This window comes from Vibrio orientalis CIP 102891 = ATCC 33934, from assembly GCF_000176235.1.
GTDB lineage: Bacteria > Pseudomonadota > Gammaproteobacteria > Enterobacterales > Vibrionaceae > Vibrio > Vibrio orientalis.
Genome location: NZ_ACZV01000005.1, coordinates 346,028 through 576,713, shown reverse-complemented (window position 1 = coordinate 576,713; position 230,686 = coordinate 346,028). Strand labels below are relative to the sequence as shown.

At 44.9% G+C, this 230,686-nt stretch carries 214 protein-coding genes, 1 tRNA gene, 1 pseudogene and 1 riboswitch (2 of these 217 cut by a window edge); of the genes and pseudogenes, 77 read left to right on the top strand and 139 right to left on the bottom strand.

Annotated elements, in window-relative coordinates:
- Positions 1–784, top strand: the 3' portion of a protein-coding gene (purB, locus tag VIA_RS13165) for an adenylosuccinate lyase (protein WP_004413509.1). 587 nt of this gene lie to the left of the window's left edge; 784 of the gene's 1,371 nt are visible here — the last part of the coding sequence; its start codon lies off the left edge, out of view; the stop codon is at positions 782–784.
- A 223-nt stretch (positions 785–1,007) separates the two neighbouring features.
- Here the strand turns inward: purB and VIA_RS13160 are convergent, their stop codons facing one another.
- The 9 genes from VIA_RS13160 to htpX all read right to left on the bottom strand — a co-directional run bounded on the left by VIA_RS13160 (position 1,008) and on the right by htpX (position 8,048).
- Positions 1,008–1,529, bottom strand: coding sequence for a DUF3833 domain-containing protein (locus tag VIA_RS13160; RefSeq protein ID WP_004413508.1), 522 nt, complete (start codon positions 1,527–1,529; stop codon positions 1,008–1,010).
- Positions 1,529–2,071 carry a chalcone isomerase family protein gene (locus VIA_RS13155; RefSeq protein WP_038210801.1) on the bottom strand — a complete coding sequence of 181 codons (543 nt, stop codon included), beginning with the start codon at positions 2,069–2,071 and terminating at the stop codon, positions 1,529–1,531. Before VIA_RS13155 ends, VIA_RS13160 begins: the two co-directional genes overlap by 1 nt.
- Positions 2,028–2,546: a DUF2878 domain-containing protein gene (locus VIA_RS13150; RefSeq protein ID WP_038210820.1), complete on the bottom strand. Its 519-nt coding sequence runs from the start codon at positions 2,544–2,546 to the stop codon at positions 2,028–2,030. Before VIA_RS13150 ends, VIA_RS13155 begins: the two co-directional genes overlap by 44 nt.
- 26 nt (positions 2,547–2,572) lie before the next feature.
- The gene (locus tag VIA_RS13145) at positions 2,573–3,820 is read right to left on the bottom strand and encodes an SAM-dependent methyltransferase (protein ID WP_004413506.1); all 1,248 of its coding nucleotides are present in this window, start codon (positions 3,818–3,820) and stop codon (positions 2,573–2,575) included.
- A 15-nt stretch (positions 3,821–3,835) separates the two neighbouring features.
- A complete protein-coding gene (locus VIA_RS13140) occupies positions 3,836–4,597 on the bottom strand; it encodes a DUF1365 domain-containing protein (RefSeq protein WP_004413505.1) in 762 nt (253 codons plus the stop codon).
- Positions 4,597–5,877 (bottom strand): NAD(P)/FAD-dependent oxidoreductase, encoded by a 1,281-nt coding sequence (locus tag VIA_RS13135; RefSeq protein ID WP_004413504.1) that lies wholly within the window; start codon positions 5,875–5,877, stop codon positions 4,597–4,599. The genes VIA_RS13140 and VIA_RS13135 overlap by 1 nt, the downstream gene beginning before the upstream one ends.
- 10 nt (positions 5,878–5,887) lie before the next feature.
- Positions 5,888–6,616, bottom strand: a complete 729-nt coding sequence (locus tag VIA_RS13130; protein ID WP_004413503.1) for an SDR family NAD(P)-dependent oxidoreductase — start codon at positions 6,614–6,616, stop codon at positions 5,888–5,890.
- The gene (locus VIA_RS13125) at positions 6,613–7,032 is read right to left on the bottom strand and encodes a nuclear transport factor 2 family protein (protein ID WP_004413502.1); all 420 of its coding nucleotides are present in this window, start codon (positions 7,030–7,032) and stop codon (positions 6,613–6,615) included. The genes VIA_RS13130 and VIA_RS13125 overlap by 4 nt, the downstream gene beginning before the upstream one ends.
- A gap of 152 nt (positions 7,033–7,184) precedes the next feature.
- Positions 7,185–8,048, bottom strand: a complete 864-nt coding sequence (gene htpX, locus VIA_RS13120) for a protease HtpX (RefSeq protein WP_004413501.1) — start codon at positions 8,046–8,048, stop codon at positions 7,185–7,187.
- A gap of 306 nt (positions 8,049–8,354) precedes the next feature.
- On the opposite strand from htpX, the gene VIA_RS22375 reads away from it, so the two are divergent.
- Complete coding sequence (locus VIA_RS22375; RefSeq protein ID WP_004413500.1) at positions 8,355–8,522, top strand: hypothetical protein; 168 nt, start codon at positions 8,355–8,357, stop codon at positions 8,520–8,522.
- Positions 8,523–8,580: 58 nt separating this feature from the next.
- Here VIA_RS22375 and bioD read toward each other — a convergent pair whose 3' ends face one another.
- The 4 genes from bioD to bioB are packed head-to-tail and all read right to left on the bottom strand — an operon-like array spanning position 8,581 to position 12,244.
- Positions 8,581–9,261, bottom strand: a complete 681-nt coding sequence (bioD, locus tag VIA_RS13115; RefSeq protein ID WP_004413499.1) for a dethiobiotin synthase — start codon at positions 9,259–9,261, stop codon at positions 8,581–8,583.
- On the bottom strand, positions 9,258–10,061 hold the full coding sequence (bioC, locus tag VIA_RS13110; RefSeq protein ID WP_004413498.1) for a malonyl-ACP O-methyltransferase BioC: 804 nt from the start codon (positions 10,059–10,061) through the stop codon (positions 9,258–9,260). The genes bioD and bioC overlap by 4 nt, the downstream gene beginning before the upstream one ends.
- 4 nt (positions 10,062–10,065) lie before the next feature.
- Positions 10,066–11,205: an 8-amino-7-oxononanoate synthase gene (gene bioF, locus VIA_RS13105; RefSeq protein ID WP_004413496.1), complete on the bottom strand. Its 1,140-nt coding sequence runs from the start codon at positions 11,203–11,205 to the stop codon at positions 10,066–10,068.
- A complete protein-coding gene (bioB, locus tag VIA_RS13100; RefSeq protein ID WP_004413495.1) occupies positions 11,192–12,244 on the bottom strand; it encodes a biotin synthase BioB in 1,053 nt (350 codons plus the stop codon). The genes bioF and bioB overlap by 14 nt, the downstream gene beginning before the upstream one ends.
- Positions 12,245–12,377: 133 nt before the next feature.
- Here bioB and bioA point away from each other — a divergent pair, with 133 nt between their 5' ends.
- Entirely contained in the window at positions 12,378–13,655 is a 1,278-nt protein-coding gene (gene bioA, locus VIA_RS13095) for an adenosylmethionine--8-amino-7-oxononanoate transaminase (protein ID WP_004413494.1), read from the top strand.
- A gap of 30 nt (positions 13,656–13,685) precedes the next feature.
- Here the strand turns inward: bioA and VIA_RS13090 are convergent, their stop codons facing one another.
- Positions 13,686–14,288 carry a DUF2057 family protein gene (locus VIA_RS13090; protein ID WP_004413493.1) on the bottom strand — a complete coding sequence of 201 codons (603 nt, stop codon included), beginning with the start codon at positions 14,286–14,288 and terminating at the stop codon, positions 13,686–13,688.
- Between the two features lie 74 nt (positions 14,289–14,362).
- Positions 14,363–15,367 (bottom strand): porin, encoded by a 1,005-nt coding sequence (locus VIA_RS13085; RefSeq protein WP_004413492.1) that lies wholly within the window; start codon positions 15,365–15,367, stop codon positions 14,363–14,365.
- A gap of 516 nt (positions 15,368–15,883) precedes the next feature.
- Here VIA_RS13085 and dinG point away from each other — a divergent pair.
- The 5 genes from dinG to VIA_RS13060 are packed head-to-tail and all read left to right on the top strand — an operon-like array spanning position 15,884 to position 20,617.
- Positions 15,884–17,956: an ATP-dependent DNA helicase DinG gene (dinG, locus tag VIA_RS13080; protein ID WP_004413491.1), complete on the top strand. Its 2,073-nt coding sequence runs from the start codon at positions 15,884–15,886 to the stop codon at positions 17,954–17,956.
- A 31-nt stretch (positions 17,957–17,987) separates the two neighbouring features.
- Entirely contained in the window at positions 17,988–18,767 is a 780-nt protein-coding gene (locus VIA_RS13075; protein ID WP_004413490.1) for a sulfite exporter TauE/SafE family protein, read from the top strand.
- Between the two features lie 10 nt (positions 18,768–18,777).
- Entirely contained in the window at positions 18,778–19,326 is a 549-nt protein-coding gene (locus VIA_RS13070; protein ID WP_004413489.1) for a primosomal replication protein, read from the top strand.
- Positions 19,326–19,496: a pleiotropic regulatory protein RsmS gene (gene rsmS / locus VIA_RS13065; protein ID WP_004413488.1), complete on the top strand. Its 171-nt coding sequence runs from the start codon at positions 19,326–19,328 to the stop codon at positions 19,494–19,496. Before VIA_RS13070 ends, rsmS begins: the two co-directional genes overlap by 1 nt.
- The gene (locus VIA_RS13060; RefSeq protein ID WP_004413487.1) at positions 19,484–20,617 is read left to right on the top strand and encodes a ribosomal protein uL16 3-hydroxylase; all 1,134 of its coding nucleotides are present in this window, start codon (positions 19,484–19,486) and stop codon (positions 20,615–20,617) included. The genes rsmS and VIA_RS13060 overlap by 13 nt, the downstream gene beginning before the upstream one ends.
- Before the next feature lie 75 nt (positions 20,618–20,692).
- Here the strand turns inward: VIA_RS13060 and VIA_RS13055 are convergent, their stop codons facing one another.
- Complete coding sequence (locus VIA_RS13055; RefSeq protein ID WP_004413486.1) at positions 20,693–22,810, bottom strand: methyl-accepting chemotaxis protein; 2,118 nt, start codon at positions 22,808–22,810, stop codon at positions 20,693–20,695.
- 206 nt (positions 22,811–23,016) lie between these two features.
- On the opposite strand from VIA_RS13055, the gene xthA reads away from it, so the two are divergent.
- Both xthA and VIA_RS13045 read left to right on the top strand, forming a co-directional pair.
- A complete protein-coding gene (gene xthA / locus VIA_RS13050; RefSeq protein WP_004413485.1) occupies positions 23,017–23,823 on the top strand; it encodes an exodeoxyribonuclease III in 807 nt (268 codons plus the stop codon).
- Between the two features lie 271 nt (positions 23,824–24,094).
- Positions 24,095–24,655: a YajG family lipoprotein gene (locus VIA_RS13045; RefSeq protein WP_004413484.1), complete on the top strand. Its 561-nt coding sequence runs from the start codon at positions 24,095–24,097 to the stop codon at positions 24,653–24,655.
- 64 nt (positions 24,656–24,719) lie between these two features.
- Here VIA_RS13045 and fabV read toward each other — a convergent pair whose 3' ends face one another.
- The 6 genes from fabV to VIA_RS13015 form a co-directional block, all read right to left on the bottom strand.
- Positions 24,720–25,922 (bottom strand): enoyl-ACP reductase FabV, encoded by a 1,203-nt coding sequence (gene fabV / locus VIA_RS13040; protein WP_004413483.1) that lies wholly within the window; start codon positions 25,920–25,922, stop codon positions 24,720–24,722.
- A 204-nt stretch (positions 25,923–26,126) separates the two neighbouring features.
- Positions 26,127–28,418 (bottom strand): acyl-CoA dehydrogenase, encoded by a 2,292-nt coding sequence (locus tag VIA_RS13035; RefSeq protein WP_004413482.1) that lies wholly within the window; start codon positions 28,416–28,418, stop codon positions 26,127–26,129.
- 68 nt (positions 28,419–28,486) lie between these two features.
- On the bottom strand, positions 28,487–29,113 hold the full coding sequence (psrA, locus tag VIA_RS13030) for a TetR family transcriptional repressor PsrA (protein ID WP_004413481.1): 627 nt from the start codon (positions 29,111–29,113) through the stop codon (positions 28,487–28,489).
- Positions 29,114–29,462: 349 nt separating this feature from the next.
- Positions 29,463–29,852, bottom strand: a complete 390-nt coding sequence (locus tag VIA_RS13025) for a GtrA family protein (protein ID WP_004413480.1) — start codon at positions 29,850–29,852, stop codon at positions 29,463–29,465.
- Entirely contained in the window at positions 29,852–31,270 is a 1,419-nt protein-coding gene (locus VIA_RS13020; RefSeq protein ID WP_004413479.1) for an ArnT family glycosyltransferase, read from the bottom strand. Before VIA_RS13020 ends, VIA_RS13025 begins: the two co-directional genes overlap by 1 nt.
- Positions 31,267–32,271 (bottom strand): glycosyltransferase family 2 protein, encoded by a 1,005-nt coding sequence (locus tag VIA_RS13015; RefSeq protein WP_004413478.1) that lies wholly within the window; start codon positions 32,269–32,271, stop codon positions 31,267–31,269. The genes VIA_RS13020 and VIA_RS13015 overlap by 4 nt, the downstream gene beginning before the upstream one ends.
- A 167-nt stretch (positions 32,272–32,438) precedes the next feature.
- Between VIA_RS13015 and VIA_RS13010 the strand changes: the two genes are divergently transcribed.
- From VIA_RS13010 to VIA_RS12990, 5 genes are read left to right on the top strand one after another with little or no spacing between them, the layout of a single operon-like run.
- Positions 32,439–33,113: a response regulator transcription factor gene (locus VIA_RS13010; RefSeq protein ID WP_004413477.1), complete on the top strand. Its 675-nt coding sequence runs from the start codon at positions 32,439–32,441 to the stop codon at positions 33,111–33,113.
- On the top strand, positions 33,110–34,384 hold the full coding sequence (locus tag VIA_RS13005; protein WP_206536158.1) for a sensor histidine kinase: 1,275 nt from the start codon (positions 33,110–33,112) through the stop codon (positions 34,382–34,384). The genes VIA_RS13010 and VIA_RS13005 overlap by 4 nt, the downstream gene beginning before the upstream one ends.
- A 56-nt stretch (positions 34,385–34,440) precedes the next feature.
- Positions 34,441–35,337 (top strand): pyridoxal-phosphate dependent enzyme, encoded by an 897-nt coding sequence (locus tag VIA_RS13000; RefSeq protein WP_004413475.1) that lies wholly within the window; start codon positions 34,441–34,443, stop codon positions 35,335–35,337.
- 10 nt (positions 35,338–35,347) lie between these two features.
- Positions 35,348–35,662 carry a DUF1496 domain-containing protein gene (locus tag VIA_RS12995; protein ID WP_004413474.1) on the top strand — a complete coding sequence of 105 codons (315 nt, stop codon included), beginning with the start codon at positions 35,348–35,350 and terminating at the stop codon, positions 35,660–35,662.
- Positions 35,663–35,678: 16 nt separating this feature from the next.
- On the top strand, positions 35,679–36,086 hold the full coding sequence (locus VIA_RS12990; protein WP_004413473.1) for a PPC domain-containing DNA-binding protein: 408 nt from the start codon (positions 35,679–35,681) through the stop codon (positions 36,084–36,086).
- Positions 36,087–36,113: 27 nt separating this feature from the next.
- Here the strand turns inward: VIA_RS12990 and VIA_RS12985 are convergent, their stop codons facing one another.
- The 5 genes from VIA_RS12985 to VIA_RS12965 all read right to left on the bottom strand — a co-directional run bounded on the left by VIA_RS12985 (position 36,114) and on the right by VIA_RS12965 (position 45,206).
- Positions 36,114–37,529 (bottom strand): sensor domain-containing diguanylate cyclase, encoded by a 1,416-nt coding sequence (locus VIA_RS12985; protein ID WP_004413471.1) that lies wholly within the window; start codon positions 37,527–37,529, stop codon positions 36,114–36,116.
- Positions 37,526–38,128: a response regulator transcription factor gene (locus tag VIA_RS12980; RefSeq protein ID WP_004416294.1), complete on the bottom strand. Its 603-nt coding sequence runs from the start codon at positions 38,126–38,128 to the stop codon at positions 37,526–37,528. Before VIA_RS12980 ends, VIA_RS12985 begins: the two co-directional genes overlap by 4 nt.
- Positions 38,115–39,287 carry an EAL domain-containing response regulator gene (locus VIA_RS12975; RefSeq protein WP_004413469.1) on the bottom strand — a complete coding sequence of 391 codons (1,173 nt, stop codon included), beginning with the start codon at positions 39,285–39,287 and terminating at the stop codon, positions 38,115–38,117. The genes VIA_RS12980 and VIA_RS12975 overlap by 14 nt, the downstream gene beginning before the upstream one ends.
- Positions 39,277–42,906: an ATP-binding protein gene (locus tag VIA_RS12970; protein WP_004416297.1), complete on the bottom strand. Its 3,630-nt coding sequence runs from the start codon at positions 42,904–42,906 to the stop codon at positions 39,277–39,279. The genes VIA_RS12975 and VIA_RS12970 overlap by 11 nt, the downstream gene beginning before the upstream one ends.
- Before the next feature lie 434 nt (positions 42,907–43,340).
- Entirely contained in the window at positions 43,341–45,206 is a 1,866-nt protein-coding gene (locus tag VIA_RS12965; protein ID WP_004413467.1) for a fructose-specific PTS transporter subunit EIIC, read from the bottom strand.
- A gap of 202 nt (positions 45,207–45,408) precedes the next feature.
- Between VIA_RS12965 and VIA_RS12960 the strand changes: the two genes are divergently transcribed.
- Both VIA_RS12960 and VIA_RS12955 read left to right on the top strand, forming a co-directional pair.
- Positions 45,409–45,708 carry a PTS fructose transporter subunit IIB gene (locus VIA_RS12960; RefSeq protein ID WP_004416301.1) on the top strand — a complete coding sequence of 100 codons (300 nt, stop codon included), beginning with the start codon at positions 45,409–45,411 and terminating at the stop codon, positions 45,706–45,708.
- A gap of 23 nt (positions 45,709–45,731) precedes the next feature.
- Positions 45,732–46,511 (top strand): PTS sugar transporter subunit IIA, encoded by a 780-nt coding sequence (locus tag VIA_RS12955; RefSeq protein WP_004413465.1) that lies wholly within the window; start codon positions 45,732–45,734, stop codon positions 46,509–46,511.
- 21 nt (positions 46,512–46,532) lie between these two features.
- On the opposite strand, the gene VIA_RS12950 is transcribed toward VIA_RS12955, so the two are convergent.
- Positions 46,533–47,372 carry a helix-turn-helix transcriptional regulator gene (locus VIA_RS12950; protein ID WP_004413464.1) on the bottom strand — a complete coding sequence of 280 codons (840 nt, stop codon included), beginning with the start codon at positions 47,370–47,372 and terminating at the stop codon, positions 46,533–46,535.
- A gap of 392 nt (positions 47,373–47,764) precedes the next feature.
- Here VIA_RS12950 and VIA_RS12945 point away from each other — a divergent pair, with 392 nt between their 5' ends.
- From VIA_RS12945 to VIA_RS12930, 4 genes are all read left to right on the top strand, one after another.
- Positions 47,765–49,669 carry a PTS fructose transporter subunit IIABC gene (locus VIA_RS12945; protein ID WP_004413463.1) on the top strand — a complete coding sequence of 635 codons (1,905 nt, stop codon included), beginning with the start codon at positions 47,765–47,767 and terminating at the stop codon, positions 49,667–49,669.
- Positions 49,670–49,734: 65 nt separating this feature from the next.
- Positions 49,735–50,952 carry a mannose-6-phosphate isomerase, class I gene (gene manA, locus VIA_RS12940; RefSeq protein ID WP_004413462.1) on the top strand — a complete coding sequence of 406 codons (1,218 nt, stop codon included), beginning with the start codon at positions 49,735–49,737 and terminating at the stop codon, positions 50,950–50,952.
- Positions 50,953–51,203: 251 nt separating this feature from the next.
- A complete protein-coding gene (locus VIA_RS12935; protein ID WP_004413461.1) occupies positions 51,204–51,644 on the top strand; it encodes a PTS sugar transporter subunit IIA in 441 nt (146 codons plus the stop codon).
- Positions 51,645–51,656: 12 nt separating this feature from the next.
- Positions 51,657–53,054 carry a PTS fructose transporter subunit IIBC gene (locus tag VIA_RS12930; RefSeq protein WP_004416306.1) on the top strand — a complete coding sequence of 466 codons (1,398 nt, stop codon included), beginning with the start codon at positions 51,657–51,659 and terminating at the stop codon, positions 53,052–53,054.
- A gap of 80 nt (positions 53,055–53,134) precedes the next feature.
- Here the strand turns inward: VIA_RS12930 and VIA_RS12925 are convergent, their stop codons facing one another.
- On the bottom strand, positions 53,135–54,871 hold the full coding sequence (locus VIA_RS12925; RefSeq protein ID WP_004413459.1) for a methyl-accepting chemotaxis protein: 1,737 nt from the start codon (positions 54,869–54,871) through the stop codon (positions 53,135–53,137).
- 307 nt (positions 54,872–55,178) lie between these two features.
- On the opposite strand from VIA_RS12925, the gene VIA_RS12920 reads away from it, so the two are divergent.
- Positions 55,179–55,592: a VF530 family protein gene (locus VIA_RS12920; protein WP_004413458.1), complete on the top strand. Its 414-nt coding sequence runs from the start codon at positions 55,179–55,181 to the stop codon at positions 55,590–55,592.
- Positions 55,593–55,666: 74 nt separating this feature from the next.
- On the opposite strand, the gene VIA_RS12915 is transcribed toward VIA_RS12920, so the two are convergent.
- Both VIA_RS12915 and VIA_RS12910 read right to left on the bottom strand, forming a co-directional pair.
- Positions 55,667–56,794, bottom strand: a complete 1,128-nt coding sequence (locus tag VIA_RS12915; protein WP_004413457.1) for an HNH endonuclease — start codon at positions 56,792–56,794, stop codon at positions 55,667–55,669.
- Between the two features lie 3 nt (positions 56,795–56,797).
- The gene (locus VIA_RS12910; RefSeq protein ID WP_004413456.1) at positions 56,798–57,415 is read right to left on the bottom strand and encodes a class I SAM-dependent methyltransferase; all 618 of its coding nucleotides are present in this window, start codon (positions 57,413–57,415) and stop codon (positions 56,798–56,800) included.
- A gap of 316 nt (positions 57,416–57,731) precedes the next feature.
- Between VIA_RS12910 and VIA_RS12905 the strand changes: the two genes are divergently transcribed.
- Positions 57,732–59,579, top strand: coding sequence for a 3'-5' exonuclease (locus VIA_RS12905; RefSeq protein ID WP_004413454.1), 1,848 nt, complete (start codon positions 57,732–57,734; stop codon positions 59,577–59,579).
- A 70-nt stretch (positions 59,580–59,649) separates the two neighbouring features.
- Here VIA_RS12905 and VIA_RS12900 read toward each other — a convergent pair.
- Both VIA_RS12900 and VIA_RS12895 read right to left on the bottom strand, forming a co-directional pair.
- Positions 59,650–59,737 (bottom strand) — tRNA-Ser (locus VIA_RS12900).
- Positions 59,738–59,909: 172 nt separating this feature from the next.
- The gene (locus VIA_RS12895; protein WP_004413453.1) at positions 59,910–60,827 is read right to left on the bottom strand and encodes a LysR family transcriptional regulator; all 918 of its coding nucleotides are present in this window, start codon (positions 60,825–60,827) and stop codon (positions 59,910–59,912) included.
- A 121-nt stretch (positions 60,828–60,948) separates the two neighbouring features.
- On the opposite strand from VIA_RS12895, the gene VIA_RS12890 reads away from it, so the two are divergent.
- From VIA_RS12890 to VIA_RS12875, 4 genes and pseudogenes are all read left to right on the top strand, one after another.
- A complete protein-coding gene (locus tag VIA_RS12890) occupies positions 60,949–61,617 on the top strand; it encodes an SDR family oxidoreductase (RefSeq protein ID WP_004413452.1) in 669 nt (222 codons plus the stop codon).
- A gap of 80 nt (positions 61,618–61,697) precedes the next feature.
- Entirely contained in the window at positions 61,698–62,885 is a 1,188-nt protein-coding gene (locus VIA_RS12885; RefSeq protein ID WP_004413451.1) for an MFS transporter, read from the top strand.
- A gap of 78 nt (positions 62,886–62,963) precedes the next feature.
- Entirely contained in the window at positions 62,964–63,593 is a 630-nt protein-coding gene (locus VIA_RS12880; protein WP_004413450.1) for a GrxB family glutaredoxin, read from the top strand.
- Between the two features lie 10 nt (positions 63,594–63,603).
- A pseudogene (locus VIA_RS12875) lies at positions 63,604–64,705 on the top strand (alkene reductase).
- Between the two features lie 112 nt (positions 64,706–64,817).
- Here VIA_RS12875 and VIA_RS12870 read toward each other — a convergent pair.
- Complete coding sequence (locus VIA_RS12870) at positions 64,818–65,267, bottom strand: L-alanine exporter AlaE (RefSeq protein WP_004416316.1); 450 nt, start codon at positions 65,265–65,267, stop codon at positions 64,818–64,820.
- Between the two features lie 223 nt (positions 65,268–65,490).
- Positions 65,491–67,923, bottom strand: coding sequence for a hybrid sensor histidine kinase/response regulator (locus tag VIA_RS12865; RefSeq protein ID WP_004413448.1), 2,433 nt, complete (start codon positions 67,921–67,923; stop codon positions 65,491–65,493).
- Between the two features lie 127 nt (positions 67,924–68,050).
- Between VIA_RS12865 and VIA_RS12860 the strand changes: the two genes are divergently transcribed.
- Positions 68,051–68,620 (top strand): UPF0149 family protein, encoded by a 570-nt coding sequence (locus VIA_RS12860; RefSeq protein WP_004413447.1) that lies wholly within the window; start codon positions 68,051–68,053, stop codon positions 68,618–68,620.
- A 66-nt stretch (positions 68,621–68,686) separates the two neighbouring features.
- Here VIA_RS12860 and VIA_RS12855 read toward each other — a convergent pair whose 3' ends face one another.
- The 18 genes from VIA_RS12855 to VIA_RS12775 all read right to left on the bottom strand — a co-directional run bounded on the left by VIA_RS12855 (position 68,687) and on the right by VIA_RS12775 (position 84,332).
- Positions 68,687–69,724: a potassium channel family protein gene (locus VIA_RS12855; RefSeq protein WP_004413446.1), complete on the bottom strand. Its 1,038-nt coding sequence runs from the start codon at positions 69,722–69,724 to the stop codon at positions 68,687–68,689.
- 102 nt (positions 69,725–69,826) lie between these two features.
- Positions 69,827–70,888: a quinolinate synthase NadA gene (nadA, locus tag VIA_RS12850; protein ID WP_004413445.1), complete on the bottom strand. Its 1,062-nt coding sequence runs from the start codon at positions 70,886–70,888 to the stop codon at positions 69,827–69,829.
- 139 nt (positions 70,889–71,027) lie between these two features.
- A complete protein-coding gene (gene ybgF / locus VIA_RS12845) occupies positions 71,028–71,798 on the bottom strand; it encodes a tol-pal system protein YbgF (RefSeq protein ID WP_004413444.1) in 771 nt (256 codons plus the stop codon).
- Positions 71,799–71,813: 15 nt separating this feature from the next.
- Positions 71,814–72,344: a peptidoglycan-associated lipoprotein Pal gene (pal, locus tag VIA_RS12840; RefSeq protein ID WP_004413443.1), complete on the bottom strand. Its 531-nt coding sequence runs from the start codon at positions 72,342–72,344 to the stop codon at positions 71,814–71,816.
- A gap of 35 nt (positions 72,345–72,379) precedes the next feature.
- The gene (tolB, locus tag VIA_RS12835; RefSeq protein ID WP_004416320.1) at positions 72,380–73,693 is read right to left on the bottom strand and encodes a Tol-Pal system beta propeller repeat protein TolB; all 1,314 of its coding nucleotides are present in this window, start codon (positions 73,691–73,693) and stop codon (positions 72,380–72,382) included.
- 49 nt (positions 73,694–73,742) lie between these two features.
- A complete protein-coding gene (tolA, locus tag VIA_RS12830) occupies positions 73,743–74,813 on the bottom strand; it encodes a cell envelope integrity protein TolA (protein WP_004413441.1) in 1,071 nt (356 codons plus the stop codon).
- Positions 74,814–74,825: 12 nt separating this feature from the next.
- Positions 74,826–75,269 (bottom strand): protein TolR, encoded by a 444-nt coding sequence (gene tolR, locus VIA_RS12825; RefSeq protein ID WP_004413440.1) that lies wholly within the window; start codon positions 75,267–75,269, stop codon positions 74,826–74,828.
- A 5-nt stretch (positions 75,270–75,274) separates the two neighbouring features.
- On the bottom strand, positions 75,275–75,973 hold the full coding sequence (gene tolQ, locus VIA_RS12820) for a protein TolQ (RefSeq protein ID WP_004413439.1): 699 nt from the start codon (positions 75,971–75,973) through the stop codon (positions 75,275–75,277).
- On the bottom strand, positions 75,963–76,382 hold the full coding sequence (ybgC, locus tag VIA_RS12815) for a tol-pal system-associated acyl-CoA thioesterase (protein ID WP_004413438.1): 420 nt from the start codon (positions 76,380–76,382) through the stop codon (positions 75,963–75,965). Before ybgC ends, tolQ begins: the two co-directional genes overlap by 11 nt.
- 163 nt (positions 76,383–76,545) lie before the next feature.
- A complete protein-coding gene (gene ybgE / locus VIA_RS12810) occupies positions 76,546–76,848 on the bottom strand; it encodes a cyd operon protein YbgE (protein ID WP_004413437.1) in 303 nt (100 codons plus the stop codon).
- Entirely contained in the window at positions 76,841–76,948 is a 108-nt protein-coding gene (cydX, locus tag VIA_RS21735; protein WP_000270284.1) for a cytochrome bd-I oxidase subunit CydX, read from the bottom strand. The genes ybgE and cydX overlap by 8 nt, the downstream gene beginning before the upstream one ends.
- A 12-nt stretch (positions 76,949–76,960) precedes the next feature.
- The gene (gene cydB, locus VIA_RS12800) at positions 76,961–78,097 is read right to left on the bottom strand and encodes a cytochrome d ubiquinol oxidase subunit II (protein ID WP_004413436.1); all 1,137 of its coding nucleotides are present in this window, start codon (positions 78,095–78,097) and stop codon (positions 76,961–76,963) included.
- Positions 78,098–78,110: 13 nt separating this feature from the next.
- Positions 78,111–79,697, bottom strand: a complete 1,587-nt coding sequence (gene cydA / locus VIA_RS12795; RefSeq protein WP_004413435.1) for a cytochrome ubiquinol oxidase subunit I — start codon at positions 79,695–79,697, stop codon at positions 78,111–78,113.
- Positions 79,698–80,157: 460 nt separating this feature from the next.
- On the bottom strand, positions 80,158–81,162 hold the full coding sequence (gene ruvB / locus VIA_RS12790; RefSeq protein WP_004413434.1) for a Holliday junction branch migration DNA helicase RuvB: 1,005 nt from the start codon (positions 81,160–81,162) through the stop codon (positions 80,158–80,160).
- A 12-nt stretch (positions 81,163–81,174) separates the two neighbouring features.
- Complete coding sequence (gene ruvA / locus VIA_RS12785) at positions 81,175–81,792, bottom strand: Holliday junction branch migration protein RuvA (RefSeq protein WP_004413433.1); 618 nt, start codon at positions 81,790–81,792, stop codon at positions 81,175–81,177.
- 72 nt (positions 81,793–81,864) lie between these two features.
- The gene (locus tag VIA_RS22370; RefSeq protein WP_004413432.1) at positions 81,865–82,017 is read right to left on the bottom strand and encodes a hypothetical protein; all 153 of its coding nucleotides are present in this window, start codon (positions 82,015–82,017) and stop codon (positions 81,865–81,867) included.
- Positions 82,018–82,019: 2 nt separating this feature from the next.
- Positions 82,020–82,541: a crossover junction endodeoxyribonuclease RuvC gene (ruvC, locus tag VIA_RS12780; protein WP_004413431.1), complete on the bottom strand. Its 522-nt coding sequence runs from the start codon at positions 82,539–82,541 to the stop codon at positions 82,020–82,022.
- Positions 82,542–82,595: 54 nt separating this feature from the next.
- Positions 82,596–84,332, bottom strand: a complete 1,737-nt coding sequence (locus tag VIA_RS12775) for a glycoside hydrolase family 36 protein (RefSeq protein ID WP_004417929.1) — start codon at positions 84,330–84,332, stop codon at positions 82,596–82,598.
- A 225-nt stretch (positions 84,333–84,557) separates the two neighbouring features.
- Between VIA_RS12775 and VIA_RS12765 the strand changes: the two genes are divergently transcribed.
- Positions 84,558–85,448, top strand: a complete 891-nt coding sequence (locus VIA_RS12765) for a sulfotransferase (protein WP_004413428.1) — start codon at positions 84,558–84,560, stop codon at positions 85,446–85,448.
- Positions 85,449–85,568: 120 nt separating this feature from the next.
- Here the strand turns inward: VIA_RS12765 and VIA_RS12760 are convergent, their stop codons facing one another.
- Complete coding sequence (locus tag VIA_RS12760; protein WP_004413427.1) at positions 85,569–86,561, bottom strand: porin; 993 nt, start codon at positions 86,559–86,561, stop codon at positions 85,569–85,571.
- Between the two features lie 373 nt (positions 86,562–86,934).
- Between VIA_RS12760 and VIA_RS12755 the strand changes: the two genes are divergently transcribed.
- Positions 86,935–87,678: a substrate-binding periplasmic protein gene (locus VIA_RS12755; RefSeq protein WP_004413426.1), complete on the top strand. Its 744-nt coding sequence runs from the start codon at positions 86,935–86,937 to the stop codon at positions 87,676–87,678.
- 51 nt (positions 87,679–87,729) lie between these two features.
- On the opposite strand, the gene torA is transcribed toward VIA_RS12755, so the two are convergent.
- From torA to torE, 3 genes are read right to left on the bottom strand one after another with little or no spacing between them, the layout of a single operon-like run.
- On the bottom strand, positions 87,730–90,192 hold the full coding sequence (gene torA, locus VIA_RS12750) for a trimethylamine-N-oxide reductase TorA (protein ID WP_004413425.1): 2,463 nt from the start codon (positions 90,190–90,192) through the stop codon (positions 87,730–87,732).
- A gap of 25 nt (positions 90,193–90,217) precedes the next feature.
- Complete coding sequence (torC, locus tag VIA_RS12745) at positions 90,218–91,402, bottom strand: pentaheme c-type cytochrome TorC (protein ID WP_004413424.1); 1,185 nt, start codon at positions 91,400–91,402, stop codon at positions 90,218–90,220.
- A gap of 49 nt (positions 91,403–91,451) precedes the next feature.
- A complete protein-coding gene (torE, locus tag VIA_RS12740; protein ID WP_004413423.1) occupies positions 91,452–91,631 on the bottom strand; it encodes a trimethylamine N-oxide reductase system protein TorE in 180 nt (59 codons plus the stop codon).
- A 439-nt stretch (positions 91,632–92,070) separates the two neighbouring features.
- Here torE and VIA_RS12735 point away from each other — a divergent pair, with 439 nt between their 5' ends.
- On the top strand, positions 92,071–92,856 hold the full coding sequence (locus tag VIA_RS12735; RefSeq protein WP_004413422.1) for an ABC transporter permease: 786 nt from the start codon (positions 92,071–92,073) through the stop codon (positions 92,854–92,856).
- 407 nt (positions 92,857–93,263) lie between these two features.
- Here VIA_RS12735 and focA read toward each other — a convergent pair whose 3' ends face one another.
- Positions 93,264–94,106 (bottom strand): formate transporter FocA, encoded by an 843-nt coding sequence (gene focA, locus VIA_RS12730; protein WP_038211362.1) that lies wholly within the window; start codon positions 94,104–94,106, stop codon positions 93,264–93,266.
- A 499-nt stretch (positions 94,107–94,605) separates the two neighbouring features.
- On the opposite strand from focA, the gene VIA_RS12725 reads away from it, so the two are divergent.
- Positions 94,606–94,839 carry a TIGR02647 family protein gene (locus VIA_RS12725; protein ID WP_004413418.1) on the top strand — a complete coding sequence of 78 codons (234 nt, stop codon included), beginning with the start codon at positions 94,606–94,608 and terminating at the stop codon, positions 94,837–94,839.
- A gap of 88 nt (positions 94,840–94,927) precedes the next feature.
- Here VIA_RS12725 and VIA_RS12720 read toward each other — a convergent pair whose 3' ends face one another.
- Positions 94,928–95,356, bottom strand: a complete 429-nt coding sequence (locus VIA_RS12720) for a PACE efflux transporter (protein ID WP_004413417.1) — start codon at positions 95,354–95,356, stop codon at positions 94,928–94,930.
- A gap of 90 nt (positions 95,357–95,446) precedes the next feature.
- Here VIA_RS12720 and VIA_RS12715 point away from each other — a divergent pair, with 90 nt between their 5' ends.
- The 3 genes from VIA_RS12715 to VIA_RS12705 are packed head-to-tail and all read left to right on the top strand — an operon-like array spanning position 95,447 to position 97,801.
- Positions 95,447–96,334: a LysR family transcriptional regulator gene (locus VIA_RS12715; RefSeq protein ID WP_004413416.1), complete on the top strand. Its 888-nt coding sequence runs from the start codon at positions 95,447–95,449 to the stop codon at positions 96,332–96,334.
- Positions 96,331–97,152 (top strand): NAD(P)H-binding protein, encoded by an 822-nt coding sequence (locus VIA_RS12710; RefSeq protein WP_004413414.1) that lies wholly within the window; start codon positions 96,331–96,333, stop codon positions 97,150–97,152. Before VIA_RS12715 ends, VIA_RS12710 begins: the two co-directional genes overlap by 4 nt.
- A 13-nt stretch (positions 97,153–97,165) precedes the next feature.
- A complete protein-coding gene (locus VIA_RS12705) occupies positions 97,166–97,801 on the top strand; it encodes a YdcF family protein (RefSeq protein ID WP_004413413.1) in 636 nt (211 codons plus the stop codon).
- Between the two features lie 62 nt (positions 97,802–97,863).
- On the opposite strand, the gene clpA is transcribed toward VIA_RS12705, so the two are convergent.
- Together clpA and clpS are read right to left on the bottom strand one after the other, a co-directional pair.
- A complete protein-coding gene (clpA, locus tag VIA_RS12700; protein ID WP_004413412.1) occupies positions 97,864–100,134 on the bottom strand; it encodes an ATP-dependent Clp protease ATP-binding subunit ClpA in 2,271 nt (756 codons plus the stop codon).
- A 42-nt stretch (positions 100,135–100,176) separates the two neighbouring features.
- A complete protein-coding gene (gene clpS / locus VIA_RS12695; RefSeq protein ID WP_004413411.1) occupies positions 100,177–100,497 on the bottom strand; it encodes an ATP-dependent Clp protease adapter ClpS in 321 nt (106 codons plus the stop codon).
- Between the two features lie 462 nt (positions 100,498–100,959).
- Here clpS and cspD point away from each other — a divergent pair, with 462 nt between their 5' ends.
- Complete coding sequence (gene cspD / locus VIA_RS12690) at positions 100,960–101,181, top strand: cold shock domain-containing protein CspD (protein ID WP_004413410.1); 222 nt, start codon at positions 100,960–100,962, stop codon at positions 101,179–101,181.
- Between the two features lie 163 nt (positions 101,182–101,344).
- On the opposite strand, the gene VIA_RS12685 is transcribed toward cspD, so the two are convergent.
- Entirely contained in the window at positions 101,345–103,570 is a 2,226-nt protein-coding gene (locus VIA_RS12685) for an NADP-dependent isocitrate dehydrogenase (protein ID WP_004413409.1), read from the bottom strand.
- Positions 103,571–103,859: 289 nt separating this feature from the next.
- Here VIA_RS12685 and VIA_RS12680 point away from each other — a divergent pair, with 289 nt between their 5' ends.
- Entirely contained in the window at positions 103,860–104,552 is a 693-nt protein-coding gene (locus VIA_RS12680) for a pseudouridine synthase (protein WP_004413408.1), read from the top strand.
- Between the two features lie 1,072 nt (positions 104,553–105,624).
- On the opposite strand, the gene aspS is transcribed toward VIA_RS12680, so the two are convergent.
- On the bottom strand, positions 105,625–107,403 hold the full coding sequence (gene aspS / locus VIA_RS12675) for an aspartate--tRNA ligase (RefSeq protein ID WP_004413407.1): 1,779 nt from the start codon (positions 107,401–107,403) through the stop codon (positions 105,625–105,627).
- A 274-nt stretch (positions 107,404–107,677) separates the two neighbouring features.
- On the opposite strand from aspS, the gene VIA_RS12670 reads away from it, so the two are divergent.
- The 6 genes from VIA_RS12670 to VIA_RS12645 all read left to right on the top strand — a co-directional run bounded on the left by VIA_RS12670 (position 107,678) and on the right by VIA_RS12645 (position 113,964).
- Positions 107,678–108,559, top strand: coding sequence for a DUF72 domain-containing protein (locus VIA_RS12670; protein ID WP_004417840.1), 882 nt, complete (start codon positions 107,678–107,680; stop codon positions 108,557–108,559).
- A 113-nt stretch (positions 108,560–108,672) separates the two neighbouring features.
- Complete coding sequence (gene cmoA / locus VIA_RS12665) at positions 108,673–109,410, top strand: carboxy-S-adenosyl-L-methionine synthase CmoA (protein ID WP_004413405.1); 738 nt, start codon at positions 108,673–108,675, stop codon at positions 109,408–109,410.
- Between the two features lie 92 nt (positions 109,411–109,502).
- On the top strand, positions 109,503–110,474 hold the full coding sequence (gene cmoB / locus VIA_RS12660) for a tRNA 5-methoxyuridine(34)/uridine 5-oxyacetic acid(34) synthase CmoB (RefSeq protein ID WP_004413404.1): 972 nt from the start codon (positions 109,503–109,505) through the stop codon (positions 110,472–110,474).
- 240 nt (positions 110,475–110,714) lie between these two features.
- Positions 110,715–111,458 (top strand): ATP-dependent zinc protease family protein, encoded by a 744-nt coding sequence (locus VIA_RS12655; protein WP_004417837.1) that lies wholly within the window; start codon positions 110,715–110,717, stop codon positions 111,456–111,458.
- 17 nt (positions 111,459–111,475) lie between these two features.
- Positions 111,476–112,981 carry an inactive transglutaminase family protein gene (locus VIA_RS12650; RefSeq protein ID WP_004417833.1) on the top strand — a complete coding sequence of 502 codons (1,506 nt, stop codon included), beginning with the start codon at positions 111,476–111,478 and terminating at the stop codon, positions 112,979–112,981.
- A gap of 2 nt (positions 112,982–112,983) precedes the next feature.
- On the top strand, positions 112,984–113,964 hold the full coding sequence (locus VIA_RS12645) for an alpha-L-glutamate ligase-like protein (RefSeq protein ID WP_004413401.1): 981 nt from the start codon (positions 112,984–112,986) through the stop codon (positions 113,962–113,964).
- 160 nt (positions 113,965–114,124) lie between these two features.
- On the opposite strand, the gene mukB is transcribed toward VIA_RS12645, so the two are convergent.
- Genes mukB through cmoM form a run of 4 tightly spaced genes read right to left on the bottom strand, consistent with a single transcriptional unit; the run spans position 114,125 to position 121,416 of the window.
- Positions 114,125–118,582 carry a chromosome partition protein MukB gene (gene mukB / locus VIA_RS12640; RefSeq protein ID WP_004413400.1) on the bottom strand — a complete coding sequence of 1,486 codons (4,458 nt, stop codon included), beginning with the start codon at positions 118,580–118,582 and terminating at the stop codon, positions 114,125–114,127.
- Positions 118,579–119,304 carry a chromosome partition protein MukE gene (gene mukE, locus VIA_RS12635; protein ID WP_004413399.1) on the bottom strand — a complete coding sequence of 242 codons (726 nt, stop codon included), beginning with the start codon at positions 119,302–119,304 and terminating at the stop codon, positions 118,579–118,581. The genes mukB and mukE overlap by 4 nt, the downstream gene beginning before the upstream one ends.
- Positions 119,285–120,622 (bottom strand): chromosome partition protein MukF, encoded by a 1,338-nt coding sequence (mukF, locus tag VIA_RS12630; protein WP_004417831.1) that lies wholly within the window; start codon positions 120,620–120,622, stop codon positions 119,285–119,287. The genes mukE and mukF overlap by 20 nt, the downstream gene beginning before the upstream one ends.
- A gap of 2 nt (positions 120,623–120,624) precedes the next feature.
- The gene (gene cmoM, locus VIA_RS12625; RefSeq protein ID WP_004417829.1) at positions 120,625–121,416 is read right to left on the bottom strand and encodes a tRNA uridine 5-oxyacetic acid(34) methyltransferase CmoM; all 792 of its coding nucleotides are present in this window, start codon (positions 121,414–121,416) and stop codon (positions 120,625–120,627) included.
- A gap of 114 nt (positions 121,417–121,530) precedes the next feature.
- Here cmoM and elyC point away from each other — a divergent pair, with 114 nt between their 5' ends.
- Positions 121,531–122,334 (top strand): envelope biogenesis factor ElyC, encoded by an 804-nt coding sequence (gene elyC / locus VIA_RS12620; RefSeq protein WP_004413396.1) that lies wholly within the window; start codon positions 121,531–121,533, stop codon positions 122,332–122,334.
- 52 nt (positions 122,335–122,386) lie between these two features.
- Here elyC and torR read toward each other — a convergent pair whose 3' ends face one another.
- A complete protein-coding gene (gene torR, locus VIA_RS12615) occupies positions 122,387–123,100 on the bottom strand; it encodes a two-component system response regulator TorR (RefSeq protein ID WP_004413395.1) in 714 nt (237 codons plus the stop codon).
- A 236-nt stretch (positions 123,101–123,336) separates the two neighbouring features.
- Here torR and torD point away from each other — a divergent pair, with 236 nt between their 5' ends.
- The 5 genes from torD (at position 123,337) to VIA_RS12590 (ending at position 127,302) form a co-directional block, all read left to right on the top strand.
- A complete protein-coding gene (gene torD, locus VIA_RS12610; protein WP_004413394.1) occupies positions 123,337–123,984 on the top strand; it encodes a molecular chaperone TorD in 648 nt (215 codons plus the stop codon).
- Between the two features lie 210 nt (positions 123,985–124,194).
- Positions 124,195–125,202: an HTH-type transcriptional repressor PurR gene (purR, locus tag VIA_RS12605; protein ID WP_004413393.1), complete on the top strand. Its 1,008-nt coding sequence runs from the start codon at positions 124,195–124,197 to the stop codon at positions 125,200–125,202.
- Positions 125,203–125,346: 144 nt separating this feature from the next.
- Positions 125,347–125,434, top strand: a riboswitch (cyclic di-GMP riboswitch).
- Positions 125,435–125,567: 133 nt separating this feature from the next.
- The gene (locus tag VIA_RS12600; RefSeq protein ID WP_004413392.1) at positions 125,568–126,161 is read left to right on the top strand and encodes a TfoX/Sxy family DNA transformation protein; all 594 of its coding nucleotides are present in this window, start codon (positions 125,568–125,570) and stop codon (positions 126,159–126,161) included.
- Positions 126,162–126,304: 143 nt separating this feature from the next.
- On the top strand, positions 126,305–126,997 hold the full coding sequence (locus VIA_RS12595; RefSeq protein WP_004413391.1) for a TVP38/TMEM64 family protein: 693 nt from the start codon (positions 126,305–126,307) through the stop codon (positions 126,995–126,997).
- Positions 126,997–127,302 carry a putative signal transducing protein gene (locus VIA_RS12590; RefSeq protein ID WP_004413390.1) on the top strand — a complete coding sequence of 102 codons (306 nt, stop codon included), beginning with the start codon at positions 126,997–126,999 and terminating at the stop codon, positions 127,300–127,302. Before VIA_RS12595 ends, VIA_RS12590 begins: the two co-directional genes overlap by 1 nt.
- Before the next feature lie 9 nt (positions 127,303–127,311).
- Here VIA_RS12590 and VIA_RS12585 read toward each other — a convergent pair whose 3' ends face one another.
- The 5 genes from VIA_RS12585 to topA form a co-directional block, all read right to left on the bottom strand.
- Positions 127,312–128,115 carry an alpha/beta fold hydrolase gene (locus tag VIA_RS12585; RefSeq protein ID WP_004413389.1) on the bottom strand — a complete coding sequence of 268 codons (804 nt, stop codon included), beginning with the start codon at positions 128,113–128,115 and terminating at the stop codon, positions 127,312–127,314.
- A 151-nt stretch (positions 128,116–128,266) separates the two neighbouring features.
- Complete coding sequence (gene glgA / locus VIA_RS12580; protein ID WP_004413388.1) at positions 128,267–129,727, bottom strand: glycogen synthase GlgA; 1,461 nt, start codon at positions 129,725–129,727, stop codon at positions 128,267–128,269.
- Positions 129,717–130,934, bottom strand: coding sequence for a glucose-1-phosphate adenylyltransferase (gene glgC, locus VIA_RS12575; protein ID WP_004413387.1), 1,218 nt, complete (start codon positions 130,932–130,934; stop codon positions 129,717–129,719). Before glgC ends, glgA begins: the two co-directional genes overlap by 11 nt.
- 364 nt (positions 130,935–131,298) lie before the next feature.
- Positions 131,299–132,993 (bottom strand): GGDEF domain-containing protein, encoded by a 1,695-nt coding sequence (locus tag VIA_RS12570; RefSeq protein ID WP_004413386.1) that lies wholly within the window; start codon positions 132,991–132,993, stop codon positions 131,299–131,301.
- A 195-nt stretch (positions 132,994–133,188) separates the two neighbouring features.
- Entirely contained in the window at positions 133,189–135,825 is a 2,637-nt protein-coding gene (gene topA / locus VIA_RS12565; protein WP_004413385.1) for a type I DNA topoisomerase, read from the bottom strand.
- Positions 135,826–136,234: 409 nt separating this feature from the next.
- On the opposite strand from topA, the gene VIA_RS12560 reads away from it, so the two are divergent.
- On the top strand, positions 136,235–136,483 hold the full coding sequence (locus VIA_RS12560) for a YciN family protein (RefSeq protein ID WP_004413384.1): 249 nt from the start codon (positions 136,235–136,237) through the stop codon (positions 136,481–136,483).
- A gap of 201 nt (positions 136,484–136,684) precedes the next feature.
- Here VIA_RS12560 and aroA read toward each other — a convergent pair whose 3' ends face one another.
- Together aroA and VIA_RS12550 are read right to left on the bottom strand one after the other, a co-directional pair.
- Positions 136,685–137,965, bottom strand: coding sequence for a 3-phosphoshikimate 1-carboxyvinyltransferase (gene aroA, locus VIA_RS12555; RefSeq protein WP_004413383.1), 1,281 nt, complete (start codon positions 137,963–137,965; stop codon positions 136,685–136,687).
- Positions 137,966–138,111: 146 nt separating this feature from the next.
- Positions 138,112–138,567, bottom strand: a complete 456-nt coding sequence (locus VIA_RS12550; protein WP_004413382.1) for an outer membrane lipoprotein — start codon at positions 138,565–138,567, stop codon at positions 138,112–138,114.
- 20 nt (positions 138,568–138,587) lie between these two features.
- On the opposite strand from VIA_RS12550, the gene aat reads away from it, so the two are divergent.
- The 3 genes from aat (at position 138,588) to infA (ending at position 140,304) form a co-directional block, all read left to right on the top strand.
- Positions 138,588–139,316: a leucyl/phenylalanyl-tRNA--protein transferase gene (gene aat, locus VIA_RS12545; protein ID WP_004413381.1), complete on the top strand. Its 729-nt coding sequence runs from the start codon at positions 138,588–138,590 to the stop codon at positions 139,314–139,316.
- Complete coding sequence (locus VIA_RS12540; RefSeq protein ID WP_004413380.1) at positions 139,306–140,004, top strand: arginyltransferase; 699 nt, start codon at positions 139,306–139,308, stop codon at positions 140,002–140,004. The genes aat and VIA_RS12540 overlap by 11 nt, the downstream gene beginning before the upstream one ends.
- Before the next feature lie 81 nt (positions 140,005–140,085).
- Entirely contained in the window at positions 140,086–140,304 is a 219-nt protein-coding gene (infA, locus tag VIA_RS12535) for a translation initiation factor IF-1 (protein ID WP_001040192.1), read from the top strand.
- Positions 140,305–140,398: 94 nt separating this feature from the next.
- On the opposite strand, the gene VIA_RS22105 is transcribed toward infA, so the two are convergent.
- The 3 genes from VIA_RS22105 to cysS form a co-directional block, all read right to left on the bottom strand.
- The gene (locus VIA_RS22105; RefSeq protein WP_004417164.1) at positions 140,399–140,584 is read right to left on the bottom strand and encodes a hypothetical protein; all 186 of its coding nucleotides are present in this window, start codon (positions 140,582–140,584) and stop codon (positions 140,399–140,401) included.
- Between the two features lie 81 nt (positions 140,585–140,665).
- Complete coding sequence (locus tag VIA_RS12530; RefSeq protein ID WP_004417162.1) at positions 140,666–141,244, bottom strand: thymidine kinase; 579 nt, start codon at positions 141,242–141,244, stop codon at positions 140,666–140,668.
- A gap of 83 nt (positions 141,245–141,327) precedes the next feature.
- On the bottom strand, positions 141,328–142,710 hold the full coding sequence (gene cysS / locus VIA_RS12525; protein ID WP_004417160.1) for a cysteine--tRNA ligase: 1,383 nt from the start codon (positions 142,708–142,710) through the stop codon (positions 141,328–141,330).
- 202 nt (positions 142,711–142,912) lie between these two features.
- Between cysS and VIA_RS12520 the strand changes: the two genes are divergently transcribed.
- The 4 genes from VIA_RS12520 (at position 142,913) to VIA_RS12505 (ending at position 145,989) form a co-directional block, all read left to right on the top strand.
- Positions 142,913–143,407: a peptidylprolyl isomerase gene (locus tag VIA_RS12520; RefSeq protein WP_004413377.1), complete on the top strand. Its 495-nt coding sequence runs from the start codon at positions 142,913–142,915 to the stop codon at positions 143,405–143,407.
- Positions 143,408–143,455: 48 nt separating this feature from the next.
- Positions 143,456–144,184, top strand: a complete 729-nt coding sequence (gene lpxH, locus VIA_RS12515; RefSeq protein WP_004413376.1) for a UDP-2,3-diacylglucosamine diphosphatase — start codon at positions 143,456–143,458, stop codon at positions 144,182–144,184.
- A gap of 79 nt (positions 144,185–144,263) precedes the next feature.
- The gene (locus VIA_RS12510) at positions 144,264–145,481 is read left to right on the top strand and encodes an EAL and HDOD domain-containing protein (RefSeq protein ID WP_004413375.1); all 1,218 of its coding nucleotides are present in this window, start codon (positions 144,264–144,266) and stop codon (positions 145,479–145,481) included.
- A gap of 10 nt (positions 145,482–145,491) precedes the next feature.
- A complete protein-coding gene (locus VIA_RS12505; protein WP_004413374.1) occupies positions 145,492–145,989 on the top strand; it encodes a YchJ family protein in 498 nt (165 codons plus the stop codon).
- 34 nt (positions 145,990–146,023) lie between these two features.
- Here VIA_RS12505 and VIA_RS12500 read toward each other — a convergent pair whose 3' ends face one another.
- Entirely contained in the window at positions 146,024–146,308 is a 285-nt protein-coding gene (locus VIA_RS12500; protein ID WP_004413373.1) for a YeaC family protein, read from the bottom strand.
- 106 nt (positions 146,309–146,414) lie between these two features.
- Here VIA_RS12500 and VIA_RS12495 point away from each other — a divergent pair, with 106 nt between their 5' ends.
- Positions 146,415–147,233 (top strand): DUF2989 domain-containing protein, encoded by an 819-nt coding sequence (locus VIA_RS12495; protein WP_004413372.1) that lies wholly within the window; start codon positions 146,415–146,417, stop codon positions 147,231–147,233.
- Between the two features lie 39 nt (positions 147,234–147,272).
- On the opposite strand, the gene msrB is transcribed toward VIA_RS12495, so the two are convergent.
- Positions 147,273–147,668 carry a peptide-methionine (R)-S-oxide reductase MsrB gene (gene msrB / locus VIA_RS12490; protein WP_004413371.1) on the bottom strand — a complete coding sequence of 132 codons (396 nt, stop codon included), beginning with the start codon at positions 147,666–147,668 and terminating at the stop codon, positions 147,273–147,275.
- Positions 147,669–148,028: 360 nt separating this feature from the next.
- Here msrB and gap point away from each other — a divergent pair, with 360 nt between their 5' ends.
- The 10 genes from gap (at position 148,029) to VIA_RS12440 (ending at position 157,554) form a co-directional block, all read left to right on the top strand.
- Positions 148,029–149,024 carry a type I glyceraldehyde-3-phosphate dehydrogenase gene (gap, locus tag VIA_RS12485; protein WP_004413370.1) on the top strand — a complete coding sequence of 332 codons (996 nt, stop codon included), beginning with the start codon at positions 148,029–148,031 and terminating at the stop codon, positions 149,022–149,024.
- 160 nt (positions 149,025–149,184) lie between these two features.
- Positions 149,185–150,069 (top strand): D-hexose-6-phosphate mutarotase, encoded by an 885-nt coding sequence (locus VIA_RS12480; protein ID WP_004413369.1) that lies wholly within the window; start codon positions 149,185–149,187, stop codon positions 150,067–150,069.
- Positions 150,070–150,185: 116 nt separating this feature from the next.
- Positions 150,186–151,007 carry a 23S rRNA (guanine(745)-N(1))-methyltransferase gene (rlmA, locus tag VIA_RS12475; protein ID WP_004413368.1) on the top strand — a complete coding sequence of 274 codons (822 nt, stop codon included), beginning with the start codon at positions 150,186–150,188 and terminating at the stop codon, positions 151,005–151,007.
- A gap of 77 nt (positions 151,008–151,084) precedes the next feature.
- Positions 151,085–152,026: a ChaN family lipoprotein gene (locus tag VIA_RS12470; protein WP_004413367.1), complete on the top strand. Its 942-nt coding sequence runs from the start codon at positions 151,085–151,087 to the stop codon at positions 152,024–152,026.
- Positions 152,027–152,222: 196 nt separating this feature from the next.
- Complete coding sequence (locus tag VIA_RS12465; protein WP_004413366.1) at positions 152,223–152,576, top strand: hypothetical protein; 354 nt, start codon at positions 152,223–152,225, stop codon at positions 152,574–152,576.
- A 104-nt stretch (positions 152,577–152,680) separates the two neighbouring features.
- Positions 152,681–154,570, top strand: coding sequence for a BCCT family transporter (locus tag VIA_RS12460; RefSeq protein WP_004413365.1), 1,890 nt, complete (start codon positions 152,681–152,683; stop codon positions 154,568–154,570).
- A gap of 181 nt (positions 154,571–154,751) precedes the next feature.
- Positions 154,752–156,329, top strand: coding sequence for an alkaline phosphatase (locus VIA_RS12455; protein ID WP_004413364.1), 1,578 nt, complete (start codon positions 154,752–154,754; stop codon positions 156,327–156,329).
- A 128-nt stretch (positions 156,330–156,457) separates the two neighbouring features.
- A complete protein-coding gene (locus VIA_RS12450; protein ID WP_004413363.1) occupies positions 156,458–156,763 on the top strand; it encodes a ribbon-helix-helix domain-containing protein in 306 nt (101 codons plus the stop codon).
- Between the two features lie 81 nt (positions 156,764–156,844).
- Complete coding sequence (locus tag VIA_RS12445) at positions 156,845–157,240, top strand: VOC family protein (RefSeq protein WP_004413362.1); 396 nt, start codon at positions 156,845–156,847, stop codon at positions 157,238–157,240.
- Between the two features lie 23 nt (positions 157,241–157,263).
- A complete protein-coding gene (locus VIA_RS12440; protein ID WP_004413361.1) occupies positions 157,264–157,554 on the top strand; it encodes a putative quinol monooxygenase in 291 nt (96 codons plus the stop codon).
- Positions 157,555–157,580: 26 nt separating this feature from the next.
- On the opposite strand, the gene VIA_RS12435 is transcribed toward VIA_RS12440, so the two are convergent.
- The 20 genes from VIA_RS12435 to VIA_RS12340 all read right to left on the bottom strand — a co-directional run bounded on the left by VIA_RS12435 (position 157,581) and on the right by VIA_RS12340 (position 182,696).
- Positions 157,581–159,260 (bottom strand): mechanosensitive ion channel family protein, encoded by a 1,680-nt coding sequence (locus VIA_RS12435; RefSeq protein WP_004413360.1) that lies wholly within the window; start codon positions 159,258–159,260, stop codon positions 157,581–157,583.
- A gap of 158 nt (positions 159,261–159,418) precedes the next feature.
- Entirely contained in the window at positions 159,419–159,937 is a 519-nt protein-coding gene (locus VIA_RS12430; protein ID WP_004413359.1) for a glycine zipper 2TM domain-containing protein, read from the bottom strand.
- Positions 159,938–160,153: 216 nt separating this feature from the next.
- On the bottom strand, positions 160,154–160,591 hold the full coding sequence (locus VIA_RS12425; protein ID WP_004413358.1) for a YcgN family cysteine cluster protein: 438 nt from the start codon (positions 160,589–160,591) through the stop codon (positions 160,154–160,156).
- Between the two features lie 113 nt (positions 160,592–160,704).
- On the bottom strand, positions 160,705–161,964 hold the full coding sequence (locus VIA_RS12420) for a type VI secretion system ImpA family N-terminal domain-containing protein (protein ID WP_004413357.1): 1,260 nt from the start codon (positions 161,962–161,964) through the stop codon (positions 160,705–160,707).
- Positions 161,965–162,018: 54 nt separating this feature from the next.
- Positions 162,019–165,561: a type VI secretion system membrane subunit TssM gene (gene tssM / locus VIA_RS12415; protein WP_004413356.1), complete on the bottom strand. Its 3,543-nt coding sequence runs from the start codon at positions 165,559–165,561 to the stop codon at positions 162,019–162,021.
- A 15-nt stretch (positions 165,562–165,576) separates the two neighbouring features.
- Positions 165,577–166,983 (bottom strand): type VI secretion system protein TssA, encoded by a 1,407-nt coding sequence (gene tssA, locus VIA_RS12410; protein ID WP_004413355.1) that lies wholly within the window; start codon positions 166,981–166,983, stop codon positions 165,577–165,579.
- Positions 166,984–166,985: 2 nt separating this feature from the next.
- Positions 166,986–167,618 carry a type VI secretion system-associated protein VasI gene (gene vasI, locus VIA_RS12405; RefSeq protein ID WP_071816337.1) on the bottom strand — a complete coding sequence of 211 codons (633 nt, stop codon included), beginning with the start codon at positions 167,616–167,618 and terminating at the stop codon, positions 166,986–166,988.
- Positions 167,619–167,623: 5 nt separating this feature from the next.
- A complete protein-coding gene (locus VIA_RS12400) occupies positions 167,624–169,213 on the bottom strand; it encodes a sigma-54 interaction domain-containing protein (RefSeq protein WP_004413353.1) in 1,590 nt (529 codons plus the stop codon).
- 2 nt (positions 169,214–169,215) lie between these two features.
- On the bottom strand, positions 169,216–171,810 hold the full coding sequence (tssH, locus tag VIA_RS12395; protein ID WP_004413352.1) for a type VI secretion system ATPase TssH: 2,595 nt from the start codon (positions 171,808–171,810) through the stop codon (positions 169,216–169,218).
- A 25-nt stretch (positions 171,811–171,835) separates the two neighbouring features.
- Positions 171,836–172,603 (bottom strand): type IVB secretion system protein IcmH/DotU, encoded by a 768-nt coding sequence (gene icmH, locus VIA_RS12390; protein ID WP_004413351.1) that lies wholly within the window; start codon positions 172,601–172,603, stop codon positions 171,836–171,838.
- A 2-nt stretch (positions 172,604–172,605) separates the two neighbouring features.
- Positions 172,606–173,940, bottom strand: a complete 1,335-nt coding sequence (gene tssK, locus VIA_RS12385; protein ID WP_038211088.1) for a type VI secretion system baseplate subunit TssK — start codon at positions 173,938–173,940, stop codon at positions 172,606–172,608.
- A gap of 5 nt (positions 173,941–173,945) precedes the next feature.
- Positions 173,946–174,419 (bottom strand): type VI secretion system lipoprotein TssJ, encoded by a 474-nt coding sequence (tssJ, locus tag VIA_RS12380; RefSeq protein WP_004417153.1) that lies wholly within the window; start codon positions 174,417–174,419, stop codon positions 173,946–173,948.
- Positions 174,420–174,421: 2 nt separating this feature from the next.
- Positions 174,422–175,897 (bottom strand): type VI secretion system-associated FHA domain protein TagH, encoded by a 1,476-nt coding sequence (gene tagH, locus VIA_RS12375; protein WP_004413348.1) that lies wholly within the window; start codon positions 175,895–175,897, stop codon positions 174,422–174,424.
- Positions 175,898–175,899: 2 nt separating this feature from the next.
- The gene (gene tssG / locus VIA_RS12370) at positions 175,900–176,916 is read right to left on the bottom strand and encodes a type VI secretion system baseplate subunit TssG (RefSeq protein WP_004413347.1); all 1,017 of its coding nucleotides are present in this window, start codon (positions 176,914–176,916) and stop codon (positions 175,900–175,902) included.
- Complete coding sequence (gene tssF / locus VIA_RS12365) at positions 176,880–178,649, bottom strand: type VI secretion system baseplate subunit TssF (RefSeq protein ID WP_004413346.1); 1,770 nt, start codon at positions 178,647–178,649, stop codon at positions 176,880–176,882. The genes tssG and tssF overlap by 37 nt, the downstream gene beginning before the upstream one ends.
- Positions 178,650–178,654: 5 nt before the next feature.
- Entirely contained in the window at positions 178,655–179,092 is a 438-nt protein-coding gene (tssE, locus tag VIA_RS12360; protein ID WP_004413345.1) for a type VI secretion system baseplate subunit TssE, read from the bottom strand.
- A 5-nt stretch (positions 179,093–179,097) separates the two neighbouring features.
- On the bottom strand, positions 179,098–180,570 hold the full coding sequence (gene tssC / locus VIA_RS12355) for a type VI secretion system contractile sheath large subunit (RefSeq protein ID WP_004413344.1): 1,473 nt from the start codon (positions 180,568–180,570) through the stop codon (positions 179,098–179,100).
- A 51-nt stretch (positions 180,571–180,621) separates the two neighbouring features.
- Positions 180,622–181,119: a type VI secretion system contractile sheath small subunit gene (gene tssB, locus VIA_RS12350; protein WP_004413343.1), complete on the bottom strand. Its 498-nt coding sequence runs from the start codon at positions 181,117–181,119 to the stop codon at positions 180,622–180,624.
- 268 nt (positions 181,120–181,387) lie between these two features.
- A complete protein-coding gene (locus tag VIA_RS12345) occupies positions 181,388–182,428 on the bottom strand; it encodes a hypothetical protein (protein WP_004413342.1) in 1,041 nt (346 codons plus the stop codon).
- Positions 182,412–182,696, bottom strand: coding sequence for a type VI secretion system PAAR protein (locus VIA_RS12340; RefSeq protein WP_004417146.1), 285 nt, complete (start codon positions 182,694–182,696; stop codon positions 182,412–182,414). The genes VIA_RS12345 and VIA_RS12340 overlap by 17 nt, the downstream gene beginning before the upstream one ends.
- A 445-nt stretch (positions 182,697–183,141) precedes the next feature.
- On the opposite strand from VIA_RS12340, the gene VIA_RS21730 reads away from it, so the two are divergent.
- Positions 183,142–183,390 (top strand): YkgJ family cysteine cluster protein, encoded by a 249-nt coding sequence (locus VIA_RS21730; protein WP_004417145.1) that lies wholly within the window; start codon positions 183,142–183,144, stop codon positions 183,388–183,390.
- Between the two features lie 71 nt (positions 183,391–183,461).
- Here VIA_RS21730 and recR read toward each other — a convergent pair whose 3' ends face one another.
- The 7 genes from recR to VIA_RS12310 all read right to left on the bottom strand — a co-directional run bounded on the left by recR (position 183,462) and on the right by VIA_RS12310 (position 189,168).
- Positions 183,462–184,064 (bottom strand): recombination mediator RecR, encoded by a 603-nt coding sequence (gene recR / locus VIA_RS12335; RefSeq protein WP_004413340.1) that lies wholly within the window; start codon positions 184,062–184,064, stop codon positions 183,462–183,464.
- Positions 184,065–184,078: 14 nt separating this feature from the next.
- Complete coding sequence (locus VIA_RS12330; RefSeq protein WP_004413339.1) at positions 184,079–184,408, bottom strand: YbaB/EbfC family nucleoid-associated protein; 330 nt, start codon at positions 184,406–184,408, stop codon at positions 184,079–184,081.
- Between the two features lie 73 nt (positions 184,409–184,481).
- Positions 184,482–186,602, bottom strand: a complete 2,121-nt coding sequence (gene dnaX / locus VIA_RS12325; RefSeq protein ID WP_004413338.1) for a DNA polymerase III subunit gamma/tau — start codon at positions 186,600–186,602, stop codon at positions 184,482–184,484.
- Between the two features lie 29 nt (positions 186,603–186,631).
- On the bottom strand, positions 186,632–187,177 hold the full coding sequence (gene apt, locus VIA_RS12320; RefSeq protein WP_004413337.1) for an adenine phosphoribosyltransferase: 546 nt from the start codon (positions 187,175–187,177) through the stop codon (positions 186,632–186,634).
- 184 nt (positions 187,178–187,361) lie between these two features.
- Positions 187,362–187,754, bottom strand: coding sequence for a YbaN family protein (locus VIA_RS12315; RefSeq protein ID WP_038211086.1), 393 nt, complete (start codon positions 187,752–187,754; stop codon positions 187,362–187,364).
- A 21-nt stretch (positions 187,755–187,775) separates the two neighbouring features.
- The gene (locus tag VIA_RS22590; RefSeq protein ID WP_004413335.1) at positions 187,776–187,907 is read right to left on the bottom strand and encodes a hypothetical protein; all 132 of its coding nucleotides are present in this window, start codon (positions 187,905–187,907) and stop codon (positions 187,776–187,778) included.
- Between the two features lie 160 nt (positions 187,908–188,067).
- Positions 188,068–189,168, bottom strand: coding sequence for a response regulator (locus VIA_RS12310; protein WP_004413334.1), 1,101 nt, complete (start codon positions 189,166–189,168; stop codon positions 188,068–188,070).
- A 245-nt stretch (positions 189,169–189,413) separates the two neighbouring features.
- Here VIA_RS12310 and VIA_RS12305 point away from each other — a divergent pair, with 245 nt between their 5' ends.
- Complete coding sequence (locus tag VIA_RS12305; protein WP_004413333.1) at positions 189,414–190,289, top strand: LysR family transcriptional regulator; 876 nt, start codon at positions 189,414–189,416, stop codon at positions 190,287–190,289.
- Between the two features lie 40 nt (positions 190,290–190,329).
- Here the strand turns inward: VIA_RS12305 and VIA_RS12300 are convergent, their stop codons facing one another.
- The 3 genes from VIA_RS12300 to fadI all read right to left on the bottom strand — a co-directional run bounded on the left by VIA_RS12300 (position 190,330) and on the right by fadI (position 194,405).
- The gene (locus tag VIA_RS12300) at positions 190,330–190,878 is read right to left on the bottom strand and encodes an NAD(P)H nitroreductase (RefSeq protein ID WP_004413332.1); all 549 of its coding nucleotides are present in this window, start codon (positions 190,876–190,878) and stop codon (positions 190,330–190,332) included.
- 96 nt (positions 190,879–190,974) lie between these two features.
- On the bottom strand, positions 190,975–193,098 hold the full coding sequence (fadJ, locus tag VIA_RS12295) for a fatty acid oxidation complex subunit alpha FadJ (RefSeq protein WP_004413331.1): 2,124 nt from the start codon (positions 193,096–193,098) through the stop codon (positions 190,975–190,977).
- A complete protein-coding gene (gene fadI, locus VIA_RS12290; RefSeq protein WP_004413330.1) occupies positions 193,098–194,405 on the bottom strand; it encodes an acetyl-CoA C-acyltransferase FadI in 1,308 nt (435 codons plus the stop codon). Before fadI ends, fadJ begins: the two co-directional genes overlap by 1 nt.
- Before the next feature lie 667 nt (positions 194,406–195,072).
- Here fadI and VIA_RS12285 point away from each other — a divergent pair.
- The 4 genes from VIA_RS12285 (at position 195,073) to VIA_RS12270 (ending at position 199,466) form a co-directional block, all read left to right on the top strand.
- Positions 195,073–195,579 (top strand): sigma-70 family RNA polymerase sigma factor, encoded by a 507-nt coding sequence (locus VIA_RS12285; RefSeq protein ID WP_412774851.1) that lies wholly within the window; start codon positions 195,073–195,075, stop codon positions 195,577–195,579.
- On the top strand, positions 195,572–196,300 hold the full coding sequence (locus VIA_RS12280; protein WP_004413328.1) for a DUF3379 domain-containing protein: 729 nt from the start codon (positions 195,572–195,574) through the stop codon (positions 196,298–196,300). Before VIA_RS12285 ends, VIA_RS12280 begins: the two co-directional genes overlap by 8 nt.
- Before the next feature lie 266 nt (positions 196,301–196,566).
- Entirely contained in the window at positions 196,567–197,874 is a 1,308-nt protein-coding gene (locus tag VIA_RS12275; protein ID WP_004413327.1) for an outer membrane protein transport protein, read from the top strand.
- Positions 197,875–198,194: 320 nt separating this feature from the next.
- Positions 198,195–199,466 (top strand): outer membrane protein transport protein, encoded by a 1,272-nt coding sequence (locus VIA_RS12270; protein ID WP_004413326.1) that lies wholly within the window; start codon positions 198,195–198,197, stop codon positions 199,464–199,466.
- Between the two features lie 76 nt (positions 199,467–199,542).
- Here the strand turns inward: VIA_RS12270 and VIA_RS12265 are convergent, their stop codons facing one another.
- The 23 genes from VIA_RS12265 to sixA all read right to left on the bottom strand — a co-directional run bounded on the left by VIA_RS12265 (position 199,543) and on the right by sixA (position 220,805).
- Positions 199,543–200,301 (bottom strand): MlaA family lipoprotein, encoded by a 759-nt coding sequence (locus tag VIA_RS12265; RefSeq protein WP_004413325.1) that lies wholly within the window; start codon positions 200,299–200,301, stop codon positions 199,543–199,545.
- A 66-nt stretch (positions 200,302–200,367) separates the two neighbouring features.
- Positions 200,368–201,585, bottom strand: coding sequence for a c-type cytochrome biogenesis protein CcmI (gene ccmI / locus VIA_RS12260; RefSeq protein ID WP_004413324.1), 1,218 nt, complete (start codon positions 201,583–201,585; stop codon positions 200,368–200,370).
- Entirely contained in the window at positions 201,585–202,070 is a 486-nt protein-coding gene (locus VIA_RS12255; protein WP_004417140.1) for a cytochrome c-type biogenesis protein, read from the bottom strand. Before VIA_RS12255 ends, ccmI begins: the two co-directional genes overlap by 1 nt.
- Positions 202,067–202,621: a DsbE family thiol:disulfide interchange protein gene (locus VIA_RS12250; protein ID WP_004413322.1), complete on the bottom strand. Its 555-nt coding sequence runs from the start codon at positions 202,619–202,621 to the stop codon at positions 202,067–202,069. Before VIA_RS12250 ends, VIA_RS12255 begins: the two co-directional genes overlap by 4 nt.
- Positions 202,621–204,579 carry a heme lyase CcmF/NrfE family subunit gene (locus VIA_RS12245; protein ID WP_004413321.1) on the bottom strand — a complete coding sequence of 653 codons (1,959 nt, stop codon included), beginning with the start codon at positions 204,577–204,579 and terminating at the stop codon, positions 202,621–202,623. The genes VIA_RS12250 and VIA_RS12245 overlap by 1 nt, the downstream gene beginning before the upstream one ends.
- Positions 204,576–205,061: a cytochrome c maturation protein CcmE gene (gene ccmE, locus VIA_RS12240; RefSeq protein ID WP_004413320.1), complete on the bottom strand. Its 486-nt coding sequence runs from the start codon at positions 205,059–205,061 to the stop codon at positions 204,576–204,578. The genes VIA_RS12245 and ccmE overlap by 4 nt, the downstream gene beginning before the upstream one ends.
- Positions 205,058–205,264, bottom strand: coding sequence for a heme exporter protein CcmD (ccmD, locus tag VIA_RS12235; protein ID WP_004413319.1), 207 nt, complete (start codon positions 205,262–205,264; stop codon positions 205,058–205,060). The genes ccmE and ccmD overlap by 4 nt, the downstream gene beginning before the upstream one ends.
- 6 nt (positions 205,265–205,270) lie before the next feature.
- A complete protein-coding gene (locus VIA_RS12230; protein ID WP_004413318.1) occupies positions 205,271–206,020 on the bottom strand; it encodes a heme ABC transporter permease in 750 nt (249 codons plus the stop codon).
- A 102-nt stretch (positions 206,021–206,122) separates the two neighbouring features.
- Positions 206,123–206,791 carry a heme exporter protein CcmB gene (gene ccmB, locus VIA_RS12225; protein ID WP_004413317.1) on the bottom strand — a complete coding sequence of 223 codons (669 nt, stop codon included), beginning with the start codon at positions 206,789–206,791 and terminating at the stop codon, positions 206,123–206,125.
- A gap of 2 nt (positions 206,792–206,793) precedes the next feature.
- Positions 206,794–207,414 carry a cytochrome c biogenesis heme-transporting ATPase CcmA gene (gene ccmA / locus VIA_RS12220; protein ID WP_004413316.1) on the bottom strand — a complete coding sequence of 207 codons (621 nt, stop codon included), beginning with the start codon at positions 207,412–207,414 and terminating at the stop codon, positions 206,794–206,796.
- A 188-nt stretch (positions 207,415–207,602) separates the two neighbouring features.
- On the bottom strand, positions 207,603–208,100 hold the full coding sequence (locus VIA_RS12215; RefSeq protein WP_038211084.1) for a DUF2802 domain-containing protein: 498 nt from the start codon (positions 208,098–208,100) through the stop codon (positions 207,603–207,605).
- Positions 208,100–208,594 carry a chemotaxis protein CheW gene (locus VIA_RS12210; protein ID WP_004413313.1) on the bottom strand — a complete coding sequence of 165 codons (495 nt, stop codon included), beginning with the start codon at positions 208,592–208,594 and terminating at the stop codon, positions 208,100–208,102. The genes VIA_RS12215 and VIA_RS12210 overlap by 1 nt, the downstream gene beginning before the upstream one ends.
- 37 nt (positions 208,595–208,631) lie before the next feature.
- Positions 208,632–209,630, bottom strand: a complete 999-nt coding sequence (locus tag VIA_RS12205; RefSeq protein ID WP_004413311.1) for a chemotaxis protein CheW — start codon at positions 209,628–209,630, stop codon at positions 208,632–208,634.
- Positions 209,623–210,399, bottom strand: a complete 777-nt coding sequence (locus VIA_RS12200; protein ID WP_004417136.1) for a ParA family protein — start codon at positions 210,397–210,399, stop codon at positions 209,623–209,625. The genes VIA_RS12205 and VIA_RS12200 overlap by 8 nt, the downstream gene beginning before the upstream one ends.
- Before the next feature lie 8 nt (positions 210,400–210,407).
- The gene (locus VIA_RS12195) at positions 210,408–211,535 is read right to left on the bottom strand and encodes a protein-glutamate methylesterase/protein-glutamine glutaminase (protein WP_004413309.1); all 1,128 of its coding nucleotides are present in this window, start codon (positions 211,533–211,535) and stop codon (positions 210,408–210,410) included.
- A gap of 23 nt (positions 211,536–211,558) precedes the next feature.
- Positions 211,559–213,742 (bottom strand): chemotaxis protein CheA, encoded by a 2,184-nt coding sequence (locus VIA_RS12190; protein ID WP_004413308.1) that lies wholly within the window; start codon positions 213,740–213,742, stop codon positions 211,559–211,561.
- Between the two features lie 8 nt (positions 213,743–213,750).
- On the bottom strand, positions 213,751–214,470 hold the full coding sequence (locus tag VIA_RS12185) for a protein phosphatase CheZ (protein ID WP_004413307.1): 720 nt from the start codon (positions 214,468–214,470) through the stop codon (positions 213,751–213,753).
- Positions 214,471–214,510: 40 nt separating this feature from the next.
- A complete protein-coding gene (cheY, locus tag VIA_RS12180; protein WP_006879571.1) occupies positions 214,511–214,879 on the bottom strand; it encodes a chemotaxis response regulator CheY in 369 nt (122 codons plus the stop codon).
- A 45-nt stretch (positions 214,880–214,924) separates the two neighbouring features.
- Complete coding sequence (locus VIA_RS12175; RefSeq protein WP_004417130.1) at positions 214,925–215,659, bottom strand: RNA polymerase sigma factor FliA; 735 nt, start codon at positions 215,657–215,659, stop codon at positions 214,925–214,927.
- Entirely contained in the window at positions 215,652–216,539 is an 888-nt protein-coding gene (locus VIA_RS12170) for a MinD/ParA family protein (RefSeq protein WP_004413304.1), read from the bottom strand. The genes VIA_RS12175 and VIA_RS12170 overlap by 8 nt, the downstream gene beginning before the upstream one ends.
- 13 nt (positions 216,540–216,552) lie before the next feature.
- On the bottom strand, positions 216,553–218,025 hold the full coding sequence (gene flhF / locus VIA_RS12165; protein WP_004413303.1) for a flagellar biosynthesis GTPase FlhF: 1,473 nt from the start codon (positions 218,023–218,025) through the stop codon (positions 216,553–216,555).
- A 29-nt stretch (positions 218,026–218,054) separates the two neighbouring features.
- Entirely contained in the window at positions 218,055–220,148 is a 2,094-nt protein-coding gene (gene flhA / locus VIA_RS12160; protein WP_004413302.1) for a flagellar biosynthesis protein FlhA, read from the bottom strand.
- 192 nt (positions 220,149–220,340) lie between these two features.
- Positions 220,341–220,805: a phosphohistidine phosphatase SixA gene (sixA, locus tag VIA_RS12155; RefSeq protein ID WP_004413301.1), complete on the bottom strand. Its 465-nt coding sequence runs from the start codon at positions 220,803–220,805 to the stop codon at positions 220,341–220,343.
- Positions 220,806–221,100: 295 nt separating this feature from the next.
- Here sixA and VIA_RS12150 point away from each other — a divergent pair, with 295 nt between their 5' ends.
- Positions 221,101–223,875: an insulinase family protein gene (locus tag VIA_RS12150; RefSeq protein WP_004413300.1), complete on the top strand. Its 2,775-nt coding sequence runs from the start codon at positions 221,101–221,103 to the stop codon at positions 223,873–223,875.
- Here VIA_RS12150 and VIA_RS12145 read toward each other — a convergent pair.
- Complete coding sequence (locus tag VIA_RS12145; RefSeq protein WP_004413299.1) at positions 223,867–224,466, bottom strand: VOC family protein; 600 nt, start codon at positions 224,464–224,466, stop codon at positions 223,867–223,869. The two genes, VIA_RS12150 and VIA_RS12145, sit on opposite strands and share 9 nt — an antisense overlap.
- Before the next feature lie 244 nt (positions 224,467–224,710).
- Between VIA_RS12145 and argS the strand changes: the two genes are divergently transcribed.
- Both argS and VIA_RS12135 read left to right on the top strand, forming a co-directional pair.
- Positions 224,711–226,444 carry an arginine--tRNA ligase gene (gene argS, locus VIA_RS12140; RefSeq protein ID WP_004413298.1) on the top strand — a complete coding sequence of 578 codons (1,734 nt, stop codon included), beginning with the start codon at positions 224,711–224,713 and terminating at the stop codon, positions 226,442–226,444.
- Positions 226,445–226,550: 106 nt separating this feature from the next.
- A complete protein-coding gene (locus tag VIA_RS12135; RefSeq protein ID WP_004413297.1) occupies positions 226,551–226,979 on the top strand; it encodes an HIT family protein in 429 nt (142 codons plus the stop codon).
- A 105-nt stretch (positions 226,980–227,084) separates the two neighbouring features.
- Here VIA_RS12135 and VIA_RS12130 read toward each other — a convergent pair whose 3' ends face one another.
- The 5 genes from VIA_RS12130 to VIA_RS12115 all read right to left on the bottom strand — a co-directional run.
- On the bottom strand, positions 227,085–227,315 hold the full coding sequence (locus VIA_RS12130) for a FeoC-like transcriptional regulator (protein WP_004413296.1): 231 nt from the start codon (positions 227,313–227,315) through the stop codon (positions 227,085–227,087).
- The gene (feoB, locus tag VIA_RS12125) at positions 227,312–229,588 is read right to left on the bottom strand and encodes a Fe(2+) transporter permease subunit FeoB (RefSeq protein WP_004413295.1); all 2,277 of its coding nucleotides are present in this window, start codon (positions 229,586–229,588) and stop codon (positions 227,312–227,314) included. The genes VIA_RS12130 and feoB overlap by 4 nt, the downstream gene beginning before the upstream one ends.
- Complete coding sequence (locus VIA_RS12120; protein ID WP_004413294.1) at positions 229,588–229,815, bottom strand: FeoA family protein; 228 nt, start codon at positions 229,813–229,815, stop codon at positions 229,588–229,590. The genes feoB and VIA_RS12120 overlap by 1 nt, the downstream gene beginning before the upstream one ends.
- A 275-nt stretch (positions 229,816–230,090) precedes the next feature.
- Entirely contained in the window at positions 230,091–230,216 is a 126-nt protein-coding gene (locus VIA_RS22585) for a hypothetical protein (protein ID WP_268869234.1), read from the bottom strand.
- Between the two features lie 283 nt (positions 230,217–230,499).
- Positions 230,500–230,686, bottom strand: partial view of an AraC family transcriptional regulator gene (locus tag VIA_RS12115; protein WP_004417120.1) — the 3' portion only. It continues 3,095 nt past the right edge of the window; 187 of the gene's 3,282 nt are visible here — the last part of the coding sequence; the start codon falls outside the window, past its right edge; its stop codon occupies positions 230,500–230,502.

Sequence of the window (230,686 nt, the reverse complement as noted above, 5' to 3'; positions counted from 1 at the left end):
GCAAATTGCTAACGTTGAGATCTTAGGTAAGGTTAACGGCGCAGTAGGTAACTACAACGCTCACCTTTCTGCTTATCCTGAAGTAGATTGGCACCAGTTCTCTGAAGAGTTTATTACTGAGTCTCTAGGCGTAACTTGGAACCCGTACACAACTCAGATTGAGCCGCACGATTACATCGCTGAGCTATTCGACGCAGTTGCACGTTTCAATACTATCCTAATCGACTTCGATCGTGACGTTTGGGGTTACATCGCACTAGGTCACTTCAAACAGAAGACTGTTGCAGGTGAAATCGGTTCATCAACAATGCCGCACAAAGTTAACCCAATCGACTTTGAAAACTCTGAAGGTAACCTAGGCCTAGCTAACGCAGTATTCGGCCACCTAGCGCAAAAGCTACCTATCTCTCGCTGGCAGCGTGACCTAACTGACTCTACGGTTCTACGTAACCTAGGTGTTGGTGTTGGCTACGCAATCATTGCTTACACGTCTACGTTGAAAGGTATCAGCAAACTTGAAGTTAACCGCGAAGCACTACTAGCTGAGCTAGACAAGAACTGGGAAGTACTTGCTGAGCCAGTACAAACAGTGATGCGTCGTTACGGTATCGAGAAGCCATACGAGAAGCTGAAAGAGCTAACTCGTGGTAAGCGAGTTGACGGTGAAGCAATGCGTAGCTTCATCGACGGTCTGGCGCTTCCTGAGCACGAGAAAGCGCGCCTTAAAGAGATGACTCCAGCGAACTACATCGGTCAAGCAATTGAGCTGACTGATAAGCTGTAAGAAGCGCTTAATACAAAAAATTGAAAGGGTTGATGTGAAAGCATCAACCCTTTTTTGTACCGATAGATTGGTATAATGCCCGTCATCCCCGAGAGCGAGGAACGAGAGAGTTGGGGATCTCTCAACGCTTGTCGAAAACTTAAAGAGATTCCTTACTCGCAACTTCGTTGCTCTAAGGAATGACTAGAAGCTGTATGGTTGCGCCCCCAATTAGATTCACTCGCTACTGTTTCTGGAAAAACAGCGTGATCTGCCCTACTTCAACGCCGAATTTTTTAATTTTAGTTAAGTTGAAGACATGCTTTTCATCTTGTCGATACATCCAGTCATCAAAAGAAACAACCACGCTGGAATCATCCATGACTAGCTCGAAGTCGTATTGCCACTGCAGAGCATTGCCCGATTCTTTACCCGTAGCAACACCAATGATGTCATCTGCTCGACCTATGTATTCACCGTTATCTAAGCGCTCGATAACCCAAATTCTCTGAGTGACCTCCCCATCAGCAAACAAGAAGTCTTCAGTTAGTGTTAAGACATTATCTTCAACGCTACCTTTTATGACGACTTCAAACCTTCTCGTCTGTTGCTCAGAATAATCTTGGACCATACCCCATGCTAATGTCTTACCTTCAAAATACTGGAATAAATTGAATTGTGGGGAAACCTCTTTGTAGTCTTCAAGATCGTTTGAGCAACCCGCGACAAACGCAAGCAGTAATACAACGAGAAACTGTTTGACCATTATTGTTCTCCTATAAGATTTTGTCTTAGTTCCGGATATGTGGTGTTAGGCGACAACCAAATGGCCAAGAATGCATCGTTCATTGATTCCTCTTCGACGGTGCCAATACTTTTCATCGAGGCGAGGTCACTGGTATAGAAAAACTCACCTTGGATTCCATCCGTAACGTAAGTGAGGTTATGTCCCTCACTAATATCTGGGAAAATCCCTTCCAATTTAGCCGACCAAGCTTGTGTCGCATTGTCTGTAAACCCTAGCTTCAGCCATTGCTCTTGAGTTGCCTCAAGCAATTGGCGGCGAGAAATATCTCTTTGATAGGTAATAGAAAGCGCTAACGGGTGAGGAGTGATATCTTGACCGACAGCATAATGGCCAGTTGGGGTCAGAAGCTGAGACTGGTAAATATCAAAGAAAAACATGGTAAGCTGAGCCTGCCCCACCTTGTCCCAAGCTCGCCAGTCGCTATTAGAATGCTCATCAAGACTAGAAGCAAAAACACTATTTGCTAGTGCCAAACAGCCCATCATCAGTATTACTCTCATATCCATATACCTTTAGGATTACCGCCATCACAATTACCCATTCAAAAAATAGGATTAGTCCTGTGGCTGATAGCGATAAACCAAAAGAAACCGCACCTAGTTTGCTTCCGGCAACATAGCTAAGTGACCCTGCTATGCCTCCAACTGTTAATACGACTGGCGCAGGGTATTGGTTCAATATTGGATAAAGAAAGTAGGCATACCAGGCGAAAATAGCCCAAAGTGCAGTAAGCCAAAGAGGGATGCCTGCTTGATCAAAGACAAACCAGCCTATAGCGATATTGAAGTAATCAAGTAGCATCCCGATTACTAGGATCGCACCTAACTTTTTCCACTCTAGGCTTTTATTCATCAAACTAAGGAGCAATGTGGTTATCACTAACGCCAACGTTAAATACTGCCATTGCTCCCTTCCTATAACGGCCAAAAACCATAGTAGTTGGAACCATGTCGATATTAGAAGTAAGCGCTTCATTGCTATTGCCTTCATGAGTATCGAATCTATGGACGTTGGAATGTCATGTGTACTGTACTGATCGACTTCGCTTTAAAGCCGCCCTCGCAATAACAAAAGTAGTAATTCCACATTCTAATAAATCTTTCATCGAAGCCTAGTTGTACCACTTGATCGAGGTGACGATTAAATCTGATGTACCAGTGATTCAAGGTTTGAGCATAATCTTCACCTATGTCATAGAGATCTCTCAGTACCAAATCACTGCTATTCGTCGTAACCTGAGTCAATGCAGTGATCGAAGGTAAGAAACCACCCGGGAATATATACTTCTGGATAAAGTCTACGTTGTTTCTGTAGTAGTTGTAACGCTGATCCGCAATGGTAATTGCTTGAATCGCCATTAGCCCACCAGGCTTTAACAAAGATTGGCATTTCTGAATATAGGAAGTTAAAAACTGCTTACCAACCGCTTCTATCATCTCGATTGACACTAGCTTGTCGAACTGCCCCTTAAGGTTGCGATAGTCTTCTTTAAGCAGTGTCACTTGCTGAGATAAGCCTTTTTGCTCTATTTTCTGTTTAGCATATTGGTACTGTTGCTGTGAGATAGTGGTCGTTGTAACGCGACATCCATAACGCTCCGCCATATAGATAGCCATCGCTCCCCAACCTGTCCCAACCTCAATAACATGATCGGTTTCAGACAGTTTCAGCTGTTCGCACAAACGTTCCATTTTATTAATTTGTGCCTGTTCAAGCGTATCACTTGTAGAATTGAATAAGCCCGAAGAGTAGAGCATACGGTCATCTAAGAAGGTCTCATAAAGCTCATTACTCAGATCATAATGGGCTTCGATATTTTTCGCCGAATTGCTCACTGTGTTACGATTTAGCCAATGGCTGACTTGGTTCATTAACTTAGACAATAGTGTTGAGCGACTTTCAATCGAGTCTAGTGCCGTTAAGTTTAGAGCCATGAGCTCCATCAACTTAGTCAGATCGGGGCTATCCCACCAACCGTCCATGTAAGCCTCACCCGCAGCAATACTTCCTCCCTTTAATAATCGAGCGTAAAAGGCTGGGTTCTTAATTTCAATCAATGCATTAGGCTGACTGTTATTCGGCTGACCAAAGACTTCTCTCACTCGTTGAGAAGCGTCTTGGTGGAAGGATTCAACAATCGTCAAACTGCCAATCTGCAACTTATACAAGCAAGAGAATGCAATATTACGAGCACTCTTTTGAACTGTCGTCAGCTTGTTGGGTAATGGCAGTGTTTGTGAACTCATCATCTTCTATTCCCTTTATTATTTTTCGATATCAGCACTTGGTTGGTCATTATTGCCACGTTGATATTTGGGGTGAGAATAAAATGGCGCCCCTTTCATCCATAGTTTTAGCGCATGCCAATAAATGCCTATGGTTACTTTTACTGCCATGACTGGCGTAGAGATCAAATGTTTAACTAATACTTTAGAGTTAAACGGATATTTACGCATTTTCAAGGTCGCATCGAACTCTTTAGATTCACGATGACACTCTAAGTGGATAGAAAGCTGCTTAGCTAACGGCTTCAATTTCCACTGATATTGCTGAGCAATGGGGTTGAATGGGGAAACATGAAACTGCTTTTCATGCCGCCACGTCGCTTCATCTTCAGCGTTTAAAGCATAATAGTGGCGTTCGTTCCACGGTGTATTACTCACTTCAGCCAGCAAGTAGCGCCAGTTGCCCTGTTCGTCATAAAGGTAATAGAAGTTGACTGGGCTGAAGTAGATGCCAAGATAGCGCAGGTGAATGACCGCTTCCACACGCCCAGAGATTCGAACACCAGTTAACTCATAGACTTTGTTTTGAACCGCATGTTTTAAGTCCCCTTCACCCAAGTAATCTTCTCGTTTGAATCTTGCCCAGTGCCACCATCGTCGGCCAAACCCAGTTACACGCGTCTCCAAGTCATCCAACTCATCGAGATCTAAGCATGGCATAAACAGTGGGTAGCTCAGTGCATGTTCTATTGGGGTAAAACGACGATGCCTCACATCTCCGACGAGCAAGTGGCTACTCATTAAGCCGCTCCCTTCTCAGTATGGTTGTGGCTCAAAGCATCGATACCTCGCACGACATCACGCGCGCTACGAACTCCATCTTCATGGAAGCCGTTATACCAGTACGCGCCGCAGAACCATGTGTTAGCTACCCCATTGATTTCACTACGTCGTGACTGTGCGGCAATCGATTGACGGTTGAATACTGGATGATTGTATAGAAAGCGTTTAAGTACTTTGTCCGGATCGATTTCGTCGCTACTATTGAGTGAGACACAAAATGTCTTAGGCGACTCTATATGCTGTAAAATATTCATATTGTAAGTTAGGGTTGGCGCTCTTGATTGCTCACTCTCGCTACCATCTAGCCAATAGTTCCAGGACGCCCACGCCGCTTTACGTTTTGGCAGAAGGTTCTCATCCGTGTGTAAAATCACTTCGTTCCCTTGATACGCTAAATCGCCCAACACACTGTTTTCAACGACCGACGAGTCATCCAAAAGTTGCTGCGCTTGGTCACTATGACAAGCAAAAATCACTTGGTCATAACGCTCTGTTTTGCCATTGGACACTAAGGTCACTCCTGCTTGGTCACGCGTGACCGAGTCAACAGGACTACTCAATCGAATGCGATCTTTAAAGCCTTTAATTAACGGCGTTATATATTCTCGAGAGCCACCTTTAATCACGTACCACTGTGGGCGGTTCGTCACATCCAATAGACCATGATTTAGAAAAAAGCGCGCGAAGAAATTGAGCGGAAAAGCACGCATGTCGGACAAGGTTGAGGACCAAATAGCGGCCCCCATCGGTAGGATATAATTATCGCTAAAGTAGTCGCTGAATTTATGCTCATTAAGGAAATCACCAAGCGTTACTTCAGCATGGCTAGGGGTGTTCGCCACCTCTTTGACCATTCTGTTAAAGCGTAAAATTTCAAAGATAAATGAGTAGAACTTTGGATTGAGCCAATTGCGACGCTGAGCGAATAGCGTTGAGATGGTATGGCCGTTGTATTCAAGACCACTGCTGTCATTTCGAACACTGAAGCTCATTTGGCTTGGTCGCCCTTCTACACCAATCTCATCCATCAACGCGATGAAGTTGGGATATGTTCTATCGTTATAAACAATAAAACCGGTGTCGACTGCATAACTTTTCCCATCAACGTCAACATCGACAGTGGCAGTGTGACCACCAATGTAATCGTTCGCTTCAAACAGGGTGATATCATGCTGCTTGTGTAAATAATAGCCGCAAGTTAAACCAGATATACCAGTGCCTATGATTGCTATTTTCATTGTAATTCCCCTATCCTTGAGCGACTAATTTGGAGGTAATGGCGTTTTGCCAACGATAAGGCAACAAGCCAATCAAACGTAAAATGGTGGTGAATTTCCGAGGAAAATAGATATGGGTTTTGCGAGTATTAAGGCCGTCGCGAATCTCTTGTGAAGCTCTTTCTACAGAAATAAGCATTGGCATCTCAAAGGTGTTTTTGTCAGTTAAAGGCGTTTTGACAAAACCTGGATAAATGACAGACACATCTATCTTCTTAGGCTTTAGATCGACTTGTAACGTACGCGCAAGATAACTGACGGCGGCTTTTGATGCGCCGTATGCCTCTGCTCTGGGGAGAGCGACTTCACTGGCAATTGAGCCTACGATACCGATATGATGACCCGCCTCATAATATTGTTGGCTCGCTTGGATAACATTGGATAGACCAATAACGTTGATATCAAATACACGTTTCATCAAACTGGCATCGACTTTCCCTTGTTCCATATATTCACAATCACCCGCATTAAAAATCCATAACTTGGGGATGAAAGGGAGGGATTTAAAAACCTTTTCCGTCTGCTCTACATCGGTCAGGTCGAACATTAAAGGAGTAAGATTAGAATAGCGCGAAGAAAGTTGTTCAAGAATCGTTTGGTTGCGGCCACATGCCAACACATCCACACCCGCAGAGGCATAATCCTTTGCCAATTGCAGACCAATCCCGGAGGTGGCGCCTGTGATCAAGACACCACTCATTGACCTAGCCTCTGCTTGATGGTTCTAATCACCGAACCCAGTAAGGGTAAGTTTTCATACAACATTTCGCCCAAATCAAAGTAGTCGCGGTGATAAATGACTCGCCCTTGACTGAATTTCAAATGGCTAACACCGTTGACATAGATACGCGCACCCTTCGAAAGCTTGGGATGCTCTAAACACATCACCCAAGTCAGAAAACCCGTGTCACCTGATTGTTGATGATGTTGAATCTCAAACTCGCAACGTTTGACATTGGCATACAAAGATTCGAAGTAACTTTCCAATGCAGGCCAACCTTCAAGCCGGTGTGCAGCATCCTCAAATATCACTTCTTGGTGGTAAACATCTGACAGTATGTGTAAGTTTGCTTTATTCAGCTGTTGATACAACTGCCCTACCGTTTGAACATCCATTCAATCTCCCTCAACGCTATTTCAGTAAAAAGCAGTTAGCTACCATCACTGTCAATTCTAATTTTGAAGTGTTGTACGCAGGTAATAAAAGGATAGATCAAAAAAAGGCTTGGTTATAAACCAAGCCTTTTCAACAAAACAGTGAGTTTTCGTTACGAGTTACGTAGTGCCGTAATGCGTTTGTCCAACGGCGGGTGGCTCATTAACAGTTCAGTCAGTGACTGTTTACCATTAATACCAAATGCCATCATTGAACCCTCAAGCTGAGATTCTTGACTCATTTTTAGACGCTCTAACGCTGCGATCATCTTATGTTTACCCACAAGTTGCGCCGCGCCAGCATCAGCATGGAATTCACGATGTCGGCTATACCACATGGTGATAAAGCTCGCCAAGAAACCGAACACCAATTCAAGCACCATACTTACACCAAAGTAAACCATCATGTTACTGCCACCCTCTTCCTCGTCACTGTTTGACGAAACGATATTGGCAATAAAACGCGATAGGAAGATAACAAAGGTGTTAACCACGCCTTGCATCAAGGTCATTGTGACCATGTCACCATTGGCAATATGGCTCACTTCGTGCGCAAGGACCGCTTCTGCCTCATCACGAGTCATATTATGTAGTAGACCCGTCGATACTGCGACAAGAGAGTCATTGCGCTTTGCACCTGTCGCAAACGCGTTGATATCTGCTGAATCATAAATAGCGACGGTCGGCATACCGATGCCGACTTGCTCAGATTGACGGCGAACCGTTTCTATTAGCCAGTGCTCAGTCTCATTACGTGGGCTCTCGATAACCATACCGCCCACCGAACGCAGCGCCATCCCCTTTGACATCATCAAAGAGATGAACGAGCCACCAAAACCAAATACAGCAGCCATCACAAGCAAGCCTGATAGACTGCCCGGTTGCATACCTGTCATTGCATATACAATGTTCAGCACAACACTTAGTACCAGAACAACAGCTAAGTTGGTCGCAAGAAATAACATTACTCGCTTCATTACTTTTCTCCAAAAAAACGGAAGCATTTTATTATTGCTAAAGATACGTTGCTCTCTAGCTTGTTCTTAACCCTATAGATATAGTCTATTCCTTTTAATTACAAGGTTAAGCAGCAAATTGAAACATTTGATTTCTATATTCATTTCTTTTATTAACCAAACTCAATGCATTGATACCACGATAGCTCGTCGAATCAGTCTGTGAACTCACGGGCAAGACGTTAGACTTTGGTAGTATTGCCGAACAAATTAGACATGTTAGATTTAGGGTAGATGAGAAAATCCATGGAACAAAGGAATCGAATCATGGTTGAAACTAACGACTATCAAATGGCTATTGATCTGTTGTGCTGTCATTTAGGACTTTCTGAAGAAGAAGCCAAAAAGCAGTTAGGTATTTCTTCTGAAGATAAAACGCAAAAGCGCATCATCGAAACGCAATCTGCGTTGATGGGTCTTAACCACGACAAGTAATTTGCCCAGTTAATGAAAACGGCTGCCATTTGGCAGCCGTTTTACTTTTTGTCAGTTTCTACCCAATTAGTGGTGAAACATCGATATATTTTGCTAACCCTTGGCGTTTCACTGAAGGTACATAAGGGATTTCGCCTATCTTCGGAGCATCAATTTTCTGCTCAAGCATTTCGATAATGTCTGCGTAATGCTCTGTGCCTGGGTTGACTCGATTCGCCACCCAGCCGACTACTTCAAGTCCGTCCGCTTTAATCGCATCTAGCGTGAGCATTGCATGACTAAGGCAGCCTAGCTTAATACCCACAACAAGAACCACTGGCAACTTCTCTTGCTGCACCCAAGTAGATAGGCAGTCTGTAGCTGAAACAGGGACACGCCAACCACCCGCACCTTCAACCAAAACAATGTCTGAGTTCTGTTTATGTTGAGCGAGTTTATCACTCAAAATTGAGTACTCAATTTCAACCTTTTCACGCATTGCTGCGATATGCGGTGACGCAGGTAACTCTAGCGCATATGGATTGACATCGTCGTATGCAACTTCAACCGTCGCCGCCTTCTGCAGGTAGAGTGCATCTGAGTTTCTAAAACCCTCTCCAGTCTTATCACTACCCGCCGCAACTGGTTTATAACCAATTGTCTTTAATCCTTTTTCCGCTAACGCGTTTAAAATTGCTTTCGAAGCAACTGTTTTCCCAACATCGGTATCCGTACCCGCAATAAAAAATGCATCAATCATAGATGAATAACCCCTAAACAGACCTGATATGTTGCAGGTAGAAGACCCTGATGATTTCGATAGGTTTGATACTCTTGCTCAACTCGCATTAAAGCTTTTCGGCTAGTAAGGCCACTCGCCCTACCATCCACATGCGTTGCCCCGATGCCTTTTAAATCGCGCATTAGGGCAAAAGCGGTGTCGTACCACACCGTAATGGCCGCTAAGTCTAGTTGATGCTCATGGCATTCAGATTGCGCTAACGCAATTTTTACCTGATTGGCTGAGATAAACTCATTGACGTGTTGATATGAATCAATTTTAGCCCAAGACTGTTTCAGCTCATTTAATGAACCATCGAGCAAAGTTGAAAGGTAAGCACTACCTTGTGGCTTAACGACTCGGCGAATCTCTCGCATCGGTACAGACAAATCCTGACACCATTGTAGAGCCAAGCTCGAGAAGACATAATCAACACTGTTAGTCTCAAAAGGAAGTTTTTCCGCATCGCCTTGCTGATACGTGACGTGATCACTACCACATCGAGACTGTGCGGCGTCAAGCATTTGCTCAGACAAGTCAAAACAGATGACATGTGCACCACGCTTTAACAGCTCAAAAGAGAAATAGCCGGTCCCACAGCCCACGTCCAACACCGTTTTTCCTGTTAAGTCTTGTGGCATTTTCGCTAACAGACGCTCACCCACATCACGTTGAAACGCGGCGTGTTTATCATAACTGACCGCCGCGCGGCCAAATGCTTCCGCGATTGCAGCTTTATTATCGTAACTGGATGAGTCAATTAGTATCGCTTGTTCCATTTACTCACCCCTTTAGCGCTTGCTTTAGTTGTTCAGCCAGCTTATCTATATGATGGAATTGATGTTCCGCAGTCAGCGTAATCCTTAACCTCGCGCTACCATTTGGCACGGTAGGCGGACGAATTGCCGTCAACCAAATGCCTGCTGATTTTAATTGCTCCGCTACTGCAACGGATTTATCCGCACTGCCAATAATGAAGGGCTTAATGGGTGTATCCGTCGTTTGGTAGCCTTCAATATCGGAAAGTAGGTGATGATAGTACTCACTAAGCTCTGCCAACTTATCCCTACGCCATTGCTGCGTTTGAATCATTGACGCCGCGTGAGACAAAGCAACCGCTTGAGAAGGTGGTATTGCAGTCGAGTAAACGTGATGACGAGCGAACTGTGTCAGATAGTCACCGACTTGCTTGCTACACATAATTGCCGCGCCCGACAGGCCAAACGCTTTTCCAAAAGTAACCACGAGAATTTCAGGTTGAATGTTAGATTCGGCGCAACTACCACGGCCTTGCTGACCCAATACGCCAATCCCATGAGCATCATCAACCGCGAGCCAGCCTTTGCCTCTAGTAATGGAGTAGATATCCGCAAGTGGGGCAATATCTCCATCCATACTAAAGACGCCTTCAGTGACTACTAACGCGTTGTCACGCATTAAGCTACCTAAGTGATTAACATCATTGTGGCGAAAACGCTTCATCGCTGCTGGAGAGAGCATTCCCGCTTCCATCAACGATGCATGATTGAGCTTGTCTTGCAGCAATAAGTCGTCTTTCTCGAGTAACGAAAAAAGCAACGCTTGGTTAGCCGAAAACCCGGAACTGAACAGTATCGCTCTCTCGAAACCAAGCCAATCACAAAGCGTCTCTTCTAATTGAAGATGTGCAGATGAAAAGCCAGTCACAAGTGGCGAAGCACCGCTGCCGTTACCGTATTTATCCAGACCTTGCTGCCATGCGTTGGTCAAACTCTTATCAGACGCTAACCCAAGATAGTCATTGCTAGAAAAATTTATGTATTCTTCGCCGCTTTTTTTCAACTGCGCTGAATTACCATCATCAATGATATGAATCGAGCGGCTAAGCCCTTGATCACTTCTTTGAATAAGGGCTTGTTGGATGCGAGTGTTAAACGCTGGCATCGTAGAATAGATCGTCTTTTGCTGGTCTTGCTGCTACGCGCTCTACCACACGGTCAAGCAGATCATTTTCTTCAATCTCATCAGGTTTTTGGGAAACTTCTTGGCTGTTGATACCCAGCTTGTTAAATAGCTGCATATCTTTATCTTCAGATGGGTTTGGTGTGGTTAGTAGCTTGCAACCGTAGAATACTGAGTTTGCTCCTGCCATAAAGCACAACGCCTGCATTTGTTCATTCATGTCCTCACGACCGGCAGATAGACGCACAGCAGACATTGGCATCATGATACGAGCCACAGCAATCAGACGAACAAAATCGAACGGCTCAACATCATCTACCTCTTCAAGTGGCGTACCTTTCACTTTAACCAACATATTAATTGGCACACTCTCTGGGTGCGTTGGTAAGTTGGCCAGCTCGACAAAAAGTCCCGCTCGATCGTTAGTGCTCTCACCCATGCCAATGATACCGCCAGAACAGATCTTCATACCCGCATCACGAACGTGAGATAAGGTATCTAGGCGATCTTGATATGTACGAGTTGTGATGATGCTGCCATAGAATTCTGGCGACGTATCTAGGTTATGGTTGTAGTAATCCAAACCCGCGTCAGACAGGGACTTAGCTTGATCTGGCGTCAACATGCCTAGCGTCATACATGTCTCTAATCCCATGCCTTTTACACCCTTTATCATATCGGTAAGGTGAGGCATATCGCGCTCTTTTGGATTTTTCCACGCTGCGCCCATACAAAAACGTGTAGAGCCCGCGTTCTTGGCCTTTTGCGCCGCGTCGAGAACACGTTCGACTTCCATTAAGCGCTCTTTCTCAATGTCAGTGGTGTAGCGAGCACTCTGAGGACAATATTTGCAATCCTCTGGACAAGCACCCGTTTTGATGGAGAGTAACGTACTCACTTGTACATGGTTATGTTGCTGGTATTGACGATGAACCATTTGCGCTTCGAACAGAAGATCCATAAATGGTTTCTCCATAAGCTCTCGAACTTCGGCAACAGTCCAATTGTGACGTACTTCCACGTGCTTTCCTTTCATTTATTGTTGGTTTGATTACTTGGCTAGTCTACTGACACAATGTAGACTGTCAACACAACAAAAAATCAAAAGTTTACATATGGTTATTTATTGATCATTTTAATTTTAGGAATTGAACATGGATCTCGCTTTCGATCGCCGTCATATATGGCATCCTTACACATCGACGTTAACACCTCTGACCTGCTATCCCGTAAGCTCTGCCAAAGGAGTAATGCTTGAATTAGAAGATGGCAAACAGCTTATCGATGGGATGTCCTCATGGTGGTCAGCGATTCATGGTTACAACCACCCACACCTCAACCAAGCGGCTCACAGTCAAATCGACAAGGTTTCTCATGTAATGTTTGGTGGGATTACTCATGAACCAGCGATTAACTTGTGTAAGAAGCTACTCTCATTCGCTCCTGAAAATTTGCAGCATGTATTTCTTGCTGATTCCGGCTCTGTCTCTGTAGAAGTAAGCTTAAAAATGGCCTTGCAATACTGGCATGCCAAAGGGCAATCAAGACCCAAGTTTCTTACCTTGAGAGACGGTTACCACGGCGACACCTTTGCGGCGATGTCGGTCACTGATCCTGACAACTCAATGCACTCTTTATACAAAGGTTTTCTGCCCGAGCATATCTTTGCCCAATCCCCTAAAACTGGTTACTGGCAAGAGTGGGATGAATCAGATCTTGATGATTTCAAAGAGAAGCTAGATCGACACCATCAAGAGATCGCGGCGGTGATATTAGAGCCGATAGTCCAAGGTGCGGGGGGTATGCGTATCTATCATCCCAATTTCCTAAAAGGGGTGAGAGATCTGTGCGATCAATATGGGCTGCTGTTGATCCTAGACGAAATTGCGACCGGATTTGGCCGCACAGGTAAGATGTTTGCTTGTGAGCATGCCGATATTCAACCGGATATCTTATGTGTTGGTAAAGCACTTACCAGCGGTTATATGACACTATCAGCGACATTGGCCTCGAGCGAAGTGGCGCACACTGTTTGTGGGGGTGACGCAGGCTGCTTTATGCACGGACCCACCTTTATGGGTAACCCGTTAGCCTGTGCTGTTGCTGCTGCGAGTATGGAGTTACTCGAAGAAAACCACTGGCAGGCACAAACAAAACAAATAGAAAGCCTATTTGCAGAGCTGTTACCCAAACTCAAACACTATGACTTAGTCGATGACGTGCGCTGGCTAGGCGCTATCGGCGTGGTAGAGACAAAGTCACCCGTGAATATGGAAAACATTCAGGCGCATTTTGTTGAACAAGGCGTGTGGATTCGTCCATTTGGCAAGCTGATTTATATGATGCCACCATTTATCAGCGAAGCAGAGCATATCCAGCAGCTTGTCGATGCGGTGGAATGCGCGCTAAAAAATACAGATTGCTTCCAATAAAAAGCCCCCTTGGGAGCTTTTTTATTGATTCTACTCAATATCAATAATCCATTTACGAAATTGCTTGCGCTCTTCCGGCGATGCATCCAAATATAGAGACTGAAGCTTTATAAACTTAGAGTTAGTTACTTTCTCTAATTGCTCGTAATCGACCAGATTACCGTCGGAGAAATAGATTTTATTTTCTTTATTGTAGTTAGCCACAAGAGCTGGAATGTCGGCATAAGGGAAGAATCCTTTTTTAGCGGGTAATAGCGCTAACTGAAAGTCTTCGATTTCTTTATCTTGGTCATAGACAACAAACCAAGGAGCAGATTTCTCAAGAGCACTTACAACTCTCTTATGTTTACGACTAATGAGTTCAATTTCAATTTCACTATTCTTGTCAGTATCCAACGTGAGAACATAGGGCTTAGTGTTCAGAAGCTCAGAGCTAGTGCCGGTAGAAAGGTTGCCAGAAAAAGAAAAGACTATTTGATTGTCGCCATCCTTCAGCTCGTAATGACTCTCAGAGTTCTCCTCAACTTCTTGACCATTGATCGTGTGAACTTCGAATCCACGCTCAACAGATAGCTGAGCGGCCTGAATTGTACTTGAGACCAATACAAATATAAAAAGAAAAATTGACTTCATGTTTTTAACCATCCGTAAATAAAACAAAACCAGCGCCTAAGCGCTGGTTTATATTGTAGGTCATTGACTTTCAATTAGAAAGTTAGGTATAGACCTGCAGCTGCGAAGTCAGCTTCTTGCTTGCTAGCAACGCTGCTACCAGAAAGCTCAGTTACGTTGTATTCAACGAATGCTGTTAGGTTAGCCATAACTGCGTATTCTAAGCCTAGGTAGTAGTTATCTAGGTCAGCGTCAATGTTTGCACCTGACGTTGTTTTATCAGCTGTAAGTACTTGGTAAGCACCATATACTTTGTACGCATCCCAAGAGTAAGACGCTGCTAGAGCGTAAGTGTTACCATCGTGATCGCCTAAGCTAGCTGTAGAATCACCACCTTCAACGTTTACGTCACCTTGACCTTCGTACTGAGTGTAAGTACCAGCTACGTAGAAACCATTTGCTTCGTAAGATACAGATAGACCCATTGAGTTACGGTCGTAATCTTGTGTTTTCTCGTCCGCTTGTAGGTATGCAGCACCGATAGTGAAGTCAGCGATTGCGTAATCAGCTGAGATAGCCCAGTCGCTGTCAACAGTCTCTGAAGCTTTAGTCTGGATATCAGCAGATAGGCTTAGAGAGTCAGCTACTGTAATTTCGTAACGGATACCGTTACCAGCAGACTCAGTACTGTTGTAAACTACGTCTACATCTGCACCTTCGTTAGTAAGTTCAGCTTTCTCTAGGATAGCGTAAGAAGAACCAGTCTCACCGAAAGTTACTTTACCGAAGTTACCTTTGAAACCAACTTTAGCGTCGTCAACTTTAACAGTATCGCCATTGTCAGCTTCCATTTCGAAAGAACCGAAAGCTGTCACAGAATCAGAAAGTTTGTGGTCAACGTCAAACTGAACGTTAGCCCAAGCGTAAACTTGTGCGTCGTCATCAGTAACTGTAGAACCGCCAGATTTAGTCTTTAGCGTTTTAAGAACTGTATCAACTTCACCAGAAACCTTCACTGAAGTAGCGTCGTTTTCGTATAAGTTACCCGCGTTTGCAGAAGCTGTTGCTAGCACAGCTAGAGCTACTAGAGTCTTTTTCATAATAATCCACTGCCTTTTCTATAGAATGGGAGATCCTTGCCCGGTTCCCTTTATGTTTTTTGATGATGATTCTGACCTCTTTTGGGTTGGATATCATCGCCACTAAATTTCGAGGTCTAGATTGCAAAAGATTATTCGGACTGTCAAATGTTCTAAAAAACTTTGCTAAAAAAACATAAAACTCATTTAAAACAATGAATTACATATATATCAGGATAAAATACGAGCAACTTCATACCGTTTTCTCATCTTTGATTCAGTTATCCCTAAAGTACATTTTTGGAATAAAACTCCACCAAAATCTTAACAGGCCACCATTTAAAGAACTTAACACTACAAGATACGTGAATGTAGCGAGTTATATTTTTTACATTTAGAATTAATTGTAAGTATTTGAAGGTTCAGTTTTTTTTTGTGAACAAGATCCACATTTGGCGATTAAGGATTCTATTTCGTGAACTGAGTAGTGTTTAGCAAAGTGTGCTATGATGCGTCACCCGCCACATAGGTCACAGTATGATTACCAGTAAAATTCAACAATCCATTCGTACAAGCTATCAAAACCTACAGACACAGCTAGAAAACTTTGTACCTCGTCGAGCGCAAAACTATCTCGTTGCGGAAATCGCCAAAACACTTTGTGGCGAATATCACAAATCTACCCGCATGATCGTAGCTGAAGCTGGAACAGGAATCGGTAAATCTCTCTCTTATCTAATGGCCGTTATTCCAGTTGCCGTGCTCAATAATCGCAAAGTCGTTATCTCTACAGCGACAGTTGCGCTACAAGAGCAGCTAGTGAATAAAGATCTCCCTCTATATAGAAGGCTAACGGATCGCGAGTTCTCTTTTATATTGGCTAAAGGACGTCAACGTTATTGCTGCTCCGAGAAGCTCGCTTCTGCAAGTGGCGTCGATGGCGGACAGCTGACAATGTTTGAAACTAAGCCTAAGAAAAAAGATATCGAACTACTTGAAACCATGTATAAGTCCCTCACTCAAGGTAAATGGGATGGGGACAGAGATTCGTGGCCAAAGCCTATCAAAGATGAAATATGGCAACTGATCGTGAGCGATAAGCACAGCTGTAACAACAGTATGCCCGCGCATCGCGACTGTCCTTTTCAAAAAGCACGTGCCGAACTCGATAAAACAGATGTCATTATCGCTAACCATAGTTTGGTCATGGCGGACGCCGACCTTGGCGGTGGTGTCATACTCCCAGAGCCGGAAAACACGATTTATGTTTTTGATGAAGCACACCATCTTCCTCATGTTGCTCGTGACCACTCATCAGCGGCCGCGAGTTTAAAAGGGGCTGCGAGCTGGCTAGAAAGACTGAACCAGTCGGTGACCAAGTTTTCCAATATGGCCGATGAAAAACGTGTATCGCGTTTTCGCAACGAGCTGCAAGACTCAGTACAACAACTGATTCCTTCCTTATCTCAGTTAGCCACTCGATTTGATCCTGCCCATTTCGAGGACAATATTTATCGCTTTGAAAACGGTGAGTTACCTAGCTGGTTGGAAGAGGAATCTAAAGAGTTAAAAAAACTCTCACAGAAAGGCGCTCAAGCGGTAGCAAAAATCGCTGACCTGATTGCAGAAAGAGTAAAAGATGGTGAACTCGCCAACAGACTAGCAGAGCCCGCGTTAGCCGAACTCGGTTTCTATATCCAACGTATGGATAATCTTGCTCAAGTATGGAACCTGATGGCTGAGCCTTTACGAGAAAAAGGTGCACCACTTGCACGCTGGCTTGAAGTCAGCCCAGAGCGTGATGGTGACTTTACTGTCAATGTCTCTCCACTTGAAGTTGGCTGGCAACTAGACCAGCAACTATGGAGTCGTTGTGTCGGCGCAGTACTGACATCGGCAACCTTACGCGCGCTCAATTCGTTTAGCTTTTTCTGTCGCCAAGCCGGAGTCAGTGAAAAGCCAGATGACGGCGTTCGCTTCCTGGCACTCGCCTCACCGTTTGATTATCAAAATCAAGCGGAGCTGCATGTGCCTAAAATGAAATACGAACCACAGGCACCTCAGTTTACGGAATATCTTATTGAGTTATTGCCTAACCTAATTGAAGATAAGAAAGCCAATTTAGTTTTATTCTCTTCCTATTGGCAAATGAACCAAGTTGCTGATGCACTCTCAACAGATTTCGTAAAACAAGGCTGGGCGTTGCAGGTGCAAGGAAAAGAGTCGCGTTCTGAGATCCTAAAAAAACATAAAACCTTGGTTCAGTGTCAGAAGACAAGTGTTCTATTTGGTACTGGCAGTTTTTCCGAAGGACTCGACTTACCGGGTGAATTACTTGAAAACTTGATTATCACTAAGATTCCTTTTGCGGTTCCCACTTCTCCCGTAGAAAGAGCGCATGCTGAATATATCGAAAACCGTGGCGGTAACCCATTTATGCAGATCAGCGTCCCGGAAGCGAGTAAAAAGCTAATTCAATCAGTGGGGCGCTTACTGCGTAAAGAGAGAGATTCTGGTAAAGTCATCATCCTTGATCGCCGTGTGGTGACCAAACGTTATGGAAGTGCTCTGCTCGACTCACTACCACCATTTAAACGAGTAATAGAATAATCTTCGCCCTATATAAAAGAAGAATCATTATATGGAATTTTTAGAGCCAACCATGCTGTTGGTGTTGGCACTTGTCGCCTTTCTTGCTGGATTTATTGATGCGGTAGCTGGCGGTGGCGGAATGCTCACTGTCCCGACTCTATTGTCTTTAGGCCTACCTCCGCATATTGCCTTGGGGACTAACAAGCTTGCCGCAACCTTTGCATCGTCTACTGCGGCACTCACCTATTATCGCAAGAAGTTGTTTAAGCCAGAGTGTTGGGGGCGCGCTTTCATCGCTACCTTAACCGGAGCAATATTAGGTACCTTGTTTGTCGACCTAATAAGTACCCAATGGTTAGAAAAGATTTTGCCACTGGTGATTCTCGCCGCAGCGATCTATACCATTTGGCACAAAACGCCAAGCCAAGTGAACAACGAGACTCCAGATCCATGTCCGACCGTTAAGAAAAAACAGTATGCCCAAGGTTTAACACTGGGCTTTTATGATGGTGTTGCTGGACCAGGAACCGGCGCTTTTTGGACCGTAAGTTCAATGGCGCTATACCGATTAAATATTCTGTTGGCGTCAGGCCTTGCTAAGGCGATGAACTTCACCAGTAACTTTACCTCTTTAGTGACCTTCGCCATTTTAGGCCACATTGATTGGGTGCTAGGCTTAACGATGGGTGTCTGCTTAATGGCTGGAGCATTCGTCGGGGCTCACTCAGCGATCAAGTTTGGTGCGAAATTCATTCGCCCTGTTTTTGTCACCGTGGTTAGTATTCTTGCGGTAAAACTTGCTTACGAAGCATGGTTTGTAAACTTGTAAGGCGTCGGTCATGAGCAAAATAAATCAGCTTAAATCAACACTAGAAGAGCTCGCAGTTCAAGCCGCTAGCCTCGACAGACAACGAGGCGAGCATCACCTTGCACTGTTTGACGAACGACTTTTCCAGTGCAAAGCGAAACTGTTGGTTCCATGTGTGAAAGAAACCCAATCAACTCTGCAATCCATCGTCAGAGAAGAAGAAGCAGGTAAACTGACTGCCATGCGCGCGGAATATCTCACTGAGCGTCTTTTTGCCCAAGTCAGCGCCATACAACGAGAGTTAGCCACAACGAAAATTCGTAAAAACGAACCGAAACACAAAAGCTACTTTCAAAAACCGATTAACGAGCTTTACCAACACTTATCCCAACACCAAGATTGGGAGCGTCGTTTAATGGAAATGGTTCGAGATAAAGAGCTCGCACTACAATATGCCCCACCCTTTCAGCAGCAAGCCGCCCAGCAAGACCTTCTGGCTACAGAGCAACGCCTCAAACGTTGCCAAGAAGCCAAACTAAAAATCGAAAAGCAGATCACCTACCGAGAGAGAAACCAATAATGTCTTCTTCTAACTCAGGCTTAGATCAAGCACCTGATGAAATCAAACTCGCCGTTGACCTTATCTATCTATTTGAAAGTAACGAAGTCGATCCAAAAGTTGCTCTTGAAGCATTAAAAATTGTTCAATCTGATCTAGAGCGTAAGTTAGAGCAAACATGTACCAACTAACATTTGATTTGAAAGCATTCCTCGCTGAGCACTGGCATAAAAAGCCAACCGTAATCAAAGCTGGATTTGCTGACTTTATTGATCCAATTTCCGCGGATGAGCTTGCTGGTCTTGCGATGGAAGAAGAGATCGACTCACGCTTCATTTCTAATAAAGACAATCAATGGTCCGCCACTCATGGGCCATTGCCAGAATCACATTTTGAATCTCTGGACGAATCTCACTGGCAACTCATTGTCCAAGCCTGCAATCACTGGCATTTAGGCTCTGCTGAATTGGTCCAAGCATTTAAGCAACTTCCCCAATGGTTATTCGACGATCTTATGGTCTGCTTTTCGGCCCCAGAAGGTGGCGTCGGCCCGCACATCGACCAATATGACGTCTTCATTATCCAAGGCAGTGGCAAGCGTCGCTGGCGTGTTGGCGATATCGATAAAGGTCAATACAAAGAATCCATTCAAGCGGGTGCTTTAAGACAAATTGAAGGCTTTGAATCCATCATTGATGAAGTGCTTGAGCCTGGAGATATTCTCTATATCCCACCCGGTTTTCCTCACGAGGGGAACACGCTAGAACCAAGTATGAGTTACTCAATTGGATTCCGCTCACCGAAAGAGCAAGAGTTACTGAGTAACTTTGCTGACTACGTACTGGCTCATGATATTGGTGACGTTCACCTACATAATCCAGAGCAGTCAGCGCAAGACAACAATGGTGAGTTGCTAAGTCAAGATTTGGCAAAGCTAACCGATATGCTAAAAGCAGCACTCAACGGTGAGAAAGATATACAAACGTTTATGGGGGCGATGTTGAGTCAATCTCGTCACCAACTTGATATTGTCGAACCCGAGGAAGCGTACAGTGACACTGAGGTGAGCGAGTATTTGCAATCTGGTGGAGTACTTAGAAAAGTATCAGGGCTACGAGCTCTTTATCATCAAGGGTATTTTCACTCCATTTACATCAATGGTGAAAGCTTCGATGTACCCAATTCAAATATGACACGTGCTTTGTGTGACTATGACGAGCTATCCATTGATTCATCCACTGGACCCGATCTTGATGAATCGACCCAACTGCTAACTAAGCTCGTTAATAAAGGCTATTGGTACTTCGACTGACGGCTTTACTACTCAGAAAAGAGGGCTTCGATGTATCGAAGCCCTTGTTATATGAAAATAGTCTAGTTGGAACCGTTAGACTTTAAACTGCTCCACCAGCGATTGCTGCTTCGAAGACAATTCACCAATCTGCGAACTGACCATCTCGGACTCTTCCGCTTGGGTTAATATCTGAGCGCTCAAATCACGAATGTTACTTACATTTTGGTTAACTTCCGCGGAAACAGACTGCTGCTCTTCTGCTGCTTTCACGATCTGCGAGTTCATATCATTGATTGAAGCAATAGCTTCGAAGATCTGGCTTAACTCCGCTGCTGCATTTTGTACTTGCGTTGCCGAGTCATTGGCTAAATCATTACCATCTTGTATCGCTTGAACAACGTCTCGGGTCCCATTTTGCACGTTCTCGATCACCTGACGAATTTCACCCACAGATTCTTGAGTACGGCTGGCTAGATTTCTCACCTCGTCAGCAACCACAGCAAAGCCACGCCCTTGCTCTCCTGCCCTCGCCGCTTCAATCGCCGCGTTTAACGCCAGTAAGTTGGTCTGTTCCGAAATCCCCTCAATGACAGAGAGAATTTCAGTGATATTGGCATTGTTGGACGCTAGCTCCTCAACCACAGGCACCGCTGCAGTCATACGATCCACTAAACGAATCATTTCAGTTTGAGACTGTTCGATCACATTTTGACCATTGGCTGCAAACTCATTGGCCTTCTCCGCCGCTTTGACCGCGACTTCCGCATTCTGCACAACAAGGCTTGCCGTTTGAGTCATCTCTTCAGACGCGGTGGCGACCAGATCAACCTCTTTGAATTGTGCATCACTGCTGGATCTCGTTTGCTGAGCAGCCACTCTTGATTGCTGCGTTGTCGTGCCAATTTGCAGCGTAGTATCAACCACATCGCTAATGATTGATTGAAGTTTATCTAAGAACTTATTGAAGCCAAGTGATAACTGGCCAATCTCATCTTGCGATTTTATCTCTAGGCGCTGGGTTAAATCCCCTTCACCAGATGCAATATCTTCTAAGCGAGCGGCAACTTCACGGATAGGTTTAACCAAGCGAGACGCTGCAAAGGCAATCGTCGCTAACCCCAAGATAACCAACACAACGCCGGCAATAAGTTCGGTTTGAACGCTAGATTCCACTTGCTGGCTGATTATCTCGTCTAGCTCTTCTGCATCAGATAAGACGCTTGAACGTGGCATATCAAACAACACCCCCCACGTTTGATTTGCCACCATGATGGGTGCAAATACGCTCAGCCACGCCCCATCTTTGCTCCACTGGGTTGTCACTTCTTGGCCAAAGAGCTGATCCGTTATCTGGTCATTCGTTAAAATGTCACTTGTGTATGGCTGACCAACTTGTACAGAAGAGTTATCACTGGCAATCAAAGAACCATCTAAACTGATTAAGTTAATTGCACCGCTACCAGAAAACAGTTCCTGATCTGAACTGGTCACGATACCCGCCAACGAATCAAGCCTTAGATCAATACCAAAGAAACCAATCGTCGTATCTTCAATCTTAAGAGGGACAGAAATTGAGCTGGTCAGAAAGGCACCGCCGTCTTGTGTGATAACGCGAGGAGTAGTCACACACGTTTCCCCTGAAGCGATAGGACAATAAAATCGCTCACTATTTACAGAGTCCGCTAATGTCGCTTCAGAAATAGCATTGGCGACAATATTTTCGCCATTCTTCGCCGTCATCCAATACGAAGCAAAACGCCCTTTGTCATTCGAACCAACGTATTCCGCATCGATATAGTTACTGTCTTCGCCATCAAGCATTTCTGGTCTAAACACCAGATACGCACCTTGGATCGCATCAAAACTGGTTACTGCTCGGCGAACCATTTCATCCAACGCTATACGTAGCTCTTCACTATCACCGAAGTTTTCTTCACTCAGTCCCTTTTGAAACATAGCGCTCGAGGCGAGCATCTCTGCACGATACAAGGCTTCATTGAGATACTCGGTCACTTCGGTTGCACTGAGCAAAGCACGAGTTTCAACAATTTGCTCGGATTTATTGATAACCGATGCAGAGCTCTGTTGCTTGATTTGGTGTTGGTTTGAGATTGCGTTATAAACGGAAAAACCGATTAACGACAAAGAGGTGATAAGCAGGCACATGCCCGCAAGGAGTGTGATTTTCCACTGCACAGATAACGTTCGCATATTACTTCCTTTTAGCAAACTCGGTGATTTCATACTTTTAGTGAATAAAAGTGGTTATCAATTACACCATAAATGAGTGAGATATCAATCGAAAGTTTACATAATTGTTAACAACAACGATGACCTATTTCCCTTTCGCGACCCGATAACTTTGATGCTAGTATTGCGCTAATAAAAAATAAAGCAGTCATAACTAAGGAACAGAAATGAAAGTAATTTCTTTCAATATAAATGGCCTTCGTGCCCGCCTCCACCAACTCCAAGCTGTCATTGATAAGCATCAGCCAGATGTGATTGGTCTGCAAGAAATCAAGGTTCACGATGAAGCGTTCCCGCTCGAAGACGTTGAGGCAATGGGCTATAAAGTCTATTTCCATGGCCAAAAAGCCCATTATGGTGTGGCAATGTTATGTAAGAAAGAACCGCTTTCTGTTCAAAAAGGCTTTCCTACCGACAATGAAGATCATCAAAAACGTATGATCATGGTGACCCTTGAAGATGATAATGGTGAGAAAGTGACGGTGCTTAATGGCTATTTCCCTCAGGGTGATAACATCGGCCATGAGACTAAGTTCCCATACAAGCGCCAGTTCTATTCTGATCTAATGACTTACCTAAACGATCATCACAGTAATGATGAACAGTTGATCGTGATGGGTGACATCAACATCAGCCCTATTGATGCCGATATTGGTATTGGTGAACCGAACCGTAAGCGTTGGTTGAAAACTGGTAAGTGTTCTTTCCAACCTGAGGAACGTGAATGGCTGAAGACACTGTTAGATTGGGGGTTTGTTGATACCTTCCGTCAGATTCACCCTGATGTGAACGACCGTTTCTCATGGTTTGATTATCGTTCAAAGGGCTTCCCTGATAATCGCGGCCTGCGTATTGATGTGGTACTTGCGACGCCAAAGCTGGCAGAGAAATGTATTGAGTCCGATGTCGATTATGAACTGCGTGGTATTGAGAAACCGTCTGACCATGCGCCAATTTGGTCGACGTTTAAGTAGCCCTAGCTAAAAATCAAAGGGATTGATGCTCCTACATCACTCCCTTTGGCTTATAAAATCTAAGAATTTGGCTCCACTTCTGTACCTGCTAGCAATAGTACCTACACGCCCCCAGTTTTATACACTCTCCACAAAAATCAACCTTATTTATAACAAGTTGATTTTGAATATGTATTTTTTATAAATACATTGATAGTATCGAAATTGACTCATTTACGAGACAAATAAATAAAAACATACAATCAAAATTACATATTCAAGAGAATTAACAATGAAAACACAATTATTAGCGATGGCTGTTGCGCTAGGTTTATCAGGCTGTGCGAGTTCACCATACACCTACCATGTAGAGCCTACGCCACTCGTCGCGGGCCAATCCAAATATGTTTTAGGAAATGTGGATGTAAAGCTTACAGAGCGTTTCCCTCTAGAAGCACCTATTGACAACCCATATATCAATGAAGATGAGTTAACTCATGAATTTGTTAAAGCTCTTCAAAAACACATGGCAGAGCAAAACATTCTTGCTAGTTCAGTTGACTCCGCCGATGGCGAAATCAACATCAATGTGGACTTCCAACGCAATCACTCCATTTACAGCGGCGCACTTGCTAAACCAGCAATAAGTCATACTATTGAGATCGTAAAAGACTCGGAGAAGTTAGCAACAACTGCTAGTCGAGGACAGTACACAACCAAATATGCTTATTTTCAAGATACCTTGGTTAATGCGGAGATAAGTGTAGGTACATGGGATGAAGAAGATGAACCGAAAGATGTCGACTTAATTTCAGATCTAATAATTCAAGAAGTAACCGAAGTAGGTAAATAAGCTAGCTCAAATAAAAAATCCGGCGTCTAGGCGCCGGATTTTAATTTAGAATTCATGCTTTCAATTAGATAGCGATAAAGTCTGCTTTGTAGTCTGGGTTAACATCAGCGTCGTAATCAACACCTTCAACACCAAAGCCAAATAGCTTCAAGAACTCTTCTTTGTACTCAACGTAGTCAGTTAGCTCTTTTAGGTTTTCAGAAGTGATCTGTGGCCATAGGTTGCGACAATGCTCTTGAATGTCATCACGCAGCTCTAGATCATCTAGACGTAGACGGTTCTTGTCATCCACTTCTGCCGCGCTGCCATCTTCTTTGTAAAGACGCTGGCTAAACATACGGTAGATTTGCTCCATGCAGCCTTCATGTACGCCTTCAGCACGCATCTTCTTAAATACCATCGCGATATATAGAGGCATTACAGGAATTGCTGAAGAAGCTTGTGTTACTACTGACTTAAGTACTGCGACGTTAGCTGTACCGCCAGTTGCAGAAAGCTTGTCGTTAAGAGCAGTCGCTGCGCGATCGAGATCCATCTTCGCTTTACCTAGCGCACCATCCCAGTAGATTGGCCAAGTAAGCTCTGTACCGATATAGCTGTAAGCTACTGTTTTGCAGCCGTCAGCGAGAACACCCGCTTCAGAAAGCGCATTGATCCAAAGTTCCCAATCTTCACCGCCCATTACAGTAACAGTGTCTTTGATCTCGTCTTCTGTTGCAGGCTCTACGCTTGCTTCGATGATCAGGTCTTTATTAGTATCAACCGCTGTTGATGTGTATGTCTCACCGATAGGTTTTAGAGATGAACGAATAACCTCACCAGTTTCTGGCATTTTACGTACTGGAGACGCTAGCGAGTAAACCACCATATCAATCTGGCCTAGGTCTTCTTTGATTAGGTCGATTGTTTTCTGCTTCGCTTCGTTAGAGAACGCATCGCCGTTTAGGCTTTTCGCGTACAGACCTTCTTCACGAGCTAGCTTTTCAAATGCAACAGAGTTGTAGAAACCCGCTGTACCTGGTTTTTTCTCTGAGCCTTCTTTTTCGAAGAAAACACCGATAGTTGAAGCACCACCGCCAAATGCCGCAGCGACACGAGAAGATAGACCGTAGCCACTTGATGCACCCACAACAAGGACACGCTTAGGTGCGTCTTTGATTGGGCCTTGTGCTTTTGTGTAAGCAATTTGTTCTTTTACGTTAGCTTCACAGCCTACTGGATGCGTAGTAGTACAGATAAATCCGCGAATTCTAGGTTTGATGATCATATTCAACTTCCTTTAAATAACCCCGCTAGAATAAAAGGTTCAAAGTAAGATCGCATCTAATTTCTGTAAAAATGTCGCTAAAATGCAAGTGGTTGGAGCACTTTAAAGCAATGTACAGCGCTCAGGTAACAAAAAGGCACCCAATTGGGTGCCTTAATTATGAAATGTCTCATTATTGCTCGGCTAAAGCCTCATTCACTTACCTTAAGCAACGCTGTCCAGTTTCGCCTTAGACTTTTTTGAGGTTTCATGGGTACGAACTTCGCTCATATCATGACTAAAGTGGTCAACTTGGATTGCTTTGTAGCGCAACTTGTCAGCTGCAACAATCTTGTCCACTTCTTCCTGCGTCAGTACGTCGGCTTCTAGTGCTTGAGCAAGTCTATCCATTAATAGACCTTTACGTGCGACTTTACCCTCTTTCGCCGCGCGCATTATCTTGCGCTCTAGGCTCTTAATGTCATACATCGCCAAGAAGGCATTTTCCATTAGGCCGACGCTGTCGTTTTCATCTTGGCCGACAAAGCAAAGATTCGTCAATCTGTCGCGATGTGCGCCTGGAGTCATTAAACTTTCCGCCAACTTCACAGTAAGATCATCACTTGGCTTCGCAAAATGGTTACCCAATGGGAAGATGATCACTTTAAGCAAGCGGCCCACGGCTTTTTGCGGGTAGTTAGTGAAGGCTTCTTGTAACGACTTCGCTCCGTTGTGTAGACAGTGCTGAACCGCGTAATGGACGTAGTCTAGGTCTTGCTGCTGACGACCTTCATCTTCATATTTCTTCAGCGCCGCTGACGCCATGTATAGGTAAGCAAGGGCATCACCTAAACGCGCAGAGATCATCTCTTTACGTTTTAGATCGCCGCCCAGCGTCGCCATAGCGATATCAGCACTCACCGCAAGCGCACGGCTCAAGCGAGTCATATCTTTGTAGTAACCCTGCGTTGGGCCGCTCATATCAGCTCTCACAAAGCGAGAGCCTGTTAGTGCCGCTCCAAACGCACCAAAGGTATTACCCATCGCATGCTTGATATGTTTGAACAGCAGGTCATCGAACTCTTTAGCGCCTTGCTTTTCGTCTGGGTTCGCTGCCGCTTCCATCTCTTTCAATACGTATGGATGACAACGTGTCGCACCTTGACCAAAGATCATTAGGTTACGAGTTAATATGTTTGCACCTTCTACCGTGATTGCCACTGGAATACCTAGATAAGGCGCCGCCAGATAGTTCATCGGACCATCTTGAATTGCGCGACCAGAATGAATATCCATTGAGTCATTAAGAATCGTGCGCGCCATTTCAGTCATGTGGTACTTAGCAATGGCGGTGACGATGCCTGGCTTTTCTTTTAGATCCAGTGACGTCGTTGTCAGAGTTCGAGTCGCTTCTAGCAAGTAAGTCAAACCACCGATTCGACCCAATGATTCTGCAACACCTTCAAACTTACCAATCGACATCCCAAACTGCTTACGTACGTAGGCATAAGCACCTGTTGTACGGGCTGTTAAGTGGCCCATCGCAGTACCTAGAGCCGGTAGTGAAATACCACGACCTGCTGATAGACACTCAACCAACATGCGCCAGCCTTTACCTGCATATTCTTGACCGCCGATCAGCCATTCCATCGGGATGAACACATCTTTACCGCGCGTAGGGCCATTCATAAACGCTAGGCCAAGTGGATCGTGGCGCTCACCGATTTCAACACCCTTATGGTCTGCAGGAATAAGAGCACACGTAATACCAAGTTCTTTCTTGTCACCCATTAAACCGTCTGGATCGTACATCTTAAATGCCAAACCAAGTACCGTCGCAACAGGTGCTAAAGTAATGTAACGTTTATTCCAGTTAAGACGAATACCAAGCACTTCTTTGCCTTCGTGCTCGCCATAACAGACGATACCATCATCAGGAATACCGCCCGCATCCGACCCCGCTTCAGGACCTGTTAATGCAAAACATGGGATATCAGTACCGTCAGCTAGACGTGGAAGCCAATAATCTTTTTGCTCTTGAGTACCATAGTGAGAAAGAAGCTCACCAGGGCCAAGTGAGTTAGGCACCATAACCGATACCGCTGCACTGATACTGCGAGTCGCGATTTTGGTTACGATGGTCGAGTTCGCCAGTGAAGAGAACTGACGACCGCCATATTCTTTAGAGATAATAAGCGAGAAGAAACGCTCTTTACGCAAGTATTGCCAAACTTCTTCTGGCAAGTCGCGATCTTCTTTTACGATCTTATGGTCATCAAGCATTTCAAGCAGGGTTTGCAGTTCGTTATCCATAAACGACTGTTCTTCTGCTGAAAGCGATGGTTTAGGGTATTGATGAAGTTTAGTGAAATCAGGACGACCTGAGAACAGCTCTCCATCCCACCAAACACTCCCCGCTTCCATAGCTTCTTTTTCAGTGCTTGATAGCGGTGGCAGTACTTTCTTAAACATTTTGAAAGCTGGGTCGCTTACCCATTTTCTTCGTAGAGAGCCCATAATCAGATCCTTTTGTTCACTATTTGGTGGTCCAATATTATTGTTTTATATAGGTATAGATTTTCGTTTTATTCCGCAGCAACTCCGGCTGCTAAAAATGGAATTAGTTGGTCTACAACAGACTTAGCGTCCATCGCTTTGCCATAATCGTTTTCTGCAATTTCTAGTAGCGCTTGGCTTGATGCCATGGTGAAAACGCACGTCCCCAAGGTAAAATGCAAGCGCCAGAACAACTCTTCTTGAGTCAATTTCGGATTGGCTTTCATGACCGATTGGGTAAATAACTGCAAAACTTCAGAGTATCGAGTGGTGATAAACCAACGTAAATGGCCTTGCACATCAGTGTAACCGCGGCCAATCAACAGCATAAAACGGCTGGTTCCGTTTGGTCTGACGTCATTAAGATTACGCAACGGTCCTCTCAAAGACTCAAACACCTCCGCCATCTCATATTGATCATTTAAGTTCAGGTTGATCAGTGCATCTTGAACCGCTGGCATAAATGCTTCTAGGTATCGATTGAGTACTGCTCTTACCAAGGTTTTCTTATCACCAAAATGATAGTTAACCGACGCAAGGTTAACGCCCGCCTTGCTGGTGATCGTGCGTAGGGAGGTATCTTTGAAGCCATGTTCTGCAAATAGAGCCTCAGCAACATCAAGGATTTTCTCTTTAGTAGAATTTCTCACTGGCATTTCAATCACTCGTATTAAACAACTGTTTGAAAATATACATTCGAAACACCAAAGCAACAAGTTATTAACATCACACTTTTAACCATTGGTCTGACCAGATTGCGTAACTTGTTGAGAAGAAGAAAAATTTAATTTTTTTTGATTTTAAGGGAACTCATTGGAAAAGCCCGAGTCTTACTAAGTGTAGTTAGCAGAGTATTCAGGGTTTGGACAACCCATAAGTTTACAGGCCGTCAAACTTGTTTTCTTACTGAAGCTACTAATTTACGCTGCTTTTTCTTATTAACTCCTATGTTTTTTGTATCGGCCCAGAGCATACTTGCTCTGGGCTTTTTTTATTTAGCAGTTATTAATGCGCTTTGTTGAACACCCACAAGGAGCTAAACAGATAATTACTGACCATCCCGACCAATACTCCTACCACTAAAGCAGCCATCGGCATGACGCCAGTTTCACCAAACAGCAACAAAATGGTTTTAAAAGCGAGAAAATTGGGAATTGCGGAGATGCACGCGACACTCATAAATTTGAGCCACTGTTTTGCTAATGCGCGGTCTTGACTCGCAAACGTAAAAGTTCGATTGCCAAACCAAGTGACGGTCGCCGCAACGACAAACGCAATAAGTCTGCTACCGATGAGCGGGATTTCCAGCAGGTAGAAACACAATGCAAACGCACAAGCATCGGCAATAAAGCCGATGCCTCCTACTAGTGCGAATTTAGCTAGACGATGCGCCATTAATTAGCCTCACATCGATAGAGAGAACGACGACTTTTCGACGTAAATTCTATGATGCAGTTGAGTGACCTCTCTTGTACAACTAGATCAACATCCTCTTTCTGTCCAATCAATTGGACTTTATCTAGCGAGTCCAACACACTTTCATCAGTCAATAGTTGTGCTTTTCCGTAGCTATAAAACTGGCCCGAGAAAGGTCTTTTCCCCACGTAATAGGTGTCGACATTTGGATCGCTCATATTAAAAATCACCTTGTCACTTTTCTTGTCACCCGTCCCTAGCTGAATAAACACCACCGCCCCGATCAGTAGTACGGGAACGATACTCGACACTACTTTGAACCATTTAAGATCTTCCGTTGTATCTGAAACTAAAATGGCTATCAATAAGCCAATGGCTGGGATACCCGGAAGCACATACGCTGGAAGAATATTTCCTGAAAAGGTAAACAAGATAAGCGGAGCGACCATCCACAACATTAATAGGCTAAATAAGCCATGTTTAGGTGAAATTACAGAGCTTAACGCTTTGCGTTTAAACCAAAACAGGGCAGGTAAAACGATAGACCAAGGCGCGGCAGAGTAACCCCAGAACAGCCAAATGGTGCCGCGAATTTCATCATGTGCACTGCCGTACAAGTCCCCTTCCCAGCCGCTGACTAAGAAACGTTTAAAATGCTCACCCACAATAAAGTAATCAATAAAACCAGGTGTTGCCTGTTCGGCCATCACGTACCATGGCAGTGCAATTACCAGCATTAATACAGAGCCAAACACGATTGGGAATCGTCGCCAAAGCTGTTTAAACGCACCCAACACACCATGTTGAATGATTAACCAAGGAAAAACCGCGAACCCCATCAGGACGATAACTAATGGTCCTTTCGCTAACAGTCCGATCGCAAGACCAAAAAAACCGATGTAACCCCAGGCTTGATTCGGTTTTTCTTGTTCATAGCTCAGCCAACACAAATAAAACCCAAGCATCGCGATAGTCATGCCCAATGTCAGCGCCATATCCGTCATGACAGCACCTGCTGCAATAGAGAAAATACCGCACGTCGCAAGCACCACTGCTGTGATCAAACCACTATAGCCCATACGCTTAGCAAACATCGCCATTATGATGATGACGAGCACACCCGCTAACCAATGAGGTACGCGCACTGCAAACTCACTAATACCGAAAGCTTCAATGCCATAGGCACTCATCCAAGTAAACAGTGGTGGCTTGCCCCAAAATGGCACACCATAGTCAAACTGAGGAGTCACCCAGTTTCCCGTCTCAACCATGAGCCGTGCCATCTCGCCATATCTCGCCTCGGTGGTGTCCATAAGTGGATAGGCCCCAAGGCTTAATAGCCGAATAAACAGCGCTGCACCTAAAATTGCCCAAAGATGAACTCGGTTGAAATTCACGCTCTTTTCTCCATTGCTTGTAATGTGTGTTGGGGTTGTTTTTCTGCTATTGATTGAACGAGGTAGAGGGGACGCTGCTTAGTCTCGATAAAGATACGGCCGATATATTCACCCATCACGCCGACACACAGCAGTTGTATTCCACCCAAGGCAAGTTGCACGACCATCATTGACGGATAGCCGGTTACCGGGTCGCCAAATAGTATGGTTTTGCCAACGATCATCATGCCGTAGATAAAGGCGCTCAACGCAATCAGACTGCCAAGCACCGTAGCAATACGCAGCGGGCGGATAGAAAACGAAGTAATCCCATCAACCGCAAGCCCAATTAATTTGAGGTAGTTCCATTTCGTTTCACCGCAAAAGCGCGCATCACGCTGAAACTGAATGGTTGTTTGCTTGAAGCCAGGCCAAGCGAAGATGCCCTTCATGTAACGATTTCTTTCCGGTAAAGCATTGATGTGATCAACGACCTCACGTGACAAAAGACGAAAATCACCGACATTTTCAGGAATTTCAGACTTAACCATAGAGTTGAGTAAACGATAGAATGCCGCAGCCGATTGGCGCTTGAACCAAGTTTCACCAAGTCTTTCCTGTCGCTGCATATTGACCACGTCATAGCCTTCTCGCCATTTAGCTAGCATGTCTGGAATCAATTCTGGGGGATCTTGCAAGTCGGCATCAATAACAATCACCGCTAAGCCATTGCTGTATTCAAGCCCTGCGCTCATCGCTGACTCTTTACCAAAATTACGACTCAGAGCAACACTTTGAATCGATGACGTTAATGACTCAAAATGATTCACAAGGCTTAAACTATCGTCTGTGCTACCATCATCGATATAAATGATCTCACTAGAATCGGGCAATTGATCTAGCACTGCGGTAAGACGAGCATGAAGTTCGGGTAAGACTTCTTGCTCATTAAAATATGGCACGATGACACTGAGCGTGATCGCGGCGCTTTTGTAGTCTGGAACAGAAGTAACGATACCCATATTCGCCCCCTATTTACTGGCACTATTATTCGGGTTGTTCACGGCGATGATTCATTCCACCGCTTATGGGCAGCAAATTTATCAATAGTGATGTGAAAAGCTTGTTGTTCACGTTTTTTCCACGTCTAGATTGAGATCATTAAGCGGTCAAACATCGAGAGAACATTATGAACAAGGTATTGCTAGTTGAAGATAACCGTGAAGTTGCAGGCATCTTATTTGATTACTTCGAATGTGAAGGAATGGAATTAGATTACGCAGACAATGGCGAACTTGGACTTCAACTCGCATTAGAAGGAACGTTCGACCTCATTTTGCTTGATCTCATGCTGCCTCGTATGGATGGCCTGACGGTTTGTAACAAGCTAAGAGAAGCTGGAGTGAATACACCTGTCTTGATGCTCACTGCGCTTGATAACCGTGAGGACATGCTGAAAGGGTTTAAGCATGGCGCAGACGACTACTTAACCAAGCCATTTGATCTAGAAATCTTGGAAGCTCGCATTCAAGCTTTGATAAAGCGCTATCGGGGACAAGTAGCCAGTACGGTCTTGCAATTTTCAAGCTTAAGAATCGATCAAAAAACCCGTCAAGCGTTTCGAGAAGATAAGCTGTTGGCACTCAACCCAACCACCTACACCATACTGGAACTACTGTGTCAAAAAGCCCCTGAAGTCGTCACTCGTCAAGAACTCTCAGAAAAGCTTTGGCAAGAAAGTGAACCGAATAACGACGTGCTTCGCAGTCATATTTATCAGCTCAGAAACCAATTGGACAAGCCGTTTGCTAGGCCTATGCTGACCACCATTCCTAAGATTGGTTTTCGTTTAGAGGAACTATGATGCTCAACGCCTCTTTTTCTAACACCAAAACCCTTACGGGCCACTTGGCGATTTTTTTCACGGTCGTGTCTATTACGGTCGGCATCGTTAGCTTTGTCATCTTTTACCTTGCCCTGCAGTGGTCGGAAGACAGAGTGGGCGAAAGACGTATCTTGATTGATAGAGATGCCGCTGTCGCTCGCTTCTTAAGTGGCGAAACAGGGGCAGTAAGGTTGGATGAACTCACCGTCGCGTATAATGATATGACGTTGGTCCCCGAAGTGTATCGTGAGTTCCTCCAAGTGAAAGAAAGCTATCTTGGCGAAGTGGGGGAAGATTTTAACCCTCTTTCCCATATGGTGTTCAAAGGGCAATATACCGACCAAGGAAAAACCAAGCCTATCGTACTATTAACCTTAATCGATCGAGTCGAATTCGACGTAGACGAACTGCTCTACTCAGGAACAATTGTGGTCATGTTAGTGGCGACACTGATGTTTGTTTTTGGCACGATACTCTATCGTCTATCTATTCGCCTGATTGAACCTCTTAACGATATCACCGCACAGCTCAATCAAGATTCAATCGATGTAGAGCAGGCGTTTTCCATCCAGCCTCAATCAGCGCAAGAGTTTCACTTATTGACTGACAGGCTTAACCAATACCGCTCCGAATTAAATCACACGCTCAAACGCGAACAAGCATTCGCCCGCTATGCCAGTCATGAGCTAAGAACCCCTCTTACCGTGGTCAAAGGTGCAAACAAACTGCTGATGCGCGCAGAATCAACCGATTTCCAAAACCGCCAGATTCAGCGTATTGAAGACGCCACAAATGAAATGATCACCATGGTCGACGCGCTACTGTCAATTGTTCGCTACGAGAGAAATGCTGGTGATGCTCCGCTAAGAGCAATAACCAAAGATGAGATCGAATCAATTCTTGAAAGCAGTGCTATCCAAGCATCGTGTAAACATCTTGATATCGAACTGTCATACAGTGACTCACCCGTCACCCGTGCTACAGAGCCGGTGATAAACATGATTCTAGGCAATCTTCTACGCAACGCTATCGCGGCTACTGAGCAAGGCACTATTAGCGTTAATATTTCCAAACAGCAGTTGGTAATTATTGATGACGGCTCAGGATTAAAAGAAGTACCAAACTCTGAAGGCCACGGGCTTGGGCTGCTCATTGTCGACGACTTATGCCAGCGCTACCAATGGCAATTTGATATTCAAAATCATCATTCTAGGGGATGTATAGCGACAATAAAGTTTGATCCAGTTTGATACTAATTAGCACGAATTGGGTAAGATAGTCGGCCGTTCTCCAATAATGCAAACCGATGAAGCTTGCCAATACTCCCATTACACAGCACCAATTTGATGGCATTCCTTTTTTTCTAAAGCGCGATGACCAACTGCATAGCCATTTTAGTGGCAATAAAGCGCGTAAGTTTATGGCGTTGTTGGAACTCGAAGCCACAAACATCGACACGCTGATCTGTTATGGCAGCGCACAAGCAAATAGTCTTTACTCTTTGGCAGCACTGTCCGCTATCAAAGGCTGGCAACTGGAGTTCTATGTCGACCGCATCCCCAACTGGTTGATGGACAACCCTATTGGCAACTATCGTGGTGCATTAGATCTCGGTGCAAAGGTGATCCCAGTGGCAGACTCTCACCTACATCCCGTCGATTACATCGAACAAATACGCCAGCCAGACCAAAGTTGCCTTGTCATTCCAGAGGGTGGAAGGACAACGATGTCAAAACAAGGTATCAACCAGCTCGCTAGCGAAATCTTGTCTTGGAGCCGCTTTGAGACCAACCATCAGTTTGTTGTTGCTCTCCCTGCAGGTACAGGGACAACGGCGCTTTACCTGCACAACTATCTCAAGCCTCATGGCATAGAAGTACTGACTTGCCCATGTGTTGGCGGCAAAGATTACTTGGTCCAGCAATTCATTGAACTTGGCGAGTCTGACCACCCGACCATTCTTGAGCTAGAAACCAAACACCACTTCGGCAAACTCTACCAGCAAGATTACGCCGTTTGGCAGCAACTCCTATCAGAGACAGACATTGAATTTGACCTGCTCTATGACCCTATGATGTGGCGCTGTCTTCAATCATGGTATAAAGATAACTTAGATAAGACGATTATTTATGTCCACCAAGGCGGCATCTTAGGCAACGAAAGTATGCTGCCACGCTATGAACGAAAGTATGGTGTGATTTAGGAGTACGACTATGACGCGATTCATTCTAGTTATTTTGGCTCTTTTTAGCTGGCCGACTATGGCAAACATCATCACTACGCCAGCAAAACCCGTGATTGGTATTAACGCATCCGAGATTGCGAAACGCGTCTGTTATTACCAAGATCAAGCTTATTCAGATGGTGCGATCCTTCAAGTTGGAGAGCACTATATGGTGTGTAAAGAAGCCAATGACTTTGAGACCAATGGTGCCCTTAAATGGGTGCATTTAGACACGGGTTCCGCGCCTAAGCAACAAGAGTCTGAGCAGGTGCCAAAAGCGGGTAAGCGCTATTCTGTTAACTGATTTTTAGAGGTCTATTTTGATCACACCTATCGCTCTGCGTCTTGTAAAAGGCGACGATCTCAAACTGGCGCTCCAACGTTTAGTTGAAAGGCATCAAATTCAAGCAGGCAGTATTGCCTCTTGCGTGGGCTGCTTTACTCAGTTCACGATCCGTCTCGCAGGCGCTACACAAACCTTACAACTGAATGAGCCGCTGGAGATTGTTTCTATCATGGGCACACTGACTCCAGACCACCAACATGTTCACCTTTCCGTCGCAAAAGAGAGCGGTGAAGTGGTTGGTGGGCACTTAATGGAAGGATGTCTGATCGATACAACTGCTGAGCTGATTATCCATAGCTATCACAATATGAGTTTTGATCGAGAGTTTGATGAACAAACGGGCTTTACTGAACTCGTTGTTCATCATCATAAAGGGCTTTAAGTTACCAACACTAGGTATTGATCGTACCTAGCACGCTTTATCTAAACCCTCAGGCTCATCACTTGGTTGCGCTTTATCACGGTAAAGGTTCTCGTCCGCTGCAATCAAAGCGTACTCCAACTCTTCCTCGGGTCTTTTGAACGCGATACCAACACTAACAGAGACTTCCATGTTGTAAGGACGCACTTTTTTACGCGCTACTTCTTTCTTAAGCTTTTCTTTAAGCTCCATTACTCTTGGTGTTGGACAGCCCGGTAAGATCACAAGGAACTCATCGCCGCCTGATCGCACTACATAGTCAGTATCTCTAAACACTCCTTTCATCGCTTCTGCAATATGCTTAATTGCCGCGTCGCCACAATGGTGACCGTAAGTGTCATTGATCGTTTTCAATTTATTACCATCAATTGCTAAAATTGCGATGGTTTGATTCAAAGTATCAGACAAAAATTCTGGAGTACTAAACACTTTTCGGTTGTATAACCCCGTCATCTCGTCACGATTAGACTCTTCGTATACCTCAGAAAACCTCTTCTTTTGAATCTTGTATTGCATGTAATGAACCGTAGCGAATAGAGAAATAACCAATGACAATACGAAAAAAGGGAGAGTATCCAAAATTAATTTACTAATTGGCAGCTCAAATACCAGTGTTGATTTATTATCAATAACATAAGAAGAGCGAAAGGAAAGCTCCCCCATTGGGTACTGAGGATAGTCAACATAAATGTAGTTCATACCACCTTGATCACGGCTAGAAATTGAAGCTTCCTGCGCTAATATAGACATATCAAAATAAATATCTGCGCTAATGTCTCCAATGACCTTCCCTTGATCAATAACTGGACTGGATAACGTAATCGTTTTGGAGCCCGTGATGGTATCGTTATAAATACTTGAAACAAGTAATCGATCAGATAGAGACTCCTTAGTCGCATAGGTAGAACACAAGTTATACATCTGACATCGTTCTTGGTTGAACATATTTTTGTCAAATTGAAAATCGTCAAGCCTACTAAATGACATTAATTTACCGTCATTTTCGTACGAACGATAATATATTAATGAATTTTCTTTCCCTATAAATGAATTCATATTTCCAAATGCATAAATCATAGAGGAGACTATAATTTCCTCTTTGCCTTTGATTTCTAAATCTCCACCTGTAACTGGATAAACATAGATATCGAGACCATACGTACCGCTCTCATCATAAATTTTATTTAACTTATCTCCATTTATGTGGAAAACGGTATTTACAAAAAGAGATGTATATACTAATCGTTGCTTTTGTTTATCAAGATATTCTGTAGCATAAGCAAAATTTGCTTTTTTATCAGCAACTTCAGAAATCGAATATAAGATGAAAATAATAGAGTAGGAGATAAATGCAAGAGCAAGTGAATTAAATGCAACATTCCATTTGTGGTCTTTTACATTCATACATTTACCACCTTAATCAGTTCCACCAAATTATTCACACTGTACTTATCAAATAACCGCTTTTTGTAAGTACTCACCGTCTTATCACTGATTTTCAACAACTGTCCGATATCTTTGTTAGTTTTTCCATTCAATAAATGGCTCATCACCATAGCCTCACGATTTGAGAGTGTGACTTGTTCTTCATTCTCATACCCAGATTTATCACTCTTGAATTTGAAGAAGGTGTAACCGTTAGAAATGCCCTCTACAGCATCACGAAGAATTTCCTGATGCTCTGATTTACAAACATAACCATCCGCTCCAGATTTAAATGCCAATTTACTATATAGTGAGCTTTCTTCTGCTGAGTAGAATAATACCTTCCCTTGATAGCCATGAGACTTAATACGTCGATAAAAGTCGTAACCATCTCCATCAGATAAATTTATATCTAGAATAACAAAGTTAATATTTTTATTTTTAATAACATCCAAAGCACTTCTAAAAGAATAAACTGAAGATATAGAATCCACACAACTCATTAAGCTTAAAGTTGCCTTTATTGCTACTCCTACTAGAGGGTGATCATCAAAAACCAAAATATTAAATTTCTTCATAATCAACTCTAAATATATTCTTAATTTCATTTACCGGAACGGGCTTACTGATGTAGTAACCTTGACAAATATCAACGTTAATTTCTTTCAATAACTTCCAACACTCGTAACTTTCCACACCTTCAGCAACTACTTTTGTTTTAAACTCACTGGCTAAATTACAGATGAATTTTATTATTTTTTGTTTCTTAGTATCTTGTTCACAGTTCATCACAAATGAACGGTCAATTTTTATCTCATTAAACGGTAATGCATATAAGTTTTCGAGTGTCGAATGCCCTGTGCCAAAGTCATCGATGGATATATTGATATCGTTTATTCTTAACTTGGCTAAGTTTTTAAATAGCGATGTATTTTTTTTGTAAGCATACTCTTCCGTAATTTCGATGGTCAGCCTTGCCGGATCGATATTCGATTGATTACATTTTTCAATGAGGCTGTCAGCGAAGTAAGGTTGCTCTAAATTGAACTGATCAACATTGATCGACACATTTCTTGGTAGAAGCCCAGCTTTCATATCCTTAAAAGCATTGTTAACGACAATGTCCAACAGCTCGCACGATAAGTTACAACGTTCTACTATCGGCAAAAACACATCGGGCGTCAGTATGCCTAGCGTCGGATGACGCCATCGTGCGAGTGCTTCTACCCCAACAACAGTACCAGTGTGAAGCTCAACTTGAGGCTGGTAGTAGTTACATAACTCACCGTTTGCTAAACCGATGATAAAGCTCTCATCGGTAACGTCATAGCGTGTCCGCGGAACACTTAGAGAGACTCTACGCTGATGACTCACCAGCTCTTGCAACACTTCTGCTTTAAAGGGTTTCGATATCTCCGCAATAAGGTCAAAAGAGAAGCCTTCACACATTGATTTCACCGTCGCAATGATAGGTAAATCCATCGCGCTGATAATCGCAACTTCCCCTTTGAAGCCTAATTGATTCAACATTAGTAGCATGTCGATACCATCTTTATGAGGCATGCTTAAATCGCAAATGATCAAGTCTACTGAGTGTATTTCTACAAATGCCAAAGCTTCATCAACGTTGTCAAAGCAAGACACCGTTTCAGCACCTAATGCAACTAAGCTTCGTTTGAGCATCTTTAACTGAATAAGATGATCATCAAGCAACACTATATTTTTGTTAAACTTCACCTGACATTCTCCACATTTTGGTAGCTTCAATTTCTGCATCGAGTTTTTGCATAAAATCCACCACCATGTGGACTAGCTCTTCATCACACGCTTTCTCTACTTGCTTACACTGTTCTGCAAGCGCCGATATACCGACAGCCCCTAACGCACCCTTTATTCGGTGTAGTGCCTTACGTTTAACCCCCAAACTGTCCGAGCCATTAAGAACCGTTAGATCTTGCTCCATTGTCTGAATAAAGATATCAGCAAATTCCGAGCGCTCGTGTTCACTATATGGAACTAGCCAACTTGGCATTTCAGCGTTATCACCGAGATATTCCATAAGAAATACGCGTAATGCATCGATACTGTAGGGCTTACAAAGCACAGCATCTTGGCCTGACGCCTGCCCTAGCTCATTTGCAACTCTGGCATCTTCAGCAGTAATGCCTATCACCGGCAGATGAGCGTGAACTTCACTACTTTTAATCAGTCGAGTTAGCTCAAAACCATCCATAACTGGCATGTGGAAGTCAGTAAGAACGATCGATACATCTTGATTGAGGTTGAGATAATCAATCGCCTCTTGACCATTACTAACAATATGATGTTGAACACCAATTTCATCTAGCTGCATTCTTAAAATGGTTTGATTAATACCATTATCTTCCGCCACCAACACTTTCCCAGATAAAGAACGACTCTCAATAGGCTCACGCGGCTCACTATCAGATTGACTTAATAGCTTCTGAATAACGCTAGGGTAACGACACTCTTCGATAGTCATTGGGCTGTTCACTTTGCCATTAATCGTCGCTACTACATGACCTTTATCATTGAGTGAAATATTGGCGCCTTCTTTGACCAACGACATTTTCCAAATACGGCACCACTGCTTTAACGCAACCGGTAAATCTTCTGAATAGCTAAACTGCGCAAGATGACGATCTTCTTGCTCAACACAGGTAAGAGGAATCGTAAGGTAGAAAGCAGAGCCGACATTCGGGATACTTTCGACTGACATGTTCCCGTCCATGCAAGTCACCAGCTTGTCGACAATACTTAAGCCTAAACCTGAGCCACCATACTGTCGGGTAACTCCAGCATCCGCTTGAGTAAACGGCTTAAGCACTTTATCAATCTGTTCAGATGACATACCAATACCGCTATCAGAAATGGTTAATTTCAGTTCAGCTTGCGTACTGGTGACTTCGATTTTGACGAAACCCGATGAAGTAAATTTGATCGCATTAGACAATAAATTATTGAGAATTTGGACCAGTCGAACTTCATCCATTTGAGCAAATCGACACACCAGAGGGTTAATCTCTACTTGATATACAAGCCCTTTGGCCTGTGCCGCTTGTTCATAGGAACGTATTGACTCACACAACAACTCAAGCAAGTTCACCTTGGTTGGATTTAAAATAAACTGCTGTGCATTTAGCTTAGAAAAGTCCAAAACTTCGTCCACTAGGACATTTAGATGACGTGTCGATTTCTGAGCCTGCACCAACAACTCAGCAGTGCGCCCCTCTTTTTCTCTTAGAGACGCGAGCTCAAGTGACCCTTGGATGGCAGCAATTGGTGTTCTAAGCTCATGACTCATCGTTGCCAAAAACTGCTCTCGAGCTATTACTGCTTGCTGAGCCTCTTCGCGTGCGGTAATCAGCTCACTCTCACGTTGCTTCTGCTCACTGATATCATCAAGTACAGTCAGCACATATTCAGTATTAGCCGTCAACGACCGAATGGCCTTTCGCTGCCTAGAAATATGACGTAGATTGTTGTCACAGCCTTTAACTTCGTGATAATCCACAATAGATTGACCACTAAGAACCTTTGCAACCTCTTCTTCGTTGTCGACTAGATATTGATTCGAGAAATTATCGTTCAATGTGCAGCCTAAGCACTGTTTATTTATATAGCGAGAGCAATTACTCAACATCAGCTTGTTGTGTCTATCATGGATGAACACCCAACTATCGAGTTCAGTAATAATCGATTTAAGCCACTCTTTCTCTTTTTCTTCTTGGTTAGCACTCGATTCAGCTAGCTCTACCTTCAGCTTGAGATTAGAAATCAAGAAATAGGCAAATAATCCTGAAAATAACAGAACGGCAAAGACCGCAGCTCCCATTTGCCAAAGATTTTCGGGCGTAACACCATTAACCAAATTGATGCTGCGATGGCTGCGCATGACTTTCTTTAGCTCGTTCTCATCAATGCTGGTGAAAAGGCTATTTAACAAAGCATTCAGTTCAGGGTTATTTTTAGTCGCGAGCGCTAAATGCACTTCTAGTGAATCGCGCTCACCGACCTCAAGTTCGCTCGCATCGTTTCTTAGTAAAATAGTATGGCTAAATTCTTGAGGAATATAGGCAACATCGATGCGATGAGCTTTGAGATCATTCACTATCGACATAAGAGCCGTGTATTGTGAGATTTGGCTATCTCTCCACCCGACTAAGTGAACAAGACCTTTCTCATCAACACCGCTTAAAATCCCCACTTTCTCAAGGCCTTGCTTGGGTTTTGGAGCACCCGGTTTTGTTACCGCAACATAGTTCACGGACATAAATGAATTGGTCAATTGCCAGTTAGGGATGTTCGTTACATCTGTATAAGCAACAGGAACGATGTCGGCGCGAAAGCCTGACAGTTTTCCCTTAACGTTATTGGTGGGCGCAATGTAGTCAAACTCTAACCCGCTACGCGACTTTAACAGTTCAAAAAAGTCATATAAAAAGCCGTCGAGGACACCATCTTCATCTCGAAACAAAAACGGATAGGAGTTCGCTGAAGTGCTATAAGTGATCGGTTTATCATTACCTTTAGCGGCTAGATACCTTGCTAGGCGGCGTTCAATAGTATGGTAGCGGTTGTCCGATACAATCGTTCGAACGCTCGCTCCAGACTGTTCAAGAGTAATAATCTGATTGACTTCATCAATTAGCCACTGGTTACCTTTTGATGTAATTAGGCCAATATTTTCCCCTTTTACCCACTCAGGTGTATCTATCATCCCATTGATAATATTATTGTTATCTAGGTATGTGCTAAGAACAACGAAACTAGAGATGAATGCGTTGCTTTTTCCATCGCGTATTCTGGTTGTCGCCTCATCCAGATCTTTAGCATAGAAAATCTTGCTGATACCGTTTCGCTCAAGTTGATCGCAATAAGATGAGCCTTTTACACATGACCAATTCAGTTCAGTGGCAGGGGTCTTACCCAGTGAATCATCTGCATACCAAACTGCCACGCGACTTTTAAAAAATGGATGAGAAAAGAGAAAACGCGACTCTCGCTGTTTCGTACGGCTAAAACCTACTGACCCCAGCACTTCTTGATGCTCAATAGCCAATAACAACTCATTAATACTTGAGTATGATTTAAATTTGATTTCAGCATTCATCGCCGACGCAACATTGGTCAGATAATCATTACTAATCGAGAAGAATGTATCGGTTTTAGTGCTACATTCCTTACCGCACAGTCCATTTGAAACAACACCAAAAGTAAGCGTTGAAGGTTTTGATTTGGTTGCAGGGTACACTGCATGTGCAGCACTACCTGAAATAACAAATAGCGCAACCAAGGTCATAACAAAATTTAATATACGGTAAAAACGGGTCATTATTACTTTCTCTAGCCTGTAGGAAGGCAAGAATATGAATACTGGAAGCGTTGTCAAATCAACAAAGATAACGACAAATACATAAATAATTGAATTTAATAAGATTTTCCTTCTGGCGTAAGTATATTCCTACCCAAAGCTCAGAGACTACTTACAACAATATTCATTGCGCTTCCTTTATCCCTACAGCGATATTTTCAACAATTCCGTCTAGCAAATGCCCCAAATAAATATGTCATTAACACAGGGCAGATTACCTATACTCTCAGAAAGTAGTTAGACGCAACTCTGCCATTATTTAGAATCAGAATAATGTAGGAATTATCTCTAATTACCAAAAAAACTTATAAAAAAACTCCGCTAAATGAGCGGAGCAAAAAGCATAATAGTCGGGGGAGACTATTTGACTTAAGGGTTCAGTCTTTTGTTCAACGTTAACGGCGGCTATAAAGCAAAGCGCGCGCATTTAATATCGCGTCACGTGTCGGGACTTCGAGTGTCTTCATGCCTTTAAAACGCTCTGGTTCTTTGATCGCTACGTCATGGGCTAAAATCACCATTTTTGCGTTTTTAATATCTTTCTCGGTGATGTGGTTGTTGATGCCATTAGCACCTTGGGTTTCGACTTTAATTTTAATACCCATAGTATAAGCCGCTTTCTCTAACGACTTAGCGGCTAAGAAAGTATGCGCTACCCCTGATGGGCAGGATGTTACCGCTAAGATCTCCGCTTCACCCTCTCCGTCAGTGGCGTGATAGGCTCGGGCCAATGCCGCCTCTTCTTCCTCATCGAGGACATTTTTCTTCAGTAAGATAACAATCAGTGCCGTCGTTATTGCGCCTGCTAGCGTACCTACAATGTAACCAATCTTGCCATCCACCACTGGCAGCACAATCCAGCCCCCCCACGGCGCATGGTTAATCACGTGGAACATAAAGCCAATCACGTTACCGACAATACCACCAGCCACAATCGCCGGTAGCACACGCGCTGGATCAGCTGCAGCAAACGGAATCGCCCCTTCACTAATGCCAATCATGCCCATAATACCTGCTGCCTTGCCTGCTTCACGCTCGTCACGTTTAAACTTTTTCGGTGACAGGAAGGTCGCTAATGCTAATCCGAGTGGCGGCGTACAAATTGCGATACCAACGCCCCCCATTAGCCATGGCTGAGTGTTAACCTGCGTTTGAGCAAACAAGGTGGCGACTTTATTCACCGGGCCACCCATATCAAACGCTGTCATTGCGCCTAACACCGTGCCAAGCATCACTTTACTTGCGCCTGCCATGCCAGTAAGCCAATCATTGAGCCCCGCCATAGCGGCCGATATAGGTGAACCAATTAACCACATCACCAAACCACACGTAGCGAAGGTGCCGACAAGGGGATAGATAAAAATAGAGCCGAGTGAAGTCATGCTGTCAGGCAGTTGGATTTTCTTTAGCATTCGCACCACAAATCCAGCAAAAAAGCCGACCACGATCGCGCCTAAAAAACCCGTATTGTAATGATTCACTGCTACCCATGAGCCAATCATCCCTGGCGCTAAGCCCGGTTTATCCGCAATCGAATAAGCAATGTAGCCACCTAACACGGCAGTAAACAGGGTTAAACCAGCAATGCCCATCTGTGCGATGTCAGCCAGTACGCCACTTTCGGGCACAGCGCCATGACCAGAGATCATCACCGAGAGCGACAACAAGACTCCACCAGCAACAATGAATGGGATCATATGGGAAGTGCCAAACAGCAAGTGTTCTTTAATATGGGCGAGACGTAGCTTCCATGGACTTAGAGGCTCAGGTAGCGGTAGAGGTTCGTCACTCCAAAACTCGTGACTTGGTTGCTGAATATTGGTTAGCAGCTCGCGCGCCTGTTCAACACTTTGCGCCGCCTTAAGCTGACTAATAAATTCTTCTTCAATGAGTTTGGTCGAAAGTTGAGCCAGAACTTCAATATGGTGATGATCGCCACCGTCTGGAGAGGCAAGCATAAAGAACACATCAGACAGCTCGCCGTCTTCGGCGCCATAATCAATGCCCGTTCGGCTAATGCCTACCGCAACCGCAGGTGCTGTGACCGCATCACTTTTTGCGTGCGGAATCGCCACACCGTCTTCAAAGCCAGTATTGCCAATCTCTTCACGTTTCCATAAATCGGCTAAGAACTGTTCTTTGTCGGCCAGTTTCCCGGCCATATCGAGTAACTCAACTAACTCCTTGAGCGCGTCATCTTTGGTTGTGGCCTTAAGATCTAAGCAGATCGTCTCTGGCTCAATTAGATTAGTAATGTCCATTGTATTTACCTTGCAATGTTCACGCTCGAACATAGATTAACCAGCACCCATGGTGTTAGATATAGGACGAAAACACCATTAACTGGATTATTGTAACACTCACATCAAACTGTGATATGCGTCTTTCAAATCATGGTGCCAAATCAAAACCTGCGCTTTATGCTGTGCTAATATCCGAAAAAATAACAAGCCGAGAAACACCGTGAAAATAGTCGCTGTCACCGCCTGCCCAACAGGCATTGCACATACTTATATGGCAGCCGATGCACTTATCAAAGCTGCGCCCAAGTATAAGGTTCAGATCAAAGTCGAAACACAAGGTGCGATGGGCATCGAAAACCTGCTCTCACCGCAAGATATTGCGCTAGCCGATCGAGTGCTGATTGTCTCCGACATCGATATTGACCAAGCTGCCCGCTTTGAAGGCTGCAACGCTATTCGTGTTTCCATTGAAGACGTGTTGGTTAACGTCGACAAAGTGTTTCTTGTCCACTGCCGTTAACGATTCTGTGCCGAAAGCCGTTAATGATGAACGAGTATCAAATCACCTTTTTAGTCGACAGCAGCGAAGCGAACGCCTCTATTGCTCAGCCTTTGCGCCACTTAGCCAAGAAATTCAAAAGTCAGATTAAAATCATTAACATCACCCGTAACCGCAGCGCCGACTTAACCAAGGCCGTCGCGATGCTTCAAGTGGGGTTAGTGAAAGGCGATCTATGCCAGATCACCGCAATGGGCATGGATGCAGAGCTGGCCTGCTTTGTGCTCAAGGATGTCATCGCCGATCATTACACCTTGATTGGCTCGCAGATTAACTATGAGTTTTCCAGTGAGTTATCTGAGCGACTGCCTCAATTGTGCCCGGCCCATGATACCCACTGGCATTATGCCAAAGCCCACACCGAACTGACCAAATTTGAGTGTTTAAAAGGGCTGGCTCAGTTGATACACCCCGGCCACCCTGACGAACTACTCCTTGCCTTTATAAAACGAGAAGAACGCTCTTCGACCTGTGTCACTCCGGGTATCGCCCTGCCCCATGTGATGTTTGAAAACATCGACCATATTGCTATTGCTGTAATTGCCAGTGACAGCCCGATTGATTGGGCTTCGCAAATGGGCGATGTTCACCTCGCTATAGCACTGGTGATGCCTGAAAAACCGACGAGAGAGCAGATCATTGCCGCAACCAACCTCACGCGTAATCTACTTTGCGATCAACTACCTGAACGACTCAAACTCACTCGCAGCAGTGTCGATCTGCAAGCGCTGTTGATGTACTCCATGTCGCAGTTGTTGTCATAACCTCAGCCAAGTTTTCTCACCCTAGACCGAACCGCGATATTCCGTTGGCGTTCTTCCAGTGCGGTTTTTAAATACTCGGCAGAAATAGTTCACGTCTTTAAAGCCGCAGCGCATCGACACTTCATTGAGCTTAAAGTTGTATTTTTTAAGCATGAACTTAGCGCGGTCAATACGCACCCAAGTAATGTAATCGGCTAGCGTCATATGCCCTTGCTGACGGAACAAGCGAGAAAGATGGTTAGACGAAATGCTAAAGCGCGTCGCAATGCTATCGCGGGTAATTTGGCGATGAAAATTCTCTTGAATATAAATACAAATGCCCTGATAAAGATCTTGAACGCGACTTTGCGACTTTTCGACCGGCGCATCAAGTATCGTCTTGCTGTATTGCAGTAACGCCTGCAGCAATAGCTCATCCATTGGCTTTTTATTACTTTCCCTCGCCAGTGCGCTAAGCGCCTCTAGAATATTATCGATAGCGAACCCTGAACGAGTTTGAATACTGTGTTTTTGAATGTCGTAAAAGCTCGCTTCTCCTTTGCGTTTACTGACCAAACTTAAACCTAGTTGCCTGCGACCAAACAGCATGCTCAGCACAGAGCAGTCGGTATCCCAATCAGGCTTGTTCCAACAGTTGGGCGGGACAAAAATCGCGTCACCCGCTTTAGCAACAATACTGGTGACTTTGCGTTCATGAGTTTCCATTTCATTGATGTACTCCCCATCTAGCACCAGCTCAAGGCGCGGAAAGTTAACTTGATAGCTAAACGCTGGAGGCGTGTGAAAATCCCCGGCAAACCAGATGTTATGAAAAGGCTCTCGTTCATTAAGGACTGACGAGATTAAGTCATGAAATACCATTTAGAATCATCTCAAACTGCACGCTAAATCTAAGCATTTGCGCTAATAGCCTAGATATACTCCTTAGTGAAACATAGCGCTATTGAGCAAAATCACAATTCGAGATCTAGGTTACAAAAATCTAGTTATAGAGATAAAACTCCAGTTAGAAATTCACATAAACACTTCATAAAACCAACAAACAAAATCGACACACCCCATATAAATAAAGGGACAGAAACGTACTCAACGTTGTCAAGACAGAGCGAAAAACCGCACCACAACCGATCAAAATCACACTCTAAAACGGACGCAACAATCCTCCAGTAAATGCATTTTTTCTTCACTACAGAGCATTGCTGATAGATTTCAGAATACCCCTAACAAAACAAGAAAAGCACTAGGGGTCCACTATGATCACCAAATTGATCAACGAAAACTTAATTAAGCTTGAGCTGCAAGCTACCTCCAAACAAGAGGTGTTCGAAGAGCTGATCGAGGTTCTTCACCAACAAGGTCGTATTTCTAACAAAGCTGATTTCTTAGCTGATATCCAAAAGCGCGAAGCAGAAGGCAACACGGGCTTTGAAGATGGTATTGCCATCCCTCACGCCAAGAGTGCGACAGTGATTGAACCTGCGGTTGTGATTGGTATTCACAAAGCAGGCATCGAATACGGCGCTGACGACGGCCAGCCATCAAAACTCTTTTTTATGATCGCTTCTCCTGATGGCGGCGATAACCACCATATCGAAGTGCTGGCTGAGCTCTCTTCTAAATTGATTGAAGATGGCTTTGTTGAAAGCTTCATCAATGCCACTTCTCCTCAGCAAGCGCTTGAACTACTACTACAAAAGCCGCAAGCCGACGAAGCGCAACCGCTAGACACAACTAAAGGCTTTATCATCGGTGTCACAGGTTGCCCAGCTGGCGTTGCCCACACTTACCTTGCGGCCGAAGCACTTGAAAAAGGCGCGCGTGCAATGGGCTTTGAGGTCAAAGTCGAAACCAACGGCTCAATCGGTGTAAAAAACAGCCCAACGGAAGAAGAGATCGCTCGCGCTGACGCGATTGTTGTTGCCTGTGATAAACAAGTTGATATGGCGCGCTTTGCAGGTAAACGAGTGATCAAGACCAACGTAAAAGCACCGATTCGTGATGCAGAGGGTTTGATTACGCAAGCACTTAACGCTCCAACTTACCAAGCAGAAACCACCAGCGCTCCGCAATCTGTTACAGAGAAAGCGTCTCAAGCACGTTCTGATCTTTACCGCTACCTAATGAATGGCGTGTCACACATGATCCCATTCGTGGTGACTGGTGGTCTACTTATCGCCCTTGCTCTAGCAGTCGGTGGTGAACCAACTGAAGCTGGCATGGCTATTCCTGACGGTAGTCTTTGGAACCAAATCTTAGAAGTCGGTGTGGTTGCCTTCACCCTGATGATCCCAATCCTTGCCGGTTACATTGCCTATGCGATTGCTGACCGCCCTGCTCTGACTCCAGGTCTAATCGGTGGCTGGATTGCCAACAACGGCTCATTTTATGGCGCTGACGCAGGTACTGGCTTTATCGGTGCCATCATCGCGGGTCTGTTAGTGGGTTACTTCGTTAAGTTCATTACTTCAATCAACTACCACAAATTTATTCAGCCACTTGTACCAATCATGATCGCTCCGATCACTGGCTCACTGTTTATCGCGGGTCTGTTTATCTTTGTTATTGGCGCACCAATCGCAGGACTCATGGATGGCCTGACTGCGATGCTCACCAGCATGAGCACAGGTAACGTGGTTCTACTGGGCATCGTACTCGGTGGCATGGCTGGCTTTGATATGGGCGGCCCATTTAACAAGGTCGCATTCCTATTCTCTGTCGGCATGATCGCGAGCGGCCAAACTCAATTTATGGGCGCAATGGCGTGTGCAATTCCTGTTGCTCCACTGGGTATGGCTCTGGCTACTGTACTAGGCCGCAAGTTTGACCTGTTCGAGTCTTCTGAAATTGAAGCAGGTAAAGCAGCAGGCGCAATGGGCTTGGTTGGCATCTCTGAAGGTGCGATTCCATTTGCGGCGCAAGACCCTATGTCGGTGATTCCTGCCAACGTGCTGGGCTCTATGGTTGCAGCAGTGATGGCGTTCTCATTCGGCATTACCAACAGCGTGGCGCACGGTGGCCCGGTCGTCGCTCTACTTGGTGCAATGAACTACCCACTGCTAGCCCTTGTTTGTATGGCGGCAGGTGCGGGTGTAACAGCGCTAACTTGCATCACCTTAAAGAACCTTCGTAAAGCGAAATACACAGCCGCTGCGGCTTAATCCTTCCTTACTGATATTGGCTTGGGCTGCACGTCCAAGCCACTTTTCTCTTTATGGTGATGTCAATGTCTGAACTATCTATCAATACTGAATCGCTGCTTGAGCGCGTGTTTTATCCGATGACCAATGTGATTCAAAACTACGCATGGGGCAGCCCATCTTCGTTTACTCAACTGTTTGGTACTGCGAATACAGCAGGTGAACCACAAGCAGAGATTTGGATGGGCGCGCACCCGAATGGCTGCTCAATGGTCGATACTGGCGCTGAGGAAACTAAACTCTCAAACCTAATCAGCCAGAACCTTAACCTATTCTTAAGTGACAAGATTGCCCGTCGATTTGGTGAGCTGCCTTACTTATTTAAAGTCCTCGCGGCGGAAAAAGCACTCTCTATTCAAGTGCACCCGAATAAACAGCAGGCAGAGCTTGGTTTTGAGCAAGAAGAGCAGCAAGGTATTCCGCTCTCTGCAAGTAACCGCAACTACAAAGATGCCAACCATAAACCAGAGTTGGTCTATGCGTTAACCGACTATACGGCGATGAATGGCTTTAGACCGATTAGCGAGATCCTTGCCCATTTTAACTACCTTGATATTCCTGAGCTCAACTCTCTGGTAAACGACTTATCGGGCGATCAAACGCCTAATGGCTTAGCGAGCTTTTTCGCTGGATTACTATCACTGCAAGGTGAGCAAAAAGAAGTCGCGCTGATGATGCTGATCATGAAAGCCAAGCTGTCGCCGACTCCGCTGTTTAATCTCATCACGGAACTTGAAGAGCAGTATCCGGGCGATGTGGGCTTATTTGCTCCATTGATCCTTAACGTCATTGCCTTAAAACCCGGCCAAGCAATGTACTTAGATGCCGAAACCCCGCACGCCTACATTAAAGGTACAGGGCTTGAGATCATGGCGAACTCTGACAATGTATTGCGCGCAGGATTGACGCCAAAGTTCATGGATGTGAAAGAGCTGGTCTCTTGCACTCGCTTTAATGAAAAACGACTCGATAGTCTGTTGCTAGAGCCGACAAAAGATAACGGCATGTTGGAGTACCCAATTCCGGTCGAAGATTTTAAGTTCGCCATTATTGAATACTCCGAACAGCGAGAAATCGAAACTCAAGGCGCTGAAATACTACTACCTCTTGATGAGGCCATGATCCTAACTCATATTTGTGGCGAGCAATGCGTCATCGAGAAAGGCCAATCGGTGTTTATTCCTGCCTATGCGCAGCAATACAACATTGACTGCGCAGGTCGAGTCGCTCGCGCATACAGTTAACAACGTGCTCCTGCCTTCCCCCAAGGTCAGCACTAACACAATGCCCTGCTTATGCAGGGCTTTTTTATTTCTGTCTAAGCCGTTGATTCACATTTGTTTTGTGAGCCTTCGCACAGGTTAAAAATGACGCTAATCACACTTAAAATGAGCGGATACAAAAGTCTAGTGGTTGGATTTTTTTTACTATTTCCGAGTTTGGCGACAAGGATTAAATTGAGCTCATTGCATAAGCACTGATGAGTCAAAAATAGATGATTACTGAACTAACAAACGTCAATTTAATTGCCGGCAACCTTCAAGCAAATAATAAAAAAGAACTGTTTGAAGAACTTGCTCAAATGCTGCTAGACAACGGACGCATTAATAATAAATCCGCATTCTTAGATGATATTGAAACGCGCGAATCATTGAGCATTACCTCTATGGATGGCATTGCTTACCCACATGCTAAAAGCCAAGCCGTCACCAATCCAGCCATCGCTGTCGGCGTAAAGCGTGAAGGCATCGAGTACGGCGATGAGGACGGTATTAAACCTACGGTATTTTTTATGATCGCTTCACCAGATAACGGCGCCGATCATCATATTTATGTGCTTCAAGAACTGTTCGGAAAATTCAGCGAAGAGTTTATTGAAGCCATCCAAAACGCGAAAGACGAACAACAAATCCTAACTATTTTAATCAATTCATAAGGCGTAGTAATTATGAGTACCCTAACAGCTCAAGCTACTAACAATAGCGATTTCAAAAAACTACTCAGCACCATGAAAGGACACCTTTTATTCGGTACTTCTCATATGCTTCCATTTATTGTTGCGGGTGGTGTACTTCTAGCATTAGCGGTAATGGCATCAGGTAAAGGTGCGGTTCCGGCTGACGGTTTATTGGCTGATATTTCTAATATCGGTATTAAAGGTCTGGTGTTATTCCCGATCATTTTGGGTGGCTTTATTGGTTACTCTATCGCTGACAAGCCAGCGCTTGCACCAGCGATGATCTCTTCTGGCATCATGGCGGATATGGGCGGCGGCTTCTTGGGTTGTATCGTGGCAGGTTTCATCGCCGGTGGCGTGGTGTTCCAGCTTAAGAAAATCCCACTTTCTGCCAACATGACGGCACTAGGTGCTTACTTCATCTACCCACTTATCGGTACGCTTGTCTCTGCTGGTATCGTTCTTTGGGGTATCGGTGAGCCAATCAAACTGTTCATGGCGTCTATGAACGAGTTCTTAGCGTCAATGGCTGGCGCGTCTAAAGTAGTACTAGGTGCGATTCTTGGTGGTATGACGGCATTCGATATGGGCGGCCCTATCAACAAAGTGGCAACCCTATTTGCTCAAACTCAGGTAGACACTCAACCATGGCTAATGGGCGGTGTGGGCATCGCAATCTGTACGCCTCCTCTAGGTATGGCGCTAGCGACCTTCCTATTCAAGAAGAAGTTCACTAAGCAAGAACAAGAAGCAGGTAAAGCGGCAGCAATCATGGGTTCTATCGGTATCTCTGAAGGTGCGATTCCATTTGCAGCGAATGACCCAATGCGCGTGCTTCCTTCAATCGTGGCTGGTGGTATTGTGGGTTGTGTATTCGGCTTCCTAACAGACGTACTACTACACGCACCATGGGGCGGCCTAATCACAGCGCCAGTATCAAGCAACATCCCAATGTACGTGGTGGGTATTGCATTAGGCTCGCTAACGACCGCTCTTATCGTAGGCTTCTGGAAACCAGTTGCGGAAGAGTCAGAAGAAGAAATCGAACAAGCTGCACCTGTACAAACTCAAGCGGCTCCTGCAGCTGGCGAAGGCGAGTACGATGTAGTAGCTGTAACTTGTTGCCCATCAGGCGTAGCGCACACCTTCATGGCAGCGAAAGCACTAGAGAAAGCAGGCGCAGCAGCAGGTATTAAGATTAAGGTCGAAACACAAGGTCAAAACGGCATTCAGAACCGCATTACCGACTTAGACGTAGCTAACGCGAAACTGGTTATCTTGGCTCACGACATTCAAGTGAAAGATGCACAGCGCTTTGCTAACGCGAACGTGGTTGAGTGTTCAACCAAAGAAGCCATGAAGAAAGCGGCTGAGTTAATCAACAGCTAGTCTGCAATCAATTTAGTCGAAACCTCCCCCTAAACAAAAACGCCACCTGAACAAGGTGGCGTTATTTATTCTATCTAAAACTACTGAACCTTAAACTTACCGACAAGTTGAGATAAGTCGACCGAGGTTTCACGCAGCTCTTCACAGACCGAGTGCGTCTGCCCTGCGTTGTTATTCAGTAATCTTACAATCTCTTGAATTGCCGCCATGTTAGTACTCACTTCACCGGTCACTTGGCTCTGCTGCATGGCTGATGTTGCAATCAAGGCATTAAGGTCATTCATCTCGACCACTGAGTTAGTCACTTGGTTAAGCGAGTCCATAACCTGATTAGTGTTCGATGCCGTCTGCTCACAGCTATGACGAGTTGCATCCATTTCATTGACTACGTTGTCTGTCGTTGATCTTAGCTTGGCGAGCATCTCGTTGATCTGAGACGTGCTATCTTGCGTTCTGGCCGCCAGCGCTCTTACCTCATCCGCTACCACAGCAAAACCGCGGCCCTGCTCACCTGCGCGAGCGGCCTCAATCGCGGCATTCAGCGCCAGTAAGTTAGTCTGCTCGGCAATCTCACCAATCACCTGCAAAACGCTGCTGATTTGCTTGGTGTCTTCACTCATGGTACTTGTCACTTCAGACATCGCAGAAACCTGATTGACTAAAGCATTCACGCTGGTTACGGCGTTATTGACGGTTTGTTTAGACTGCTCAGCAAATTGATTGGTACTTTCTGTCAGCTTAGCTGCGTTATCAGCGCTGTCTGAGATAGAAGCGGCGGTTGCACTCAACTCTTCAATCGCCGTGATCGCTTGCTCCGTTTCCAGTGTGTGCTGATCTAACGTCTTAACGTTTGAAGCCGATTGCTCGGCGATATTGTGCACCGCACTATCAATCGCTTGTGAAGATCGAGACACATCGACAAACATGTGCTGAAGCTTTTCAATAAACTGGTTGATAGACAACGAAATCGTGCCAATCTCATCGTTTCTTTCTACAGTTAAACGCTGAGTTAGATCGCCGTTGCCTTGCGATAAATCCGCGACCACATCTTGTAAACGCTTGAGCGGTTTGAAGGAGTAATTAATCACTACCACGCTGACGGTAATGATGATTGCGGCGCAAACCAACAGCGCTAATGTGATGAGCCAATTGAGCTTATCGGTATTGCTTTGGATGTTATCTAAGTCGATATAACCGACTAACTTCCATGACTGTCCTGCAAACTCAATCTGGCGTTGAATTGGCGTTAGGTTGTCACCTTGCTTATTGCTAAAGATGGTCACATTGCCTGCCATCAACTGGGCATAGCTACCTTGGGCGGCATATTCAGAAATGATCGCCCCGAACTCGTTTAGCTTTAAGGTGAAGAAATCAACCGAGTCATCGGCACGTTTGATTGAAAATACGATTTGGTAACCTGCTTCCGTTCTGGTCACTGGGCTAATGGCCAGCTCATCGCCATGAGACTCCGCCAAATCGATGAAAACCTGCGCATCTTCATCACTCATATTGCCTGTATCATCGAATGCGTAACCATTAACAACCTTCACCACGTGAGCAAAGCCACTGTTTTCTTTGGTTTCGGCAATATCCATCATGCTAAAGTTCAAACTTGATGCGAGCGAAAGCTTATTGCTGAGTTCGGTTTCGATCTTCTTCTTAATCAGATCAACATTGTGAGTGATATTTTGGCTATCAGACTCTTGAATATAGCGGCTAATAAAGTGGTTTACACTGAAGTATGAAGTCGCAATAGTGAGGGTGATGATTGCAACAATAAGGGCAATAATCTTGTTCTTAAATGACAGGTTGGTCATAACACTTTACATCCTTAAAAGTGACTACGAGATAGTACTGCGCTCCGGCAGTAAGAAAGCAAATTGTAATGAGTTATTAGCCTAAAGTGAATACAATCCTCTAAAAATCGAAACAAATAAGCAACACTATAGATATCTAAAACCATGTCTAAGCTTAGGGGAATGTTTTATTAGTGGATGATTAGGGAAAAATGACCAACTCTGCTAGTATCCGCCCCCTATTACTGTTCGGGCCAACGACCATCGTTTTATCGAACTCGAAAGCCACCCAACCACCAGCTAGGTAAGTAGAAACCAGGAGCTTATTATGATGACTGATGAAGAAAGAATTGAACTGCAACAGAACAACCCGTTGCACGGTCTTAAGCTAGAAACCATGCTGCAAGAGCTGGTGGATTTCTATGGTTGGGACATTCTCGATACCGCGATGCGCTTTAACTGCTTTAACACCAAGCCTTCGGTTGCCAGCAGTGTTAAGTACTTAAAGAAAACCGAGTGGGCACGCGAAAAGCTAGAGAACTTTTATCTTTACCGCTTTAAGCGCATGCCTCGCGCATCGGCTGAAGAGTATGATTTGCCTCCTCGCGCTCGCACCTTTCCGCATGGCCTAGAACCTAAAGAGCCAATGGCTTTGACCGTTGAGTCTATCTTGAAGTCACAAGCTAAGGCCGCGTCAGCGCACAAAGCGAAATCATCACGTGGTCGTAATTTCCGTCGATAGTTAGATGCGAAAAGTAGAATGATAAAAAGCCAGACAGCGATGTCTGGCTTTTTTGTTAGGATTGCAGAACAAGGTTAGAACCCTTTAAACAACACCCCACGATGGTAGCCAAGATAAGGCTTATTCTCTCGTCTGATATTAAACGACATCCCTTCTCTCAAACCTAGAACATCGGGCGCTTCAAGGTATTTTGAAATCATCACCTTGCCGCCATCATCAAAGGATATAAATCCGAGATCGAACGCCTTATCTAAGTTCGCCACAAGCAGCAATCCGTTATACTTATCAAGTCTTTCTTCATTGTTAGAACTGCGCCAAGGCTTAATATGTGAAGCAAGCAGAAGCTGTGTATTACGATAGCCCGTCACCGCGCAGCCGCCCCACATTTCCACCAGCTTTGATCGAAATTGCCCCTGTCCCATTCGAGTGTTGATCAAAATCGTTTTTTCCGTTTCCGTGAGCTTTTTGTCTTTCATAACATGACGAACATCGGCATTAACATCGACCTGAGAAAGGTCGACTAAAAACTGGTGATAGTGATTTAACGCAGCGCTATACATACCGTTACCGCGTGAATCGCGAATCTTAAACTCATCCAACTGTCTTACTCGCTCTTCATAGCGAACAAACTGTTTATACGATTTAACCTCAGTGAGTGGCTGTTCTAGCTCACCAATATCTGCAAGCCAATTGGAAATAGAGCCTCTAATCGCTCCCACATAGTTCTTCGCGGTTTTTTCTGACTTGCCGATATCTAATAACCATTGGCGAAACAAAGATGGAAGATCGGCAAAGTTCGCCACAAGCGCATCTTTCAGCTCATTTGAAACAATAGGGCTGCTCATATACTCAAACAACTCTTGGTCTAAATAGGCATACTCAATCGCTTTAGCTGAATACCTTTTGGTGTTTGTCTCATCAAAGCCGGCGTGATAATTCAGGTGCCAAAAGCCTTCACTTTTTAGATGGTAAAACGGGTTCTCTGGTGTATCACGATCATTGCCTTGCGCAAAGTTATCAAAATAATGAGTAAAGCGATCTTTCACCGCTTGGTTGAACTCAATTCTGTTCTTTACCAGATGACCAGCTTGAATTAAGTCCATGACCGTAAGCAGCAAACACACCTTATGCGGGCTTTTCTTACCACCAGCACTGTTCATATTCAGGTTCTGGAACTTTTCCACATAGTACTCAAGAGACACTACTTACTTCCTCTTTCTCTGCACTGATGATGCTTTTTCTAATACCACTGTTTGCCAAGTCAACCCTGTCCGAGATAACCCATCTTCAGTATCTTCAACATGGCAAACCACTAGATCTAATCGTTGAGCAATCTGTTCTAACTCAGCGAGAGAGACGCCATAGCTTGTACGCCCATCGCCAAACGCACCATGACGTAGAGTTATAACTATTCTGCCCCTTTCAGCTAACCGTTCGACCAAAGAGCAAAGTGACTGATAGCGTGTAGGTACAGGAATATGCATCCACACCGCTGAGACAAGAATAAGGTCGAATCTATAAGCTGACATAGCTAAAGAACTAAGGTCTGGGAGCTGGGCATCAACCCAATGAACTGTCGACGAAGTGCGCTGTTGGCCTAGCTGACGTAAACCTGCCGAAGGCTCAATAGCGACAACCTTACAACCTTGTGAATCAAACCACTGAGCGTCTCTGCCCGAGCCAGCACCAACATCCAGCACTCGGCAACCAGATAGAGGCCAGTATGATTGCCAGCTGCTATGTACGGATTCAAAATCAACAGAGTCATACTGCTCAGCCAATTGAGCAGCATTTTCATCGTAAAAAGAGAGGTTTACATCCATGGCAAGTACCCAAAAGTTTCCCTAAGGGCATAATAACCATGTTGATTGCATATGGCGATAAAGTATTAGGAAGGAATGAGGGATTGCGAGATGCATTAAACATCCATTATCAAAGATTCACTCTAAACTTATCTAAAACAGCTTGGCTAATTACTCCTTATCAAAAAACAATTAACCAACAGCGCTCAATACCTTCCGGTATTTAGAGGTTAGTTCGACCAATATGAGATTTAGATCCAACTCTCGAAACATAATCATTTAGTTGCACAACAAATACAGCGTACATTAAGAAAAATTGTACGGCTAATGGATTTGTATGGCTGAACTTATTCCTTCATTGAACACTTGTTTATCCAAAATGGAACGGGGCGAAAAACGTTTCGCACGTCGTTTGGAGGCTCTTCTAGAAAGCGATTATCTTTGTTGGTTTGACATACCTGTCGGAAAAAATCGCCGCTACCCAGACTTTACTGTTTTACATCCTCAGCGAGGTCTTCTATTTCTCGAAGTAAAAGACTGGAAGATAGAGAACATAAAGTCGATTAATGCTAAGCATGTTGAGCTGCTGACAAGTAATGGCTTGAAAACCATAGCTAACCCTCTTGAACAAGTACGTCAATGTGCCTACACCGTTGTGAATAAACTCTCCAAGGACAATCAGCTTCTCAGTAAGAACCCTAAATATCATGGTAAACTCTGTTTCCCTTATGGTTATGGTGTGGTGCTGCCTTTCGTTTCACGTAAGCAACTTAACGAAGCAATCCCGCTGGATGCACAAGAAAGTATCCTGCAAAGCCACCTCGTCATTTGCAGTGATGAAATGACAAAATCCGCTGATCCTGAACACTTCCAAAATCGCTTATGGGAAATGTTCAACTATCAATTTGATTACAAGTTAACTCTTCCGCAAATAGACCGTATTCGCTGGCATCTATATCCAGAGATTAGAATTAACCATCAGCAAAACTCACTGTTTGACGAAGCTCCAACACATAAAGAAAGCCTCTCCGAAACTATCCCAGACATAGTCAAAATAATGGATATTCAACAAGAGCAATTAGCTCGCAGCTTAGGCGAAGGGCACCGCGTCATTCATGGTGTTGCCGGTTCAGGAAAAACCTTAATACTTGGATATCGATGTTTGCATCTAGCGGATACTCTCAATAAACCTATTTTGCTCCTTTGCTATAACATAACTCTGGCCGCAAAATTACGCACATTTATAGATGAAAAGGGGATTTCAGCAAAAGTTCAGGTTTATCACTTTCACGACTGGTGCGGACAGCAACTCAAAACCTATAACGTAAACCTTATCGAAGATGACGAAAGAAAGCCTTTTGAGCTAAGCGTCGAAACTGTTATTCAAGGCGTCGAATTTGGTCAAATACCGTCGGGGCAATACGGAGCGGTGTTGATTGATGAAGGTCATGACTTTGAACCTGAATGGCTAACTCTAGTCACCAAGATGATTGATCCAGACACCAATTCATTATTACTTCTTTATGACGATGCTCAGTCTATTTATAAGAAAAGCTCAGGGCTCGATTTCTCATTAGCTAGCGTCGGCATTCAAGCACAGGGGCGTACTACCATACTCAAACTTAACTACCGTAATACCAGAGAAATTCTCGACTTCTCATACAAATTTGCAAAAAGGTATTTCGAAGGCTTTAAGCATAAAGAAATACCATTAATTGAACCAGAAGGCGCTGGCTGTAATGGCAGTACACCCATTGTGAAGCAATTTGACACAATAGCTCAGGAAGCCGAGTTTATTCTTCGCTGTGTTCAGCATTGGATTGCAAAAGGTAAGGAATCAAAAGAAATCGCTATTTTGTACCCGACCCATTCTTCGGGTAAAGCAATGGCAGATGTACTGAAAGGTTCTGACGTACCATTTCAATGGTTAGCAACCCCTACCTATAAAAAGAAATATAACCCTAGCGCGAATAAAATAAATCTTATCCCTGTCCGTAGCAGCAAAGGGTTAGAGTTTGAAACTGTTGTAATGATTGACGGGAGTTACCTGCCAAAAGACAAAGATGATGAAGTAGATGCTGCACGAGTGATGTATGTCGGCTTTACTAGAGCAACTAAAAACTTACTCACGACTTACCACAGAGAAAACACATTCAGTGAGCAGCTAACACAAGCTATCTCTTAATACGAACCACTTTACTATGTGGCTTTACAAATACAAAAAAAGACGTCCTAAGACGTCTTTTTCTAGAATGTGGCGGTGAGTGAGAGATTCGAACTCTCGATACGTTGCCGTATACACACTTTCCAGGCGTGCTCCTTCAGCCACTCGGACAACTCACCGAATCAAATTGTGGTTGGTATCGTTAACCAACGAGGCGCTAATTTAATGATTCTATTAGGTTAGGTCAAGTCCATTCCCTAAAAAAAGCGCTCTTGTTAGCCTGTTTGTACACTTACTAGCTAATTCGATCATGAATCGGCCAATTGAGTGAATCAATAACGCTTGCTGTCGCTAAAAATCACGCTCAAATCGCTCAATCAAAAAGTCGAGGAATAAGCGCAGTCGTTTGGGTTGATACTGACGGCTAAGGTAAATCGCATTTAAGTCTGCCCCCGCCGAAGAGGCCGCCGCACTAAAGTTCTTCATATAGCCATTTAAAACCGTAACCAGCCGTTGCTGTTTAATGTCTTCTTGCACATCTAGAATCGATTTCAGCGCGATCCCTGCCCCATCCAATGCCCACTGGCGGATCACTTCTCCATCATCTGAAAAGCGCTTTGGTGCTACGGTGATCACACGATGTTGCCCTTCATCTTGGAAGTGCCATGTTTTTAGTTCTTCATTACTACGAACCATGGCTAAGCAATCATGCTGGGCTAAATCGCTTGGTGTTATTGGAGTGCCTCTTTTTGCTAAATATTGAGGAGAAGCGCACAAGACACGCCGGCTAGACGCAAGCTTACGTGAGATAAGGTTACTGTCTGCCAATTCCCCGTAGCGGATGACGACATCTAGCCCTGACTCGGCCAAGTTAGATAAGTGGTCGTTGAGGTATAAGTACGGGACCACCTCTGGATGTAACTGGCTAAACTCCGACAATAATGGCGAGATGTACTGCTTGCCGATATCACGAGGAGCCGAAATTTTGAGTGTCCCGCGCACTTCTTTCATTCCTGTTTGGAGTAAGTTTTCAGTCTCATTAACACTGTCGATGATTTCCAGACAAGCTTGATGATACATCGCACCAGAGTCCGTCAACGAGATGTGCCTTGTACTGCGATTCAGTAACTTAACCCCATAACGCTCTTCTAACCCTTGCAACCTTGCGGTGACCGTTGCTGGTGATAAGCCTAGCTCTCTACCTGCTGCCGCCAAGCCTTGGTTTTTAACGATGCTAGCAAACAGCGTCATATCAGAAAACTTGTCCATGCCCTCTCCTTTAGTCTCATTATTCGACTGAACTGAATAATCAATTCAAATATTAACCAATTATCAAATTTCTTCCAATCAATATACTGACTCCATCGAAACAAGATTGGAGAATCAAATCATGAACACAGAGAAAACTGTTTACGTCGTCATCGGTGGCACATCAGGCATTGGCGCTGCACTAAGCCAACAACTGGAGAGCGAAAACGCCATTGTCCACGTAGCAAGTCGCAAATCAGGCTTAGACATCAGCGATGAACAGTCGGTGTACCACTACTTCGAAACTATCGGTGCATTTGACCACCTCATCGTCACGGCAGGTTCTTATGCGCCAGCGGGCAAGGTTGTTGATGTGGAAGTCTCTCAAGCGAAATACGCGTTTGATACCAAATTCTGGGGGGCTGTTAACGCAGCTAAACACGGCGCACGCTACATCAAGAAAGGCGGCTCAATCTCTCTTACTTCCGGCATGTTGTCACGCAAAGTTGTCGCTAATACCTACGTTAAAGCCGCCATCAACGCTGCCATTGAAGCAACCACAAAAGTATTGGCGAAAGAGTTGGCTCCTATTCGAGTGAATGCCGTCAGCCCAGGTTTAACCAAAACTGAAGCGTACCAAGGCATGAATGAAGGCGATAGAAACGCCATGTATGAGCGTACGCAAAGCAGCCTGCCCGTAGGCAAAGTCGGTGAAGCTAGCGATGTCGCAAAAGCATACTTACTGCTTATTCAAAACTCTTACATGACTGGCGCAGTGATTGATGTCGATGGCGGCGCACTACTGGGATAAAGCCAAATTGATACGCGGTGCCATTGCGTCGAAAGCGTGGCACCAATGGGTTCAAACTAAATAAAAAAAGAGACTCCCCCATGAATAAAGAGAAAATGCCTTTGCAGGTATGGATCTTAACGCTTGCCGCTTTTGCTATCGGTACCGCTGAATTTGTTATTGCTGGAATTCTTCCTCAAGTCGCCAACTCATTGTCCATCACTGAAGGACAGGCAGGTTACTTAATCAGTGCCTACGCGCTTGCAATTGTGTTTGGCGGTCCACTACTTACGATTTACTTAGCCCGCTTTAACAAGAAAGCCGTACTGGCTGGGCTAATGGTGTTGTTTATCCTCGGTAACGTATTATCTGCCTTTGCACCAAGCTACTTTGTGTTGATGGTGAGCCGAGTGATTACTGGCTTGGTTCAAGGTCCCTTCTACGGAATCGGCGCCGTGGTAGCAACCAATTTGGTTTCAGAAAAAATGGCAGGCCGTGCGGTTGGACAGATGTTTGCAGGCTTAACACTAGCGAATGTTTTAGGTGTGCCAGGTGGTACTTGGATTGGCTTGCAATTTGGCTGGCACACCACTTTCTTAACCGTTGCAGCTTTTGGTGTAGTGGCTCTGTTCTCCATCACTTCAGTGATCAAATCGACTGGCCATGGCGAAGCAAAAGACATCAAAGCACAATTAGCTGCCTTCAAGAATCCAATGCTGCTTATCAGCCTAGCGATCACCGTATTTGCATGGTCTGGTTTCATGACTTTGTATGGCTACATCGCGCCAATCGCCATGCACATTACTGGCTTTGGTGAAAGTGCGGTTACTTGGATTTTGGTTATTGTTGGCGCGGGCCTGATTGTCGGCAATACCATGGGCGGTCACTCATCAGATAAGAACCTGCAAAAAGCCTCGATGTTCTGGGCAAGCGCCATGATCGTCTCACTAGTACTGGTTGGCTTAACCGTAGATAGCAAAGTGTGGTTCATCGCTACCGCATTTGTGTTTGGTATTGCTTCATTCGCTAATGTGCCAGCAATGCAGCTTCGAGTAATGAATCACGGCGGTGAAGGCCAAGAATTGGCAGCTACGGCAAACATCTCGGCGTTCAACTTAGCCAATGCCTTTGGCGGTTTCTTAGGTGGTATGGTGCTCGATAGTCAAATGGGCGCAGGTATGATCCCTTACGCTGCCATCATTGTTCCACTGATTGGTTTGTTATTCATCGCCAAGGCAAACCGCAACGAAAGCAAACAAGCCGAGTTAGCCCCAAGCTTCAACAACTAATTTCATCCCGACCGATAGCCCTGATTTAACGCCTCCCGAAAAATGGGGCTACCCAATATGAATGACTAGGAAAACACTATGAAACTCTACATTTACGAACATTGCCCATTTAGTGCTCGCGTCCGATATGTTGCTGGTAAGCTGAATATCCAACTTAACATCATCAATATTGCTTATGACGATGACAAAACCACGACAGACCTCATCGGTACAAAGCAAGTGCCTCTTCTTATCAAAGACAACGGTGAAGCGATGGCAGAAAGCCTCGACATCATCGCTTACTTCCTTGAATTAGCTGGCTCAACCGAGACAAACCAGCCATCTCAGTCAGTGTTGGATTGGCAAAAAAACGCATTTCTACCACTGCAAAAAGTCGGTTACCCACGTTGGTCAAATATGGGGTTACCAGAATTTGCCACTCAGTCCGCGCAACAAGCTTGGCGAACAAAGAAGGAAACAGACGCCCTCAATTTTGATGCGCTTTTGCAAGACACACCAAACATCGCGAAAGAGGTAGCAAAACTCATCGAACACGCAAGAACTGTTTTGAATCTCGACTCCTACCAACATGTGACCTTAGTCGACGAAGCTATTCTGTTTTCTATCTTGCGCGGCTTCTTCAGTGCAGCTGAAATCCAATGGGACAACACGGTGAAGACTTGGATGGCATCTGTCAGCAACAAAACGCAAGTACCACTACTCAAGTAAGGAACCGATCATGAGCAAACTTTTTGAACCAACACAGCTAAAACAACTGGCTCTAAAAAACCGCGTAGTCATGGCGCCTATGACCCGAGCACGCACTAGCCAACCGGGAAATATTCCAAACCAAATGATGGCGACTTACTACAAGCAACGCGCGACTGCGGGCTTAATTATCTCGGAAGCTACCCAAATATCTGATGATTCACAGGGCTATTCTTTTACCCCGGGGGTCTACACGGACGAGCAAGTCGAAGGATGGAAGTTGGTCACTAAGGCCGCAAAAGAGCAAGACGCAGCGATGTTTTGTCAACTATGGCATGTCGGCCGCGTCTCGCACCCTACTTTTCAAAACGGTCAGGCCTATCGCCCCATCGGCGCTAGCCCCTGTCGCAACACAAGTGTGGATTGCTGATGAGCAAGGCAACGGCAACATGGTCGATTGTGTCGAGCCAAGAGCCATGACCCAAGAGGATATCAACCGAGTCATTGCTGACTTTGCGTATGCGGCTAAACGCGCGATTGAAGCAGGTTTCGATGGCATCGAAATTCACGGTGGTAATGGTTATCTCATCGATCAGTTTCTGCGCACCAATTCAAACCATCGTAGTGATCAATATGGCGGCAGTTCAACCAATCGTATTCGTTTTTTATTACAAGTAGTGGATGCGGTCAGCAAGGAAGTTGGCGCAGACAAGGTGGGCGTTAGACTGGCACCATTCATTACATTCAAAGATATGGACTGTCCTGAGATTGTTCCTACTATCTTAGAGGCATCGAAAGCGCTGCAAGCACGCAATATCGCGTATTTACACCTATCAGAAGCAGACTGGGACGACGCTCCAGTGATTCCAGAAAGTTTCCGAATTGAGCTGCGTGAAAACTTTACCAATACCATTATCGTTGCAGGCAGTTACACCCAAGAGCGTGCCGATGAAGTGCTCGAAAAAGGTTATGCCGATTTAATCGCGTTTGGGCGCCCATTTGTTTCTAACCCAGATTTAGTGAAGCGCTTAAAGCACCAACAACCTCTGGCAGAACTAGACGGCTCAACGCTATTTGGTGGCAATGAGCATGGCTATACGGACTATCCGCCACTGGCGCACTCAGCAGATTAAGAATAGCAAGCTAGAAACAAAAGAAAGACGCCCTTGAGCGTCTTTCTTTAAATAGTAATTTTAACTTTGCAGGCTGCATCTATTACGCTTGTTGGCCTTATGCTTGTTATCTTTATGCTTCCTGGTAGTAGCCCGGAACACGGAACCACTTACGGCACATATCTAAGAAGTAACCGTATAACACGCCCATGCCGCAAGACACCAACGCGTTAGAAGTAACAGCAGTAATAATCTGCTCGGTTGATGCACCAACGGTAAACAGAATCGCTGCATACACAGGAGATTGGAACAGCACATAAGCGACTAAATCTGAAACGTTCTTCATCACCCCAGTATTTGAGATACGCGCACCTTGGCGTAAAACGTAATCTCGGAATAGGCCATAAGGGAAGGCTATCGCGATGTTGACTGGGATCGAAAGTGTTCGAGACGCTAAAGATTGCTCAAAGGTCATCCCTGAAATAAAGATCTCGATGATCATTCCAGACACAAAGCAGAAAACTACCATCGCAAACGTATCCGCCGCGGCGTTACGTATACAAAAAGGCCCACGAGACTTCATTTTAACCTCAACACAAAAAACTGCACTTTCAATAAAATAACAACACTTAACCCTACAACAGGACAAAACATCCAGTTTATACGACTATTAAATCATTAAATTTGCAGTTTTAGATTTCAAAGTTAAAACAAGGTAGTAAATAAACAACTAGTAACAGTAATAAAATTAGACATATCCGCTACTTTTTTGGCATTAGATTAAAAAACAACCAAAAACTCGTAATTTAGTTACAATAATCTTTTACTTGTACAGTCAGTACATCTAACTCATCTTGTGGGGGAAAGTCTCCAGACACCAAGTAGTGTTCGATGGCCGCAAGGTTTTCTTTTAATGTGGGTGACTGAATCTCGGCGAGCTGCTGTTGGATTTGGCCAAAGCTCTCACGTGCATAGAGTAAATTTTCGTTTTCAATTGCCATAAAGAACAACATCAAAGGCTCTTCTAACTCTATCTCACCTCCGTTGAGCGGAGAATTCAGCAAATGAGGCTTAAATTGGTAAAGCAGATCGGAATGACTCAGCAGCGCATCATCCAACTCTGTTTCATCGACAGGTTTAGAGATAATATAATTCGCACCAGAGGCTATCATCCGCTGCCAAGTGTCTTTAAACACGTCCGCTGTACAACCCAGAATCAAGACTTTCGACTTTTGACCACTTAAGCCTCGTATAACCGCCGTCGCCTCTATTCCATCCATTACCGGCATGTGGTTGTCCATCAAAACAAGATCATACTCACCCGTTGTTATCGCATGAACGGCCAGCTCGCCATTTTCAACGCAGTCACAAGAAAAACCTTTATTGGTCATGAAGGTGTTTAGGATGATTGAGTTGGTACGGTTATCTTCAACAATGAGCGCTTTTAGTCCGTGGTAATCGAGTTTCCTGCGTTCTTGATATTCGGCAAAAATCGCTTCGCCAATGTCTACCTGCAACGCAACTTCAAAGCATGAGCCAATCCCTACTTCGCTGGTCAGTTTTATCTCCCCATCCATCAAGTCACACAATTGTTTGACAATAGCAAGGCCAAGCCCAGTGCCACCAAAGCGTCGAGTGGTTGAGGACTCAGCTTGTTCAAAGGGTTTGAATACTTTGTCCTGTACAGCTTTGTCGATTCCTATTCCTGTGTCTCTCACTTGAATGACCAAGAAATTTCGCCCGTTTCTGGTCTGTTCTTTAAAGCCCACTTCGACATAACCGCGAGAGGTAAACTTAACCGCGTTGTTCAGCAGGTTAAACAGGATCTGCCTTAGCCTTGCTTTGTCACAACGATACCAGCGGCTTTCTGGCACCTCTGAATACACTTTAAACTGCAAACCTTTTTCAGAGCACAGAGTGTAATAAACACTGTTGATACTGCCGATGATGGCTTCTAACGGGAATGGCGCGCGCTCTAGCTCTAGATGCCCTTGCTCCACTTTAGAGAAATCGAGGATCTCGTTAAGCAAGGTCATCATATGTTCACCCGACTCATAGAGGGTTTTCATATGCTTGCGCTGCTCGCTGGTTAGATCCGTTTTCAATAGGATTTGAGCGGTGCCTAACACACCGTTCATCGGCGTTCTAATCTCGTGGGAGAGCGTGGCTAAGAAGGCACTTTTGGCTTTAGTCGAGGCTTGAGCCTTGACCTTTTCTTCTTCGAGATAGACGGTTTTCTGGTTAAAAGAGTCAATCAGATATTTGATCTCATCATTGCTGTTGTACTTAAGATCTATGCTCCCGCCCTCTTTCGACTCCTGTACGCTTCTCGCCACGACAACAACCGGAGAGATAAGAAAACGATTAATCAAAAAGTAACCGAGCATTACAAACACCAGCATGATAGGAACGATGACAGCTTCGACTTTAGAGACCACATCGTAGACCTGTTCGGCTACTAGGCGTTTGGCATTAACAACGTCAACGCTCCAATTAAAGTCACCAAACGTGTTCTTACTGATGTAGATGTTTTCAGCTAGTTGAAAGTTGTACTCAGTGATCACGTCGCCATAGCCATCACGCAAAATGACCCCTAAGTCATACTCCTCTGCATGTAAGCGTACAAAATCAACAAGCGATACTAAGGAGATATCGACGGTCGCCACCCCAGCAAACACGCCATCATTATAATAAGGCGAAGAAGCGGTGATCATTTGGATATGCGTAAATGGGTCAATATACACAGGGGACCATGAGACGGTGCCTTGAGGTGTATTGACTACCGAGGTATACCAAGATTCTTGGTTGTAACCACCAGACGCTGGATTGTCCCAAGAGTACACGCGATCCACCTGACCATCGTTGGCCCGGTTAAAGAAAAGACTCTTGAATGCACTGGCTTCATCCACCGAATAAGGCACGGGCCATAAGCCACCACTGACGGTGATATCATCGATCTGCAAAAACAATTGATGCAGTAAATAGGCTTGGTGTTGTTGCGACTCGTCAGTGCTACCAATAGTGACCACACCCTGCAGGATTCCCAGTGATTTATTGAGCGGCTCTTTGATTTGAGTTGAGATAAGTTCGGTGCGTAATTCAAGATTTCGTTCGAGTTGGGTACGCGTAGGAGGCTCTACCACCAAATAGTTGATAGTACCGATCAAACCAACGGCCAAAGCTAAGTAAATAGCTAAGGCAATGATACTCTTCCTTTTTAGTGATGAGCGTATATCCATAAATCTTTGAATTTTTGATATTTATTAGAAATTATAGCGAATATATCAATGCAGCAACCTTTTTCTCTTATGTCTTGGCTGTTACCATTGCTTTATCACAAGTCCTGACTGTAATAGGGTGTCCATTTTGACTTTACAACAACTGCTGTCATTGCCAGAGCTAGAAGACAAACTGATTAACGAAGCTAAGACCTACGGTTTCGTCACTGCGATGGCCGCTGCGCCTAATGTACTTCCACCTGAAGAGTGGCTACCCTTCCTGTGGGGTGGTGAAGAAGTGGCACCATTTAGCGATGGCGAGCAGCTCGAAACTTACATTGAGCACATCATTACGCTGTGGAATCAATACCGCCCTGCTCTGCTAGAAAATAACTGGCAATGGCCTGAAGGTTGCACGCTCGATGAAGAAGATATTGTGACGGCACAAACTCGTGACTTCTGTGAAGGTCTGCTGCAAGGCTGGCAACTCGCTAGAGACGACTGGGAAACCATCATGCCTGACGGTACCGAAGACAGTGCTCTACTTGGCGGCGTGATTTTGTCATTGAGCATGCTTTACGATCCAGAAACCTCGATTGCGACATTAGCCGAGCAAGGCATTCAAGGCTTAGAGCAGTTCGAAGAGATCTTCAACGCGATGCCAACGATGCTGTGTGGTCTAACGATGCGCGGCGTAACGCTAGCAGCGCAAGAGTAAGCCTCAAACAATAAAAAAGAGCTCACATACTGTATGTGAGCTCTTTTTTTATCTATCGCAATTCATCTAGCTAGCGATCGATGACCAATTGAACTCATCGATTCGCTCATCCGCAATATAGAACACCTTAGCGCTTGGTGGAATATCACGTTCTAGCTCAGGGTTGAGCTCGATTCCATTGCCAATATCAAATGCAATCAATGTCGCCTGATACTCTTTCTTCATAAAATGAAATGCCGCTTCAACCGTTATTCCATTTAAATCTGCTGGATAAGTCGTTGAGTACTGAGTCATACCGCGCGTCGATGCCAATAGCTCTTGGTGCAATGCGCTCGAACCTGGGTCCACCGCTGCTTTCGCTAACATTTCAGCCCCCACCGCAGGAATACACTCGGCATTTGGGCAGTGCTGATTAAGAAGGTTACTCAACGCTTCGTCTTTGAAGTAAGCCAGTAAATGGGCCTTAGGGTTGATATTGGCACTGTATAGCGCAGCAGAGAGCGTAATATCATCTTCTAGGTTATCAACCACAATGCAGCTCGCTTTATCAATCGCGGCTTTTTCCATCTCTTGAGCATCGGTGTAGCTGTTGACCTTTACGAAGCCAATTTGACCAGGTAACGGGTTTTCGATGTCTGAGCGGCTACATAATACGATCGGACGTTTGCCCTCTTCTTCGTGCTGTAGCATGCGAATCAAGTGCATCGTTCGTTGACCGTTCCAACCTAATAGTAATATGTGATTCTCCACACCAACTCTCCGTTTACCTAATATTCCTGCGCGCCAGTACTCGACTGCGCCTGTTGCTAAGCGACCAATCAATGCCGCGAAAAGGGTCAAACCACCCGGGATAACAAATACGATCACCACCCACTTACCTGCAGCAGTCTCTGGAGAATGATCCCCGTAGCCAACCGTTGAGGCCGTTACCATCAAGAAGTAGACGAACGTAGAAAGGTCATGAGTAAGTGAATGCTCACCACTTAAGGTAAGCAGTCCCCAAGAAAGCACAATATAGGCGAGAACCAAAAAGGCTAGATTGCGATTACTGAGGTTAAACAGGTGAGAGTTCAGCCACTTTCTAAATGATAGCCAAAGAGTCATAACACGCCTTATTGAAACACTGTGATTGTATTTAAGCCTAACCGAGAGCATAAAAAAACCAGCCAAGTGCGGCTGGTTTTAAGAACTGTGATAACTCTCTATTTATGCATTGCCTTTGACTTGCATATTGAGCTGTTCTGCGAAATCTAACATTCGGTTAAGCGGGATCAGAGACTTAACGCGTAGCGCTTCATCAACGAAGATCTCATGCTCTGATCCACCTTCACTAAGTGCCGCTTCAATCGCTTTCAGGCCGTTCATCGCCATCCAAGGACAGTGTGCACAGCTGCGGCAAGTTGCACCCGCTCCTGCTGTCGGCGCTTCAATCAGCTCTTTCTCTGGCACGAGTTGCTGCATCTTGAAGAAGATGCCTTTATCCGTTGCCACGATCATTTTCTGCTGAGGTAGCTCTTTTGCTGCCTTAATAAGCTGGCTTGTTGAGCCGACCGCGTCTGCAAGCTCGACAACGCTCGCTGGCGACTCTGGGTGAACAAGAATTGCTGCATCAGGGTAAACTGACTTCATCTTGCGTAGAGCGTCAGCAGAGAACTCATCATGAACAATACATTCGCCTTGCCATAACAGCATGTCTGCGCCGGTTTTGTTTGAGATGTATGAACCTAGGTGACGGTCAGGGCCCCAAATAATTGGTTTATCTTCCGCATCTAGGTGCTCAACGATTTCAAGGGCGATACTTGATGTGACCACCCAATCAGCGCGCGCTTTCACCGCTGCTGAAGTATTGGCATATACAACAACCGTGTGGTCAGGATGCGCATCACAGAACTCTGAGAACTTATCGGCTGGGCAACCTAAATCAAGCGAACATTCCGCTTCAAGCGTTGGCATTAGGATGCGTTTCTCAGGCGTCAGGATCTTCGCTGATTCACCCATGAAGCGTACACCACCGATGATCAGTGTACTTGCTGGATGGCGATTACCAAACTTGGCCATTTCAAGGGAATCACCCACAAAGCCGCCTGTCTCTTCAGCCAGAGCTTGAATCTCAGGATCGGTATAGTAATGGGCAATTAACACCGCGTCTTTCTCTTTCAGAAGCTTTTTAATGTTGGCGGTATACGCTTGTTTTTCTTCTTCTGACAGTGGGACTGGTTTTGGTGGGAATGGGTAAACTGTCTCTATGGTATCTAATATGTGGCTCATTGCTCTTGCGCTACGCTACTTCCAGTAATCCGAGTATTGTAACCCCAACGATAGAGTAGATTCCAGTTTCGAGACAAATTAGATATAGAACAAAAAGGAGCATCAAATGCTCCTTTTAGATTTTGCCAAAGTATCTTGACTACAAACGCTCTTTTGCCAAGTTGGCAGAAGCGCTCGTTGGATACTCATCAACCACTTGTTGATAGTACTTCTTCGCTTGCTCTGCGTTGTTGTTACGCTGGGCAATGTCACCCAGTTTCACTAGCGCATCAGCACGCTTATTTGAATCTTTATAAGCCACTACCGCAGCGAAACTCTTCACTGCATCTTTATCTTGCTTCTTAGCGAAATAAAGCTGACCTAACCAGTAATGTGAGTTAGGTGTGAAGGTCGAATCTGGGTAGTCCTTTTGGAACTGCTGGAATGCAGCAATAGCACCGGTGTAATCACGCTTTTTCAGAATCAAATCGACAGAGTTTTGGTAAGCCGTTTGCTCATCAACATTAGAGCTGAATGTGCCACCGGTTTGTTTCTCTGCTGTTTTTGTTTCTGTTTGCGGTGCAGGCGTCGTTGCTTGGCTGCGTACTTTGTCCAGTTCAATGAACAATTCACGCTGGCGCTTCAACATTTGCTGCATATCATAGGTGCTTTTCTCTAGTTGACCGCGTAAGTCGCTGATCTCTAGAGCCATATCGTCTAACTGTTGCTGCATTTGCAACTGCACACGATTACGGTTTTCCAATAGGCGCTCTAAGCGCTGGACATCAGACTCGTTGCCACGAACTGAAGATGAAGAAGTGGCAGTATTGCTACCGCTTAGATCGGATACTGGAGCTGGTGCAGCGAGCACATTGCCCGCTGCACTTGCCAGTAACGTAAGCGTAACAACGCGCTTAAGGTTACTGAACATAGGCTAATCCCTTGATTAGTACACTAGAACCGCGCGGCGGTTCTTAGCGTATACATCTTCTGATTGACCTAGAAGAAGTGGTTTCTCTTCACCGTAGCTAACGATAGAGATTTGGTCTGCTTGAACACCTAGCGCTTGTAGGTATTTAGCTACTGCGTTAGCACGACGCTCGCCTAGTGCGATGTTGTACTCAGGCGTACCGCGCTCGTCTGCGTGACCTTCGATAGTCACTTCAAGAGCAGGGTTTTTGCTTAGGTATGCAGCGTGTGCAGCTAGCATTTCTTCGTAGTCACCCGCGATAGTCGAGTTGTCGAAAGCAAAGTAGATAGTTTGAGTTTCGCGTAGCGCTTGCTCTTTTAGCTCTTGCTCTGTTAGTTGACCATTTGCATCAATTGGAGTTACAGCAGTGTTGTTATCCACTACTTGAGTTTGGTTAGTTTCAGTTGAACCAGACGCGTTTGCCGCATCATCGCTTGAACTACATGCTGTAACTGCTAGAACCGGTAGCGCAATTAGAAGCCCTTTAAGAACCTTGTTAAGTTGCATTGTTGTCTTTTCCTTTATTTTAATTGTGTTACTCGTTACAAGAACGGCGACCATGCAGGTGCACGAACACGTCCATTGGTGACGGGTAATCTTGCTTTAAAGCGCCCATCAATGGACACCATTGAAAGCACGTTAGATTTATTATAAGTAGAGCTATAAATTACCATTCCGCCATTTGGCGCAATGCTTGGTGACTCATCAAGCAGTGTCTTGGTTAGTGTCTGCATTGCACCGGTCTCAAGATCAAGCTTAGCGAGATTGAAACCTGAGTTGCTGCGATTCACCATCACTAAGAAACGACCGTCAGGTGTAATTTGACCACCTAAGTTTTGGCTACCTTGCCAAGTAATACGGCTAGTCGAACCATTGGCCAAATCTACTTGATAAATTTGCGGTTTTCCACCCCGATCCGAGGTAAAGACGAGAGATTTGCCATCAGGGTGCCAAAACGGTTCAGTATTATTTGAACGTCCACGAGTAATTTGCGTCAACTTACGCGTTTTAAGGTCAAGTGTATAAACTTGCAGGCTACCCGTTTTAGACAGAACCAAAGCGAGTTTGCTGCCATCAGGCGAGAATCTTGGCGCACCATTATGACGCGGGTATGACGAAATCTTCTCACGCTCACCCGTATAGATGTTCATGATAAAGATTTCCGCCTGACCGTTTTGGAAGCTGACATAAGCCAGTTTCTTACCGTCAGGAGACCATGCTGGTGACATCAGCGGCTGCTTAGAACGCAGCACTAGGCGCTCATTGTGGCCATCGTAGTCCGAGACACGTAACTGGTATGGGAACTGGTCTTTGTCGCTGACAACCACATAGGCGATACGCGTTAAGAACGCGCCCTTTTCACCCGTTAGCGCTTCATAAACAAGATCTGAGATGCGGTGTGCATACTCTCTTAAACGGTCGCCCGGTACGGTCGCACGCTTGTTGAACATAACGTGATCTTTGGAAAGTACTAACTGGCCATCGTCACTGAGGGCTTTGCTTTGACCTTGGGTTAATTGGCCGCGTACTACATCAACCAGTTGGTAGTTGATTACGTAGTTGCCCTCTGCATTTTGGCTGATAGAACCAGTCACTAACGCATCGACACCTAAGCCTGTCCACGCACCAAAATCCACTTCCGTTTCATTGTATGGCGTTTGCGGCATTTTGCTTGTTGCGATAGGGCTAAACTTACCACTGCGCTGAAGGTCTGAGGCAATCACCTTAGACACATCTTCAGGAAGCTGGCTGTTGCCTTCCCACTTGAATGGAACGATAGCGATTGGACGAGCCGAATCGATACCATCTGTAATCACCAGCTCCAACGCCGCATTCGCGGTTTGGAATACACTCATCACAGTGAGCACATATCCTATTATTAGTCGCTTTAACACAAGCAATTCCTTATAAATCAGGTACTACAGTTAGGTTGATATTCTTGACCTTGCTGACCACATCTGGGTCTTTTGGCAATGGAAAGCTATTCACTTGCGCCACTGCACGCTTGGTCGCTGCGCACACTCTGCTGTCGCCATCTAATACCGAAAGACTGCCAACAATCGCGTCTGCTCCGGTAGGGATAAGACGCAGATTAACTCGGCAAGACTTTCCCCTAAAGCTGTCCTCCAACAACAAGTTCTGTTGGATGAGCTGGGTATAAATCGCACCATAGCGATCCGCTTCGCTACTCACATGACTAGAGCGTGCTGAGGTATTCGCTTCAGATTCTGACTCAAGACCGGCAAAGATATCGTTTAACGCCGCTTCTTGCTCTTTGCGTTCGCGTTCAAGACGCTGTAAACGTTCTTTCTCTTTGCGAGCTTTTTCAGCCGCTTCTTTGGCCGCTTTCTCTTTCGCTATGCGTTCTTTCTCAGCTTTCGCTGCAGCTTCGCGTTCACGCTTGGCTTTTTCTTCCGCAGCTTTGGCAGCCTTTTCACGCTCAATACGCTGTTGCTCTGCTTTGGCAATCGCGGCTTCTTTGGCTAGACGTTCTTGCTCTGCCTTTTTGACCGCTTGCTCTTTCGCTTTACGCTCAACTTCTAATTTCGCTGCTCGCTCTTTCTCTTTCTTAGCGCGCAGCTCTTCAGCCTTGCGTTCTTTCTCTTTTGCGACTCGACGCTTCTCCGCTTCACGCGCAGCTTTAGCCTCTTTCACTTGCTGCTCTTTCAGCTTGCGAATACGCTCTTCTTCCGCTTTGCGATTCTTTTCTAACTGTTCGCTCTCACGACGCAGTTTATCGAGCCTTTCCTGCTCTTTTTTCGCCGCTTGTTCACGCTGGCTACGAATTTGCTGCGCTTGTTCACGTACCATTGCCGGATCAATAACAACCGCTTGTACCACACGACCCACAGGCTCTGGTTTAGACATGGTGAAATCAGTTCCCCATATCAGCGCAACAATTAAAAGCACATGCAAACCAGCCGATATTGCTATCGGCTTTTTGTAATCGCTTTTGTTCTTGTTTTTCTCTTTCATGAATGACTAACGCTATTCCTTAATGTCAGTCAGCAACCCTACTTTAGGGATACCGGCACGACTCAGTTCATCAAGAACTAAAACGACTTCAGCGTAAGGTGTAGCGGCATCACCACCCACTGCCACTGGAGAATCGGGCTTAAGCGATAACTCCGCTTTGACACGAACAATAATATCTTGGAGTGAGATGCCACGAGTGACTTCTTCATCGTTAACACTCAAGCCCAGATTACCGTCTTTATCGATCTCGACAATGATAAAGCTCGCATCACTATCACCCGCTAAGTCAGAAGCTGGTTTAGCGGTCGCTGTTTTTGGTAGCTCAACATCGACCCCTTGCGTCACAAAGGGAGACGTCACCATGAAGATGATCAGCAGAACCAGCATCACGTCGATATAAGGTACGACGTTAATCTCTGCGGTCATCTTACGCTTTTTAGGTTGGTAGCCAGCCATAGCAACTATTCCTTACTTGCAGTATCGCGGCCAGCCATTGCTTGGCGGTGCAAAATACTGTGGAACTCTTCTGAGAAAGTTGCGTAGTTGTGCTCTAGCTTACCCACTTTACTGCTAAATCGGTTGTAGGCCATTACCGCTGGGATTGCCGCAAACAGACCCATCGCAGTAGCAACAAGTGCTTCGGCGATACCTGGCGCAACCATAGCGAGCGTTGCCTGCTTCACTTCACCTAATGCGATAAAGGCATGCATGATACCCCATACGGTACCGAACAGGCCGATGTACGGGCTGATAGAACCTACCGTTGCAAGGAACGGTAGGTTAGTTTCAAGCTCATCCACTTCACGGGCAACCGCAACGCGCATCGAACGGCCGGTGCCTTCCATAATGAAGTCTGGTGAGTCTGCGTTCGACTTACGTAGACGCGCAAATTCAGTAAAACCTGAGTAGAAGATCTCTTCCGTACCCGCTAAGTCGTCTTTACGTTTTTTTGCATTTTGGTATAGAACCGATAAGTCCGTCCCTGACCAAAATTTATCTTCAAACGCTTCTGCATCTTTCGATGCTTGGGAAAGCACTTTGCTGCGCTTGATGATCATCGCCCAAGATACGATAGACATACCTAAAAGAATCAGCATAACCATTTTTACCAGCAAGCTTGCTTGTAAGAAGAGGTCTAGCATCGAAATATCAGCGTTCACTGTTTGTAAGCTCCATAGCGATTGATTGAGGCATAGCTTTTGGCCTCATTTTTATATTATCGATACATGCTACCTTAACCATTGCCTTACACAATATCGCCCCATCAGGATTAACGATCTCCTGACAGAATGTGAGAGAAGCTTTCTTTAGGTCAGAGATAGATGTTTTTACTACAAGATGATCGTCAAGACGCGCACCCTGCAAAAAATCAATATCCATGTGTCGGACTACAAAACCAATGTTTTGTTCCAGTAGAGTTTGTTGCGAAACATTAATAGTGCGAAGTAGCTCGGTACGCGCTCGCTCAAAGAATTTAAGATAGTTTGAGTGATACACGACACCACCAGCATCGGTATCTTCATAATAGACAGTGACTGGCCACTCAAAAATTGCTGCTTGTTCCTGCACTTGGATATCCGAATAAATTGTTCAGGCGAATACTATAACGCAACTCGTTACCATTTGTGCAACGCTCATTTGGATGTTTTCAAAGCTTGAAACAAAAAAAAGCGCGACTCGTGTAAGAGTCGCGCTTTTTTTAGACGAAATGAGCAGAGTTTGCCCTAGCATTCTATAAGAGGCGAAGTACCGTCAGGTAAGTAAGAATCGCCAATGAGAAATAAGGACTGAAAAGAACCTGCCAGTACCAGTTGCGAGGTTTAAAGCCAATGCCAAACACCATGCTTGAGCAAATTGCCCAAATCAGCAATGGTGAGATAAGCGCATTAAAGCCACCGATAGAACTGGCATAGAGCTCAGGATCCCACATCACCATAGCGACATGGTAGAAACCGAGCACTAGTGATAAAGCTCTAAACAGAGCCTTATCAACAGGCACGTGTAGCTTTGCTACCTGCTCAGCGAGATTACTCACTGTCTTTGTCCATCATTTCTGAGTGCTCTAACCAAAGAGCGTTGATGATGCCGAATGCACAGGCTAGCAATACACCCAGAATCCATGCGAAATACCACATATCTATTGCTCCTTAGTAAGCTGAAACGTCGTTGTCTTCGATATGTTTCTTATCTAGACGACCAAACATTTTGTAGTATGTCCAAGTCGTGTAGCCAAGAATCACAGGAACCATTACCGCTGCAACTGCAGTCATTAGGCCAAGCGTTAGCTCACTTGCCGTTGAATCCCACATAGTCAAACTATGGTTTGGAATAAGGCTAGATGGCATAACGAATGGGAACATTGCAAAACCTGCCGTCAAGATAACACCTGCGTTAGCAAGGCTTGAGAATAGGAATGCAAAACCACCACGCTCAAAGCGAGAAGCAAGAGCAGCCAATAGAGGCATCGCCACGCCTAGCGCTGGAGCAAGCCACATTGCTGGGTACGTTTCAAAGTTCGTCATCCAAGCACCTGCTTGAACTGCGACTTCTTTGTTAAGTGGGTTTGAGTCAGCAAATGTGTCGATTGTGCTCGTAATTACGTAGCCGTCAATTGACTGAACCCAGAAACCACCCACAACAAATAGTGCAACCGCTACTAGGCCTGCGATTTGCGCGACACCGCGTGCACGCTCATGAAGCGCTTCTGTTGTCTTCATTTGCAGCCAAGTTGCACCTTGAAGTACGAATAGCATCAAGCTAAGCACACCACATAGCAGAGCAAACGGGTTCAAAAGAGCAAAGAAAGTGCCTTTGTACTGAGACATTAGCAGGTCGTTTAGCTCGAACGGTACACCTTGTAGCAGGTTACCAAACGCTACACCAAAGATGATTGGTGGAACTGTGCCACTAAAGCAAAGAGCGTAATCCCAAGCTTTACGCCATTTTGGATCTTCAATCTTAGAACGGTAATCAAGAGCAAGTGGACGTAGCCAAAGTGCAGCTAGCGTCGCGTACATTGCTAAGTAGAAACCCGAGAACGACGTTGCGTATACCAATGGCCATGCAGCAAATAGCGCACCACCAGCTGTGATTAGCCAAACTTGGTTGCCATCCCAGTGAGGGGCAATCGTGTTGAGCATAATACGGCGTTCTGTGTCAGTTTTACCGATAACAGGTGAAAGCGAAGCAACACCCATATCAAAACCATCAGTTACAGCGAAGCCTACCAGTAATACACCGATTAGGATCCACCAAATAAGTCGTAAGATTTCGTAATCAAACATAATATTCCCTCACTTATACTTCGACTGAACGGCCGACTTTGTCTTCAACAGAGTTAGCTTCTTGTTCGAAGTGGTAGCGACCTGTTTTCAGGCTGCTTGGACCTTTACGTGCAAATTTCAGCATTAGGTAAACTTCAGCAATTAGGAACACTGTGTACAGTGCAATAATTGCAAATAGTGAAGTCCATAGCTCGCCGATCGTTAGCGCAGAAGCGGCCACATGCGTCGGTAGGATCTCACCTACTGCCCATGGCTGACGGCCATATTCTGCAACAAACCAACCTGCTTCAATCGCAATCCAAGGTAGTGGGATGCTGAACAGCGCTGCTTTAAGGATCCAAGGTTTCTGTTCGATCTTCTGGCGACACGTTTGTACAAACGCCGCACCAAATACGAATAGCATAATGAAGCCACACACAACCATGATACGGAATGAGAAGAATAGTGGCCAAACTGTTGGGATAGAATCATCCGCTGCCGCTTGGATTTGCGCTTCTGTTGCATCGACTACGTTGTCTGTGTAGCGCTTAAGTAGAAGACCGTAACCTAGGTCGCCTTTCACTTCATCGAAAGCAGCTTTGTTTTCTTCAGACTTATCGCCTGCACGCAGTTTTTCAAGCAGTTCGTACGCGTACATACCCGTGCGGATACGATCAACGTGCTCGTCACGTAGATCACGTAGACCTGTTACTTGCTCATCCAGTGAACGCGTTGCAATAATACCCATTACGTAAGGGATCTTAATCGCGTAGTCAGTGTCCATGGTTTCTTGGTTTGGTAGACCGAACAACGTAAATGCCGCCGGTGCTGGTTCAGTGTGCCATTCTGCTTCAACAGCAGCTAGCTTCACTTTCTGAACTTCCCCTAGCTCGTAACCAGACTCATCGCCAAGTACGATTACCGATAAGATAGCCGCCATACCGAAAGAGGCAGCAATGGCAAATGAACGACGAGCGAATGCAATGTCACGACCTTTCAATAGGTAGTATGAACTGATGCCTAGAATAAACATTGCGCCTGTCGTGTAGCCCGATGCTACCGTGTGGACGAATTTAACCTGAGCTACTGGGTTTAGTACCACTTCAGCAAAGCTCACCATTTCCATACGCATGGTTTCGAAGTTAAATTCTGCGCCAACTGGGTTTTGCATCCAGCCGTTTGCGACAAGAATCCATAGTGCAGAGAAGTTAGAGCCAAGAGCAACCAACCACGTAACCACTAAGTGTTGACGTTTCGATAGACGATCCCAACCAAAGAAGAATAGACCTACGAAGGTAGACTCTAAGAAGAAGGCAACAAGGGCTTCAATCGCCAAGGGCGCACCGAAAATATCACCAACGTAATGCGAATAGTATGACCAGTTAGTACCAAACTGGAATTCCATGGTTAGGCCGGTCGCCACACCAAGTGCAAAGTTAATACCGAAAAGCTTACCCCAGAACTTGGTCATGTCCTTATAGATTTGCTTGTCCGTCATTACGTACAAAGATTCCATAATGGCAAGTAGGAATGCCATACCTAGAGTCAAAGGTACGAAGAGGAAGTGATACATCGCAGTCAGTGCAAACTGCAACCGCGATAAATCAACAACATCGATCATGATTACTCCTATGTGTCGGCTGAAGACACTTTTTTTACATCCATGCCAGCATAAACAGTCGTTATTCAATATTTAGATTTGTTATCAAATAACAGCATACTGTTGCAAAAATGTACCGTAACGGTTAGTTAATTGTTAAGCATCAGCTAATATAGCTGGCGCTAATATTACTGCTAAAAACAGGTTGTTTCAAAAGGTTTATAGGCAGAGTTCGCTTTGATTTGTATCAACTTTTGTGCGGCATTTTTGTTTAGATTTTCGTCAACTTGATCTATATCAAGCAAAATACACCGCTTTTGTTACGTACGAGTTATAGCAGAGTTTGGATTACTATTTATGCAAAACAAGCACTTAACAAGTCACTCAATTAAATTACCTATTAAGTAGTAAATAAATATTATCACCGTGATCTAGATCACCAAATAAAAAAGCCTGCTATTTTTAGCAGGCTTATGAAAACTTATTTTTCAATTCCGAAATGAAGATAGGCTCGATCCGTTGCGATTCGACCTCTCGGCGTGCGCTGTAAATAACCTTGCTGAATCAAATAAGGTTCAAGGACATCCTCAATGGTGTCTTTTTCCTCACCGATGGCCGCAGCCATGTTATCGATCCCCACAGGGCCACCACCAAATTTCTCCATAATCGCAAGGAGTAGTTTTCTATCCATGTAGTCAAAGCCTTGTGCATCGACATCCAGCATGTTTAGCGCCTTGTCGGCAACCTCTGCACAGATATGACCATTACCCTTCACTTCCGCGTAATCTCGCACACGGCGTAGTAATCGGTTTGCAATACGCGGTGTACCACGTGCTCGCCTTGCAACTTCGAGTGCACCCTCAGATTCCATTGAGAGACCTAAGCAATCAGCGCTGCGCTGTACGATGTTTTGCAGATCAGGGATCTTGTAGTATTCCAAACGCTGAGTAATACCAAATCGGTCACGCAGCGGTGACGTCAATGAACCCGCGCGCGTTGTCGCACCAATTAAGGTAAAAGGCGGTAAATCGATTTTGATTGAACGTGCAGCCGGACCCTCACCAATCATGATATCAAGTTGGTAATCTTCCATTGCTGGATAAAGTACCTCTTCAACCATTGGGCTAAGACGGTGAATTTCGTCAATAAAGAGGACATCGTTTTCTTCAAGGTTGGTGAGCAACGCAGCAAGATCGCCCGCTTTTTCCAGCACAGGACCAGAAGTGGTACGGATGTTAACGTCCATTTCGTTGGCAACGATGTTTGCCAATGTCGTTTTACCTAAACCAGGAGGACCAAAAATCAGCAGATGATCTAATGCTTCATTACGCAGTTGCGCAGCTTTGATGAAGATTTCCATCTGACCACGGACATGATCTTGACCTTTATAGTCGTCGAGCTTTTTAGGACGAATCGCGCGATCGATAACATCTTCTTCTTTATATACTGTATTGTCTGGCGCAATTAAGCGATCCGCTTCAATCATGACTTATGCCTTTTATACCATCGACTTTAATGCTTCACGGATAAGCTGCTCGCTGCTCATATCCGCTTTCTTAACTTGTGACACGACTTTAGACGCTTGTGTAGGCTTATAACCAAGTGCAAGCAGCGCACTGACCGCCTCTTCTTCAGCACTCTCTTGTGTCGCCTGTGGCACAGAGTCTGCTGGTGCTGCGTCAGTAAACGGAGTAAACAGGTCGCCCGCACTCCATCCTTTCAGCCTATCCTTCATTTCAACCACGAGACGTTCTGCCGTCTTCTTACCAACACCCGGTAGCTTGACCAGAGTTGAAATGTCTTCACGTTCAACGCTCGCGACAAATTGGCTCGCCGTCATTCCAGAAAGAATACCTAAACCTAATTTAGGGCCCACACCATTTGCTTTGATCACTTCTCTAAACAGCGCGCGCTCTTTAACTGTATTGAAACCATATAATAGCTGCGCATCTTCACGAACCACAAAATGAGTATAGATAATGGCTTCTTCGCCTAGGTTTGGCAGTTCGTAAAAGCAGCTCATCGGCATTTGAACTTCATAGCCAATGCCATTAACTTCAATAAGCAATTCTGGTGGTTGTTTTTCAATTAGAATGCCGCGTAGACGTCCAATCACAGTTGATACTCTTTTGAAATGAATTTGCGACAGGATAATAAAGAACTGGATGGATAGCCAGTAAAAACTGGCTTAGAGAGAATCTTGCCAGACCTGCAAATGATCTGGACATACCCAAGCACGAGGGCAACCTAAACAGTTAGTGCTAATATCAGGTTGCTCATCTGAACAGCCTTCCGGGCGCTGCTCTGGAATCGGTTCAGGCTCTAAAATTGGTTCAAACATGATTAACGGTAGCGCCCGCGGCGAGCGCCCGTCGCCTTACCCGCCAAAGCAACCAAGGTTTTATTGGTATTAGCATGACAAATCGCCACGCCTAGAGCATCAGCGGCATCCGCTTGTGGCCGAGCTGGCAACTTAAGCATTTGCTGAACCATATGCTGCACTTGCTCTTTATCTGCCCCACCCGTTCCAGTCACGGCTTGCTTGATCAGTCTTGCCGCGTACTCAGAAACCGGTAAATCGGCATTCACCGCTGCAACAATCGCGCTGCCTCTCGCCTGACCGAGCTTCAAAGCAGAATCGGCATTTCGCGCCATAAAGACTTGCTCGATCGCAAACACATCTGGCTGAAACTGGGTGATGATCTCTGACACACCCGCATAAATCTGCTTTAAGCGGCCCGGCAGCTCCTTTTCAGAGGTTCGAATACAACCACTGCCTAGGTATTGTAAATGACGCCCTGTCTGGCGAATCACTCCATAGCCTGTAATCCGAGAGCCCGGATCGATCCCAAGTATAATTGTCATTAGGTTCTATATTTATCACTAGTTTCAGAGCGCCATTTTAGTCCACGCTGTTCGCTATGGCGAGGTAATTATCGCACGACTGGATAAACCGGACTCTAAGGCCACTTCATACACTTGTGTTGGCTCCGGGTTCAGCTTTTCTCCGCTCCAGTAATCATACCAATTCACGGGATAGTCCGCGGTGAGCGTCACTTCACGCGCAGGTTGATGGTAATTAAACAAGCAATGGAGATCATTGCGCTCAGTCAGCGGTAGGAATGCATGATGAAGATTCAGCGCGCTAAAACGCGCAGCTTCTTGATTATTCTTGTGCCTTAGCGCCAATTTGTTGAGCGACTTTTTCGCAAAAGAGGTCAGCTCAGGCAGTGGATCTCCAGATAACAACATTCCCCCGCAGGCGAGTAATACGTCTCGGTGAAACTCATAATGATGACGTTCGGTAGCTTGGTTAGGTAGAGAGACAAACGTGGCACAATCAGGGTCTATTTGCCAAAGCTTGCGATGTTGCCAGCTGCGGTAAAAGGTCTCTTTGGCAATTTGTTCAAATCGGCTACCACAACGTTCAACATCGTCAGAGACGCGCATTGCATCGACAAGCCCGAGTGATGGCCACATGGGTGCATTACAACCGAGTATCAATGCATCACCTGCACCTTTCGCGATCGCTTGCATGCCAATTCGGTACGCTTCTACTCCTGTCACGCCGGATACGCTACGAACCCCTTTCAATGCGCCCCAGTAATTGGCATCGAGTTTGAACAGCTCAACACCCCACTCTTCTCGCATTGTCTTAACCACATGCGTGAGATGCTCTTGAACATCAATATTGGTGGTATCTAAGATGTACCATGGTGTACAACGCCAACCGGCATAAGTGATATCTTCTGCTTTAAGCAAACTGCCATCAGCATGGCGCACGAACCATTCAGGGTGGTGCTTAAATATTTCAGATTCAGGCTGAGCAATAAACGGTGCCATCCAGATCGCCGGCTTTTTGCCACGAGACTTAATTTCAGTCACTACCGACTTAATACCCGATGGGAACTTATCGGAAGGCGTCAACCAATCCCCCATAAAGGCTTGGTAACCATCATCAAGCAAGGCGTAATCAAACTGTTTTAAGTTCGCTGCCATATACTCAACATTTTCTTCAATATTACGCTCAGTGACCTCAGCATAATAAGCGTACCAAGAGCACCAACCTAATGGTGCGGGCTGTTTAACACCGCGACGCGCTGAATGATGAGCTTGAATATAGTCGCTAAACTCAGTGTAGAGTTCAGATAAAGACTCGCCGCGCAATGCTACCACCGATTCAAGCTGGCTCGTCGCCCAATCTTGTGGGTGAGTATTTTCGCCATCAATACACGCGTTAACCTGTAACTTCCCATCCCTTTCACTCACGGTAAAGTAGCCCGCAAAACGGTGGCAAGAGGTAAAGCCGAACAACGCGTAGCCAAGTGAATCTTCTATCACTAGATAGTTATAGTATCGCTTAGACGCTTGCGAAGGATAAATTCGATAACTCGAACTGTTGTCAGGACAGCGACCAACCTCAATCGGCGACTCACAGGTTCCTGTTGTCTGAGCCAGCATTTGGAAGCCATCGCCTAATAATGTCGCTTGTCTTTCAAAATCAAATTCAGTTTGAAAAAGTAGATAATCGTCATCGATGGACGGATTCGATAACCCTCGATAAGAAAAGGTTGCCTCATTCTTAAAAACGCTCACGCCAAGGTCACTATTGGTAATCAACAGGCTGCGTTCATTCTCTAACTGGATACTTCTCACTGTAAGGCACTCAACGACTTGATGATTTGCCAATTAAAGCACTGTGCAAAGTTATTGTCTATTTGCTCTATAACGCACTTTTTTACCGTGGTCACGTTTTTCAAATCAATCTGAGAAGCAAATTGAGAATAGCCGACACGAGCCAAGTAAGTTAATGAAACTTGGGGATTTAAAAGCTGGTACATCAATTGCTTTTTACTGTAAAAGTCGAATGAAGGAATCACTATGAAACGTTTAGAAAGACCAATTATTGTAATTAGTCCTGGGCGTTCAGGCTCAACCATCGTTTCCGAGATATTGTTCGCGCATCCCCTTCTTGGTGGCCCAACTAATTACACAGAGTGGTACCCAAACCTGCCTTGGTTTTCTGCGCTGTCACGATTGAGTAATAATGATTTTTGGTCAATTCGAGGAGAGAAAGCCCAATACCAAAGAACCGCTTTGTTAAATAACATTGTGCCAAGACCTGCCGAATCATGGAGTTTATGGCAGAAAATGACACGCAGCGATATCGACTTTAGCCGAGATTTTTTGTTGTACAAGCGTGCATCTGAAGTAGAAAAGCAAACAATACGTAGAACTTTCGATGAGATGCTGACGCTACAAGGTAAACAACGCCTTGCCTTGAAACTCACAGGCCCAGCCCGTCTAGAGTATCTTCACAGTATCTTCCCAGATGCCTACTTCATTAATATTGTCCGAGAACCGACCGCCACTGTAACTTCGCTTTTGAATACTAAATTCTGGCAAGAACAAGGAACACAACAATTATGGTGGCGCGGTGCTTATTCTACTAAAGAGATCAACACCTATAACGCGATTGCGAAAAACCCTGTAGCAGGAACGGCATTCCAACTGAATAAGATCTTAACGACAACAAAAGAAGAACAGGCGCGAGTCAATGCCAACATGCTGACCATTCAGTATGAGCAGTTTCTAAGTAACCCTAAGTACGCCATTCATTCGATCATGTCTTTTTGTCATTTAAGCAATGATCAACGAATAGATGAGAAAATGGAGCGCACCGTTTTTTCTAACCGCCAGTTAGCCAGTAAGATTTCGATGACTTCCAGACAGACTATCGAGCGATGGTGCCCGGCAAAACTCGCCGGTTAAAAACGAAAAAGCCCTCCATCTCCGGAGGGCAAAAAAGGCAGTGGATTATTGCGCAAAGCATCCTGCTTTAAAATTAGACGGCCTGCAATGCAGGCCGTCTTTTACAGAGCCTTAAGGCGATTAGAAGTCGTAAGCTAGCTTGAAGAATGCTGCTAGATCATCGCTGCCGTTGTCGTCAGTTAGATCAACTTTGAAGTCTACAAGTGCAGATGTCTTCTTAGTGAACTGGTAAGTTGCACCGAAGTTAACCCACTCTGTATCTGCTTCAGAAGAAACGTATGCTTCTTGGTTCGCGTAACCAGCCGCTAGGTATAGTTTATCCATTGTGTAACCAACAGATGTGCTTACAAGCATTGAATCTTGACCTGCGAAGTTTTCGTGCTGAGCAACGTTTGCACCTACAGCGAAGTCACCGAAGTAAGCCACACCGTTTACTAGCATGATTTGCTCAATGCCGTCTTCGTTGTTGTCTTCGTCGTTGTTCTCGTAACCAGCGTTAACTTGGAAGTTGTCGTTTTGGAAGCCAACGTAGCCGTTGAAGCCTTTTTGGCCGTTAGAGTTTGCTTCACGGTCACCGTAGTAAGATACGCCGTATTTGAAGCCTTCTTTGATACCTTCAAACTTAACCACTTGGTTAACGTCTGAAGCGTCTGATGCAGAAGCACCGAATTCAACTGTCAGGTCAGCTGCGCCGTCTACTGCGTCTAGAGCAGAGTCCGCTGCGTAACCGATAGAAGCGACACCGAAACCTGTTTTGTAACCAACCCAAGTATCGATAACTGTGAATGAAGCGTCCATAGAAGAGTAGTTGTCTGCTAGGTCGAATTCACCTGCGAACTGACCAAGTACGTTACCCTTCTGGTAGTTGATGAATAGGTCGAAACCCGTTACGCCATCATTGAAGAATTCTTCTTTTTCGCCTTTCGCGTTTTCACGGCCTTCTTGGTAGTAACCACCGGCTGCAATTTGACCACCAACAGAGAACTCTTCACCAGAAAGGATCAGGTCAATGATTGATTCACGAGCACGTTCTGAAACGTCTTGGTTTACGTCTGCTGCGATTGCAGATCCAGCAACAAGTGAAAGAGCTACTGCTAATACTGTCTTTTTCATTTTTATTTGTTCCTATAAATTTTTATTTATGAGCGCCAGTTCCACCGGCTTGCCCTGGTTGCTGAAATTATTCCCACAACCAATGATTGACAAATAAAACGATCAAAAAATACCTAATAAACAAACGGAGGAAGAGGTGCAAATTTCTAAAAACCACGCAAATACGGACAATAAACAAGCAAAAACACTCAAATAAAGTGAATGAAATCACACCGTTTTCGTTAAATTCATAAAAACACCTAAACTCACACAGTGTTTACAGATAACAAAAAAAGTTCATTCATTTTCTCGATAAATGAGACTTAACTAAAAACTCTTGTCTTTTTTACGTTCGGCTACACTTTCTAATAGCGTCTTTATAAAGGAAGGTAAGGTGTCTATCCGCAGCTATATCCTCTTTGGCATACTGTTTTTTTATGCTTTATCTATCCCTAGTTACGCTTCAGTCCTGCGTGTCGCGCAGACGGCTTGGCCTCCATTTATCATGGAGGCACCGCAAGGACGCGGCATTGCACATGACCTTGTGATAGAAGGACTGACTCGGGCTGGATACCAAGTTAAGTTCGTAGAAAAACCTTGGGCTAGGATTCTTAAAGAAACCCTAAGGGGGAAGAACGACATCATTGTTGCGATATGGAAGACACCGAAAAGGGAACAAGACTACCTATTTACTGAGCCATATATGTATAACCAAATGGCAGTTGTCTCCCCCATCGAACTTAACTTTGAATATCACTCTATTGAAGACTTTAGAGAAAAGCGTGTCGCTATGATTAATGGCTATGCGTACGCAGCCGAACTGCTTGAGTACCAACATATGTACCGCGTTATCTCTATCGATCTACCAAATAGTATCCGCTTGCTGCTTTCTTCACGTGCAGATGTACTGGTTACCGATGAGATTGTCGGTCGCTGGACAATAAAAGAGATGGGAGTTGGGGCCGAGCAGCTCCATTTCAGCCGTAAGTTTTTAGACTCTTCACCGGTGCATGTCGCTGTAAGAAGAACTCACCCTCAAGCACAAGAGATCGTCAATGCATTAAACCGCTACTTTAAACAACATGGAGAGGCTCAGATGGAAGCACTAAGGAAGAAATATGGAATCGCTTTTCCTTAAGATAAAAAAATACCAGCCTTTTGGCTGGTATTTTCATTCAACTGCGTAGGATTACGCGACTTCGATTGGACCACCGAATGAAGTGACTGGTGGTACTTTCCCAGTGAACTTCTCGAAATCTACGATACATGTGTTCGCAGACGTCGCCTGAGCTAGCTCAGAAGAACCAATATCTTGAGTCAGCGTATTTGGATCGCCGTAAGTACAGATAGCGCCTTCTTTTTCATTCAGGGGACCGTACCATGCGCCTTCTTCAATACGGATAACACCGCGTGGGTAGCTATCAGTCACAACTGCGCCCGCTAGAAGCTGACCACGGTCGTTGAATACGCGTACTAGGTCACCATCTTTAATGCCTTTCGCTTTCGCATCAACTGGGTTGATGTATACAGGCTCACGACCTTGAACAGCGTAAGTTGCACGGAACTCTTCTGATTCACACATCTGAGAGTGCAGACGCTTGTCTGGGTGACAAGATTGCAGCCAGTATGGGTGTTTGTCAGAACCAGGACCACCGTGAGAACGTTCAGACTTCTCGAACCACATAGGGTGTTCTTGACAGTGTTCGTAACCGTAACGACCGATCTTACGAGAAGTGATCTCGATGAAACCAGAAGGTGTACCCAGTGGGTTGATTTCTGGATCTTGACGGAAGTCAGCGTGACGAACCCAAGGCTTACCTTGACCGAAGTCTAGTACGCTCTTCTCCCAGAACTCGTTGAATTCTGGCATCTCGAACTTACCTTTGTTTGAAGCACGACAGTCATTGTATAGGCTTTCGATCCACTCCATTTCGCTCATACCACGTGTGTATTCATCACGACGGCCGAAACGTTGAGTCAGTTCACTCATGATCTGGAAGTCAGGCTTAGATTGGAACAGAGGATCCACTAAGCGGTGCATCGCGATCAAACCTTTGCTTGAGTATGAACCGTAAACATCGATGTCGTTACGTTCCCACTGAGTACATGCAGGAAGAACGATATCAGAGAAACGACACGTTGCAGTCCAAGCAAACTCAACCGTTACAACAGTCTGAAGCTTCTTGAATGCTTTCTTCATGCGGTTACGATCTTGGTGGTGGTGCCAAGGGTTGTTGCCCGAGATAACCATCATCTTGAAGTCAGGCAGTTTCACTTTGCCGCCGTTGTAACGGATCTCTTTACCTGGTTCTAGTAGACAGTCGATCCAACGCGCAACAGGGATAGTGCGGCTGTAGCCGTTAAAGTCGTTGTTATCCCATTTTGGCTTCATACCTGTATCTAGGTTACGTGGGAAACCACCAGGGCCAGCAAAACCAGTTGAAGGAACACCGATACTTGAGTAGTGGTGACCGTAAGAGATACCACCGCCAGGTAGACCGATTTGACCAACCATTGCTGCAACAACTGCGGCTGCCCAGTATGGCTGCTCACCGTGTTCTTGGCGCTGAATACACCAACCCATCAGGATCTGTGTACGGCCGTTTACAAGCATACGAGCAAATTCGCGGATCTTGTCAGCTTTAACGCCACAGATCTCAGCAGCCCATTCAGGTGTCTTAACAACTTTATCTTTAGTCTCACCCTGAACGTACTGGATGAACTCATTGAAGCCAAGACAGTAAGTGTCGATGAACTTCTTGTCATATAGGTCTTCGTTGTACAGCACGTGCGCTACAGCCAGCATAAATGCTACGTCTGTTAGCGGGTTGATGTACAGGTGGTCATTCTCTAGGTAACGCTGAGTCTTGTTCTTAACTGGGTCAACAGAAAGTACGTTGATCTCACCTTTTGCTACTTTCTCTTTTAGTTGAGCAAGGTAGTCAAAAGATTCGTGCGTTTCACAGTTCCAACCTACTTGCAGGTTCTTCACTGGGTCGTTTGCCCAAAGAACGATGTTGTCTGCGTTTTCTAGGATTTCAGACCACGAAGTACCTTGCGCGTATACTTCGGTAGAACCTAGAACGTAAGGCAGGATTGTTTGACCAGCACCAGTTGAGTAGTCACCCACTTTAGTGATGAAGTTACCATGCATACCAACAGCACGCTGCATGTGAGCTGTACAGTTGTTGAATGCACCAGTCTGGTTCCAACCTGTTTGACCAGCGTGTAGAGCCCATGGACCGTAATCTTTTTGAACACGTTCTAGTTCACGGTAGAACAGGTCAAGTGCTTCATCCCAAGTTACACGGATAAAACGGTTGTCACCGCGTGTATCTGCGCTGTACTTGTGCTTTTTCAGCCAATCTAGACGTACCATAGGGTAACGAACACGTGATGGACTGTAGATAATGCCTTTAATACCGTTCAACATCTCTGTTGGGTTTTTATCTAGCTCAAGCGCTTTGATCTCTTGAACTTTACCCGCGTAGATGTGGGCGCGGAACGCGCCCCAGTGTGAACCTGAAACCTTCCAAGTACCTGTAGACTCAGCTGCACTTGCAGATGCTGATGCCAATAAGCTTGGACCGATTACTGATGCTGCACTTGTCGTCGCAACACCTTTAAGAAAACTTCTTCGTGAAATAGCCATTTAATTTACTCCAATCCGACGCTTATTAGTGGTGGCCTTCAGCATAATCTGAAGAGTGCTTCTGTAGGTACTTCAAGATCAGTGCTTCGCTGTCTGTATCTAGGTTAACGAATGCAAGCATACCGTCAAACATACCAGGCCATGTATTCGCATCGAAGTGCGCTTCGTCAGGCTGTGTGTGACATACTGAACAGTTAGTTTTGTATGCTTCAGCTGATTTTTCCCATACAGGCGTAATGTCGTTTAGCATAGATTCTTTCTTGATCCATACTTTCGCCGCCACTTTTTCCCATGGAAGACCTGTTAGCTCATCCACTTTTTTCTCGCCAGTTGTAACAACATTACTGTCTGTTGACGCTTCTTTAAGTAGAGAAGCAACTGCAATGTTCTTACCAAAGTCTTCTTGGATTACACGACCAAAGCCTTTCGCTTTACGCCAACCGTCAATTTCGATCTCAGCATAATCGCCTTTGTCAGCAATCACTGTTACTGAAGACGCAGGGTTAAGTAGACCCGCTTCAGTCTTACCTTCAGCATCGAAGTAAATAGGTAGATGACGCACGCTCACTAGCGTTTGACCAACATCGTATTTGGTGTTCGAAGCTAGACCTTCAAGATCGCCAACGATACCGCCGATGCTGTCCATGCCAGCTGGAAGTTTGTGTGCGATACCTTTGTGACAGTCAACACAGCTTTGATCTTTCTCAGCCGCTTGCTTCATTTGGATGCGAGCAGTAGGAGACATTTGCTCGAAATCCATAGATTCGTAGTTGTGACAGTTTTTACACTCTAGAGACTTGTTCGCGGAGAAACGGTCCCATTCGTGTTTAGCAAGTTCGATACGGCGCTCTTCAAACACTCCTGGTTCATCGTAGTTACCAAATACTTGAGCGAATACTTCTTTGGATGCCTGCATCTTACGTGCAATTTTATCTGTCCAGTTATGAGGAACGTGACAATCAGGACACGTAGCACGTACACCAGAGTGGTTTTTCCAGTGAACGGTTTCTTGTAGTTCAACGTATACGTTGTCACGCATTGTGTGACAGCTGATACAAAACTCTTCTGTGTTGGTCGCTTCCAGTGCTGTGTTAAAGCCACCCCAGAAAATAACACCAGCAATAAAGCCGCCCATAGTCAGCACACCAAGGCTGATATGAACTGCAGGGCGCGTCATTGTACGCCACAGCTTGATGATAAATGATTTCATAGTTTGCTCTCTTAAAATCTGTTCAAAAATGTGGAAATGAGCTCACGGCTTACATGCCGTGTGCACCTGGAGGTCCAAAGAAGAACACTTGCATTGCCCATACAAGGAATCCGTAACCACCAACAAATGCCACACTCAACACAGGGAAGAGAACGACCGCGATGAAGAGGAATGACTTCCACTCCAAAGAGCGTTTTTCACCACTCTCGATTTTATTAACATCACTCATACATTTGCCTATTTTGTATCTAGTGTTATTTGGATAGCTCTTATGATTGAGCTAAATTTCTTCTATCTCTAAGTAGAAATGTTAGACCATACTATAAGTAGGGTTCAATCAATTCCGACCCATCTGTCATTGTTATTCAACACTTTTTTGAGCTCATCCAGAGTTGTGTTTAATTACAATTTTATGTGTAAATAAACCAATTTTTATGAACGATTATTAACAGATAAATGACAGCAAAAAACCACCATTTATCACAACCCCAACTTAACAACTGTAACATCTACCACTTTAGAGGCACAGATATTACGTGCTAATTTTAGCCCATTTGTAACTAATTTGTTTCCAGATGTGAGGACAAATCATCATTTTTTCAAAACTAAGGCATGGTGACTCTACGACAATAATCAGTACAATACACTGATTGTTCTCGGGAGGATTTATGGAAAGTGTGGTCGATATACCTTGGCTAACATTGGCGTTATTTTTCAGTTTGTTAGCGATTCCTCTCGCCATTAGTCGTGTTTACCAGCTCAGAATCAGTAAAGAAATTTTTCTGAGTGTTGGCCGAATGACGCTGCAATTACTATTGGTCGGTGTCTACCTTGAGTACCTGTTTACTCTCAACAGTTTCACCATCAATATCGTTTGGATTGCACTCATGATGCTAATTGGCGCGAGTGCGATCATTTCGAAGGCAAAACTGCCAAGAAAACCGATGATCATGCCGGTTGTCGTCGGTCTATTCTTAGGGCTGTTTCCCGTCTTAACGCTGATTACTCTTGTCATTATTCAGCCAAGTCCACTCTATAATGCTCAATATTTAATTCCGTTAGCTGGCATGCTGCTTGGCAACTCAATGAGTGGCAATATCGTCTCATTACAACACTTTTTTAGTGCGTTAAAAGAGAGACAAGGAGAATATGAAGCGGCAATTTCTTTAGGAGCGTCTAAAGAATACGCCACCTTACCTTTTGTTAGAGAAGCCATTCAGCGCTCTCTCGCCCCAACCCTAGCAACCATGACCACCAGCGGACTTGTCACGCTACCAGGGATGATGACAGGCCAAATCCTCGGTGGTGCTAGCCCAATTGTTGCCATCAAATATCAGATAATGATCATGGTGGCGATTTTCGTCATGCTCTCTATTTCCATTACACTTTCCCTAAGACTGACTGTAAGAAATTGCATCAACAATGAGGGCAAGATCTTGGTTAGATCACAATAATCTGGCCGATCTTTTGTTCCATGAACAAAGGATTAAAGATCTTATCCACAGATTCTGTGGATAACCGTGGTGATACTTCAGATACAATCTGGCGTACTGACTTTGTCATTGACGTCAACAAAAAATTCCCTTTGCATTCAGTCTCATATCGATTAATTCGTGAGACGTAATAATTTTGTCATTCCGCTCTTCTATTGTGCTCTGAAAGCAAGTAAATAGAGGCAATCACTATGTTGAACAATGTCGATAACAATGAGCTAGGAATGGTCAAGACAAATTCACCCGATCTTCATGACTGGCTGATCACCACCCCCGCTACATTAGTTCCATTTGAAGGGAATGAACTTTCTCCACAAACAAAAAAGACCCACCTAAGTGAGTCTTTTGAATCATCGCTTTATGTCTAATTAGTCGCGAAGATAAATCAACCAGTACCATATACCGACAAATACGCCACCACCAATAATGTTGCCAAGCGTTACCGGAATCAGATTGTTGGTAATAAAACTAATCATGTTTAGATCGGCATAGTCTGCGATATTAGCGCCTGTCATTTGCCAAAACTCTGCTGGAGCAAAGTTCTTAATACCGATCGCCATCGGCACTTGGAACATGTTTGCAATACAGTGCTCAAAGCCTGCAGAAACAAACATTGCAACAGGCAAAATCATCACCGCAATCTTATCTGTTAATGTTCGGCCACTGAATGTCATCCAAACGGCAACACAAACCAATACATTACACATTACGCCTAAAGCAACTGCAGATAAAAAGGTGTGATGCATTTTATGCTGTGAAATCGCCATCGCATTCAAACCAACCTGGCCATGATCAAACATATATTGCTTGGTCATCAGCATACAAACCACAAGAAGCAGCGCACCGATTAGGTTACCGCTATAGACCACTGCCCAGTTTTTAATTAAACACTTCCACGTTATTTTCCCGCTGGCACGCGCCACTAACGTCAGTACAGAGCTGGTAAATAATTCACCACCTGTCACAACAACAAGGATTAAGCCTAAACTGAACGCTAGCCCACCTAACAAGCGTGTGACGCCCCACGGCATATCACCCGCGCCCGTTGTTACGATGGTATAGAAAACGAATGCGATACCAATATGGATACCTGCGGAAATCGCCAATAAGAAAGATTTCATTGGATCTTTCGTTGCTTTGCCTACGCCAATTTCTGCCGCACGCTCTGCCATTTGAGGAGGAAGTAAAGAGTCAAACTGGTTTAGATTTATCATTACGAAACATTTTGCAACATGTGGGTTATTGGCCGCGGATAATTACGTGATTTGTGATCAAATTCAAGCGCTAATTCGTTGCATTGGACAAAATGTTTTTAATCTGAAGGAAACTTTCACTAATTGATGCTAAACGCCAAGCTAAATTGAGATAAACACATCATCTAAATTTAGATTTTACCCATTACTATTCAATTACTTACACATCTATAGATGTTAATTTCTTTACCTCACACCCACTTTAGGCTGATTGTTCATAATAACCAAATTTAATATGCAGTTTCGCTATTAAAAATGAATAGCCATTCCTCAATAGGGTAATTCTGATTAGTCTTTGATTTAGGTCTATTCTCTCGGCATTCGATTACTCAAACACCAAATCGTCTCGATCTTTTGCATAAAGTAAGGGATGGCTAACATTTCTCAATGGATCAAGTTGCTGATTACCAACATCCTGATTAAGTTGAGATAAGTACTTTCTATGAAGGAATTAAATATGAAACTTACGCCTGAAAATATGTCTGAACTTAACCTTCTGCTTCAATTTGATATCAGCAGCGCTGCAACGGGCATTAAGGTTCATAATGATGCGTCCGAAGAAATGCAGGCGGCAGTCCAGCGTCTTTACGAAAAGGGTCTATGCACGTTACCTGATGGTGGCTACCTAACTGATGAAGGTATCGAAATTGCGGAACACGCAGATAAAATTTTAAGAGTACTGTCTAGCTAAACGACTCCGAGTAAAACTCTATAAGAGCTTGGTGGTCTACCAAGCTCTTATCTCCTCTTTCGCGCTTCCCTTATTCGTCATCACTCAATTACGATACGCTTTGACGCTGAATCCAGCGCTGATATGGCTGAATGCGATCATAGCCCCAGTTAAACGCGGTTGCGTAGAAGAAGAAAAATACTAAGAACCCTGCTTCTAGTAAGATCGCTTCACCAAGACTGATCTGCAAGAACCAAGCAATCGAAGGAACAGTAATAAAGATAAGCCCCCCTTCAAACCCTGCTGTGTGCCCTATACGCATCTTCAATGTACGACTTTCTCTGTCTTGGCCAAACATACGATCAAACATCAGGTTGTAGTAGTAGTTCCAAACAACGGTAAAGAGGCTAAGTCCAACACCAACAAACGCTAAATCACTTGCACCTTTGCCGGTGATTAAGGCAGAAGCTGGCACTATCATCGCCAAAGCCAAAGCTTCAAAAACTACTGCGTGAAATACTCTCTCTTGTTTGTTCATTTCAATTTTCCAGTCAATGTCATAGTCGATGAGGTCATTATCATCTATATTTAAGATGCAATATAATTAGATACCATCAGTAAAAGTGATATGTTTAGCATTGAACAATTGGAAGCCTTTGTTACAACGGTCGAACAAGGCTCATTTTCGGCAGCGGCACGGTCGCTGAACAAAGTGCAATCGGCGATTAGTCAGCACATTATGAACCTCGAGATCGACAGCGGTCTGGAGCTGTTTGACCGTTCCTCACGCTATCCAACACTCACCGCCAGTGGTGAAAAGTTATTACCTCATGCTCAAGCTTCGCTGCAGCAGCATTACCGATTGCGCCAAAGCATCACCCAGATAGCCAACGATGAGTCGACACAATTAAGCTTAGCGGTGGATGAAGGTATTCCTATGAATAACCTTTCTAGCGTCATCGAACATGTGTCAGAGAAATTCCCTGGTGTGACATTTGAATTTCTTTCCGCCTCCAGCGTTGATGTGATCGAGCTCGTTGAATCAAAGAGAGCCACAACAGGAGTGATGTTCTCAGAAATTTCATTGCCTGCCGGACTAGATTTTGAATCTGTCGGGAGTATTGAGTTTGATGTTTATGTCGGAGCTAACCACCCTCTCGCAAAACATCGAGTTAGCAATATCGACCAGTTAATCTTGCACCGTCAACTGTTAGTAAGGTCAAAAAATAGTAAGACCAGTAGCTTTCAAAAAGCCTATAGCCCTGACATTTGGTATGCTGATAATTACTACATGTTAAGAGAGCTGGTACAGAAGGGGTTTGGCTGGGGTGTACTACCTAAACACATTGCCAATTACGGACTCAAAGATAATAGCATCGTCCCCCTACCCGCAGAGTTTGAAAATTTAAGTTGGCACGCAAACGTCGACATTATCCAGCATCCTGCGTTTAGTTCTCACCCCATCCATGCGTATCTACGCTCAGAATTAAGACAACTATTAGGGAAATCGTCGTGAAGAAAATAACCATTATCGGTGGCGGTTGGTTAGGACAACCACTCGCTCAATGTCTTGAAAACCTTGGTCACAAAGTCTCCGTGAGTCGTACTACTGCTGAAGGTGTAGAGCAGCTCAATGCTAAACACTTGAATGGGTTTGAGTTCGATTTAAACAAAGATATCTCCGAACTTTCCCAATCACTCACTGCTCTTAGTCCAGATATCGTGATTGGTTGTTTTCCTCCCGGCTTCAGAAAAGGGAAAGGTGACGAGTATGCACACCACTGGAACAAACTGACTCAGATTTGCCAACAAGTTGGCGTGGTTCATGTGGTGATGGTCAGCTCAACTACCGTTTATCCAAATATTGCGCAAGAGATGAGTGAAGCTCAAGCAACATTGGCTTTAGCACAAACGAACACGGACTTTACCGACAACGCCAAAGTGATGTTGCAAGCGGAACAATATCTGATTGACTCAGGCTTGAACTATGGCATCGTTCGCTGCAGTGGTCTGATTGGCCCTGATAGACACCCTGCGCGCTTTGTCTCTAAGCTAAAGCAAGTTAGCAATCAAGCCCCAGCGAATATGCTCCATTTGCATGATGCGATTGGTGCAACAAGCTTTATCGCCTTGAACACAGCCAACGTAGTCGTTAATGCCACCACACCTAATACCGTCAGCAAGGCCGAATTCTATCAGGCCGCTATTGATCAATCTGGCAGCGGTGACCCACTTCCCCCTACCACAGAAACACCAGACAAGCGCATAGTGGCCGATCGATTAATACAGTTGGGATACCATTTTCATTTCCAACATACGTTAGAAATGCTTTGAGAAGGAACACTGGATGAGTAACAAGAAGCTCTACCAGCATATCGAACACCTTTGGGACTATATGCAGCTCGGTCATCAATTAGAAAAATCAGACTGTATTTTTGTACTGGGCAGCAATGACATACGAGTCGCAGAGCACGCTGCGAATTTATACTTACAAGGCTGGGCTGATTGGCTGATCTTTTCCGGTGGCGTCGGTCGATTAACACAGGGAACATTTGAAACTAGCGAAGCAGAAACCTTTGCTGCTATCGCTCAAACGATGGGTGTACCCCACCATGCGATCATCATTGAAAACCAAGCCACCAATACTGGTGAGAACGTTCGATTCACTCACCAGCTACTCAAAGAACGAAGTATTGACGTCAGTTCATTCATCTTGGTGCAAAAACCTTATATGGAAAGACGTACTTTAGCCACATTTGAGAAGCAATGGCCAAGTCCATATCAACTTGCTTGTGTCACCTCACCTAAGCTTTCATTCTGCGATTATTTCAATGATGAGATTGATATTGAAACAACCATCACCGCAATGCTAGGTGATTTTCAGCGTATTAAAGAGTATCCAAAGCTTGGATTCCAAACCGAGCAAGCGATCCCTCAATCGGTTGAAGAGTCCTATCGCGCCGTTAAACCCTACTTTGAATAGCCTTAGTCTCTAAATACAAAAAAGCCAGAGCAGTTGCTCTGGCTTTCTCATATCGTTATCGCTTAATGAATCGCCGCTTCTTTCTCACTGAGATACTCGAACTTCAGTTCATCATCTTTCAGATTCACCTTCACCGTACCTCCATCAACTAACGAGCCAAACAACAGTTCGTTCGCCAGTGGTTTCTTAAGCTGCTCTTGAATCGCTCGTCCCATTGGACGGGCACCCATCGCTTTGTCGTAGCCTTTCAGTGCTAACCAATGGCGCGCATCATCAGACACTTCTAGCGACACACCACGCGCATCAAGTTGAGCTTGTAGTTCGACAATGAACTTATCAACCACTTGATGGATAACGTGTTCATCCAAGCTGTTGAACCAAATGATATTATCAAGACGGTTACGGAACTCCGGTGTGAACACTTTCTTAATCACTGACATCGCGTCATGGCTGTGATCTTGTTGGATCAGGCCGATCGATTTCTTCTCAGTTTCCTGAACACCCGCGTTGGTCGTCATTACAAGGATCACATTACGGAAGTCCGCTTTGCGACCATTGTTGTCGGTCAATGTGCCGTTATCCATCACTTGCAGTAACAAGTTGAAGATATCTGGGTGCGCTTTCTCAATCTCATCAAGTAATACAACTGAGTGAGGATGTTTGATCACTGCATCAGTCAGTAAACCACCTTGATCGTAACCAACGTAACCCGGAGGAGCACCAATTAATCGGCTCACAGAGTGACGTTCGCCATACTCAGACATATCAAAGCGAAGCAGTTCAATACCCAGTAGCTTAGAAAGCTGAACAGTCACTTCCGTTTTACCAACCCCGGTAGGGCCAGCAAATAGGAATGAACCCACTGGTTTATGATCAGCACCTAGGCCCGCACGAGTCAACTTAATCGCTTCACTTAGCACATCAATGGCATCATCTTGACCAAACACCAGCATCTTCATCTTCTCATCAAGATTCTGCAGAATCTCTTTGTCTGAAGAAGAAACGGACTTTTCAGGAATACGCGCCATTTTAGCCACCATAGCTTCAATGTCCGCGACACCTACCGTTTTCTTACGACGGCTAGCTGGCGCTAAACGGCTGCGAGCACCGGCTTCATCAATCACGTCAATCGCCTTATCTGGCAAGTGGCGCTCATTAATGTATTTCGCAGATAGCTCTACCGCAGCACGTAAGGCTTTGTTGGTGTAACGAACTTCGTGGTGCGCTTCATATTTCGGCTTCAGACCAATCAAGATTTTAGTCGTGTCATCAAGCGATGGCTCAACCACATCGATTTTTTGGAAACGGCGAGACAATGCGCGCTCTTTCTCAAAGATCGTACTGTATTCTTGGTAGGTCGTAGAGCCAATACAGCGCAACTTACCGCTACTTAACAGTGGCTTAATTAGGTTCGCTGCATCAACCTGACCACCCGACGCCGCACCCGCACCGATAATGGTATGAATTTCGTCGATGAACAGAATCGCATCGTCTTCTTTCTCTAGCTGTTTCAAGATTGCTTTAAAGCGCTTCTCGAAATCACCACGGTACTTAGTACCCGCAAGTAGTGAGCCGATATCGAGCGAGTAAATCACGCTATCGGCGATGATGTCGGGCACTTGACCTTCAACAATACGCCAAGCGAGACCTTCAGCAATGGCCGTTTTACCGACGCCTGCTTCACCAACCAATAATGGGTTGTTTTTACGACGGCGACATAGAACTTGAATGGTACGTTCTAGCTCTTTATCGCGGCCAATAAGTGGATCAATCTGCCCTTGTTTTGCAATTTGATTCAAATTGGTCGCAAAACTCTCTAAGCGATCTTCGGAACTATTTTCTTCTACCGCTTCACTACCAAACGAGCCTGAAGAACCAGGATCCTCATCTGAACTGGACGCTTTAGTGATGCCATGAGAGATAAAGTTCACAATATCTAGACGGCTGATGTCGTTTTTCTTTAGCAGGTAAGCGGCATGTGATTCTTGTTCACTGAATATCGCGACTAATACGTTAGCACCTGTCACTTCGCTGCGCCCTGAAGACTGAACATGAAAAACAGCACGTTGAAGTACACGCTGGAAGCTCAAGGTTGGTTGAGTCTCACGTGTTTCGTCATTTTCTGGAATAAGTGGGGTTGTTTGATCAATGAATATGTCAAGCTCACTGCGCAATGCGTCAATATCCGCTTGGCAGGCTTGCAGGGCTTCTCTCGCAGCATCGTTTTCCAACAATGCTAACAGGAGGTGCTCGACAGTCATAAACTCATGTCGTTTGTCTCTTGCGCGAGCGAAGGCGCCGTTCAGACTCGACTCTAATTCTTTATTCAGCATAAGTACCTCCTTTAAGAACAACTTGCGTTGCTCAAACAAGCGTTAGGCTTGTTCCATTGTACAAAGCAAAGGATGCTCATTCTCTGTAGAATACATGGTAACTTGCGCTACCTTAGTCTCAGCAACTTCTGCAGTATACGTGCCACAAATTGCCTTGCCTTCATAATGCACCTGGAGCATCACTTGCGTCGCTTTGTCGATATCCATAGAAAAAAAACGTTCTAGGATTTCAATCACAAAGTCCATTGGGGTGTAGTCATCGTTGTTAAGTACAACGTTATACATGGACGGTGGCTTTACTTTGGTTTTCTCTAACTCCAGTAGATCAGAATCTGGAGTAACCCATTCAAAATGTTTGCTCATGGCTTTTCGATGTTGATGTTGAACTTTATTAATTTTACCACTTCATGAGGCGAAAGTTTTGAATTTAGCTCTTACTATTACGAACAAAATGCGACAAAAAAATTTTGTTCTTACTTAGAGACTAATGCAGCATTTGAGTCGCTGCAAATAAAAGATTTCTATCAAGCGACAACATCTATCTAATTGATTAAAAAGAAACCAAAAACCATTCACCAAATGAATTAACGCCTACGAAGTGAGCATTCATTAGTAACAAAAATGTAAATCTCAAAAGTGAATTGTTTGTAAATATGTAGACCGTAATACCTTTTTCCTATTGACTGCGCTCAATCATTAGCTACATTGGTCAAATAGTGACTGAAAATTTGGCAGCGGCTGAATGGAAATTCACTTTCCGTTTACAAGGAAACAACGTAAACGCCTTAACAACGTCAGTAACAAAATGCATGAGGGATGTATAGCATGGCTACAGGTACAGTAAAATGGTTTAACAACGCCAAAGGATTTGGTTTTATCTGTTCAGAAGGAGAAGATGGAGATGTGTTTGCGCACTATTCGACGATCAAAATGGATGGATATCGTACTCTGAAAGCTGGTCAACAAGTTAACTTCGAGGTGGAAGAAGGACCTAAAGGCTATCACGCGAGCGTTGTGACACCTGTGGAAGCCCAACCAGCAAAATAATCGCTGCCATAATAGATACCAACCTCAATACGTAAATGATCCTTTCATTTGGAATAATCACTTACTTATCCAGATTGGTATAACAAACTCTTTTATATCAGTTATAAAGATCATAAAAAACCCGCCTTTCGGCGGGTTTGTTTTATCTATCAATCAAGCATGATTAAGCATTGATGATGTCGTTTAGCGTAGCGCTTGGACGCATCAGTGGCGCTGCTTTCTCAAAGACTGGTGCATAGTAACCACCAAGCTCACCAACAACACCTTGCGCATCATTGAGTTCTGCAACAATCTTCTCTTCATTTGAAGCAAGTGCTTCAGCAATTGGAGCAAACTCAGCCGCTAGGTCAGCATCTGCTGTTTGCGCTGCAAGAGCTTGTGCCCAGTAAGTCGCTAGGTAATAGTGGCTGCCACGGTTATCTAGTTCACCAACACGACGCGATGGCGACTTGTTGTTGTCTAAGAAGTCGCCGGTTGCTTTATCGAGTGCGTCAGCAAGTACTTGTGCCTTCGCATTGCCAGCAACTGTGCTTAGGTGCTCTAGAGATGCTGCGAGTGCAAGGAACTCACCAAGAGAATCCCAACGTAAGTGGTTTTCTTTTTCTACCTGTTGAACGTGCTTAGGCGCAGAACCACCAGCACCTGTTTCAAATAGACCACCACCGTTCATTAGAGGAACAATAGAAAGCATCTTCGCAGACGTACCAAGTTCTAAGATTGGGAACAAGTCAGTTAGGTAGTCACGCAGTACGTTACCTGTTACTGAGATAGTGTCTTGACCTTCTTTGATGCGAGCTAGAGAGAACTGACACGCTTCAAGTGGAGCAAGAATCTTGATCTCTAGACCAGAGGTATCGTGCTGTGGAAGGTATGCATTCACTTTCTTGATTAGCTGAGCATCGTGTGCACGGTTTTCATCTAACCAGAACACCGCTGGAACGCCTGTTGCGCGAGCGCGTGTTACTGCAAGCTTAACCCAATCTTGGATTGGCTCATCTTTCACCTGACACATACGGAAGATATCGCCTTCCTCTACTGATTGATCAAGTAGTACTGCACCTGATGCATCAACAACACGTACTGTACCAGCAGCATCTAGCATGAATGTCTTATCGTGCGAACCGTACTCTTCTGCTTTTTGTGCCATTAGGCCTACGTTTGGCACACTACCCATAGTCGTTGGGTCGAATGCGCCATTCTCTTTACAGAAGTCGATAACCGCTTGGTAGATACCTGCATAGCTACGATCTGGGATCATCGCTTTGGTATCTTTCTGCTTACCATCTGGCCCCCACATTTGACCAGATGAACGCAGCATCGCTGGCATTGATGCGTCAACGATGATGTCACTTGGAACATGTAGGTTAGTAATGCCACGGTCAGAATCAACCATTGCTAGAGGTGGTTGAGTTTCGTAAACCGCTTGAAGTGCCGCTTCGATTTCTGCTTTTTGAGCCGCTGGAAGCGCTTCAATCTTAGCGTAAACGTCACCGATACCGTTGTTTACATCAACACCTAGCTTGTCAAATAGCTCGCCGTATTTCGCAAATACGTCTTTGTAGTAAACCTTAACCGCGTGACCAAAGATCACTGGGTCAGACACTTTCATCATGGTTGCTTTCATGTGCAGTGAAAGCAGAACGTCTTGCTCTTTCGCTTCAGCGATTTGCGCTTCAAAGAACTCTACTAGCGCTTTCTTGTTCATCACTGAACAGTCGATGATCTCTTTATCTTGTAGAGGGAACGCCGCTTTTAGCTCTTTCACCGCGCCGTCAGCAGCAACGAATTCAATCTTAACGTCAGTTGCGCCTACTACGGTGTGCGATTTTTCGCTACCGAAGAAATCGTTGCCAGTCATGCTAGAAACGTGTGATTTAGAGTCTGCAGACCACGCACCCATTGAGTGTGGGTTCTTCTTCGCGTAGTTCTTAACAGATAGAGGAGCACGACGGTCAGAGTTACCTTCACGTAGTACTGGGTTTACTGCGCTACCTTTAATCTTATCGTAAGTCGCTTTGATCGCTTCTTCTTCGTATGTGCTTGGCTCTTCAGGGTAGTTTGGTAGGTTAAAACCTTTGTCTTGAAGCTCTTTAACTGCTGCTTTTAGCTGAGGAATAGATGCCGAGATGTTTGGCAGCTTGATAATGTTTGCTTCTGGAGTTTTTGCTAGTTCACCTAGTTCTGCAAGTGCATCACCAATGCGTTGCTCGTCAGTTAGGTGCTCTGGGAAGTTAGCGATAATACGCCCAGCTAGAGAGATATCACGAGTGTCAACATTGATGCCTGAAGAAGCAGTAAACGACTGAATAATCGGTAATAGTGAGTATGTCGCTAGCGCAGGTGCTTCATCAGTAATAGTGTAAATAATTGTAGGTTTTTCTGTAGGCATGAAATTTCCCTATTGTTCTAACCGGACCGCGTGGTATGTGGCCCTGTGTGTGTGAACGCTAACAAGTTATGAATAATCCCCTCACTTGTTGCGATTTATCCGTCTCTTTTGTTTTCGTCGTTTAAGTACGACATCCTTGAGAGCGATTAGTTATAATTAAACAAAAACACGATAATAGTCTATTATCTTGTTCAACAATCCTGTTTTTGGGCGCGCAAATGATAGCTCAAATTGGATTCTTTAGATACTTTCACCCACACTTTATTTACATTTTTGCAAGGTAGTTAACATGTCACCACGCTCACGCCGTGACTCATCCTCATCGCCATCTAAAAAGCATCAATCAGGTTTTAAACGTAAAAATAATCAACATAGCGTCAATAGTTCTTCATCCAAACAGCGACGTAAACCTATAAAAAATAAACCTAAAGTCGCGCCAGAAGATCGTAAGGTTGTGGTGTTTAATAAGCCATTTGATACCTTAAGCCAATTTACCGATGGTGACGGCAGAAAAACACTTGCAGACTATATAACGGTGAAAGATGTCTATGCCGCAGGCAGGTTGGATCGAGACAGTGAAGGCTTAATGGTTCTGACCAACGATGGCATCTTGCAAGCTCGTTTGACTCAGCCGAACTCTAAGTCACCAAAAACCTATTGGGTGCAAGTAGATGGTGCGCCAAGCGATGAAGATCTCGACAAGCTGCGTAAGGGTGTCGAACTAAAAGATGGCATGACCTTGCCAGCCAAAGTCGAAGTGATGGATGCGCCGAACGTGTGGGAACGTAATCCTCCAGTGCGTTTTCGCGCCAACATTCCGACTACATGGTTAGCGATTACCATTATTGAAGGGCGTAACCGTCAAGTTCGTCGCATGACAGCGAACATCGGCTTCCCTACTCTGCGTTTGATTCGCTATTCAATGGGTGATGTGACATTAGGTGACTTGCAGCCAGGTGAATGGAAAGAGATAGAGTTTTAAACACGCTTTAAAGGGCTGGCAGTTAGTCAGCCCTTTTTGTTGCTGTCATCCTCAAGAACGAGGGACGAGTGAGTTGGGGACCTCTTACAGCTAGCCGAAAACCTATAGAGATTCCCTACTCGCTCCTGCGTCACTCTATGGAATAACGAATCTCAAACAACTGCTACCCCAGAGAGAACGGCTTACTTAACCAACTGTCATCCCCGAGAACGAGGGACGAGTGAGTTGGGGATCTCTTGCAGCAAGTCGAAAACCTGTAGAGATTCCCTACTCGATCCTGCGTCACTCTATGGAATGACAGATAACAACCAACTGTCATCCCCGAGAACGAGGGGCGAGTGAGTTGGGGATCTCTTACAGCTAGCCGAAAACCTATAGAGATTCCCTACTCGCTCCTGCGTCACTCTATGGAATGACAAATGACAACCAACTGTCATCCCCGAGAACGAGGGACGAGTGAGTTGGGGATCTCTTACAGCAAGTCGAAAACCTGTAGAGATTCCCTACTCGCTCCTGAGTCACTCTATGGAATGACAAATGACAACCAACTGTCATCCCCGAGAACGAGGGACGAGTAAGTTGGGGATCTCTTACAGCTAGCCGAAAACCTATAGAGATTCCCTACTCGCTCCTGCGTCACTCTATGGAATGACGAATCTCAAACAACTGCTACCCCAGAGAACGAGGGACGAGTGAGTTGGGGATCTCTTACAGCAAGTCGAAAACCTTATAGAGATTCCCTACTCGTTCCTGCGTCACTCTATGGAATGACAGATAACAACCAACTGTCATCCCCCGAGAACGAGGGACGAGTGAGTTGGGGATCTCTTACAGCAAGTCGAAAACCTATAGAAATTCCCTACTCGCTCCTGCGTCACTCTATGGAATGACAAATGACAACCAACTGTCATCCCCGAGAACGAGGGACGAGTGAGTTGGGGATCTCTTACAGCAAGTCGAAACCTTATAGAGATTCCCTACTCGTTGCTGCGTCACTCTATGGAATGACATATATACAAAAACGGCGCTTCAATTGAAGCGCCGTTTTTAAATCATCAAAGAAAGTGAGCGATTACTCTTCTTCTTTCTTCTCTGCTGCTTTAACTGCAATCGCTAGCTCTTCAAGCGAAGCTGGGTTCGCAAGGCTTGGCGCGTCTGTTAGTAGACAAGAAGCATTGGTTGTTTTCGGGAACGCGATAACGTCACGGATGTTCTCTGTACCACAAAGTAGCATCACTAGACGGTCAAGACCGAATGCTAGACCTGCGTGCGGTGGTGTACCGAACTTCAGTGCGTCTAGTAGGAAGCCAAACTTAGCTTGCTGCTCGTCAGCTTCAATACCTAGGATATCGAATACCGCTGATTGCATCTCTGCGTTGTGAATACGTACAGAACCACCGCCCACTTCATAGCCATTTAGAACCATGTCGTATGCGTTTGAGTTCGCCGCTGCTGGGTTCGCTTTTAGCTCTTCCGCATTCACACCTAGTGGCGATGTGAATGGGTGGTGCATAGCGTGTAGGTTGCCTTCGTCGTCTTCTTCAAACATTGGGAAGTCAACAACCCATAGTGGAGCCCATGCAGATTCGTTGGTCAGTTCTAGATCGGTACCTAGCTTCAGACGTAGTGCACCTAGAGCTTCAGATACAGTGTTTGCTTTGTCTGCGCCAAATAGGATGATGTCGCCAGATTCAGCTTGAGTGCGATCTAGAATGCCGTTGATTACGTCTTCGTTTAGGAACTTAGCCACTGGAGACTGAATGCCTTCCATGCCTGCAGCACGGTCGTTAACCTTCATCCACGCAAGACCTTTCGCGCCGTAGATGCCAACGAACTCACCGTAGCTATCAATTTGCTTACGAGTTAGCTTAGCACCACCTGGTACACGGATAACTGCTACGCGGCCTTTCTCGTCGTTCGCAGGACCTGAGAACACTTTGAACTCTACATCTTTCACTAGATCAGCAACGTCTACTAGCTCTAGTGGGTTACGCAGATCAGGCTTATCGCTACCGAAACGACGAATCGCTTCAGAGAATGGCATGATTGGGAACTGACCTAGATCCACGTCTAGCAGCTCTTGCCACATTTCACGAACCATCTTTTCAGTGGTTGCGCGAACTTGCTCAGCCGTCATAAATGACGTTTCGATATCGATCTGAGTGAATTCTGGTTGGCGGTCTGCACGCAAGTCTTCATCACGGAAACACTTAACGATTTGATAGTAACGGTCAAAGCCAGACATCATCAGCAGCTGTTTAAATAGCTGTGGAGACTGAGGAAGCGCGTAGAAAGAACCTTTGTGAACACGGCTTGGTACTAGATAGTCACGCGCACCTTCTGGTGTCGCTTTGGTTAGTACTGGTGTTTCGATATCTAGGAAACCGTTGTCATCTAGGAAACGACGAACAAAGCTAGACGCTTTAGCACGTAGCTTGATGCGGTCGCTCATTTCAGGACGACGTAGATCTAGGTAACGGTACTTAAGGCGCTGCTCTTCTGAGTTCTTCTGGTTGAAGTCTAGAGGTAGAACGTCTGCACGGTTGATGATCTCAAGACCTTTCGCGATGATCTCTACTTCACCCGTTGCCATGTCTTTGTTTACTTGGCTGTCTGGACGAACACGTACTTCACCTGTTAGCTTGATACAGAATTCATTACGTAGCGTGTTAGCAACTTCGTACGCATCTGCCATATCTGGGTCAACAACTACCTGAACGATACCTTCACGATCTCGCATATCGATGAAAATAAGACCGCCCAAATCACGGCGACGGTTAACCCAGCCGCAAAGTTCTACAGTTTGTCCTGCAAGGGACTTGTTCAGGTGACCACAGTAATGGGTACGCATAATGAATTTCCCAATCTCTTAAAATTTGTTGATTACTATCTATCGGTGTACATTTATCGATAGAGCAAAGTTCCATTTATACGCTGAAAGTTAGATGAAATCGACTACCCAGCGTACAATTTATTGCGATTTATTATCTATTGATGCTTTTTAAACCAACAAAGGCGTAAAAGCACACCAATAGCAAAAAAATTGGCGATGATTATAGCCCTATATTAGCCCGTTGAGCAAAACTCTCGCGCAACTTGTATTCATGTGAACCGTAATAACTACTATGCACCTATATCCTATCCGCCTTGGCCTTACGATGTGGTCAAACAATCAGTGGCAACAGAGTTTTTATGGCCGTGGAACTCAGCCAAGTCAAAGACTGGAAAAGTACGCCAGCGTCTTCCATACGGTTGAAGGCAACACAACTTTTTACGCCACACCCAATGCGACGACAGTCAAAAACTGGCATGCAGCAACACACGATGAGTTTCGGTTTACATTTAAACTGCCGCAACACATTACCCACCAGCAAATGCTGCAAGGCTGTCAAAGTGAATTGAAAAGTTTTATGGCGATTATGGAGCCGCTCCACGAACGCATTGGTCAGTGGACAATACAATTGCCCGCCGCGTTTGGCCCGCAAAACCTTGAGCAGTTAACGCGCTTTTGCGCCTTGTTTCCGCCCAGTTTTCCAATTGGTATAGAGGTCCGCCACCCAGCATTCTTCGCTAAAGGCGACGATGAAAAACGCTTAAATCAGTGGTTAATTGAAAAAGGGTTTGATCGCATCATTATGGACAGTCGCCCAGTGTTCTCTGAACAACTCACAGCGACTCACCCTCACTATGAATCCCTGTTAGATGCCCAGCAAAAGAAGCCCAAAGTACCCGTTCATGCGATAGCAACCGGAAATAATCCACTGATTCGTTTTATCGGCCATCCTGAAGAAGCGCTTAACCATTCATTCTTTACACCCTGGCTTACCAAGCTGCCCAAGTGGGTCGCCGAAGGAAAACAGCCCTATTTGATGATCCACACTTCAGACAATCTGATTGCTCCCGAGTTAGCAGCTAAGCTCTACAGCCAATTGCAATTGCATGCCGAACTGCCTGACTTGACTGAGTTTCCTAGCAGTCGCGGCGATGCTCAAATACAGATGTTTTAAGTGATTCACTGACAGAACATGACATGGCGACGAATTTCTCATAAAATACGCGCCTTTTTGTGGCAGATGCGCAAGCTGTACCGCCATGCTTTGATAGTAATGAGAACGAAGTTATGAACCCTAAGAGCAATCCAGATACTATTTTTTCGGCTCCAATCGATAAAATTGGGGATTTCACCTTTGATGAACGTGTTGCGGAAGTCTTCCCTGACATGATTCAACGCTCTGTTCCGGGCTATAGCAATATCATTTCTGCTATCGGCATGCTGGCTGAACGATTTGTTAAACCACACTCAAATGTTTACGACTTAGGCTGTTCATTGGGTGCTGCAACGCTTTCTATGCGTCGTCATATTCAGCAAGAAGGCTGTCAGATTATTGCGGTTGATAACTCATCTGCGATGGTTGAACGCTGTAAGCTACACATTAATGCATACCGCAGTGATACCCCGGTTGACGTCGTTGAAGCCGACATTCGCGATATCGACATCAATAATGCCTCTGTGGTTGTTCTGAACTTCACGCTGCAATTTCTCTCACCTGAAGATCGATACACGTTGCTAGAAAAGATCTACGCAGGCCTGCGTCCGGGCGGGATTTTGATCCTATCGGAAAAATTCGTGTTTGAAGATCAAGCCTCAAACGAGCTATTGATTGACCTTCACCATGACTTCAAGCGTGCCAACGGTTACAGCGAACTGGAAATCAGCCAAAAGCGCAGTGCGATTGAAAACGTAATGCGTCCAGATTCTAAGAAAGAACATAAAGAACGCTTTGCTGAAATAGGCTTCAGCAGTTACGACGTCTGGTTCCAGTGTTTTAACTTCGGCTCGATGTTTGCGATAAAATAAGCTTCGTGACACAGTTCGCTCTCATTAGGACGTCATCCTCAATAGTAGGGAATGGCACATTTACTTTTACACCACCAACTCAGTGAAAAACTATGTTTAATTTTGCTAACTTTTTCCAACTTATTGCCCAAGACACTCGTCTACAGCCTTGGCTAAATGTGCTGCCTCAGCAACTTACAGATTGGCAAAACGCTGAACATGGTGATTTCGGCCGCTGGCTAAAGGCGCTAAATAAAATCCCTGAAGGCCACCCAGATCAGGTAGATATCAAAAACGCGGTAATGCTGACCAACGATACCCCGTTCCATACTGGTGAACTGAAAAAGTTAGAGAGCCTACTGCGTACCTTCCACCCTTGGCGTAAAGGTCCATATACTGTGCACGGCATTCATATTGACACCGAGTGGCGCAGTGACTGGAAATGGGATCGCGTACTACCGCATATTTCTCCACTAAAGAACCGTAGTGTTTTAGATGTCGGTTGTGGCAATGGCTACCACATGTGGCGCATGCTAGGTGAAGGCGCGCGCCTAACCGTTGGTATCGACCCATCACACCTATTCCTGATTCAGTTTGAAGCTATCCGTAAGTTAATGGGTGGCGACCAACGTGCGCACCTATTGCCGCTAGGTATTGAGCAGCTGCCAAAACTTGAGGCGTTCGATACCGTATTTAGTATGGGTGTCCTTTATCACCGCTGTTCACCATTAGATCACTTGATTCAACTTAAAAACCAGTTGGTTTCGGGTGGTGAGTTAGTGCTAGAGACTTTAGTGATTGAAGGCGATGAAACTTCTGTGCTGGTTCCTGTTGATCGCTACGCCCAAATGCGCAATGTCTACTTCTTCCCATCAGCCCGTGCATTAAAGGTATGGTTAGAAAATGTCGGCTTTGAAGATGTTCGAATTGTCGATGAGAACGTAACTTCCACCGATGAGCAACGTACAACTGATTGGATGACGCATAACTCGTTGCCTGACTATTTGGATCCTAATGACCCGTCTAAGACTGTTGAGGGGCACCCAGCACCACGCCGTGCAGTACTTGTTGCTACCAAACCGTAGCCAGAAATGTGAGGGAAACGGAACAATTGACAAAGAGTTAACTCAATCCCAGTCTCAAACCGTTTCTCTTATTATTAATCCCTCATACAATGACAAGGATGCAATGCATCCTTATTTTTTGCGTATATAACTCATTCCTCATTTTTTGAGAGCTTAGGCCGCACAAGCACTTGTTTACGGCAAATTTTATACGCTAAACTTGTTATTTATCTTTTATTTAAATTACGTTCAGGTTTATCAATGTTGAAAAGATTGACCCCTATTATGGCGATGCTGGTACTTTCTGGCTGCACACTGACCAACAGTACGCAATATCACCAAGAAACCTTAGCGGCAATTCAAGCCTCTGAAGCAAATCTAACCAATCAATATGAAAACCTAAATTTACAGCTCAGCAATCAATCTGATTACATTGAAAGCCTTGAAGATCAGGTTCATGATTTGGAACAACAGCTGAATACTTTTAAGCAAGAAACGTTAGAAGAAGTTCGTAAAAAACCCGAGCCTGTGGTCATCCCAGCGCCTGCACCAGTCGCCCAAACCCCATCTCATGGAATTATTCTTGGCGAAGTCGAGTCAGTGACCATTGACTCCATTAAGCAAACTTTCGATGCACGTGTAGATACCGGTGCGGCAACTTCCTCATTAAATGCAGTGGACATTGAACAGTTCGAGCGAAACGGCAAAAACTGGGTTCGGTTCCACCTGTCTGATGGCGATAGAGAACTCAACGACACTAATTGGATTGAAGCCCCTATCATTCGATTCGTAAAAATCCGTCAATCGACAACCGAAGATGTCGAAAGAAGAGCGGTTGTAGAATTATGGGTTAAACTCGGAACAATCCATGAAAAAGCACAATTTACATTGGCAGACCGTTCTCAAATGAGTCATCCTGTGCTCTTAGGCCGTGAATTCATTAGAGATATCGCAATGGTTGATGTAAGTAAGAAATACATCCACACGGAAGTCCCAAAAAAATAATAAGGTAGCGTAAGCTTATGACGTCAAAAATCCCGTTTTATATATCAGTCGCTATGATTATCGTTGCTGGTATTGTCTTAAGTATGTTTCGTCACCAGAACTATGGCGTTCCTTGGACTCCAGGTGAGACCAGCCAAGTTTGGGATATTGAGGCTCGTGTAGAGTTCAACGGGCAAGACAAACCCGTCAAGGCATCCCTTGCAGCACCACATACACAAAGCGGCTTCACCCTAGTTAACGAGTCTTCATCTTCTCCAGGTTATGGCGTTTCATACGTCAACACAGAATCGGGCCGCCGCGCTGAATGGTCTATCCGCCAAGCCGCTGGTGCTCAAACCATTTACTACAAAGTTCAGTTTCTTGTTGACCCTCAAGCCAAGGTCGATCCGATCCCTCCAAGCGGTGACATAACCCCACCGACTTTTGACGGTCCAGCGGAAGCCGCAGCTATCGCTTTAATTGAACGAGCAAACCAACGCTCAGCGGATGACGTCACGTTTACGCGTGAACTGATTAAGTCTCTGAACGATGGTGACAGCCAGAATGCCTCTCTTCTCCTCAACCATATGTCAAAAGTGGATGTGGTCGATAAGATCTTGGCTTACGCAAAAATTCCAAGCAAAGTTGTTGGTGTTATTGAGCTAGAAGATGGTCGCCGCCGTCAATCTATCCAGCACATGAACCAAGTATGGGACGGCAACAACTGGGTGCTGTTTAATGCCAATAATCCGAATCAAGTGATCAAAGAAAACATTTTAGTTTGGGACGAATCGAATGTATCCCTGCTTGATGTGGTTGGCGGTAACAACAGCCAAGTTCACTTCTCGATGATTGCTCAAGACATCTCTCCATCGCAAGCAACACAGCAAAAAGTCGAAGCAGATGGACTATTAAACTTCTCCATTCACAGCCTACCACTGGAAGAGCAAGCGATGTTTAAGACCATCATGCTGATTCCTATTGGTGCACTTATTGTTGTATTCCTGCGCGTCATCATCGGTCTTAAGACATCCGGTACGTTCATGCCTGTGCTGATCGCGGTGGCATTCGTACAAACACAGTTGGTTACCGGTATTGTTGGTTTCTTACTGATAGTTGGTACAGGTCTAGTGATCCGTAGTTATCTGTCTAAGCTCAACCTGCTGTTGGTGGCGCGAATATCGGCGGTAATCATCACAGTAATTATGATTATTTCTGTGTTTACCGTTGTCGCATTTAAGATTGGTTTGACCGAAGGTCTGTCTATCACCTTCTTCCCAATGATTATCTTGTCTTGGACGATTGAACGTATGTCGATTCTGTGGGAAGAAGAAGGCGCTAAAGAAGTTGTACTTCAAGGTGGTGGTTCGCTACTCACTGCGGTACTTGTTTACCTTGCGATGACAAACCCATACATTCAACACCTAACGTTTAACTTTATCGGTCTACAGCTAATCGTTCTAGGCGGTATTTTACTACTGGGGACTTACACTGGTTACCGTTTGACTGAGCTTCGTCGCTTTAAACCACTTGCGGAGGACTAAACATGTTTTCACGTTTTACCTCTCAATTTACTTCGCCAGGTAAGCTGCGCCATAAAGGTATTATGGGCATGAACCAGCGAAACCATAGCTACATTGGGCGATACAATGATCGCTCAAAGTACCCATTGGTTGACGACAAGTTAAAAACGAAAATCATCGCCCAGCAGCACGGGGCAACCACACCGGAACTGATTGGTAAGATCTGTAATCAGGCAGAAGTGAGAACTATCCATAAGATGGTTGAGAACTGGCCCGGTTTCGTGATTAAGCCAGCTCAAGGCAGTGGCGGTAAAGGTATCTTGGTTATCACGTCGCATAAAGATGGCGTATACACCAAACCATCTGGCGCGACCATCAACAAAGAAGATGTCGAGCGCCATATCAGTAACGCGCTCGCTGGACTGTTCTCGCTAGGTGGAAAAAACGACGTAGCCATCGTCGAAAACTTAATTAAGTTTGATGACTGCTTCGAAGGCTTCAGTTATGAAGGTGTACCTGACGTTCGTATCATCGTCTTTAAAGGCTACCCTGTGATGGCGATGATGCGCTGCTCTACGGCGGCATCTGACGGTAAAGCTAACCTTCACCAAGGTGCCGTTGGCGTCGGTATTGATATCGCGACAGGTAAAGCCATTCGTGCGGTACAGTTTGACCAACCAATTACTCATCACCCTGATACCGGCAAAGATTTATCAACGCTACAAGTCCCTCACTGGGAACGCTTGTTGGTTCTTGCATCCAGTGCATGGGAAATGACTGGTTTAGGCTATATGGGTACCGACATGGTACTGGATAGAGAAGAAGGTCCAATGGTGCTAGAGCTTAACGCACGTCCAGGCTTAGCGATTCAAATCGCCAATGGTGCGGGTCTATTGCCAAGGCTTCATCACATTGAGAGCCTCGGTATGCCTGCTGAATATCCAAAGCCAGAAGAGCGTGTTGCCTACGCTGCTAAACAATTTGGTAGCATGGCGCAGTTCTAGTACCCCGCTAGGCATCATCCAAATAAAAGCCGAGGTTGTCATGACCTCGGCTTTTTTAATCCATGCTTACTAGCGTTAGTGATATAGAGTCCCCAAACTCAACGACACAAACAAAAACGCCCGCATTGACTGCGGGCGTTTTTCTTCGATTAGCTAAAGGTTATAACTCTTCAACCAATTGCTGAGCTTCCGTTTTCGGTTTCTTCTCTTGACCGAACCCTCGCAGGCCGACAACGTGTACATGTTCGTGGTCTTTAAACACCTTACGTACCAGTTTGTAGGTCGTCCCTTTCTCTGGGCTGATGTTCTCTGGTGCAGCAATAAGAAGCTGCATGTCCAGACGATCACAGAGCTCGAACAGTGTCGAAATCGACTTCGCATCCAGACGCGCTGCTTCATCAAGGAACAATAGACGACACGGTACAATGTCTTTACTGCGTAGACGGCGAGACTCTTCTTCCCAGCTTTGCACAACCATCAGTAGGATCGACTGACCGGTACCGATCGCCTCACCCGTTGATAGCGCACCAGACTCTGCTTGTAGCCAACCATCAGAGCCACGGTTAACTTCAACGCTTAGCTCTAGATAGTTACGGTAATCCAGAAGCTCTTCACCCAGAACTTGCGGTGAGCGTTGACCCATATCGATATGTGGGTTTACACGCTGGAACAACTTCGCCATTGCTTCAGAGAAGGTAAAGCGAGAAGATTCAAACAAGTCTTTGTGCTGTTCTTGTTGAGTTGAAAGACCGTTAAGCAGCACTTCGTGACTTTCACGGATCTTCACGTTTAGACGAACGCCTTTCACCTGACCAAACGAGATGTTTGATAGACCTTGGTTAAGCATGCGAATACGGTTTTGCTCACGCTGAATCGTCTTTTTAATGATGCTTGCTACAGAATCAGAGCTGATTGCTAAGCGGTTTTCTCGCTGCGTTAGCTCTTCAGTTAGACGAGCAAGCTCTACTTCCATCTCTTCAATCGCTTCAACAGGATCGTCGGTGCGAATGATATCTTGGCGAATACGCTCACGTAGGTGCTGGTAAACGGCAATGTAGAACAGTACCTTACGCTCTGGACGCGCGTTATCTTCTGATAGGCGCAGCGCATCACGTAGGTCTTCGTTATCTGCAACCGCTAGACGCAGCGCACCCAACGATTTATCTGACATTGAACGCAGCTCATCCGCTGACATGTAGGCAAGTTCACGCTTGTGCAGACGACGCTCAACATCGTTTTCACGCGCTAGGCGCAGTACGCTACACCAGCCTGCTTTCGCGGCAACCACGAAGGTACGCAGCTCAACATACTCTTTCTGAACTTTCTTCAAGCGCTTCGCCAGCGACTTCATTTCTAGCTCGGTTGAGGTAATAGTGCGCTCGTATTCACTCTTACGTGAACGCGAAGTATGAAGACGTTCTTGCAGTTCGTCACGACGACGTTGTGCACGTTCTGCTGCGCCTTCATCCGCTGTTACACCGTACTCTTGTAGCTCTTGCTTGAACTCTTGCACTGTCTCAAGCTTCGCTTGGTGAGAACTCTTAAGTGAAGCCAATACTTGGTTATATTGGTTCATCTGACCTTGTGCTTGTTTAAGTTCATCACGAGTACGTGTTCGCGCTTTTTCTGCTTCTACTAACTTAGCTTTAAGCTGTTCACTCAGCTCGCTACTCTGGTTTAATAGATCAACAGAATCTGAGTAAGCGAAATAATGACGACGTTCGACGAGATCTGCCAGTGCGAAGATTTGCGTCTTCAGCGTTTGCAGTTTTTGGTCAGCCGCGTGGTATTCACTTTCTAGAGCATCGAACTGCTCTGGGTCAGCATCTAACGCTGAGACAATCTTCTCAAGCTCAGATAACGCTTTACCATGATTGGCAACAAAGGCTTTCGCTTCCGTCAGCTTATCGATATTTTGCTCCAGCTCTTCAAACTGCGCGGCTAGTGCATCATCTTCAATCAACGCCATGTTTGGCGCAATCTTATCCAACGCTGATAGCGCTTGTTTGCTCACTTGAAGCTGGCTGCGTTGCTGCTGCTCTTTGGCATCTAACTCTGCCAGTAGGCGCGCAGCTTGATTGCGTTTTTCACGTACACCCACCAGCGCTTGCTCTGGGTCTGATTCAAACGCCACCTGAATGTGTTTCGCGACAAAGTTGTTGAATGCTTGGTATAGGCGCTGAAGTTTCTGAGAATCAAACGCCGCTTTCGCGTGTTGCTCTACCACTTCATCACGTTCGTTGCGCAGTAGCTCTAAGCGCTGTTCACGTGCCGCACGGCCAAACAATGGAATCTCTGGTAAACGAGAGTAACGCATCTGACGATCGTTCATACGAACGCACACTGCGCCTTCTAGTTCTTCTGCATCGAAAGAGCTGTCATCGAACGCGTCAATATCGCCTTCGATGATGTACAAATCTTCTGGACAATCATCAAGCTCAACCAGCTTCTCTTCGATACCTGAAAGATCAGAAACCACAATCGCATGACGCGCGGGACCGTACATCGCACTGAAATATGGCGCATCATCAATGGTGATATCGTCATAAATTTCAGATAGCAGCACGCCACCTAGTGTGTCAGCCAAGCCTTTTAGACGCGGATCGTTTGAACCGCCAGGTGAGGCTAAACGCTCAATTTCAGTGTCTAGCTGTGAACGACGCTCTGCGAGTTTATCTTTGGCCAGTGATTGCTGCTTTTCATCTTCCAGCACCACTTGCATGTGTGCCATGACCGACTGGCTATCTTCTAGCTCCGCACCACTTTGCTCGCGTAAGCTTTCTAAAGCATCATTCGCGGCAATCCAAGTCGGAGCAATTGCTTCAAGCTTATTGATGTCAGAAGCGGCATCTTGCTCAAGACGGCGCTGTTCACTACGCTGCTCACGAAGGTCTTCTTGAGACATCTCAAGAGATTCGATTTGCATCGCATGACGTTCACGTTCTTGCTCAAACGCAAGCTCATCAACTAAATCAGCGTTATGCTGCTTTTGGTACTCAGCCACCAACTCTTGCGTTTGACGCTGCTTATGTAGACGACGCTCGACGTCACGGTGCTGCGCACGCCACTGCTGTTCATTTTGCGCTAATTGCTGAGCATCACGACCTTGTTGAATCGCTGTTTTCGCTTTAGCCGCTGCGTCTTGACGCTCAACAGAACCTACAATCGAACGAACAAGTGTAAGCGCCGCTTCGAACTGCTCAGCCGCCGCTGAAGACATATCGAGCTTGTGTTTGGTCGCCAGTAGTTCAGTAGTGCTTTGCGCTTCTTGCCCTTTCAGCTCGTTGACTAAAGCTTGCGCAGACTCTGCCGTTAGGCCGTCGTCACCCAGTAGCTGCTTGGCTTTATCTAGCGCTTGCATCGCTTGTTGGTATTGCAATGCGCGAGTCTGCTGAACATCAAGTGCTTGTTGGTAGTCAGCAAGCTGAGTCTTCAAGCTATCCACTTCTTCTTCAGAAACCGTGGCTTGCTCTTCAGCCATCAGAACACGCTCTTGCGCTTCTTCAACGACCATCATCTGCTCTTCAAGACGCTCTTGCAGCTCTTCAAGATCTTCTTGGTAGCGCTCGATTTTCTCTTGCTGACGCAGAGCATTCTGCACAAGCTGTAAGTGATCTGACGCGGCTTGGTAGTCTTGCTCTAGCGAAGACTCAGACTCAACCAATAGTTCAAGCTCTTCTTGAACGCGGTTAAGCAGGTTGTTTTGCTCTAGCAGCGTTTCACGCGAGCCAAATAGCTCGGAGCGCAATGATAAGGTCTTATCCAACTTGTTACGACGGTCATTGGCATGACGCATGTAGTCCGCTGCAACATAGTTGGTTGACTCAGTAATCAAGTGTTTAAATAGGTCGCGATCTGCTTGGGTGGTCTTGATCGCTTCTAGCGTCATGCGGTTTTCACGCAGCGCTGATTCCATATCTTGGAACGCTTTCTTAACCCCGCCGTTTTGTGGCAATAGGTAGTCACGCAGTGAACGCGTAATCGCACTTGAAATACCACCATAAAGCGATGCTTCGATCAGACGGTAGAACTTAGAACGGTCACTAGAGTTACGTAGCTTCTTTGGAATGACACCGAATTCAAACATTTGTGAGTGATATTCAACTACCGATGAGAATGCTTTGAATTGAACACCTTCAAACTCAGCAATCGCCTCTTTCACTTCGTTAATCTGGCGAACGCGTGCTTGAGTTGCCGATACGCTTTCAATCAGCACATCGGTCGGTTTTACATGACTTGGCAGACCTTGGATTACGAACGGTTTGATGTCGACTTTCTTGTCACGGCCAGCCACTTGCTGAAGCTTAACCGCAAACAGTAGGCGTTGGTTACGTGAGTTAACCACATCAAGCGCGGCGTAACATGCGCCTGCTTGCAGCTTACCGTAAAGACCTTTGTCACGAGATGACTGGCTACTACCTGCTTCGGTTGTGTTACGGAAATGCAGTAGCGTTTGGTCAGGGATTAATGCAGTGATAAATGCCGCCATCGTGGTCGACTTACCCGCACCGTTACCACCAGAAAGCGTGGTTACTAGTCCATCAATATCAAATGTACGTGCAAAGAAGCCGTTCCAGTTGACCATGGTCAGCGATTGATATTTACCTCGTTCAATCATGCTTCACCTTCTTCTATCATTTCTTCGGCTTGTTCTTCTTCGCTTGTTGACTGCTCTAGTAAGCTGCCTTGGCTTGGTTCTTTGGTGTGCACTACCGCTTCACCGTCACGGATCAGGCGTAGCTGCGCTTCACGCATGTCATCACCAACTCGTACATCAGCACCAAAGCGGAATACCGATTCACTGATACTGAATTTACCCGTTTCACCAATATTGATGATCATACCTAGGCGGCGTAGACGACGTAGCGAAGTACGCACTTTTTCAAATAGTTTTTCTTTATCTAAGTCAGAGCCTGTCGCACGGTTTGTTACTAGCTTCATCAGCTTGCTTTCATCGGCCAGCGCGAGTAACTCTTCATACAGCTCTTGGTTAGTGAAGATACCTTCATGAGCCAAACGCTCTGGGCTTAGGTAAAGGAAACAGAGAACCTTACCCACCAGCATATCAAGCTCAGACAACACACTACGGCCAATCAAAGAGGTCGAACGTGGGCGTAGGTAAAAGAAGCCTTCTGGCGCTTTCACTAGCTCTGTGTTGTAGCGTTGATAAAACGATGATAGCTCGATTTCGAAATCCGACAGCAATGCATGGTTATCGAGATCTTCACTTGAGATATGACGCCCTGCACGCAGCATACTGTCTAGCGCTGGGAACAGAGGGTTTGAAATTGCTTTTGCCAGCTTATCTGACATGTAATCATTAATATCGGTCGATGACATTTGCTTGTACCTTTGCACCAAAATCGTTAATCGCTTGCCAATCTGGCTGGATCGCTTGATAGTCGGACTCTGAATAGCCGAGACGCACAGCTTGGTCGATAACAATTCGTGCTAAATCAAAATGATGAGTCTGTGGATGCTGCGCAAGATAATCACGTAGCACTAAGCCTAAGTCGATTGGCGAGCCTTGTTCTTTATGAACTTTTAGCATGCCCCCAATACGCTCAGACAACTCATCGTTGACCTGTTGAAACTCTTCGTATTCCACTTCTAATGGCACTTGGCCAGTCACTTCGTCATCACGAAGTACCAAAGCTTCATCACGAAGGTCTGAGAGACGCTCAGCATCTGCATAAGTCAGATACCAAGGCATATCGAAATAATCTTTCACTGATTGGCGTAAACGCGAGCTGAATGCTCGGTTCTTATCCATATCAATGGCAGTTCGGATAAACTTGTGTACGTGGCGGTCGTAACCAATCCAAAGGTCAATCGCTTGTTGACCCCAACTGGTGATGCGATCGAGCTTCATCTGTAAACCAAACAAGGTTTCTGCAATGAACTCAAGCTCATCATCTCCATACACAAGTTCTTGAATATCAAGAATCTGGGTCTGAAGTTCATCGCCAGCCGCTTGTAAGGTATCTTGTAGCTCTTTAAGTGTGTTTGACGTTTCAGATAGCAGCGATTCACAGTTGTTGATCGCGTCACGCCAATCTTTATTCAGCAGCTCAGCGATCTGAATCTTCACAGATTGCTGCTGCTCATCCATCACACGCTGGTTCAGATCGATTTGATCGAAGATCTCACCCACGGAGTATTTAAGGACGCCATAGACGTTTTTACGCCAGTGACCCGGCGTACCACCTTGACGAGCCGATTCAATCGCTTTTGCCATTTCATCAGCCACCATAGAGAGCTGAATGGATAGTTTTAGCTTAGAGAACTCGCGGTGACGCACATAGTAATCAGTAATACCAATCGCAAGCGGCGATAGGCGGTAGATACTTGCACCGTCCGTCACTTCGCTGGTAAAGCGGCTAATTAGTCGCTGCTTAACCATCTCGTTAATCGCGTTATTGGCACGAAATGCGGACGCATCCCCCGTTTCTTCGAATAATCGAGTCACGATAGTGAACGCATCGTGGAGTTCGCCCTCTCCTAATTCTTCATCAAACCTTTCGTTACTCAGAACAGCAATCGCAATTAAAAATGCCAGTCGTTCTGTCGTGAGGTTCAATGAGAAGTCATTCTGCTTAACCCAGCCAACCAATTCATCAATGGGTTGCTCAGCAGCATTTAGAGTCATCTCGCTCATTGTTAGTCCTGCTTATCTTTCTTTTGTGCCCATACATGTATGTATCGGCCTAACGAGAGGTATGGCTCTTGTCTACAAAGTTGTTTCTCTAGCGCTAGCACATCTTCATATTCGTAGTCGCCCATGTACTCCATATTGCCTATGTAGTCACTGAAACAACGAATACCAGATTTACCACAAATCGTGAAACCAGCATCTTCTATCCATTGATAGACCTCTTCTGGTTTTAAGCCCTTTTGCGGCTGCAGCTTAAATCGTTTTCGATGTGGCATTCCATCAAGTACATGAGGAATATTGCCACACACTACGTTCTTATATACCAATCCATGATGGTTATAGAACATAATTGATGCCACCCCACCCGGTTTCACCTGTTCAAGTACATTTTCCAGTGCGGGCTTAGGGTCAGCTAACCACTCCATCACTGCATGAAAAAGCACCACATCAACTTGCTTATCGAGATGTTTCTCAATAGATTGCACAGGTGAGTGAATGAAGCGATACTGCTCAAGCAGGCCGTTATTTGCAATATCCTGCTCTGCTAATTGCAGCATTTCAGAAGATAGATCACATAACGCTACATGATGTCCGAGCTTAGCAAGCTTTTGAGACATTTGTGCCAATCCGCCACCTGCATCAAGCACATTAAGTTGTTTATTTGCCCCATCAACAGTATGAAGTACCTGTTGAAGATCTTCCCAAACAATGACTTGGCGTATCTCGCCTTTGTCTGAGCCGTAAATATTTTTTGCAAATTTGTGGGCAATATCGTCGAAATTGCGGTCTTCAGTCACAGCAGCTTGAGTTATCATGTCTAATCGTGCTGCTATTCTGTCACAAGAAAGGCAGGAATAAAGAGGCTTTCTCTTAAAATATAATCAATTGATGTTTTTTCGGACTATTTAAGTATGTTTGAGCTGAAAAAAGTTGTGTCTTCTTTGCTAATGCCCCTACCAGCGATGTTAATCATTGGTATGTTGGGTCTTATGTTAATCATGTTCACACGTAAGCAGAAGACAGGATGCTTTGTTGTTTTGTTCTCTTTTATTGGCATTTTCTTAATTGCCTTCCAACCGGTTTCTTCTCGACTATTGATGCCTTTAGAGCGTCAGTACTCCGCATTTTTCCCGGTCGATGAATCAATAGACTACGTTATGGTGTTGGGAAGTGGGCACGTTGTCGATGACAAGATTCCACCAACGTCAGAATTAAGTCGAACTGGTTTAATGCGTTTAGCGGAAGGTATCCGCGTTATGCGCATCTACCCTGGTTCTAAATTGATCTTGTCAGGTTATGCTGGAGGGTCAGAAGTGAGTAATGCCCGCATGATGGCAAAAGTCGCTTTATCACTAGGCGTTTCAAAATCTGACATTATCTTACTGGAAACAGCAAAAGATACTTGGGAAGAAGCGAGACAGGCCGCCGCTTTCGTTACCACAAAGAAACTGGTCGTCGTCACTTCCGCAAGTCATATGAAACGTGCGTTGAACGAGTTCCATTCAGCAGGCATGGATCCTTACCCTGCTCCAACCAACTACCTAGCACAAAATAACATTACTCAAGCATGGGAAAAGTACACACCAAAAGGCAAGTACCTTGAGCAAACTGAGCGCTACTGGCATGAAACGTTGGGCCGTATATGGCAATCATTGCGCGACTGGGCGTCAGACTATGAAGAACAAAGTCTCAATGCAGCCGACAGTGCGCTTTAACAGATAAAAAAAATACCGAGGCATGCCTCGGTATTTTTATATTTGGATCTCGTTAGTCACCGGCGAACATATAGCCTTCACCGTGCACCGTAACAAAGATTTGCGGATTCTTAGGGTCGAACTCCATCTTTGCACGCATACGACGAATGAGCACATCAATCGTACGATCGTTTGGCGCATCAACACGATGACTAATCATGTTTAGAATACGCTCACGGCTTAATACTTGGTTCGGGTACGAGGAAAGTGCAACAAGCAACTCATACTCAGCTTTGGTTAGCTTAACTGGCTCACCGTTACGGCTCAAAGCGCGACGTTGAACGTCAAACGTCCAATCACCGAAGCGAACCATATTTTCATTCGCTTTGTCGCTATCGACATTGCCAGCAAGGTTACGTGCAGCCGCAATTCGCCACAGTAAGTTTTTAACTCGAACCAATAGCTCGCGCAGTTCAAAAGGTTTGGTGACATAATCATCAGCGCCCATTTCTAGACCGACAATCTTATCAATGCTATCCGTGCGTCCTGTTACCAGGATAATTCCAATGTCTGATTGACTGCGAAGTTCGCGAGTCAGCATTAATCCATCTTCACCAGGTAGGTTAATGTCTAACATCACTAAATCAATCGCATTACTTTGTAGCATGTTGCGCATCTGCTCGCCGCTTTCTGCTTCGCTGACGTTGTAACCTTCATTTTGAAAGTAGCCAACTAGCTTACTACGAGTAACTGCGTCATCTTCTACAACTAGTACGTGATAACTCATCTACACCACTTATTTTACATTGGGATTTGCTCTATCTAATATTCTATTCATAAATAGTAACATTTCTAGTATTTATCACTTTAAAAGCTAGAAAGATCATTTTTTATTGATTCAAGACAAAACTTCTCTAGCCATTAATATCTGCCAATAATCACATTTATCTTGTCACATAAGTAATTACCGCTGTTCATTTTTATTGGTTACAATGTCGGTAATTATTTGGGGAGTAACACCTAATGCAAGAAATCAAAGCATTCAATGAAAAACGTGCCGAAATCTACTGGTGGTTGTCTAGCCTTTTTGCTAAAGAGTTAACAGAAGAGAACGTTGCACAATATCATTCACCTGAAATTCGCTCTTTTCTAACAGGACTGGGGGAAAATGAGCAACTCAAGCCGTCAATTGACCGTATTACTGATGCACTAAACCGTCTTATGGATCGTGAAGATGCGCAACTTGAGCTAGCGGCTGATTTTTGTGATCTTTTCTTAAAGTCAGATAAAGACTCGGCACTACCATACGCATCGATGTATATCGGCAAGTCAGGCCTGCTCAACGATACTCCAGCTAAAGAGATGGAGGAAGTGATGGCTAAGCATGGCGTTGCGGTGGATAAAAACCTCAACGAACCAGCAGATCACATTGCGATTGAGCTCGATTTCTTGGGTAACTTGATCATTCGTTCAAATGAAGCAGAGGACGAAACTAAGATTGAAGAAGCTTTTGCAACCCAAGAGCAGTTCATTCGTCAGCACCTGCTTAGCTGGATGCCGCAATTTTCTGACAAATGCCAGAAATTTGATGAGTTCGGTTTCTACTCTGCCATCAGCGCATTTGCTGTTGCCTTCTTAGCTTTAGACTGTAGCTATCTGCTAGGCGAATAAAGACAACATTGTGACCTCCGGCAGGTTGCTTTAGCGTTTTTTGTTTGCTCTTAAGAGTTTTGCGGTCTAAAATTGTGACCGCAAACGATAAAAACAAACGAATCAAATACAAACCGCTAAATAGAGCGGTTTTTGTGTTTCTGATACTTTCTGTCTCGGTATTCTAAACTGAATATAATTCCGCGGCAGTCATCGACAGGACAGAACCTTATGGCCACTATTAAAGACGTTGCTCGCCTTGCTGGTGTATCAACGACAACTGTGTCACATGTAATTAATAAAACGCGCTTTGTTGCTGAAGCTACTCAAGAAAAAGTAATGGAAGCAGTGACAGAACTAAACTACGCACCTAGTGCTGTTGCACGTAGCCTGAAGTGTAATACCACGCGTACGATCGGTATGCTGGTGACTCAGTCAACAAACCTTTTCTTCTCAGAAGTTATCGATGGTGTTGAAAGCTATTGTTACCGTCAAGGCTACACGCTGATCTTGTGTAACACAGGTGGTATCTACGAAAAGCAACGCGACTATATTCGTATGCTGGCTGAAAAGCGTGTAGACGGCATTCTTGTCATGTGTTCTGACTTAACGGAAGAACTGAGCGAGATGCTAGATCGCCACAAAGATATTCCAAAAGTGGTTATGGATTGGGGTCCTGAGAGCTCTCAAGCAGATAAGATCATCGACAACTCAGAAGAAGGTGGCTATTTAGCGACTAAATACCTGATTGAGCATGGTCACACCGATATTGCCTGCCTAAGTGGACACTTTGAAAAAGCAGCGTGTCAGGAGCGTATCCGTGGCTTTAAGCGCGCGATGAACGAAGCAAGCCTTCCAGTTAACGAAGATTGGATTCTAGAAGGTAACTTCGAGTGTGATACTGCGGTACTCGCAGCAGACCAAATCGCAGCAATGGATAACAAGCCAAGCGCAATCTTCTGTTTCAACGATACCATGGCACTTGGCTTAATGAGCCGTCTTCAGCAGAAAGGTATTCGCATCCCTGAAGATATGTCCGTTATCGGTTACGACAACATTGAACTTGCAGAGTATTTCTCGCCGCCGCTGACTACCGTTCACCAACCAAAACGTCGCGTGGGCAAAAACGCCTTTGAGATTCTACTAGAGCGCATAAAAGACAAAGAGCACGAGAAGCGTATCTTTGAAATGCATCCAGAAATTGTTGAACGAAATACCGTACAGAACATTAAGAAATAACTTATTTGACAAACACTTAGTCAATAGAACTATATTGACTAAGTGTATCAACTGAGCCTATTTATTGAAGCAAGATCACATTTATCCTATAGAGACGTGATTCTCAGCCCAAAATCCATTTATGCTTATTATTGTTCGATTATGCCACGAACAGGGCAAACCATTTCGAAAGGATGGGACGCAAAGCCTCCGGCCTTCAACAAGTTAATTGTTTGGTAGCGGGGTTGCCGATGGTAAATATGCATACTCGTCAGATTGTAATTACTAGCAATCGTATGACACCTGATTGACAATATGCCTGCAAAATTTGCTACTCTCTCGGACCTGAATTGGTGGCGTATACATATACACCGAGAATACACAGCATGGATAAACCAATACTAAAAGACTCAATGCGACTATTTGAGCCGTTAGGCCTAATCAAGTCTCGCTCAATGTTTGGTGGCTTCGGTATTTTTGCCGACGACACTATGTTTGCATTAGTCGTCAATGATAAGTTGCACGTTCGGGCAGATGACGTACTTGCAAAGCAGTTTAAATCTCTTAGCTTAGAACCTTACGTTTATAAAAAACGTGGCTTCCCTGTCGTAACCAAGTACTTCGCCCTCAGCGATGATTGGTTTGAGAATCAGGAAAATACGCTTGAGATTGGCCAAGCTGCTCTAAGGGCAGCTAACAGCGAAAAGACAAAGCAAGCAAAAGCGAAACCTAATCGCCTAAAAGATCTGCCTAACTTAAGGCTAGCAACCGAACGAATGCTAAAGAAAGCCGGGATTGATAGCGTTGAGAACCTAGAGGAAACCGGTTCTGTAAACGCATTTAAAGCCATTCAATCTTCGCACTCTTCAGAAGTTAACGTTGAGTTGCTTTGGGCTTTAGAGGGCGCGATTCACGGCACACATTGGTCTGTAATCCCTCACAGCCGACGTGAAGAATTGCTCAGCCAATTAAGTCATTAATCGACCACACAATTTCTATTCCTTTATAAAAAGTCAGCAATTACGCTGACTTTTTTTTCTTTGTTGAAATTTACTGCTTGCTTTCCCTGTCTAGTCTATTAACACTTTGTTTTAATCGGCCATGATTCTTGATGGAGCAGCACATGAATAAAAAACTCATACTTGGCGTTATCTTTGTATCACTCATCGTTTTGTTAGGTGTGAACTTTGGCCAGTACCTAACCTTAGATAATGCCAAAGCGCAGCAAGCAGAATTGGCGGCTTTTATCTCCGATAATTTTGTCGTTGCCGCAGCGAGTTATTTTATTGCGTACGTTGCAATTACGGCCTTCTCTATTCCAGGAGCAGCGGTCGTTACTCTACTTGGCGCTGCCCTATTCGGTTTTTGGACAAGTCTAGTCCTAGTCTCTTTTGCTAGTACAATTGGTGCCACCCTTGCCTTTTTAAGCAGTCGTTACTTACTGCGTGACTGGGTACAAGCTAAGTTTGGCGACAAACTTAATGCCATCAACCAAGGTGTGGAACGTGACGGTGCTTTTTATCTGTTTTCACTGCGATTGATTCCTGTCTTCCCCTTCTTTCTGATCAACCTACTGATGGGCCTAACCCCTCTCGCAACTGTGCGTTTCTATTTAATAAGCCAACTCGGTATGCTTCCCGGTACAGCGGTATACCTCAACGCAGGTACTCAGCTTGCTCAGATCGACTCTCTCTCTGGTATCGTCTCCCCAACCGTGCTCGCGTCGTTTGCTCTGCTCGGTCTATTCCCGGTTATCGCGAAATGGATAATGGCAAAATTTAGAACTGAGCCATCCGCTTCGAATGGAAATGTTTGATGAAGGTATTTTCAGCCGTAACGCCAACCGAAGCTCATATCATCTGTGAGCTTCTTAAATCTCAATCTATCGACTGTGAGGTACGCGGAGAAGGTATCTTCGGCTTACAAGGAGAGATCCCATTTGGCGAGAGCAGCGAGCCATACATATGGCTGTTTGATCAACGTGACAGTGCGAAGGCATCTGAAATTATTAGAGAGTTTCAATCTGAGCAAGAAAAGCAAGATTGGCAATGCGATCAGTGTGGAGAGCAGAATGAAGGTCAGTTTGGTGCATGTTGGCAGTGTGGTAGCGTCACACCATAATCAGCCTAATTATTTAGTGTCGATTTGCTCTTTAATGAAAGCAATCGAGTGTTGATTAAACTCATCGGGGCGTTCAACGTTACACACGTGACCGCAGTTTTCAATCTCACGTAACTGACTGTCACTGTGTGCGGCAACCATTTCTTTGACAGGCTGAATGAACATGTAGTCCCTATCACCCATTAAGTAGAGCGTTGGTATTGATAACTCTCTATCTTTGAAGTAACGCATTAATGGATTGACTTCAGCGGTGAGAATAAACCAACGCTTAAACTCTTTCTGGCACAGCTTCTTTGCTTCCCGAATAAACAGGTGACGAGACTCTTTCTGAGCTCGCTGTGGCATAACGATATAAGCAAATAGGCTGTATAACCACATATAAGGGACAATGTGCTTACACATGTTGCCCAACCTTACCAACACCTGCGAGCGGGTATTCAAGCGAGTTACAGCGCCACCTAGCACCATCGACTTAACACGTTCCGCCGAAAGCTCAGCAACATTGCGAACAATGATGGTACCAAGCGACATTCCAACAAAGTGAGCAGAGCGGATTTTTAAGTGGTCGAGCACCTTAAGAATATCAATGGTTACTGCTTTGAACGTGTAACGATTGGCAATCAATTCTTTGAGTAGTTGATTCGATTTACCATGTCCACGCAGGTCAATCAGCAGCAAGTTAAAGTGCTGCTTATACGCCTTTATTTGCTTAAACCAAATCGATGAACTGCCCCCAGCACCATGCACAAATACCACCCACTCATCACTGGTAGGGTGCGCAAAGGTTTTGTGAAACAGTAAAGACTCGCTCATAGTGAATTGAATTGTGCTCTGAATTTAGATTGGTTAGGAGAGTATCATAAACATAGAAGGAATGAAGTCTGAACACATCATTTCTTGTTCAAGTTTGTGCAAATAAGCTGCAAAAAGAGACAAAAAAAGGCGCTGTTATGCGCCTTTTTTATTAACAATTAAGAGCAGAGTGATAAAGCTCCAAATACTCATCTGCGGCCTTGTTCCAGCAGAAGTTTTGCTCCATGGCGTATAACTGCACTCGTTTAACCTCATTCGGTTGCTGAGCATAGAGAAGCAATGACCTTTGCAGGACGTTTAGCAATGCATAAGGCTCTGGCTGGTCAAAGATAAAGCCGGTCGCGTTTTGCGGGTCAGCATCGTAATCATTCACGCTGTCACGTAAACCACCTACTCCACGCACAATCGGCAAAGTGCCGTAGGCCATGCTGTAGATTTGATTTAAGCCACATGGCTCAAATTCTGACGGCATAATAAAGAAGTCAGCGCCTGCTTCAACGAGATGCGCAAGTTCATTACTGTACGCTTCGACAAAAGCAAACTTATCACTGTGTTTGGCTGCAATGTCTTTGAGCTGAGAAGCTAAGACTGGGTCTCCGGTACCAACAATCACAACTTGAACATCATGCTTCAGAAAATCTGAAAGAATAGGTAACAAGTAGTGAATACCTTTTTGATTCGTCAGACGACAGACCATGCCATAGACCGCGACATCTTCGGTCTGTAAACCGACACGTTGCTGCAGTTCTTTCTTACATGCCTTCTTACCACGCACCATACTCTGGCGATTGGCTTTATAGTTAGCAGGTAACAAGGAATCTGTTTGCGGGTTCCATGCCGAATAGTCACAACCGTTGAGTATGCCGACAAGATCGTCAGCTCGTTGCTGAAACTCAGCAGCCATACCGTGACTACCTAACTCTGTTTTCAGCTCTTGAGCATAGGTCGGACTAACGGCGTTAACCTTATCTGCGTTAAGCACACCAGCACGCAGCATGGTGACATGAGTAGGACTAACAGCAGCATCTGGCGCGTAACGAGTATGCATCTCAGGAAGTACCTGTAACTCGTCATAACTAAAGACACCTTTGAATACCGCGTTATGAATTGAGAGGACACTCTTCGTCGCAGAAAAGAACGCATCATTACCGTAACGATGCGTTAGCAGATAAGGTACAAAACCAGTATGCCAGTCATTAGCGTGAACAATATCAGGCTTAAAACCTAATTTAGGTAACATATCGAGACAGGCGGCGCTAAAAAAGGCAAAGCGTTCGCCATTGTCAGCATACGCTTGGTTATTCTCAGCGTACATCTCTGGTCGGTCGTAATATTTAGGGCAATCAATGGCATACACAAGCACGCCTGCGACCTCAAGCTGTTTAACCGCATACTCTGTATGAGGCCAATACTCTAAACGTGTTTCTAATAACGTCACTGCTTTGTTTAAGCCTGCAATCTTTTGGTAAGCAGGCAATGTAATACGAACATCTTGTTGGAGAGTATGAAGCGCTTCAGGCAGTGCCTTGGCTACATCAGCCAAGCCACCACTTTTGATTAAACCTTCAACTTCCGATGCTACAAAGAGAATAGATAAATTCTTAGTAGCCAACTCTAGCTCCTTTAGGAATAACTACGATACCGTCGTCCGAAACGTGGTAATGTTTTTTGTCTTCCGTTAGGTTAACACCAATCTGTGTACCTGGGGCAATATCGGCATTTTTGTCTACGATTACACGGCGCAATACACAGCCTTCACCGACCTTCACGTCACCAAGCAGAATGCTTTCACTGATGTCACATGCTGATGCGATATTACTGCGGAAACCTAGCACTGACTTTTCGATACGTGAACCACGCACATAACTGCCATTACACACTAAGCTATCAATGATCTGTACTCGACCATTATCTGAGTCGGTAAACGTTGCCGGAGGTAGTGGCGGATAATAAGTGTGTAGAGGCCATTTACGGTTATAGAGCGAGAATGGCGCGTCTTTCTCAAGCAAGTCCATGTGCGCTTGCCAGTAAGCATCGATAGTACCGACATCGCGCCAGTAGACTTCTTCTTTTTCACCGGTAATACGGTTAGTACTGAAGTCATACACAAAGACATCTCCACGTGGGAACATCTTCGGGATGATATCTTTGCCGAAGTCGTGTGTAGAATCTGGGTCGTCGGCATCTTCGATAAGTTCTGCAAACAGAGTCTGCGCTTCAAAAACGTAGTTCCCCATTGAAACAAGTGCATGCTCTGGGTCACCTGGAATAGATTTAGGGTTAGCTGGTTTCTCTTCAAACCCAACCATTCGACCTTCTGCGTCTACTTCAATCACGCCAAACTGAGAGGCTTCAGACAATGGCATACGTAGCGCCGAGACTGTTAGTGACGCTGCTTTTTCACTATGGAAATCCAGCATCTGCTTGATATCCATTTTGTAGATGTGGTCAGAACCAAAGATACAAACTTGTTCTGGTTCAGATAACTCCATAAAGCGCAGGTTTTGGTAAATTGCGTCCGCAGTACCTTCGTACCAGCGTTTACCTGTACGCATTTGGGCAGGGATTGGGTCGATGAATCGGTCTGTGATTCCGTTGATGTTCCAACCCTTTTTCATGTGATGGAACAGTGATTGAGACTTGAATTGAGTCAATACGTAAATACGCATTAAATCCGCGTTAACGAAGTTATTCAAAGCAAAATCAATCAGGCGATAGCTACCGCCAAAAGGTACCGAGGGTTTACTACGAGACTCCGTTAGTGGACGTAGGCGTGAGCCTTCTCCACCAGCAAGGATCATTCCCAAAACTCCAGCCATGTATTTCTCTCCATTTTATTTTTTATATGTGACGGATCAGGTATTGGGGAATCCGTCAAAATTCCTAGTATTCGCGCCGCTCCATGCAGGCGTAATACGCAGCTCTAGCGACATCACAAACATTACTGGACGAGGTAAGCCAGCTCGCCCCTTTGTGCAAACGGTTTATTATAACTTATCGTATTTCAAGAAGATTACAATTTAAAATATGCTGTACTAGTAAGCTCACACTTATTACTTTTTATCGTCCTGAGACAGCTCACACTATCCCTGTTCAAAGAAACACAGCCTTAACATATCACCTACATTAGCGTGACTTTGCTCGCAACGTGAGGCGCGACAGTTTTATAAAAGACGAACGAAGTTACGCGGATTTCTTTTCTAAGGTGTGAGTGTGGATATAAATAGCCCCTTCTTGCTGAGATTTTGCGATGTACAAAGAACTGTCCGTTAACGCGAGCGCTTGCTGCAAAGACATATCGGGGTTAATCAGCGTCCCCCCTATCGCCAAATCACCTGCATAACGAATATCCGTTTCCGGAATCATTGGGTGTTCATCCACATATTCTTGAATGCGGGTCGCCACTTGTTGCAGCGTTTCGCATTGTCCGCTTCGAATCAGTAACAAAAACTCGTCATCTGCCCAGCGCGCAGCAATATCATACTCACGGATCGCCTGTTGTAGGGCATCTGCCACCATCTGAAGTGAAAGGCTGTATGCCTCGCTAGTACTGTCACCCTTAATCGCTTTTGAAATCCCAGCATCTATCCAAATTAATCCAAACTGATAGTGCTCACGGTTAGCGCGAGACAACTCAAGCCTCAGCTCTCGCTCTAAACCCCGCTTATTGTATAGCTGCGTCACAACATCAAACACCGTAAGCTTATCCAACGCTTTAGTGCGTGATGCCACCATACTATCGACACCATTTCGGTTTTGGCGCAACTCTTTTTCGAGTTTATCTAGGTATTTATCAAAAGGATTAGATTGATAATCTTGTTGAGAAGGTTGCACTCTGGCGAGAAAAGCAAGTCGCTGCTCACGATACTCTGTAGGTGCTATCCAGTGTTTTACCAAATAGACATAAGCCAGTAGAGCAAATAGCCCCGTCAGCAGCACCAATGGAAAATAGAGATAACTTGATAACCAGCTAGGGACCATTTCATCAATACTGACAAAAGTGAGCTCATACCAACCCAACTCCTCAATGTAATGAATCGCAACGACGGCTCTACCCATTCCTTGCTGCACCATTAGTATTTCTGACTCTTGACCCATGCGTTGTCTTTTCATTAAGGTTTCGAGTGCTTGATACTCTTGGGCATTAGAAATGACGTCACTTAAACGGGGCTTAACATTGCTCGAGTCTCTGAGTGGATACCCAACCTCTCCCCCATCAAAAGAGAGCTGAATCCGACGCCTTGCATCGACAAATATTGTCCGCAACGCTGAAGAATGATGATTGGTCAATTGCTGAAAGAGTGAAGAAACCTCAATCCCAGTCCCAACAATCCCCAAGAACTGACCATTTTTGATGATACTTTGATTGATCCAAACGCGCGTCAAACTAAGGTGAGCATCCGTGGCGATATTGACTGATAAGTCGGTTAGGCTCTCTTTTTGTTCAAAATACCAAGTATCGTACACCGCTGAAGGATCGAGATAATGACGAAAGAAGGTCTCACTGCGAACTGTTTTTACATCATTGAAGTGATAAGCGAGATTTTGATCAAGGGCGATAAAAAAGTTTTTCGATTTAAGCTGCCAACGAAACTGCTCCAGCGTATCTTCTGCCACAGAACGATAGACATCATCATCACTATGAAAACCCCACGAGGTGATGTTGGGGTGAGTAGATAGATGCTTTACTAATTCAACTTCTTTTATTATTGGTCGTAAAAGCGTTTCAGCATCATAGCGAGCAGAGACCTGAGCATATTTCCATAGCAAATCTGTAACGATTTCATCGATCACTTGCTTAGAAACAGTGTATGCCGCAGCGACAAATGTCGCGCTGCTCATCACTATCAACAACAGTAGCTTCAGTCTCTGAGTCATGACGCCCTTCCATAGTTCACCTAGATCAATAGAATCTACACAACCCATTGTCAAAGCTGATAGTGATTATCTTTACATTAGCTCTAATAAAAATACGATTACTGATACTAGATCCCATTTGTATGAAAACCGATGATCATTCGGCACATAAAAAAAGCAGCCATATTGGCTGCTTTTTATTTGAGATTTCCTGCTCTATTTCTTCGATTTAGCAGGTTTCTTACGTTTATCGGTAATTTCCCATTTTCCATCAACGTAAAGCGCTGTGTAGCCTGAAGGCTTACCATCCACTTCTGAACGCACGTAATTCTCTTTAGATTTACGGCTAAAGCGAACGACCATAGGCAGACCATCTGGATCTTTCTCTGGCGCTTCAGTTAGATAATGGAACTTCGGTGAGATACGGTCTTTAAATCGAACCAACTCTTCCACTAGAGGCGCTCGAGTTTCACGCGATTTAGGGAAAGTACTCGCCGCTAAGAACAAGCCTGACGCACCATCACGCAGAACAAAGTATGCCTCTGAGTTTTCACATGGCAATTCAGGTAAGTGCACAGGATCTTCTTTTGGTGGCGCTACTTCGCCATTTTTGAGGATCTTACGCGTGTTCTTACACTCTTGGCTGGTACAGTCCATATACTTACCAAAGCGGCCATTCTTAAGCTCCATGTCGCTGCCACACTTGTCACATTCGACAACTGGGCCATCATAGCCTTTGACCTTAAATTCACCGTGCTCAACAATGTAGCCATCACAGTTCGGGTTATTACCACAAACATGCATTTTACGCTTTTCATCGATTAGGTAAGCGTCCATTGCTGTTTCACAGATCGGGCAACGCTTCTTAGCACGAAGTGCAGCGGTTTCGACATCTTCCTCAAGAACGTTGATGATGCCATCTTCGTCACCAAGGTTGATGGTTGTTTTACAACGCTCTTTTGGCGGCAATGCGTAACCTGAACAACCAAGGAAAACACCTGTCGAAGCCGTACGAATACCCATAGGGCGTGAACACGTAGGACACTCAATGTCTGTGTAAACAATATGGTTAGGCTTCATACCACCATCGTCTTCATCTAGCTCAGCTTTCACTAAGTCACCAGTGAAGTCGGTGAAGAAGTCGTCTAGTACACCTTTCCAATTCGCTTCACCTTCAGCGATTTGGTCAAGCTTTTCTTCCATGCGAGAAGTGAACTCGTAGTTCATGAGATCATCAAAGCTACCATCTAGACGATCAGTAACGATTTCACCCATTTTCTCAGCATAGAAACGACGCTGTTCTACTTTCACATAACCACGATCTTGAATCGTTGAAATGATTGACGCATAAGTCGAAGGACGGCCGATACCACGCTTTTCAAGCTCTTTAACCAGCGCTGCTTCAGTAAAGCGTGCAGGCGGCTTAGTAAAGTGCTGTTTAGGATCAAGGTTAACAAGGTCAATCGTGTCACCCACTTGCACGGCTGGCAGGATTTGATCTTCGTTTTTACCTAGAGGTCGTTGAACGCGCGTCCAACCATCAAACTTAAGAATGCGACCTTTGGCTTTCAGCGTGTACTCTGCAGCTTTAACACTGACCGTGGTTGAATCATATTTTGCTGGTGTCATCTGACATGACACAAATTGATTCCAAATCAGTGAGTAGAGCTTATGCGCGTCCGCTTCCATACCTTTTAGGTCATCCGCTTTGACTGCCACATCTGAAGGACGAATCGCTTCGTGCGCTTCTTGTGCACCTTCTTTGCTACCGTAGACATTTGGTTTAGCTGGAAGGTATGCATCACCATACTGTTCGCCGATAAAACCACGAACCGTTTCTACCGCTTCAGAGCTCAAGTTAGTTGAGTCGGTACGCATATAAGTAATGTAGCCCGCTTCATACAAACGCTGAGCCAGCATCATGGTTTTCTTAACGCCGTAACCTAAGCGAGTACTCGCGGCTTGCTGTAGCGTAGATGTAATAAACGGAGCAGAAGGTTTACTCGACGTTGGTCGGTCTTCACGCTTACACACTTCGTAGCGAGCATTTTCAAGCACAGCAAGTGCTGACTTGGTTTCTGCTTCGTTTACCGGCTTAAATGCCACGCCTTCTTTCTGCGACACTTGCAGGCGGAAGTCCGTTTTGTCTTGCGTCTTAGTATCAGCGTGGATATCCCAGAACTCTTCAGGGATAAAGGCTTTGATTTCACGCTCACGCTCAACCAGTAACTTCACCGCTACCGATTGTACGCGACCAGCAGACAAGCCACGCGCCACTTTCTTCCAAAGAAGAGGTGACACCATAAAGCCTACAACACGGTCCATAAAACGACGTGCTTGCTGTGCGTTAACGCCATCCATGCTCAACTCGCCCGGTTTCTCGAACGCCTGCTGGATTGCATTTTTAGTAATTTCGTTGAATACAACGCGTTTGTATCGCTCTTCATCGCCACCGATGATCTCACGAAGGTGCCAAGCGATGGCCTCTCCCTCGCGATCCAAATCGGTTGCGAGGTAAACGCTATCAGCGTCTTTTGCTAGCTTTTGCAGTTCTGCAACAACTTTTTCTTTACCTGGCAATACTTGGTAATTCGCTTCCCAACCATGATATGGGTCGATACCCATTTTCTTGATCAGCGACTTACGATCTTTTTCTTTTTTAATTCGTGCTTTTTCTTCAGCGCTTAAGCCCTTGGTCGAAACCGCAGTTGCCTTCTGACCAGTGCTTTGGCCAGCAGTCGGCAGATCACGTACGTGACCTACACTGGACTTAACAATAAAGTCCTTACCTAAATACTTATTGATGGTCTTCGCTTTGGCCGGCGACTCCACAATAACCAGTGACTTACCCATAATTGACTCAAGTGTCCTTTATTGAATGCGAATTATCGCACAACATACTTAATACTTTGCTTCTTTTTTACTATTGAGCGAGATTACAAGAAGATCAATATCTTTTTCAAATTTCTATCGTGACTGCTCGACAAATCAACGATGTCGGCAAATAGTTATCGCCTTTCTCACGCTAATGGTTTACTTGAACAAAATCGAGAGGTCTGGAAAGCGTCACATACTAAACGCCATAAGATTATTGATGCCAACCCAAGACGACTTTTTTTGCCACCAGTCACAAAACAACTTTACTGCTTGCGATTTACCAGTGCTTCTTGACTTGATCTATCGCATTTGAAATTTCTTTTGATATCTCTACAATTTTGTCATCACTTCTTACCATAGAAGCTAGTTTACAAAGGTATTTTCCATGAGCGACAAAAAAGTCATTTCACAATCAGAACTGTTAATGATTGCTAACCATATCATCCAAGACCATGACGACTACATTGAAGGTATGCGTACAGACAGCGTCGAAGAAAAAGAGGGGGTTTTGGTATTTAAAGGCAACTATTTCCTAGATGACAATGGACTGCCGACACCTAAGACTACCGCTGTGTTCAATATGTTCAAATACCTAGCACACCACTTATCGAAAGAGTTTAGCTTAGAAAACTAACTAGGACGAAAAGATAAAGGGTTGGCACAGTATGCCAACCCTTTTTGGTTTTCAATGACTTAATACGTCACCCTCGAGAGCGAGGAACGCGTGAGTTGAGGCTCTCTTGAAGCAAGTAGAAAACGAACATAGATTCCCTACTCGCTCCTTCGTCACTCTATGGAATGACGGTATATTGCGCTCTTTGACTCTCTCAGCCTGTTACGAGCTCAAACCTTCTAACTTATCGAAGTAATCTGGGAAGGTCTTAGAGGTACACTTAGGGTCATTAATCGTGACAGGTGTATCACTTAACGCAACGAGTGAGAAACACATCGCCATACGGTGGTCATCATAGGTATCAATCGCTGCATGCGTGAGTTTCGCTGGCGGTGTAACCACGATGTAGTCTTCACCCTCTTCCACTTCAGCGCCAACTTTACGTAGCTCAGTAGCCATTGCGGCTAATCGATCAGTCTCTTTCACTCGCCAGTTGTAGACGTTGCGAATTGCTGTCGTGCCTTTGGCAAAAAGGGCAGTAGTCGCAATCGTCATCGCTGCATCTGGTATATGGTTGAAGTCTAAATCCACCGCTTTGAGTTCACCGACGCGAGAGATCACATAGTCGTCGCCCCACTCAATTTCTGCGCCCATTTTCTCTAGTGCATCTGCAAACTGAATGTCGCCTTGAATACTGTTTTTACCAATACCCGTAACTTTGATTTCTCCGCCTTTAATGGCTGCAGCAGCCAAGAAGTATGACGCAGATGACGCATCACCTTCTACCAAGAAATCACCTGGAGCCACATACGTCTGGCCTTTACGGATCACAAACTCTTGGTAATCGTTATTTTCTACTTCAACACCAAATTGCGCCATAATATGCAACGTAATATCGATGTATGGCTTAGAAACAAGTTCACCGACAATGTTGATAGTGACATCATCTTGCGCCAAAGGTGCTGACATCAAAAACGCAGTTAGAAATTGGCTAGAGATCGAGCCATCAATTTCAACACTACCGCCTTTTAGACCTGTTCCGTAGATCTTAAGTGGTGGGTAGTTATCGCTTTCTAGATACTCAACTTCTGCGCCAGCTTGACGAAGTGCATCAACTAAGTGGCCGATTGGACGCTCTTTCATACGTGGCTCACCCGTAAGTACATACTCACCTTGGCCAAGACACAATGCAGCAGCAAGTGGACGCATTGCTGTTCCTGCGTTACCTAAAAAGAGTTCAAGAGCTTCTGGAGCATCAAATGGCTTACCTAAGCCTTCGACTTCACAGACCGTTTTATCTTCAGACAACGAGTAATTTACGCCCAACTTAGTGAGAGCGTTTAGCATGTGACGAATGTCGTCACTGTCTAAAAGGTTAGTTAAGCGTGTCGTACCACTTGCCAAAGCCGCAAGCAGCAGCGCTCGGTTTGAGACACTTTTTGAACCTGGTAAGTTGACCTCACCATTGACTTTATTGATAGGTTGTAACGTAAGGCTTTCCATTAAAATCGTTATTCCTTGCTCACCTCATCTTCCTAAACGAGACGATGAAAATTCTTCGTACTTGCAGCCTATCTAAAAAGCTTCGTTAAAACCAGACCAAAAGCATGATAAAAACTGAATAATTATGTGGTCAGCTCTGCAGCGCATTAATACTCTTTATCAACCCGCACTCCATCATCAAAATAGAGAATACGAACCTTATCGCCACGTTCAAATAACATGTTCGTATCGACATCCTGGATAACATCAATCAACTTGCCGTCCTCAGTCTTAATCAAGATCTCGACCACTTTATATTCAATGCGATACTCTTGATTCGCATGATTTCTCGCGACACCTGCCCCAGCAACCGCGCCAACCGCCGTTGCAACCTCTTTACCCGTTCCTCCGCCAAACTGATTGCCGATGACACCGCCAACGACAGCACCCAATAGCGTTTCCCAGCCACTGCCTTGTGATTTCACAATATCTTGCTGAGTAATGTAACGAACCGTATCGACACTGCCAAACAGCACCTGATTCACTGGTCTAGCCGTATTTCTTTGGTACGCTGCATTGGCAATAAGAGGAAAAACCAATATGATCCACAATAATTTCTTCATTTTTTGTCTCCTACATTTTAATGGCATTGTATCTCACTGAACTCGACCCCGACGAAATATGGTTTCCTTCTCCGTTCGATGCGCTTGTCGATCCAAACGGCTTATTAGCGGTTGGTGGAGACTTAAGTCCTGAGCGACTGCTGCTTGCGTACCAAAATGGTATATTTCCTTGGTATGGGCCCGGCGAACCAATTTTGTGGTGGAGCCCTTCCCCGAGAGCAACTTTTAATCCTAAGACATTCAAACCGTCAAGAAGTCTCAAAAAGTTTCAAAGAAAACAGCAATACCGAGTGAGTATCAATCAGGCGACTGATGCTGTTATTGACTACTGCGCTTCGACCAGAGCCGCTGAAGAGACTTGGCTCAATGAAGAAATGCGCGTTTCATATAAAGCGCTCGCTAAACAAGGTCATTGCCATTCTGTTGAAGTTTGGAGTAACAATACTCTTGTTGGTGGTTTGTATGGCATTTCAATCGGCCAACTCTTTTGTGGTGAGTCGATGTTTAGTCTCGAAGCCAACGCGTCAAAGATTGCTTTGTGGTACTTTTGCGAGCATTTTCAAAAGCATGACGGGCAACTCATTGATTGCCAAGTGATGAATCCTCACCTAGCCTCTTTAGGAGCAAAGGAGCTTGAACGTGAAGATTTCATACAAAGACTGCTATCCTTTAAGAATCAACCATTACATCCGAGCTGTTTTACCAAACAATGGTTAACCCAAACCTCAGAGGAGCAGAATGAGTTCTGATCTACAACAAATTCGTATCGGCTTAACTGATTGTCACCCTTGCAGTTATTTAACCGACAGACAGGAAAGAGTAGCTGTGGCACTCGACCCTGGGATGCATTGTGGCTCAAGCTATGAAGTGCTGCTTGCCAATGGGTTTCGCCGCAGTGGGGACACCATATACAAACCCCATTGTGATCAATGCCAGTCTTGTGAGGCATTACGTGTGTCGGTGCCCGATTTTACGCAGTCAAAAAGTCAGAAGCGTCTGTATAACAAAGCTAAAAACTATCATTGGCTGCTTAAGTCAGAGATGGATGAGAATTGGTTTGAACTTTATGCGCGCTACATTGAAGCTCGTCATCAAAATGGCTCTATGTATCCCCCCAAGAAAAAGGAATTTGCCTCGTTTTCTACCTGCGCTTGGCTAAATACTCAGTACCTACACATCTATGACCAAGATAAGCTAGTCGCGATCGCAGTCACTGATATTTTGTCTAATAGTGCGAGTGCCTTTTATACCTTTTTTGACCCGGATTACGAGCTATCACTTGGTACGTTAGGCGTGTTATTCCAGTTAGAATATTGCCAGCAACAAGGTAAACAGTGGCTTTATTTGGGCTATCAAATCGATGAATGCCCTGCGATGAACTATAAAGTCCGCTTTCAGCGTCATCAAAGGCTAGTAAATCAGCGTTGGCAAGGGTAGAATACGCCCCAACTTCACTTAATTCATTTTTATCGGCATAATTCCCCCGGTAAAGATTGTCCATTTTTAAAAGAGGATTAAATGGCTAAAGAAGACGTAATTGAGATGCAAGGCACTGTCCTTGATACTCTACCAAACACAATGTTCCGTGTTGAGCTAGAAAACGGTCACGTAGTTACTGCTCACATCTCTGGTAAAATGCGTAAGAACTACATCCGTATTCTTACTGGCGACAAAGTAACTGTAGAGATGACTCCATACGACCTATCTAAAGGTCGCATCGTCTTCCGTGCTCGTTAATCTGTGACTGCCTAGCGCAATCCGAATTAGTCGAATACAACAAAAAAGCGAAGCCTAGTGCTTCGCTTTTTTGTTTTTATCAACGGTATCAAGCTTAGCCATCATTAGATATAGCTAACGCTAGCCGCTTCTTTAAGCCCGCCTTTGCTGCAGCATTGGTGATATACGCATGCTGCTTGGCTATATCTAATAATGCCTTCAATGCAGAGTATCCACCGCCTACACTCGGCTCATTAATAAATTCATGGGTTGGTGGTGTGTAACATGCATGCGGATTCATGACGAACCAACCACTAACTGCTCAGCTAAACTAAGCGGCTTGTGCAACACCACCTGCCCATGAGTTCCAAGTGGCCTTAACTTACTTCCCCAGCGCTTCCTTGTAGTGCTGACGACAAACAGAGACGTAACGATCGTTGCCACCAATCGCAACCTGGTCACCTTCAGCAATCGCAACACCGTGCTCATCAGTACGGATAACCATGTTCGCTTTACGGCCGCAGTGACAAATGGTTTTGAGTTCAACCAGCTTATCTGCCCAAGAAAGCAAGTATTTACTACCTTCAAAAAGCTCACCCAAGAAGTCAGTACGCAGGCCGTAACAAAGTACGGGAATGTGCAGCTTATCCACCACTTCTGTTAATTGATAAACCTGTTCCTTTGAAAGAAACTGACACTCATCGACCAAGATACAATGACGCTTCTCAACTTCATTGAGAGCGGCTACCTCTTTATATAGATCTGTTTCACTGTTAAAGAGCTGAGCATCAGATTGTAAGCCAATTCGTGAGCTAACTTTACCAATACCGTAACGATCATCTAACGCGGCAGTAAAAATCACTGGCGTCATGCCACGTTCTTGATAGTTGAATGAAGATTGAAGAAGAGTGGTTGATTTACCCGCGTTCATTGCCGAGTAATAGAAGTACATCTGAGCCACTGATTGATACCTGTATAAAGATTTATAAACATTTTAAAGAAAAGGGCTGAATAAACAGCCCTTAAAGATTCTTAGCTTAGCGCTTATTTACGGCGCCACGTTGTGCCTTCTGGACCATCTTCTAATACGATGCCCATTTCTGTCAGCTTGTCACGTGCCATATCCGCATTCGCCCAATCTTTTGACGCACGGCTATCGTTACGCAACTTGATAAGTGCTTCGATTTCAGCCACTTCATCATCGTTGCCTGCATCACCTTTTAGGAACGCTTCTGGGTCTTGGTGCAAAATACCAATCACATCCGCTAACTGACGCATTGTTACACCTAGGCTGCTTGCCGCTGCAACGTCTTCCGCTTTCAGGCGGTTGATTTCACGAGCCATATCAAATAGCACTGAGTATGCTTCTGGTGTATTGAAGTCATCGTTCATCGCATCATTAAAGCGCGCTACGTATTCTTCACCACCCACTGCACTTACAGTTAGATCTAAACCTCGTAGCGAAGTGTATAGACGCTCAAGAGCAGAACGAGCTTGGTTTAAGTTATCTTCGCTGTAGTTTAGTTGGCTACGGTAGTGACCAGACATTAGGAAATAACGCACGGTTTCAGCATCGTAATGACCTAGAACATCACGGATAGTGAAGAAGTTACCTAGAGACTTAGACATTTTCTCACGGTCAACCATCACCATACCGCTGTGCATCCAAGTATTTACATACTGAGTACCATGTGCACAGCATGACTGCGCGATTTCGTTCTCATGGTGCGGGAACTGAAGGTCCGAACCACCACCATGAATATCAAAGTGGTTACCAAGAATTGATGAATTCATTGCTGAACATTCGATATGCCAACCTGGACGGCCTGGGCCCCATGGAGATTCCCACGTCGGCTCACCTGGCTTAGACATTTTCCAAAGTACAAAGTCTAGAGAGCTGCGTTTTGCACTTTCGATCTCTACACGTGCACCCGCTTGAAGTTGCTCTAAGTCTTGACCAGACAGCTTGCCGTACTCGTCGTACTTGGCAATTTCAAACATCACGTCACCGTTGTCCGCAACGTATGCAAAACCACGTTCGATCAGAGTTTCTACAAGCTCAATGATCTCTTTGATGTATTCCGTCGCACGAGGTTCTACATCAGGGCGCTTCATGTTCAATGCATCAAAGTCTGCATGCATTTCACCAATCAGGCGCTCAGTCAAAGAGTCGCACGACTCACCATTCTCGTTCGCACGTTTGATGATCTTGTCATCAATGTCGGTGATGTTACGAACAAACGTTAGGTCATAGCCCAAGTAACGAAGGTAACGAGAAACCACATCGAAAGAAACGAAGGTACGGCCGTGACCAATATGACAGAGATCGTAGATGGTTACCCCACAGACATACATACCGATCTTTCCGGCAGTGATTGGTTTGAATTCCTCTTTCTGTCTTGTGAGTGTGTTATATATCTTTAACATGATCTCTATCTAATAATTGAGTGAAATAAAATAGTGCATCAGTATATCAACTCACGCCCAGTTTCGTAATCCCTCAAATGCTCAAAAAGACACCAACAACACCTATACTCAGGTCTCAACCCTAACTTTTCACGTATTAATGTCCGAAAAGTTACGATAGAATCTTGGATTCAAGTCAAAAACCTATGTAAAGGACAAAATCATGATCACCCTTCACACAAATTTTGGTGACATCAAAATTCAACTAAATGATGAAAAAGCGCCAGAAACAAGTGCAAATTTCTTACAGTACTGCCGTGATGGTTTCTACGACAACACACTATTCCACCGTGTTATCGATGGTTTCATGATTCAAGGTGGTGGCATGGAGTCAGGCCTTCGTGAAAAGCCAACTCGCGCACCTATCAAAAACGAAGCAAACAATGGTCTGAGCAACAAAGTGGGTACTCTTGCTATGGCTCGTACTATGGAGCCGCATTCAGCAAGCTCTCAGTTCTTCATCAACGTAAACAACAACACATTCCTAGACTTCCGTAGCGAAAGCCTAGATGGTTGGGGTTACTGTGTATTCGGTGAAGTAATCGAAGGTATGGACATCGTTGAGAAGATCAAAGCAGTTAGCACTGGTTCTTACGGCATGCACCAAGATGTACCACTAGAAGACGTACTAATCACAAGTACAACAATCGAAGAATAATCTTGGATTAAGAGAGCGCATTATTATGCGCTCTCTTGCTAAATAACTATGACCACACTATTTATCTCTGATCTACACCTCTCCCCCGCTACACCAGACATCAACCAGTGCTTTGTCCGTTTTATGCGAGAAGAAGCCATTCATGCTGATGCACTTTATGTATTAGGCGACCTTTTCGAGTTTTGGGTCGGTGATGATGATCGCTCTGATTTTGCCACGCTAATAAAAAATGAATTTAGAGCTCTAACCGCCCTTGGTATACCCTGCTACTTTGCCCAAGGAAATCGTGACTTTCTGGTTGGTAAGCGCTTTGCTAAGCAAACTGGCGTGACGCTTCTTGGGGATGAAACTGTCATCGACTTATACGGTAAACAAGCCATCGTTTTGCATGGCGACACTCTTTGCACAGAAGATGTCAAGTATTTGGAATACCGAGCTAAAGTTCACCAACCATGGCTTCAGTGGGTGTTTAACCGCATCCCGATGTTCATCAAAAAGAAGATCGTCAGCAAAGTTCAGTCCGATATCAAGACAGACAAGCAGACAAAATCACTTGAGATTATGGACGTAACTCAAGACGAAGTTGAACGCGTGATGTGCGAGCATAATGTCGATCTTATGATCCACGGCCACACCCATAGACCAAACGTTCATCGATTTGATAAAGATGGAAACAACTGTACTAGAATAGTGTTAGGTGACTGGTATACACAGGGCTCTGTGCTGGTGTACGATAAAGATTCTTTCGAGTTACAACAACGACCTTTTGGTCAATAAACCATCGCCTTAAGCCTGTTATAGCTGCCCTTTGGCCAGCTGATATTCGAATAATATTACTCGGAGCGCGGTATATACCTTGAACTACTCTTATATTGCTAGGCAACCTATTCTAGACAAAGATAAAAACACGCTTGGCTATGAGCTGCTGTTTAGAGATGGGCCACAGAATACATTCCCAGAAATCGACCCTGAGCACGCAACTAGCCGTTTACTGTCCGATCATTTTCTCTCAACTCACTACGAGACACTTGGAGATAAACTCGGCTTTGTTAACTTTCCGTACCAAAGCTTAATTAACAAGGTCCCCACTCTTTTTCCATCGGACAACCTTGTCATTGAAATTTTAGAAGACTGTCCTCCAACGGATGAGTTACTTGCGGTCGTCAAGGAAATGTCGCAGTTGGGCTACAAAATTGCCTTAGACGATTTCATCCCGAGTAAAGAATGGCGAGCTTTCTTACCCTATGTTTCAATTATTAAGTTTGATATCCGCCAAGTGCCGATTGAAAAAGCACGCATGTTTATATTGCGTCTTAGTGGTTCAAAGATTGAATTCTTAGCCGAAAAAGTTGAAACCTACGAAGAATTCGAACAAGCCAAAACAGCGGGTTTTGATTACTTTCAAGGTTACTTTTTTAGCAAACCCGAAATGATCTCTAGAAAATCTCTAGAGCCGTCCTTCATGACGGTAGTGCAGCTTTTAACCGAAATATCGAAAGAGAATATCAACTACGGCGCAATAGAATCATTGATCAGTAAAGATCTGACCATGTCCTATAAGCTACTGGCATTCGTCAACTCCTCTTCGATTGTTAAAACACGCATTCAATCATTCAAACAGGCGCTGGTCTATTTGGGTGAAGATAAACTGCGCAAGTTTATCTCATTAGTTGCTCTAGCCTCGACACAAGACAGCAAACCCGATTACCTCTACGGGCTATCTATCCAACGAGCACGATATTGTGAGCTTATCGGCTCGCGTTTGAATGAGAAGTTGGAGTCAGGACAGGCATTTTTGACCGGCATGTTTTCGTTACTCGATAGCTTGTTAGACCGACCGCTAGATCAAATTATCGATGAGATTTCAGTCGATGAGTCCATCAAGCTTGCCATCACACAGAATGAAGGTGTGCTCGGTGACATTCTTGTCCTAACTAAAGCATATGAAAAAGCAGAATGGGATATAGTGCAGCAACGCTGTCAGGCTATTGGTTTAAATCAAGATACCTTAAGCGAATGTTATGACGCATCGGTCAAATGGACAGCTGACTTACTTTCTGTGAAAACAAATTAATGGAGTGGTTATGACCTCTTGTCCATGTGGAAACACTTTGGATTACAACCAATGCTGTGAACCGATTCATAATGACCATGCGCTTGCGACGACTCCGGAAAAGTTAATGAGATCTCGCTACAGTGCGCACGTAAAGGGCTTAGTCGATTATGTCGTTAACACGTATCACTCAAGTTGCCATGCTGAAGAGCAGCGCGAAGGAATTGCGGAATCCATCAAGAGTGACTGGCGTCGACTAGAAGTAATCAGCACAGCTAATGGTGCCAATGAGAACGAAGGCTTTGTTACTTTTAAGGCTTTCTTTCAAGAGAATGGCAATGAATATTGCTTGGAAGAGTGTTCTCGTTTTATTCGCGAGAATAACTTGTGGTATTACATTGACGGAACGTTCCCTGCTCAAGAAACCGAAGATCCTAGGTTAAATCAATCGGTACAAAGCTTAAAAGTCGGACGTAACGATCCTTGTATTTGCGGCAGCGGCAAAAAATTCAAAAAGTGCTGCGGCTAATGACGAAAAAGGCAGGTTCAAACCTGCCTTTTTATTACTCTTTGTTTGGGTTGACTCGCATAATGTCATCTTGCCCCTGCTGAAACTGCTTTTTCAGCTCAGCTTTAGACTTAAAGCTAATTTCCCCGCCCTGTGCAACTGTCATATGTTGCGCTTCTGAATTATGCTTAGATTGATACAACATCACAGCTTGCATACAAGAATCTCGCTGCTCTTGTGAAAGTAGAGTACCCTCAGGCCACTTTCCTGTTTCTACAGCAAATAGTAGACGCTCATAAGCCTCTGGTGTGATGGCATTGATTAACTGCTCTGCGTCCATGGAAAATCCTAATTCGTCAATAAAGATAGACGAACATTAACTGGCTAGCAGGCTGAGTCAAGATAACAGCAATAATTAAGTGTAACGGATCACAAGCAACGACACTATGAAATCACTACAAGTACTCACACTGATAAGTGTAAGCTTTGGCCTTGTTGGCTGTTTTGAAAGTAACAAGAATACCGAGCAACTGTGCAGTTCCAACCCGTCACTGCAATGTGAGCGGCTCAACATGGGCGACGGTCAATGCCGCATACCGAGAACAGATTTAATCTGGCACCGCTTCGAAGTACTCAAAAACCCTACTGATGACAATAAAATCAAAGAGTATCTCCACCTTGCCGAGTACAAAAAGTGCTTAGAGCTCGCCTCACAAATACAACCGATTGATCAATCAGGTTTAAAACAGCGCCGATTTGATGCTTTGGTGAACGCATCGGATGATTTGGATTCTATCGTCGCAACACTAGAGAAATCTAATTCCGCACAGGCCTATTACTTTTTGTGGAGCCAAACCGGCAGTGACCAAGCAAGACGTAACTTTTTACAGCTAGAAGGCACCCCCACTTTAGAAACAGCAGAGATGCAGTATGCACTGGCAACCTTCTATACTAGTCGCGACCAAAACAAGACCCGCACTTTGTTACTTCGTGCGTTGGAGTTAACGAACCGTAATACCATCAATACCGAAGTATTTAAGTCACTAGCCAGTACCACATATCGATTGGGCACTAAGAAAGAAGCCTACATCTGGACCATGGTTGCACAAAGGTACGAAGTACCTATCGCGTCAAGCAGCGAACTGCAACTGCTTTACGGGTTCGACAAAAGTACCTATCAGCAGTTAGATGATATTGCTGAGCAGTTAGAAGATGCCATTAATAGCGGCACCTTCAACGCCAACATGGTGCCAAAATTTAAATAAAGGCTTTAATGTTGTAAGGATGAAACAAACAGCGGTGATTTATTCACCGCTTTTTTGTGAATTGTTGAAAATTAACGACACTGAATTAACACAGAACCTGTCACCGGTTGTTTTCGGTCCATCAGGAAAAACGTGACCTAAATGGCTGTCACAGGCTGCACATCTGATCTCTGTTCGAGTCATTCCGTGACTAAGATCTTCTAAATAACGAATAGCCTCAGCGTTAATAGGGGCATCAAAACTTGGCCATCCACAGCCCGAGTCATACTTGTTATCAGAGATAAATAGGGGGGCTTTACAGCATGTACAGGCATAGATACCTGTCGCTTTATTATGCAGGAGTTTGCCACTAAATGGAGCTTCAGTCCCCTGCTCCCTACATACTCGATATTCTTCATCAGATAAGGCTTCACGCCAGTGTTCATCAGGCTTCATGACCTTTACTACCTTCTGTTTCACAACACTATTTCTCCGTATTCTCATTTTTTATTATGACTTTTTTCGCGAAAAACTTGCGAACGACAACCTTTGTAGCACATACTTTGACACCATAACAGGATGGTTAAACTTTCAGCACAGCTGTCAGCGTCGTCCACCATTTTACGTCAACTGGTTAGAGAAAAAACCAGTAATCCGTTCAAAAGATGACCATTTGCGACTAATTGTGAAAAAAAGCGACGCTTTTTTTTGACTTTAAACAAGTTAAGTCCGATTATCAGTTGCAGATTTTGACTGGATTCTGTAATTTTACTACCAGTTATCTTTAATCAGAAATTAAGTTGTGGAGCAACTATAATGACTATCAAAGTAGGTATTAACGGTTTTGGCCGTATCGGCCGTTTCGTTTTCCGTGCAGCGCAAGAGCGTAACGACATCGAAGTAGTAGGTATTAACGACCTAATCGACGTAGAGTACATGGCATACATGCTTAAGTACGATTCAACTCACGGCCGTTTCAACGGTACTGTTGAAGTTGAAGGTGGTAACCTAATCGTTAACGGTAAAACTGTACGTGTTACTGCAGAACGCAACCCAGAAGACCTTAAGTGGGACGCAATCGGTGTTGACGTTGTAGCTGAAGCAACTGGTCTTTTCCTAACAGACGAGACTGCACGTAAGCACATCACTGCTGGCGCGAAGAAAGTTGTTCTAACTGGTCCTTCTAAAGACGCAACTCCAATGTTCGTTATGGGCGTAAACGATTCAACTTACGCTGGTCAAGACATCGTTTCTAACGCTTCTTGTACTACTAACTGTCTAGCACCTGTAGCTAAAGTTCTTAACGACAAGTTCGGTATCGAATCTGGTCTTATGACTACAGTTCACGCAACTACAGCTACTCAAAAAACTGTAGACGGTCCTTCAGCTAAAGACTGGCGCGGTGGTCGTGGTGCTTCTCAGAACATCATCCCATCTTCAACTGGTGCTGCTAAAGCAGTAGGCGTTGTTCTTCCAGAACTAAACGGCCTTCTAACTGGTATGGCTTTCCGCGTACCAACTGCTAACGTTTCTGTAGTTGACCTAACTGTTAACCTAAAAGAAGCTGCATCTTACGAAGCTATCTGTGCTGCAATGAAAGAAGCTTCTGAAGGCGAACTAAAAGGCGTTCTAGGTTACACTGAAGATCAAGTTGTATCTCAAGACTTCATCGGCGAAGTTCAAACTTCAGTATTCGACGCTAAAGCTGGTGTTGCTCTAACTGACAAATTCGTTAAAGTTGTATCTTGGTACGATAACGAAATCGGTTACTCAAACAAAGTTCTTGACCTAATCGCACACATCTCTAAGTAATTATTACTTTAAGATAAGCGTTTAGCGCAGAATCTTGTAAAAGGCGGCTCTCGAGTCGCCTTTTTAGTATCTGCCGTATCTAAATCTCGAAATCATATTCTTTTGTTCACTGTTTTAGAGCGAATATAAGAATGTCATTTCTCTTACCGAGGACTACTAAATGAATTTAGAGCAATTACCTGCACTGACTGTACTCTCTGATAACGTCACCATCGTCGAAAAAGGTGACACAAAGATTGTACGTGTTATTCACGAAAAGGCTTCAGCTGGTATCTGTCTACACGGCGGCCACGTCGTATCTTTCCAACCGAAAGGCCAACCTGACCTGATTTGGATGAGTGAGCAAGCGATCTTTGATGGCAAAGCTGCTCTGCGTGGTGGTATACCAATTTGCTGGCCGTGGTTTGGTCGTATTGCGGCACCTGCGCATGGCTTTGCACGCAACAGCGAATGGACACTGCTTGAACATCGTGAGAACGAAAACGGTGTCATCGTAGAACTTGGCTTACTGCCGTCCGAATCCACACTCGCAGTTTGGCCTCACCAGTTCCAAGCGCACCTATTGGTTGAGATTAGCGATGAGCTAAAAGTTACGCTAGACGTAACCAATACCGATACTCAAGCTTGGACCTTCTCTGGCGCGCTACACACGTACCTAACGGTAGGTGATATCGAGCAAGTAACCACAACAGGTATGGGCGCTGAGTACATTGATAGCCTGAAAGGTGACGAGATTTGCCAAGGTGATGAAACTCTACGACTAACCGATACTATTGATCGCGTTTACAGTCAACCTAGTGCACAAATCACTGTTCAAGATCCGGTTCTAAACCGCTCGCTAGTTGTTGAGAATCAAGGCCACAACTCTGCAGTTCTATGGAACCCATGGGCGGAAGGTGCTCAAGGTATGGGCGACATGCAAGACGACGGTTACAAAACCTTCCTTTGCGTTGAATCGACTTTACATGCACCGTCTATTGAACAAGGCAAAACGCTACAGCCGGGTGAAAGCCACCAGCTGATAACAACACTATCTTCTAAGTAAGTAGTGAATCGATCTATAGCCCTAGTTACGACTAGGGCTAGCTGAAACAATTCCTTTTTCCTCATAGCAGTTCCTGCTAGACTCTGCGCTCTCAAATATCGAATCTGAGCTATGTTATGTCTTACACCTGCCCTCTTTGCCATCAATCACTCACATTAACTGAGCGTACCTATCGCTGTGAAAACAATCATGCTTTTGATTTAGCAAAAGAAGGCTATATCAACTTGATGCCAGTTCAGCACAAACGTTCAAAAGATCCGGGTGATAATAAAGAGATGATGCAGGCACGCCGACGATTCCTCGAAAAAGATCATTACCAACCACTGAAAAAGTACGTAGCAGAGCTTTGTGGACAGTTACTCGTCGATACGCAGCATAGATTGTTAGATATCGGCTGTGGTGAAGGCTATTACACAACAGAGGTTGCCTCTCAGTTAGCCCTGCAGTCTGACAATGCCACTGTTTATGGCTTGGATATTTCTAAAGTCGCGATTCGCTACGCCGCTAAGCGATACTTAAACTGCGCATTCAGTGTTGCATCAAGTCATCGCCTACCGTTCGAACCTTGTAGCTTAGACGCAGTGTTACGAATTTATGCACCGTGTAAAGCACAAGAGTTGCAGCGAGTTGTCGCAGAGAATGGCGTGGTAGTGACCGTCACTCCAGCTGGACGCCACCTATACCAATTACGTGATGAGATATACCCAGACGTACGTTTACATAGTGAAGAGGCGGAATGCATCGAAGGCTTCCAACTCGAAAAACAAGAAAAACTCAGCTATGTTATGCAGCTCAGTGATGGGGATGCCTACGATCTTCTGCAGATGACACCATTTGCTTGGAAAGCATCGGATGAGCTAAGAGAAAAACTTAAATCAGCTACACTCTATGAGTGTGAGGCCGATTTTATGATCCGAGTTTATCGTAAAATAAGCTAACAGATAATAATTCTCATTTTTATTGAGATATTGCAACGCCTCCATTATTATTGCTACGATCATTAATGGAGGTTTTTATGCTGCGGCTTTTCGCCATATTTCTTAGTACATTTGCACTGTCTGCTTGCTCGGTATTCTCGACAAATTCTACCGATACCACTGTAGGTAATTTTTACGATTATCAGCTCTACTCCCCAGAAAAGCAGTCTATTTCTCTACAAAAGTTGCCTCGCGAAATCCTCGATGCCGATGTGGTACTCATTGGTGAATGGCATACACACTCTGGTATACATCGATTCCAAACCGAGTTTTTAGAGCAATTAGCCGCCAATAATGACGTTGCTCTGTCGATGGAACAGTTCTCCCGAGATAAACAAGCGAATGTCGACAGTTATCTGGCGGGAGAAACCGGCGAGCAAGTCCTGATCAAAAGTGGCAACGCTTGGCCTAATTACGAAAGCGACTACCGCCCTCTTATCGAACTCGCTAAACAACATAATCTCGATATCATTGCCGCCAATGCACCTAAACCGATTGTACGTTGTATCGGCCGAGAAGGAATTGGCTATTTGGATAAGTTAGATGGTCAGCAGAGAGCTTTGCTCGCCCAAGAAATAGATACCTCTGCAAGTCCTTATAAAGATAAGTTCATGGCGTCAATGCATCATGGAGAGCCTGAGCAAACTGAAAAACAATTTGCAGCTCAAGTCACCTGGGATGAAACCATGGCGGAGAGTATTACGCGTTACCTAGATGCGAATCCATCGACTCAAGTCGTGCACATTGCCGGAAAATTTCACATAGAACAGGGGCTGGGAACTAAAGCATCGATTTTGAAGCGGAACCCCAATCTCAATGTCGTCGTCATATCCCCTTACGCAGATCTTAGCGGGGCTAATAAAGGCCAAGACTTTGTTCTCCACGTATTAGCGCCTCCGACTCGTTACGTGAAAATGGAGAATCGAATGGCGGCCTATCAACACCTAACTAGCCGCAATAATACCTTAGAGTGTAAATAGGCACTTTCATTGCTAGTGATCTCCTGAAGGGCGAGTATTCGACAGTTAGAATGTAGGATAAGTCGGATATCAGCCCATACTGATAAAATCGGCACACTTTATGCTTGTGTTGTTTTTATACAAATTATGCATATTTTGCACAAGTTTTTCACCAAACCGTCGATATAGTGTCTGAGGGTAATGTAAGGAGATCACTATGACCCCAGTAGGAATGGAACCAGCGAAGCTGTCTCCTACCCAACAAGTCAAGCCTCAAGCGACGCATGCAAGCCAGCAAACAAACTCTACTCCACTGAAAGTAGAGCAGAACACGGTTACCTTATCCGATGAAGGAAAGGCTCTTTTGGCCGCGCTGCAACAAATAGAAAAAGATGGCAAAGCGTCAGCAGAAAGTGGAAAAAGCGTGGGAGATAAAGTCGAGTCATTCGCTCATGGTGCCTTAGGCATGGACCACCCAGACAAGATTGAAGAAGAAGATGGTTCGTACTCAGCGGGGCAATATCTTTCCGCTGCGGCAACCGTTGGCGGCATTCTTTTAGCGATCCTCTAAACTCGCATAACTATTATTAGTCATCTCGACAAACAACCTCGTTTGTCGCCTTGACCTTGCTCACTCCATAATCGAGTAACGATTTGTTTATGGAAAGTTAACTTGTGAGAAACTCTTTTTCGCTTATTGATAAGCCCACGTTTTTTGGCGCCATCGCCCTTCTGCTGAGTATCATTTTTCCCCTAATCCTATTCCCTCAGCAGGGTGCAGACTGGATTGCTGTAGCAAAAAGCTTTATGACCGATAAACTCGGTTTCCTTTACCTTGCATTAGGCATCAGCGCCTTCTTCTTTATGATTTATGTTGTGTTCAGCGACATGGGTCAAATCAAGCTAGGTGACCCAGATGAAAAGCCTGAGTTTGCTACGGCGTCATGGGCTGCGATGCTGTTTTGTGGCGGCATTGGTGCCAGTATCCTTTACTGGGGCTGTATCGAATGGGCCTACTACTATCAATCACCTCCATTCCAGCTAGAACCAGGTAGCGAAGAGGCGGTGCGCTGGGCGGCAACCTACGGTCTATTCCACTGGGGACCTATCGCTTGGTCAATCTACTTAATTCCTGCACTTCCAATCGCTTATTTCTTCTATGTCCGTAAGCAACCTGTACTAAAAGTATCTAGCGCACTGATGCCAGTTATTGGTGAAGAGCGCACTAAAGGTATACCAGGTAAAATCGTTGATATCCTATTTATCTTTGGCCTACTTGGCGGCGCAGCGACAACACTAGGCCTTGCGGCACCGCTAATCGGTGAAGGTCTTTACTTCCTATTTGGTATCGAGCAAAGCACGCAAAGCCAGATCGCAATCCTAATGGTGTGTACTGCGATTTTTGCTTACTCTTCGTACGCAGGTATGGAAAAAGGCATCAAGATCCTTAGTAACATCAACTTCTGGGGTGCGATGGGTCTGCTAGCGTTTGTTCTAGCCGTCGGCCCAACCATTTTCATGCTAGAAACTGGCCTAGACTCAATTGGTCGCATGCTATCTAACTTCTTTGTGATGGCGACATGGGCAGAACCATTTGGTGGCTACGGCACATTCGACGATACTCACTTCCCACAAGACTGGACGATTTTCTACTGGGCTTGGTGGCTAGTATTTGCGCCAAGTATGGGTCTGTTCGTTGCGCGTATCTCTCGCGGTCGCACCATCAAGCAGATGGTCTCTGGCTCGATCTTCTTTGGCTCACTTGGCTGTTTCCTATTCTTCATGATCTTAGGTAACTATGGTCTATCTCTACAACTGTCTGGTGAGTTAGACGTAGTAGGTATTTTAAACGCGGAAGGCGCAACCAAAGCGATCTTCTCGATGCTTGATGCCCTACCGATGAGCACCCTAGTGATTGCAGTATTTACGCTACTGTGTGTCATTTTTACAGCGACGACCTTTGACTCGATCTCTTACATCCTCGCGTCTGTAGTACAAAACAATGTGACCGAAGAGCCAATGCGTTGGAACCGTATGTTCTGGGCATTTACCCTGTCGTTCCTACCGACTGTTCTGATGTTCCTTGGCGGTCTAAGTACACTACAAACCGCTGCGATCGTCGGTGGTCTACCATTGCTCGGTATTTCAGTAATGCTGATGATTTCAGCGGTACGTGCAACCTCACTAGACCTGCGTCATCAAGAAGATTACGTTGAACCAACCATCAACATTGAAGAACTGCCAGATATGGACCCTTGGTCTTCTGAAGGTATGGCTTTAGCGCGCTTTGAAAGTAGCCGTGATGCAGCACAAGAGGCAGCCGAACTTGAACGCGAAGCAATGGCAAACGTGATGAAAGTGAAAAAACGCATCCGCGCTTTCGCTCTTGAGCACAATGGCGAAGAAGAGTTCTCTGATCATCATCTACCACAAGAACTGCAAGATGATTTGCAAGCAGCTCTAGAGGCAGTATCTAAAGCGCAAGATGCAAAGCTCGCAGCATCGGAACAAGCTCAACAGGCAAGAAGTGAGTTTAATCAAGCGGTTGTGGCCGCGGCAAGCTAAGCCTATTTGACTCAATTTTTCTTTTCCTTCCTAACTCAAAGCCCACTTCTCTGTGGGCTTTTCTTATGCAGAAAACAAAAACTGAATGATTACTCAATTTCATATAGTTGAAACATAGACGAAGCAATTTTGAAATAAAGCAATGTTTTAATCATCCCGCTTATATTAAAAGGGATAAACAATGAAGCAGCTAATAAAACCAATTATTGCCGCAGTGGCAACCTCTACGCTCTCTTTCAATGCGCTCTCAACGGAAATCAAAAACGTCATTTTGATGATTGGTGACGGTATGGGCCCACAGCAAGTTGGCTTATTAGAGACTTACGCCAATCAAGCCCCAAATTCCATCTACAAAGGGAAGAAAACCGCTCTTTATAACCTTGCCCAAGATGGCGTCATCGGTTCTTCTCTCACTCACCCTGAAGATGCGATTGTTGTAGATTCAGCATGTTCAGCAACTATGCTTGCAACAGGGATTTACACCGCTTCAGAAGTGATTGGTATCGACTCTCAAGGAAACCATGTTGAAACCGTACTTGAGAAAGCGAAGAAGGCAGGTAAAGCGACAGGCTTAGTATCCGACACGCGTTTAACTCACGCGACACCAGCCGCTTTTGCCGCGCACCAACCCCACCGTTCATTAGAAAATGACATTGCATCAGACATGCTTAAAACCGGTGTCGACGTCATGTTATCTGGAGGTTTACGCCATTGGATTCCAAAATCAACCAATGATAAAGGCGAAACTTATCAGCAGCTTGAGCAATTGACTCAAGGTGACGTCTACCTGAAATCAAAGCGTAAGGATGAACGTAACCTACTGAGTGAAGCGCAAAGTGACGGTTATCAGCTCGCGTTCAACCGTAACATGCTAGATGAAGCTAAAGGCGACAAACTGCTCGGCTTATTTGCCTACTCTGGGATGGATGACGGCATTGCATACAGCAATAACAAATCCAATCCACAAAGAACACAGCCAAGCTTGAAAGAGATGACCGATAAAGCATTGAACATTCTTTCAAAGGATAAAGATGGATTTTTCCTTATGGTTGAAGGGGGGCAAATTGATTGGGCGGGTCACAGTAATGATGCAGGTACAATGCTGCACGAAATGATCAAGTTTGATGAAGCAGTTCAATCGGTTTATCAATGGGCGAAAGGTCGAGACGACACGATTGTCATCGTAACCGCGGATCACGAAACTGGTTCTTTCGGCTTCAGCTATTCTTCACAAGATTTACCGAAACCACAAAAGCGTTCTGGTGAAGCGTTTGCTAATCGAGACTATGCGCCTAACTTCAACTTTGGTGCATTTGAGATTCTTGATGGCCTATATAATCAAAAGCAGAGCTACTACGGCATGATCAGTCAATTCCAAAAATTGGATAAGAGTGAGCAGACACCAGAAAAGCTTGCGGAAATCGTCAATCAGAACAGCGCATTCCCTATTACTGCAGAGCAAGCGAAGAACGTGATGGCAAGCAAGCCAAACCCTTATCGCTTGGCACAACACAAATACTTGTCGAAAGAAGAAGTCCCAGCCATTAATGACTTTGACGCTTTCTTCCCATACAACGATCGCGGTAATCTGCTCGCTCGTGAACAAGCGACGGGGCAAAACATCGTTTGGGGCACAGGAACCCACACCCACACACCTGTTAATGTGTTTGCTTGGGGACCCGCTGAAAAAATTCTTCCAGTCTCAAAGATCATGCACCATTCAGAGCTAGGTGAATACATAAAAGCACAAGTAAACTAGCCAGAATAAGTGTCACTTGTTTGATTCAACGCCCTTCGGGGCGTTTTTTATTTGTAGTGCTATTCATTGACTCATCACTGCTGAAAAGATAAAAATAGACCCACACTCGCAAACTAGCCCCGATAATTATGTGTGATATCTTCTCCAAACAGCCTCAAGAAAACTATCAAACCGTTGCTCGTTCAATTCGAATCGATGGCCATGCGACCAGTATTAAACTCGAAGCCAGCTTCTGGCAGATTCTAGAAGAGATTGCGGCTAAGCAAGAAATGACCTTGCCTCGCTTTATCAGTTACATCTACAAAGAGGCTTTGCAACACAACGGAGAGATCAGTAATTTCACCTCTCTACTACGCTGCGCCTGCCTAATCTATTTGCGTCAGCCAGATGACGTCATGAGTCTTGTCAAACAACAGCTCATCGCAAATCACTAAAGTTTCGACTGTCGTACTCTAGTACTACCTACTCACTTTCCTCTGCCTTTATTCTAACGCCCATCAGAATAAGAGGTAGATATGACAAAACTCATCCACTCAATGGTAAGGGTCAGTAACCTTGCCGAATCGATCGATTTCTACCGCAACGCACTTGAGCTTGAAATCAACGATCAATATATCTTCGACAACTTTAGCCTGACCTATTTAGCCAACGCGGAAACAGGGTTCGAACTAGAATTGACCCACAACCACGACCAATCAGAGCCTTATACTCACGGTTCTGGTTACGGCCACCTTGCGGTGAGTGTTGAAGATATCGAACAAGCACACCGACGTATCCGCAATCTTGGGATTGAAGCGTCAGACGTTAAGGCGTTTAACCATAACGAATCCCACCTTGCGACCTTCTTTTTTATTACTGACCCAGATGGGTACAAAATCGAATTCCTGCATAGGCAGGGCCGATACTTATAACAAACCAAAAAAGAGTAAACACAATGATCAATTTAACCGCGACATTTCACGCTAAAGCCGGACAAGAACAACAGCTCGAAGCACTTTTGGTTGCCATGCTAGCACCAACTCGCCAAGAACCTGGCAATACTCGCTACTGCCTATTTAAAGATAAAGACAATGCAGCAACCTTTACCTTCCAAGAACAGTTTTCTGACCAAGCCGCATTTGATGATCACTGCAAGCAGCCATACTTCGTTGAACTACTGGCTAGCTTAGACGGCCTTCTAGAACAGCAACCAACGATCACTTTCTTAGAAGAATTGTCCGCATAAAAGAAGAGCGCCTTGCGGCGCTCTTTCTACTGTTCTGTGGTACCGTTTTCTTTCACCATGTGTAAATGCACATCTTGCTGTGGGAATGGAATTGAGATCCCTTCTCGATCAAAGCGAAGCTTGACCTCTTTGGTCACATCCCAATAGACATCCCAGTAGTCATCTGTTTTGACCCAAGGGCGAACAATGAAATCAACTGATGAAGTATTTAAGGTGTGGACCTTAATGTTCGGCTCTGGTGTTTTCAGTACAGCCGGATGCTCATGTACGATATCAGTTAGAATGCTCTCTGCTTTCAGTAAGTCATCGGAATAACCAATACCAAACACCATATCAACACGACGTAGGCGCTCATGCGTCACGTTCTTTATCACGTCACCCCAAATCTTACTGTTTGGAATAATAATGATCTGGTTATCGAACGTCTTAATCGTAGTATTCACTAAGCTCATGTGGCTAACCTTACCATCCACGCCACCAGCAAAGACAAAGTCACCAACATCAAACGGACGGTAGATCAGTAACATCATACCCGCAGCAAAGTTAGACAGGGTGTCTTGCAACGCAAAGCCGATAATCACACCAGCAATACCGAAACCGGTTAATACTGGCGCTAAGTTAAGCCCAACTTGTGACAAGGCGACTAAAATACCAATCACCCAGACGATGTTGCCAGACATGCCAATAAAGAAGTCCTGCATCAACTGAGAAAGCTTAAGATTTTTCGAGACTACGGTTTTGCTCACAACCTTACGCACTAACTTGGCCAATAGCTTAGTCGCCAGTAGCAGCAGCACAAAAATAAACAGTTGGAAGATGTACTGAGTGGCGTTATCTCCGAGCCAATCAAACGCATTTGTCGACCAATGACTGACGATGGAAAGAATCACTTTTCCTTCAAACAGATCTTGAGTAATGCTTCCCGTCACTTCAAACATCAAACGTTTGTATTCGGAAGTATCAATCTCAAGTTGATCCGCAATAGGGATAAGAGAAGAAAGACTTTCCACCGCGATGTTCATACGCTGCTTAACCACTAACTGGTGAAGCTGTAGACTCGCTTTCTCAGACTCCGGGCTAACCGTTAATTGCTTACCAACCACTTCAATCTGCTGGCTAAAGTACTCGACAGAAGCCGATACAACACGTAAACGCTTAGCAACAACAGCGCGAAACTGTGTTTTAGTCTCCGCTTCTTCTACGCCTAAATCCTCTAGCCACTCAATATTTTGCCAACTCGATTGAATGACATTATCAAAGTAGTGTTGAAGTTCTTGATACTCATTAAGCAGTGATAGCCGCTCTTCATCTTTGGCATCATCAATCTTAATGTTTAGCGCTTTAATCTTTTCATCAAGATATAGCGTTGCGCCTTTCGAGTAGTTTTGCTGCATCTTAACCTGAGCAATCAACTGCTCTTTTGGCAGAGAGCCTTGTCTTACTGCATTGGAAAGAACTGTTCGCAACTCTTCATTTTTTTGAAATAGCTTAAGTTGAAGCGCATCCTTCTCATCACCACTCGATGAAGCCAGCGTATCAGAGAGTTCTTTTAGGTCTGTGTTGATTTTGTTGAACGCAGTCTGTGTGCTCGACGTGCTAACGACAGGCGCTTCTTGGGCTGCTATTGAAAGCGGACTGAACAATACACTAAGCATAAGGGTCAAGCTGACATACCACTTGATGCTACGGTGAGACAATAAATTCATAATTACCTCAGAAAGACAAATACAACTATTTGTTTATTATATGAATGAGCCTAGAGTTTACACCACTACGCCCTAACAATTGATATCGCTTAGTTAATATATACAAAAAAGCAGCCAATAAGATGACTGCATAAATCAAAATCGACGCAATTCAGATTTTACTCTGGAAGGATAACCTTTCCATCAACAATTGGCAGAATATTACCTTGTGGCTTATTGGTCGTTTTCGCCGTTACCGCTGTGCCGCCCAAATCATAGGTCACGCTATAGCCTACGGTCTTACTTGACGTAGTGTATTGCGTATTACATTGTCTTTGCGTCGTGGTAATCACATCATTTTTTTGCGCGTTATCTTGGATCTTTCGACCTGTCATGGCACCTGCTACAGTGCCAACAGCAGTCGCGATAGTTTTACCCGAGCCGCCACCAACTTGATTACCTAACGCTGCGCCTGCTGCTGCCCCACCCAATGTACCGACCAATTTATTTTCATCTTTAATGTCAGCCTGAGTCGTCACAACCACATCTTTACAAACTTGATGCGGTGTTTGCACCTGCTCAGTAATTGGCTCTACAGAAGTCACCGTTGCATAAGTTGGCGCGGGCGCTTTGTCGTCCTGACACGCACTAAGAAGCGTTGCCGTCGTAATGGCAAAGATTATAGATTTGATTTTCACTCGATTGTCCTAACGATAATACTAACTGGCGGATATGCTAATCGCATTGAAGGGACAAACAATCAAGTTGAGTTAAGAGTTGTGTCAGTAGTGAGTGAAGAGTGCCGGGTGAGGCCCGTCAGAAAAAGTGAGTATGAACATAGTAGAGGCTAAAACGTCACGGAACTAAGTTGGGAAAAAGCAGAGGCTTCAATTAGGCCTCCGCAAACAAGTATCCTAATCTCGGTTAGGATGATTCAAAATGTGGTCTTCCCAATTTACGACGTCGATTTCATACACCACTTTATTACGAACACTTTCGCCAGCAGCGTGCATTGCTGATTTAGAACCTGTTATCAATGGGTGCCACTCTGGCAAAGGCTGTTTCTCTGCCAATAGACGGTAAGCGCAGGTATGAGGCAACCAAGTAAAGTCTTCAATATCGTCGCGCGTTAACTTAGTACACTCTTCATCGTAATTAAAACGATTCGGATAGTCTTTACACGAACACGTTTTACTATTGAGTAAGCTACATGCCACATTGGTGTAGTAAATTTCGTCGCTATCTTCATCCATGAGTTTGTGCAAACAGCATTTACCACAGCCATCGCAAAGTGACTCCCACTCTTGTTCGGTCATCTGCTCTAAAGCTTTTTGCTGCCAGAAATGGGTCATATTCGCCAACCTCAAATATTCAAATACGTCATGAAAAAAGGAAAGCCGAATTTATATAGATCCTTTAACCAAAGTGCAAGCAATTAGGTCCGGTGCAAGATAATCTTTCGCCATCAGTTAACCAGACTTTGGCTTAATTGCGCCACTTTCCAACTGAGGTTGTTCAACCTGACGGTTAACTCCGCCAATTCAGTTTCAGCTTGGTGATACTCCTCTTGCTCGATTAAGCGTTCGATATAACCAACACGGGCATAAATGGGCGATAAGCTGATGGCGAGCTTCTCTAATGATTTGGTTGCTTGTGTCGCTTGAGACCACTGGCGGTTTTTGACCATCAATGCAATATTGGCCATTTTGGTTCTCGCTTCATTAAAGCGGTCGACAAATGAACCGACTTGTTCAAGGGCAATCTGCTGATCTTGCTCGACAGCCTGAGCAATGGCTTCTACCCGTTCATCTTCAGCAAATAGGCGTGTTAAAACATCAACTTGGCTCATTACCTGCAAATTAGGCTGTTCAACCGAAGTTTCTAACTGCTCTTCAATTGCCTGTTGATAGAGTTCAACTATCTGTGATTGATACTTATGTCGTGTCTCTGCGGAGGTTTGCGTTACGAACTCAGGCAAGTTATCTCGGTTTAGCGCCGGGACTTCTTTAACCGCTTTATATTGCGGCTGATAACTGGCCAAGATATTCGGTATATACCACCAGCTAGCCGACACCACGGAAATAGACAGCACACTTGAAATTAGCAGCCCCCATCGATACTTCGTCTTAGGGACATATTGGCTCATTTGCTGATCTGATTTTTCAACCCTTTTTACCGCGGTATGGTATTGAGTTTCGATTTTATCGATATGCTCAAACAGAACAAAGCCCACGCCTTCAAAGTTCACTTCATGCTCTGGCTGACGAGAAGCTAACCAATGATGTGCTTTTTCGCATAAGCGTTCACTTCGGTATAAATCTCTCAACTGTTCATGTGTCAGCTTCATTCCCTTGAGTTCCGGTAAAGCCTTGCCATTGACCCAATCAAGTAGCTCTTTTTGAATCTTGGCAAGCTTTGCGCTTGGCTCAGGTTGCAGAGTCAGACAACGATTAATAAGCTCTAACCCGTTGGCGTAGCCTTTGACTCCTTCCAATTTTAATTTTGCGATAGTTAAATAGCAGCTCATCAACAAATCTATGCCGAGATCAAAAGCAAGCTGCTCACAGCCATCATGCACAACTTGCCAGTTGGTGCCCCCCGATAGTGGGTTGAAACGACTGTTAATTTCATCTCTTACTTTTTGATAAGTATCTGTTTTCCTGATCTCTTCAGGTTCAGAAACAATGGTATAGTTTTTTTGATCGAGTATAACAATATGGGACATAACAACTTCGTCCAAATGCGATAGGGAGTGAACAACGCCACTCCCTAATCATTGTTAATAGAGGGTCTGAGAAAGCTTAAATGATTTAAACAGACGTTCAGTAAACGGGTTCGCGTCAGATTCGGCGTTAATACGATAAATCATCTCACCACCAGCGAAGCCAAACTTGTAGTCAACCGAGGTTGGACTCGCCGCCAATACATCCCCTTTATCGAGCAGTCTGAAAAATGCCCAAGGCCCTTGGATATTAATACTGCGAGGCGAGGTATTCGTCTTAGTTGGCACCAAGGTAACTTTAGATATAGCGGAATCACGCAGTGTATTTGGCCATATCAGTTCGGCTCCCGATCTAGGGCCATGGCTATAAGATAGATATTGTCCATCGATATTTAGGACACTGCGTCGTTTATTGCTACTTAGCTGAATCGGCTCGATCGAGAAATTCACATCTAAGATGCCCTTACGGTTAAAGAATGCCTGACGAATTCTCTGCGCTTGCTTAATTTGCGCTAATACTTCTGGTCTGATGATAGACTGCGCTGAGTCGGAGCCATCGACAGAGATATTCTCATCAATAAAGATTTTGAGTTGGTTCGAATAGAAGTTATCAAGCGTACCTTTTGGCGCAAAGAAAGTTTCAAAGTCCTCTAGAGCCACATCTTTGGTTGATTTGTCATTGAACGGGTATCGATTCGCAAGCTTGGCATAATATGGCTGATACACATCCTCAAACCAACGTACTTCTAAGTGCTTAATCGCTTCCTGTTTAACCACATACCAACTCTCATCGGCTAGCTTTTCCATCATCATGTCTAACGGTTTTGGCAAGCCAGAAGAGATTCGTTTCAGCGTATAAATTGGGTCAGCACTGACTAATTTGACTCGCGATTTCGTCGCTTCCAATGCCGCCATACCAACATCTGGGGACTCTTGAATACTTTTTAGGTAAGCTTTTAGCTCATCGACGGAGTTAAGCACCTCATTAATATAAGGCGGTTGCTCACCAACCGGCTGCAACATTAAGTTCAGCTCAGCGAAAGGAGACTGAATATTCGACGATACTTGATATTTGGCATTTTTCGCCAACTCAGCTTCCGCTTCGTCCGAGACATCAAAGCCTGCAATCAACTGTGTATTACTATCGAGCGTTCTCAGTAGTCGCTGCAGAGGCTCAACGTTACCAGTGATGTTTTCTAGAACCACCACGGCATCATTCAGATCTGAGAAATACTTCATATCGATATCATTGAGAGCAGCGCGCCATGTGTTGATATAGTCTGCCACATAAAGATTACGAATCTTCTCACGCAAGACTTGCTTATCTGCTTCGCTAAATTGCGCCGTTTTCGACTGACCCAATACCCAACTATCGATAAGAGCTAGCTCTGATACAGACTCAGAACGCGGCATAAAGTAGTTTTCAAACCCTGCCTTAGTTAGCATCTGGGGAATGTACAAGCTCTGATTAGATACGCGCTCTTCGAACACCACATCAAAGATTGGCCCAACTAGGTTACGGATACTGATCGATGGACCAAGAACGGTCTGTGCATTCAGTTTTAAGTTACGATAAACACGTTGATCATTTGGCATAGTACTCAGTTCATCTTGCACCTCAGCGATGGTCGACTCGTACGGTTTCATCGCGGCAATCGCCAATTCGTCTCCGGCTAACTTTGAAGCCTCCAGATCAGTATGACGCATTGCATAGTCTAAGTGCTCAAGCAACTGGCCTTGAACCGCTTTATCCCCAGCAAAAGCGCGCTGCCAATACTTACTAAAGTAATCGAGAACATAATCTTTATAGCGCCCGCTCTTATCAACCATCATTCGATAGACTCGCAATGTGGCTAACTTTTCTTCGTCGCTAGAAGCTTGCTTTAAGTCCACAACTACGTCTGCCATGAGTAGTGGCAAGAAACGGCTTTCAAGCAAGTTAAGGTAAGTATCCTCAACCATAGGACCGATTGTATGTCCTTGGTAAAGGCCCAAATCCGAGATGTACTTGGGTTTTTCCCTAAAGAAACCAAACTCTAATGTTGCCTGACGAATCTTATTCAGTGGTTCCAAAATATCCTTCTGCGACGCAATGGATAAATTCGAAGGAAACTGCTTTTTATACTCATTAACTTTGGTCAGTACCGCTTCTGACTGGTTATAGTTCTTTGAGTAATATTGATGCCAAGTACCCACCAATAGTACGGATGCTACTGTACAAATTGCAAAAGAGAGCCCGATAAGGCGACGCTTTTGCTTGGCAACTCGGAAGTTGTCAGAGGCTAGGCCCGCTTCTGGGTAGATAATGTTGCTAAACAGTTGCTGGGTAAAATACACCGTAGAGTTTTTTGCATGTTGAGCTTTGTTTATCGCGTGCGATAGGCCGTAGCGACGAGCCGCAGAATCACTGAACGCGTTACTTGGCACCCCTTGCTGATAAACCGATGTAAAGTAGGCACCGCGAACCAAGGCTGAGGTCGAGAATTGATCGCTCGATAACGCATCTTCAAAGAAGCCTTTCAAGATACTTTGCAAACCCGAAATCTGACGTGTAAAGCTGTAGATCGCAGCTCGCTCTTCTTGCTCTAACGGTTCAGAAACCGCATGAGGAAGCAGCTCATTGATTCGACCGACAAATTTCCCATACTCTTGGGTGAACTCTTCTAACCAGTGATCGACGTTTTCAACCGATTCCAGTGAAAAAGTGAAACCCAACACTTCATCACGCTGATCTCTTGAGTAGTGTTTAAAGAAGGGTTCAAAGCCATGCAAAAGATCCAATTTGGTCAAAGTGATATAGACAGGCAGTCGCGTGGTCAGTGTTTCCATTAGTTCACGGATTCTTGCACGCAACAAGTTCGCATAAGCTTTGCGTTCAGAGGCCGTTGACGTCGCCAAATGAGAAACGTCTAAGGCTAAAACAATACCATTAAGTGGTCTGCGGCTACGGGTTTTGTCTAACCAATGAATAAAGTTAAGCCATAGTCGGCGCTCAAGTTCACCGTCATTATCTTCGCTTCGGTTGCCTTGGGTGAGCAACTCCCCATCGGGGTCGATCAGCACCGATTCGTCACCAATCCACCAGTCAAACGAGTATGGGTTATCACTCTTTTTTCCCGAAGCGCGCATAACCGATGACAGTGCAAAGTTCTGCCCAGAGCGATTAATCAAGCTTGTCTTACCGGCATTCTCTAAACCAAGTACTAGATACCAAGGCAGAGCATACAAATAGTTTCGGCTATTCAAACTCTGCTTCATTTCTGCCATGACGCCATTTAATTCACTTTCTTGGCGCTGTTCATAAACAGAAATCGGATCTTGTTTCAGTTGCTCTTCACGATGCTGCTGATTTTTCAGCGTTCGTAACCGCTTCCACTGCCATAATCCCCAACCGGATATGGTAAACAATGTGAAGATAACGGACGTTAAGCCTCGGGCTATCACTGTTTCTAGAGGTCGCGAGTCTCCGATTGCAAGCCAAGGGCCTGCCCACCAGATGGAGACATTGACTAAAATAAATAAAATAAGGAGTAATACTGGCATCGCTGCTGCCATGCCCGGTTTGCACTTAGCTGCAAACCCTATAACACTTTTCCACATGGGGATTCCTTTAACTTACACTGACGCTGTATTTTGCTCTAATTGTTCTATGAGCGAAGGTTCCCACTGAGAGACTTGCGCTTGCATAGCTTCTTGTTTTAAATGTTGAAATTGTTCTTTAGCCATCCCATCAAGGTGATGATGTTTCAGCAGTTCGGCGCTAAGCAGTCGCCAGTAAAACTTCTCTCGTGGTTCACTCGCTTTAACTAAACCATCATTGATTCTCGACATCGCAACGGCAATTCCGCCTTCTTTCGCAAGGTTAAAGACTTCATCCCTTTGCTCTTGCCAACTGTTCATTCGCGGCGCTGATGCATTGAGACCTTCACTGCTCTCCAACCACTGCTTAACTGAATCGGAGATAAACGGCTCACCATCCTTGAACTTCAAGTTGGTGACGTGAGGAAAGCGCTCCATAAACATCTGGGTCTCTTCTCTAATCGCTTGGCACCACTGCTCATAGCCAAGCGCTTTGGCGATATCATGACTGAGCAATTGCCCTTCGAACCAAAATGGTGACATGGTGATACTCTGTTCCACTTGTCGCCACAGCGCTAAGTTGGGCTGAGAACAACGGTCTCGGTACTCTTTGGCACGGTCAGGATTCATTCCTCTTAGCAAGCAATGTCCATTACTATCATGATCTGGTAACGAGCTAATCGCCCCCCACAAAGCATGACGACGCACTCGAATCGACAGCGCTGCCCCAAATTCTTGCTCTGAAAGAAAGTCAGCGACTTTAAACAAGGTTTCTTTGGCCGCTTTGCCACTTGAGTTATCAATAACCAAAGGGGCAGGTCTGGTGTCAGGTACACTTAATGCTGCCTCGGAAGTCACTGGCGACTCTTGGCGGTTTACCTGCTCACGCTCACTCGCTTTACGTAGTTGGTTCTCTATGGTTAAAGCAATCGACTCAACCATGTCTGATTGGAGCTCATTCGTCGTAATAACTTCCTGCCATGCTGACACCGCACAGTTCAAGTCGTCTCGTGCTTGACCATCAAGTTGGCTAAAGTCGAACTTATCCAACGCCATCGAGAAGCGTTGGCACATTTGACTAAAGAATTTACGACGAGGAAGGTTGCCGCGTTTACCTGGCGCAGGAAAACTCTCCTGCCAATAGTGAGAAATAAAATCTCCCATCACATTGAATGAAGCGATCAAGCGATCTGCGCTCAAGTCTTGATGCAGACATTGCAGCAAGTACACCAAGAGTTTGATGTCTTTACTTTTTTCTTTAAGTAACTGGAGTGTACTGTGCTCCACCTCTTGCCACTGAACGCTAGCATGAGAGAGTGACCCTACCTTCATCATTTGATCTTCAATGAAATCAAATAATGGTTCATCCAGTAGACGTTCACCTACAGGAGAGGCATCACTGATCGGTGAGACAATGCAAGTGCGGTATTGAGTAAGTTCCATATTTACCACCGACAACGCTGACGTAAGGGACGCAGCGCCGCTTGCAGAGCCACTGTGTCAAACTGCAACCCATCAACCGTTTCTGAGTTTGACCTCAGCGTGACCTTTCTCTGTTGAGCCATGCGTTTCATCAACTCAATCGCCGGAAGACCCTGTGCTGATGAGAACACCACTCCTTCATCATCACTTCTCCAATACTCACGCTGACCTTGTGCCACTGAAACGGAAATGCGAGCATCAATTAATGGCTTAGGTAGCGCTAACTGGACTCGACTGATTTCATCCATACAGCTCATAACGAGCACCGGGGAATCAACGTCTCCTAGGGGCAAAGCCGGTAAAGTGACCCAAGCATCCTTACCTGAGTCAGATTCATTCAAGTCCGGAGTCAGGTTGTCCTCCGCTCTACTTTTTGGGTAAGCAAGCATCCACGCTTTAGGCTTATCGGCCTCATGATTCTGTCCGTTTAAAGCCACGGGCGTATCAAACAACTGATCAAAACATCTTAGTCGCTCAAGCCTTTTAGCAATGATTCGACATTGATCCACCTGTTCCCACTGATATGTATTTGTCGCTTGAGCGTTCACAGGCAACCACCAAAGGGCACATGCCAAGCCAACAAGTCTGGTTATCACTACTCTCACAGCGCTTTGATCTCCAGCTTCTGACACTTGTATGCCAATGTTCTCTTTGGGATGCCTAAACTTTTGGCAGCTTTACCTCGATTGCCAGCGAAGAAGTTTAAGCGGTCGCGAATAATCTGTTCTTCATAATCACTCACCGCTTGCTTCAAGTCAGTGATGCCAGCAAAGTCACTCGGTTGATGCTGATAAGGGCTGTCTTGAATAAAGTGAGAAGGAGCAACCATCTGTGTTGGCTCGCTCAAGCTTTTCAGTTCAAAGTTTAAACATGCGATACGATTAGCTAGGCTTCCTTCACTGATTTCCGAGTTATCATCAGTCTGCGCGCAACCAAACTCGATTAGGTGTTTTAGTTCGCGCACGTTGCCTGGGAAAGCATACTGCTTTAAGCAATCTAGTGCTCGGTAATGAAGACCACGAATAGTGCGCCCATGAAGTTCATTAAACTCATTAATGAAATGAAGACTCAGTTGCTCGATATCTTCTAGGCGCTCCGCTAACTTCGGTAGAGTTAACGGATATTGAAACAGTCGGTAATAGAGGTCCTGTCTGAACTTCTTTGCTTGGACTTGAGCCAACAGGTTGACGTGTGTTGCTGAGACCAGGCGAAAGTCAGACGCTTGCTCCTCTTTGCCACCCACAGGTCTAAATCTTTTGCTCTCAAGTACACGCAATAGCTTGGCTTGCAGCGCTAACGGCATGTCACCAATTTCATCCAAGAATAGCGTTCCACCATCGGCTTGAGCAATCAGTCCCTGGCGATCCGAATCGGCACCAGAGAAGGCGCCTTTGCAATAACCAAACAGTTCACTTTCTAGCAGGTTCTCAGGAATCGCCGCACAGTTAATCGCCACCATTGGTTTTTGATTACGAGCAGAAAGCTGGTGAATCGCTTGGGCAACAAGCTCTTTACCTGTGCCCGTCTCACCTTGGACCATCACGGAGAGTTGCGACGCTGCCGCACTCACAATCTGTTGACGAAGCCTTTGCATGATGCGACTTTCACCAATAAGTGAGTGAGACAGATCATTAGCAAGCTCATGCTGCTTTCTATCACGTTGAATCTCACTGAGAGATTGCGATAACTCTTTAAGATCTCGCTGCTCTTTCTCTAATTCATCAAGTAATTGCCACTGTTTGGTAAACACGCCAACAAACGCAGTACACATGTCGTCTTCAAAAGCGGTGTTGATTTTGCTTGGCTCCCCTTGCATATAAAGTACAAATTGAACGTACTTTGACTGCAAAGGTAGCGGCTGAATGCGCACCCCATCGAACATGCCAACTTGAGAAACTAATTCACAGAACGCGCGATCCGTTTGCCAAAATAGCAACTCATCGGCAGAAAGCGTCATCGCCTTAGAATTTTGCAATACGTGAGCAAACGGGTTGCTCAAATCATTCACTGACCACGATACAGATAAACTGGAATCGTGTGGGATCAGTCGACGCCCTTCATTGTTGGGAGAAAGCACCAAGCAATGCGCCAAACTCAACTCTTCAATCAATACTTTAGCGAATGTCTGAGTTAACTCATCTTTGGACTTAATGCCAATCAGCTCAGTCGTCCTTACTAACCAATTCGCCATGCCTACTCCACTTCGCCTTTAAATTGGCCGTCAACGGCGGACAATTGGATACGATTAACCGGTTTCTGCTCTGAAAGTTTGTTGAGTAGCGCAAGAGAAACAGGTGGTAGAAGCTGACCTTCAATGATGGCTTCAAGCATTCTAGCGCCATTTTCTGAACGCGTTGCTCGGGCAAGGATCTCATCAATTAATGAAGGTTCAATAACCACCTCAGCTTCATAACGCTCTTTAAACAGATGCTCTAAACGCTCAAGTTTCGCTCTGACAATAACTTCAAGGACTTGAGGAGAAAGTGGCATATAAGGGATGACTTCCATACGAGCAAGTAACGCTGGTTTGAAGAAGGCAGCAAGCTCAGGATAAAGCGCATCATCAAGATCATCTAAACGCTCTGAGTAGTCGACGATCGTTTGAAAGCCTAGGTTCGACGTCAGGAAGAAAACCACATTCTGGCAATCGATGATTCGTCCTTCACCATCAGCAAGCTCACCTTTATCAAAGGCCTGATAGAAGAGGTTTAATACTTCAGGGTGTGCTTTTTCGACTTCATCAAGCAAAACGACCGAGTAAGGCATTTTGCGAATCGCCTCTGTTAACACACCGCCCTCACCGTAGCCAACGTAGCCAGGTGGAGAGCCAATCAATCGCGAAACGGTGTGCTTCTCTTGATACTCAGACATGTTGATGGTGGTTAAGAACTGTTTGCCACCATAGAGATGCTCGGCCAACTGCACGACAGTCTCGGTTTTACCCACACCACTTGGGCCAACGAGAAGAAATGCACCTTTCGGTCTCCCTGGACGACGAAGGTCGGCTCTCGCTGTCAGCAGATGTTTATGTACTCGCTCAATAGCAACGTCTTGACCTTTAATTGCACGACCTAAAATAGAGGTCAAATGGGTAATTTTGTACAGCTCGTCACTGTTCATTTGATCGACAGGTACGCCAGTCCAATCGGCAATCACTTCGGCGATTTGCTGCTCATCAACCTGAGGGTGAATCAGTCGTTCTCTATGAGGAATCGCATCAATCTCTTTGTACTTGGCACGGATCTGCTCACTGCACGCTAAACGCTCTTCGTCACTTTGTTCATCTGCGGATAGCTCCGAGCGCAGAGCAATGATCTCTTCTACAAGTTGCTTTTGATGCTGCCAACTTGCGCTCAGTGCCTGATGCTCTTGCTCATCAGCAACACTTTGCGTTTGCAACTCATCTAATCTAGCCGTATCTAAGTCTTGACCTAACAACTGAGCACGATTGAGCATATCAATCTCTAGCTGACGCTGATGTTTAGCCGTTTCAATTGCAGCAAGACGCTTAGGAGGAGTCGTTAGATTAATCGCAATACGAGCACATGCAGTATCTAACACATCGATCGCCTTATCCGGCAGTTGACGACCAGAGATATAACGTGCCGACAGCTCTGAAGCGGCTTTAAGCGCTTCGTCTGTAATTAGGACTTTATGAGTGGTTTCATAAACTGAGTTAAGTCCTCGTAAGATATCAACGGCTTGCTCGACACTCGGTTCATCCAGCTTGACCAGTTGGAATCTGCGCGTCAATGCAGGATCTTTCTCAAAATACTTCTTATATTCTTTCCAAGTTGTCGCGGCAATAGTACTTAGCTCACCACGGGCAAGAGCCGGTTTCAGCAAATTCGCTGCATCACCGCCACCTTCTTGGTTACCCGCGCCGATAAGCGTATGCGCTTCGTCAATGAAAAGGATAATTGGCGATGGTGAATGCTTGATTGCGTCAATCACACCTTTCAGTCGTTTTTCAAACTCACCTTTCACCGAAGCACCCGCTTGAAGTAGCCCTAGATCCAGCGAGTAGAGCTCGACATTTTTTAGCTGATTAGGTACCTGCCCAGAAGCGATACATAGTGCTAGCCCTTCGATGACAGCGCTTTTACCTACCCCTGCATCTCCCACGACGATCGGATTGTTCTTTCTACGGCGGCAAAGGATATCGATCATTAAACTGATCTCATGCTCTCGGCATAGCACAGGATCCAGTTCTTGGTTACGCGCTTGCTCTGTCACATTAGTACAGTACTTATCTAAAATGGATAAATCTGAACCTGATACAGCGTTGTTTTTCTGCGTTTTATCAGCCACTTGAGTTTCTGAAGAATCAACTAAGATCGCAGAAAAGTGTTTACGTAAACTTTCGCGATTGATGCTGTTGGTCACTTTGACCAAGTTCGGAACCATGTAACGATCTGCGCGCGTCAAAGCGGCAAGCAGAATCGCACCAGAACGTAGTTCAGTCTGATTCAGTTCTGTGGTTGAAAGTAACCATGCCTCTTGAAGTAACTCTACCAATAGCGGAGAAAACGCAGGGTAACTGTCTAAAGATACCTCTCGAGCATAGCCATCAACCAAAGCGCGATTAAGCTCATCGCTATCAAGATTAGATTGTTTAAATATCAGCCTAACATCTGATAACGGGTTATTTAGTAGAACCTCAAGATAGTGCTCGAAAGTAATTTCGCCATGTTGGCGCTCAATACAAACGGTCGCAGCTTGTTCTAGTGCAAGCTTACTCTGCTCGTTTAACTTTGATATAAGAGTTGGAAGTTCAATACGTATCACGGTAATAACCTAGCCTTAATTATTGTTATAAAATTTGATTTAGCTGTTCAATCACGTCACTTGTTTTGACATGAAGGAGATAGCTGTAACCAATAAATGTTCCTACCCAAAGCAGCGCGAAACCTGCAAATATGGTCCAAATAGGTAACTGCTTGCTGATCTTGTATTTAGAGCGAACAACGTGCTCTGTTGCATGAGTCAGTTGAACCGGTTTCTGCTCTTCGTCGTGATGCAATAAGTGATAGAGTCGATCGATGACTTTTTCTCTTTCTAGTTGGCCCGACTCAATCACGCGATATTTACCTTCAAAGCCTAAAACTAAGCATTGGTAGATAAACTCCAACAGCTCGGTGTAATTTTCAGGCTCTTTTTCTAGGCGTTTCAGGACCGTAAATACCTTCTCTCCGCCCCAAGTTTCATTGTGAAAACGAGACAAAAGTGAGTGCTCAGCCCATACCGTGTTCGCGCCCCATTCGGTGCCTAACACAGCCTCATCGAGGAAGGTGCACAAGATATACCGATAGGCCATTAGCACGGCATGTTCGTAGCCCAGACCTGTCAGCTCAATTTCAATATTTTTGATTTCCTCTAACGTCTGCTCGTAGATTGCTTCAATATTTTCGCAATCTGTTAACTGACGAATACGCAAGGAAAGTCCGAACAAAGGCGTCGACGCATCAATAAGTGGGTTGTGCAAACTCCCACGCAGTTGAAACCAATAATCTTGGTCATGGTTTATTTTTTCAGCATCATCAAACAGTAAGCTGCTGAATTGAGTACTTTTCTTATCCACGTCTAATCCCTTATTGCCCAGAACTGTAAATCGAGGTCGTCAAATGCGGCCGCAATATGGAAAGCAAAGCCACTTGACTGCGAGAGCTGCTGCCATGCACTACTTGTTTTATCCAACTGGTAATAGATATAGCCAGCGTGATACGGCAATTGACGTGGTGCGACAGGTAACACCACCAAAGGAACACCAGGTAATTGCAAAGAAATCAACTCACGGATTTTCTCTACCGAAGAGACTTTGGTTTGCTGGGTAAATTGGCGACGTAAATCATCCATTGGCATACGTGCTTTGACTGCGATGATAAAGTCAGCGGTTTGCATCAACTGCGGATCTTGAATTGGTGCTACCATCAAGCCATATTTGCGTTTATCAAGTTGAATCGCGACGGCTCTCGGTTCGAGTACCACACTAAGCGCTTGGCGTAAGTTACGAATCAAAGGCCAAAATGATTCCGTCGGCATGTCATGGTTATAGCTAGCCAAACTTGGTGGCAACCTACTCTCATCAGTAAACGTTGCTAGCTCACCAACCATCGAAGATAAACTTTCAAACAGACGCTCTGGATGCAGACTACGTAGCTCTGCCAAATGGTGAATTTGTGGCTGTAAGCGGTTTAGAGCCTGTAGCAACATAAAGTCAGAGACATCGGCGACACCACCTTGAGTAGGCGAGCCAATTCGTTGAGCAATGTTTTTGGCACGCTCGCGCATCAAGCCTGAGATTTCGTTAATGAAGCGGTGAAGTGATGAGTTCGCAGCAACATTGACATGGCAAGGAATAAAGTCTGGGTCCATAACCACGCTACCATCAGGACGCTTTTCCAGTATTCTTCCTACCGCCATAGAGGCATACGCACTGCGATCTTCTTTTTCCAACATCAATTGGATACGAATAGGAGAGACATCGATGGTGGTCATATCACCTTGTAAGGTATGGACATCACGCACTTCTAGTCGTCGACTTTCATACCTGCCCGTACCCTGAGCGTCTGGCCAGTTAATCTCTCTTAAAGACTCACTACGCAAAGGAACCGCCAAGTAAACAAGCTGGTTTGCTAGTGACGCGTCTTCGATCTCTAACGCGTCTGGATGAACATCTTCTTGAGGGATACGAAAGACCGAACCATCCGGCATCACGCCAACCGCTCGCTCAATGGCAATGCGGCCAAACGAAAGGTACTCAGGATTGAACGCAAACTCTGAAATACCGTACAAATAACGACTGACCGTACTCAATCGCTCATCCATAAAGTATTCCGAGTATCGCTGTTGCTGTTGGAAGTGCTGGGGTTTTATGAAAAGTCCTTCGTTCCAAATTACACGATTTCGTGAAAACATCTTCTCTATTCCACCCTTTGTAAATCTACTTCGTAATCACTAATAAGCATTAGTAAGTGATACTCCCTGCCCTGCTTGATGACCTTGACGGCCTTCTTCCATTCACTGAGTTCAATGTCGGAAAAATTGGCGAGAACACCGATATAGTTTGTCTCGTCAGTCACTTCGATTTCATTAACAAACTTGAATTGACCTGGTAGCAACACGTAGTCATAGCTCTTGATAAAGTTGCTTTTTAAAGCCTTTTTATAGTCTTGTTTGAGCTGGTCATAGCTAGATGACATAAACATCGAATCATCAACTAACTCAAATACTTGAATCTCAACTGGTGCGGCTTCTCCCCACACATTCGGATTCATTCCCTCTGTCGCTACGAGACTGAATGTCACCTTCGTGGGTGCTTTTGCTGGGCTTACAGGTTCACTGCTACACCCAGTCAGTAACGCAAAACAAAAGCACGCAAAGAGCAAATGTCTCACGATCAGTACTCCAATTGCTGTTCTCGAATTTTTCGGTCATACGATTGTTCGAAGATTTCCCAGAACAATTTTTCAAATCCTTGCTGACGATGTGACGCCAATTCTTGGTAGTAGCTACAGTACATTTGCCAAGCCCAAGCATCGCTGTCCTCAACACTAGATTGGTGAGAGCGCTTATAGTTTTGGAAGCGACTTAGAAGTACTTCAGGAGAAAATGCACCTAAGATTTGCGTTAGAGCTTCGCCTGTTGCGTACTGCATCGCCTCATTGTGCGCTTGTACATTGGCTAAACTTTCTTCAATCGCAAATGGCGCTGACAGATGCACCGCACTTTTATTTGAGTCATAAAGCGTTTGAATGGTCTCTTGATAAGAGAGCCCTAGCCTTAGAGGGTTATCTTCTATCGGCTGTAAGTTGCGGTTTAGCGTGCCAAAGCGGCCTTGGTTGGCTTGTTGATGCAAGGCTAAGATGCCTTTAATGCATGACTGTAATGACTCACCCAACTCTTGAGACAACATCTGCATACGTGCAATATCATCGGTACCACTTAGCTGCGCGCCCAAGCCATTAAGCAAAGGTCCTGTCAGTAAATGTCCGCCTAAACCGGAAGTCGATACATCACTACTTGTTTCCGTAGGAAGGCTCTTTGCCACCTCTTCCTCTAACAAATCTAATTCTTGTTCGTCCATTTGAAAGCCCTCTAAAACGTTGGTTGTTATTTTTTGCTGGTCAAATCCAGTCACCTGGCTTGACTCGATTTTTTGTGTCGTATTGGTATTTTGCTCTGGCTGATTCGCTTGCTTGGAGCGAAAACCAAAATTAAGAATTTTCTTGAGCATCATCGATGACGACAGCTCGTTGTTGCTGTCTGCTTGCATAACCATGCCCGACTCTTGTGCTGAAAAATCTTCTTCAAGCCCTAAGCTAGCTGGCACTGAGTCATTATTATTTTGCGGCTCATCATCAATCAGAGACTGTGTCTTTTCTGAAACGTAATCACCCAACGCATCTAATGGATCCGTTCTCTCTACAGGCTTCGGTTTAGGTGTGAGTTCCTGCTCAGGCACATGATTTGATAAAAGGTCGGCTGCTGGCTCAGAAAAAAGGGTGTTGAGAGATTCAGAGCAAATTTCTGTATCTAAGTCGCCGACAATGACTCGTATCTCGTATGGGCCAACTCGGACCTGATCGTTGTGCGCCAGTTTTGCTAACAACTCTTTACCCACTGGCATCACAGAACCATTGATGTACGTCTCACCACAAAGATCCTTGAGACAAAAAGCGCCATCGAGCATCAATATTTCGCAATGCTCAGGAAAAACTTCACCCTGAGAGTCAGAAAGTAACCAATGCGCGCTGTCATCAGCACCGATGATGCCGCCCTCAACTCCCCATTCGATTAGCGCCGAGAGTCTTGACTCTAGTTTTTGTACATTGGTAACCAATAACGTCAGCTTGGTTAAAGGTGATTTACCCATCATCATTGCCTTACTTGAATTAATACGTTTTTCTTGTCGTTGCTTTGGCCAAGAAACGATGTCCAACCCAAGGCGACATTCGACTCTTTGCTCAGTAGGATTTGTTGCGGTTCTTCACTCGCCATGGTCAGAGATAAGTCGTACGCCATTTGTTCACGTAAGATGAACTCGACCAATTTACAAAGTGGTTCAAACTCCTTACCTGACGGCAAGAAATCTAAGAACCGACTACGGCTTAGCCCATCAATCCAAATCGTGAACTTGCCATTACAATCGACCACTGAATCTCCGACCATCGTTGACACCCCCAAGGCTGCGTTCCCTTGGCCTATCGAGGTTTGCTGTGAGGGTGCGATATCCACCTTTCTTTTCGTCCACTGCTCAATTCGAACCTCTTTCAAATCAAAACAATGGGCGATAATTCCCGCCACCACTTGTGGAGAGCGACTTCGACCCGCTAACGTGCCCGAATAAGCCAGCATCTTGCACCAGTTGATTGGCGTGTCACCTCTAAGGTCCGTTGACCCCAATCCAACCAAAGAAAGTAGCTGCGCTGAAAAGTCGTCTTTCGCATCTGGTTGAAAGCGAACGAAGTATCGGTACTTTCGCCATATGCGATATAGCAGGCTAATTAAGCGGTTATTGAAAAAATCAAAAAACTGCTGCTTTTGTCCACCAGGCCCTTCCATCAAAAGTTGCTCAACGACATAGCCAGGGAGCGGCGATTGTGCACCTGACAGGCCAAAAAAGTTGGTCGTCATGATCATGCGGTCATCATTGAGTAAATCTAAACTCGCCACATCTGCCGGCGAAAAACCCAAACTTGGATTTCCACTGAACATCAATTGGCAGCTGCGCTCCCACTCATACTCTTCAGGGTCGACCCCTTTCAGCTTTTGCACCAATTCAACCAATTGGTAAAAGCTATAATCATGTACTTCACTCGGCATACCGATTGGCTGCTGAGTCTCCTCGTCACCACTTAAATGAGAGGTTGCATTCCCGTTTGAGAACCCCATGTATACCTCTCTTGATTAGTAACATTGACGACGTGCAGCTCGTGGAACGAGTTGATGCTGGCGTATAACGCGAAGAAGTGACTTAAAACCGTACCAAATAGATAAAGATCGCCTTCAGAGCCAAAGCCCGCTTGATCAATATAAAGTGTGGACTGCAAGCCCCTTATCGGTAGGCCGCGCATAATTTTGTCGATTGGCTTTGACTCAATCTTTTGAATCGCCTCTAGACGACGTTTTGATACTTTTTCTGCCTGACGATCGACGAGTGCTTTAAAGTCATACGCTCTTAAAACACTGCTTAACGCATCCTTTGAGAGAAGCGATAAGTAGTTAAGGGACAAGTTAGAAATCAGCGTCCATAGCAAGCTTCCATCCAGCACAGGTCTTAATGATTGAGATGGAACCGAGATATTGGAAAATGTGGCAAAAGGCGGCGAAGTATCTGTTGCTTCACAGATATCGCCAACGCCTAGCTCTAAAGGCAATAGTCGATTGGTACAGGTGAGCTTTATTGATACCGCTTCATCGACATCAATAGAGACAGTTTCGTCACTTCTGACAAAAGATATAAAGCTGTCAAAGCCATCTTTTCGAATGCTCTCTTTGATTCGAGTTCGATAGTAAAGAGCTTGGCGGTGACGCACTCGTTCAACCTCATGTTGAAAGCTCTCAAAAGGAGAATAAACACGCTTTGAACCTCGGACCCGCTTTCCTTCATGCTGTCCGTCTTGCCAACCGACAACACTTTCAACATTAAACACTTCATAATGCGCTGGATAACGACTCGACGGCACCACCCGATACTCAGAATGACGACCAGATAAAGCGATCGGGTCAGCGTCGTGATGGAACAAGTTAATAATTGGCGTACAGTAAAGTTGGAAGTTCTCTTTCTGTACCCTTACATCAACAGGAAGCGTCTTGGAAAAGTGCAGCTTAATGGTAAATTCACCACTGACACTTTTTGGAATAACTTTATCTAAGCGTGATAGGTCAAAAAAGTGGAAGGCTTCAGGAAACGACAGATACTCCTGCAGAATACGATATCCCTCATAGACGTTGGTCGGATAAGGGAGTAGAGCGTCATTGCTGGCAAAACCAACAACACTAAAACTGTCTTTAGGTAGAGAAAACTCAGCACCATTTATGTCAATGGTCACTTTATCCAGGTAGTGGTTTAGCCACAGATAAAGCATTTGAGAACTGTATTTGTCACCACCAAGATAAAAGCGCAGATCCTCTAGAAGAGCATTACCCAGAGTGACATCACCCTGAGTGCTCAACATCACATCTATAACGGTGGCTTCGCGAGTGTGTTGTGCTCGTACATCAACACTCTCTATCGGATAAATTTCCACTTCCCTACACGTCTGGAAATGACATTTCGTGCCGAAAATTGCTTTACTATCGACCTGCGTTCCTTTGTGGATCAACTGCTTTTCACTGACACTTTGATCCGGTGCAAACGCCAAGATACTCATACTCGGCACAGGTCGAAGGTAATTGGGCCAAAGCATATTAATCATCGAGTGAGTCAGTTCAGGAAACTCGTCTTCAACTTTCTCTCGCAAGCGCCCAGTTAAGAAAGCAAAACCTTCTAGTAAGCGTTCAACATCCGGGTCTAATGTTCGACCATGGAGGAAACGGGAAAGCTGAGGGTAAATCTCAGTAAACTCCCTTCCTTGCTCTTTAAGAAAAGTAAGCTCTTCTCTAAAGTATTTATCTTGGCTCATATTCCTTAAACCACTCGATATTTTCTGTTCTGGTCTAGCAGCAAGTTAAATTGAACCTTGTCATGTATCGCATCACTATTTATCTGTGCAGTGATACGAAACTGCAGAGATAGTGGGCGATCTCGGTCCAAAATAGCGGTCACTTCTATATGTTTTAAACGTGGCTCAAACTGGCGTAGACAGTCTTGAATAGATAACTTCACCTTCAAAGACAAATCTAAGGTATCTAGCGTGGCATCATTAAAATCGATAAGGCCTAGGGTTGGCGCACTTTGCGCTCCTCCAACCCGAGTATTGAGGACTTTAGCGACATTTCGTTTAATCGAAGCCAACACATCTGTTGGATAAGGACCTTGAGTAAATGAAACAGGATCAGAGTTGGCTTCTAAACGTTCTAAGAAGCCAACACCAAACGTACTCTCTTCTGGTGCAAAGTACGTCATTTCAATTACGCCTGATCTAGTCGACCAACAAGTGACAGTTCAAAGTTTGCGCCCATATACTTAAAGTGAGGACGAACAGACAATGACACTTGGTACCAACCAGGGTTTCCTTGTACGTCAGCAACATCAATCTTTGCTGCACGTAGTGGACGTCGGCTGCGTACATCTGCTGGTGGGTTTTCCTGATCCGCGACAAATTGCTTAATCCAAGTGTTAAGCTCTCGCTCAAGATCTTGACGCTCTTTCCATGAACCAATCTGTTCGCGTTGTAGCACTTTGATATAGTGCGCTAGGCGGTTAATGATCATCATGTAAGGCAACTGAGTACCAAGCTTATAGTTAGTCTCGGCCTCTTTACCTTCTTTGGTATTTGGGAATACCTTCGGCTTTTGGATAGAGTTAGCTGAGAAAAACGCCGCGTTATCACTGCCCTTACGCATAGTCAGGGCAATGAAGCCTTCTTCTGCTAATTCAAACTCTTTACGATCAGTAATCAACACTTCTGTTGGGATCTTCGCTTGAAGAGCACCCATTGACTCAAATACGTGAACAGGCAGATCTTCAACAGCACCGCCACTTTGCGGGCCGATAATATTTGGACACCAACGGTATTTGGCGAAACTATCGGTTAGTCTTGTCGCAAGTGCGAACGCCGTATTACCCCATAGATAATGTTCGTGTGATGCCGCAACACTTTCAGCGTAATTGAATGATTTGATAGGATTCTCTACTGGGTCATAAGGAACACGCAGTAAGAAACGAGGGGCCGTTAGGCCAAGGTAACGCGCATCTTCTGATTCACGAAGTGAACGCCACTTGGTGTATTTAGGGCTTTCAAAGATTGATTTTACATCTTTAATATTTGGTAGCTCTTCATAGCTATCTAAGCCGAAGAACTCAGGCCCTACACTCGATAAGAACGGGGCATGAGCCATTGCACCTAGTGCGCCCATATATTGAAGTAGCTTCATGTCTGGAGTTGAAGGGGTGAAACTAAAATTGCCGACAATTGCGCCCGTTGGCTCACCACCAAATTGACCATAGCCAGATGAGTAAACATGTTTATACAGTCCAGACTGCGTTGTTTCTGGAGCAAATTCAAAATCTTCTAATAGTTCATCTTTTGTTACATGCAGAAGATCGATTTTATTGTTCTCGCCAAAGTCCGTGCGATCCACGAGTAACTTCAGGCCGCGCCAAGCTGATTCCATTTGCTGGAACTTCTCGTCATGCAGAATCTCGTCCATTTGCGCGCTGATTTTCTTGTCTAGTTCAACAAGCATTTGATCAACGAGAGATTTGTTAACTGCTTCATCAGTTTGCTGTGAACCAATCAAATTCTCGATAAACGCGGCAACTCCTTTTTTGGCAACGTCATAACCTTCTTCGCTTGGTGCGAGCTTGGTCTGTGCCATAATTTCATCTAATAGACTCCCCTCAGAGAGTTGTGGTCTTTCTAGTACCGATTCTGTAGACATTAAAATGTATCCCTAATCCAAAATGACAAATGTTAGTCGTGTTAACTTGTTCTAATTACTTTCTTCACTAACGAGGTTGAGTTCACTGAGTAGCTTGTCGCGAGACTCCTCAGAACTCAGTAGTTCCTGCAAGCGCTCTCTGAATGCGGGAATGTTGCCAAGTGGTCCTTTTAGCGCTACTAGGGCTTCTCTTAGCTCAATAAGTTTATTCAACTCAGGGACTTGGCTAGCGATAGAGTCTGGGTTGAAATCTGTAAGAGCGTTGAAGCGAAGTTCAACTGGCATATCAGCATTTTCATCGTCGCCTAGTTTGTTTTTGACGACCGTAGACAAACCTAATTCACTTTCTCGCATAACAGACTCGAAGTTATTTTTGTCTACTGAAACGGTACTGCGCTCCTCAACAGGCGTGTCTTCGGTATGGCCTTTAAAGTCACCTACTACTAGAGTCTTTAGTGGTAGCTCGATTTCAGCCTGAGCATCGCCAGTTGCAGGGATATATTTAATATTAATGCGTTCTTTAGGTGCAACGCTTCCTTCCTTCGACATAGTCAAGGGTCTCCGATTTAATTTACAGGGTGGGTGACGTTTATTGAATTAGGATTAATAGTCTAAATAGTGTAGAAAAATAAATTAATTAAACTTAATTTCTTTCGCCAATTAAACTTATTTATTAAAAATACACATAACTTAATTCCCAATCCATTAGTGTGGAATATTACTTCATTTGCTAAAAGCGGAACATAAGACAGTAACCAGAAAATGGTAAGAATAATCCGACGCAAATATGAGTTATATCGCATCAAAACATTCTTAATTAGTACTGGACACTGTCTAATACTTCGTCATATCTAATAAAGTCTTTCTTTGATAATAAGGAACTTCTAATGTAATCAGATTCCTTTGCTTGTTCTTTATCTGTTAGTTTTGTCAGTTTAGAAAAATCATCTTCAGCTTGAGAATATAAAGATGGTAATAAATCTCTACCTGCTGATTGCAAAAACACTTCTAGGTACGCCTTTGATCTAACTAAATCTATACCAACAAAACTGTACTGATCACTCTCGCCTCGATAGATTCTTGAAAGTGATATTAGAGAGGTTAAATCTCCATTTTCTAACGCTTTTTCGCGCCAAACCAAAGCTTGTTTAAAGTCACTTTCCGATTCGAAGATCGTGACAATACGCCTAATCGCGGGTATATAGCCTAACTCAGCGGCCTTAACGTATTGGCGTAGCATAGCCCGCTCTCCTTTGGCTTGAAAAATGAAACTTTTATGACCACTTTTAATTCTTTCACCTTCTTCCATAAAAGCTTTTGCTACATCAAACTGTTGCGCTTTTTCTAAATAGTAATCAGATAACTCGTCGTTATCTTGATAGTAATACTGGGATAGTCTGAAGTACGCAAAGCTCGGCTCAGTGGCACCTAGCTCTATCAATTGGTCATGGTATTCATCACGCAGCTTCGCCTTTTCTGCAATGCTTAACCAATCAGCTCTAGTGTATAGGTAGCGCTTAGCTGCTAGGCTGCCATTGCTCGCTGCAAGCATCATGTATTGTTGATAAGAATCATCTTCCTGATGAGAAGAACGCTTTCTCTTAAGCTCGCTCGCGTAGACATAGCTCGCGTTAGCGTGACCAGCGTCAGCGGCAAATTTCAAGTATTCTAATGCGGCATTATTTTTTAGCTGAACTCGTAAAAGCTCACCATATTCATAGGCTTCATTAGGTGTCAACGTACTAACATCGTACATTTCTTTCCCAATAGCCGAAGAAGAAAGCCAGATAATAAAAGCCAGTGTAACAAGTGTCTTTTTGACTAATGTATCAAGTAAGTAACTAGCCAATGTTAACACTGCTTCCTCCTTGTAAAACACCACCACAACTGACAGAGTCACCTATTCTCGCGGCTGGTTTACCGTCAATTTTTACGCTTGCTGAGCCTGAGGATATCGCCCTGTCATGTTTAGGGTTTTTAGGTTTGTCGTGCGCCTCTAAGGGGTCTCCTAAACGGGCAACTGAAATACCATCTACTTTTACCGTTCCCGAACCCGATATAATGGGTGTCGGTGGAAATCCGTCATGGCCAGTACCAATATGTCCAACAAGAGCTGCTTTGCCCATTTCTATCTCCTAGCCATTTAATCCTTCAGCACTGCCTCTAAAGCAAATATCAAACCAAGTATTATTTTGTACGAAAAGTTAATAATTACGTCAGATTCAGGCAGAGACTCTAACTTATTTTTTGTGCATTAGGCAACAAGTTACTCAGAATAAGTAATATATTTCCAACTCTTGCCCAAGAGCCTTTAAATAATAAACATATCAATTTCACAGAAGAAAGCACTTATTAATTTAATTATTATTTATATGCCTACAGATAAATTAGAACATTATTAGTGACAGATTTATAAAATAAAAAATAATTATTTTGGAAGTAGTCATTAATTTTTAATTAACAAATTGGGAATATTCCCAATAAAACATATATTACTAATGTATATAATAACGTGAACAGTATGGCAGTCTGTGTTAGTATCGCCCGCTTAATTTTCATGAGGTCAGTGGAATGGATTGTCGATTAGGATGTGGAGCATGTTGTGTTGCTCCGAGTATTTCATCTCCTATTCCAGGTATGCCAAACGGCAAACCTGCTGGAGTGCGCTGCGTTCAGCTCAATGATAAGAATCTATGCAATCTGTTTGGAAAATCAGAGAGACCTAAGGTGTGTCACCAATTTAAGGCATGCCCAATTATATGTGGCGCTACAACTCAGCAAGCTTTGGACAATATTACAGAGCTAGAAAGTATCACCTGATAGCGCGGGCAATAATTTGCCCATGGTGTTTTTTCAGATACAAAAAAACCGCAGTAGATGCGGTTTTTTATTTAGGACAGCTTTTGCCTTCCGAGTAATGAATGCGACAAAGTTGTACCGTCAACTAACTCTAGTTCACCACCAACAGGGACACCATGAGCAATTCGGCTTGCAGAAACCTGATGTTCACGACAAAGCTCTGCTATATAATGAGCCGTCGCTTCGCCTTCAACTGTCGGATTGGTCGCTAGAATCACTTCCGTAATATCTCCACGACGAAGACGGTAATCGAGCACGTCTAGGCCAATATCACTAGGGCCAATTCCATCTAATGGCGATAGATGCCCCATCAACACAAAATAACGCCCTGAGAACTGACCAGTTGCTTCTACCGCAGCAATATCTGCCGGGCTTTCTACCACACACATTTGGCCGTTTTCTTGTCGTTTGGGATTGGTACAGATATGACAAACTTCTTCTTCTGTAAAAGTTCGACATTCACTGCAGTGACCAATTTCGGTCATTGACTGACTGAGCGCATCCGCTAACTGCAATCCGCCTTTTCTATCTCGCTGTAACAAATGAAAGGCCATACGCTGCGCCGACTTGGGGCCAACCCCAGGTAGACAGCGTAAGGCCTCCATCAATTGCTCCAGCATATGACTGGTGCGCATTAACTTTTACTCAATTAGAATGGCATCTTCATGCCTGGTGGTAGTTGCATACCGCCAGTTACGCCTGCCATTTTTTCTTTTTGAGTTTCCTCAACACGACGCGCCGCATCGTTAAATGCAGCAGCGATCAAATCTTCTAGCATTTCTTTGTCGTCTTCCATTAGACTCTCGTCAATTTCAACACGACGAACACTGTGACTACCAGTAATCGTTACTTTCACTAGGCCAGCACCAGATTCACCGGTTACTTCCATATTAGCGATTTCTTCTTGAAGCTTTTGCATGCGATCTTGCATTTGCTGGGCTTGCTTCATTAGATTGCCCATACCGCCTTTACCAAACATGTTTATCTCTCTGGTTATTTAGCTTGTTTCGTTATTAGATTGGGCTGAAGCCAAATAGTTTCAACCCCTCAAATTAAATTGGCCTTACACTCTCAGTGTCTAACTCTGCCGCAAATCGCTTTTCGATAAATTGCACATGCGGATCATTTTCTAAGCTAGTAAATGCCTGTTGCAGTCGACCTTGGTAGAGTTTATCTCTTAACTCAAGCGGGGTTTCTCCACTATCACCGACTACAACACTTAATTGACATTCTTCGCCTAAGACTCGGTTTAGCTCGCCAAGCAGCTCACTTTGGGCCCTATCGGTATTTAAGTGCGCCTGTGTTGATCGTAGTGTTAAAGCGATAGTAGAGCCACTTTTCTCATACCAAGAGTTCAGCGCTAATTGCTCTGTTAGCTTCGCTGTATTGAGCTGACTGATAAGTTTGGCCCAGTCACTTTGGTTCAAGCTCTCATCGACTAGCTTTTGCACCATTTCCGGTGTTTTTTCATGTTCTAACGCCTTTTTGAGTAGTGTTGGCGTTAGTTCGAGAGTCTCTTTTTTAGTCTGTGGGAGGCTTGGCTTCCACTGATAAGGCTCATTCTTTGCGGGTTCAGGTGCCACGTTTGGATTATGGCTTGATAATGGCGACACCTGCCCTGCTCCAGCGTGTTTCTTAGCTACACGGTCAAGAACAGACTCTGATTTTGCAGATGTCGCATTAGCCTTTTTTGGCGAATTACCCTGAGTAGGATTAATACCTTTACGCTGAGAACGCAATTGATGCCTCAAGCCACTCACCGGTGAGGATGAACGCGCATCAGATTGTGGACGAGTCATCGGTTGAGACTGCGGCGCTTCCTGCATCGAACCATATTGCTCTGGTGGTGGCATATATTGAGGTTCATCATAGTGCGGCGGTGGTTCTGGCATGTAATCCATTGGAGGCGCATCGTAACCTTGCGTTGGCGGCACAGGGCTCTCAGATGCCATATTCTTAGGAGCTGGAGTCTGCGGAGCTTGAGGTGCAGAAGCAAGCTGAGGCTTCGGCGCCGGCTGTGACGCCGCTACTGGCGCACTAGCAACCTGTGGCTCTGCATCAGTCGAAATCACGTTCGCCTGAGGTTTAGACGCAGGTCTAAATGCCATCATTCGCAGAATAACCATCTCTAGACCAATACGTTCAGACGGTGCCAAAGGCAGGTCTTCTCGGCCTTTCAACGCAATCTGATAGTACAGTTGAACATCTTGCGGGCTTAAAGCACGACTTAACAGTTCAATTTTTTCAGCGTCCGGTTGAGCTTGGTCTAGTGTTGCAGGTAGAGCTTGATACATCGCTAGGCGATGTAATTGAGTCGATAATTGTTGAAGTAACCCATCCCACTCTACGCCATTTTGAGCCAGTGCAGAGATACATTCCATAGCGGTCTGAGCTTGCTTAGAGCTGATGGCTTCAAGTAAGTGCAATGCTTGGTCGGTATCTAACGTGCCGAGCATGTGTGCAACGCTATCTGTGATAACTTGACCATTACCAAGTGCAATGGCTTGGTCCGTTAAACTCAAAGCATCGCGCATACTGCCATCAGCGGCATGAGAAATCATACCCAAGGCGCGCGCTTCGGCGCTTACTTGCTCTTCTTTTAGAATATGATCAAGCTGCTCATGAATAGTATCAACACTGATTGGCTTCAAATGGAACTGAAGGCAACGCGATAAAATCGTCACCGGCAGTTTTTGAGGATCGGTTGTGGCCAACAAGAACTTCACATACTCAGGCGGCTCTTCGAGCGTCTTTAGCAGTGCATTGAAACTGTGGCGCGAAAGCATGTGGACTTCATCGATAAGGTAAACCTTAAAACGGCCACGTGCAGGCTTGTACTGAACGTTGTCCAGTAGTTCACGAGTATCTTCAACCTTAGTGCGAGAAGCCGCATCGATTTCCAATAAATCGACAAAACGACCTTCGTCTATCTCTTTACAAGTATCACACGTACCACATGGATTTGCGGTAATACCTGTTTCACAATTCAACCCTTTAGCAAACAAACGTCCGATCGATGTTTTACCGACCCCCCGTGTGCCACTAAACAGGTACGCGTGGTGTAAACGGTTCTGGGCTAAAGCATTTTCAAGTGCTGTTAAAACGTGGGCTTGACCAACGACTTCATTAAACTTCGTAGGTCGCCACTTTCGCGCTAAGGCAAGATAACTCATGAAACTATACCTATTAATAACCTACCCGATTAGTGACCTTCAAACTCACAGATGCTGTATACGTCTAGGCCTAAACCTTCAAGACGCTTATCACCACCAATTTCAGGAAGGTTAATCACAAACGCAGCGTGTTCTACGACACCACCAAGTTGACGAATGAGCTTAGTCGTTGCTTCAATCGTGCCGCCAGTTGCTAACAGATCATCAACCATTAGAACTTTGTCACCTTCAACGATCGCATCAGTATGGATCTCAAGAGTGTCCGTGCCGTATTCTAGCTCGTATGACTGAGCGACAGTTGCGCGCGGTAACTTGCCAGGTTTACGTACTGGTACAAAACCAAGGCCTAGTTCAAGAGCAAGTGGAGCACCAAATAGGAAACCACGAGCTTCCGTACCCACAACTTTGGTAAAGCCCATATCTTTGTACTTATCAACAAGTAGCTGGATAGTCGCTTGGTAAGCCTTTGCGTCTTCCATTAGGCTCGTCACATCACGAAAGAGAATGCCTGGTTTTGGGTAGTCTGGAATGCTTTTGATGCTCGATTTGATCTGCGCGATTGTTTCAGTTGTCATAATTCTATACTTAGATTGGCTATATCATTGCTAGACACCATCAAAGGGGTCTAGGTTCAGCATAGTTTTCAGCACAATCTACCCTATCGATAGGCCCGAAACAGTCATCACGGATCGTTGTGCTTAAAACAGTGCCTAAAAAACAAACGCCCACTTAAAAAAGTGGGCACACTTCCTAGCAATCTTAGTGATTTTCTTTGCTATCGGCAAGGTACTCAGTCACAGGTAAACGAATAAACCAGCTGAGCAATACCACCAGCATTACCACTAGCATGATCTTTAACCAGAAATGTGGCACGACCCAAATGGAGAGCGTGAAGCTGAAGACAATCCAGATAGCACCACGCTTTTTCACTTTAGCTGTGACCGCTCGGTTTTGATGCCAGTTGTCTAAAACCGGTCCAAAGGTTCTGTGATTATGTAACCAACGATGAAAACGAGGGCTGCTGCGCATAAAACAAGCGCTTGATAGGAGAATAAAAGGTGTAGTAGGAAGAAGAGGAAGAAAAATACCGATGATGCCCAGAATCAGGCTGAGCACGCCAACAACGTATAGAAAAACTCTGCGAATAATGATGGCATGCTCCGTAAGCCGTAATTAGAACCCTGCGTATCCGTTTAACACTCGAATCCAAGTCAGTGTTGCAGGAAGAGTTGGGATCAGTAATACAGCAATAAATCCTAGAAAGTAAAAGATATTATAAGGTTCTTTAAAATCGTTGTCTGCCATGAGCTTGCTTCTCTAAATATTGAAGGTGACGATATGCCCAATCGATCATTAATCAGATGTTAATAAGTTGGGCTTTTTTTGTTTATGGCGGACTATACCCTATTCGGCCAAGTACAAACACCGACCAAAAAAAGGGTTATTGAAAAGTTATCTTTTAGGGTTAGGCACTGGCTCCACGATAGATATCTAAACTAAAGCTACTTGAACCTAGGCAGCTTAGCGATAACTGGCAAGCAGACTGAATGTTTAAATCGGTGGTGATAAAGTTCTTAAGGCAGTTATCACCTAACATTTCACCAGCGGGGATGTGTTGAGAGATATAACCATTGGCCCACTGCGCGTCTAAACCTGCCGGCAAGATCGACAACGTCCCTTCAGATAAGTCAGCGATGCCAAACAAGGCCTTTACTGGCGTACTGCAATCGGAACATTTGATCCCTTTCTCTAGTAAAGTCGCGATATCTTTTAAGTCAGCATTAAACGATTTAAGGTTACGTAGGTAGTCATGGAACAGGGCTCGTACCAGCAAGGTTGTCGCTGCGCCATGCTGCCCTTCACTATTCGAATCCACGAGGTAAAAAGCAAATTGACCATTCATAAGCCACGCGTAATCCACAACGAGGGGCATGACATCGGTTGATTGTAAAAGGCGATAGCCACACTTCCAGTCTCCTTGAGAGGTGTCTTTATCCGGAAGTAAAGCGTGCAACAGATCTTTCGCCGCACTTGGGTTGTCATCTAGGTATTCAAGGTGCCAGTGCAGCTCTTGCTCTTCTGGAACATCGCCACTATCAACTCGGAACCATTGGCTTGAGAAGTCACGCTGATCGCTAAGATGATTATCTGAATCATCAAGCGTATTTTCAATCGCACACGCAAGGTGCTCATGATTGCCAATAGGTTTAGGAAGAAAATCTTTAATACCGAAACGTAACGCTTTAGCCACATCGGCGATGTCGTCAGTGGCAGAGACCACGATAAGTGGCATTGATGGGTATTCTAAGCTGACTTCTTCAACAAACTCGATTCCGTCCAGAATCGGCATAGAGAGATCACACAGAATCAGATCTGGTTCATGACTACGAAGTTTCTGTAAGCCATCGAGGCCATCTTCGGCTTCAACCACTTTATAGCCTTGAGCTTCTAAAAAGCCCGATGTAATACGACGAAATATAGGGTCATCGTCCACCAGCATAATCAGTTTTTGAGCCGCAGCGACAGGCATAGCCGCATTGGTTCCAACTTCTATTGTCTTATGCATAATACCTACGCCTCACACAACTTAGAGCACAACTGTATTTTTATTGTTATTCTTGTCGATTGTTTCACACACTCTTTAAAAAGTAGTCTTGAACGGTGATTTATACAAATCTTCCACTTTGAGGCTAGGTTGCATACTATATGTATGGAATATCAACTTTCTATAAACTTGTTGATGTGACTCAAGCTTTGACATTTGATATACATATAAATTAACCGAATTCGTAAAAAAGTGTGTCCGACATAATGAAACTAGATGATCTAAACCTATTTAGGCTTGTCGTAGAAAATGGGAGCTATACAGCAACTTCCCGTAAAACGATGATCCCTGTTGCGACAATTACGCGACGTATTCAAGCATTAGAGGAGTCATTAAACCTCCGTCTGCTGAATCGCCACGCCCGTAAACTTTCTCTTACAGAGGCAGGTGAACGCTTTTTTAACGAATGCTCCCCGTTATTAAACCGCCTAACGTGTGCGGCGGAAGAAATTACCGATGAATGCCGTGGAGCTGCGGGCAAAATCCGTATCATTGCACCTTCGAATCTCACCAAGCGTATGATGATGCCAATGTTTAATGGCTTCATGATCCAATACCCAGACATCAACATTGAACTCACTACAAGCAATCAGGCTGATCAATTAGATCCTACCGAGTGGGACGTTATCTTCCGAGTAGGCCCTCAACGTGACTCTAGCCTGATTGCGCGTAAAATCAGTGCTGTCGAGGACATTCTTGTTGCTAGCCCAGAGTATCTAAAGAAATACCCTGCACCTCAGCATGCTGAAGAGTTACATCAGCACTCGCTGCTAAAAGGAGCACCTTTACTGAAATGGCAGCTGTCTAATAACAGTGGCGAAATTGTGGTAAATAATGACAAAGGCCGTTTCCAAGCTAACACCTTAAATGTGGTGAGAAGTGCGTGTTCTGACGGTCTCGGAATTACCTTGATGCCAGACGTAATGATCAAAGAATATATTGATGATGGTAGCTTAGTGCGAGTACTAGAAAACTGGAGCGCTAACCCGCGCGACATATACATGCTGTACAACCACAAAGATCATTTACCTGAAAAGGTGCGATTGTTTATCGACTTTGTCATCGCCTACAACATTCACTAAAAAAAGAGCTCGGTTACTGACCGAGCTCTTTTTTCATACGCTATAAATACTCAACGAACTTGGTCAAATCACGCTCTGGTACTTTCATCGGTGTACAGCTTGGGGTACCAAGATATAAGAAGCCGACGATTTCATCTTCACCTTCTAGACCAAATGCTTGGTGTACTTCTGGATGGAACATCCACTTTCCTGAACGCCAAAAACCTTGGAAACCTTGAGCCACCGCTGCCATCTGCATTGCCTGCACTGCGCAACCAGCGGATAAGTGCTGCTCAATAGCAGGCACTTTTTCGTGCTCAGTTACTTTGGCGATCACCGTGATCACCATTGGTGCTCTAAAAGGTGCGTTCTTAACCTTGTCGACGACCGATTGCTCGCTTTGTTCTGCTTCAGCTGCTTTAACTAAGATATCGGATAACTTGCTTAACCCTTCTCCTTGCGCAATAACAAAACGCCACGGAGTCAGACCTGCATGGTCTGGCGCACGTAGTCCCGCGCGGATAATATTTTCTAGGGCGTGACCTTCTGGAGCTGGCTCTGACAACTTTGCAATTGAGCGACGATTGAGCAACAAATCTAGAGCATCCATTTGACTTCCTTTTTAATTTTCTCGTTTTCTTCTTGATAATAACTGTCACAAACTAAAAAGGCGAACCTCTTGGTTCGCCTTTTCATTTAACTATCTCTATGGATAGAATTTAGCGTCAATACCCGCTCTGGTCAGTAGACCGTCACATGGGGCAAATCGATCACCATATTTCTTCGCGTGTTCGTTCATTATCTCAACAAGCTGTTTGATACCAATTTGATCCATGTAACGGAATGGACCGCCAAGGAAAGGAGGGAAACCAATACCGAAGATCGCGCCAATATCACCATCTCTAGGACTGCGGATAATGCCTTCATCTAGACAGCGTACTGCTTCATTAAGCATTGGCAGCACACAACGCATGGCAATATCTTTCTCAGCAAGACTTGATTCAGGGTTTAAGCCAAGAAGCTTGTAAATCGATTTATCGACTTCTTTTTTCTTACCTTTATATGTGTAGAAACCTTTACCACTCTTACGCCCTTTTCGGCCGTCATTGAGGAGCTTGTCGAACACATCAGGACCTTGGAAGCGCCCGCCTAATTCTGCTACTAAAATCGGCATGATTTTCGCGCCAATATCTACACCAACTTCATCAAGCAGCGTGATTGGGCCGACTGGGAAACCAAAGTTAAGTAGTGCTTTATCTAGTTGCTCAATCGGCTCACCAGACAGCAGTACTTGCGCGGCTTCATTCATGTACGGCGCAAGAATGCGGTTTACGTAAAAGCCCGCGCAGTCTTTAACCACAATCGGCGTTTTACCTTGCTTACGAGCAAACTCAACCACTGTAGAAATCGTTTCATCTGATGTCGTTTCGTGAGGAATAACCTCTACCAAAGGCATTTTCTCTACTGGGCTAAAGTAGTGAAGGCCGACGACGTTTTCAGGGCGCTGCGCTTTCTCTGCAATCTGATGAATTGGGAGTGACGATGTATTAGTCGCGAAAATGGTGCTATCTTTAGCGTTCTCTTCGACATCTGCGACCATCTTCTGTTTAAGGTCTAAATCTTCAAATACCGCTTCAATGACAATGTCAGTATGGTTAAAGCGTGTGAAGTCTACCCCTCCCGATAACTGCAGCATCTTACTTTGCAGTTGAGCTTTTGAGATAATGCGGCGTTTTCGCTGCTTTTCGAACAACTTAAAGTTGTATTTCAGCGCATTCAAGACACCATCATTCGACACATCTTTAATACGGGTTGGGACTTTGGCTTTGGCCACGCTCACGTGACTAATGCCTGCGCCCATCAAACCACCACCTAACACCGCGGCATTGGCAATCGCTTTTGGATCAGCATCGCTGCCGTGCTCTTTCTTCATCTCTGTCGTCGCGAAGAAGATTGAGCGAAGCGCTTTCGATTCTGATGTCATCACCAGTTCACCAAATCGTTCGGCTTCTTTCTGCTGCCCTTGCTCAAAGCCTTTTTCTAAACCAAATCGAATCACTTCTAGAATCGCGTCAGCGGCAGGGTAATTACCACGTGTCTTTTGGTTGGTCTTTTTCGCGGCTTGCTCAAAAATAACTTTACGACCTAAGCCTGTATTTGAGATTAGCTTCTCTTTGGTTGATGCTTTGCGTTTACTCTTGCTCTTACCTGAATTCTTCTCAACAAAGCTCTTTGCGACTTCTAGCAAAATCGTCTCAGGTACAACGGCGTCAGCAACACCTAGCTTCTTCGCTTTCTTCGCTCGAAGCTGCTTACCAGTAAGAATAAGATCAAGCGATGGAAGCAGACCAATTAAACGCGGTAAACGTTGCGTTCCGCCCGAACCCGGTAGTAAACCAAGCTGTACTTCAGGCAGACCTAAGCGCGTCTTATCTGAATCTGTACATACTCGATAATCACACGCAAGCGCCAGCTCTAAACCACCGCCAAGACACGGGCCATGGATTGCTGCAACCACTGGATAAGGCAGATCAGACAATTGCTGAAACATTTGCTGACCTTTTTCAGCCAATGCTTGTGCTTCTTTAGCACTAGTACATGCATCTAACATGCGAACATCAGCACCTGCGATAAAATTATCAGGCTTAAGAGAATGGACAATCAAACCTTTAATCGTTGACTGTTTCTCTGCCAATTGAGCGAAGATCGCTTCCATTTCTTCGGCAAACGCTGCCTGTAGCGTATTCATTTTTTCGCCTGGTACATCGATAGATAACCAAGCGATATTTTGTTCATCAATAGATAAGTTAAATGCCGTTTGCTCGCTCATTACTCTACCTCCAGTACCATTGCCGCGCCCAAACCACCTGCTGCACAAGCCGTGTTAAGTGCAAGACCACCACCTCGGCGTTGTAGCTCTCTTAATGTTTGAGTGATCATACGTGCGCCAGTCGCTGCAAATGGGTGACCATAAGCGATAGAGCCCCCAAGAACATTAAACTTATCCATATCGATCTCGCCGATCGCTTTTGCTCGGCCAAGTTTTTCTTGCGCAAACTTGTCACTACCGAACATCTTCACGTTAGACAGAGCTTGAGCGGCAAAAGCCTCATGCATATCTATCAAAGTCAAATCTGCTAGCGTGATACCTGCGCGATCTAGAGCCATTGGAGTCGCATAAGAAGGCCCCATCAGCATATCGCTTTCAACACCAATCGCTGAAAATGCGTATGAGCGAATGTAACCCATGATATCTAGGCCAAGCTCTTTCGCTTTGCCTTCACGCATCAGCATGATCGCTGCTGCGCCATCGGTTAAAGGCGTACTGTTCGCCGCAGTCACACTGCCATATTGTCGATCGAATGCTGGACGTAACTTCGCATAGCCTTCCATCGTAGAATCTTCACGGATGTTGTTATCTTTTGAAATCCACTTTTTGTACGGCTCAGGGAAAGCAGTCATCACCTCCCCTTCAATTTTTCCGTCGTTCCAAGCTTGCGCTGCCAAAGTATGTGAACGATGCGCAAGTTCATCCTGCGCTTGGCGGCTAATTCCGTGTGATTTTGCCATCTGCTCGGCGGTTTGGCCCATTGATAGACCCGTTGAATACTCAGCGACAGCAGGTGGCACTGGCATTAAATCTTTCAATGACAATGTTTTTAGGATCTTGAGTTTTTGACTCAACGTTTTGGTTTTGCTTAGCGCAAGTAAATTTGCCGCTAGCTTTTTTGAAACACCAATTGGTAATACAGAAGAGGAATCCGCACCGCCCGCAATGCCGACATCAATGGTGCCCGACATGATACTTTCAGCGACATTGACCGCTGATTGAAAGCTGGTCGCACAAGCGCGCGTCACACTGTACGCGTCAGTATGGATATTCATACCTGTGCCTAACACAATCTCACGAGCGATGTTTGGCGCTTCAGGCATTTGAACTACCTGACCAAATACCACTTGTTCAATCAACTTAGGGTCAATTTCGGTACGAGCAAGCATATCGCTCACCACCATTTTGCCTAAATCCACGGCTGGTACTTGGCTAAATTCGGTACTTTGACGTGCAAAAGGCGTGCGCAAACCTGCGACAATTGCCACACGTTCTCCTGAGCGAGTTTTCACTTCCTGCTTGCCCATTGTTGCTCCTTAAAATAAATAGAGGTCTGACCAGAATCATTGTAACGAGAATGTTAATTCAATCAAACGGTCGTTTGAATAAACGTGACTTAAGCCAGATTCCTGACAAGGGTGGATTAGTAAGCCTATGATACTGTTCAGAGTTCTTAACGAGTCAACTTAATGTAACTTTTACAAATAGACGTGTTTTTGTGAATTTCAGGCAAAAAAAAACCACACATAACTGTGTGGTCGGAATATATAAAGCAATTAACGTAACGCCAATTGAAATAATCAGTTTCCTGATTAGGAGAAAGTAAAGTCAGCCTTCAAAAGGAAGTGTCATCTTGCTCAACTTGTCAGTGTAAACACCGACTAGATGACAGGTGCTACTATAACCGCTAGAGTGAGACAAATTTTGAAATAGATCAATTTTAGGTCGATTTGTCCCTTGCTTGGCTGCTTATATTCGCACCAGCAATACAAATTCACGACTAACTCGCGTTTTTTCCAGCGGAAAAGCGCTGACAGGTATATCAATAGCACCAATCAGAATGACCGTTACTCAATAACTTAGCTATCGGATAACGCCAGAACAATAAGAAATCACAGAGCAACGAGGGAGGCTCATGTGTCAATTATTCAATTTTTCGGAAAGAAAAAGTCCAAAGACCCGGTCAACTCGGATATGGACAGACAAAGAAAATATGAAGCGCTTGTAAGGGCCTATCATCGAGACTTGTATCGTTACGCATATTGGTTGTGTAAGGATCCGACTATTTCTGAGGATTTAGTTCAGGAGACGTGTCTACGCGCATGGAAGTCACTCGATAGCCTACAAGACGAGAAAGCGGCAAAGTCATGGCTTATCACCATATTAAGACGCGAGAACGCGCGCCGCTTTGAACGCAAACAGTTTGATTTAGTGGATATCGACGATCACGGCAATGATGCTAAAGTATCGGACGACCCCCATCACCAAACCGAGTGGGTTCAAGCTCAGATAATGAAGCTCGAAGAAGAGTATCGGGAGCCGCTGTTTTTACAAGTTGTGGGTGGCTTCAGTGGCGAAGAGATCGGAGAGATCCTTGACCTAAATAAAAACACCGTTATGACGCGGTTATTTAGGGCAAGGAACCAACTCAAAGAGATGTTAGATTCAGACAGTAAACAGAGAGGACAGCAAAATGGATGAATTAGAGTTCCGTCGACGCATTATGTCCGACCCTAAACAGCGCGACAGCGAAATCAATGCCGCAATCAGAAGCAGCGACAAGAACAGTCAATTTGCTGATGAGATTCTGGATCTTGATAAGCAAATCGCTCAAGCAATGGCTGTCGATGTCCCTGATGATCTCGCCGACCGTATCCTGTTTAACCAAACTTCGTCTGTCGAAAATAACGTTGTACGACCGACCTTTGCTCGTCGAGCCATGGCAATGGCCGCATCGGTCGCCTTTGTCGCAGGTTTACTGATTGGCCAGATTAACTGGGGCAAAATTGTTGTCTCTCCTGCCCAAGCAGGCCTAGCGAGCACCGCAATGAAGCATGTGGTAGAAGAGAAGCCATTTGTCGAGCAGCTTGATGAACAAGTTAAGTCTTCGCAAATCAACGCCAAGATGGTGCCGTTTGACCATGAGTTTTCACAAAGTTTTCCTTACCATGTCTATTACTTAAATCACTGCGGATTTGGTAAATCCAATGCGATGCACATGGTTTTCCAAGGTGAAAAAGGCAAAGTTACCCTGTTCTTTACCGGCATTCCAAGTGAGCACGCCACCGACTTTAATAAAGATGGTATGGCAGGGATTATCGAACCGATGGGGAATACCAGCTTAATCCTTGTCGGTGAGGAGGGAGAAGATGTGGCGAAAATCGCGAAAAATCTGGCAAATATCATCAAACCTCTAAATTAACAAAAAAGCAACATTTTGTGATCCAGTTCATGGCTTAGATATTCCGTCTAAGCCATTTTTTTAGATAAAAAGTAGAGTCTTAACTCTAAAAAGATGCTTTTTCCAGCACAATCCTGCCAGATACACGCCATTTTCATAATTTTATCGTCCAAATTGGCAATGGTCGGATTTCTATATCTTATACTTGGGTCTAGTATCAGCCACCACTGAGCTTTTGCTCAAATAATATCGCCCAGAAGAGGCGAAGAGAAAAGGAAAAAGCAACAATGAACAACACGCGTCTGTTTAAAAAATCACTATTAGCAGTGACTATCGCAACCGCAACTATCGCTTCGCAGCCAGCTCTCTCTGCCGGCTTCCAGCTTAACGCACAATCAGCAACTGGTATCGGCCGCGCTTTCGCCGGTGATGCAGTAATCGCTGATAACGCAGCTGTTATGGCTCGTAACCCAGCAGCTATGGCTCTTTTCGACAAGATGGAGCTATCTCTAGGTTTCGAAAGCATTACTTCAATGATTGAAGTTAAAGATGCAACATACTCTAGCGGTGTTTACAACCCTGCAAATGGCCAGTCAACTCCAGTATCTTCAACAAGTGCTAACTATGACGATGCAGGCGACACTTCAATTGCACCAAATATCCACCTAATCGTGCCTGTAAACGACAAGTTTGCATGGGGTGTTAACGCATACTCAAACTTCGGTACAAAAACTGAATTTGATGATAACTACGTAGCTTCTGAATATGGCGGTCTAACTGACGTTAAAAGCTTTAACCTAGGTCTTGCTGGTTCTTACCGCGTAAACGAGCAGCTAAGCTTCGGTGCAGGTCTAGACCTAATCTACGGTCAAGGTACATTCAAACGAGCTGTACCAAGCACAAACAGTGCGGCTTACCTTCTAAATGTAGATAAAGCAGACGGTTGGGCAGTTGGCTTTAACCTAGGCTCTGTTTACGAACTAGATGAAAACAACCGTTTCGGTCTATCTTACCGCTACAGCCCTGAGTTCACTGCAGATGACGATGCGGGACAAAAAGTAACACTACCACTACCTGATATGGCTGAGTTCTCAGGCTTCCATAAAATTGAAGACACTAAGTTCGCAGTTCACTACAGTGTTCAATGGATTGGCTGGAGCTCAATGGATACAATTGACTTCGAAAACTTAGATCCGTCACAATCGCAACTTGGCGCTGCAAGCTCTACGTATCAGAAAGACTACAAGTGGCAAGACGGATGGCGTTACGCGATCGGTGGTACTTACTACCTAAACAATGATTGGACACTACGTACTGGTTACATGTACGACACAAGTGCTCAAGACAGCCTAACATCTATCTCAGTACCTGACTCAGATCGTCAATGGTTCTCTGCTGGCTTTACTTACCACATCGATAGCGCGTCAAACATCGACTTTGGCTTTACCTACCTAATGGGTAAAGATACGGACGTAAACGAGTCTTTAGTTCTGCCTAGCACAACTAGCCCTACTGGCTACGCATTTACAAATGTATCTGGTACTACACACGCAGATGCTATCCTAATGGGTCTTCAGTACAGCCGCAGCTTCTAAGCTAAGCTTACACTTTGATTCCAAGGGCCAGTTTTTACTGGCCCTTTTTATTGCCCGTAACTCACTCATTCTACGTGACTTCCTTCCGCCGCCTTTCCGATTTAAGCGTACAACTGTATACGTAAAACGTTTCAATGCACTACAGGTGTTCGCTGAAACGAAGAAACAAACCGTTAACAAGCAATATTAATCACTACGAATTTGCGCTTATGAAACATTAAGCTCCAAAGACACTAAATACACTGTTTTTTATTTTTAAAGTAATGACTCTAAACTTATCATCCCCCGACTGATAACTCTCAATCTCAGCGAACATTACAATGAAAACGAATAAGACTCTCCTTTCACTAGCAGTGGCATGTGGACTAGTGGCAACGTCAGCGACAGTAAACGCAGCTGGTTTCCAATTAGCAGAATACTCTGCAACAGGCCTAGGCCGCGCATACGCTGGTGAAGCAGCAATGGCTGACAATGCAGGTGCACAATGGCGCAACCCTGCAATGCTGACTTACCTAGAAGGTACGCAGATTTCAGTAGGCGCTATCTATGTAGATCCTAATGTAGATGTTAACGGTACTAGCAGCTACGGTCCTGCTGAGTTGCCAGCTAACTCAAAAGATTTCGCACACGATGCAGTTATCCCTAACTTCTATGTTTCACATAAGTACAACGACAAATTTGCACTAGGCTTTGCTCTTGGTACTAACTACGGCATGGAAACATCACTAGGCAAAGACTTTGCAGGTGCAAACCACGGTAACGAAGCGAGTGTTTACTCAGTAGAAGCAAACCTAAATGCTGCTTACCAGCTAACTGAAGCAGTAAGTATCGGTGCTGGCGTTCGTTACATCGACGCTGAAGGAAGCTTTGGTGCAGTTGCTTCACCTCAAAGCGCAGTACTTCCAGCAGGTACGACTCTAAAATACATGGAAGGTGATGATACCGCTTGGGCATGGCAAGCAGGTACAGCTTGGCAAATCAATGAATCAAACCGAGTAGGCTTCACTTACAAATCTGAAGTAGACCTAACTTTAGAAGGCCACGCTAACGGCTTTGGTTTTAACCCAGCGAACCCAATGGCTAAGAAAGCTGGTTCTATGAACCTAGCACTACCTGCAACAGCAGAGCTTGCGACATACCACCAACTAAATGACAAGCTGGCGGTTCATACAAGCATCAACTGGACTGACTGGAGCAGCTTTGAAAAGCTAGTTGCTGACTTCCCAGGCGAAGACTCTAGCCTTATCAAAGAAGAAAACTGGGAAGACAATATGCGCTACGCAATTGGCGCAACTTACCAAGTTGACGCTAAGCTAACGCTACGTACTGGTCTAGCATACGATGAGTCAGCCGTGAGCGAAGAGCATCGTACAGCAACTATTCCAGAAACTGACCGTACATGGTTGAGCGTAGGTGCTGGTTACCAGTGGTCTGAGCAACTTAACTTTGATGCTGGCTTTACCTACATCTTGGCTAAAGACGCAAAAATGCACGAATCAGATACCGCAGCTGATCTCGCTGGCGGTAGCTTCGAAGGCGAAGTAACAGGTAGCATTTGGCTAATCGGTGTACAAGCGAACTACACGTTCTAAGACCAATTTAGCAACGCTAAAAACACAAAAGGCTTGGTTCACACCAAGCCTTTTTTCTATCTGTAATAATAAGCGCTTAAAAGTCTTCTAGATATTCATCTAGGTAGGCTTCTTCTTCTGCATCATAGTCTTCCGTTTCAATCTCTGCCTTAAAGTCTTGGCGTTGAACGTAAACATCACGCACTAATGCATATGGATCGGGTGAGTCATCGAGTAATGACTCTTGCTTCGCTAACACAGCGCGACTCTCTAAGCCTTCAAGCGCCCACTTACCTAACCCTGCCCAGATGTTAAGGTAAGACAAAGGAACGTACATACCGTCAACTATGTCAGCCGATTCTCTGACAGTCCAAGGGCCATAAGCCGGAACCATCACATACGGCCCATTCCCTACTCCATAATGACCTATCGCGTCACTAAACGCCTTTTCATTATGATCAGTAATGCCTGCTTCTGAAGCTACGTCAATTAAACCACCTAAGCCCAACGTGGTATTAATCCAAAAACGGTTAAAGTGATCGAGCGCTTTATCGCCATTGCCCATGACTAAATTATTGATCATGCTCGATGGTTCATCCAAGTTACCTAGGAAGTTTGCAATTCCACTACGAATAGGCACAGGGACATAATCCACATACGCCAAGGAAACGGGTTTAACTAAGTATGGGTCTAAATAATCGTAGTTGATTGTCCACATCGAGCGGTTAAAGCTCTCAAAAGGGTCATAGACTTGCGGCTCCCCTGCCAATGGCTCTTCACTCGGCGCTGACGCACACCCAGTGATTAGAAGAGCAGAGCACAGTAACATCCCTAACTGCGGCTTTATCTTATTCATTATTATAATTTCCATAAAAAAGGCCGGTGTTTCCACCGGCCTTCGTCGATCTATAAACAGTAGCTATTAATACTGATTATTAATCATAACTTCAACTGGTTCACCCATTTTAACGGCTTCGCTCTCACCAAACCAGTCCCCATCCTTAGTCGCAACATTACCGTCGCTATCAATGCGGACACGAACCATTAATGAATCAAGAGATGATAGCTTACGATCTTGCAGCATGCTATTACCATCATCAAGAACCACCGTTCTTGGGAAACTACCAAGTGGGAAACGGGCTGCGGCTACCGGCATCGGAGAACCGTCTGCTGTGTGAACGGAAACGATGAGTGACGCGTTAGGATCAGCATTCACTTGCTCGCCAACGTTAATCGTAATAGCCACTGATTTACCTGTGCCAACTTGTTGACCCATCTGCTTCTGCGCGTTTTCAATACTGCGAGACAGCATTTCATAGCGAGAATCTTTCGGGCCAATCATCTGCTGCATAATACTCCAGTAACGAACCGCTGCAGGGTAGTCTTTACGCTCATAAGCATCAAATGCCAGTAAAGAGAAGACGCGTAGATCAACGTAGTCATCTTGAACTAGCTTACCTAACAGGCGACGCGCTTTATCTTGATCGACATCGTCTTGCGACAGCATCAACGCCTGAGCGTAACCTAACATAACGTCTGGGTTATCTGACTCAAGATTGTATGCTTTTTTCATTGCACCAATTGCTGTGTCGATTGTACGGTTCGCAAGTGCGATACGACCTAACAATAGCCAGCCTGTTGAATCGTCAGGTTGGTAGTGTAGACGTGTGCGAAGTGCCAGTGACAGGTCGCTCATTTCGTCTTCACTTAATTCAGCTCCTTCAGGAGACATCAGTTTTTTTGACAGCGCAGGAAGGTTAGCACTTACTTCTTGCCATTGCTGAACGTCATCTGATGCACCAAATTTGAAGTAAAGACCGTAAGAAAGGCCAATGACTAGCAATGCAGATGGAATGATGACAGCAAGCGCTGAGGTATTGCTCTCATCGTGTTTCTTCTCATCAGCCGGAATGTCATCAAGCAACGACTGCTTCAGGTCCTCGATCAAGTCTTGTTGGTTTTCAACTAAGCCTTCATCGGCTTCTTCTTCAAGCTCAGATAAACGATCTTTGTAGAACGCCTTGTTGAGTTCGTCTCGAAGTTGCTCGTCGTTGTTTGACTTCTTCTTAATAAACGGCAGTGCAATTAGCAAAATACTGATTGCGATAAGAATGACTGAGGCTATCCAAAATAGTGTCATTACTGCTTGTCTCCATCATTCTTTTCTTCATCAAGAAGTGCTTTAAGGCGCGCTTCTTTGTCAGAGTCCCACTCTTGATCATTTTGCTCTTTCACTGCCTTCGGCTTGCGACTGCGAACGATGATCAAACCGAAACCAAATAAGACAACCGCAATTGGCCCAAGCCAGAGGATTGAGGTTGCAATAGTAAACGGCGGGTTATAAGTCACGAAGTTACCATAGCGAGCGATCATGTAATCAACGATCTCTTGCTTAGACTTACCTTCTTTGGTCATCTCATACACTTTATGACGCAGGTCGACCGCGAGTTCAGCGTTCGAATCGGCAATGGTGTTGTTCTGACATTTTGGACAGCGAAGCGTATTGCCTAACTCTTTGAATTGATGCTCTTGCTCAAGGTTATCAAACTCATAGATTTCGATCGTAGCGTAAGCCGTCATTGAGAAAGTCAAACACGCAACTAATGCGAGGATCCACTTCTTCATTGTTTCGCCTCCGCAATAAGCTCTTCATACATTGGCTTGAGCTTTTCGCTCCAATTACGTGTATTCACATCGCCTACATGGCGGTAACGAATAACGCCATTCGCGTCAATCAGGAAGGTTTCAGGTGCGCCATAGACGCCTAAATCTAGACCAAGCATACCGTTACCATCAAACAAGCTGATTAGGTACGGATTACCTAAGTCGTTGAGCCAGCCAACCGCTTTTTCACGATCATCTTTGTAGTTCATACCAATGATCTTAACGCCTTGCGAAGCTAATTCATTTAGGTACTGGTGCTCTGCGTAACAAGTCGGACACCAAGTTGCCCAAACGTTTAACAGTAAAGGCTCACCTTTAAAGATCGCTTGGTCATAAAGTTTGCCCGGTTCAGCTAGGTCTTCAAGACGGAACTCTGGCACTGCCTTACCAACCAAAACAGATTCTAGTTTGGTTGGATCATCACCATGTTGGTTTTTCACTAGCTGGGTGGCAAAAACTGCCACCAAGCCTAAGAATGCCACTAGGGGAATAAACAATAGTTTCTTATTCATTATGCCTCCTGCTTCTTGGTGCTCTTTCTGAAGCGGTAACGTTTATCGCTAATTGCGATTGCACCACCTAGAGCCATCAATAGCGAACCAGCCCAAATCCAACGAACAAATGGTTTGTAGTAAATACGTACCGCCCACGACTTATTGTCATCTAGGCGTTCGCCCATTGCGATGTAAAGGTCGCGAGTAAATCCGCGATCAATCGCTGCTTCAGTCATCATTGAACGCGCTGTGGTATAGAAGCGTTTTTCAGCATGAAGCGTATTGATGTATTTACCATCATGAGTAATTTCAAAGTCCGCAATGTAACCATCATAGTTAGGACCATCTTTGTCACGTAGACCTTCAAAGTAGAAGTCATAACCTTGAATTTGGAAATGCTCACCCGGCGCTAAACGCACATCACGTTCAATGCTGTAGTTTTGCACCATCGCGATACCAATAACAGATACCGCTAAGCCAATATGGCCCATCATCATCGCCCAGTGGCTACGCTGAAGTTTCTTCACACCTTCCATAAATGGGTGACGGTGTGTCGCACGTTGGTACAGTTCAAAACCGTGCATGAAGATGATCCACAGTGCCATTACCCAACCGATGTAAGCCATGGTTAAGAAGAAGTCTGACAGTAGCGTGGTGAAAACAAATGCAAGCACCAGTGATGCGACACCAGAAATCAGCATTGGTTTTTTCAAGCTTGATAGGTCATCACGCTTCCAACGAATCAGAGGACCAATACCAAGCAAGAATGAGAATGGAATCATCAACCAAGCAAATAGCATGTCAAAGAACGGAGCACCAATCGATACTGAGCCTAAGCCAATTTGTTTGTGAACGAGTGGTAGCAATGTACCCACAAGAACAACAACCAGTGCCGCGATAAGTAGAACGTTGTTAGCTAATAGTGCGTTTTCACGAGAAACCAGATCAAAGTTACCACGGACACGTACTGATGCACCTTTTACGGCGAACAGAAGCAGTGAGCCACCAATAACAAATACGAGGAAGCCTAAGATAAACATACCTCGCGATGGATCCGATGCGAACGCATGCACCGAAACCAAGATACCAGAACGAACTAGGAAGGTACCCAGTAGACTTAACGAGAATGCAGAGATCGCCAGTAATACCGTCCACGCTTTAAACGTGCCGCGTTTTTCTGTGACGGCGAGTGAGTGCATCAATGCTGTACCAGCAAGCCAAGGCATGAACGAAGCGTTTTCTACTGGATCCCAGAACCACCAGCCACCCCAGCCAAGTTCGTAGTAAGCCCACCATGAACCTAGAGCGATACCAAGTGTTAGGAACAACCATGCTGCTGTTGTCCAAGGACGAGACCAACGAGCCCATGCGGTATCAAGGCGACCTGTCATCAATGACGCGATAGCAAAAGAGAACGCAACAGAGAAACCAACGTAACCCATGTAAAGCATAGGTGGGTGAATGATTAACCCGGGATCTTGTAGAAGCGGGTTAAGGTCACGACCATCAACCGGGAAATACGGCAACGTACGTAAGAATGGGTTAGAGGTTAGAATGATAAACAGTAGGAAGCCCACCGTGATCATGCCCATGACCGCTAACACACGTGCAACCGATTCTTGTGGCATACCGCGACTAAACATCGCAACGGCAACCGTCCACGCGGCTTGGATGAGTACCCAAAGTAATAGTGAACCTTCGTGCGCACCCCAAACCGCCGTTAAGCGATAGTACCAAGGCAACTGGCTATTCGAGTTACTTGCTACATAGTTAAGGGTAAAATCGTTGGTATAAAATGCCCAAAGCAGAATACAAAACGACAATAGTAGCAGGAGGAACATACCCCAAGACAAAGGTCTGGCGCTGTTCATTAAAAGAGTATTATTTTTCGATGCACCAACCAGTGGCAAGATACTGAGCAGTACCGCAAATGCCAGTGAGATGATCAGTGCAAAGTGACCGATTTCAGCAATCATTGATCGCTTCCTTGTTTTTGTTGTTCAGTATATTGAAGCGGTTCATGCGTTTTTTTCATCGCTTCAGCAACTTCTGGTGGCATGTACTCTTCGTCGTGCTTCGCAAGCACTTCGAATGCCTCAACCGTTGTTTCATCTAGCAGTACGCCTTGAGCAACAATACCCTGCCCTTCACGGAAAAGATCTGGAAGAATACCATCATAAACAATCGTTACTTTAGGGCCGACATCATGAAGGTCAAATGAAACACGTAGAGACTCAACATCACGTTTAACAGAGCCTTCAACAACCATACCACCAATACGTAAGCGCTGACCTACATGAGGTTTGGTTCCGTCCGGTTTACCGTTCACCAATTCCGTTGGCGTGTAGAACAAATCCATATTCTGATTTAGGGCGTACAACATCAAACCGATGGTTGCACTGATCCCGATAAAGATCGCAAGAACAATGCCGAGCCTCTTTTTACGTCTTGGGTTCATAATGTGTTCTCCAAATTTTTCGCTGCATCAATACGTGCTTGTCTATCCACTTTCGCCTGCACTTCATCGAGGAGTGTGCGACCGCGTCGAACGCTAGTGATAAACAAAACAAGCATCACGCCAAAAGTAATACCAAAAGCAGCCCAGACGTAACCTGCATAGCCACCCATTGCAAAGAATTCACTCAAAGATTCAAAATGCATCGTTCATTACCCTCTCTGAGATTTATCTGTTGCTAACTTCATCACCCAAGGGCGATGGCTCTCTTTATTAATGATCTCATTACGTAAACGGATCATCGTCACCGAACCAAAGAAGAAAGCAAAACCAAAAATATTTAGAAGCAGTGGCCACAGCATATCGTTTGAAATCGATGGCTGCTCAAATTTTGTGATTGTCGCGCCCTGATGCAGGGTATTCCACCACTCTACAGAGAAGTGAATGATAGGTAGGTTCACAACGCCGACAATGGCAAGAATGCCTGCTGCTTTCGCCGCGGTTTTCTGGTCATCAAACGCGTGGTAAAGCGCAATGACACCGAGGTAGAGGAATAGAAGGATTAATTCAGAAGTTAAACGCGCATCCCATACCCACCATGTGCCCCACATTGGTTTACCCCAAATGGCACCGGTTAATAATGCAATAAAGGTATACACAGCACCGATCGGTGCCATTGCTGAGGCGGCCATATCCGACAGGCGAATCTGCCAAACGATACCGATAAAGGCTGCGATTGCCATCGACATGTAGACACCCATCGACCAAATAGCTGACGGTACATGAATGTAAATGATTCTAAAGCTATCACCTTGCTGATAATCAGAAGGAGCAAAGGCTAAACCCCATACAGTGCCGATAGATAAACATAACAGCGCTAGTACGGAGAACCATGGCAAGAGCTTACCGCATAGTTGGTAAGCAGATTCAGGCTTGGCATAGGGATGGAGCCATTTCCACATCGTTGTTCTCACTCTTACTTCAGGTTCGTCTAATTTTTCGTTAGACAATTATTAGTTTTGTAATTTATATAAAGGGAAAAAATCGTGCTTGATCAAAAACAATTAATTCACACTTACTCTCAGTGCTGCACTAATTGCGAAAGGCGTTAGTGTCATTGCTCCCATGAACATTGCACCAAGAATCGCCAATTGACCGTTATACGCCATTCCTAATGATGCGGCATCAATCGCTGACGTCGCAAAAATCAAAATAGGAATATAAAGAGGCAGTACTAACAAACTCAGTAACACACCACCTTTTTGTAACCCAACCGTTAGAGCGACCCCAATTGCGCCGATAAAGCTCAGTGTTGGTGTCCCCACTAACAAGGTACATACCACTGCTAGCCAAGTATTAAAGTCTAATGACAGCAGGATTGATAACAGTGGGCTGATTAAAATCAGCGGCAAACCGGTCAGTAACCAGTGTGCAATAACCTTAGAGATAACCACTATCGGTAATGGGACAGGCATTAGCATCATTTGTTCCAACGCGCCGTCTTGAAAGTCATCTCTAAATAAGCGTTCTAGTGATAGCAAAGCTGAAAGTAGCGCCGCCACCCATACTATACCCGCAGCAATTCTCGCTAATAAATTGGGCTCTGGTCCAATACTTAACGGAAACAGCGTAATAACAATGATAAAAAACCACAGAGGGTTAAAGATGTCTGCTTGACGGCGAAAGGCGATGAGCAGTTCGCGTCTTATAATACTATTCATGGTGCCAAGCATGATTAATCACCTAGTTTTATTTTTCTTAGTTTAGGATTATCAGCGAACATATCTTGGTGAGTCGTCAACATGACTATGCCACCACTTTCAGCATGCTTCAAAAAGAGAGATTCGAGAACCTTAACCCCCTGCTTATCGATAGCAGTTAGCGGTTCATCAAGGATCCATAACTTATGATCGCTCAACCATAAACGTGCTAACGCAACACGTCTTTGTTGACCCGCTGACAACTGGCCGACAGGTACGTCTTCACGACCAGCTAACCCCACTTTGGTCAAGGCATCGTAAATCGTGTTCTTGTCAAAGGATTGGCGAGAATGAATGCTCAGATAAAAACGTAAATTCTCGTAGGCGGTGAGTTCGCGCTTAACACCGGTTTGGTGGCCTAGGAATAAAAGGTCTTGGTGAAATTGGTCACGATTGGACTCGATATTCTCACCACTCCAAAAGATTTCCCCGTTATCGCGGTCCCCTAGCCCAGTAATGATACGCAGCAAGGTTGTTTTGCCGGTACCATTTCTACCTTCGACCTGAACTAATTCGCCCGAATCAATCGTAAAAGACAGGGATTCAAACAGAATTCTTTCATCTCGAATGGCGGTAAGTTGAGATACTTCTAACATTTGCGATCACTAGGTAAGTTTCGAAGCTGTATCTTACCACAGCCTCGTATTCTCTAAATAGGAATAGACCTATACGAATCACGAAACTACGTAAGAATCTGTTAATATTCAAACACAAGCTTAAACAACTACCACTAAATGGTTACAAAGGGGCATAAAAAAAGTGCCGAGTGGCACTTTTTAGTATTCTATCTTCTCATTGTTCGCTTACGCGCTGCGGCTTTTTGCCGATCGGGGCTACTTTCGAGAGGAGGGACTTTTTCTTGTCCGGCAATTTTTTTCTGCAGTGACATCATCAGCTCAGCTTCTGCTTTTGGCAGTTCGCACTCTTCGATTAACTCATTGATATCTGCGCCTAACTGGACCATTTTACTGGCTCTAGAATACAAACGGCCATCACTGTCTGCTTGCTCTAATTCCGTAATACGTTCATTTAAGTGCTGGATAATATCTTGCTGTTCACTGACTTTTTGTCCTAACCCGACCACAACGGAACGAACTTCTAAAAGTTGTTTATTGGCTTTTTGTAGTTCTTTATCCAAATGGCGCGTTTGCTGACGTTGATACTCAGCAGACTTCGTTTGTCCTTGTTTTAGGCGTAACAATGCAAAAACAATGATCAAGACGACAAACGATACTGCTCCAGCAATCACTGGAGCACTCAACATCGAACTACTCAATTCCATTATAGGTGAGCCATCTCATCCCATTCTTCATCAGTCAGTAGCTTATTCAAATCAACTAGGATTAATAGCTTACCATCACGGTTGCTAACACCTTGGATGAATTTCGCACTTTCATCAGTACCAACACTTGGTGTGGTATCGATCTCAGAAGAACGTAGGTAAACCACTTCAGCAACGCTATCAACCAGAATACCAATAACTTGATGCTCAGATTCAATCACGATAATACGAGTGTTATCTGTGATTTCACCTTCCATAAGGCCAAAGCGAGAGCGAGTATCAATAACCGTAACAACGTTACCACGTAGGTTAATGATACCTAGCACGTAGTCTGGCGCACCTGGTACTGGAGCAATCTCAGTGTAACGAAGTACTTCACGTACCTGCATTACATTGATACCGTAAGTTTCTTCTTCTAATTGGAACGTCACCCACTGAAGCACTTCGTCATTTGACTGCTCTTTTCTTACTTCGACTTCATTAGTTTGAGACATACCTTATCCTCTCTAAGCCCAAATAGGCATAAATGTTCTAATTATCTAATGCTTTTACATCAAGTCCTGCATTAAGCATAGCTATCAATGCCTCGACGTGAATTAAAGCACACATTTTTTCTGTGACCATTCCGGCAAGCCAAGGGCGTTTCCCTGCGGTTTCACGCCAGCGTACCATGTCTGGATTTAATGATTCTGTACCTTTTAGCTCGCTAGAAGCCAAGCCCCACATACTTTCGCCTAACATGACAATGTACTGGTAGCTCTCTTTGTATTCTTCGCCTTTTAGCTTCTCTGGCATTACCCACTTTGCAGTATCAACCACATCAAGCTGAGCTTCTCTGCTAGTCTGTAAACCTAAATACCACCCAGGACGACCAATCAGATGATTCATTTCGCTAATGCGGTGGATACCACCGAGTTCATCCAATGGCACAGCAAACGTCACGCCGTTCACATCAAAATAGAGCACCTGGAAATCGATATTACGCTCTGTTGAGTGCCATTCGCCTAAATCACTTGAGCCTTGGGCGGTTTGTAACTCTGTCTCTATCTCGGTATCCGTATCAACCGTGATATCGATCTGAGGCAGCTCAACTTCTGGGACAACAATCTCAGGTTCGACTTCAGTCTCTACCTCGATCACTGGCTCTTCAACTGTCCAGTCTTGGATTTCCTCTGTCACTACTTCAGGTTCAGTTCGAACAACTTCAGCGATGTCGACGGTATTTTGCTCCATCACCTCTTCAAGCTCTAACTCGGCAACTGGGTTGCTTGATTCAAGCTGCTTAAGTAGGCGTTCTACATCTTCGAGATTAGGTACCTCAACCTCCACTGCTGGAGGATGGTAGTAGCTTTTCTCTTCAACGGACTGAACCATTGGTTCAAGTGCTTGCTCCTCTGGCTCTGACGCAACGATAGACTCAACATCACACTCTACAAGTTCATTTTGGCTCTGCTCCTCAGACTCTGCAAGAAGAGCCGAGAAGTAATCATCTAGAGCTTGTTCACTTGAAAGCATCGATTGGCTAGTCATTGATGGCTAACCTCTCTAGAAAAATCAATAGCTGCTTGTAGGCAAACACACCACGACTACCTGAAGCAAAATGAGACACTGGCAAATGCTTTAAGCTCGCATCTCTAAATTTAGTATCGATCGGCACAGCAGAAGACCAAACTTGACCTGGGTAATCTTTCTTCAATTGCTGTAATGTTTGCAGTGAAGCTCGAGTCCGTTTGTCATACATGGTCGGAACAATCGTCACATTAAAGGATTTATTGCGCGACTTCTGCATGATAGCCAAGGTACGAACCATACGCTCTAGACCTTTCATTGCTAGGAACTCTGTCTGCACCGGAATTAAAATTCGGTCGCTAGCCGCCAAAGCATTGACCATCATTACACCAAGAATTGGAGGGCAATCAATCAATACATAATCGTAGTGGCCACGGATCGCATTCAGCGCTCGTTTAAGGATTAAACCCATACCACTTCGATTGCCCATTACCCGATCCAATGTCGCAAGTGACATATGCGCTGGAATTAGGTCGATCCCTTCAATATCTGAACGCATCACTAAAGGCATCACCGTTTGCTCGGTATATTCCTTAAGTTGAAACAAATCAAATAAGCTAGAAGGAACATTATCAGAGTCGTAACCAAGGTACGTCGTCAAAGATGCGTGCGGGTCAGTATCCACTAACAGGACACGCTTTCCTTGTTTACTTAACAAACCAGCAAGAGTAATGGTTGTGGTCGTTTTGCCCACTCCCCCTTTTTGGTTCGCTATACTCCATACAATCATGAGAACCTCTATGCTAGACCGACTTCGACTAACATTCGCTCGGCAATTCTATCCAATGGGAGATCTTCCGTAGAAAGCCCTGCTTTCGCCACCGCCTGAGGCATGCCGTAAACAACGCAACTTTCTTCGTCTTGAGCCCATACTGTCGAGCCAACACCCTTCAGCATGCGAGAGCCTTCACGGCCATCAGCACCCATACCCGTTAGTACCATGGAGAGCACTTGATCAGAATAGATCTTGGCTGCACTACCAAATGTTACATCGACACACGGCTTATAGTTCATACGCTCACCACCATCAATGATGCGAAGCTTCGCAGAACCTGGTCGCCCTTCGAGCATCATTTGCTTGCCACCAGGAGCCAAATAAGCAACACCTGGTTTTAGCGCGTCTCCGTCTTCAGCTTCTTTCACTTGAATCTTACACAGCGAGTTCAAACGACTCGCAAATGCAGCGGTGAAAGTAGCCGGCATGTGTTGAATCAACACAATAGGATGAGGATAGTTAGCTGGTAATTTAGTTAAGATTTTCTGCAGGGCCACCGGGCCGCCAGTAGAAGTACCAATTGCCGTTAACTGATACTTTTTACCACTTGCCTTAAATCGCCCTAATACTGCCGACTTAGCCACCGGCGCTGCTGGACGCAATGAAGAGCGTGCCGGAGTGCTCGGAGATGCCTTGGCTGCAGGAGACGCAGCTGGCGTTGTTCTTATTGGTGCGGCACGGCGCATTGATGCGCGCTTAGATGCAATCTGTATAACACGCTGCTGAAGCAATGACACCGCTTCATCTCGATTACGTGCAATATCTTCAAACTTTTTAGGTAGGAAATCGAGCGCCCCTGCTTCTAATGCATCTAAAGTGGCTTTCGCACCATCATGCGTTAAAGAAGAGAACATTAGAATTGGCACAGGGCTCTTTGACATGATTTCACGAACGGCTGTTATACCGTCCATGACTGGCATTTCAATATCCATCGTAATCACGTCAGGCTTAATCGAAATCGCTTTCTCGACTGCCTCTTTTCCGTTAGTAGCAATATCAATTACTTCAAGTCGAGCATCTGAATTTATGATTTCACTTACTCGACGGCGGAAGAAACTCGAATCATCAACGACTAATACTTTGATTGCCATATATGTCCTTTATATGCTGAAAGTTAGATTCGCGACGCAGCTGCATACTGCTTAAGCAAATCAGGCACATCTAAGATAAGGGCAATATGACCATCACTCGTGATCGTCGCGCCCGCCATTCCTGGCGTACCTTGCAACAAGTTATCTAAAGGTTTGATAACCACTTCTTCTTGACCAATCAAAGTATCGACAACGAAGCCAACTCGTTGACTACCGATTTGTACAATCACAACATGACCGTGGCCTTTACGTAACTCGACTTGACCTGCTTGCGGTGCGAGCCAGTTCTGTAAATAAAACAGTGGTATAGACTTATCACGAACAATGATCGTTAATTGACCATCAACCACATTGGTGCGACTTAAATCTAAATGGAAGATTTCGTTTACGCTCGCGAGTGGTAATGCAAATGGGTGGTTTGCAACGCCAACCATTAGGGTTGGTAGAATCGCAAGTGTAAGCGGTACCTTGATGGTAATCTTGGTGCCCTTGCCCATTTCTGAGTCGATATCAATCGAGCCATTAAGCGTATTGATGGCCGTTTTAACCACGTCCATACCTACACCACGACCTGAAATATCAGAGATCTGCTCTTTACTCGAGAAGCCTGGCATGAAGATAAGATTGAAACATTCTTTGTCGGTCAGTCGAGAAGCAGCATCTTCATCCATGATGCCACGCTTAACCGCGATACCACGAAGTTTATCTGGGTCCATACCGCCGCCATCATCAACGATAGCCAGTTCGATATGATCACCTTCTTGAGATGCCGATAAGATAACTTTACCCGTTCTTGATTTACCCGACGCTACACGTGCGTCTGGCATTTCAATACCATGGTCAACAGAGTTACGTACCAAGTGAATCAATGGATCCGCTAGCGCCTCAACAAGGTTTTTATCTAGGTCGGTATCTTCACCACGCATTTCCAGCGTAATGTCTTTGTTTAGGCTACGAGCTAAGTCACGTACAACGCGTGGGAAACGGCCAAACACTTTTTTGATTGGCTGCATGCGCGTTTTCATTACTGCGCCTTGAAGATCCGCTGTAACGACGTCTAAGTTCGACACCGCTTTTGACATTTCTTCGTCGTTGCTATTAAGACCTAAGCTCAGCAGACGGTTACGTACTAATACCAGTTCACCTACCATGTTCATGATGGTATCTAGCGTAGACGTGTCAACACGTACAGTTGCTTCAGCTTGAGTCTTTTTAGCCGGTGTTGCGGCTTCTTTCTTCGCTGGTGGTGGTGGCGCAGCTTCCGCTTTAGCAACAGGAGCTGGAGCAGACTTAGGAGCCGGTGGCGGAGTTGGAGCAACGGGTTCAGGGTTTGCTGCGGCTGGTTTAGTTGCCGCGTCAAGCTCTTCAATACTTGGACCTTTGCCAGATCCATGCAAATCATCCAGTAATTTCTCGAACTCTGCATCGGTCATTAGATCGGCATCACCTGCTCCTGCAGGAGCCGCTGGGGCCGCCGCTGGCGCAGGGGCAACAGGTTCAGCAGATTCCCCCTCACCAGGTGCTTTACCAACACCATGCAATTCATCTAATAACTTTTCAAATTCGTCATCGGTAATGTCACTGCCCATATCAGCGTCAGCAGCAGGGGCCGGAGATGGCGCAGCAGCACTTTCTGGTTTTCCTGGCGCAGTACCTGCACCATGTAACTCATCAAGTAGCTTTTCAAATTCGTCTTGAGTAATTTCATCAATAGAACCTGCAGCGATCTCTGCTGGAGCAGCAGGCTCAGCAGCAACGGGCTCAGGGATTACAGGCTCTTCAACGACTGGCGCCGCAGCAACGGCTTCATCAGCTGCCTCAGGACTGCTGAGTCGATGAAGCTCATCAAGCAAAGACTGCTCAGCTTTAGGCAATTCTTCACGATCTTGAACTGCTTGGAATTGTTCATTCACCGTATCAAGTGCTTTAAGCATCGTATCCATCAAGCTAGCGTTTACGTGTCGCTGGCCATTACGTAAGATATCGAACACGTTCTCTGCACCGTGACAAGTGTCCACAAGCTCGGCTAGGGATAAGAAACCCGCCCCACCTTTCACTGTGTGGAAACCACGGAAAATGGCATTTAATAGATCTTTATCTTCAGGGTTATTTTCAAGCTCTACTAACTGCTCAGAGAGTAGCTCTAAGATCTCTCCCGCTTCTACCAAAAAGTCCTGAAGAATATCTTCGTCTAAATCGTAGCTCATATTTACCTCTAAAACCCAAGACTCGAGAGTAAGTCGTCAACTTCGTCTTGTGATGAAACGGCATCTTCCCTATCTTGAGCGTTAAGGATTGGACCTTCCGGGTCCGTCGATGCTTTGCTCTTGTTATTTTTGCTTTCTTCCAACTGTCCAGTACTAAAGGCAGTCAGTATTTCAACCAATCTACCTTCAACCTCATCCACTAAGGTAATAACACGTCGAATGATTTGACCTGTTAAATCTTGGAAGTCTTGGGCCATGAGAATTTCAGTCAATTGACCTCTTAACTCAGTACTATCCCCTTCAACTTCACTTAGTAGGTTATCGATTCGATAACAAAGCGCTTTAAAATCAGCTAACTCTATGCGGCCATGCATAAGTTCATTCCACTGAGGGCGAACTTGCAGCAGTCCTTCATGTAGGTTATCAGCAATAGGCATACAACGATCGACCGCATCCATGGTTTTGTTCGCGGCAACTTCTGTCTTATCAATGACGTATTGGAGGCGATCCCTTGCGTCAGGGATTTCGTCATTGGCAATCTGACTCATGCGCTCGTCCACGCTGAAATGTTTAATTGACTCATGTAAGTCGCGAGTCAATTCACCAATTTCTTGTAGCATTGGATTCGAGGTGTTTTCGTATATGTCTCTAACAAGAACATCCGCTTCCTGTTGTTGACCGTCTTCTAACAACTCGACAAGTTGCTTTGCCTGTTCTAATGAAATCATTCTGAAATTTGGCCTTTCACGCCTCTAGTCAATACCTTGACTATAAACGCTCAAAAATTTTATCTAATTTTTCTTTTAGTGTTGCAGCGGTAAATGGCTTAACGATGTAGCCGTTAACACCAGCTTGTGCTGCTTCGATGATTTGCTCACGTTTTGCTTCTGCAGTAATCATCAATACTGGTAGGTGCTTGAGTTCGTCATCGGCACGAATATGCTTGAGCAAGTCAATACCTTGCATACCTGGCATATTCCAATCTGTCACGACAAAGTCGAACTCACCCTTCTTAAGCATTGGTAACGCCGTTAAGCCGTCATCCGCTTCTTGGGTATTGTTGAAACCCAAATCACGAAGTAGGTTCTTAACGATACGGCGCATTGTTGAGAAATCATCAACAATAAGGATCTTCATGTTTTTATTCAAAATTGCCTCCACTGAATTTGAGATCAGTGATTTTTACTCATTATTTGTCCAAGCACTCAACTTTGTGCGTAGACGCTGCATAGATTGGCTTAGTATTTGACTAACGCGTGACTCGCTAACACCAATTACTTCGCCGATTTCTTTTAAGTTTAACTCTTCATCATAATAAAGCGAAAGTACTAGAGCTTCACGCTCTGGAAGAGTTTTTATTGAGTCAACCAATGCTTTACGGAAATATTCATCAGCGACTCCCTTAAAAGGTAAGTTATCGTCTTCACTATCCCCAGGTGATATCGAATCTTCCGATATCCCCAAGTCTTCTATTCCCACTAAGCGAGAACAGTTAATATCCGTCAAAATAACGTGATACTGCTCTAGGCTGATTCCCATCCGTTGTGCAACTTCTGCATCAGTTGGGTCTCGATTCAACTCACCTTCAAGTATGGCAATAACTTGGCTAACTTCACGATTATGTTTATGAACTGAGCGCGGAACCCAGTCTCCTCGACGAATATCGTCAAGCATTGCGCCTCGAATGCGAATCCCTGCGTAAGTTTCGAAGCTCGCTCCTTTAGTACCATCATAGTTCTTTTGAGCTTCGAGCAGGCCAATCATTCCCGCCTGAATAAGATCTTCTACCTGCACACTCGGAGGTAACCTCCCAAGCAAATGATGAGCAATACGCTTCACCAGCACCGAGTATTTTTCTAAAAATGCTCGCTGACTGTTTTGGTTTGCATACTGGTCATAGGTCAAGGCCTTATTCACCAAATGGTTCCTCTAGCATCTCAGGTCTATTAAGTAAGCGTTCGACAAAAAACTCAAGATGTCCACTCGGAGTCTTAGGAATTGGCCAAGTAAGTGCCTTACTTGCCAATGAACCGATGGCTAATGCAGCAGGTGCTCTAGGAAACGCATCAACTACAATCTTTTGTTTTTTAACCGCTTGTCTTACTTTATCATCCAAAGGAATACATGCTACGAGCTCTAGGCTCACATTCAAGAATCGCTCTGTGACCAAGGTCAACTTTGCGAACAATTCTCTGCCTTCACGGTAGCTTCTGACCATATTTGCAACGATTTTGAATCGCTGAACCTGATGTTCTTTGCTCAATAACTTAATTAGGGCATATGCATCAGTGATCGATGTTGGCTCATCACAAACGACAATAACCACATCTTGAGCTGCCCGAGAAAAGCTGACTACCATATCAGATATACCAGCAGCCGTGTCTATTAATAACACGTCCATTTCATCTTCTAAGCTTCCGAAAGCTCGAATTAAACCGATATGTTGAGCATGCGACAGCTCGGTCATTGCCTGAGTACCCGATGTTGCAGGGATAATTTTAATGCCGTGAGGCCCCTCGACAATGGCATCTTTCAGATCGCATTCGCCTGCCAGTACATGGCCTAAGTTGCGCTTAGGTCGAATACCTAGCATGACATCAACATTTGCGAGACCTAAATCAGCATCAAGTACCATGACTTTTTTGCCTTGTCGCGCCATCGAGATAGCCATTCCTAACGTCACATTAGATTTACCAACACCACCTTTACCACCCGTCACAGTAATGACCTTGGTAAGTGAAGGCTGTGTTAAGCGGCGTAATCCGCTTGCTTGGTCTTGTATCATATTTTTTGTCATAATCGTCCGCCGCCTAGAACCTTTCCGATTCACTATTCCAGTAGTGAGGTTCGTCATCTGTCGACTTCTCAAGTAATTCGTTTGCCTTAGCGACCATGTATTTTGGTTGCGCTATCACAATATCTTCGGGAACTCGTTGTCCATTCGCTATATACGTCACGGGTAGTGCATTTTGAACTACCACGCTAAGGAACTCTCCGAGACTCAATGACTCATCAAGCTTTGTCATAATGCACCCAGATAATGGGATACGCTTAAAGTGGTCGATGGTCTCTTGCAATACTTTGCGCTGCGCAGTAGCCGGAAGAACCAAGTAGCTGTGAATCACTTCACCGGTTTCCTGCATCAAAGTATCCAGCTGTTCAGACAATCTAACGTCACGCTGTCCCATACCAGCTGTATCAACAAGAATTAGGCGACGATTTCGTAACTGATATATTACATCGGCTAACTCATTGGAATCTTTAGCCACTTTTACTGGACAGCCCATAATGCGTCCATAAATGGCTAATTGCTCATGTGCACCGATACGATATGTATCGGTTGAAACAAGCGCGACATTATCTGAGCCATACTCCATTGCCGCGCGAGCAGCTAACTTGGCAATTGTCGTTGTTTTACCTACACCAGTAGGCCCAAGAAGCGCGACAACACCGCCACGCTTTAAAATATCTTTTTGTGAGACTGGCACTTGGTCTGCCACCAAGCCCAGCAGTGCTTTCCACGCTTTAGTTGGCGCGGTATCTTCCGGAATATAGCAAGCTAACTGATCGGCCAAATCAGACGAGACGCCCATGCGCTCTAAGCGTTTAATTAACATCGCTCGAAGTGGCTCTCTACGCTCTACTTCTTGCCACATTAGTCCAGAGACTTGGTGCTCTAAGAGGCGACGAATTGACGTCATCTCTTCTTTCATTTCTTCAAGATCTTCACTAGCTACCGCCGCTTCATTCGAACGAGAACGTTCATAGCGCGTAGGATCTAGTTTAGCTGCTGGTCTCTCTAGTCGGCGATCTTCTGCAATAAGTCGTGCAAGCGGTGAGTCTTGTTTTAGCTGAACAGATTCACGGCCATCTTGGCGCGTTGCTGATTGTCGATTCAACAAAGCAGCAAGCGTATCAGCACTGGTTTCTTCTTTGCTTTCGCTCTCACCACCGCCATATTGTTTAAACATGTTGGCAAAGCGTTTAGTCACTGAACGATCAGGGCCAGACTGCGACTGTAGACTGACTTTATCTTCCGCGAGAGTTCGGTTTGGTGAAGACGCTGACGGCTTCGCCTGTGTTGGTCGAGGATTATTGTGTCGCGGGTTAGAACTGTAATTGTTCACAGCGCCGCTTGAGCCTTCGCCGTCTACTGCAGCGACAATCTCGACTCCTCCTGCCACTTTCTTGTTAGACATGATGACCGCATCATCACCAAGTTCTCCTTTGACTTGGAGAAGTGCTGTGCGCATGTCTTTGGCAAAAAATCGTTTAATCTTCAAATTAGGTACCGTATATCAACGTATTAAAGCTAGTTCCCAACCGCTTGAACAATACGAATTTGTTTCTCGTCCGGGATTTCTTGGTATGAGAGAACTCGTAGTGAAGGAATCGTATTCTTAACAAACTTCGCTAATGTTGAGCGTAGTACACCCGACGTCAATAACACTGCCGGTTCACCTTTTAGCTCTTGCTCTTGTGTCGCTTGACTTAAAGATGTCTGTAAACGCTCAGCTAACCCTGGCTCGATTCCCGCGGATTCTCCACCAGAAGCCTGCATTGTCTGATGCAATATTTGTTCCAGCTCAGGAATCAAGGTAATGACTGGCAATTCAGGCTCTATCCCATTGATTTCCTGAACAATTAAACGTTTTAGTGCGATACGTACTGCGGCGGTCAATATGTCAGGTTCTTGACTCTTACTTGAGTACTCGGACAAGGTTTGAACAATTGTGCGAATATCACGAATAGGAACCGCTTCATTAAGCAGGTTTTGTAGAACTTTAACCACAACACCAAGTTGTAACTGATCCGGTACAAAACTCTCCACCAGTTTAGGTGTACTGCGGCCGAGCATTTCAAGTAGGTTTTGCACTTCTTCATGGCCAATTAGCTGCGAAGCGTTGTTGGTTAAAAGCTGGCTCAAGTGAGTCGCTAGCACCGTGGACGAGTCTACAACGGTGTAACCTAGTGCTTGCGCGTGTTCACGCTGTTCTTCACGTATCCATACCGCTTCAAGACCAAAGGCCGGATCAATAGTCGGTTCGCCCTCAATCATTCCGTAGACTTGACCCGGGTTAATCGCCAGCTCCATATCCGGTCTGATTTCAGCTTCACCGACCGCAACGCCCATGAGGGTAATACGATAACTGTTTGGTGTTAGCTCTAAGTTATCTCTAATGTGGACTGCAGGGATAAGAAAACCGAAGTCCTGTGAGAGCTTTTTACGTACCCCTTTCACCCGTTCAAGTAACTCACCACCTTGCGCTTGATCGACTAATGGAATCAAGCGGTAGCCGACTTCTAGGCCCACAATATCAACAGGTTGAACATCATCCCAAGAGAGCTCTTTCGGCGTTGTCGACGCAGGTTCAGTCGTTGCTGGTAGGTTTGTCTGTTCCGCCTCTTTTTTCTGCTTACGATAAATGTAGTACGCACCACCACCCGCAATAAAGGCGAGCAATAGGAAAGCAAAGTGTGGCATTCCCGGTACGATACCCATGACAAACAAAATCGATGCGGTAATCATTAAGGCTTTCGGGTTGTCAAACATCTGGAAGACAACTTCTTTACCCATGTCTTCATCAGTGTTTTGACGGGTCACCATGATTGCTGCGCCAATCGACAATAGTAGCGATGGGATCTGAGCAACCAAGCCGTCACCAATGGTTAACAAGGTATAAATCTGCAGCGCTTCACTAAACCCTAAACCATATTGCGCCATACCAATGGATAGACCGCCAATGATGTTGATAAATAGGATGAGAATACCGGCGATGGCATCACCCTTAACAAACTTCGACGCACCATCCATCGAACCATAGAAGTCCGCTTCTTTGGTCACTTCTTGTCGACGCGTCCTAGCTTGGTCTTGATCGATGAGACCAGCGTTCAAGTCCGCATCAATCGCCATCTGTTTACCTGGTAACGCATCTAGAGTAAAGCGAGCACTTACCTCAGAAATACGACCCGCACCTTTGGTAACAACCATAAAGTTAATGATCATCAAAATGAGGAAGACTACTAGACCCACCGCATAGTTACCGCCAATCACGACGCTACCAAATGCTTCAATCACGCTACCCGCTGCGCCTGGCCCTTCATGACCATAAAGCAGAACGACACGAGTCGAGGCCACGTTCAAGGCTAATCGCAATAGCGTAGAGATCAGTAGCACCGTAGGGAAGGCTGCGAAGTCTAATGGCCTGCGGGTATACACCGTCACCAGTAGGACAACCATGGCTAACGCAATGTTGAAGGTAAAGAAAAGGTCGAGTAGGAATGCTGGAATTGGCAGTATAACCATTGCCAGCGTAGCCAAAACCATGACTGGCGCACCGATGGCAGGCATCGCACGCTGAGGAATTGGAGGCAGTTTGTCCGCGAACGGCAAAGAAAACTTCATAGTCAAATAGCTACAGTAAATTTCGGAAAAAAGAACAACTTGGCGTAACTATGCAATATCTAGTCCATCAAGTATGTCAATTTTATGGCTAGTGGTGTAGACGCGGCATGTGGACAGCATCATTAGACTTAAGAGGTGAGCACCCGCTCTCAATCCTAGACTAGAAAGGACAAAAGCGAGCTTTCAATGCGATTATGGGTGAATGTTGAAAGCCACTTCACCAGACTGTTTTTCCAACGAATAGTCGATACAAATCAGTCCGGATGTTGGGAACATTGGCGGCATCATGTCAGTCACAAATTCTGAGGTTAAATAGCCAACCAAGGGGAGATGCGACACGATCAGAATGCTTTGGTAGTTGTGAGTGTCGACCAGTGCCGATACATAGTCAGCCACCTGCTCTGAGTCTCCATACGGTGTAATATCATCACAGGTTTCCACTTGCTCAGATGAAAATTGTGATGCGATCTCTTGCCAGGTTTGCTGAGCACGAATGTAAGGGCTCACTAACACTTTATCAAATTGTGCGAAACCTTTCCCGGCACATGCTCGTGCGACAGCTAGCGAGGCTTTTCGGCCATGCTGAGTTAGCTCTCGCTCTGCGTCACTTGCGGCATAATGCTCTGCTTCTCCATGACGCATAATAAAAATTTTCATGGCTTCTTCCTAATACTACCCCCGCAGTTTTAGCTTCGCGGGTTGTTGTTCTTGTAATTGTTGAGTGCTTGATCTGATTGCAGCGCGAGGCATCAAATCTATTGAGCTATAAATAATTATATCAACTTTGCTCCGAAAGACTCTGACTTTCTTAACACTCTTGGCAGCTCACCGAGTCTGTCGACAAATCCATTTTGCTCATATTTCTCAAACAGATAGTTTGCAGTCAGCCATATCCGAGTCATAATTACTCTATTGTCTATAAGGCGTTCTCAAACTGACTGGAGATGGCACCGTGCACATTAGCCCCAATGATACTAACCAATACCGTTACTTGACGCTCTCTAACGGTGTTAGGGTATTGCTGATTCACGACGATACAGCACAAAAATCAGCAGCTGCATTAGCCGTCAATGTCGGCCATTTTGACGATCCAGCCGATCGTGAAGGTTTAGCTCATTATCTTGAGCACATGCTATTTTTGGGGACGGAAAAATACCCTAAAGTGGGCGAATTTCAAAGCTATATCAGTCAACATGGTGGCAGTAACAACGCCTGGACAGGTACAGAACACACTTGTTTCTTCTTTGATGTCTCACCCAATGCTTTCGAATCCAGTCTAGACCGTTTCAGCCAATTTTTTACCGCACCGCTTTTTAATCCTGAAGCGCTAGATAAAGAACGCCAAGCCGTTGAATCTGAGTACAAACTTAAGCTAAATGATGATTCGAGGCGCCTTTACCAAGTCCACAAAGAGCTGATCAATCCTGCCCATCCTTTCAGTAAGTTTTCGGTTGGGAACCTTGAAACACTCGGTGACCGTGACGGAAAGAGCATCCGTGATGAAATTGTCGACTTTCATTACCAACAATACTCTGCTGATCTGATGACCCTTTCTATCGCAGGACCGCAAACTCTTGATGAGCTTGAGGCTTGGTGTCACGAAAAGTTTTCAGCCATACCAAACCACCAGCTTGCCAGTAAGTCGATTGAGGCTCCCTATTGTGATGAGCACTCAACCAACGTTTTGGTCAACGTGGAGCCTGTCAAAGAAATCCGCAAGCTGATCCTCGCATTTCCAATGCCCGGAATGGATGAGTTTTATCAGTCTAAGCCTCTTTCATACTTCGCCCATTTACTCGGCTATGAAGGTGATGGCAGCTTAATGATCACGCTGAAAGATAAGGGGTGGATCACTTCTCTGTCAGCAGGTGGTGGCACCAGCGCCAGTAACTATCGCGAGTTTACTGTAAGCTGCGCCCTGACTCCGACGGGCTTAGACCACATTGACGATATTACCCAAGCGGTATTTAGTTACCTTAACTTAATCAAACATGAAGGCTTTGATGAATGGCGTTACCGCGAAAAACAAGCGGTGTTGGAATCAGCGTTTCGTTTTCAAGAGCCGACTCGCCCACTCGATCTCGTCAGCCATCTTGTCGTCAACATGCAGCACTACCAAGCGGAAGATACCATCTACGGTGATTTTATGATGAATCACTATGACGAATCTCAGCTCAAGTCGCTGATGGATTACTTGGTACCCGACAACTTACGCGCGACACTAATCGCTCATGGCTACGAGTACACTGAAACCGCCAAGTGGTACTTCACCCCATATTCAGTCACCAAGTTTACTCAAGAGCAAAAAGAGTATTTCCTTGAGCCAAGTGCGCTGTCATTCGAGTTGCCAGAAAAGAACCCATTTATCTGCTACGACCTTGATCCTAAAGAGCTAGAGTCTCCGCAGTTAAACCCGCAGGTGCTTGAAGAGCTGCCTGGATTTAAGCTTTGGCACTTACAAGACGAAGAGTTTCGTGTACCAAAAGGCGTCGTCTACGTCGCCATCGATAGCCCTCATGCAGTCGCAAACCCGCGAAACATTGTTAAAACTCGCCTGTGTGTGGAAATGTTCCTCGACAGTCTAGCGGCTGAAACTTACCAAGCTGAGATTGCGGGTATGGGGTATAACATGTATGCCCATCAAGGCGGCGTCACCTTAACCGTTTCAGGCTTTAGTCAGAAACAACCTGAGCTAATGAAGCTTATTTTAAGCCGTTTTGCTAAGCGTGACTTTAGTCAGCAACGCTTTGAAACCATCAAACAACAGTTACTGAGAAACTGGCGTAACTCAGCGCAAGATCGCCCTATATCGCAGCTATTTAATGCGCTTACTGGCATTTTGCAACCCAACAATCCTCCGTACTCGGTGTTACTTGAAGCACTAGAGACTATCGATGTCACCGAGCTAGCCAATTTTGTTGATGCTATTTTGGCTGAGTTGCATGTAGAGATGTTTGTCTATGGTGATTGGACCCAGTCTGATGCACTGACATTAGGCAATACGCTAAAAGATGCCTTGAGAGTTCAAGACCAGCAATACGAAGAAGCACTGCGACCACTGGTCATGCTAGGTAAAAATGGTTCATTCCAACGTGAAGTCTTTTGTGACCAAGAGGACTCTGCCACCGTCCTTTACTACCAGTGCGATGATACCAGCCCAAGAAGCATTGCCCTTTATTCACTGGCTAACCACTTGATGTCAGCAACCTTCTTCCATGAAATCCGTACCAAGCAGCAGCTCGGTTATATGGTGGGAACTGGCAATTTACCACTCAATCGCCATCCGGGCATTGCTTTGTACGTACAGTCGCCAAATGCAGCTCCGATTGAGTTGATTCAGTCTATCGATGAGTTTCTCAATGCGTTCTATATGGTCCTCTTGGAGCTCAATGAATATCAGTGGCATAGCAGTAAACGCGGCTTATGGAATCAAATCTCCACACCAGATACTACTTTGCGTGGCCGCGCTCAACGGCTTTGGGTTGCAATCGGCAATAAAGATCTTGAGTTTAATCAGAGAGAGGTGGTACTTGAGGAGCTTAAGACGTTAACTCGAACCGATATGATTCGATTTATTGTTAACGAACTGAAACCGAGAACTGCAAACCGACTCATCATGCACACTCAGGGCAATGCACATCACGAGTCGGAGACGCTCAGTTTAGGTCAAGAGATAGGCTCAATCGAAGAGTTCCAGCTCAGACCCAAAGATGTGGAGCTAGGCTGATTGCTCAGATTCGACAATCGCTTTTAATGGATGGGGGTGAAGCTTAATGCACACCCCTTTGTGTTTAAAGGCAACCGTCGGATTATTGAGTCGTTCCCGTTCCCCTTTTGGACTCGATAGTTTTACTTTGACCCCTTCTTCAAGCAATGCATCCCAATTCTGCGCCAAGGTTGGAAATTGCTGCTTGAGATCGGCTAAGTAGTCATCAGCAGACTGCGCGTCCGATGGCACCACAAACTCAACATGTTCCCAATTCTGTTCTGGGTAGGTTTTTCCAAGCGCTGGGTAAGGCAGCTCCAAGCACTCAATATTCCAGCCATGGCTATTCAAAGCTTGCTCAAACAGAATCACGATGATTGGGCGGCCATTAATCTGAGCATTTGAAATGACCTGTCCTTCTTTTTGCCACTCTTGATGCGCTAATTTCGCCAGTTCAGCATCATTGATACGTAAAGCGATATGATCAGCCTGAAATGGCTTGAGGTTTATATGCAAAGTATCGCTTAAATCTTGAATTTTATGCATAAATTCATCAAGGTTAGCTTTCATCTGAGAAGGCATTAATTCAGCGTTGAACAGCGGTTGTGACATTTTTCGTACCCAATGCGTTGATTTTTCCCCAATACTAACAAGATCGTCAGGAAAAGTAGAAAATTTCCCAGTTCACTCCCTATAAGCGGAGCAATAAAGTTGGTATTATGTGCGCCAAATTTATGAACTAGATCGAGATATGCATTCATTCCACTCAGTGGATATTATTCAGGATAAAGGCTTTTAGCACCTGATTAACTCGGAATGCATAGCTAACCAATTCCCAGAATTGAAGGAAGCGCGTGTGAATATCCAAGCACTTATTAACGACAAAGTATCTCAGGCTCTTGAAGCCGCTGGCGCACCTGCAGGCAGCCCTGCAGCCGTTCGCCAATCTGCAAAACCTCAGTTTGGTGATTACCAAGCAAACGGTGTAATGGGCGTAGCAAAGAAATTAGGTACTAACCCACGCGAATTTGCACAGAAAGTATTGGATGTTCTGGATCTTGAAGGTATCGCAAGCAAGACTGAAATCGCAGGCCCTGGTTTTATCAACATTTTCCTTAGCGAAGAGTTCCTAGCGAAGCAAGCTGACGCTGCTCTAGCTGATGCGCGCTTAGGCGTTACTGCTGAAGAGCAAAAGACGATCGTTGCTGACTACTCAGCACCAAACGTTGCTAAAGAAATGCACGTAGGCCACCTACGCTCAACCATCATCGGTGATGCGGTTGTTCGTACTCTTGAGTTCCTAGGCCACAAAGTGATTCGTGCAAACCACATCGGTGACTGGGGTACTCAGTTCGGCATGCTTATCGCTAACCTAGAGCGCGTACAAAAAGAGTCTGGCGAAGTTTCAATGGAACTGTCTGACCTTGAAGCCTTCTACCGTGAATCTAAAAAACTATACGACGAAGACGAAGAGTTCGCAGTTCGCGCTCGTAACTACGTAGTGAAACTACAAAGTGGCGACGAATACTGTGCTGAAATGTGGAAGAAGCTGGTTGACGTTACTATGGTACAAAACCAACGTAACTACGACCGTCTAAACGTGTCTCTTACTCGTGACGACGTTATGGGTGAAAGCATGTACAACGACATGCTACCGGGCATCGTTGCCGACCTTAAACAGCAAGGTCTGGCACAAGAAGATGACGGCGCTCAAGTTGTCTTCCTAGAAGAGTACAAAAACAAAGATGGCGAAGCGATGGGTGTTATCATCCAGAAACGTGATGGTGGCTTCCTATACACCACTACGGATATTGCTTGTGCTAAGTACCGTTACGAAACACTAGGCGCTGACCGCGTTCTTTACTTCATCGACTCACGTCAACATCAACACCTAATGCAAGCTTGGACAATCGTTCGTAAAGCGGGTTATGTGCCAGAAGAAGTATCACTAGAGCACCACGCGTTCGGCATGATGCTAGGTAAAGATGGTCGTCCATTTAAAACTCGTGCTGGCGGTACAGTTCGTCTTGCTGACCTACTGGATGAAGCAGAAGAGCGCGCAACCAAGCTGATTGAATCTAAGAACCCAAGCCTAGATGCAGAAGAGAAGAGCAACATTGCTAACACAGTTGCAATGGCTGCCGTTAAGTATGCTGACCTTTCTAAGCACCGTACTACAGACTACGTGTTTGACTGGGACAACATGCTAGCGTTTGAAGGCAACACCGCGCCTTACATGCAGTACGCATACACTCGTGTATCTTCTATCTTCGCTAAAGCAGGTATCTCTATGGATAACCTAGCAGGCGAAATCAAAGTGACTGAAGAGAAAGAAAAAGCGCTGATTGCTAAACTTCTACAATTTGAAGAAGCGGTTCAATCTGTTGCTCGTGAAGGTCAACCACACATCATGTGTAGCTACCTATTCGAACTAGCAGGTCAGTTCTCAAGCTTCTATGAAGCGTGCCCGATTCTTAACACTGAAGATGAATCTGTTAAGCAGAGTCGCCTGAAACTTGCAGCACTTACCGCGAAGACGATTAAACAAGGTCTATCACTGCTAGGTATCGAAACTCTAGAGCGCATGTAATCAAGCCTCTAACTTTAAGATAATTTGAAAGGTTGGCGTGAAAGCGTCAACCTTTTGTTTTATCTGGCGTATACTGACCTCATTCAATTCAAAATGGAAAATTATAATGAGTTTTGAACTGCACCCTCAATTGGCAAAAGATACCACCATCATCGGCTACTTCCCGCTGTGTGTTGCACTGCTGCATAGAGACAATGCGGTACCTTGGGTCATCTTAGTCCCCAAGCGCGCCAATCTAAAGGAACTGCATCACTTACCTATGCAAGAGCAGCAACAATTCTTGTTAGAATCTCAAGCCGTAAGCCAAGCGCTAGAAGCGACCTTCCAGCCAGATAAGCTCAACCTTGGCGCTCTGGGCAATATGGTCCCACAGCTTCATATCCACCATATCGCCCGCTTCCAAGACGATGTGGCTTGGCCAGGGCCAGTATGGGGCAATACCCAAGGTGAGTTCCGCTCTGAAGAAGAGCAAGCTGCGCTACTAACTCGCATTGGCAACGTACTGTCACTGAGTAAGTTATTCACGCGCGCTTAGCTTATCTACCCGTTAACTCTAGCTTTGGCCTGTCCAATGATAGGGGCAACAATAACGAATAAAAAAAAGCCGCTCTTAAGTAGAGCGGCTTTTTACGTTTAAACACTACATGGTGACGGTCATGGCAAGCGCGTTGCTTTCAACCTTGGCATAACGGACACGAGTAACATGTTTGGCTTGATTGGTGTCGACTAATCGCGACACCATTCCTTTTTTAATCCATACCAATAGCATAGCATCGACGCCATCTTCACTGAGGTGAAACCGCTTTGCGAGTTCTTTGCGGGACACGCTACCTTGAGCATCAATGTGCTGTTTAAGCTCACTAAGAATCATGCTAGTTGCGCCTCTAATGCTTTACTCTGCTTATTACCCACTGCTTTTAACAGACGGTAAGTCACAACACTGATGGCAATGATACCGCCAATCCAAGCTGCGCTAGAAGCTGGGTGATCTGAAAAATGCGACACTTGGTAATACAAAGTAGCACCACCGTATGCGAGACCCATGGTCCAAACCGCGATAAAGCGAGCATACTTCTGACCGAACTCACGAACATACGCGCCCATAGCTGCAACACACGGCGTGTATAGCAAGATAAAAATCAGGTATGCGAATGCTGCATTGCTTGATGCGAAGTAACCTTTCAGATTACCAAAGATTGAAGCATCAACCTCTTGTTCATCAGCTACGGCTTGGCTATCGGTTAAATCACCAACCTCAATGCCCAGTGGGTCAGAGTAGCTTAAACCTGCTAGGTTATCAGGAATAGACATCACCGCTTCTTCAAGACTTGCCATTAAATCGAATTCACCGCCATCTTCGTCACTCGGAGCGTAAAGGCTGTTCAACGTACCAACCACCGCTTCTTTAGCAAAGATACCAGTGATAATACCAACAGTAGCAGGCCAGTTATCTTCTTGAATACCGATAGGCGCAAAGATTGGTGTCACCACTTGAGATGCTTTTGACAGTACTGAGTTTTCGCTATCTTCATTACCGAATGAGCCATCAGTTCCCACAGAATTTAAGAAGCTAAGAATGGTCACGACCACGACAATCGTTTTACCTGCACCCAAAACAAAGCGCTTCAGTTTTTGCCATGTTTTGATGACCACATTGCGCATGGTTGGCAATTCGTAATCTGGCATTTCCATCACTAGGCTGTCGCTAGAACCTGGGTATAAGGTATTTTTTAGAACCAATCCAGTGAAAACAGCCGCTGCGATACCTAATAGGTAAAGAGCAAAAACGACGTTTTGTCCGCTTTGAGGGAAGAATGCTGCTGCAAACAAGGCATAAACAGGTAGACGCGCACCACAAGACATAAACGGTGCCATTGATGCAGCCAGTTTACGTTCACGTTCTTGGTCTAGCGTACGCGTTGCCATGATTGATGGTACGTTACAGCCAAAACCTAACACCAGTGGCACAAATGCTTTACCCGGTAGGCCAATTTTCTGCATCACTTTATCAAGAACAAACGCCGCTCGTGACATATAGCCAGAGCTTTCAAGTACCGCTAGGAACAGGTACAGACAAGCGATCACAGGAATAAAGGTCGCGACTGTTTGGATACCGCCGCCAACACCGTCAGCAAGCAAAGTTACCAGCCATACTGGTAAATGATCATCTAACAAGTAATGACCACCATCCACGAGCAGAGCGCCGACACCAATATCGAAAAAGTCGATAAACGCACTACCAATATTTATTGAGAACATAAACATTAGGTACATTACGACAAAGAAGAATGGCACGCCTACCCATTTGTTAAGGATGACGCTATCTACCTTTTCGGTAAAGCTATGGCTTAGCTTGCCTTCCGTACGGCGGATCTTCTTACATTGCTCGTGTAAAAAGGTGTACTTCACATCAGCGACCAATAAGTCGATGTCTAAGCCAACCGTCTGCTGCTGAGCTCGAACCGTTGCGCGTTCAGGTTGGGCTAAAGCATTTAAAACCAATAGATCGTTTTCTAGTGCACGAATTGCTAACGCACGTTCAGCGACTTCAGATTGCTGAGTAAAGATAGACTCAAGCTGGCTGATCGCTTGCTCAAACTCATCACCATAATTCAGGCGGATTTCATTAAGTGCAACACCTTGAACCAAGGCTTTGTGCAAACGGTCTTTGAAGGCATGAACTTGTGATTTATTGTTGGCCGAAATCGCGAATACCGGACAACCTAACACCTTCTCTAATGCTTTGAGGTCGATGGTTTGTCGTTCACGTTTCAGTGCATCCATCTTATTTAGAACCACCACCATTGGGCGACCTAATTCACGCAGTTGAAGCGTCATATACAGGCTGCGCTCTAAACACGTTGCATCGACAACGTTGATAATCAGATCCGCTGGGTGGGTTAAAACAGCGCGAGATGCGATTGATTCATCAATACTGTTACCATCGTTACCGCTATCCAAAGCGTAGATACCAGGTAAATCGGTCAGTAAAAAGTCGTCGCTAGAATGTGTGTATTTACCTGTTTTTTTCTCAACGGTAACACCCGCCCAGTTACCTACCTGCTGCTTAGCACCTGTTAGGCCATTAAAAAGTGTGGTTTTGCCACTATTAGGGTTACCAACGGTAAGAATCTTGTATTCCATTAGTTCACCTCTACTTGAATTGCATCAGCAATGTTGACGCGAACCGCTAAGGATACTCCACGCACTTCTACTTGCAGCGGATCGCCCATGGGCGCTTTGCGGATCAGTTTTACCGGGGTCTGTGGGAGTAACCCCATGACCATCAGTTTTTTTCTAACGTCATTGGAAAGTTCAGTAAAGCTAGTAATGGTTGCTTTTTGCCCTTGTTGTAATTGTGACAGTTTCATAAGGTAGGCCAAAATATTTAAATGAGAAGGATTTCTATTAACAATCGCAATACTAGCTCTGATAACTGTTGCAGATCTTGTCTGAAATCAATGTTTGCAATAATTCGCTAGTGAAAAACGTAAAAACAACTCTCGTTAAATACGTTAAAAGCAATGACGACAACGACATAAATCGGATAGCAAAATCTCTCAATCATGCGATTAATAAAATTAAAGCATTAAAATACAACAAGTTATGATTGTGTCGCTTTTCTTATACTAATCTGGCGTTAATTTTATAAGTAAAATAAGTCACCACCGTTATAGTTAACCACGTCGACAGGGAACACCCTAACGACAACAAGATTGAATTCCAGAGGTGGCGCAGCAAGCGTCACTCCGGCAGCAAGCGAAGGTGTCATTGGCACCCGTGGTATAGTCCCCCCGGCTATACCACGATATTTTTTTTCTTGTTATCCCTACCTCAGCACTCAGCACTCAGCACTCAGCACTCAGCACTCAGCACTCAGCACTCAGCACTCAAGAATAGTCCTACGATTCTCTTTTCAGCATCACTTATTTTCAGTCAGCAAACGAACGCGTAGAACAACGCGATAGCGGCAACAAGGTCTGTCATTGTGTTGTAGCTAGAGAAAGCGCTTATGCGCCTCCACTAACCGGAATATCGATATGGAAAGGGGGAGATTAAAGTCTGTCTTGCTGCTCAACAAATTGAGTTGGAGACATACCAAAGCGGTGTTTAAAGCGCTGACTGAAGTAAGAAGGGTCATTAAAGCCACACTCAAATGCAACTTCTGATACTTTCTCTCCAGCCAATAGACGACGACATGCGTTATCGAGACGGACTTCAGTTAGATACTCAGTAAAGGTT

Coding starts and splice junctions, on each gene's coding strand:
- VIA_RS13160 (WP_004413508.1), bottom strand. CDS start 1,529: ATGGTCAAACAGTTTCTCGTTGTATTACTGCTTGCGTTTGTCGCGGGT.
- VIA_RS13155 (WP_038210801.1), bottom strand. CDS start 2,071: ATGAGAGTAATACTGATGATGGGCTGTTTGGCACTAGCAAATAGTGTT.
- VIA_RS13150 (WP_038210820.1), bottom strand. CDS start 2,546: ATGAAGCGCTTACTTCTAATATCGACATGGTTCCAACTACTATGGTTT.
- VIA_RS13145 (WP_004413506.1), bottom strand. CDS start 3,820: ATGATGAGTTCACAAACACTGCCATTACCCAACAAGCTGACGACAGTT.
- VIA_RS13140 (WP_004413505.1), bottom strand. CDS start 4,597: ATGAGTAGCCACTTGCTCGTCGGAGATGTGAGGCATCGTCGTTTTACC.
- VIA_RS13135 (WP_004413504.1), bottom strand. CDS start 5,877: ATGAAAATAGCAATCATAGGCACTGGTATATCTGGTTTAACTTGCGGC.
- VIA_RS13130 (WP_004413503.1), bottom strand. CDS start 6,616: ATGAGTGGTGTCTTGATCACAGGCGCCACCTCCGGGATTGGTCTGCAA.
- VIA_RS13125 (WP_004413502.1), bottom strand. CDS start 7,032: ATGGATGTTCAAACGGTAGGGCAGTTGTATCAACAGCTGAATAAAGCA.
- htpX (WP_004413501.1), bottom strand. CDS start 8,048: ATGAAGCGAGTAATGTTATTTCTTGCGACCAACTTAGCTGTTGTTCTG.
- VIA_RS22375 (WP_004413500.1), top strand. CDS start 8,355: ATGGTTGAAACTAACGACTATCAAATGGCTATTGATCTGTTGTGCTGT.
- bioD (WP_004413499.1), bottom strand. CDS start 9,261: ATGATTGATGCATTTTTTATTGCGGGTACGGATACCGATGTTGGGAAA.
- bioC (WP_004413498.1), bottom strand. CDS start 10,061: ATGGAACAAGCGATACTAATTGACTCATCCAGTTACGATAATAAAGCT.
- bioF (WP_004413496.1), bottom strand. CDS start 11,205: ATGCCAGCGTTTAACACTCGCATCCAACAAGCCCTTATTCAAAGAAGT.
- bioA (WP_004413494.1), top strand. CDS start 12,378: ATGGATCTCGCTTTCGATCGCCGTCATATATGGCATCCTTACACATCG.
- VIA_RS13090 (WP_004413493.1), bottom strand. CDS start 14,288: ATGAAGTCAATTTTTCTTTTTATATTTGTATTGGTCTCAAGTACAATT.
- VIA_RS13085 (WP_004413492.1), bottom strand. CDS start 15,367: ATGAAAAAGACTCTAGTAGCTCTAGCTGTGCTAGCAACAGCTTCTGCA.
- dinG (WP_004413491.1), top strand. CDS start 15,884: ATGATTACCAGTAAAATTCAACAATCCATTCGTACAAGCTATCAAAAC.
- VIA_RS13075 (WP_004413490.1), top strand. CDS start 17,988: ATGGAATTTTTAGAGCCAACCATGCTGTTGGTGTTGGCACTTGTCGCC.
- VIA_RS13070 (WP_004413489.1), top strand. CDS start 18,778: ATGAGCAAAATAAATCAGCTTAAATCAACACTAGAAGAGCTCGCAGTT.
- rsmS (WP_004413488.1), top strand. CDS start 19,326: ATGTCTTCTTCTAACTCAGGCTTAGATCAAGCACCTGATGAAATCAAA.
- VIA_RS13060 (WP_004413487.1), top strand. CDS start 19,484: ATGTACCAACTAACATTTGATTTGAAAGCATTCCTCGCTGAGCACTGG.
- VIA_RS13055 (WP_004413486.1), bottom strand. CDS start 22,810: ATGCGAACGTTATCTGTGCAGTGGAAAATCACACTCCTTGCGGGCATG.
- xthA (WP_004413485.1), top strand. CDS start 23,017: ATGAAAGTAATTTCTTTCAATATAAATGGCCTTCGTGCCCGCCTCCAC.
- VIA_RS13045 (WP_004413484.1), top strand. CDS start 24,095: ATGAAAACACAATTATTAGCGATGGCTGTTGCGCTAGGTTTATCAGGC.
- fabV (WP_004413483.1), bottom strand. CDS start 25,922: ATGATCATCAAACCTAGAATTCGCGGATTTATCTGTACTACTACGCAT.
- VIA_RS13035 (WP_004413482.1), bottom strand. CDS start 28,418: ATGGGCTCTCTACGAAGAAAATGGGTAAGCGACCCAGCTTTCAAAATG.
- psrA (WP_004413481.1), bottom strand. CDS start 29,113: ATGCCAGTGAGAAATTCTACTAAAGAGAAAATCCTTGATGTTGCTGAG.
- VIA_RS13025 (WP_004413480.1), bottom strand. CDS start 29,852: ATGGCGCATCGTCTAGCTAAATTCGCACTAGTAGGAGGCATCGGCTTT.
- VIA_RS13015 (WP_004413478.1), bottom strand. CDS start 32,271: ATGGGTATCGTTACTTCTGTTCCAGACTACAAAAGCGCCGCGATCACG.
- VIA_RS13010 (WP_004413477.1), top strand. CDS start 32,439: ATGAACAAGGTATTGCTAGTTGAAGATAACCGTGAAGTTGCAGGCATC.
- VIA_RS13005 (WP_206536158.1), top strand. CDS start 33,110: ATGATGCTCAACGCCTCTTTTTCTAACACCAAAACCCTTACGGGCCAC.
- VIA_RS13000 (WP_004413475.1), top strand. CDS start 34,441: ATGAAGCTTGCCAATACTCCCATTACACAGCACCAATTTGATGGCATT.
- VIA_RS12995 (WP_004413474.1), top strand. CDS start 35,348: ATGACGCGATTCATTCTAGTTATTTTGGCTCTTTTTAGCTGGCCGACT.
- VIA_RS12985 (WP_004413471.1), bottom strand. CDS start 37,529: ATGAATGTAAAAGACCACAAATGGAATGTTGCATTTAATTCACTTGCT.
- VIA_RS12980 (WP_004416294.1), bottom strand. CDS start 38,128: ATGAAGAAATTTAATATTTTGGTTTTTGATGATCACCCTCTAGTAGGA.
- VIA_RS12970 (WP_004416297.1), bottom strand. CDS start 42,906: ATGACCCGTTTTTACCGTATATTAAATTTTGTTATGACCTTGGTTGCG.
- VIA_RS12965 (WP_004413467.1), bottom strand. CDS start 45,206: ATGGACATTACTAATCTAATTGAGCCAGAGACGATCTGCTTAGATCTT.
- VIA_RS12955 (WP_004413465.1), top strand. CDS start 45,732: ATGATGAACGAGTATCAAATCACCTTTTTAGTCGACAGCAGCGAAGCG.
- VIA_RS12950 (WP_004413464.1), bottom strand. CDS start 47,372: ATGGTATTTCATGACTTAATCTCGTCAGTCCTTAATGAACGAGAGCCT.
- VIA_RS12945 (WP_004413463.1), top strand. CDS start 47,765: ATGATCACCAAATTGATCAACGAAAACTTAATTAAGCTTGAGCTGCAA.
- manA (WP_004413462.1), top strand. CDS start 49,735: ATGTCTGAACTATCTATCAATACTGAATCGCTGCTTGAGCGCGTGTTT.
- VIA_RS12935 (WP_004413461.1), top strand. CDS start 51,204: ATGATTACTGAACTAACAAACGTCAATTTAATTGCCGGCAACCTTCAA.
- VIA_RS12930 (WP_004416306.1), top strand. CDS start 51,657: ATGAGTACCCTAACAGCTCAAGCTACTAACAATAGCGATTTCAAAAAA.
- VIA_RS12925 (WP_004413459.1), bottom strand. CDS start 54,871: ATGACCAACCTGTCATTTAAGAACAAGATTATTGCCCTTATTGTTGCA.
- VIA_RS12920 (WP_004413458.1), top strand. CDS start 55,179: ATGATGACTGATGAAGAAAGAATTGAACTGCAACAGAACAACCCGTTG.
- VIA_RS12910 (WP_004413456.1), bottom strand. CDS start 57,415: ATGGATGTAAACCTCTCTTTTTACGATGAAAATGCTGCTCAATTGGCT.
- VIA_RS12905 (WP_004413454.1), top strand. CDS start 57,732: ATGGCTGAACTTATTCCTTCATTGAACACTTGTTTATCCAAAATGGAA.
- VIA_RS12895 (WP_004413453.1), bottom strand. CDS start 60,827: ATGGACAAGTTTTCTGATATGACGCTGTTTGCTAGCATCGTTAAAAAC.
- VIA_RS12890 (WP_004413452.1), top strand. CDS start 60,949: ATGAACACAGAGAAAACTGTTTACGTCGTCATCGGTGGCACATCAGGC.
- VIA_RS12885 (WP_004413451.1), top strand. CDS start 61,698: ATGAATAAAGAGAAAATGCCTTTGCAGGTATGGATCTTAACGCTTGCC.
- VIA_RS12880 (WP_004413450.1), top strand. CDS start 62,964: ATGAAACTCTACATTTACGAACATTGCCCATTTAGTGCTCGCGTCCGA.
- VIA_RS12870 (WP_004416316.1), bottom strand. CDS start 65,267: ATGAAGTCTCGTGGGCCTTTTTGTATACGTAACGCCGCGGCGGATACG.
- VIA_RS12865 (WP_004413448.1), bottom strand. CDS start 67,923: ATGGATATACGCTCATCACTAAAAAGGAAGAGTATCATTGCCTTAGCT.
- VIA_RS12855 (WP_004413446.1), bottom strand. CDS start 69,724: ATGACTCTTTGGCTATCATTTAGAAAGTGGCTGAACTCTCACCTGTTT.
- nadA (WP_004413445.1), bottom strand. CDS start 70,888: ATGAGCCACATATTAGATACCATAGAGACAGTTTACCCATTCCCACCA.
- ybgF (WP_004413444.1), bottom strand. CDS start 71,798: ATGTTCAGTAACCTTAAGCGCGTTGTTACGCTTACGTTACTGGCAAGT.
- pal (WP_004413443.1), bottom strand. CDS start 72,344: ATGCAACTTAACAAGGTTCTTAAAGGGCTTCTAATTGCGCTACCGGTT.
- tolB (WP_004416320.1), bottom strand. CDS start 73,693: ATGAGTGTATTCCAAACCGCGAATGCGGCGTTGGAGCTGGTGATTACA.
- tolA (WP_004413441.1), bottom strand. CDS start 74,813: ATGAAAGAGAAAAACAAGAACAAAAGCGATTACAAAAAGCCGATAGCA.
- tolR (WP_004413440.1), bottom strand. CDS start 75,269: ATGGCTGGCTACCAACCTAAAAAGCGTAAGATGACCGCAGAGATTAAC.
- cydX (WP_000270284.1), bottom strand. CDS start 76,948: ATGTGGTATTTCGCATGGATTCTGGGTGTATTGCTAGCCTGTGCATTC.
- cydB (WP_004413436.1), bottom strand. CDS start 78,097: ATGTTTGATTACGAAATCTTACGACTTATTTGGTGGATCCTAATCGGT.
- cydA (WP_004413435.1), bottom strand. CDS start 79,697: ATGATCGATGTTGTTGATTTATCGCGGTTGCAGTTTGCACTGACTGCG.
- ruvB (WP_004413434.1), bottom strand. CDS start 81,162: ATGATTGAAGCGGATCGCTTAATTGCGCCAGACAATACAGTATATAAA.
- VIA_RS22370 (WP_004413432.1), bottom strand. CDS start 82,017: ATGTTTGAACCAATTTTAGAGCCTGAACCGATTCCAGAGCAGCGCCCG.
- ruvC (WP_004413431.1), bottom strand. CDS start 82,541: ATGACAATTATACTTGGGATCGATCCGGGCTCTCGGATTACAGGCTAT.
- VIA_RS12765 (WP_004413428.1), top strand. CDS start 84,558: ATGAAACGTTTAGAAAGACCAATTATTGTAATTAGTCCTGGGCGTTCA.
- VIA_RS12760 (WP_004413427.1), bottom strand. CDS start 86,561: ATGAAAAAGACAGTATTAGCAGTAGCTCTTTCACTTGTTGCTGGATCT.
- torA (WP_004413425.1), bottom strand. CDS start 90,192: ATGGCTATTTCACGAAGAAGTTTTCTTAAAGGTGTTGCGACGACAAGT.
- torC (WP_004413424.1), bottom strand. CDS start 91,402: ATGAAATCATTTATCATCAAGCTGTGGCGTACAATGACGCGCCCTGCA.
- torE (WP_004413423.1), bottom strand. CDS start 91,631: ATGAGTGATGTTAATAAAATCGAGAGTGGTGAAAAACGCTCTTTGGAG.
- VIA_RS12735 (WP_004413422.1), top strand. CDS start 92,071: ATGGAAAGTGTGGTCGATATACCTTGGCTAACATTGGCGTTATTTTTC.
- VIA_RS12725 (WP_004413418.1), top strand. CDS start 94,606: ATGAAACTTACGCCTGAAAATATGTCTGAACTTAACCTTCTGCTTCAA.
- VIA_RS12720 (WP_004413417.1), bottom strand. CDS start 95,356: ATGAACAAACAAGAGAGAGTATTTCACGCAGTAGTTTTTGAAGCTTTG.
- VIA_RS12715 (WP_004413416.1), top strand. CDS start 95,447: ATGTTTAGCATTGAACAATTGGAAGCCTTTGTTACAACGGTCGAACAA.
- VIA_RS12705 (WP_004413413.1), top strand. CDS start 97,166: ATGAGTAACAAGAAGCTCTACCAGCATATCGAACACCTTTGGGACTAT.
- clpA (WP_004413412.1), bottom strand. CDS start 100,134: ATGCTGAATAAAGAATTAGAGTCGAGTCTGAACGGCGCCTTCGCTCGC.
- clpS (WP_004413411.1), bottom strand. CDS start 100,497: ATGAGCAAACATTTTGAATGGGTTACTCCAGATTCTGATCTACTGGAG.
- cspD (WP_004413410.1), top strand. CDS start 100,960: ATGGCTACAGGTACAGTAAAATGGTTTAACAACGCCAAAGGATTTGGT.
- VIA_RS12685 (WP_004413409.1), bottom strand. CDS start 103,570: ATGCCTACAGAAAAACCTACAATTATTTACACTATTACTGATGAAGCA.
- VIA_RS12680 (WP_004413408.1), top strand. CDS start 103,860: ATGTCACCACGCTCACGCCGTGACTCATCCTCATCGCCATCTAAAAAG.
- aspS (WP_004413407.1), bottom strand. CDS start 107,403: ATGCGTACCCATTACTGTGGTCACCTGAACAAGTCCCTTGCAGGACAA.
- VIA_RS12670 (WP_004417840.1), top strand. CDS start 107,678: ATGCACCTATATCCTATCCGCCTTGGCCTTACGATGTGGTCAAACAAT.
- cmoA (WP_004413405.1), top strand. CDS start 108,673: ATGAACCCTAAGAGCAATCCAGATACTATTTTTTCGGCTCCAATCGAT.
- cmoB (WP_004413404.1), top strand. CDS start 109,503: ATGTTTAATTTTGCTAACTTTTTCCAACTTATTGCCCAAGACACTCGT.
- VIA_RS12655 (WP_004417837.1), top strand. CDS start 110,715: ATGTTGAAAAGATTGACCCCTATTATGGCGATGCTGGTACTTTCTGGC.
- VIA_RS12650 (WP_004417833.1), top strand. CDS start 111,476: ATGACGTCAAAAATCCCGTTTTATATATCAGTCGCTATGATTATCGTT.
- VIA_RS12645 (WP_004413401.1), top strand. CDS start 112,984: ATGTTTTCACGTTTTACCTCTCAATTTACTTCGCCAGGTAAGCTGCGC.
- mukB (WP_004413400.1), bottom strand. CDS start 118,582: ATGATTGAACGAGGTAAATATCAATCGCTGACCATGGTCAACTGGAAC.
- mukE (WP_004413399.1), bottom strand. CDS start 119,304: ATGTCATCGACCGATATTAATGATTACATGTCAGATAAGCTGGCAAAA.
- mukF (WP_004417831.1), bottom strand. CDS start 120,622: ATGAGCGAGATGACTCTAAATGCTGCTGAGCAACCCATTGATGAATTG.
- elyC (WP_004413396.1), top strand. CDS start 121,531: ATGTTTGAGCTGAAAAAAGTTGTGTCTTCTTTGCTAATGCCCCTACCA.
- torR (WP_004413395.1), bottom strand. CDS start 123,100: ATGAGTTATCACGTACTAGTTGTAGAAGATGACGCAGTTACTCGTAGT.
- torD (WP_004413394.1), top strand. CDS start 123,337: ATGCAAGAAATCAAAGCATTCAATGAAAAACGTGCCGAAATCTACTGG.
- purR (WP_004413393.1), top strand. CDS start 124,195: ATGGCCACTATTAAAGACGTTGCTCGCCTTGCTGGTGTATCAACGACA.
- VIA_RS12600 (WP_004413392.1), top strand. CDS start 125,568: ATGGATAAACCAATACTAAAAGACTCAATGCGACTATTTGAGCCGTTA.
- VIA_RS12595 (WP_004413391.1), top strand. CDS start 126,305: ATGAATAAAAAACTCATACTTGGCGTTATCTTTGTATCACTCATCGTT.
- VIA_RS12590 (WP_004413390.1), top strand. CDS start 126,997: ATGAAGGTATTTTCAGCCGTAACGCCAACCGAAGCTCATATCATCTGT.
- VIA_RS12585 (WP_004413389.1), bottom strand. CDS start 128,115: ATGAGCGAGTCTTTACTGTTTCACAAAACCTTTGCGCACCCTACCAGT.
- glgC (WP_004413387.1), bottom strand. CDS start 130,934: ATGGCTGGAGTTTTGGGAATGATCCTTGCTGGTGGAGAAGGCTCACGC.
- VIA_RS12570 (WP_004413386.1), bottom strand. CDS start 132,993: ATGACTCAGAGACTGAAGCTACTGTTGTTGATAGTGATGAGCAGCGCG.
- topA (WP_004413385.1), bottom strand. CDS start 135,825: ATGGGTAAGTCACTGGTTATTGTGGAGTCGCCGGCCAAAGCGAAGACC.
- VIA_RS12560 (WP_004413384.1), top strand. CDS start 136,235: ATGAGCGACAAAAAAGTCATTTCACAATCAGAACTGTTAATGATTGCT.
- aroA (WP_004413383.1), bottom strand. CDS start 137,965: ATGGAAAGCCTTACGTTACAACCTATCAATAAAGTCAATGGTGAGGTC.
- VIA_RS12550 (WP_004413382.1), bottom strand. CDS start 138,567: ATGAAGAAATTATTGTGGATCATATTGGTTTTTCCTCTTATTGCCAAT.
- aat (WP_004413381.1), top strand. CDS start 138,588: ATGGCATTGTATCTCACTGAACTCGACCCCGACGAAATATGGTTTCCT.
- VIA_RS12540 (WP_004413380.1), top strand. CDS start 139,306: ATGAGTTCTGATCTACAACAAATTCGTATCGGCTTAACTGATTGTCAC.
- infA (WP_001040192.1), top strand. CDS start 140,086: ATGGCTAAAGAAGACGTAATTGAGATGCAAGGCACTGTCCTTGATACT.
- VIA_RS22105 (WP_004417164.1), bottom strand. CDS start 140,584: ATGAATCCGCATGCATGTTACACACCACCAACCCATGAATTTATTAAT.
- cysS (WP_004417160.1), bottom strand. CDS start 142,710: ATGTTAAAGATATATAACACACTCACAAGACAGAAAGAGGAATTCAAA.
- VIA_RS12520 (WP_004413377.1), top strand. CDS start 142,913: ATGATCACCCTTCACACAAATTTTGGTGACATCAAAATTCAACTAAAT.
- lpxH (WP_004413376.1), top strand. CDS start 143,456: ATGACCACACTATTTATCTCTGATCTACACCTCTCCCCCGCTACACCA.
- VIA_RS12505 (WP_004413374.1), top strand. CDS start 145,492: ATGACCTCTTGTCCATGTGGAAACACTTTGGATTACAACCAATGCTGT.
- VIA_RS12500 (WP_004413373.1), bottom strand. CDS start 146,308: ATGGACGCAGAGCAGTTAATCAATGCCATCACACCAGAGGCTTATGAG.
- VIA_RS12495 (WP_004413372.1), top strand. CDS start 146,415: ATGAAATCACTACAAGTACTCACACTGATAAGTGTAAGCTTTGGCCTT.
- msrB (WP_004413371.1), bottom strand. CDS start 147,668: ATGAAGCCTGATGAACACTGGCGTGAAGCCTTATCTGATGAAGAATAT.
- gap (WP_004413370.1), top strand. CDS start 148,029: ATGACTATCAAAGTAGGTATTAACGGTTTTGGCCGTATCGGCCGTTTC.
- VIA_RS12480 (WP_004413369.1), top strand. CDS start 149,185: ATGAATTTAGAGCAATTACCTGCACTGACTGTACTCTCTGATAACGTC.
- rlmA (WP_004413368.1), top strand. CDS start 150,186: ATGTCTTACACCTGCCCTCTTTGCCATCAATCACTCACATTAACTGAG.
- VIA_RS12470 (WP_004413367.1), top strand. CDS start 151,085: ATGCTGCGGCTTTTCGCCATATTTCTTAGTACATTTGCACTGTCTGCT.
- VIA_RS12465 (WP_004413366.1), top strand. CDS start 152,223: ATGACCCCAGTAGGAATGGAACCAGCGAAGCTGTCTCCTACCCAACAA.
- VIA_RS12455 (WP_004413364.1), top strand. CDS start 154,752: ATGAAGCAGCTAATAAAACCAATTATTGCCGCAGTGGCAACCTCTACG.
- VIA_RS12450 (WP_004413363.1), top strand. CDS start 156,458: ATGTGTGATATCTTCTCCAAACAGCCTCAAGAAAACTATCAAACCGTT.
- VIA_RS12445 (WP_004413362.1), top strand. CDS start 156,845: ATGACAAAACTCATCCACTCAATGGTAAGGGTCAGTAACCTTGCCGAA.
- VIA_RS12440 (WP_004413361.1), top strand. CDS start 157,264: ATGATCAATTTAACCGCGACATTTCACGCTAAAGCCGGACAAGAACAA.
- VIA_RS12435 (WP_004413360.1), bottom strand. CDS start 159,260: ATGAATTTATTGTCTCACCGTAGCATCAAGTGGTATGTCAGCTTGACC.
- VIA_RS12425 (WP_004413358.1), bottom strand. CDS start 160,591: ATGACCCATTTCTGGCAGCAAAAAGCTTTAGAGCAGATGACCGAACAA.
- VIA_RS12420 (WP_004413357.1), bottom strand. CDS start 161,964: ATGTCCCATATTGTTATACTCGATCAAAAAAACTATACCATTGTTTCT.
- tssM (WP_004413356.1), bottom strand. CDS start 165,561: ATGTGGAAAAGTGTTATAGGGTTTGCAGCTAAGTGCAAACCGGGCATG.
- tssA (WP_004413355.1), bottom strand. CDS start 166,983: ATGGAACTTACTCAATACCGCACTTGCATTGTCTCACCGATCAGTGAT.
- VIA_RS12400 (WP_004413353.1), bottom strand. CDS start 169,213: ATGGCGAATTGGTTAGTAAGGACGACTGAGCTGATTGGCATTAAGTCC.
- tssK (WP_038211088.1), bottom strand. CDS start 173,940: ATGTTTTCACGAAATCGTGTAATTTGGAACGAAGGACTTTTCATAAAA.
- tagH (WP_004413348.1), bottom strand. CDS start 175,897: ATGGGTAAATCACCTTTAACCAAGCTGACGTTATTGGTTACCAATGTA.
- tssG (WP_004413347.1), bottom strand. CDS start 176,916: ATGGGGTTCTCAAACGGGAATGCAACCTCTCATTTAAGTGGTGACGAG.
- tssF (WP_004413346.1), bottom strand. CDS start 178,649: ATGAGCCAAGATAAATACTTTAGAGAAGAGCTTACTTTTCTTAAAGAG.
- tssE (WP_004413345.1), bottom strand. CDS start 179,092: ATGACGTACTTTGCACCAGAAGAGAGTACGTTTGGTGTTGGCTTCTTA.
- tssC (WP_004413344.1), bottom strand. CDS start 180,570: ATGTCTACAGAATCGGTACTAGAAAGACCACAACTCTCTGAGGGGAGT.
- tssB (WP_004413343.1), bottom strand. CDS start 181,119: ATGTCGAAGGAAGGAAGCGTTGCACCTAAAGAACGCATTAATATTAAA.
- VIA_RS12340 (WP_004417146.1), bottom strand. CDS start 182,696: ATGGGCAAAGCAGCTCTTGTTGGACATATTGGTACTGGCCATGACGGA.
- VIA_RS21730 (WP_004417145.1), top strand. CDS start 183,142: ATGGATTGTCGATTAGGATGTGGAGCATGTTGTGTTGCTCCGAGTATT.
- recR (WP_004413340.1), bottom strand. CDS start 184,064: ATGCGCACCAGTCATATGCTGGAGCAATTGATGGAGGCCTTACGCTGT.
- VIA_RS12330 (WP_004413339.1), bottom strand. CDS start 184,408: ATGTTTGGTAAAGGCGGTATGGGCAATCTAATGAAGCAAGCCCAGCAA.
- dnaX (WP_004413338.1), bottom strand. CDS start 186,602: ATGAGTTATCTTGCCTTAGCGCGAAAGTGGCGACCTACGAAGTTTAAT.
- apt (WP_004413337.1), bottom strand. CDS start 187,177: ATGACAACTGAAACAATCGCGCAGATCAAATCGAGCATCAAAAGCATT.
- VIA_RS22590 (WP_004413335.1), bottom strand. CDS start 187,907: ATGGCAGACAACGATTTTAAAGAACCTTATAATATCTTTTACTTTCTA.
- VIA_RS12310 (WP_004413334.1), bottom strand. CDS start 189,168: ATGCATAAGACAATAGAAGTTGGAACCAATGCGGCTATGCCTGTCGCT.
- VIA_RS12305 (WP_004413333.1), top strand. CDS start 189,414: ATGAAACTAGATGATCTAAACCTATTTAGGCTTGTCGTAGAAAATGGG.
- VIA_RS12300 (WP_004413332.1), bottom strand. CDS start 190,878: ATGGATGCTCTAGATTTGTTGCTCAATCGTCGCTCAATTGCAAAGTTG.
- fadJ (WP_004413331.1), bottom strand. CDS start 193,098: ATGAGCGAGCAAACGGCATTTAACTTATCTATTGATGAACAAAATATC.
- fadI (WP_004413330.1), bottom strand. CDS start 194,405: ATGGGCAAGCAGGAAGTGAAAACTCGCTCAGGAGAACGTGTGGCAATT.
- VIA_RS12285 (WP_412774851.1), top strand. CDS start 195,073: ATGGACAGACAAAGAAAATATGAAGCGCTTGTAAGGGCCTATCATCGA.
- VIA_RS12280 (WP_004413328.1), top strand. CDS start 195,572: ATGGATGAATTAGAGTTCCGTCGACGCATTATGTCCGACCCTAAACAG.
- VIA_RS12275 (WP_004413327.1), top strand. CDS start 196,567: ATGAACAACACGCGTCTGTTTAAAAAATCACTATTAGCAGTGACTATC.
- VIA_RS12270 (WP_004413326.1), top strand. CDS start 198,195: ATGAAAACGAATAAGACTCTCCTTTCACTAGCAGTGGCATGTGGACTA.
- VIA_RS12265 (WP_004413325.1), bottom strand. CDS start 200,301: ATGAATAAGATAAAGCCGCAGTTAGGGATGTTACTGTGCTCTGCTCTT.
- ccmI (WP_004413324.1), bottom strand. CDS start 201,585: ATGACACTATTTTGGATAGCCTCAGTCATTCTTATCGCAATCAGTATT.
- VIA_RS12255 (WP_004417140.1), bottom strand. CDS start 202,070: ATGAAGAAGTGGATCCTCGCATTAGTTGCGTGTTTGACTTTCTCAATG.
- VIA_RS12250 (WP_004413322.1), bottom strand. CDS start 202,621: ATGAATAAGAAACTATTGTTTATTCCCCTAGTGGCATTCTTAGGCTTG.
- VIA_RS12245 (WP_004413321.1), bottom strand. CDS start 204,579: ATGATTGCTGAAATCGGTCACTTTGCACTGATCATCTCACTGGCATTT.
- ccmE (WP_004413320.1), bottom strand. CDS start 205,061: ATGAACCCAAGACGTAAAAAGAGGCTCGGCATTGTTCTTGCGATCTTT.
- ccmD (WP_004413319.1), bottom strand. CDS start 205,264: ATGCATTTTGAATCTTTGAGTGAATTCTTTGCAATGGGTGGCTATGCA.
- VIA_RS12230 (WP_004413318.1), bottom strand. CDS start 206,020: ATGTGGAAATGGCTCCATCCCTATGCCAAGCCTGAATCTGCTTACCAA.
- ccmB (WP_004413317.1), bottom strand. CDS start 206,791: ATGCTTGGCACCATGAATAGTATTATAAGACGCGAACTGCTCATCGCC.
- ccmA (WP_004413316.1), bottom strand. CDS start 207,414: ATGTTAGAAGTATCTCAACTTACCGCCATTCGAGATGAAAGAATTCTG.
- VIA_RS12215 (WP_038211084.1), bottom strand. CDS start 208,100: ATGGAATTGAGTAGTTCGATGTTGAGTGCTCCAGTGATTGCTGGAGCA.
- VIA_RS12210 (WP_004413313.1), bottom strand. CDS start 208,594: ATGTCTCAAACTAATGAAGTCGAAGTAAGAAAAGAGCAGTCAAATGAC.
- VIA_RS12205 (WP_004413311.1), bottom strand. CDS start 209,630: ATGACTAGCCAATCGATGCTTTCAAGTGAACAAGCTCTAGATGATTAC.
- VIA_RS12200 (WP_004417136.1), bottom strand. CDS start 210,399: ATGATTGTATGGAGTATAGCGAACCAAAAAGGGGGAGTGGGCAAAACG.
- VIA_RS12195 (WP_004413309.1), bottom strand. CDS start 211,535: ATGGCAATCAAAGTATTAGTCGTTGATGATTCGAGTTTCTTCCGCCGT.
- VIA_RS12190 (WP_004413308.1), bottom strand. CDS start 213,742: ATGAGCTACGATTTAGACGAAGATATTCTTCAGGACTTTTTGGTAGAA.
- VIA_RS12185 (WP_004413307.1), bottom strand. CDS start 214,470: ATGATTTCATTAGAACAGGCAAAGCAACTTGTCGAGTTGTTAGAAGAC.
- cheY (WP_006879571.1), bottom strand. CDS start 214,879: ATGAAGATCCTTATTGTTGATGATTTCTCAACAATGCGCCGTATCGTT.
- VIA_RS12170 (WP_004413304.1), bottom strand. CDS start 216,539: ATGACAAAAAATATGATACAAGACCAAGCAAGCGGATTACGCCGCTTA.
- flhA (WP_004413302.1), bottom strand. CDS start 220,148: ATGAAGTTTTCTTTGCCGTTCGCGGACAAACTGCCTCCAATTCCTCAG.
- sixA (WP_004413301.1), bottom strand. CDS start 220,805: ATGAAAATTTTTATTATGCGTCATGGAGAAGCAGAGCATTATGCCGCA.
- VIA_RS12145 (WP_004413299.1), bottom strand. CDS start 224,466: ATGTCACAACCGCTGTTCAACGCTGAATTAATGCCTTCTCAGATGAAA.
- VIA_RS12135 (WP_004413297.1), top strand. CDS start 226,551: ATGAGTTTTGAACTGCACCCTCAATTGGCAAAAGATACCACCATCATC.
- VIA_RS12130 (WP_004413296.1), bottom strand. CDS start 227,315: ATGATTCTTAGTGAGCTTAAACAGCACATTGATGCTCAAGGTAGCGTG.
- feoB (WP_004413295.1), bottom strand. CDS start 229,588: ATGGAATACAAGATTCTTACCGTTGGTAACCCTAATAGTGGCAAAACC.
- VIA_RS12120 (WP_004413294.1), bottom strand. CDS start 229,815: ATGAAACTGTCACAATTACAACAAGGGCAAAAAGCAACCATTACTAGC.
- VIA_RS22585 (WP_268869234.1), bottom strand. CDS start 230,216: ATGACACCTTCGCTTGCTGCCGGAGTGACGCTTGCTGCGCCACCTCTG.